General features: G+C 71.4%; 202 protein-coding genes, 3 tRNA genes and 1 pseudogene (2 of these 206 running past the window's edge). 117 read left to right on the forward strand and 89 right to left on the reverse strand.

The annotated features are described in order from the left end of the window. A protein-coding gene (locus tag NFX31_RS02960; protein WP_262956747.1) for a sensor histidine kinase crosses the window boundary here: on the reverse strand, nt 1–933 show its 5' portion. Its footprint begins 741 nt before the window's first position; 933 of the gene's 1,674 nt are visible here — the first part of the coding sequence; the start codon lies at nt 931–933; its stop codon lies off the left edge, out of view. Nucleotides 934–1,043: 110 nt separating this feature from the next. Here NFX31_RS02960 and NFX31_RS02965 point away from each other — a divergent pair, with 110 nt between their 5' ends. Then, on the forward strand, nt 1,044–1,685 hold the full coding sequence (locus NFX31_RS02965) for a response regulator transcription factor (RefSeq protein WP_262956748.1): 642 nt from the start codon (nt 1,044–1,046) through the stop codon (nt 1,683–1,685). A 24-nt stretch (nt 1,686–1,709) separates the two neighbouring features. On the opposite strand, the gene NFX31_RS02970 is transcribed toward NFX31_RS02965, so the two are convergent. Continuing rightward, the gene (locus NFX31_RS02970) at nt 1,710–2,150 is read right to left on the reverse strand and encodes a universal stress protein (protein ID WP_045251597.1); all 441 of its coding nucleotides are present in this window, start codon (nt 2,148–2,150) and stop codon (nt 1,710–1,712) included. 136 nt (nt 2,151–2,286) lie between these two features. On the opposite strand from NFX31_RS02970, the gene NFX31_RS02975 reads away from it, so the two are divergent. The 3 genes from NFX31_RS02975 (at nt 2,287) to NFX31_RS02985 (ending at nt 7,120) form a co-directional block, all read left to right on the forward strand. Beyond that, entirely contained in the window at nt 2,287–4,191 is a 1,905-nt protein-coding gene (locus NFX31_RS02975; protein ID WP_262956749.1) for a heavy metal translocating P-type ATPase, read from the forward strand. 2 nt (nt 4,192–4,193) lie between these two features. Next, nucleotides 4,194–6,626: a phosphoketolase family protein gene (locus NFX31_RS02980; protein ID WP_262956750.1), complete on the forward strand. Its 2,433-nt coding sequence runs from the start codon at nt 4,194–4,196 to the stop codon at nt 6,624–6,626. 83 nt (nt 6,627–6,709) lie between these two features. Continuing rightward, entirely contained in the window at nt 6,710–7,120 is a 411-nt protein-coding gene (locus NFX31_RS02985) for a pyridoxamine 5'-phosphate oxidase family protein (RefSeq protein WP_091478482.1), read from the forward strand. On the opposite strand, the gene NFX31_RS02990 is transcribed toward NFX31_RS02985, so the two are convergent. From NFX31_RS02990 to NFX31_RS03000, 3 genes and pseudogenes are all read right to left on the reverse strand, one after another. Next, nucleotides 7,121–8,023, reverse strand: a complete 903-nt coding sequence (locus NFX31_RS02990) for a universal stress protein (protein ID WP_262956751.1) — start codon at nt 8,021–8,023, stop codon at nt 7,121–7,123. Continuing rightward, nucleotides 8,020–9,485, reverse strand: a pseudogene (locus NFX31_RS02995) (amino acid permease). Before NFX31_RS02995 ends, NFX31_RS02990 begins: the two are co-directional and overlap by 4 nt. A 168-nt stretch (nt 9,486–9,653) precedes the next feature. Then, complete coding sequence (locus NFX31_RS03000) at nt 9,654–11,120, reverse strand: aminotransferase class I/II-fold pyridoxal phosphate-dependent enzyme (protein WP_262956752.1); 1,467 nt, start codon at nt 11,118–11,120, stop codon at nt 9,654–9,656. A 79-nt stretch (nt 11,121–11,199) separates the two neighbouring features. On the opposite strand from NFX31_RS03000, the gene NFX31_RS03005 reads away from it, so the two are divergent. After that, a complete protein-coding gene (locus NFX31_RS03005) occupies nt 11,200–12,093 on the forward strand; it encodes a LysR family transcriptional regulator (protein WP_262956753.1) in 894 nt (297 codons plus the stop codon). A 10-nt stretch (nt 12,094–12,103) separates the two neighbouring features. On the opposite strand, the gene NFX31_RS03010 is transcribed toward NFX31_RS03005, so the two are convergent. After that, on the reverse strand, nt 12,104–12,241 hold the full coding sequence (locus NFX31_RS03010; RefSeq protein WP_262956754.1) for a hypothetical protein: 138 nt from the start codon (nt 12,239–12,241) through the stop codon (nt 12,104–12,106). 181 nt (nt 12,242–12,422) lie between these two features. Between NFX31_RS03010 and NFX31_RS03015 the strand changes: the two genes are divergently transcribed. Beyond that, the gene (locus tag NFX31_RS03015) at nt 12,423–13,316 is read left to right on the forward strand and encodes a helix-turn-helix domain-containing protein (protein WP_262956755.1); all 894 of its coding nucleotides are present in this window, start codon (nt 12,423–12,425) and stop codon (nt 13,314–13,316) included. A gap of 123 nt (nt 13,317–13,439) precedes the next feature. Continuing rightward, entirely contained in the window at nt 13,440–14,345 is a 906-nt protein-coding gene (locus NFX31_RS03020; protein ID WP_262956756.1) for a CPBP family intramembrane glutamic endopeptidase, read from the forward strand. Between the two features lie 6 nt (nt 14,346–14,351). Here NFX31_RS03020 and NFX31_RS03025 read toward each other — a convergent pair whose 3' ends face one another. Beyond that, nucleotides 14,352–15,461: a fatty acid desaturase family protein gene (locus tag NFX31_RS03025; RefSeq protein ID WP_045251604.1), complete on the reverse strand. Its 1,110-nt coding sequence runs from the start codon at nt 15,459–15,461 to the stop codon at nt 14,352–14,354. Between the two features lie 137 nt (nt 15,462–15,598). Further along, nucleotides 15,599–16,642 carry a zinc-dependent alcohol dehydrogenase family protein gene (locus NFX31_RS03030; RefSeq protein ID WP_262956757.1) on the reverse strand — a complete coding sequence of 348 codons (1,044 nt, stop codon included), beginning with the start codon at nt 16,640–16,642 and terminating at the stop codon, nt 15,599–15,601. A gap of 216 nt (nt 16,643–16,858) precedes the next feature. Here NFX31_RS03030 and NFX31_RS03035 point away from each other — a divergent pair, with 216 nt between their 5' ends. Together NFX31_RS03035 and NFX31_RS03040 are read left to right on the forward strand one after the other, a co-directional pair. Further along, entirely contained in the window at nt 16,859–18,127 is a 1,269-nt protein-coding gene (locus tag NFX31_RS03035) for an ammonium transporter (protein ID WP_091478469.1), read from the forward strand. 4 nt (nt 18,128–18,131) lie between these two features. Next, on the forward strand, nt 18,132–18,734 hold the full coding sequence (locus NFX31_RS03040) for a hypothetical protein (protein WP_045251607.1): 603 nt from the start codon (nt 18,132–18,134) through the stop codon (nt 18,732–18,734). 42 nt (nt 18,735–18,776) lie between these two features. Here the strand turns inward: NFX31_RS03040 and NFX31_RS03045 are convergent, their stop codons facing one another. Continuing rightward, complete coding sequence (locus NFX31_RS03045) at nt 18,777–19,724, reverse strand: endonuclease/exonuclease/phosphatase family protein (protein WP_262956758.1); 948 nt, start codon at nt 19,722–19,724, stop codon at nt 18,777–18,779. A gap of 90 nt (nt 19,725–19,814) precedes the next feature. Here NFX31_RS03045 and NFX31_RS03050 point away from each other — a divergent pair, with 90 nt between their 5' ends. Next, complete coding sequence (locus NFX31_RS03050; protein WP_045251608.1) at nt 19,815–20,567, forward strand: AAA family ATPase; 753 nt, start codon at nt 19,815–19,817, stop codon at nt 20,565–20,567. Nucleotides 20,568–20,760: 193 nt separating this feature from the next. On the opposite strand, the gene NFX31_RS03055 is transcribed toward NFX31_RS03050, so the two are convergent. Next, on the reverse strand, nt 20,761–21,672 hold the full coding sequence (locus NFX31_RS03055) for a sigma-70 family RNA polymerase sigma factor (protein ID WP_262956759.1): 912 nt from the start codon (nt 21,670–21,672) through the stop codon (nt 20,761–20,763). Nucleotides 21,673–21,699: 27 nt separating this feature from the next. Further along, nucleotides 21,700–22,158: a carboxymuconolactone decarboxylase family protein gene (locus NFX31_RS03060; RefSeq protein ID WP_091478454.1), complete on the reverse strand. Its 459-nt coding sequence runs from the start codon at nt 22,156–22,158 to the stop codon at nt 21,700–21,702. A 279-nt stretch (nt 22,159–22,437) separates the two neighbouring features. On the opposite strand from NFX31_RS03060, the gene NFX31_RS03065 reads away from it, so the two are divergent. Continuing rightward, entirely contained in the window at nt 22,438–22,947 is a 510-nt protein-coding gene (locus NFX31_RS03065) for a methylated-DNA--[protein]-cysteine S-methyltransferase (RefSeq protein WP_262956760.1), read from the forward strand. A gap of 59 nt (nt 22,948–23,006) precedes the next feature. Next, nucleotides 23,007–24,287: an HNH endonuclease signature motif containing protein gene (locus NFX31_RS03070; protein ID WP_262956761.1), complete on the forward strand. Its 1,281-nt coding sequence runs from the start codon at nt 23,007–23,009 to the stop codon at nt 24,285–24,287. A gap of 133 nt (nt 24,288–24,420) precedes the next feature. Here the strand turns inward: NFX31_RS03070 and NFX31_RS03075 are convergent, their stop codons facing one another. Beyond that, complete coding sequence (locus tag NFX31_RS03075) at nt 24,421–25,965, reverse strand: CitMHS family transporter (RefSeq protein ID WP_262957240.1); 1,545 nt, start codon at nt 25,963–25,965, stop codon at nt 24,421–24,423. Nucleotides 25,966–26,174: 209 nt separating this feature from the next. Between NFX31_RS03075 and NFX31_RS03080 the strand changes: the two genes are divergently transcribed. Beyond that, complete coding sequence (locus tag NFX31_RS03080; RefSeq protein ID WP_262956762.1) at nt 26,175–27,965, forward strand: sensor histidine kinase; 1,791 nt, start codon at nt 26,175–26,177, stop codon at nt 27,963–27,965. Continuing rightward, nucleotides 27,962–28,615 (forward strand): response regulator, encoded by a 654-nt coding sequence (locus NFX31_RS03085; RefSeq protein ID WP_045251613.1) that lies wholly within the window; start codon nt 27,962–27,964, stop codon nt 28,613–28,615. The genes NFX31_RS03080 and NFX31_RS03085 overlap by 4 nt, the downstream gene beginning before the upstream one ends. Before the next feature lie 68 nt (nt 28,616–28,683). Here NFX31_RS03085 and NFX31_RS03090 read toward each other — a convergent pair whose 3' ends face one another. Next, nucleotides 28,684–29,469, reverse strand: a complete 786-nt coding sequence (locus tag NFX31_RS03090) for an SDR family NAD(P)-dependent oxidoreductase (protein WP_262956763.1) — start codon at nt 29,467–29,469, stop codon at nt 28,684–28,686. 70 nt (nt 29,470–29,539) lie between these two features. Between NFX31_RS03090 and NFX31_RS03095 the strand changes: the two genes are divergently transcribed. Then, nucleotides 29,540–30,871, forward strand: a complete 1,332-nt coding sequence (locus NFX31_RS03095; RefSeq protein ID WP_262956764.1) for a M20/M25/M40 family metallo-hydrolase — start codon at nt 29,540–29,542, stop codon at nt 30,869–30,871. A 47-nt stretch (nt 30,872–30,918) separates the two neighbouring features. Continuing rightward, on the forward strand, nt 30,919–32,388 hold the full coding sequence (locus NFX31_RS03100; protein ID WP_262956765.1) for an MFS transporter: 1,470 nt from the start codon (nt 30,919–30,921) through the stop codon (nt 32,386–32,388). 12 nt (nt 32,389–32,400) lie between these two features. On the opposite strand, the gene NFX31_RS03105 is transcribed toward NFX31_RS03100, so the two are convergent. Beyond that, nucleotides 32,401–34,569: an MMPL family transporter gene (locus tag NFX31_RS03105; protein ID WP_091478445.1), complete on the reverse strand. Its 2,169-nt coding sequence runs from the start codon at nt 34,567–34,569 to the stop codon at nt 32,401–32,403. Nucleotides 34,570–34,663: 94 nt separating this feature from the next. Between NFX31_RS03105 and NFX31_RS03110 the strand changes: the two genes are divergently transcribed. Next, entirely contained in the window at nt 34,664–35,311 is a 648-nt protein-coding gene (locus tag NFX31_RS03110; RefSeq protein ID WP_045251618.1) for a MarR family winged helix-turn-helix transcriptional regulator, read from the forward strand. Nucleotides 35,312–35,348: 37 nt separating this feature from the next. Here NFX31_RS03110 and NFX31_RS03115 read toward each other — a convergent pair whose 3' ends face one another. From NFX31_RS03115 to NFX31_RS03125, 3 genes are all read right to left on the reverse strand, one after another. Beyond that, nucleotides 35,349–35,765, reverse strand: coding sequence for a VOC family protein (locus tag NFX31_RS03115; RefSeq protein ID WP_045251619.1), 417 nt, complete (start codon nt 35,763–35,765; stop codon nt 35,349–35,351). A 90-nt stretch (nt 35,766–35,855) separates the two neighbouring features. Further along, nucleotides 35,856–36,269, reverse strand: a complete 414-nt coding sequence (locus NFX31_RS03120) for a VOC family protein (protein WP_045251620.1) — start codon at nt 36,267–36,269, stop codon at nt 35,856–35,858. A 56-nt stretch (nt 36,270–36,325) separates the two neighbouring features. Next, the gene (locus NFX31_RS03125; RefSeq protein ID WP_045251621.1) at nt 36,326–36,742 is read right to left on the reverse strand and encodes a VOC family protein; all 417 of its coding nucleotides are present in this window, start codon (nt 36,740–36,742) and stop codon (nt 36,326–36,328) included. A gap of 53 nt (nt 36,743–36,795) precedes the next feature. Here NFX31_RS03125 and NFX31_RS03130 point away from each other — a divergent pair, with 53 nt between their 5' ends. Beyond that, a complete protein-coding gene (locus NFX31_RS03130) occupies nt 36,796–37,206 on the forward strand; it encodes a RidA family protein (RefSeq protein ID WP_091478439.1) in 411 nt (136 codons plus the stop codon). Between the two features lie 12 nt (nt 37,207–37,218). On the opposite strand, the gene NFX31_RS03135 is transcribed toward NFX31_RS03130, so the two are convergent. Beyond that, a complete protein-coding gene (locus NFX31_RS03135; protein WP_262957241.1) occupies nt 37,219–37,509 on the reverse strand; it encodes a hypothetical protein in 291 nt (96 codons plus the stop codon). 122 nt (nt 37,510–37,631) lie between these two features. After that, the gene (locus tag NFX31_RS03140) at nt 37,632–38,399 is read right to left on the reverse strand and encodes a siderophore-interacting protein (RefSeq protein WP_262956766.1); all 768 of its coding nucleotides are present in this window, start codon (nt 38,397–38,399) and stop codon (nt 37,632–37,634) included. 96 nt (nt 38,400–38,495) lie between these two features. On the opposite strand from NFX31_RS03140, the gene NFX31_RS03145 reads away from it, so the two are divergent. Genes NFX31_RS03145 through NFX31_RS03160 form a run of 4 tightly spaced genes read left to right on the forward strand, consistent with a single transcriptional unit; the run spans nt 38,496 to nt 42,364 of the window. Next, nucleotides 38,496–39,488 (forward strand): siderophore ABC transporter substrate-binding protein, encoded by a 993-nt coding sequence (locus NFX31_RS03145; RefSeq protein ID WP_262956767.1) that lies wholly within the window; start codon nt 38,496–38,498, stop codon nt 39,486–39,488. 20 nt (nt 39,489–39,508) lie between these two features. After that, a complete protein-coding gene (locus NFX31_RS03150) occupies nt 39,509–40,516 on the forward strand; it encodes an ABC transporter permease (protein ID WP_262956768.1) in 1,008 nt (335 codons plus the stop codon). After that, nucleotides 40,509–41,558 (forward strand): iron chelate uptake ABC transporter family permease subunit, encoded by a 1,050-nt coding sequence (locus tag NFX31_RS03155; protein WP_262956769.1) that lies wholly within the window; start codon nt 40,509–40,511, stop codon nt 41,556–41,558. The genes NFX31_RS03150 and NFX31_RS03155 overlap by 8 nt, the downstream gene beginning before the upstream one ends. Continuing rightward, the gene (locus NFX31_RS03160; RefSeq protein WP_091478429.1) at nt 41,555–42,364 is read left to right on the forward strand and encodes an iron ABC transporter ATP-binding protein; all 810 of its coding nucleotides are present in this window, start codon (nt 41,555–41,557) and stop codon (nt 42,362–42,364) included. Before NFX31_RS03155 ends, NFX31_RS03160 begins: the two co-directional genes overlap by 4 nt. Nucleotides 42,365–42,385: 21 nt before the next feature. Here the strand turns inward: NFX31_RS03160 and NFX31_RS03165 are convergent, their stop codons facing one another. Both NFX31_RS03165 and NFX31_RS03170 read right to left on the reverse strand, forming a co-directional pair. Beyond that, nucleotides 42,386–43,333: a DNA-3-methyladenine glycosylase family protein gene (locus NFX31_RS03165; protein ID WP_091478426.1), complete on the reverse strand. Its 948-nt coding sequence runs from the start codon at nt 43,331–43,333 to the stop codon at nt 42,386–42,388. Nucleotides 43,334–43,400: 67 nt separating this feature from the next. Further along, on the reverse strand, nt 43,401–44,123 hold the full coding sequence (locus NFX31_RS03170; RefSeq protein WP_091478424.1) for a winged helix-turn-helix domain-containing protein: 723 nt from the start codon (nt 44,121–44,123) through the stop codon (nt 43,401–43,403). A gap of 329 nt (nt 44,124–44,452) precedes the next feature. Here NFX31_RS03170 and NFX31_RS03175 point away from each other — a divergent pair, with 329 nt between their 5' ends. From NFX31_RS03175 to NFX31_RS03185, 3 genes are all read left to right on the forward strand, one after another. Then, nucleotides 44,453–44,761, forward strand: a complete 309-nt coding sequence (locus tag NFX31_RS03175) for a GNAT family N-acetyltransferase (protein ID WP_258955398.1) — start codon at nt 44,453–44,455, stop codon at nt 44,759–44,761. A gap of 123 nt (nt 44,762–44,884) precedes the next feature. Further along, the gene (locus NFX31_RS03180) at nt 44,885–46,069 is read left to right on the forward strand and encodes an exonuclease SbcCD subunit D (RefSeq protein ID WP_091479013.1); all 1,185 of its coding nucleotides are present in this window, start codon (nt 44,885–44,887) and stop codon (nt 46,067–46,069) included. A gap of 16 nt (nt 46,070–46,085) precedes the next feature. Then, nucleotides 46,086–49,106 (forward strand): AAA family ATPase, encoded by a 3,021-nt coding sequence (locus tag NFX31_RS03185; RefSeq protein ID WP_091478419.1) that lies wholly within the window; start codon nt 46,086–46,088, stop codon nt 49,104–49,106. Between the two features lie 18 nt (nt 49,107–49,124). Here the strand turns inward: NFX31_RS03185 and NFX31_RS03190 are convergent, their stop codons facing one another. The 4 genes from NFX31_RS03190 to NFX31_RS03205 form a co-directional block, all read right to left on the reverse strand. Beyond that, entirely contained in the window at nt 49,125–50,297 is a 1,173-nt protein-coding gene (locus NFX31_RS03190; protein WP_045251631.1) for a thiolase family protein, read from the reverse strand. Between the two features lie 53 nt (nt 50,298–50,350). Continuing rightward, on the reverse strand, nt 50,351–52,171 hold the full coding sequence (gene glmS / locus NFX31_RS03195; protein WP_045251632.1) for a glutamine--fructose-6-phosphate transaminase (isomerizing): 1,821 nt from the start codon (nt 52,169–52,171) through the stop codon (nt 50,351–50,353). A 45-nt stretch (nt 52,172–52,216) separates the two neighbouring features. Further along, nucleotides 52,217–52,477, reverse strand: a complete 261-nt coding sequence (locus NFX31_RS03200) for a hypothetical protein (RefSeq protein ID WP_262956770.1) — start codon at nt 52,475–52,477, stop codon at nt 52,217–52,219. Between the two features lie 172 nt (nt 52,478–52,649). Continuing rightward, a complete protein-coding gene (locus NFX31_RS03205; protein ID WP_091478416.1) occupies nt 52,650–53,873 on the reverse strand; it encodes an acyl-CoA dehydrogenase family protein in 1,224 nt (407 codons plus the stop codon). 34 nt (nt 53,874–53,907) lie between these two features. Between NFX31_RS03205 and NFX31_RS03210 the strand changes: the two genes are divergently transcribed. Further along, nucleotides 53,908–54,486: a TetR/AcrR family transcriptional regulator gene (locus NFX31_RS03210; protein WP_045251634.1), complete on the forward strand. Its 579-nt coding sequence runs from the start codon at nt 53,908–53,910 to the stop codon at nt 54,484–54,486. A 12-nt stretch (nt 54,487–54,498) separates the two neighbouring features. Here NFX31_RS03210 and NFX31_RS03215 read toward each other — a convergent pair whose 3' ends face one another. Then, nucleotides 54,499–55,113 (reverse strand): TetR/AcrR family transcriptional regulator, encoded by a 615-nt coding sequence (locus NFX31_RS03215; RefSeq protein WP_045251635.1) that lies wholly within the window; start codon nt 55,111–55,113, stop codon nt 54,499–54,501. A gap of 168 nt (nt 55,114–55,281) precedes the next feature. On the opposite strand from NFX31_RS03215, the gene NFX31_RS03220 reads away from it, so the two are divergent. From NFX31_RS03220 to NFX31_RS03240, 5 genes are all read left to right on the forward strand, one after another. After that, complete coding sequence (locus NFX31_RS03220; RefSeq protein ID WP_082072429.1) at nt 55,282–56,754, forward strand: APC family permease; 1,473 nt, start codon at nt 55,282–55,284, stop codon at nt 56,752–56,754. Continuing rightward, nucleotides 56,751–57,872, forward strand: a complete 1,122-nt coding sequence (locus tag NFX31_RS03225) for a DmpA family aminopeptidase (protein WP_175491257.1) — start codon at nt 56,751–56,753, stop codon at nt 57,870–57,872. The genes NFX31_RS03220 and NFX31_RS03225 overlap by 4 nt, the downstream gene beginning before the upstream one ends. Nucleotides 57,873–58,002: 130 nt before the next feature. After that, nucleotides 58,003–59,613 carry an alkaline phosphatase family protein gene (locus NFX31_RS03230; protein WP_262956771.1) on the forward strand — a complete coding sequence of 537 codons (1,611 nt, stop codon included), beginning with the start codon at nt 58,003–58,005 and terminating at the stop codon, nt 59,611–59,613. A 95-nt stretch (nt 59,614–59,708) separates the two neighbouring features. Then, nucleotides 59,709–60,242, forward strand: coding sequence for a VOC family protein (locus NFX31_RS03235; protein ID WP_045251638.1), 534 nt, complete (start codon nt 59,709–59,711; stop codon nt 60,240–60,242). After that, complete coding sequence (locus tag NFX31_RS03240) at nt 60,235–61,068, forward strand: MerR family transcriptional regulator (protein WP_262956772.1); 834 nt, start codon at nt 60,235–60,237, stop codon at nt 61,066–61,068. The genes NFX31_RS03235 and NFX31_RS03240 overlap by 8 nt, the downstream gene beginning before the upstream one ends. Nucleotides 61,069–61,071: 3 nt before the next feature. Here NFX31_RS03240 and NFX31_RS03245 read toward each other — a convergent pair whose 3' ends face one another. The 5 genes from NFX31_RS03245 to NFX31_RS03265 all read right to left on the reverse strand — a co-directional run bounded on the left by NFX31_RS03245 (nt 61,072) and on the right by NFX31_RS03265 (nt 66,820). Next, nucleotides 61,072–61,914, reverse strand: a complete 843-nt coding sequence (locus tag NFX31_RS03245; RefSeq protein ID WP_262956773.1) for an HpcH/HpaI aldolase/citrate lyase family protein — start codon at nt 61,912–61,914, stop codon at nt 61,072–61,074. Then, nucleotides 61,914–62,399: a MaoC family dehydratase gene (locus NFX31_RS03250; protein WP_262956774.1), complete on the reverse strand. Its 486-nt coding sequence runs from the start codon at nt 62,397–62,399 to the stop codon at nt 61,914–61,916. The genes NFX31_RS03245 and NFX31_RS03250 overlap by 1 nt, the downstream gene beginning before the upstream one ends. Further along, on the reverse strand, nt 62,396–64,537 hold the full coding sequence (locus tag NFX31_RS03255) for an acetyl/propionyl/methylcrotonyl-CoA carboxylase subunit alpha (protein ID WP_276553879.1): 2,142 nt from the start codon (nt 64,535–64,537) through the stop codon (nt 62,396–62,398). The genes NFX31_RS03250 and NFX31_RS03255 overlap by 4 nt, the downstream gene beginning before the upstream one ends. A gap of 5 nt (nt 64,538–64,542) precedes the next feature. Beyond that, complete coding sequence (locus NFX31_RS03260) at nt 64,543–66,150, reverse strand: carboxyl transferase domain-containing protein (RefSeq protein ID WP_262956775.1); 1,608 nt, start codon at nt 66,148–66,150, stop codon at nt 64,543–64,545. A 112-nt stretch (nt 66,151–66,262) separates the two neighbouring features. After that, entirely contained in the window at nt 66,263–66,820 is a 558-nt protein-coding gene (locus NFX31_RS03265; RefSeq protein WP_045248844.1) for a phosphorylase family protein, read from the reverse strand. Nucleotides 66,821–66,912: 92 nt separating this feature from the next. On the opposite strand from NFX31_RS03265, the gene nadE reads away from it, so the two are divergent. The 3 genes from nadE (at nt 66,913) to NFX31_RS03280 (ending at nt 72,267) form a co-directional block, all read left to right on the forward strand. Continuing rightward, nucleotides 66,913–67,731, forward strand: a complete 819-nt coding sequence (gene nadE, locus NFX31_RS03270; RefSeq protein WP_262956776.1) for an ammonia-dependent NAD(+) synthetase — start codon at nt 66,913–66,915, stop codon at nt 67,729–67,731. 110 nt (nt 67,732–67,841) lie between these two features. After that, on the forward strand, nt 67,842–71,510 hold the full coding sequence (locus tag NFX31_RS03275) for a TM0106 family RecB-like putative nuclease (RefSeq protein ID WP_262957243.1): 3,669 nt from the start codon (nt 67,842–67,844) through the stop codon (nt 71,508–71,510). Then, nucleotides 71,500–72,267: a GNAT family N-acetyltransferase gene (locus NFX31_RS03280; protein ID WP_262956777.1), complete on the forward strand. Its 768-nt coding sequence runs from the start codon at nt 71,500–71,502 to the stop codon at nt 72,265–72,267. Before NFX31_RS03275 ends, NFX31_RS03280 begins: the two co-directional genes overlap by 11 nt. A gap of 21 nt (nt 72,268–72,288) precedes the next feature. Here NFX31_RS03280 and upp read toward each other — a convergent pair whose 3' ends face one another. Continuing rightward, the gene (gene upp, locus NFX31_RS03285; RefSeq protein WP_045248847.1) at nt 72,289–72,921 is read right to left on the reverse strand and encodes a uracil phosphoribosyltransferase; all 633 of its coding nucleotides are present in this window, start codon (nt 72,919–72,921) and stop codon (nt 72,289–72,291) included. 106 nt (nt 72,922–73,027) lie between these two features. Between upp and NFX31_RS03290 the strand changes: the two genes are divergently transcribed. After that, nucleotides 73,028–73,459: a nucleoside deaminase gene (locus NFX31_RS03290; protein WP_045248850.1), complete on the forward strand. Its 432-nt coding sequence runs from the start codon at nt 73,028–73,030 to the stop codon at nt 73,457–73,459. 110 nt (nt 73,460–73,569) lie between these two features. Here NFX31_RS03290 and NFX31_RS03295 read toward each other — a convergent pair whose 3' ends face one another. Further along, on the reverse strand, nt 73,570–74,460 hold the full coding sequence (locus NFX31_RS03295; RefSeq protein ID WP_262956778.1) for an alpha/beta hydrolase: 891 nt from the start codon (nt 74,458–74,460) through the stop codon (nt 73,570–73,572). Nucleotides 74,461–74,470: 10 nt separating this feature from the next. After that, nucleotides 74,471–75,442, reverse strand: a complete 972-nt coding sequence (locus NFX31_RS03300; protein WP_045248777.1) for a cation diffusion facilitator family transporter — start codon at nt 75,440–75,442, stop codon at nt 74,471–74,473. Nucleotides 75,443–75,681: 239 nt separating this feature from the next. Between NFX31_RS03300 and proC the strand changes: the two genes are divergently transcribed. Next, on the forward strand, nt 75,682–76,518 hold the full coding sequence (gene proC, locus NFX31_RS03305; protein ID WP_262956779.1) for a pyrroline-5-carboxylate reductase: 837 nt from the start codon (nt 75,682–75,684) through the stop codon (nt 76,516–76,518). A 129-nt stretch (nt 76,519–76,647) separates the two neighbouring features. Here proC and NFX31_RS03310 read toward each other — a convergent pair whose 3' ends face one another. The 4 genes from NFX31_RS03310 to NFX31_RS03325 form a co-directional block, all read right to left on the reverse strand. Then, nucleotides 76,648–78,240, reverse strand: coding sequence for a hypothetical protein (locus NFX31_RS03310; RefSeq protein ID WP_262956780.1), 1,593 nt, complete (start codon nt 78,238–78,240; stop codon nt 76,648–76,650). Then, a complete protein-coding gene (locus NFX31_RS03315) occupies nt 78,222–79,007 on the reverse strand; it encodes an ABC transporter ATP-binding protein (RefSeq protein ID WP_262956781.1) in 786 nt (261 codons plus the stop codon). Before NFX31_RS03315 ends, NFX31_RS03310 begins: the two co-directional genes overlap by 19 nt. A gap of 93 nt (nt 79,008–79,100) precedes the next feature. Continuing rightward, nucleotides 79,101–79,772 carry a potassium channel family protein gene (locus NFX31_RS03320; protein WP_091478392.1) on the reverse strand — a complete coding sequence of 224 codons (672 nt, stop codon included), beginning with the start codon at nt 79,770–79,772 and terminating at the stop codon, nt 79,101–79,103. Further along, on the reverse strand, nt 79,765–81,195 hold the full coding sequence (locus NFX31_RS03325; protein ID WP_091478390.1) for a TrkH family potassium uptake protein: 1,431 nt from the start codon (nt 81,193–81,195) through the stop codon (nt 79,765–79,767). The genes NFX31_RS03320 and NFX31_RS03325 overlap by 8 nt, the downstream gene beginning before the upstream one ends. A gap of 76 nt (nt 81,196–81,271) precedes the next feature. Here NFX31_RS03325 and NFX31_RS03330 point away from each other — a divergent pair, with 76 nt between their 5' ends. Further along, entirely contained in the window at nt 81,272–81,694 is a 423-nt protein-coding gene (locus NFX31_RS03330) for an ArsR/SmtB family transcription factor (protein WP_045250201.1), read from the forward strand. Between the two features lie 33 nt (nt 81,695–81,727). Here NFX31_RS03330 and NFX31_RS03335 read toward each other — a convergent pair whose 3' ends face one another. Further along, nucleotides 81,728–82,558 carry an ABC transporter permease gene (locus NFX31_RS03335; RefSeq protein ID WP_082072241.1) on the reverse strand — a complete coding sequence of 277 codons (831 nt, stop codon included), beginning with the start codon at nt 82,556–82,558 and terminating at the stop codon, nt 81,728–81,730. Further along, entirely contained in the window at nt 82,555–83,490 is a 936-nt protein-coding gene (locus tag NFX31_RS03340) for an ATP-binding cassette domain-containing protein (RefSeq protein WP_091478389.1), read from the reverse strand. The genes NFX31_RS03335 and NFX31_RS03340 overlap by 4 nt, the downstream gene beginning before the upstream one ends. A gap of 82 nt (nt 83,491–83,572) precedes the next feature. On the opposite strand from NFX31_RS03340, the gene NFX31_RS03345 reads away from it, so the two are divergent. From NFX31_RS03345 to NFX31_RS03395, 11 genes are all read left to right on the forward strand, one after another. After that, on the forward strand, nt 83,573–84,520 hold the full coding sequence (locus tag NFX31_RS03345) for a TetR/AcrR family transcriptional regulator (protein WP_045250180.1): 948 nt from the start codon (nt 83,573–83,575) through the stop codon (nt 84,518–84,520). 109 nt (nt 84,521–84,629) lie between these two features. Then, nucleotides 84,630–84,824, forward strand: coding sequence for a helix-turn-helix domain-containing protein (locus NFX31_RS03350; RefSeq protein WP_045250179.1), 195 nt, complete (start codon nt 84,630–84,632; stop codon nt 84,822–84,824). 150 nt (nt 84,825–84,974) lie between these two features. Continuing rightward, on the forward strand, nt 84,975–85,073 hold the full coding sequence (locus NFX31_RS03355) for a 30S ribosomal protein bS22 (protein ID WP_003792170.1): 99 nt from the start codon (nt 84,975–84,977) through the stop codon (nt 85,071–85,073). A gap of 137 nt (nt 85,074–85,210) precedes the next feature. Beyond that, on the forward strand, nt 85,211–85,513 hold the full coding sequence (locus tag NFX31_RS03360; RefSeq protein ID WP_262956782.1) for a rhodanese-like domain-containing protein: 303 nt from the start codon (nt 85,211–85,213) through the stop codon (nt 85,511–85,513). Next, the gene (locus NFX31_RS03365) at nt 85,510–85,830 is read left to right on the forward strand and encodes a glutaredoxin family protein (protein WP_045250177.1); all 321 of its coding nucleotides are present in this window, start codon (nt 85,510–85,512) and stop codon (nt 85,828–85,830) included. The genes NFX31_RS03360 and NFX31_RS03365 overlap by 4 nt, the downstream gene beginning before the upstream one ends. Next, nucleotides 85,827–86,129 (forward strand): Dabb family protein, encoded by a 303-nt coding sequence (locus tag NFX31_RS03370; RefSeq protein ID WP_045250176.1) that lies wholly within the window; start codon nt 85,827–85,829, stop codon nt 86,127–86,129. Before NFX31_RS03365 ends, NFX31_RS03370 begins: the two co-directional genes overlap by 4 nt. Before the next feature lie 254 nt (nt 86,130–86,383). Then, nucleotides 86,384–87,211, forward strand: a complete 828-nt coding sequence (locus NFX31_RS03375) for a basic amino acid ABC transporter substrate-binding protein (RefSeq protein WP_045250175.1) — start codon at nt 86,384–86,386, stop codon at nt 87,209–87,211. Nucleotides 87,212–87,231: 20 nt separating this feature from the next. Next, on the forward strand, nt 87,232–88,023 hold the full coding sequence (locus NFX31_RS03380) for an amino acid ABC transporter permease (protein ID WP_045250174.1): 792 nt from the start codon (nt 87,232–87,234) through the stop codon (nt 88,021–88,023). Beyond that, a complete protein-coding gene (locus NFX31_RS03385; RefSeq protein ID WP_045250173.1) occupies nt 88,020–88,775 on the forward strand; it encodes an amino acid ABC transporter ATP-binding protein in 756 nt (251 codons plus the stop codon). The genes NFX31_RS03380 and NFX31_RS03385 overlap by 4 nt, the downstream gene beginning before the upstream one ends. Nucleotides 88,776–88,929: 154 nt before the next feature. After that, entirely contained in the window at nt 88,930–90,231 is a 1,302-nt protein-coding gene (locus tag NFX31_RS03390) for an alpha/beta hydrolase (protein ID WP_262956783.1), read from the forward strand. Then, nucleotides 90,228–92,696: a bifunctional lysylphosphatidylglycerol flippase/synthetase MprF gene (locus NFX31_RS03395; RefSeq protein WP_262956784.1), complete on the forward strand. Its 2,469-nt coding sequence runs from the start codon at nt 90,228–90,230 to the stop codon at nt 92,694–92,696. The genes NFX31_RS03390 and NFX31_RS03395 overlap by 4 nt, the downstream gene beginning before the upstream one ends. Before the next feature lie 76 nt (nt 92,697–92,772). Here the strand turns inward: NFX31_RS03395 and NFX31_RS03400 are convergent, their stop codons facing one another. Genes NFX31_RS03400 through NFX31_RS03415 form a run of 4 tightly spaced genes read right to left on the reverse strand, consistent with a single transcriptional unit; the run spans nt 92,773 to nt 96,726 of the window. Further along, nucleotides 92,773–93,876: an ABC transporter ATP-binding protein gene (locus NFX31_RS03400; RefSeq protein ID WP_262956785.1), complete on the reverse strand. Its 1,104-nt coding sequence runs from the start codon at nt 93,874–93,876 to the stop codon at nt 92,773–92,775. After that, nucleotides 93,873–94,670 (reverse strand): ABC transporter permease, encoded by a 798-nt coding sequence (locus NFX31_RS03405; protein ID WP_045250170.1) that lies wholly within the window; start codon nt 94,668–94,670, stop codon nt 93,873–93,875. Before NFX31_RS03405 ends, NFX31_RS03400 begins: the two co-directional genes overlap by 4 nt. Continuing rightward, entirely contained in the window at nt 94,667–95,584 is a 918-nt protein-coding gene (locus NFX31_RS03410; RefSeq protein ID WP_262956786.1) for an ABC transporter permease, read from the reverse strand. Before NFX31_RS03410 ends, NFX31_RS03405 begins: the two co-directional genes overlap by 4 nt. After that, nucleotides 95,581–96,726 (reverse strand): ABC transporter substrate-binding protein, encoded by a 1,146-nt coding sequence (locus NFX31_RS03415; protein ID WP_262956787.1) that lies wholly within the window; start codon nt 96,724–96,726, stop codon nt 95,581–95,583. Before NFX31_RS03415 ends, NFX31_RS03410 begins: the two co-directional genes overlap by 4 nt. A 176-nt stretch (nt 96,727–96,902) precedes the next feature. Between NFX31_RS03415 and NFX31_RS03420 the strand changes: the two genes are divergently transcribed. After that, nucleotides 96,903–97,355: a hypothetical protein gene (locus tag NFX31_RS03420; protein WP_262956788.1), complete on the forward strand. Its 453-nt coding sequence runs from the start codon at nt 96,903–96,905 to the stop codon at nt 97,353–97,355. Between the two features lie 46 nt (nt 97,356–97,401). Here the strand turns inward: NFX31_RS03420 and NFX31_RS03425 are convergent, their stop codons facing one another. Both NFX31_RS03425 and aspS read right to left on the reverse strand, forming a co-directional pair. Further along, entirely contained in the window at nt 97,402–97,920 is a 519-nt protein-coding gene (locus tag NFX31_RS03425; RefSeq protein WP_091478375.1) for a GNAT family N-acetyltransferase, read from the reverse strand. 151 nt (nt 97,921–98,071) lie between these two features. Next, nucleotides 98,072–99,868, reverse strand: coding sequence for an aspartate--tRNA ligase (aspS, locus tag NFX31_RS03430; RefSeq protein WP_262956789.1), 1,797 nt, complete (start codon nt 99,866–99,868; stop codon nt 98,072–98,074). Nucleotides 99,869–100,005: 137 nt separating this feature from the next. Between aspS and NFX31_RS03435 the strand changes: the two genes are divergently transcribed. Together NFX31_RS03435 and NFX31_RS03440 are read left to right on the forward strand one after the other, a co-directional pair. Then, nucleotides 100,006–100,401, forward strand: a complete 396-nt coding sequence (locus NFX31_RS03435) for a DUF5684 domain-containing protein (RefSeq protein WP_045250164.1) — start codon at nt 100,006–100,008, stop codon at nt 100,399–100,401. Between the two features lie 19 nt (nt 100,402–100,420). After that, nucleotides 100,421–101,044 (forward strand): histidine phosphatase family protein, encoded by a 624-nt coding sequence (locus tag NFX31_RS03440; protein WP_045250163.1) that lies wholly within the window; start codon nt 100,421–100,423, stop codon nt 101,042–101,044. Nucleotides 101,045–101,057: 13 nt separating this feature from the next. Here NFX31_RS03440 and NFX31_RS03445 read toward each other — a convergent pair whose 3' ends face one another. From NFX31_RS03445 to NFX31_RS03455, 3 genes are read right to left on the reverse strand one after another with little or no spacing between them, the layout of a single operon-like run. Continuing rightward, the gene (locus tag NFX31_RS03445; protein ID WP_262956790.1) at nt 101,058–102,338 is read right to left on the reverse strand and encodes a kynureninase; all 1,281 of its coding nucleotides are present in this window, start codon (nt 102,336–102,338) and stop codon (nt 101,058–101,060) included. Next, the gene (locus NFX31_RS03450; RefSeq protein WP_262956791.1) at nt 102,338–103,207 is read right to left on the reverse strand and encodes an amidohydrolase family protein; all 870 of its coding nucleotides are present in this window, start codon (nt 103,205–103,207) and stop codon (nt 102,338–102,340) included. Before NFX31_RS03450 ends, NFX31_RS03445 begins: the two co-directional genes overlap by 1 nt. A 4-nt stretch (nt 103,208–103,211) precedes the next feature. After that, nucleotides 103,212–104,003 (reverse strand): tryptophan 2,3-dioxygenase, encoded by a 792-nt coding sequence (locus NFX31_RS03455; protein WP_082072244.1) that lies wholly within the window; start codon nt 104,001–104,003, stop codon nt 103,212–103,214. A 276-nt stretch (nt 104,004–104,279) separates the two neighbouring features. Between NFX31_RS03455 and NFX31_RS03460 the strand changes: the two genes are divergently transcribed. Beyond that, entirely contained in the window at nt 104,280–105,185 is a 906-nt protein-coding gene (locus tag NFX31_RS03460; RefSeq protein ID WP_262956792.1) for an EamA family transporter, read from the forward strand. Nucleotides 105,186–105,325: 140 nt separating this feature from the next. On the opposite strand, the gene NFX31_RS03465 is transcribed toward NFX31_RS03460, so the two are convergent. Beyond that, nucleotides 105,326–106,072 carry a GntR family transcriptional regulator gene (locus tag NFX31_RS03465; RefSeq protein ID WP_262956793.1) on the reverse strand — a complete coding sequence of 249 codons (747 nt, stop codon included), beginning with the start codon at nt 106,070–106,072 and terminating at the stop codon, nt 105,326–105,328. Between the two features lie 173 nt (nt 106,073–106,245). Here NFX31_RS03465 and NFX31_RS03470 point away from each other — a divergent pair, with 173 nt between their 5' ends. The 7 genes from NFX31_RS03470 (at nt 106,246) to NFX31_RS03500 (ending at nt 113,960) form a co-directional block, all read left to right on the forward strand. After that, the gene (locus NFX31_RS03470) at nt 106,246–107,172 is read left to right on the forward strand and encodes a phosphate/phosphite/phosphonate ABC transporter substrate-binding protein (protein ID WP_262956794.1); all 927 of its coding nucleotides are present in this window, start codon (nt 106,246–106,248) and stop codon (nt 107,170–107,172) included. An 82-nt stretch (nt 107,173–107,254) separates the two neighbouring features. Beyond that, nucleotides 107,255–108,097, forward strand: a complete 843-nt coding sequence (gene phnC / locus NFX31_RS03475; protein WP_045250157.1) for a phosphonate ABC transporter ATP-binding protein — start codon at nt 107,255–107,257, stop codon at nt 108,095–108,097. Next, nucleotides 108,094–109,848 carry a phosphonate ABC transporter, permease protein PhnE gene (gene phnE / locus NFX31_RS03480; RefSeq protein ID WP_262956795.1) on the forward strand — a complete coding sequence of 585 codons (1,755 nt, stop codon included), beginning with the start codon at nt 108,094–108,096 and terminating at the stop codon, nt 109,846–109,848. The genes phnC and phnE overlap by 4 nt, the downstream gene beginning before the upstream one ends. Further along, a complete protein-coding gene (locus tag NFX31_RS03485) occupies nt 109,845–111,104 on the forward strand; it encodes a TIGR03364 family FAD-dependent oxidoreductase (protein ID WP_082072240.1) in 1,260 nt (419 codons plus the stop codon). The genes phnE and NFX31_RS03485 overlap by 4 nt, the downstream gene beginning before the upstream one ends. Further along, nucleotides 111,101–111,823, forward strand: coding sequence for a phosphonatase-like hydrolase (locus NFX31_RS03490; RefSeq protein ID WP_045250155.1), 723 nt, complete (start codon nt 111,101–111,103; stop codon nt 111,821–111,823). Before NFX31_RS03485 ends, NFX31_RS03490 begins: the two co-directional genes overlap by 4 nt. A 1-nt stretch (nt 111,824) precedes the next feature. Next, on the forward strand, nt 111,825–112,979 hold the full coding sequence (locus tag NFX31_RS03495; RefSeq protein ID WP_262956796.1) for an alcohol dehydrogenase catalytic domain-containing protein: 1,155 nt from the start codon (nt 111,825–111,827) through the stop codon (nt 112,977–112,979). 48 nt (nt 112,980–113,027) lie between these two features. Then, a complete protein-coding gene (locus NFX31_RS03500; protein ID WP_045250153.1) occupies nt 113,028–113,960 on the forward strand; it encodes an EamA family transporter in 933 nt (310 codons plus the stop codon). A 26-nt stretch (nt 113,961–113,986) separates the two neighbouring features. Here NFX31_RS03500 and NFX31_RS03505 read toward each other — a convergent pair whose 3' ends face one another. Beyond that, the gene (locus tag NFX31_RS03505) at nt 113,987–114,727 is read right to left on the reverse strand and encodes a YidC/Oxa1 family membrane protein insertase (RefSeq protein WP_262956797.1); all 741 of its coding nucleotides are present in this window, start codon (nt 114,725–114,727) and stop codon (nt 113,987–113,989) included. Between the two features lie 60 nt (nt 114,728–114,787). Beyond that, a complete protein-coding gene (locus tag NFX31_RS03510; RefSeq protein ID WP_262956798.1) occupies nt 114,788–115,060 on the reverse strand; it encodes a DUF6412 domain-containing protein in 273 nt (90 codons plus the stop codon). 70 nt (nt 115,061–115,130) lie between these two features. Between NFX31_RS03510 and NFX31_RS03515 the strand changes: the two genes are divergently transcribed. After that, nucleotides 115,131–116,174: an NAD(P)H-dependent flavin oxidoreductase gene (locus tag NFX31_RS03515; protein ID WP_262956799.1), complete on the forward strand. Its 1,044-nt coding sequence runs from the start codon at nt 115,131–115,133 to the stop codon at nt 116,172–116,174. Nucleotides 116,175–116,206: 32 nt separating this feature from the next. Here NFX31_RS03515 and purU read toward each other — a convergent pair whose 3' ends face one another. From purU to NFX31_RS03530, 3 genes are all read right to left on the reverse strand, one after another. Further along, on the reverse strand, nt 116,207–117,058 hold the full coding sequence (gene purU, locus NFX31_RS03520; RefSeq protein ID WP_045250151.1) for a formyltetrahydrofolate deformylase: 852 nt from the start codon (nt 117,056–117,058) through the stop codon (nt 116,207–116,209). A 140-nt stretch (nt 117,059–117,198) separates the two neighbouring features. Continuing rightward, nucleotides 117,199–119,595 (reverse strand): discoidin domain-containing protein, encoded by a 2,397-nt coding sequence (locus NFX31_RS03525; protein ID WP_262956800.1) that lies wholly within the window; start codon nt 119,593–119,595, stop codon nt 117,199–117,201. 186 nt (nt 119,596–119,781) lie between these two features. Beyond that, nucleotides 119,782–120,810 (reverse strand): LacI family DNA-binding transcriptional regulator, encoded by a 1,029-nt coding sequence (locus NFX31_RS03530; RefSeq protein ID WP_045250150.1) that lies wholly within the window; start codon nt 120,808–120,810, stop codon nt 119,782–119,784. Between the two features lie 155 nt (nt 120,811–120,965). Here NFX31_RS03530 and NFX31_RS03535 point away from each other — a divergent pair, with 155 nt between their 5' ends. Then, nucleotides 120,966–121,445, forward strand: a complete 480-nt coding sequence (locus NFX31_RS03535; RefSeq protein ID WP_262956801.1) for a glutaminase — start codon at nt 120,966–120,968, stop codon at nt 121,443–121,445. 12 nt (nt 121,446–121,457) lie between these two features. Here the strand turns inward: NFX31_RS03535 and NFX31_RS03540 are convergent, their stop codons facing one another. After that, a complete protein-coding gene (locus tag NFX31_RS03540; RefSeq protein WP_045250148.1) occupies nt 121,458–122,198 on the reverse strand; it encodes a glutamine amidotransferase-related protein in 741 nt (246 codons plus the stop codon). Between the two features lie 118 nt (nt 122,199–122,316). On the opposite strand from NFX31_RS03540, the gene NFX31_RS03545 reads away from it, so the two are divergent. Next, nucleotides 122,317–124,884: an ATP-dependent Clp protease ATP-binding subunit gene (locus NFX31_RS03545; RefSeq protein ID WP_262956802.1), complete on the forward strand. Its 2,568-nt coding sequence runs from the start codon at nt 122,317–122,319 to the stop codon at nt 124,882–124,884. A 240-nt stretch (nt 124,885–125,124) separates the two neighbouring features. On the opposite strand, the gene NFX31_RS03550 is transcribed toward NFX31_RS03545, so the two are convergent. After that, on the reverse strand, nt 125,125–125,904 hold the full coding sequence (locus NFX31_RS03550; RefSeq protein ID WP_082072235.1) for a LysR family substrate-binding domain-containing protein: 780 nt from the start codon (nt 125,902–125,904) through the stop codon (nt 125,125–125,127). A gap of 154 nt (nt 125,905–126,058) precedes the next feature. On the opposite strand from NFX31_RS03550, the gene NFX31_RS03555 reads away from it, so the two are divergent. Further along, nucleotides 126,059–126,466 (forward strand): transferase, encoded by a 408-nt coding sequence (locus tag NFX31_RS03555; protein ID WP_045250146.1) that lies wholly within the window; start codon nt 126,059–126,061, stop codon nt 126,464–126,466. A 193-nt stretch (nt 126,467–126,659) separates the two neighbouring features. On the opposite strand, the gene NFX31_RS03560 is transcribed toward NFX31_RS03555, so the two are convergent. The 3 genes from NFX31_RS03560 to NFX31_RS03570 are packed head-to-tail and all read right to left on the reverse strand — an operon-like array spanning nt 126,660 to nt 133,045. After that, nucleotides 126,660–127,433 carry a DNA-formamidopyrimidine glycosylase family protein gene (locus tag NFX31_RS03560; RefSeq protein ID WP_262956803.1) on the reverse strand — a complete coding sequence of 258 codons (774 nt, stop codon included), beginning with the start codon at nt 127,431–127,433 and terminating at the stop codon, nt 126,660–126,662. Then, nucleotides 127,426–128,190, reverse strand: coding sequence for an EI24 domain-containing protein (locus tag NFX31_RS03565; RefSeq protein ID WP_262956804.1), 765 nt, complete (start codon nt 128,188–128,190; stop codon nt 127,426–127,428). The genes NFX31_RS03560 and NFX31_RS03565 overlap by 8 nt, the downstream gene beginning before the upstream one ends. Nucleotides 128,191–128,230: 40 nt before the next feature. After that, the gene (locus NFX31_RS03570; protein WP_262956805.1) at nt 128,231–133,045 is read right to left on the reverse strand and encodes an ATP-dependent helicase; all 4,815 of its coding nucleotides are present in this window, start codon (nt 133,043–133,045) and stop codon (nt 128,231–128,233) included. A gap of 119 nt (nt 133,046–133,164) precedes the next feature. Between NFX31_RS03570 and NFX31_RS03575 the strand changes: the two genes are divergently transcribed. Beyond that, the gene (locus tag NFX31_RS03575) at nt 133,165–133,575 is read left to right on the forward strand and encodes a DUF6157 family protein (protein ID WP_045250142.1); all 411 of its coding nucleotides are present in this window, start codon (nt 133,165–133,167) and stop codon (nt 133,573–133,575) included. Nucleotides 133,576–133,587: 12 nt separating this feature from the next. On the opposite strand, the gene NFX31_RS03580 is transcribed toward NFX31_RS03575, so the two are convergent. The 3 genes from NFX31_RS03580 to NFX31_RS03590 form a co-directional block, all read right to left on the reverse strand. Continuing rightward, nucleotides 133,588–133,770 carry a PspC domain-containing protein gene (locus NFX31_RS03580; RefSeq protein ID WP_045250141.1) on the reverse strand — a complete coding sequence of 61 codons (183 nt, stop codon included), beginning with the start codon at nt 133,768–133,770 and terminating at the stop codon, nt 133,588–133,590. A 38-nt stretch (nt 133,771–133,808) separates the two neighbouring features. Then, complete coding sequence (locus tag NFX31_RS03585) at nt 133,809–134,450, reverse strand: NADPH-dependent F420 reductase (RefSeq protein ID WP_262956806.1); 642 nt, start codon at nt 134,448–134,450, stop codon at nt 133,809–133,811. A gap of 121 nt (nt 134,451–134,571) precedes the next feature. Beyond that, entirely contained in the window at nt 134,572–136,329 is a 1,758-nt protein-coding gene (locus NFX31_RS03590) for an ABC-F family ATP-binding cassette domain-containing protein (protein ID WP_262956807.1), read from the reverse strand. A 371-nt stretch (nt 136,330–136,700) separates the two neighbouring features. On the opposite strand from NFX31_RS03590, the gene NFX31_RS03595 reads away from it, so the two are divergent. After that, complete coding sequence (locus tag NFX31_RS03595; RefSeq protein ID WP_045250138.1) at nt 136,701–137,027, forward strand: hypothetical protein; 327 nt, start codon at nt 136,701–136,703, stop codon at nt 137,025–137,027. Here the strand turns inward: NFX31_RS03595 and NFX31_RS03600 are convergent. After that, a complete protein-coding gene (locus tag NFX31_RS03600) occupies nt 136,991–137,668 on the reverse strand; it encodes an alpha/beta hydrolase (protein WP_262956808.1) in 678 nt (225 codons plus the stop codon). The genes NFX31_RS03595 and NFX31_RS03600 overlap by 37 nt on opposite strands. A 59-nt stretch (nt 137,669–137,727) precedes the next feature. Between NFX31_RS03600 and NFX31_RS03605 the strand changes: the two genes are divergently transcribed. Then, on the forward strand, nt 137,728–138,354 hold the full coding sequence (locus NFX31_RS03605) for an NUDIX hydrolase family protein (protein ID WP_045250137.1): 627 nt from the start codon (nt 137,728–137,730) through the stop codon (nt 138,352–138,354). 48 nt (nt 138,355–138,402) lie between these two features. Here NFX31_RS03605 and NFX31_RS03610 read toward each other — a convergent pair whose 3' ends face one another. Further along, a complete protein-coding gene (locus NFX31_RS03610) occupies nt 138,403–139,470 on the reverse strand; it encodes a threonine aldolase family protein (protein WP_091478333.1) in 1,068 nt (355 codons plus the stop codon). A 111-nt stretch (nt 139,471–139,581) separates the two neighbouring features. Between NFX31_RS03610 and NFX31_RS03615 the strand changes: the two genes are divergently transcribed. Then, on the forward strand, nt 139,582–140,271 hold the full coding sequence (locus NFX31_RS03615; RefSeq protein ID WP_248700408.1) for a TMEM175 family protein: 690 nt from the start codon (nt 139,582–139,584) through the stop codon (nt 140,269–140,271). 4 nt (nt 140,272–140,275) lie between these two features. Here NFX31_RS03615 and NFX31_RS03620 read toward each other — a convergent pair whose 3' ends face one another. Together NFX31_RS03620 and NFX31_RS03625 are read right to left on the reverse strand one after the other, a co-directional pair. Continuing rightward, on the reverse strand, nt 140,276–140,980 hold the full coding sequence (locus tag NFX31_RS03620; protein ID WP_045250135.1) for an SDR family NAD(P)-dependent oxidoreductase: 705 nt from the start codon (nt 140,978–140,980) through the stop codon (nt 140,276–140,278). A 156-nt stretch (nt 140,981–141,136) separates the two neighbouring features. Next, nucleotides 141,137–142,567: a DUF6421 family protein gene (locus tag NFX31_RS03625; RefSeq protein ID WP_045250134.1), complete on the reverse strand. Its 1,431-nt coding sequence runs from the start codon at nt 142,565–142,567 to the stop codon at nt 141,137–141,139. Between the two features lie 73 nt (nt 142,568–142,640). Between NFX31_RS03625 and NFX31_RS03630 the strand changes: the two genes are divergently transcribed. The 10 genes from NFX31_RS03630 to NFX31_RS03675 all read left to right on the forward strand — a co-directional run bounded on the left by NFX31_RS03630 (nt 142,641) and on the right by NFX31_RS03675 (nt 152,726). Continuing rightward, nucleotides 142,641–143,096, forward strand: a complete 456-nt coding sequence (locus tag NFX31_RS03630; protein ID WP_045250133.1) for an Lrp/AsnC family transcriptional regulator — start codon at nt 142,641–142,643, stop codon at nt 143,094–143,096. 67 nt (nt 143,097–143,163) lie between these two features. Further along, the gene (locus NFX31_RS03635; protein ID WP_045250132.1) at nt 143,164–144,489 is read left to right on the forward strand and encodes an aminotransferase class I/II-fold pyridoxal phosphate-dependent enzyme; all 1,326 of its coding nucleotides are present in this window, start codon (nt 143,164–143,166) and stop codon (nt 144,487–144,489) included. An 87-nt stretch (nt 144,490–144,576) separates the two neighbouring features. Beyond that, the gene (locus NFX31_RS03640; protein WP_082072232.1) at nt 144,577–145,572 is read left to right on the forward strand and encodes a 1,4-dihydroxy-2-naphthoate polyprenyltransferase; all 996 of its coding nucleotides are present in this window, start codon (nt 144,577–144,579) and stop codon (nt 145,570–145,572) included. Nucleotides 145,573–145,652: 80 nt separating this feature from the next. After that, nucleotides 145,653–146,324 carry a TlpA family protein disulfide reductase gene (locus NFX31_RS03645; protein WP_082072230.1) on the forward strand — a complete coding sequence of 224 codons (672 nt, stop codon included), beginning with the start codon at nt 145,653–145,655 and terminating at the stop codon, nt 146,322–146,324. 24 nt (nt 146,325–146,348) lie between these two features. Then, nucleotides 146,349–147,110: a cytochrome c biogenesis CcdA family protein gene (locus NFX31_RS03650; RefSeq protein ID WP_175491256.1), complete on the forward strand. Its 762-nt coding sequence runs from the start codon at nt 146,349–146,351 to the stop codon at nt 147,108–147,110. A 51-nt stretch (nt 147,111–147,161) separates the two neighbouring features. Beyond that, nucleotides 147,162–148,964 (forward strand): cytochrome c biogenesis protein ResB, encoded by a 1,803-nt coding sequence (gene resB, locus NFX31_RS03655; RefSeq protein WP_045250131.1) that lies wholly within the window; start codon nt 147,162–147,164, stop codon nt 148,962–148,964. Between the two features lie 9 nt (nt 148,965–148,973). Next, nucleotides 148,974–149,966 (forward strand): c-type cytochrome biogenesis protein CcsB, encoded by a 993-nt coding sequence (ccsB, locus tag NFX31_RS03660; protein WP_045250130.1) that lies wholly within the window; start codon nt 148,974–148,976, stop codon nt 149,964–149,966. Between the two features lie 46 nt (nt 149,967–150,012). Continuing rightward, on the forward strand, nt 150,013–151,191 hold the full coding sequence (locus NFX31_RS03665; RefSeq protein WP_262956809.1) for an SLC13 family permease: 1,179 nt from the start codon (nt 150,013–150,015) through the stop codon (nt 151,189–151,191). A gap of 27 nt (nt 151,192–151,218) precedes the next feature. After that, complete coding sequence (locus NFX31_RS03670) at nt 151,219–151,515, forward strand: DUF2277 domain-containing protein (protein ID WP_045250128.1); 297 nt, start codon at nt 151,219–151,221, stop codon at nt 151,513–151,515. 89 nt (nt 151,516–151,604) lie between these two features. Further along, complete coding sequence (locus NFX31_RS03675) at nt 151,605–152,726, forward strand: AI-2E family transporter (protein WP_262956810.1); 1,122 nt, start codon at nt 151,605–151,607, stop codon at nt 152,724–152,726. A 53-nt stretch (nt 152,727–152,779) separates the two neighbouring features. Here the strand turns inward: NFX31_RS03675 and NFX31_RS03680 are convergent, their stop codons facing one another. After that, the gene (locus NFX31_RS03680) at nt 152,780–154,762 is read right to left on the reverse strand and encodes a YhgE/Pip domain-containing protein (protein ID WP_262956811.1); all 1,983 of its coding nucleotides are present in this window, start codon (nt 154,760–154,762) and stop codon (nt 152,780–152,782) included. Then, nucleotides 154,759–157,551, reverse strand: coding sequence for an MMPL family transporter (locus tag NFX31_RS03685; protein ID WP_262956812.1), 2,793 nt, complete (start codon nt 157,549–157,551; stop codon nt 154,759–154,761). The genes NFX31_RS03680 and NFX31_RS03685 overlap by 4 nt, the downstream gene beginning before the upstream one ends. Nucleotides 157,552–157,689: 138 nt before the next feature. Here NFX31_RS03685 and NFX31_RS03690 point away from each other — a divergent pair, with 138 nt between their 5' ends. Next, nucleotides 157,690–158,310 (forward strand): TetR/AcrR family transcriptional regulator, encoded by a 621-nt coding sequence (locus tag NFX31_RS03690; protein WP_045250126.1) that lies wholly within the window; start codon nt 157,690–157,692, stop codon nt 158,308–158,310. A gap of 100 nt (nt 158,311–158,410) precedes the next feature. Here NFX31_RS03690 and NFX31_RS03695 read toward each other — a convergent pair whose 3' ends face one another. Next, a complete protein-coding gene (locus NFX31_RS03695; RefSeq protein WP_262956813.1) occupies nt 158,411–159,394 on the reverse strand; it encodes an o-succinylbenzoate synthase in 984 nt (327 codons plus the stop codon). Nucleotides 159,395–159,614: 220 nt separating this feature from the next. Here NFX31_RS03695 and NFX31_RS03700 point away from each other — a divergent pair, with 220 nt between their 5' ends. From NFX31_RS03700 to NFX31_RS03725, 6 genes are all read left to right on the forward strand, one after another. Continuing rightward, entirely contained in the window at nt 159,615–159,938 is a 324-nt protein-coding gene (locus NFX31_RS03700) for a PadR family transcriptional regulator (protein WP_045250187.1), read from the forward strand. 15 nt (nt 159,939–159,953) lie between these two features. Continuing rightward, on the forward strand, nt 159,954–160,976 hold the full coding sequence (locus NFX31_RS03705) for an HAAS signaling domain-containing protein (RefSeq protein WP_262956814.1): 1,023 nt from the start codon (nt 159,954–159,956) through the stop codon (nt 160,974–160,976). A 9-nt stretch (nt 160,977–160,985) separates the two neighbouring features. Further along, nucleotides 160,986–161,903: a 1,4-dihydroxy-2-naphthoyl-CoA synthase gene (locus tag NFX31_RS03710; RefSeq protein WP_262956815.1), complete on the forward strand. Its 918-nt coding sequence runs from the start codon at nt 160,986–160,988 to the stop codon at nt 161,901–161,903. A gap of 99 nt (nt 161,904–162,002) precedes the next feature. Next, nucleotides 162,003–163,121, forward strand: a complete 1,119-nt coding sequence (locus NFX31_RS03715; RefSeq protein ID WP_262956816.1) for an AMP-binding protein — start codon at nt 162,003–162,005, stop codon at nt 163,119–163,121. 170 nt (nt 163,122–163,291) lie between these two features. Continuing rightward, a complete protein-coding gene (locus NFX31_RS03720; protein ID WP_258955402.1) occupies nt 163,292–164,488 on the forward strand; it encodes a sensor histidine kinase in 1,197 nt (398 codons plus the stop codon). 115 nt (nt 164,489–164,603) lie between these two features. Then, nucleotides 164,604–165,242, forward strand: a complete 639-nt coding sequence (locus tag NFX31_RS03725; RefSeq protein WP_045248861.1) for a response regulator — start codon at nt 164,604–164,606, stop codon at nt 165,240–165,242. 22 nt (nt 165,243–165,264) lie between these two features. Here NFX31_RS03725 and NFX31_RS03730 read toward each other — a convergent pair whose 3' ends face one another. Further along, entirely contained in the window at nt 165,265–166,164 is a 900-nt protein-coding gene (locus tag NFX31_RS03730; protein ID WP_045248860.1) for a LysR family transcriptional regulator, read from the reverse strand. Nucleotides 166,165–166,250: 86 nt separating this feature from the next. On the opposite strand from NFX31_RS03730, the gene NFX31_RS03735 reads away from it, so the two are divergent. From NFX31_RS03735 to NFX31_RS03755, 5 genes are all read left to right on the forward strand, one after another. Then, nucleotides 166,251–166,751, forward strand: coding sequence for a carboxymuconolactone decarboxylase family protein (locus tag NFX31_RS03735; protein ID WP_045248859.1), 501 nt, complete (start codon nt 166,251–166,253; stop codon nt 166,749–166,751). A gap of 112 nt (nt 166,752–166,863) precedes the next feature. Next, entirely contained in the window at nt 166,864–167,211 is a 348-nt protein-coding gene (locus tag NFX31_RS03740; protein WP_091478281.1) for a PadR family transcriptional regulator, read from the forward strand. Nucleotide 167,212: 1 nt separating this feature from the next. Further along, nucleotides 167,213–167,992, forward strand: coding sequence for a hypothetical protein (locus NFX31_RS03745; RefSeq protein WP_262956817.1), 780 nt, complete (start codon nt 167,213–167,215; stop codon nt 167,990–167,992). Nucleotides 167,993–168,095: 103 nt separating this feature from the next. Further along, a complete protein-coding gene (locus NFX31_RS03750; RefSeq protein WP_045248856.1) occupies nt 168,096–168,884 on the forward strand; it encodes an ABC transporter ATP-binding protein in 789 nt (262 codons plus the stop codon). Further along, nucleotides 168,881–170,341, forward strand: coding sequence for an ABC transporter permease (locus NFX31_RS03755; protein WP_045248855.1), 1,461 nt, complete (start codon nt 168,881–168,883; stop codon nt 170,339–170,341). The genes NFX31_RS03750 and NFX31_RS03755 overlap by 4 nt, the downstream gene beginning before the upstream one ends. On the opposite strand, the gene NFX31_RS03760 is transcribed toward NFX31_RS03755, so the two are convergent. The 4 genes from NFX31_RS03760 to NFX31_RS03775 all read right to left on the reverse strand — a co-directional run bounded on the left by NFX31_RS03760 (nt 170,265) and on the right by NFX31_RS03775 (nt 173,004). Next, the gene (locus tag NFX31_RS03760) at nt 170,265–170,873 is read right to left on the reverse strand and encodes a hypothetical protein (RefSeq protein ID WP_262956818.1); all 609 of its coding nucleotides are present in this window, start codon (nt 170,871–170,873) and stop codon (nt 170,265–170,267) included. The two genes, NFX31_RS03755 and NFX31_RS03760, sit on opposite strands and share 77 nt — an antisense overlap. After that, complete coding sequence (locus tag NFX31_RS03765) at nt 170,870–171,358, reverse strand: SprT-like domain-containing protein (RefSeq protein ID WP_091478276.1); 489 nt, start codon at nt 171,356–171,358, stop codon at nt 170,870–170,872. Before NFX31_RS03765 ends, NFX31_RS03760 begins: the two co-directional genes overlap by 4 nt. Nucleotides 171,359–171,456: 98 nt before the next feature. Continuing rightward, nucleotides 171,457–171,984 carry a hypothetical protein gene (locus NFX31_RS03770; protein WP_262956819.1) on the reverse strand — a complete coding sequence of 176 codons (528 nt, stop codon included), beginning with the start codon at nt 171,982–171,984 and terminating at the stop codon, nt 171,457–171,459. Between the two features lie 153 nt (nt 171,985–172,137). Further along, nucleotides 172,138–173,004, reverse strand: a complete 867-nt coding sequence (locus NFX31_RS03775; RefSeq protein WP_045248852.1) for a spermidine synthase — start codon at nt 173,002–173,004, stop codon at nt 172,138–172,140. Nucleotides 173,005–173,130: 126 nt separating this feature from the next. Here NFX31_RS03775 and NFX31_RS03780 point away from each other — a divergent pair, with 126 nt between their 5' ends. The 4 genes from NFX31_RS03780 to NFX31_RS03795 all read left to right on the forward strand — a co-directional run bounded on the left by NFX31_RS03780 (nt 173,131) and on the right by NFX31_RS03795 (nt 183,967). Next, the gene (locus NFX31_RS03780) at nt 173,131–174,645 is read left to right on the forward strand and encodes a glycoside hydrolase family 3 protein (RefSeq protein WP_262956820.1); all 1,515 of its coding nucleotides are present in this window, start codon (nt 173,131–173,133) and stop codon (nt 174,643–174,645) included. Between the two features lie 268 nt (nt 174,646–174,913). Continuing rightward, the gene (gene rpoB, locus NFX31_RS03785) at nt 174,914–178,414 is read left to right on the forward strand and encodes a DNA-directed RNA polymerase subunit beta (protein WP_045248877.1); all 3,501 of its coding nucleotides are present in this window, start codon (nt 174,914–174,916) and stop codon (nt 178,412–178,414) included. A gap of 78 nt (nt 178,415–178,492) precedes the next feature. Next, a complete protein-coding gene (rpoC, locus tag NFX31_RS03790; RefSeq protein ID WP_045248876.1) occupies nt 178,493–182,359 on the forward strand; it encodes a DNA-directed RNA polymerase subunit beta' in 3,867 nt (1,288 codons plus the stop codon). A gap of 210 nt (nt 182,360–182,569) precedes the next feature. Next, entirely contained in the window at nt 182,570–183,967 is a 1,398-nt protein-coding gene (locus tag NFX31_RS03795; RefSeq protein ID WP_091478270.1) for an MFS transporter, read from the forward strand. Nucleotides 183,968–183,980: 13 nt separating this feature from the next. Here the strand turns inward: NFX31_RS03795 and NFX31_RS03800 are convergent, their stop codons facing one another. Next, entirely contained in the window at nt 183,981–184,577 is a 597-nt protein-coding gene (locus tag NFX31_RS03800) for a hypothetical protein (protein WP_262956821.1), read from the reverse strand. Nucleotides 184,578–184,719: 142 nt separating this feature from the next. Between NFX31_RS03800 and NFX31_RS03805 the strand changes: the two genes are divergently transcribed. Then, nucleotides 184,720–185,478 carry a carbohydrate kinase family protein gene (locus NFX31_RS03805; RefSeq protein ID WP_262956822.1) on the forward strand — a complete coding sequence of 253 codons (759 nt, stop codon included), beginning with the start codon at nt 184,720–184,722 and terminating at the stop codon, nt 185,476–185,478. A 9-nt stretch (nt 185,479–185,487) separates the two neighbouring features. Here the strand turns inward: NFX31_RS03805 and NFX31_RS03810 are convergent, their stop codons facing one another. The 4 genes from NFX31_RS03810 to NFX31_RS03825 all read right to left on the reverse strand — a co-directional run bounded on the left by NFX31_RS03810 (nt 185,488) and on the right by NFX31_RS03825 (nt 193,019). Continuing rightward, nucleotides 185,488–186,912: a rhamnulokinase gene (locus tag NFX31_RS03810; RefSeq protein ID WP_262956823.1), complete on the reverse strand. Its 1,425-nt coding sequence runs from the start codon at nt 186,910–186,912 to the stop codon at nt 185,488–185,490. Next, nucleotides 186,909–188,963 (reverse strand): bifunctional aldolase/short-chain dehydrogenase, encoded by a 2,055-nt coding sequence (locus NFX31_RS03815; RefSeq protein WP_262956824.1) that lies wholly within the window; start codon nt 188,961–188,963, stop codon nt 186,909–186,911. The genes NFX31_RS03810 and NFX31_RS03815 overlap by 4 nt, the downstream gene beginning before the upstream one ends. A 115-nt stretch (nt 188,964–189,078) precedes the next feature. Further along, nucleotides 189,079–190,245 carry an L-rhamnose isomerase gene (gene rhaI, locus NFX31_RS03820; protein WP_262957244.1) on the reverse strand — a complete coding sequence of 389 codons (1,167 nt, stop codon included), beginning with the start codon at nt 190,243–190,245 and terminating at the stop codon, nt 189,079–189,081. Then, the gene (locus tag NFX31_RS03825) at nt 190,239–193,019 is read right to left on the reverse strand and encodes an alpha-L-rhamnosidase (protein WP_262956825.1); all 2,781 of its coding nucleotides are present in this window, start codon (nt 193,017–193,019) and stop codon (nt 190,239–190,241) included. The genes rhaI and NFX31_RS03825 overlap by 7 nt, the downstream gene beginning before the upstream one ends. A 224-nt stretch (nt 193,020–193,243) precedes the next feature. Between NFX31_RS03825 and NFX31_RS03830 the strand changes: the two genes are divergently transcribed. The 15 genes from NFX31_RS03830 (at nt 193,244) to NFX31_RS03900 (ending at nt 206,508) form a co-directional block, all read left to right on the forward strand. Then, nucleotides 193,244–194,554, forward strand: a complete 1,311-nt coding sequence (locus NFX31_RS03830; RefSeq protein ID WP_045248904.1) for an MFS transporter — start codon at nt 193,244–193,246, stop codon at nt 194,552–194,554. Nucleotides 194,555–194,588: 34 nt separating this feature from the next. Continuing rightward, nucleotides 194,589–196,832, forward strand: a complete 2,244-nt coding sequence (locus NFX31_RS03835) for a glycoside hydrolase family 78 protein (RefSeq protein WP_262956826.1) — start codon at nt 194,589–194,591, stop codon at nt 196,830–196,832. A 91-nt stretch (nt 196,833–196,923) separates the two neighbouring features. After that, nucleotides 196,924–197,928, forward strand: coding sequence for a LacI family DNA-binding transcriptional regulator (locus NFX31_RS03840; protein ID WP_045248906.1), 1,005 nt, complete (start codon nt 196,924–196,926; stop codon nt 197,926–197,928). Between the two features lie 108 nt (nt 197,929–198,036). Then, a tRNA-Tyr gene (locus NFX31_RS03845) sits at nt 198,037–198,118 on the forward strand. 219 nt (nt 198,119–198,337) lie between these two features. After that, nucleotides 198,338–198,832, forward strand: a complete 495-nt coding sequence (locus NFX31_RS03850; protein ID WP_045248912.1) for an FBP domain-containing protein — start codon at nt 198,338–198,340, stop codon at nt 198,830–198,832. 106 nt (nt 198,833–198,938) lie between these two features. Then, a complete protein-coding gene (locus NFX31_RS03855) occupies nt 198,939–199,730 on the forward strand; it encodes an enoyl-CoA hydratase/isomerase family protein (protein WP_091478253.1) in 792 nt (263 codons plus the stop codon). A gap of 112 nt (nt 199,731–199,842) precedes the next feature. Then, a complete protein-coding gene (locus NFX31_RS03860) occupies nt 199,843–200,844 on the forward strand; it encodes a hypothetical protein (RefSeq protein ID WP_262956827.1) in 1,002 nt (333 codons plus the stop codon). Next, a complete protein-coding gene (locus NFX31_RS03865) occupies nt 200,841–201,635 on the forward strand; it encodes an inositol monophosphatase family protein (protein WP_262956828.1) in 795 nt (264 codons plus the stop codon). The genes NFX31_RS03860 and NFX31_RS03865 overlap by 4 nt, the downstream gene beginning before the upstream one ends. Before the next feature lie 108 nt (nt 201,636–201,743). Continuing rightward, nucleotides 201,744–201,815, forward strand: a tRNA-Thr gene (locus tag NFX31_RS03870). Between the two features lie 24 nt (nt 201,816–201,839). Further along, nucleotides 201,840–201,913, forward strand: a tRNA-Met gene (locus NFX31_RS03875). A 134-nt stretch (nt 201,914–202,047) separates the two neighbouring features. Beyond that, nucleotides 202,048–202,287, forward strand: coding sequence for a PLD nuclease N-terminal domain-containing protein (locus NFX31_RS03880; protein ID WP_262956829.1), 240 nt, complete (start codon nt 202,048–202,050; stop codon nt 202,285–202,287). A 240-nt stretch (nt 202,288–202,527) separates the two neighbouring features. Beyond that, nucleotides 202,528–204,033, forward strand: coding sequence for a tyrosine-protein kinase domain-containing protein (locus NFX31_RS03885; protein WP_262956830.1), 1,506 nt, complete (start codon nt 202,528–202,530; stop codon nt 204,031–204,033). A gap of 110 nt (nt 204,034–204,143) precedes the next feature. Next, complete coding sequence (locus tag NFX31_RS03890; protein ID WP_262956831.1) at nt 204,144–204,530, forward strand: hypothetical protein; 387 nt, start codon at nt 204,144–204,146, stop codon at nt 204,528–204,530. Nucleotides 204,531–204,683: 153 nt separating this feature from the next. Then, nucleotides 204,684–205,475 (forward strand): COG4705 family protein, encoded by a 792-nt coding sequence (locus NFX31_RS03895; protein ID WP_045250713.1) that lies wholly within the window; start codon nt 204,684–204,686, stop codon nt 205,473–205,475. Between the two features lie 391 nt (nt 205,476–205,866). After that, nucleotides 205,867–206,508, forward strand: a complete 642-nt coding sequence (locus NFX31_RS03900; protein WP_262956832.1) for a hypothetical protein — start codon at nt 205,867–205,869, stop codon at nt 206,506–206,508. 29 nt (nt 206,509–206,537) lie between these two features. Here the strand turns inward: NFX31_RS03900 and NFX31_RS03905 are convergent, their stop codons facing one another. Both NFX31_RS03905 and NFX31_RS03910 read right to left on the reverse strand, forming a co-directional pair. Continuing rightward, nucleotides 206,538–208,463, reverse strand: a complete 1,926-nt coding sequence (locus NFX31_RS03905) for a BglG family transcription antiterminator (RefSeq protein WP_338101489.1) — start codon at nt 208,461–208,463, stop codon at nt 206,538–206,540. Between the two features lie 434 nt (nt 208,464–208,897). Beyond that, nucleotides 208,898–210,433: an Ig-like domain-containing protein gene (locus NFX31_RS03910; protein ID WP_262956833.1), complete on the reverse strand. Its 1,536-nt coding sequence runs from the start codon at nt 210,431–210,433 to the stop codon at nt 208,898–208,900. 257 nt (nt 210,434–210,690) lie between these two features. Here NFX31_RS03910 and NFX31_RS03915 point away from each other — a divergent pair, with 257 nt between their 5' ends. Continuing rightward, nucleotides 210,691–210,948, forward strand: a complete 258-nt coding sequence (locus NFX31_RS03915; protein ID WP_156156770.1) for a hypothetical protein — start codon at nt 210,691–210,693, stop codon at nt 210,946–210,948. Further along, nucleotides 210,914–211,987 (forward strand): AraC family transcriptional regulator, encoded by a 1,074-nt coding sequence (locus tag NFX31_RS03920; protein ID WP_091481457.1) that lies wholly within the window; start codon nt 210,914–210,916, stop codon nt 211,985–211,987. The genes NFX31_RS03915 and NFX31_RS03920 overlap by 35 nt, the downstream gene beginning before the upstream one ends. 73 nt (nt 211,988–212,060) lie before the next feature. Here the strand turns inward: NFX31_RS03920 and NFX31_RS03925 are convergent, their stop codons facing one another. From NFX31_RS03925 to NFX31_RS03940, 4 genes are all read right to left on the reverse strand, one after another. Then, the gene (locus NFX31_RS03925) at nt 212,061–212,756 is read right to left on the reverse strand and encodes a helix-turn-helix domain-containing protein (protein ID WP_262956834.1); all 696 of its coding nucleotides are present in this window, start codon (nt 212,754–212,756) and stop codon (nt 212,061–212,063) included. A 318-nt stretch (nt 212,757–213,074) separates the two neighbouring features. Next, nucleotides 213,075–214,097, reverse strand: a complete 1,023-nt coding sequence (locus NFX31_RS03930) for an AraC-like ligand-binding domain-containing protein (protein ID WP_262956835.1) — start codon at nt 214,095–214,097, stop codon at nt 213,075–213,077. A 906-nt stretch (nt 214,098–215,003) separates the two neighbouring features. Next, nucleotides 215,004–215,831: a class I SAM-dependent methyltransferase gene (locus tag NFX31_RS03935; protein WP_262956836.1), complete on the reverse strand. Its 828-nt coding sequence runs from the start codon at nt 215,829–215,831 to the stop codon at nt 215,004–215,006. A 70-nt stretch (nt 215,832–215,901) separates the two neighbouring features. Then, complete coding sequence (locus NFX31_RS03940) at nt 215,902–217,146, reverse strand: PAS domain-containing protein (RefSeq protein WP_262956837.1); 1,245 nt, start codon at nt 217,144–217,146, stop codon at nt 215,902–215,904. Nucleotides 217,147–217,305: 159 nt separating this feature from the next. Between NFX31_RS03940 and NFX31_RS03945 the strand changes: the two genes are divergently transcribed. Genes NFX31_RS03945 through NFX31_RS03955 form a run of 3 tightly spaced genes read left to right on the forward strand, consistent with a single transcriptional unit; the run spans nt 217,306 to nt 220,431 of the window. Continuing rightward, entirely contained in the window at nt 217,306–218,325 is a 1,020-nt protein-coding gene (locus NFX31_RS03945) for a Bug family tripartite tricarboxylate transporter substrate binding protein (RefSeq protein WP_338101490.1), read from the forward strand. Between the two features lies 1 nt (nt 218,326). Beyond that, on the forward strand, nt 218,327–218,884 hold the full coding sequence (locus NFX31_RS03950; RefSeq protein WP_091481445.1) for a tripartite tricarboxylate transporter TctB family protein: 558 nt from the start codon (nt 218,327–218,329) through the stop codon (nt 218,882–218,884). Next, nucleotides 218,884–220,431, forward strand: a complete 1,548-nt coding sequence (locus NFX31_RS03955) for a tripartite tricarboxylate transporter permease (RefSeq protein ID WP_045250722.1) — start codon at nt 218,884–218,886, stop codon at nt 220,429–220,431. Before NFX31_RS03950 ends, NFX31_RS03955 begins: the two co-directional genes overlap by 1 nt. Before the next feature lie 64 nt (nt 220,432–220,495). On the opposite strand, the gene NFX31_RS03960 is transcribed toward NFX31_RS03955, so the two are convergent. Further along, entirely contained in the window at nt 220,496–221,719 is a 1,224-nt protein-coding gene (locus tag NFX31_RS03960; RefSeq protein WP_091481442.1) for a DNA polymerase domain-containing protein, read from the reverse strand. A gap of 121 nt (nt 221,720–221,840) precedes the next feature. Between NFX31_RS03960 and NFX31_RS03965 the strand changes: the two genes are divergently transcribed. Further along, nucleotides 221,841–222,728: an alpha/beta fold hydrolase gene (locus NFX31_RS03965; RefSeq protein ID WP_262956838.1), complete on the forward strand. Its 888-nt coding sequence runs from the start codon at nt 221,841–221,843 to the stop codon at nt 222,726–222,728. A gap of 53 nt (nt 222,729–222,781) precedes the next feature. On the opposite strand, the gene NFX31_RS03970 is transcribed toward NFX31_RS03965, so the two are convergent. Next, the gene (locus tag NFX31_RS03970) at nt 222,782–222,958 is read right to left on the reverse strand and encodes a hypothetical protein (protein WP_181021852.1); all 177 of its coding nucleotides are present in this window, start codon (nt 222,956–222,958) and stop codon (nt 222,782–222,784) included. A 237-nt stretch (nt 222,959–223,195) separates the two neighbouring features. Between NFX31_RS03970 and NFX31_RS03975 the strand changes: the two genes are divergently transcribed. Continuing rightward, entirely contained in the window at nt 223,196–223,837 is a 642-nt protein-coding gene (locus NFX31_RS03975) for an MIP/aquaporin family protein (RefSeq protein ID WP_262956839.1), read from the forward strand. Between the two features lie 103 nt (nt 223,838–223,940). On the opposite strand, the gene NFX31_RS03980 is transcribed toward NFX31_RS03975, so the two are convergent. After that, nucleotides 223,941–224,579, reverse strand: coding sequence for a TetR/AcrR family transcriptional regulator (locus NFX31_RS03980; RefSeq protein ID WP_045250793.1), 639 nt, complete (start codon nt 224,577–224,579; stop codon nt 223,941–223,943). 149 nt (nt 224,580–224,728) lie between these two features. Here NFX31_RS03980 and NFX31_RS03985 point away from each other — a divergent pair, with 149 nt between their 5' ends. After that, nucleotides 224,729–224,766: the 5' end (the start) of a thiolase family protein gene (locus tag NFX31_RS03985; RefSeq protein WP_045250727.1), read on the forward strand. Its footprint extends 1,153 nt past the window's final position; 38 of the gene's 1,191 nt are visible here — the first part of the coding sequence; the start codon lies at nt 224,729–224,731; its stop codon lies off the right edge, out of view.

The following is a 224,766-nucleotide window of genomic DNA, read 5'->3' on the forward strand; positions in this document are numbered from 1 at the left end:
GGCCACGACCAGCGGGACCGCGACCGTATGGCCGAAAGGGCGCAGGACGGCGTCGACGGGTGCGGGAAGCCGCTCGACGATCAGCGCGTTCTCTCTGATCGCCCGCGCCGGGAGCGCACCCTCGGCGGGATAGTGGGTTCCCTCGATCGCCGGGCCCCCCGAGCCCCGGGCGACATCGATGCGCAGGCGGTCGTCCTCCTCCGGCGTGATGATCGCGACGAGCTCGGCCGGCACGACGGTCGCGACGGCGTCGGCGACGATGCCGAGCGCGTCCCCGCTGTCGGGCGACAGCAGGGCTGCGGTGATGCCCGAAAGGGCCGCGCCGAGCCGTTCACGACGGTGCGTCTCGGCATACAGGCGCGCGTTCTCGATCGCCACCCCTGCGGTGACGGCGAGCGCTTCGATGATCTCCTGGTCCTCGTCGGAGAAGCGCTCCTTCTGCGGGTCCGTGAGGTAGAGGTTGCCGAAGGTCCGCCCCCTGACGCGGATCGGAACGCCGAGGAAGGCGTCCATCGGTGGATGGTGCGCGGGGAAGCCGACCGAGCGGGGATCGTCGGCGATCCGCGGGATCCGGATGGTCTGTCCCTGCTCGATCACGGCGCCGAGCAGTCCGTGCCCCGTCGGCGGAGCGCCGATCTCCTGCACGACCTCGTCGGCGATCCCCTCATGGATGAACCGTTCGAGCAGCCCGTCCTCATCGATCACGCCGAGGGCGCCGTACCGTGCGCCGACGAGCTCGATCGCGGCGCGAACGATCCGGCGGAGCATCGCATCGAGGTCCAGGTCCTCGCTCACCGCACGGGTGGCGCCGAGCAGGCTCCGCAGCCGACCCTGAGCCGCGAGCACCTGCTGGGCGCGGTCCATCAGCTCCGCGATGGTCCGCTCCAGCTCGAGGCGGGGGACATCGGGGAACGTGAGAGGCTCTTCGTCCATCGCCGCCGTCCTGCCGTTGACACTACGGAGTCTAGGCATCCGAGGGACCTACGGCCTGTGGATCCGCTGTCGCGGTGCGGCATGATGAGCGCAGAGCAAGGGGAGATCCGATGAGCGGTGTGTTTCTCGTCGACGATCACGAGATCGTCCGTCAGGGGCTCGCGGGAGTGATCCAGGGCCAATCTGACCTGACGGTCGTGGGAGAGGCAGCCAGTGTCCATGACGCGCTCGGGCGGATCGCCGCGACGCAGCCCGACGTCGCGGTGCTCGACGTCCGCCTCCCCGACGGCAACGGGATCGATCTGTGCCGGCAGCTCCGTCAGGACTTCCCGCGCGTGCAGTGCCTCATCCTGACGGCCTACGACGACGACGACGCGATGTTCGCCGCCGTGATGGCAGGCGCCGCCGGGTATCTCCTGAAGAGCGTCCGCGCCGCCGAGCTGCTCGAGGCGATCCGCGGCGTCGCCGCGGGGCGCCGGCTCCTGCACCCGAGCGCGGAGCGTACCGCGATGCAGCGCATGCGCGATGCCCCCGGGGAGGACCCCCGCTTCGGATCCCTGGGGCTGCGGGAACGGCAGATCCTCGCCCTCATCGCCGACGGTCTCACCAACCGGCAGATCGGAGAACGGCTGGGGCTCGCGGAGAAGACGGTCAAGAACTACGTGTCGGGGCTGCTCAGCAAGCTGGGATTGGACCACCGCACGCAGGCGGCCGTCTTCGAGATCGAGCGCGGCCGGCGCCACGAGGGCTAGCTCCGACGAGGTCGACCCCGTTCGTCAGCCCTTCCGCTTCTCGTGGCGCACGATGAGCACCGGGCAGTGCGCGTGCGTCGCGCAGGTCGCGCTCACAGAGCCGAGCAGAAGACCGGCGAAGCCGCCGCGGCCCCGGCTGCCCAGCACGAGCATCTCCGCGTCGCGGCTCTCGTCGATCAGCACGGACGGCGGCGGGCCTGCGATCACCGCAGCGCTCAACGATGCCGGGGGATCCTCGCCGAACACGTCCTTGATCGCCGCGTCCAGAAGCACCGCCGTCTCTTCGTCCGGCGAACGATCGGGCGTCGGGTACAGATCGATCAGAGCGGCGTAGTCCCACGTCATGACGACGCGGAGAGGGCGGTCGAGCGCTTCGGAGAGCGTGGCCGCGTAGCGGAGGGCGTCGAGCGAGGGTTCCGATCCGTCGACGCCGACGAGGATCGGCGCGTTCGCAGTGGTGTTCATGCCCTCACCCTGCGACGCGTTCCGCAGGCGCGCCGGGACGAAAGTCACTTGCCGCCGTCGAGGGGGAGCGCAAGGCTGGGGGGACGCAGAGATGTGCCGTCGGGGAGGAGAACGCGAGAGCATGGTGTGGAAGACGATGAGGCGGCAACCCGCGATCCCCCTCGCCCTCCTCACCCTCGTCGTGGTCCTGGTGCTCGATGCGACCGGCCGTCACGCCGCGGCCCGCTGGCTCGCGACGATCGTCGTCGGCGCTTTCGTGGTCTGGACCCTCGTCGGGATGATCCGCGAGATGATCCGCGGCCGGTTCGGACTCGACGTCCTCGCGATCGTGGCGATGGCCGCCACCCTCCTCGTCGGCGAGTACGTGGCCGCGCTCATCATCGTGCTGATGCTCTCGGGGGGCGAGGCGCTGGAGGACTTCGCCGCCCGCCGCGCCAAGCGCGAGCTCACCGCGCTCCTCGAACGGTCGCCGCAGAGCGCGCACGTCGTCTCGGTCGACGGCGAGGACGGTGCCGAGAGCGTCCGCGATCTGCCGGTCGACGACGTCGCCGTCGGCGATCTCCTCCTCATCCGTCCGTCCGAGATCGTGCCCGTCGACAGTGAGATGGTCACGGACGAGGCGGCGTTCGACGAGTCCTCGCTCACCGGGGAGAGCCTGCCGGTGACGCGCCGCACGGGCGAGATCCTGCTGTCGGGCGCGGTCAACGGAAGTCGCGTCGTCCGGGCGCGCGCCGTGCGGCGCAGCGTCGACAGTCAGTACCAGCAGATCCTGATGCTGGTGCGCGAGGCGCAGGAGTCGCGCGCACCCGTGGTGCGGCTCGCCGACCGGTTCGCGATCCCGTTCACCGTCGTCTCGCTGCTGCTCGGAGGAATCGCGTGGGCGGTGTCCGGGGACGCCGTGCGGTTCGCCGAGGTGCTGGTGCTCGCCACGCCGTGCCCGCTCCTGATCGCCGCGCCCGTCGCATTCCTCGGCGGGCTGTCGCGGTCGGCGAAGGCGGGGATCGTGCTCAAGGGGGGAGCGGTCATCGAGACCCTCTCGCGGGTGCGGTCGGCGGCGTTCGACAAGACCGGCACGCTCACCCGCGGTCGTCCGGCACTGATCGACGTCCGCCCCGAGGCGGGATTCTCGGCCGACGAGGTGCTGCAGCTGGCCGCATCGGCGGAGCAGTACTCCTCCCATGCGCTCGCCGAGGGGATCCGCGCGGCAGCCCGGTCCCGGGGGCTCGCTCTGCTGACCGCGGAGGACGCCGGCGAGGTCGCGACCAACGGCGTCATGGCGCGCATCGGAGGACGGGTGGTTGTCGTCGGAAAGCCCGCATACGTCGCGTCGCTCGTGCCGGCGTTCTCGCGCACCGACCTCGCGCCGGGGGAGGCGGCCGCCTATGTCGCGATCGACGGCCGTCACGCCGGGGCGCTGGTGCTGGCCGATGCGCCTCGCGCCGAGTCTCGAGGCGTGGTCGCATGGCTGGCGCGCCACGGCATCGACCGTGTGGTGATGCTCACCGGCGACGCGCACGCGACGGCTGCGTCGATCGCCGAGACGGTCGGCATCGACGAGGTGCACGCCGAGCTCCTTCCCGACGACAAGGTGCGCCTCGCCCGGGACCTGCGTCCGCGCCCGCTCGTGATGGTCGGCGACGGAGTGAACGACGCCCCCGTGCTCGCCGCCTCGGACGTCGGGATCGCGATGGGAGCCAAGGGTGCGACCGCGGCGGGGGAGGCCGCCGACGCCGTGATCCTCGTGGACTCCCTCGCCAAGGTGGTTCACGCGGTCGAGATCGGCAGGCACACGGTGCGCGTGGCGCTGACGGCGATCTGGATCGGGATCGCGCTCAGCATCACGCTCATGGTCGTCGCCATGAGCGGCGTGATCCCTGCCGTCGCGGGGGCGCTGATCCAGGAGCTGGTCGATCTCGCCACGATCCTCTACGCCCTGCGCGCCCTTCGCGGCCCGCTGACGCCGGAGAGCGCGCTGACGGAGTCCGCGACCGAACCGGGACCAAAGGCCCGTGCCGACCACGATGAGAGGACCAGGCTGTGAGCATGAGCGAGACCCCGCAGAACCATCCCGCTTCCGCCTCCGAACGCGTCGTCCCCGATGCGGACCTGCGGAGCATCGACGCCTGGTGGCGGGCGGCGAACTACCTCAGCGTCGGACAGATCTACCTGCTGGACGACCCGTTGCTGCGCCGGCCTCTCGTGCCCGAGGACGTCAAGCCGCGACTGCTCGGGCACTGGGGCACCACGCCGGGGCTGAACTTCCTCTATGCGCATCTCAACCGGGTCATCCGGGATCGCGCGCTCAGCTCGATCTTCGTCACAGGGCCGGGTCACGGCGGGCCGGGCATGGTCGCCAACACCTATCTGGACGGCACGTACTCGGAGGTGTATCCGCGTATCACGCGCGACGCTGACGGTGTGCGTGCGCTGTTCCGTCAGTTCTCCTTCCCGGGAGGGATCCCGAGCCACGTCGCGCCCGAGACGCCGGGGTCGATCCACGAGGGCGGCGAGCTCGGCTACTCGCTCAGCCACGCGTTCGGCGCCGCCTTCGACAACCCGGAGCTGGTCGTGACCTGCGTCGTGGGCGACGGCGAGGCGGAGACGGGACCGGCGGCGACGGGCTGGCACTCGAACAAGTTCCTCGACCCGGTGCAGGACGGCACGGTGCTGCCGATCCTGCACCTGAACGGCTACAAGATCGCGAACCCGACGGTGCTGGCACGCATCCCGGAGCGCCGTCTGGTCGAGCTGTTCCGCGGTTACGGCTACACCCCCTACGTGTTCACGGCGGGGTTCGACGGTGAGGATCCGATCAGCATCCATCGCCGGTTCTCGGCGCTGCTCGAGTCCGTCTTCGACGAGATCGCGCGGATCCGGGCGGACGCGCGGGTGGGCCGCTACCACTCGGACGACCCGGTGACGGCGACCCCGGAGTGGCCGATGATCATTCTGCGCACGCCCAAGGGATGGACCGGCCCGCACGAGGTCGACGGCGTGCTCGTGGAGGGGACGTACCGCGCCCACCAGGTGCCGCTCGCCAGCGCGCGGGACACACCGGAGCATCTCCGGATCCTCGAAGAGTGGATGCGGCGGTATCGCCCCGAGGAGCTGTTCGACGACGCCGGGGCGCCCTCCGCGTCGATCGATCGACTCGCCCCCCAGGGCGAGCTCCGCATGAGCGCGAACCCCGTGGCCAACGGGGGGCTGCTGCGCACTCCACTGTCGCTTCCGGACTTCCGCGACTTCGCCGTGGACGTGCCGTCACCCGGCGCCACGACGGCGGAGGCGACGCGAGTGCTCGGCACCTGGCTCGCCGAGGTCATCCGACGCAACCCCTCCACGTTCCGGATCTTCGGTCCTGACGAGACCGCCTCCAACCGCCTCGCGCCTCCGGTCTACGAGGCGACTCAGAAGCAGTGGGCCGCGGCGATCCTCCCCACCGACGACCACCTCGCCCGCGTCGGCCGGGTGATGGAGATGCTCAGCGAGCATCAGTGCCAGGGGTGGCTCGAGGGGTACTTGCTGACCGGTCGCCACGGCCTGTTCACCTGCTACGAGGCCTTCATCCACATCGTGGACTCGATGTTCAACCAGCATGCGAAATGGCTCAAGGTGACCAGGCGGATCCCCTGGCGGCGGCCGATCTCGAGCCTCAACTACCTGCTGACGAGCCACGTGTGGCGGCAGGACCACAACGGCTTCAGCCACCAGGATCCGGGCTTCATCGACCACGTCGTGAACAAGAGCGCGGAAGTCGTGCGCGTGTACCTGCCGTTCGATGCGAACACGCTGCTGTCCACGTACGACCACTGCCTCCGCTCGGTCGACTACGTCAACGTCGTCGTCGCGGGCAAGCAGCCCGCCGCGAACTGGCTCACCATGGACGAGGCCGTCGACCACTGCACGCGGGGCCTCGGGATCCTGGAGTGGGCCGGGACGGAGGTGACCGGGCAGGATCCGGACGTGGTCCTCGCCGCAGCCGGTGACATCCCCACCCTGGAGGTGCTCGCGGCCGCCCAGATCCTGCGCGAGACGCTTCCCGACCTGCGGGTGCGGGTGGTCAACGTCGTCGATCTGATGAGGCTGCAGTCCGAGAGCGAGCATCCGCACGGACTGCCGGACCGGGAGTTCGACGCGATCTTCACGGTGGATCGCCCGGTCGTCTTCGCGTATCACGGCTATCCCTGGCTCATCCACCGGCTCGCCTACAAGCGCCACGGGCACGACAACCTCCATGTGCGCGGGTACAAGGAGAACGGCACGACCACCACGCCGTTCGACATGGTCATGCTCAACGACCTGGACCGGTACCAGCTCGCGATCGACGCGATCGACCGCGTGCCGGGCCTCGCCCAGCGCTGCGCCGGGCTGCGTCAGGAGCTCCAGGACGCGCGGCTGCGTGCTCGCGCGTACACCCGGGAGCACGGCGAGGACATCCCCGAGGTGGCCGACTGGAGCTGGAGCGGCGCCCGCTGAGCGGACGGCCCGCCCCGGGGATCCGCGGTGACCACGGGACCTTCGGCCCATCGTCGGCGGCGAGGGCGGATCATCATCGGGGCATGGACATCGAAGAAGGACGGGAGCCGACACGGGCTCTCACCGAGAGCGAGTGCTGGGAGCGGATCCTCGCCGCGCCGTACGGCCGCATCGCCGCGGCCGCGGCGGACGAGATCGACATCTTCCCGATCAACCACGCGGTGCTCGACGGCGCGATCGTCTTCCGCACTGCGGCGGGAACCAAGCTGCTGGAGCTGACCATCCGGCAGCGCGTCGCGTTCGAGGTCGACGGCGCCGACGCCGCCGAGGCCTTCAGCGTCGTGGTCAAGGGCGAGGCGGAGGAGTTCGATCGTGACGCCGAGACCCTGGCTGCCGAAGACACCGGGGTCACGCCCTGGGCGCCCGAGCCGAAGGACCGGTGGGTGCGGATCACACCCACCGGCGTCTCCGGTCGGACGTTCCGTCGTCGCTGATCAGCCCCACGCCGCGGCGCGCGGCACGACGAGCGCCGGAACCGGGGAGTTGCGCACGATCTTCACGCCGTGCGAGCCGAGGAACACGCGGGCGAGCGGGTTCAGGCTGCTCGAGCCGACGACGAGGAGCTCGCCCTCGCCCCAGCCGATGTCGTCGATCGCGGCGGCCCAGGAGCCGCCGACGCCGATCACGGCGTCATCGACGCGCGGGCGGGGATCCAGCTCCTCGACCTCGTCGATGATCGCCGACGCGTGGCGCCGGATCTGCTCCACCCACTCGATCAGCACGGGGTCTTCGGCGCGGCCGCCCGCACCCGAGAGGATGCCGGTCTCGGCCTCGGGTCGCACCGCGAACGAGGCGATCCGCAGCGCGCCGCCGGCGCGGGCGGCGACCGTCGCTGCACCCAGGACCAGATCCTCCGCGGCCTCGGTCCCGCCGTAGCCGGCGGTGAGTCGCACGATCCGCGAGTCCAGGCCCGCGCGGTAGCCGACGGGCGCGATCGCGACGGGCACCGGCGACGCGTGCAGCAGGGCTTCGGACACGGCCCCGAGGGCGATGCGTCCCGTCTCGCCCTGGGCCGACGAGCCGAGCACGAGGGCATCGGGTGCCTCCTGCTCCGCGAGCTCGAGCAGTCCGCGCCGGGCCGACGAGGCCTCGTGCACGAGATAGCGCGCCTTCACCTGGCCGCCGAAGACGCTCGCGGCGTGGTCCAGCACCAGATCGGCGGCGGCATGGTGGTGCTCGCGCCATTCGTGGTCGACGCTGGCGCGCGACGGAGGCCAGGCCGACGCCACGACCGCGGCGACCACGAGATCGGTCTGCAGCGAGTTCGCGAGCTGAGCGGCGAGCGCGAGCACCGATTCGGAGCGGCGGCCGGTGTCGACGCCGACGAGGACGCTCATCGCTCGACCCCGTCGTGCGTGCCGGGCTGGCGCACCACGGCCGTGAACGGCACATCGGGGTCGCCGAGCTCGTTGCCCGGCTCCAGGATCGAGCGTCGTCGACCGTAGAAGAAGTAGAACACCAGGAACACGGCGACCCAGATCGCGAACACCGCGATCGTGATCGGGCGCAGCTGCGTGATGATCCAGATGCAGCCGAGGATCGAGAGGATCGGCGTGATCGGGTACAGCGGCACCTTGAAGCCGCGCTCCAGCTCGGGCTCGCGCACGCGGAGGATGATGAGGCCGACCGACACGACGAGGAAGGCGGCGAGGGTGCCGATGCTCGTCATCTCGGCGAGGAAGTTGATCGGGATCACGCCGGCGAGCACCGCGACCACGGTCGACACGATGATGGTGTTCTGGATCGGGGTGCGGGTGCGCTCGTTGACCTTCGCGAACACCTTCGGCACCATCCCGTCGCGCGCCATGGCGAACAGGATCCGGGTCTGCCCGTAGATCGTCACGAGGGTCACGCTGAAGATTGAGATCACGGCGCCGGCCGCGAGCACGGTGCCGGGCCAGGAACTGCCGATGACGTGGGTGAGGATCTCGGAGAGCCCGGCCTCCTGGTTCTCGAACTTCTTCGGATCCTGCGCCCCGATGCCCACCACGGCGACGCCGATGTAGAGCGTGATGACGACGAGGAGCGCCCCGATGATCGCCAGCGGCAGGTTGCGCCGGGGGTTCTTCGCCTCCTCGCCCGCGGTGGAGACCGCGTCGAGGCCGACGAAGGAGAAGAAGATCACGCCCGCGCCGGCCGCGATGCCGCCGATCCCGTACGGCGCGAAGTCGGCGAAGTGGTCGGAGTTCCACCCCGTGACGCCCACGGCGATGAAGAACAGCAGCACGGCGATCTTGATGCACACCATGATCGCGTTCGTCAGCACCGACTCCCTGGTGCCGCGGATCAGCAGGACCGCGCAGAGCGCGACCAGGATCACGGCGGGGAGGTTCACGACGCCGCCCTCCTCGGGGGCGTTGCTGAGCGCGGCGGGCAGGTGCCAGCCGAAGAGGTTCCCGATGAGCTCGTTCACATACTGCGACCAGCCCACGGCGACCGCCGCGGCGGAGACCGCGTACTCGAGCAGCAGGCACGCGCCGACGACCATCGCCGTGCCCTCGCCGAGGGTCGCGAACGCGTAGGAGTACGTGGATCCGGAGACGGGGACGGCCCCGGCCAGCTCCGCGTAGCAGAGCGCGGTGAGGCCGGCGACGATGCCGGCGATGACGAACGACCACACCACGGCGGGCCCCGCGAGCGGCACCGCCTGCGACATGATGAAGAAGATCCCCGTGCCGATCGTGGCGCTGATGCCGATCGCCATGAGGGGGAAGAGGCCGATCGTGCGTCTCAGCGGGAGTCCCCCGATTCTCGCGGGATCGGCTTTCGTCGCAGGAGCTGCTGGGCGATCGACGTCATGGTGCTGCGTCCTTTCAGGGCGGCGGCATCGTCGCGCGTCGCCCGCTCGTTCGGACCGGGACCGGTCCTGGCTGGTGTCGATCGGGGGTGCACCCACGGTAGTCCCACGGATCGCCCTCGCTCCACTCGAAGACGGCGGATCGTGGACGAGCGCCCGATCGACGAGGTCTAGCCGTGGTCGCCGACGACCACGCGCACCCCGTCCACGAGGGCGTCGACGGCACCGCGCACGTACCCGCCGGGCGTCGCCGCGATCCCGCGGAGGAACGCGATCGTCTCCGCCGTCAGCACTTCGCCGGGCAGCACGTTCGGGATCCCCGGCGGGTACGCCGCGAGGGAGTCGGCGGAGACGCGTCCGACAGCCTCGGCCGCCGGGACGACCTCGGTGTGCGCGAACGCCGCATCGCGGGGCCGCATCACCCCCGGCCCGGGCGACGGCAGCGACACGGACGCGGCGTCGTCGCGCGCGGCGAGGGCGCCCACGGGCTGCAGCGCCTCGAGCGCCGCCACGAAGCGGACCGGATCCGGTGTCGTTCCGGGGCCCACAAAGGCGACGATGCAGGATCCGGTCGAGATCTCGGTCATGATCCCGGCGGTGCGCAGCAGTTCCTCGCGCACCGTGTGCCCGTGCAGGCCCGCGGCGCCGACGTCGATCGACACCCGGAGGGGATCGTGGCCGACGATGTCGGGGAAGGCGTCGAAGCCGTCGCTCACGATCGGGAAGCGGTCGGTCGCCCGCACCGCGTCGCGCAGCGCCGCGGCCGCGGCGATCGATGCGCCGATGCGGTCGTGGCCGTCCTCGAGCGCCGCCCGCGCGAGGTCGAGCGAGGCGAGCAGCAGGGAGCTCGCGCTCGTGGACTGCGTGAACATGAAGGCGCGGTCGATGAGCGGCTCCAGCTCGTCCGCGTACGGGCTGTCGGCGAGGTGCAGCATGGCGGACTGGGTGAGGCTGCCGCCCATCTTGTGCGTCGACGAGACGACGAGGTCGGCCCCGAGTGCGATCGGGTTGGCGGGGAGCTCCGGGTGGAATCCGAAGTGCGCGGCCCAGGCGGCGTCGACGACCAGCGGCACGCCGGCCTCATGGCAGACGGCCGCGATGCCCTGCACATCGGCGACCGCGCCGAAGTAGCTCGGGCTGATGATGTAGGCCGCCTTCGCGTCCACGCCCTCGAGCGCTTCGCGCATGGCCTCGGGCGTGACCCCGTGGTTGATGCCGTGGTGGGCGTCGATCGTGGGCTGCACGAAGCGGGGGTCCAGTCCGCCGAGGATGATGCCGTCGAAGAAGCTCGAGTGCGCGCTGCGCTGCGCGACCACGATCTCGTCGGGGGTGCGGAACGCGGACAGGGCGAGGGCGGTCATGCGGTTCGCCTCGGACGCGCCGTTGGTGAGGAACCAGGTGCGGCGTGCGCCCCACGCCCGCGCCGCGGCCTCGCGCGCCTCCTCGAGCGGGTTCTCCCGGCCCTTGTCGATGCCGTCGAGCAGGGGCTCCACGTCGTAGCGCAGCACGTCCTCGCCGAAGAAGTCCGCGAGCAGGGGAGCGGCGGCGGGATCCGCGCTGTGCCCGGGCACGTTGAGGCGCTGCAGGTCGCGGGCGGCGAATCGGCGGAGGGCGTCGGCGTAGGGCGTGGTCGTCACGGATCGATTCTGGCGACGCGGGCTACGATGAGGAATAGAGACATATCTTCATTGATCGATACCCACTATGGAGCACGGCATGCTCGACCTGAGGCAGCTCAGAGCCCTGCGCAGCGTGGCGGAGGAGGGATCCGTCCTGCGCGCGGCGACGGCGCTGCACTGGAGCCAGCCGACGGTGACGCACCACCTCCGCGGTCTCGAACGCGAGCTGGGCGCTCCGGTCGTGACGAGTGGATCCGGCGGCACCCGGCTCACCCCGGTCGGCGAGGCGATGCTGCCGCACGCCGTGGCGATGCTCGACCGGGCCGAGCGCGCCGTCGACGAGGTGCGCGAGCTCGTCGCCGCGGGCCGGCGGCGCATCGCGATCGGCGTGTTCCCCTCCGCCGGAGCGCGCCTGCTGCCCCAGGTGGTGCGTGCGCTGCAGCAGGCGGGCTTCGAGCCCGTGGTCTCCGAGGCCGAGCTGGATCCGCTCATGGCGGCCGTCGCGGGGCTCCGCCTCGACGCCGCCATCGTGTACGACGCGCCGGGGCGGCCGACGATCCTGCCGCCCGGCTTCCGGATGATCCCGGTGCGCCAGGAGCACCTCGCGGTGATCGTGCCCCCCGCGCATCCCCTCGCCGGGCGCACGGGCGTGCCGCTCGCCGACCTCCGCGGCGAGGCATGGATCGCCGGCGCCACGGACGAGGATCCCGTCGACGCCGCACTCGCCCGGGCCGCGGAGCAGGCGGGGTTCGCTCCGCGGATCGCCATGCGCAGCGACGACTACGCGGTCGTGGCGGCGTACGTCGCCGCCGGGTTCGGGGTCGCGCTCGTGCCGGAGCTCGCGCTGCCTGCGCACCTGGACGCGGTTGCGACCGTGGAGATCGCCGACGCCGTGTTCGAGCGGCGCATCTTCCTCGTGACGGCGCCGACGGTGGACGCGTCCGCGCGCGCGGCACTGGAGCGGGCGCTGCGGGCCTCGGCGGACGCGTAAGCCGCGACCGTCATGGATCCGTCTCCTCGTCCGTCGCGGGCAGGTCCGCCGTCACCCACAGGATCACGGCCAGGTCCCAGGCCGCGCCTGTGACGATCGGCCGCCGCGGCGGGGTCGCATCGTCGTCCTCGGACGGGGCGTCGGGCATCTTTCATTCCCCTCGTGCCGCCCCCGGGCATGGGCAGCACGGCGATGCTAGGAGGTGCGCCTTCACAGCCGGACGGGCCCGGTGTGAAATCCCCCGGTCGCCGACGTTGGGGCGCTCGCGGCCCTCCGAGCGGCCGCCGTGTTGTACAACTGGGATCGGCGGGCTTCCCGGGGAGGTGGCTGTGGCGGACGAGTCGACGTCGGATCCCGAGACGTTTGCGGGCGCGCTGCGTCGCGCACTCGATCACAGGGGCCTGACGCTCACCGCCGTGCACGCGCTTCTCGCCGACCACGGCAACCCGATCTCGATCGCGACGCTCAGCTACTGGCGATCCGGTCAGCGCCGACCCGAGGCCGCCGCATCGCTCAGCGCCGTCGACGATCTGGAGCAGATCCTGGGCCTGGATCCGGGATCCCTGTCCTCGTTGGTCAACCCCACCGCGCGGCTGGGGGTGCAGCCGGAGCCGCTCGTGCCCTTCGAAGAGCGGGCGCGTCGGGAGACGGAGGAGACCTTCGCGGCGCTGGCCGCCGCCGCACAGGCGGACATCCGCGAGATCTCGACCCACATGACCGCCTACACGCATCGGGACGGGAGCGTGGACCGGACCGAGTTCGTCTCCGTGGTCCAGGTGGTGCGCGGCGTGGTCACGGAGCTGCCGCTCATCGACGTCGCGCCGGAGGAGACGGATGCGATGAGCAGGATCCTCGATGTGGTCGGAGGGCGTCTCGTGCGTGAGTACCAGCATCCGGGCCGCCTGGTCTCCGGCATCGTGATCGAGCTCGACGAGCCCGCGACCGCGGGATCCACGTTCACTCTGCAGTTCACCGAGGAGCTTCCGCGGGACTACCCCGCCCGGAGGAGCGCGTGGCATGCGACGGCGCGTCCGACCAAGGAGACCCTGATCCGCGTCGTCTTCCCCGAGGGGGCGGATCCCGATTGGTGCGAGGAGTACGTGGAGTCGGACACCGGCGACGAGGTGTGGGCGCAGCGGGCGGTCGTCCACGGTCGCATCGCGCACGCGATGCGGCACGGCTTCGGCCCCGGCGTCCTCGGGATCCGCTGGGGAGGATCATGAGCGTCCTGCCGGTGGACGCGTTCGCGGATGGATCTGGTGGCGGGGCGCGCCGGGTGGGACCATGAGACATGGCGAACGGCTGACCTGTCCTCGGGCCCCGTCGCTGGCGGAAAGGTCATCCTCATGGCTGTCGTCGGCAACATCGATCGTTCCTCCCCGGCGGTGCCGCAGGGCGTGATCGCCCGGCACCCGCTCACGGCGTACTTCGTGATCGCGTACCTCGTCTCCTGGGTCATCGAGGTGCCCGTCGCCCTGTCTGCGCAGGGCGCTCTGCCCGCACTCCCCAAGCCGGCCGTCGCGATCGCCGTGGTGGCGGCGACCTTCGGTCCGACCGTGGGCGCGTTCGTCGTGACCGCGGTGACGGACGGCAGGGCGGGTGTGGTGCGCCTGCTGCGCCGCTACGTCCAGTGGCGCGTCGGGATCCTCTGGTACCTGTTCCTGCTGATCGGCGTCCCGCTCATCGTGATCCTGGGCACGATCGTCGTGCCCGGAGCGCTGCAGACCTACCGGCCGATCCTCCCGGCCCTGCTGGCCGCGTACCCGCTCGCGTTCCTGATGACGTTCCTGCTCGGCGGGCCGCTGGGGGAGGAGCCGGGCTGGCGCGGGTTCGCCCTGCCGCGGCTCCAGGACCGCTTCGGACCGCTGCGGGGCAGCGTCCTCCTCGGCGGCCTGTGGGCCTGCTGGCATCTGCCGCTGTTCTGGAGCGGCGTGTGGACGCCGCCCACGATCGCCAACGTGGTCATGTTCGTGGTCATGATCACGGCTCTCACGATCATGATGACCTGGGTGTTCAACCACGCCGGCGGCAGCCTGCTGATCACGATGCTGATGCACGCCTCGTTCAACACGTTCGCGAACCGGGTGGCCTCGCCGCTGTTCCCCGCGCCGATCTTCGACGAGTACGGCCTGCTGCCGGTGCTCATCGGCTTCACGGCCACGGCGCTCGTGCTGATTGTCGCGACGCGCGGGCGCCTGGGGCTCCCGGTCGGCGAGCCCTCGCCGGGACTCGCCCGCGCGGAAGGATCCTGAGGGCGGTCAGGCCCGCCGGTACTGCGCCGTGATCGGGCAGTCGAACGGATCGCGCGCGGCCAGCCCGACGCGGTTCAGGTAGTCGATCACGATCGCGTAGGAGCGCCAGAGCGAGGTCTCGGTGTACGGGACGCCGTGCGTGTCGCAGAACTCGCGGACGATCTCCCGAGCCCGGCCGAGGTGCATCCGGGACATGCTCGGGAACAGGTGATGCTCCACCTGATGGTTCAGGCCGCCCATCAGCGCGGTCGCCCACCAGCCGCCGCGGATGTTGCGGGAGGTGCGCACCTGCTTCGTGAAGAAGTCCAGCCGGGCATCCGGCGCGATCACGGCCATGCCCTTGTGGTTGGGGGCGAACGAAGCGCCCATGTACACGCCGAACACCGCCAGCATCACCCCGACGAAAGCCGCCGCCTTGCCGAGCGGCAGCAGCAGGAAGATCGGGGTCAGCACGAGCGCGAAGCGCGCGGCGATCATGCCGATCTCGGCCCAGCGGCCCTTCACGGGCTGGCGTCCGACGAGGTGCCTGATCCCGAGGTAGTGCAGGTTCAGCCCCTCGAGGGTGAGGAGCGGAAAGAACAGCCAGCCCTGGCGGCGCGTGATCCACCGGCGCAGGCCCCGAGCCTGCGCGGCGTCCTCGTCCAGGAACGAGATCGTGTCGACCTCGATGTCGGGATCCTTGCCGACCCTGTTCGGGTTGGCGTGGTGCCTGCTGTGCTTGGAGTCCCACCAGGAGTAGCTCATCCCGACGACCGCGGCGAGGACGCGCGCGAGCCGGTCGTTCGCCGGCCCGCTCGCCAGGATCTGCCGGTGCGCCGCCTCGTGGGCGAGGAATGCGACCTGCGTGAACAGGATCCCGAGAGCCATGGCCATCAGCAGCTGGAACCAGCTGTCGCCGAGCAGCACCGATCCGGTCACGACCGCTCCGAAGCCCACCGCGACCGCCGCCCCGATCAGTGCGTAGAACCGCGGCGTGCGGCGCATCAGCCCGGTCTCCCGTACCACGCGCGAGACCTCGATGTAGGCGCGGGCGATCGGCGGGAAGTCCTCCTGCCGCGCGTACGTCTGGCGCACCGGTCCGAGCTGGGAGGGGGGACTGACGGAAGTGGAGGTCATGCGAGGCGCCTAACGGGTCTCCGGCCGGAGCCGGGCGGAAGCCAAGGGCGGGCGCCGTTCGCTGAGGCTCACGCTACGCGCACACGTATGCACCGGACGGCATGTGCGCGCGCGGCGGTGGCGTCCGAGGCGACCTCTCAGCCGGCCCGCTGCGGATCGATGATGGTCATGCCGGCCACGGTCGCACGGTCGAAGCCGGGCAGGAGCGCGGCGGCCTCCTCGAGTCCGATCGTGCGCTCGATGAGCCGCTGCGGGGTGAGGAGCCCGTCGGCGATCATCGACATCATCGCGGGGTAGTCGGCGGCGGCCATCCCGTGGCTGCCGAGCAGGTCGAGCTCCCAGCCGATCACGCGGTCCATCGGCACGCGGGGATGCCCGTCGATCGGCGGCAGCAGCCCGATCTGCACGTGCCGGCCGCGGCGCCGGAGGCCCAGGATCGCGTCGGCGAGGGTCTGCTCGCTGCCGACGGCGTCGACCGAGACGTGGCTGCCGCCGTGGGTCAATGCGCGGACGGCGGCGGGGATGTCCCGCCCGTCGGCGAGGAGGGTGTGCTCGGCGCCGACCTCGCGGGCCACCGCGAGGGCCTCCGGATTGCGGTCCACGGCGATCACCCTGGCCCCGTGCGCCTGTGCGATCATCACGGCGCTGAGGCCCACGCCGCCCGCGCCGACGACGGCGACCCACTCGCCCTCGCGTACCCGGGCGCGCCCGGCGACGGCCCGGAAGGCGGTGGCGAAGCGGCAGCCCAGGCTCGCCGCCGTCGCGAAGTCCACCTCGTCCGGGATCGCGACGAGATTCACATCCGCGGCGTGCAGGGCGACGACCTCGGCGAACGAGCCCCAGTGCGTGAATCCGGGCTGCTGCTGGTCGGGGCAGACCTGGGCGTTGCCGGATCGGCACCACTCGCAGCGTCCGCAGCCGCACACGAACGGCACGGTCACGCGATCGCCCACGCGCCACCGGGTCACCTCGGGGCCGACGGCGGCGACGGTCCCCGCCAGCTCGTGCCCCGGCACGTGCGGGAACGCGATGTCGTCGTGCCCGGCCCAGGCGTGCCAGTCGCTCCGGCACAGACCCGTGGCCGCGACCCTGACCAGGACGCCGTCGGCGGGCAGCTCCGGCTCCGCCACCGCTCGCACTTCGGGAACGGAACGGACCGCATCGAACACCACCGCGCGCATGACCACATCCTCTCAGGTCGCCGTGCCGCGGCGGCGGGGCGGGCGCGGGAGACGCACGGGAGGCGCCGGATCCGGATCCTGTAACGAGGTGTTCACGCGGCACGCCGATGCCGAAACGCCCCGGAAACACAGTGCGCGTCGAGGCGAAACGCGCCGGTGGGAGCCTTTCAGCACCCGACGCTGCAGGAGCGTTCTCACTGAGAGAGGAGCGGACCCATGGATCAGGGGAACACCGCCTTCGTTTTGATCTGTGCAGCCCTCGTGCTGCTCATGACGCCAGGTCTGGCGTTCTTCTACGGCGGCCTCGTCAAGGCCAAGAGCGTGATCAGCATGATGATGATGAGCTTCGGCGCGATCGGGCTCATCGGCGTGCTGTGGGTCGTCTTCGGCTACGCGATCGCCTTCCCGAGCGGCAAGGGCCTGATCGCCCCGTGGACCATCGACTGGTCCGCGATCGGCCTGAACAGCCTGCTCGAGGTGCCGAAGGGCGCCGCGTACCCGCCGCTCGCGTTCGTCGCGTTCCAGGCGACGTTCGCGATCATCACCGTCGCGCTCGTCTCCGGCGCGATCGCCGACCGCGCCCGGTTCGGATCCTGGATGGTCTTCGCCGGCATCTGGGCGACCGTCGTGTACTTCCCGGTCGCCAGCTGGGTGTTCAACTTCGGACTCAACAAGGACGGCAGCTACGCCTACGGCGGCTGGGTCACCAAGGGTCTGCAGGACATGCTCGGCGTGGGCGCGATCGACTTCGCGGGAGGAACAGCCGTGCACATCAACGCCGGAGCGGCAGGGCTCGCCCTCGCCCTGGTGCTCGGTCGTCGCATCGGCTTCCAGAAGGGCGCCGACGTGCCGCACAACCCGCCGTTCGTGCTGCTGGGCGCGGGCCTGCTGTGGTTCGGCTGGTTCGGCTTCAACGCCGGCTCCGAGCTCGGCGCCGACGGCACCGCCGCCATCGCGTTCGTGAACACGCTGGCCGCCCCCGCGGCCGCCCTGCTCAGCTGGCTCGTGATGGAGAAGATCCGCAACGGCAAGCCCACGTCGGTCGGCGCCGCGTCCGGCGCGGTCGCCGGTCTGGTCGCGATCACCCCGGCCTGCGCCGCCCTCACCCCGATCTGGGCGGTCGTCCTCGGCCTCCTCGCCGGCGCGGTCTGCCAGCTCGCGATCGACCTGAAGTTCAAGCTCGGCTTCGACGACTCGCTCGACGTGGTCGGCATCCACCTCATCGGCGGCATCATCGGAACGCTGTACCTCGGCTTCTTCGCCAACGGCACGGGCCTCATCTACAGCGGCAGCTTCGCGCAGCTCGCGGCCCAGGCGCTCGCCGCAGGAGCGGTGCTGGTCTACTCCTTCGCGCTCGCGCTCGTGATCGGCTTCGTGGTCCAGAAGACCATGGGCTTCCGGGTCAAGGACGAGGACGAGATCGCCGGCCTCGACACCGTGGTCCACGGCGAAGAGGGCTATGTCCTCATCGGAGCGCGGGTCTGATCCGATGACGACGGCAACCTTCGTTCCGGGGCCGGCCCCGACCAGGCTCACACGCCTGCGGGACCTGCCCCGGCGAGGGCTCGTCGCCGGCGGCGGACACGTCCGCGAGATCTGCGGTCAGTGGGGGGCGGGCGGGGAGCTGCACTGGATGCTCCAGCTCGTCGAGCTGCGCGGCCCGGAGGGGGTGCTGCACCTCCCGCCGGACGCGGCGCACGTGCTCGCCGGCATCGGCGGGCCCCAGGTGGGCGTCGGGCCGGGGGCCGCGGTGGGTCTGCGCAAGGAGCGCGTGCTGCACTACGCGGGGGCCTTCCTCGAACTGCGCCGCCCGCAGCTGCGCGCGGCCGAGCTGAGCCGGGTGCTGGTGCTCTCCTCGGTGCCGGCCAGGGCGACGCCCTCCCTCGTCTTCTCCGACCTGCACGGCACGACCCCTCTGCCGGCCGACGTGCGTGCGGTCGTGGTGCGTTCGGGGAGAGTGAGCGCGGGCGGTAGCACGGCGACAGCAATGGAGGCGCTGGTGCTGCCGGACGCGACTCGGAGCGACGGCGCGGTCGCTTCAGGACCCGGGGCCGTCGCTGACGACGCCCGGGTCCTCATGGTCGTCGGCTGACGGCCGGGGGCGGATCCGAGACCCGACGGATCCGCCCGGCTCTCAGCCCTGCAGCGCGGCGACGATCGCGAGATGGTCGCTGCGGCCGGCGGCGGTGGTCTTGGCGGCGGCCGAGGCGAATCCGCGCTGGAAGACGTGGTCGATCCGCACCGCCGGGAACGACGCGGGCCAGGTGAACGACGGCGCGAGACCGCCGAACCGCACCTCGCCGAGCTCCCGGGAGACGGCGGCGAGAGCCGGATCCGTCGACACCGCGTTGAAGTCGCCCAGCGCGATCGTCCGAGGGGTGCGATCCTTCCGGATCCGCTCGCCCAGGGCGGACAGCATGGCGTCGCGTGCACCCTGCGCGCCCGGCCGCAGCGACGCGGCGTGCACGGCGTAGACGCTCACCGCGCCGCCGGGTGCGTCCACCTCGACGCGCAGCGCGCGCTTCCAGCCGAGGCCCAGGTCGAGCGCCTCCTCGTCCACGATCGGGTACCGGCTCCACACGCCGACCGTGCCCACCCGGTAGGAGTGCGGGTAGGCGTCGGCGAGCTCGTCGGCGATCGCGGAGCCCGAGTCGCCGTCGAGCTCGGTGAAGGCCAGGATCGCGGCGCCGTCGGCGGCGAGGACACGCGCGGACTCCGCGCCCGTGCCGGATCCGGCCTCGACGTTCTGCGTGGCGACGAGCAGACGGCCGTCCGCCGGGGCCGGGTCGCCCTGCCAGGGCACGGGCAGGAAGCCCCACAGCGCCACCGTCCAGGCGACCAGGGGCACCGCCGCGGTCCACGCCGTGCGCGGCCTCACCACCAGCGCGCCGATCACGAGCGGGACGAGGACGAAGCCCAGCCAGGGCAGCGTCACGGCGATCGCGGTGCCGAGCGGTCCTGGCGCCGCCCCCAGCAGCACCATCGCCGTCAGCAGCACGCTCGTCAGAAGCAGCGCGACGACCGCACCGCGGCGCGGCGTCGCGCGCCTCGTCCCGGTCGGTTCGCTCGTCGCCTGGGTCATGCGTCCATCCTTCCGGCTCCGTTCTGGGCAACGCCTGACGGTCGCGTGTCGGCGACGACCCGCAGAATGGATCCGAGTCCGAGGAGTGAGATGGATCCGTTCTGGGAGCCGCGCAGCCGGCGCCGCCGGCAGCAGCCGGTCGTCGCGGTGCGTCCGGCGGACGACGCTCCGGCGCCCGGCGGAGAGTGGCCGGCGAGCATCCCGGCGGTGGCCCAGGTGCTGCGCGAGGGGATCGACCTGGATCCCGGCATCACGTTCCTCGTGGGCGAGAACGGCAGCGGCAAGTCGACCATCGTCGAAGGGATCGCCGTGGCCTACGGGCTGTCCCCGGAGGGCGGCTCGCGTCAGGCCCGGCACAGCACGCGCGCGACCGAGTCTCCGCTGTCGGAGTGGCTGCGCATCCAGCGCGGCGTCGGGGCGAACCGGTGGGGCTTCTTCCTGCGGGCCGAGACGATGCACTCGTTCTACACCTATCTGGAGGACAACCCGTCGAAGGGACCGGAGCCGCGGTATCACGAGATGAGCCACGGCGAATCGTTCCTCGCGCTGCTCGAGACCCGCTTCGACGACCCGGGCTTCTACTGTCTCGACGAGCCCGAGGCGGCGCTGTCGTTCTCGTCGACCCTGAGCCTCATCGCGGTGCTGCGGAGGATCGCGGACGAGGGCGGCCAAGTGCTCTGCGCCACGCATTCGCCGGTGCTCGCCGCCCTTCCCGGCGCGACGATCCTCGAGGTCGGGGATTGGGGGCTGCGCCCGGTCGAGTGGCAGGATCTGGAGCTCGTCCAGCACTGGCGCGCGTTCCTCGACGCGCCCGCGCGGTACACCCGGCACCTGCTGGACTGAGGCCTGCCGGCTCGCGTGGCGCCGGTGGGTGCCGTCGTCCGCCGGGGGTGACGCCAGCCCCGGCGACGATCTGCACATGATGCGACGATCCGCACCCGCTCCGGCCGGATCCGTGTGCAGATCGTCACAGGGCGTGCAGATCGTCGCGGTCCGTCAGCGGCGTGCCGCGTGCCGCGTGCCGCGGGCGGCGTGCTCAGAGCACGTGCGCGAGCTTGTCGGGATTGCACACCTGGCGGAGCCCGTGGATCAGGCCGTCGTCGCCGAACTCCAGCGTGAGCACGTCGGTGCGCCCCGAGTGGGTCAATGCGACCGCGGGCTCGCCGTTGACGTCGAGCAGCGCCACGCCGAACGGCAGACCCGGGTCGGCGGTGGCCTTGCCCAGCACGCCGAGGAGGAACCGGCGCACGTGATCGGCGCCGAAGATCGGGTTGCGTGCGGCGCGCACCCGACCGCCGCCGTCGCTCCAGAGGATGGCGTCGTCGGCGAGGAGCGCGAGCACGCCGGAGACGTCGCCGTGCTCGACCGCGGCGAGCAGCGCGCCGAGGGCGGCCGGATCCGCCGCTCGCGCACCGGGCTCGTCGGCGAGGCGCAGCCGCCGCTCGCCGCGCGAGAGGAGCTGCCTCACGGCGGCCGGCGTCTTCTCGAGGATCCGCCCGATCTCCACCGCCGTCATCCCGAACGCCCGGTGCAGCACGACGGCCGCCCGCGCCTCGGGCGTCAGCTGCTCCGCCATGTGCAGCAGCGCGAGCGAGAGCAGCTCGCGGTCGGCCACCGCATCCTCGGGCAGGCGCTCGGTGGCGACGGGCTCCGGCAGCCAGGGGCCGATGTAGTCCTCGCGCACCGCGGCGAGCGCGCGCACGCGGTCGATCGAACGGCGCACGCACACGGTCGTGAGCCACGCCGGCCACGACCGCACGCGGGCTTTCGACGGAGCGTCGGAGGATCCGCCGGCGTCCTCGGCGCGCTCCTGCTGCAGCGCCTCGATCGCGACCTCCGAGACCACGTCCTCCGCGTGGCCGTAGTCGCCGAGCATGCGGTAGGCGATGCCGATCAGCCGCCCCCGCTCGGCCTGCCACGCGCGGGTCGCAGGCGAGACGAGGGTCATGGCTTCACGGTAGCGTCCCGGCACGGCTCAGACGATCGGATGCTTGTCGTCGATCGGCGGCGTCATCTCGGTGGCGATGGCCACGCGGTTCCACACGTTGATCGTGCAGATCGCGAGCACGAGGGCCCCGAGCTCCCCGTCGTCGAAGTGCTGCGCGGCGGCGTTCCAGATCTCGTCGGTCACGGTCTCCGGACCGAGCCGGGTGACGGCGTCGGTCAGTGCGAGGGCGGCGAGCTCGCGCTCCTCGAAGAGCGCCTTGGCATGCTGCCAGGCCCCGACGGCATGCAGGGTGCGCTGCGGGATGCCGCGCTTCGCGCCCTCGGTCGCGTGCATGTCGACGCAGAAGCCGCATCCGTTCAGGATCGAGGCGCGCAGCTTGATCAGCTCGTACAGCCTCGGCTCCACGCTCTTGCGGGAGTACGCCTCGAGTCCGAGCACCGCGGCGTAGCCCAGCTTGTTGGTGCGGCCCATGTCGATCCGGGTCATCGTGATTCCTCTCCTGGCCGTCTCCGCCGACGGATCTCGTCGGCGCTCGTGCGGCTCTCATCGGGATGTCGGATCCCGGCGCGGAAGTGTGACACGTGCGCGATCGCCGGATCCGAGTCACGATTCCCGGCGAGGGACGTCACGATCTGCACGCGGTCCGACGATCCGCACGCGCGTCGACGTGGATCCGTGTGCCGATCGTCGCGGCGTGTGCGGATCGTCGCACTCGGGAGGCGGATCCGCTGCGTCGATGTCCGACGCCCTGCGTACGATCTGCGTGTGACCTTCTCCGGTTCGATCTCCACGCCCGTTGGCGTGCTCGAGGTGCACAGCGACGGCATCGCGATCCGCCGGGTCACGTGGCCGCGCCCGGGGCGGGCGCTCGCGGGGCGCGGCGCGTCCGATGCGGCGCGGGATCCGCTGCTCGCCGAGGCGCTGGCGCAGCTCGGCGCCTACTTCGCGGGGGAGCGCGCCGCCTTCGACCTGCCGTTCGACCTGGGGGCGCAGTCGGAGACCACGAGTGCGGTGCTGCACGCGCTGTACGACACGGTCCTGCAGGGAGAGACCGTCACCTACGGAGAGCTCGCCGAACGCAGCGGCACGGCGGTGCCGGCCCGGGCGATCGGCTCGATCATGGGCGCCAACCCGATCCCGATCATCGTCCCGTGCCACCGTGTCGTCGCCAGTGACGGCCTCGGCGGCTACTCCGGGGGCACGCCCGGCGAGGGGCTGCGCACGAAGCGCTGGCTGCTCGAGCACGAGGGTGCTCTGCCGCCGGCGCTGTTCTGAAGCGGATCAGCCTGTGGACAACTTCCTCCGAGTTCGAAGATAAGTTCTAAACTGGAGGCATGGATCACTCACTCGACCGCTACCTCCGCCGCAGCGCGGAGATCGTCGCCGAGTGCGTGGAGCTGGAGCGGGAGATCGCGCGGCTGCAGGCGCAGAAGGCCGCGCTCGCGCACGAGCGTGTGAGCCTGCTCCTCGACGAGGTCCGCCCGGGATCCGCCGGGTTCGACCAGGCCGAGCGGTCGATGATCTGCGAGCTGGCTGCGGCTCTCCGCCTGTCGCGCTATGCGGCCGCGAAGCTGCTGGCGACCGGCCATGCGCTGCAGGAGCGATTCCCCGCCACCCGCTCCGCCTTCGCGGCCGGAGAAGTGTCTTCGGGGCATGTCGAGGCCGTCGTCGAAGCGGCGGCCCACATCCCGCACGACGATCACGCGGCGCTCGCCGCCTATGAAGCGCAGGTCGTGCCGTTCGCGGCTGCCGAGTCGCGTGCGCGGACGAAGGCTCTCGCCGAAACCGTGGCCGCCGCGGTCGCCCCGGTCGCGTTGATCGAGGTGCACCGCCGCGCCCATGCCGACCGCACGGTGTCGGTGAGCGACGAGGGTGCGGGGCAGGCCACGTTGCGCGCGACCGGTCCTGCCGCCCTCATCCATGCCGCGCACGACCTGCTCACCCAGGAAGGCCGAACGGTCCTCGACCGGGCGAAGCACGCGGCCGCATCGGGACACCCCGCGGACGAGCGGCGGCTGGATCAGGTGCGGTTCGACCGGTTCCTGTTGCGGGTGCTCACCGGCCGCGTCGCCGGCGACGCCGACGTCCTCGATGCGATCCGGCCGGTGGTTCAGGTGACGGTCGCCACCGGCACCCTCGGCGGGCGCGACGAGTGGATGGCCGAGCTCGACGGGCGCGGGCCGATGGATCCGGAGCTCGCGCGCCGGCTCGCGGTCGCCGCGCCGTCATGGCAGAGGATGCTCCTCGACGATGCGGGCATGGTGACGCGCACCGGCACTTACCAGCCCACCGAGGCCATGCGTCGCTTCCTGCGGGCACGTGACCGCACCTGCCGGTTCCCCGGGTGCCGACAACCCGCCCGCCGATGCCAGATCGACCACACCCATGACTTCGCCCGAGGAGGGGCCACCGACCTCGGCAACCTCGCCTGCCTCTGCGAGACCCACCACGCCCTGAAGCACCCCGACGTGGATCCGCGCTGGCGCTGGACCGCCGAGCAGAGACCGGGCGGCGTGATCGTCTGGACCACGCCCGCCGGTGTCCCGTACACCGATGTCCCGCCGCCCCGGGTGATGTTCGGGAATGCCGACGACGACGGGGCCGATGCGGCCTGAAACGGCGCACATCGGCCCTGAGGCCGCCGGCTGCAGCCGGCGGCTGTCAGCTGTCAGCTGTCAGCGGTCAGCCGTCAGCCGTCAGCGGTCAGCGGTCAGCCGGCTGTCGTCACCGGCGACCGGCGGCCGGTCGTCACGGGGCGACGAAGAACGGGATCGCGCCCGTCAGCATCCCGACGCCCAGCATCACCAGCGACACCACGAGCGCCCGCCACAGCACCTTGCGGTGGTGGTCGCCGAGGTTCACGCTCGCAAGCGAGACCAGCAGCAGGATCGCGGGCACGAGCGGGCTCTGCAGGTGCACGGGCTGACCGGTGATCGACGCGCGCGCCATCTCGACCGGGTCGATGCCGAAGTGCGCGGCGCTCTGCGACAGCACCGGCAGGATCCCGTAGTAGAACGCGTCGTTCGACATGAAGAACGTGAACGGGATCGACAGGACCCCGGTGATGGGGGCGAGGAACGGTCCCATCGCCGGCGGCAGCACGTTCGTGATCCAGGACGCCATCGCGTCGACCATGCCGGTTCCCGTGAGCACGCCGACGAGCACGCCCGCGGCGATCACCATCGACACCACGCCCACGATGCTCGGCGCGTGCGCGACGATCTCGGCCGCCTGGTCCTTGAGCTTGCCGAAGTTCACCAGCAGCGCCACGGCGGCGCCCACCATGAACACATAGGGCAGCGGAAGCACGTCGACGATGAGCAGCACCATCACGGCGACCGTGAGGACGAGGTTGAACCAGATCAGGCGTGGACGCAGCGTGGCGCGGTCCGGGTCGAGCATCGTGTCGGCCATCGCGGTGTCCGTCGGGTCGACGCCGCTCGCCGCGACGGGACCGTGGCCGCCCGCGACCGTGACGATGTTGCCGGTGCGGAGCGAGGCGCGCGCGCCCGGCTTGGCATCCGCACCGCGGAAGATCGCGGGAACGGCGGCGAGCAGCCCGCCCTCGGCGGTGCCGGTCAGGCGGCTCTCGTCGAGCACCCCGAGGCGGCGGCGCTCCTGCAGGCCGAGCATCCAGGCGAAGCCGAGCGCCACGACCAGGCCCACGCCGAGGGCGGGGAGCATCGGCACGAACACATCGGTCGGCTGCAGGCCCAGCGCGGTCGCGGCGCGCACCGTGGGGCCACCCCAGGGCACGATGTTGAGCGTGCCGTTCATGAGTCCGGCGACGCACGTCAGCACCACCGGGCTCATGCCCAGGCGCAGGTAGATCGGCAGCATGGCCGACGTCGTGATGATGAACGTCGTGGATCCGTCGCCGTCCAGCGAGACGGCGCCCGCGAGCAGAGCCGTGCCGAGGACGACCTTGGCCGGGTCGTCGCCCAGGACGCGCGTGATCATCCGGATCAGCGGGTCGAACAGGCCGACGTCGATCATGATGCCGAAGAACATGATCGCGAACATCAGCAGCGCCGCGGTCGGGGCCATCTTGCCGATCGCGTCGAGGATCATGTCTCCGAGGCCGAGCCCCGCGCCGGCGAAGAGGCCGAACACCGTGGGCACCAGGATGAGCGCGACCATGGGGGTGAGGCGCTTGGTCATGATCAGCGTCATGAAAACCAGCACCATCGCGAAGCCGAGCGCCACGAGCACCCACTCCGGGGGCGCGAAGGCGATGTCGTACGAGGGCTTCTCGTCGGCTGCGGCGAGCAGGCCGCCGAGAGCCGTGGGCATGCTGAGAACCGTGGGCATGAAGTGACTCCTTCGTCATCCGCCTGTCGTCTTCGACGGACCTCGCCGAGAGTAGGGAACGCGCGCCCGTCGGATCCGCTAAGTCGCATTCCGACGCGTTGTGCGCGTAGCGTGACTTCTGCGCATATTGCTCAGGACGTTGTGTCCAGGCATTTCGCTCACGCTCATGGCAGATCCCTCGAGGAGGACGGATGCCCCGCACACGCCGGATGCGGTTCGCGACGCGGACGCTCCTGCTGCAGCTCGCGACGGTCGTCCTCGTCGTGGCGCTCTGCACCGGCGTGTACCTCGTGCTGGCCACGCAGCAGTTGCGGGCCGAGGCCGAATCCTCCGCCCTGGGGATCGCGCGGACCCTGGCCGAGGATCCGGAGCTCCGTGCCGCGGTCGCCGAGGAGTCCGCGGATCCCGGACCGCCGCGGGCCGAGCTGCTGCGCGACGGCGACCTGCAGCGCACGGCGACCGCCACGGCGAACCGCACCGGCGCGCTGTTCGTGGTCGTCACCGACGACCACGGCATCCGCCTCGCGCATCCGGATCCCGGCCGCCTCGGCCAGGAGGTGAGCACGCCGTTCCAGGAGGTGCTGGCCGGTCACGAGGTCGTCGAGTGGGAGACCGGCACACTGGGCGAGTCGGTGCGGGCGAAGGTGCCGGTGCGCGACGCCGCCGGAACGCCCGTGGGCGAGGTCAGCGTCGGCTTCGCCCGGGCGGGTGTCTTCGACGACCTGCCGCCGCTGCTCGCCGTCATCGGCCTTGCCGCGGCAGGCTCCCTGCTGGTGGCGGGCATCGGCGCGCTGCTGCTGCGCCGGCGCTGGGAGCGGCTCACCCTGGGGGTGCAGCCGGAGGAGCTGGTCGCCCTCGTGCAGAACCAGACGGCGGTGCTGGACGGCGTGGACGACGGCGTGCTCGCCGTCGACGCCGAGGGCGTGGTGCGGGTGTGCAACGCCGCCGCCGAGCGCCTGCTCGCCGTGCGCGACGCGGTCGGCCGGCCGCTGGATCGGATCGGGCTGCCGGATCCGGTGCGCGACGTCGTGTCCGCGGGACGCGCGCTGTCGGAGGCCGTGGTCGACGGGCGCGTGCTCTACCTCGACACGCGTCCGGTCGAGAGGGACGGACGTCCGCTCGGCACGGTGGCCGTGATCCGCGATCGCACCGAGCTCGTCGCGCTGTCGGAGCGACTGGAGACCGTGCGCACGATGACGGCCGCCCTGCGGGTGCAGCGCCACGAGTTCGCGAACCGCATCCATGTCGCCGCCGGGCTGCTCGACGCGGAGCGGGTACAGGACGCCAGGGAGTTCCTCGCGGAGCTCGCGGAGCGCGGCTCCGTCGACTTCCCCGTGCCCGGCATCGCCCGGCTGCGGGATCCGTTCCTGCGGTCCTTCCTCGGCGCGAAGGCACTGGAGGCGACGGAGCGGGGCGTGACGCTGCGCATCTCCGAGGAGACCCACCTGCTGGGCGCGGTGAGCGAGGCCGAGGACGTCGCGGCGGTGCTGGGGAACCTGGTCGACAACGCCGTGAGCGCGGCGGTCGACGGCGCACCGCCGCGCTGGGTCGAGGTCGCGGTGCTCGACGACCGCGATGCCCTGGTCGTCACCGTCGCGGACTCCGGTGCGGGACTCGACGGTGCCGAGGACGACGGCGGCGCCACGGATGACGGTGCCGCGGACGACGGTGCCGCGGACGACGGTGCCGCGGACGACGGCGCCGCGGACGACGGCGCCGCGGACGACGGGACGGACAGCGCCGGGCCGGTGCACGGGCACGGGCTGGGGCTGCGCCTGTCGCGCGAGATCGCCCGGCGCGGCGGCGGAGACCTGTGGGTCATCGATCGCGGCGGCGAAGCGCACGGTGCGGTCTTCGCGGCACGGCTCGGCGGCGTGGTCGCGCCTGCGCGCAGCATCGGCCCCGCACCGCTGCCCGGCTCCGCACCGCGACCAGGGGACGAACAGGACGGCGAGCCGTCCGACGAGGACGAGAGCAGATGACGGATCCGATCCGCACACTCGTGCTGGACGACGACTTCCGCGTCGGGCAGCTGCACCGGAGCATCGTCGACGAGCGTCCCGGCTATCTCGCCCTGGAGCCGGTGCGCACCATCGCCGAGGCCCGCGCGGCCGTCCGCGACCTGGCGCCGGAGCTGCTCCTCGCCGACGTCTACCTCCCGGACGGCGACGGGATCGCCCTGGTGCGCGAGGCGGGGATCGACGCGATCCACATCTCCGCCGCCGACGATCCGGCGACGGTGCGGCGGGCGCTGCGCTCGGGCGCGCACGCCTACCTGATCAAGCCGTTCGAGCGGCGTGCCCTCGTCGGCGCGCTCGACCGGTATGCCCGCTACCGCAACCTGCTGGCGGGATCCCGGCCCCTGCAGCAGAAGGATCTGGATCGCGCGCTCGGGATCCTGCACGGGTCGGCGGAACAGGTCTCGACGTCGCGATCGGCGACCGAGCAGCTGGTGCTCGCGGCCCTCGGCGACGACGAGGCATCGGCCGCCGAGATCGGCGAGCGCGTGGGCATCTCGCGGGCGACGGCGCAGCGCCACCTCGCGGCGCTCGCCGAGCGGGACGCGGTCGAGGTGCGGCTCCGTTACGGCGCCACCGGCCGGCCGGAGCACCGGTACACCCGCACGGCCTGACATCCGCGGACCCGGCGCCGAGCCCGCGCCGCCCGCGACCTGGCCGGCGACGCGGGCCGGGGGCCTGCTCAGCCGCGGCCGAAGAGCGCTCCGCCGTTGATCTGCAGGATCTGCCCCGTCGTCCAGCCGCCCTCGGGGCCCGCGAGATACGAGACCGCCCCGGCCACCTCGTCAGGAGTGCCTGCGCGGTTCATGGGCACCTGCGCGAGGCGCGACGCCACGATGTCGGGCGTACGCCGTCCGTCCCAGAAGCCGGTGTCGGGCACGTAGCCCGGTGCCACGGCGTTCACGGTCACGCCCTCCGGAGCGAGGTCGGCCGCGAGGCCCATCATCCAGCCGTGGATCGCGGCCTTGGCGGCGCCGTAGCCGTTCGCGCCGCGCAGCGCCGCGATCGAGCTGATCGAGATGATCCGTCCGCCCGGCCGCGTGATGCGCGGCAGCAGCGCCTCGGTGAGCAGCACGGCCGTGACCACGTTCAGGCGCATGTTCGCCTCGTAGTTCGCGGCGATGCCGGCGAGGCCTTCGCCGCGATCCAGCACGTTGCCGCCCGCGTTGTTGAGCAGCACGTCGACGGATCCGCCGATGGCGGCGGCCGCCGCCTCCACCTGCGCCGGATCCTGCAGGTCGGCGGTGATCGTCTGCACGTGCGCCTCGGGCGTCCCCTCCAGGATCCGCGCGGACGCGGCGTCGAGCACCTCCGGGCGGCGCCCGATCAGCGCCAGATCGAAGCCGTCCCGAGCGAGCCGCCGGGCCGAGGCCAGGCCGATGCCCGTGCCTCCGCCGCTGATCACCGCGAGCGGGCGGGAGGAGGAGAGCGGGCGGGAGGAAGCGGAGGAAGTCGCGGGGGTGCTCATGGCCCCAGCCTAGAAGGCCGAGCGAACAAGGGTGCCGAGCATGAGCCGACCGCCCGTTAGCATGGCGACGATGAACGACGTGCCCCCGATCGCCGAGCGGCTCAGCCGGATGATCCAGCTGCCGACCGTGTCCGCCGAGCTGGGCGAGCGCGGGTCCGCGCCGTTCGAGGAGTTCGTGGCGCTCCTCGCCGAGTGCTATCCGCGCGTCCACGCGACGCTCACGCGGGAGCGGCACACCGAGTTCGGGCTGCTGTTCCACTGGAAGGGGCGCCGGGACGCCGCCGACGGCCCTCTCGTGCTCATGGCGCACTACGACGTGGTCCCCGTGGACGAGTCCGACGACTGGACGCACCCGCCGTTCGCCGGCGTGATCGCGGACGGATCCGTCTACGGGCGCGGTGCGCTCGACGACAAGGGCCCGCTCATCGTGATCCTGGAGGCGGTCGAGAGCCTCCTCGCCGAGGGGTTCACCCCCGCCCGCGACGTGTACCTCTCCTTCGGCGGCAACGAGGAGACCTACGGATCCGCCGCCATCGCCATCGCCGCGGCGCTGAAGGATCGCGGGATCGTGCCGTGGCTCGTCGTCGACGAGGGCGGCGCGGTGGTCGACGCCCCGCTGCCGTTCGTGCCCGGGAGCGCGGCGATGATCGGCGTGGGGGAGAAGGGCGTGATGACCGTGCGTCTCACGGCGCGCGGCGACGGCGGGCACGCCTCCGCCCCGCCCAGCCGCACCGCGGTGCGCCGCATCGCGCGCGCGGTCGAGCGGCTCGGGCCCGGCACGTTCCGTCCGCGCACCCCCCGCGCGATCTCCCGCATGCTCGTGCAGCTTTCCGCTTCCGCCTCGGGCCCCGCTCGGCTGCTGCTGCGCACGCTCGGCGCGGTCCCGCTGCTGTCGGCGCGGGCGTTCGCGGCGCTCGGTGGAGAGCCCGCGGCGCTCGTGCGCACCACGGTCGCGCCCACCATGCAGTCCGGCGGCACTGCGGCGAACGTGCTTCCCTCGCAGGCCACCGCGACCGTGAACCTGCGCATCGCGCTCGGCGAGACGGTGTCCTCGGCGGCTGCGCGGGTGCGGCGCCGCATCGCCGACCCGAAGGTGGCGGTCGAGGTGCTCGAGGGCAGCGACCCGTCGCCCGAGTCGCCCACGGACAACGCGCAGTTCGCGCTGCTCGCCGACGCGCTCGCCGTCTCCCACCCCGGGGTCCCGGCCGTCCCGTACGTGATGATGGCGGCCACCGACTCCCGGCACTTCCACCGCTTCGCGCCGGCCGTCTACCGGTTCGCTCCGCTGGAGATGTCGAACGCTCAGCGTGCGGCCATCCACGGCGTCGACGAGAGCGTCGAGATCGCCGCCCTCGAACGCGGGGAGCGGTTCCACCGGGCGCTCCTGCAGCGGCTACAGTGATCTGACCCGTCTGCGACGTCCCCCGTCGCCGTCCTCAAGGAGCCGCGATGTCGCGCACCGCCACCCTCGGCGCCCTGGTCGCCGTCGTGGGATTCCTCGCATTCGTCGAGTTCACCAGCGGTGTGCTGCAGGGCTACTACACGCCGATGCTGAGCGACATCGCGCGGCATCTCGGGATCCACGACGCCGATGTGAACTGGTTCGAGGGGGCGCAGCTGATGCTGTCCGCCCTCGTGGTGCCGGCGTTCGCGAAGCTGGGCGACATGATCGGGCGCAAGCGCATGCTGCTCGTCTCCACGGTGCTCACCGCGATCGCCGCGTTCGTGCTGCCGTTCACGGCGACGTTCGGGGTCTTCCTCGTGGCGTGGGCGCTGATGGGCTTCTACGTCGTGTGGCTGCCTCTGGAGATCGCCCTCATCTGGTCGCGCGCGCGGCGCATCGAGGGCAGCTCGGCGATCACCGCGAAGGCCGCGGGCATCCTCGTCGCCGCCCTCGAGGGCGGCGCGATCATCGGCGCGCTGGTCGGCGGCGCGCTGGTCGACGTGCTCCCGCTGACGGTCGTGCTGCTCGTGCCCGCCGTGCTCATCGCCGCATGCTTCTTCGTGATCCTGTTCGGTGTGCAGGAGTCGCCGGAGAAGACCGGCGGCGCCTTCGACACGGTCGGCCTCGTGCTCATCTCGTTGTCGCTCATCGGCCTCACGGGCGGGCTCAGCCTGCTCCGTCTGCCCGGGGGAGTGGCGAACCCGCTGTCGTGGATCGTCATCGCCGTGGGCGTGCTGATCGTCGTCCCGTTCGTGCTGTGGGAGCTGAGACAGCAGGATCCGCTCATCGACGTGCGCATGTTCCGCAGTCCCGCGCTCGGGCCGGTCTTCCTCACTGCGGGCCTCTTCGGCGTGAGCGTGCTCGGCGCGCAGGCTCCGTTGTCGACCTTCGCCCGCACGGACCCGTCGGTCTACGGCTACGGCCTCGGGACCACCGGCTTCCAGACCTCGCTCATCATCGGGCTGTACCTCATCGCGATGATCGCCGGAGCCCTGCTGTTCCCGCTGATCGCGCGTCTGGCGACGCCACGCGTCACCCTGATCGGCGCCTCGGTGCTCGTCGGCGCGGGGTTCCTGCTGTTCCTGCCTTTCCACGGCGCCTACCTGCAGGTGGTGACCAACATGATCGTCGTCGGGATCGGATCCGGCGCACTCGTGGCCGCCCTTCCCGCGGCAGCGGCCTCGGCCGCCCCGCACACCCAGACCGGCGTCGCGACGGGGCTGACGAACTCGGTCAAGACGGTCGGCGGCGCCATCGCATCGTGCGTCTTCGGGATCGCCCTCATGCACGCCGTCGCGGGATCCGCCACCACGGGCACGGCCGGATCCTTCTCGGGCTACGTGACCGTGTGGGTCGTCTGCGGCGTGACGGCGCTCGCCGCGGCCGTGCTGCTGCTGTTCGTGCCGAAGCAGGCGTTCACGGACCGCGCCGGGCACCCGGCCGGCGAGGACGTGATCGACGCCGTCGCCGGCTGACCTCGGACCTGGTCAGCGCTCGCCGCGGGACAGCTTCGACGGCCACCACACCGTGCGGCCCACGTCGTGCACGAGCGCGGGGACGAGCAGCGACCGCACCACGAAGGTGTCCAGCAGCACCCCGAAGGCGACGATGAACGCGAGCTGGGCGAGGAACAGGATCGGGATCACCGCGAGGGCCGCGAACGTCGTCGCGAGGACGAGGCCGGCGGAGGTGATCACGCCGCCCGTGATCGCGAGCCCTCGACGCACGCCCTCCCTGGTCCCGTGCCGGCGGGACTCCTCCCGCACCCGCGTCATCAGGAAGATGTTGTAGTCGATCCCGAGCGCCACGAGGAAGACGAAGCCGTACAGGGGCACCGCCGGATCCGCCCCCGGGAAGCGGAAGACGCCGTGGAACACGAGCGCCGAGACCCCCATGGCGGTGCCGAACGACAGCACGGTCGTCGCGATCAGCAACAGGGGTGCGACGATCGCGCGCAGCAGCATCATCAGGATCAGGAGGATCACCAGGAGGATCACCGGGATGATCAGCGCACGGTCGTGCACCGAGGCGTCGTCGGTGTCGACCGCGGTGGCGGTGACGCCACCCACCACAGCCCCGCTGCCGTGCACCGCGGAGCGGATCCGGCGCACCGTGTCCTCGGCGGCCGCCGAGTCCGCGGCGGCGGTGAGCGTGCCCTGCAGCATCACGTCGCCGTCGACCACGGTCGGCTCCGGTGCGGGGCTGCCGGGACGTCCGACGGGCTGCACGCCCTCGGCGGTGACCGGCGCGGTGCCGCTCGGAGAGTCCTTCGCGGTCACGGAGACGCCGTCGATACCCGAGTCGGCCAGCAGGACGTCGGCGACATCCTGCAGCGCGGCCTTCGGGGCGACCACCTGGACGGGGCTGCCGGATCCTCCCGGGAAATGCTCGCCCAGGACCTTCTGACCGTCTCTCGCCTGCGAGGAGCCGAGCACGAGGTCGGACTGCGGCACTCCGGAGGCGTCGAGTTGCAGCACCCCGAGCGTGCCGACGGCGAGCACGAGCGTGGTGGCGATCCAGATCACGCGCGAGCGCCGGCGGATGAGGTCGGCCAGGCGCGCCCAGACCCCGGCGGTCGGCATGCCGCCTTCCGCGGCGACGGCCTCGGGGTCGAAACGCGGCCGTCGCGGCCAGAACGCGGCTCGGCCGAACGCCATGAGCAGCGCGGGCAGAAGGGTGAGTGCGGAGAGCATCGCGAACACGATCCCGATCGCCGCGACCGGGCCGAGCGCGCTGTTGGACTTGAGATCGCTCAGCAGCAGGCAGAGCAGACCCGCGATCACCGTGCCGCCCGAGGCGACGATCGGCTCGAACGAGCCCTTCCATGCGGAGAGCACCGCTTTCGCGCGGTCCTGCTCGACGCGCAGCGACTCCCGGAACCGCGAGACGAAAAGCAGCGCATAGTCGGTCGCCGCGCCGATCACGAGGATGAACAGGATCCCCTGGGTCTGCCCGCTCAGCAGCAGCACGCCCCATTTCGCCAGCCACCACACCAGCAGCAGAGCCGTGCACAGCGCGAACAGGCTCGTCGCCAGCACGACGACGGGCAGCAGCAGAGAGCGGTAGACGAGCACGAGGATCACGAGGACGGCGGCGAGGGCCACGCCGAGCAGGATCCCGTCGATGCCCGCGAAGCCGGCGACGAGGTCGGCGCTGAAGCCGGCAGGCCCGGTCACGTATACCCTCACCCCTGCGGGCGCCGCATCCTCCAGGTGCGCGCGGATCTCCGTGACCACGTCGCCGAGGTCCGCTCCGGAGCGGATCGGGATGAACGCCTGGAGCGCCTTCCCGTCCTCCGAGGCGAGGGCGGGTGAGACGTCGTCGCCCACGCCGGCGAGGTCCGTCGTGGCGGCGACCGCGTCCGAGAGCGTGGAGCGCTGGGAGTCCGTGAGCTTCTCGTCCGACACTGCGACGACGATCGCCGGGATCTCGTCGGATCCGGCGAAGCGGGTCTGCAGCTCCTGCACGCGCGCCGAGTCGGAGGAGGAGGGCAGGTACGCCGTGCGGTCGTTGGAGGAGACCTCGTCGACCTTGCCGAACAGCGGGCCCCCGAACGATGCGGCGGCCAGCCAGCCGAGGATGATCAGGGCAGGCAGCAGGATGCGCAGCGCGCGACGCGGCCCGCGAGGCCGGGCGGGGTTCTGAGGGGCGGTCATCGGGATCCTTCCGTCTCCAGCAGGATAGGCGGATTTAGCTAGCTAGGCAAGTAATAACCCAAGTGTCAAAGATAGCCCGGTGTACCATGGCGTCATGGTGGATGGTCGCGCGGGCGCAGACGAAGCGCCTGCAGCGACCCCTGCCGGACCGCCCGCGTCCGAGGGGGCGGCGGCGGGAGCCGTCTACGACATCGAGGCGAGCGACCCCACGGGGATACTGCTCGACCGCGGCGGCGTCGACGCAGAGTCCCTCCGCCAGATCACCCGGATCATGACGGCCCTCGCGGAGCTGCGCGATGCCGAGCAGCGTGTCGCCGAGGCGTCACGGCGATACATGCGCCTCAACGAGACGGACATGCGGGCCCTGCACTACCTCATCGTCTGCGCGAACACCGATGCGGTCGCGACACCCGGCGGAATCGCGCAGCACCTCGGCATCTCGACGGCCTCGACCACGAAGCTGCTCGACAGGCTGGAGAGCGGCGGCCACGTGGTGCGCTCCGCGCATCCGTCGGATCGGCGGGCGTTGGCGATCTCGATCACGCCCGAGACGAAGGCGGCGGCCATGGAGACGGTCGGCCGCCAGCAGGCGCGTCGTTTCCATGCGGCCGCCCGCCTCAGCGAAGCGGAACGGGAGGTCGTCATCCGGTTCCTGCGCGACATGACCCAGGAGCTCGCGCTCGACGGGGTCGATTGGGCGGACGGGGCACACGAAGAGCGCCGGGCACACGAAGAGCGCTGAGCCCGAGCATCGCCCGTGCTCAGCGCTCGAAATCGGTTCAGGCCTGGCTCTGGCCCGCGGAGAACATCCAGTCGATGCCGAACCGGTCGGTGAGCATGCCGAACTGGTCGCCCCAGGGGGCGGGACCGAACTCCTGCGTGACGGTCGCGCCGTCGGAGAGCTTGTCCCACGCCGCGCGGATCTCGGCCTCGTCGGTGCCGCTCAGCGACACCGAGACGCCCTGCGGCGCCTTGTACTCGTAGTGCGCGGGGGTGTCGGAGGCCATCAGCACGAGGCCGCCCGGGGTGGTCAGCATCGAGTGCATGACGAGCTTCTGCTCGGCCTCGTCCTCGACCATGCCCGGCATGTCGCCGAACGTCATCACCTGCAGGTCGCCGCCGAGGGCCTGCTGATAGAACTCCATCGCGGCGCGGGCGTCGCCGCGGAACGAGATGTACGGATTGAGGATGGTCATCGGTGTCCTCCGTGCTCGGATCGACGACGCCGCACCGGCGCCGCACTCAGTCTGCGGCCGCCCTCCGACATCGGCAAGGCGTGTCGTGAATCAGCTGCCGGCTGCGTCGCGCGGCGGGTTGTGCATGATCTCGAGCCGGATCCCGTTGTCGTCCTCGATGAAGGAGGCGTAGTAGCGCGCGGTGAACCGCGGGTACTCCTTGGGAGCCCTCACCGCCGACCATCCGGCCTCGATCGCGACGGCGTGCACGCGGTCGACCTCGGCGCGCGAGTCGACCGCGAATGCGAGGTGCTGCCATCCGACGAAGCCGTGCTCATGCGGCCCCTCCGCGTTCTCGCGTGCCGGGTAGAGCAGGATCTCGGGCTGGCCGTCCTGGCGCCAGTAGGCGTGATCGGGCGCGTCGTAGGCGCGCGTGTAGCCGAGCGCGCGCAGCACCGGGTCGAACTGCGCCGAAGCGCTCGGGACGTGGTCGACGCTGACGCCGAGGTGATCGAGAGAAGCCATGCCTCCAGCATCCCGGACGCTGCCGACATCGCCCGGCCGACCCGGCGGGGCGCGGCTCAGCCGGTGACGCCGTCCCGCGGAGGGTTGTGCACGAACTCGAGGCGGATGCCGTTCTCGTCCTCGACGAAGGAGGCGTAGTACCGGTCGGAGAACCGGGTGAACACCTTCGGGGCGCGCACCGAGGTCCAGCCGGCGCCGAGCGCGATCGCGTGCAGGCGCTCCACCTCGGCGCGCGAGTCCAGCGCGAACGCCAGATGCTGCCAGCCGATCCGTCCGTGGCGGTGCGGTTCGGCGTCGGGGTCCTGCGCGCGGTACAGGATCAGCTCGGTCTCGTCCTCGCGCGACCAGGCCATCCCGCCTTCCAGCTCGCTGCCGTCGGACACGCAGCCCAGAGCGGTCAGCACCGGGTTCCACTGGGCGAAGGCACGGTCGAGGTCTCTGACGGTGAGGCCGAGGTGATCGAGAAGCGGCATGATCCCAGTCTGCCCGACGGCGCGGAGCCCGCCCGGTGCGACAGACTGGCGGGATGACCGCCGTCACCCTGATCCGAGCCGCAGAGCTGTCCGACGTCGCGCAGTACGCGTATGCGGCGACCGCACCGGCCGATGCACGGCTGATCTTCCTCGCCGGCGCCTGCCCGCTGAACCGCGACGGAACGACCGCCGCGGTCGGCGACTATCCCGCGCAGGCCGCGGCGTGCATCGCGAATCTGCGGGGAGCGCTCGCCGCCGCGGGCGCCGCGATCACCGACGTGATCAGCACGCGCGTGCTCGTCGCCTCGACGGACCGTGCGGATCTCGGCGCGGCCTGGGCGGTCGTCCGCGAGGCGTTCGGAGAGCACGACGTGCCGAGCACGCTGCTCGGCGTGACGGTGCTGGGCTACGAGGACCAGCTCGTGGAGATCGAGGCGATCGCCGCCGTCGTGGATCCGCGCTGATCCGGACGATCGCTATTCGCGATCGAGCCCGAAGGTGCGCTTGACGAGAGCCTGCACGTCGCGGTCGAGTCCGTCCATGCGGACATTGACCGCGTCGAAGCGGGCGTTCATCTCGTTGCGCAGGCCACCGATCTGGCCGTTCATCTCGCTGCGCAGGCCGCCGAGCTGGCCGTTCATCTCGTTGCGCAGGCCGCCGATCTCGGCACGCACGACGCGGACGAACAGCGTGGAGACGACGGTGAGCATGCCGAACATGAGCGCAGTGAAGGTCCCGATCATGGTCCAGATCTGCGCATCGTTCATCGAGCTCACTCCCTCATCGTCGCACTGATCCTCCGAGGCTGCCATCGCGCCGACGGGTCGATCACTCGACGGCGCAGATCGGTGCAGAACTGCGCCGGATCCGCGCCTGTGCGGAGCGTACGTCAGTGCGGCGCGTGGTATTCGGCCTCGCCGCGTCGCCAGTAGCCCTTCACCACGGCCTGCGCGGGATCGACGCCCCAGCGCTCCAGCAGGGCGCGAGCGGGCTTCACGATCGAGGACTCGGCCGCGACGAAGACGAACGGCGCCTCGCCCGGTCGATCGGCGGTGCGCTGCGACTCCAGGAAGGACGCCAGGGCGGACCCCGCGGGGGCGTCGCCGCGGTGGATCCACTCCACGGGAACCGGCGCGTCGAAGGGCGGCTCGTGCTCGGCCGAGCGAACCTCGATCGCGATGCGGGCCGGCACGCCCGCGGGGATCCGCGCGGCGAAGCGGCGGATCGCGGGGATCGCGGTCTCGTCGCCCGCGAGCAGCCACCCGTCGGGTTCGCCCTCCAGCACCAGCGAGCCGCGCGGGCCGCCGACGCCGACGACGGAGCCCAGGGGAGCGCTCGCCGCCCAGGGCGCCGCGACGCCCTCATCCCCGTGCACCGCGAACTCCACGTCGAGCCAGTCCTCGCCCCATGCGAGCGGCGTGTATTCGCGGCTCGGCGCCGCGCGCAGCTCCTCGACCGAGTCGGTCGGCGCATCGACGAAGAACAGCCGCATGTGGTCGTCCGCCCCCAGCGAGTCGAAGCCGGCGAGGTCGGATCCGGAGAGGCGCACACGCACGAAATCGGGGGCGAGCCAATCGCGTGCGGTGAGCGTGAGCACGCGGAAGCGCAGCTCCAGAGGGCGTCGCGTCAGGGCGAAGCCGGATTTCGCGATGTTCATAAGGTAAGGCTAACCTGTGTAAGACCTCGGGCGAAGTTAGGTAACCCTTACCAGCGCCGGGTCGTCCCGCACATCCCGCAGAACAGGAGCATCTCCATGTCCGTGCCTCGGATCCTCACCGCCACTGCGCTCGGCCTCGCCGCCGCCGTCGCCCTCGTCGGCTGCGCCTCCGGCCCCGCCGCCGCGCCCACGGAGAGCGCGACCGCGCGCACCGTGACCGTCGAGGACAACAACGGCGAGCACACGCTCTCCGCGCCTCCGGCCTCGGTCGTCGCCACGGACAACCGCACGTTCCAGACGCTCGCCGACTGGGGCATCCCGGTCAAGGCCGCCGCGGTGTCGCTCATGCCCGAGACCGTCTCGTACGTCCGCGACAAGAGCATCGTCGACCTCGGCACGCATATGGAGCCCGACCTGGAGGCCGTCGTCGCGGTCGCCCCCGACCTCATCGTCAACGGGCAGCGCTTCACCCAGCACCACGACAAGCTCGCCGCGCTCGTCCCGGACGCGACGATCCTCGAGCTCGACCCGCGCGACGGGAAGCCGTTCGACGCGGAGCTGAAGCGCCAGGTGACCGTGCTCGGCGAGGTCTTCGGCGAGCAGAAGGAGGCGAAGAAGCTCACGGACGATTTCGACAAGGCGGTGGACCGCGCCAAGAAGGCCTACGACGGATCCGGCGTCATGGCCGTCACCACCTCGGGCGGCAAGATCGGCTATCTCGCGCCGACCGTCGGTCGCACGCTCGGCCCGCTGTTCGACATCCTCGGTCTCACGCCGGCGCTGGAGGTCCAGGGGGCCGACGACAACCACAAGGGCGATGACATCTCGGTCGAGGCGATCGCCGCATCGAACCCGTCCTGGATCCTGGTGATGGACCGCGACGCGGTGTTCGCGAAGGACGACGCCTCGTACGTGCAGGCCGCGGACATCCTCGAGAAGAATCAGGCGCTCGCCTCGGTCGCCGCGATCCAGCAGAAGCACGTCGTCTACATGCCCACCGACACCTACCTCAACGAGGGCATCCAGACGTACACGACGTTCCTGAACTCCTTCGCCGAAGCTCTGGAGAAGAGCGCGAAGAAGAGCTGACACAACGCAGGAGAAAGCGCATGCTGACTCTTCGCCAGCGCTCGACGACCGACAGGATCCTGCGTCCTGTGGGCCGTCGGGCGCGGCTCTTCGATCCGGCGCTGCTCGTCGGCGTCCTCGTGATCGCGGGGCTCCTCGTGCTGTCGCTGTTCGTCGGCGTCTACGACGTGACCGGATCCGCCGGCGGCGCGGAGATGTTCGCGATCACGAGGATCCCCCGGACGACCGCGCTCGTGCTGGCCGGCGCCTCGATGGCGATGGCGGGCCTCGTGATGCAGATGCTGACGCAGAACCGCTTCGTCGAGCCCACGACGACCGGGACGACGGAGTGGGCGGGCCTCGGGCTGCTGGCCGTCTCGGTGCTCGTGCCCCATCCGAGCATCCCGCTGCGGATGGCCGGCGCGGTGCTCTGCGCGTTCGTCGGCACGCTGGTGTTCTTCGCCTTCCTGCGCCGGGTCTCGCTGCGTTCCTCACTGATCGTCCCGATCGTGGGCATCATGCTGGGCGCGGTGATCGGATCCGTCTCGACCTACCTCGCCCTCGCGACCAACACCCTGCAGACCCTCGGTGTGTGGTTCGCGGGCAGCTTCACCTCCGTGCTGCGCGGGCAGTACGAGCTGCTCTGGATCGTCGCGATCGTCGGCGTGATCGTCTTCGTCGTCGCCGACCGCTTCACGATCGCGGGGCTCGGGGAGGAGATCGCGACGAACGCCGGCCTGAACCACGGCAGGGTCGTGCTGCTCGGCACGGTGCTCATCGCCGCGACCACGGGCGTGGTGACGGTGGTCGTCGGCAATCTGCCCTTCGTGGGACTGATCGTGCCGAACGTGGTGTCGATGGTCCGCGGCGACGACCTGCGCAGCAACCTGCCGTGGGTGTGCCTGCTGGGCGTGGGCCTGGTCACCGTGTGCGATCTGATCGGGCGCACCGTCATCATGCCGTTCGAGGTTCCGGTCTCCCTCGTGCTGGGCCTGGTCGGCGGCGCGGTGTTCCTCGTGCTGATCCTGAGGACGCGGCCCCGTGGCTGAGGCGCTGACCGCGAGCCCTGCCCGGGTCGGATCCGCAGGCGGGCGCACGTCCGGAGCGTTCCCGACCGCCCGTGCGCGACGCCGCTACGCGCTCGTGGTCGCGATGCTCGCGGTCGTCGCCGGGGCGGCGCTGGCCGGCCTGCTCGTGCACGGCAACCCCATGCCGTTCGGCACCGACGGCTTCTGGCGGATCGTGCAGCTGCGCGTCACCGGCGTGGTCGTGATCCTCGTGGTCGCGGTCGCGCAGGCCACCGCGACGGTCGCGTTCCAGACCGCGGCGAACAATCGCATCGTGACCCCGTCGATCATGGGGTTCGAGTCGCTGTACACGGCGATCCAGACCGCGGCCGTGTTCGCGCTCGGAGCCGCGGGCGTCACCGCGCTGCAGGGCGTGCCCCAGTTCGCCCTGCAGATCGTGCTGATGACCGGGTTCGCCGTGGCGCTGTACGGATGGCTGCTGTCGGGGCGGCGCGGCAGCATGCACGTGATGCTCCTGGTGGGCATCGTGATCGGGGGCGGGCTCGGCGCGGTGTCGACGTTCCTGCAGCGGATGCTCACGCCGAGCGAGTTCGACGTGCTCTCCGCGCGCCTGTTCGGGAGCATCGCCAATGCCGAGGCGTCCTACCTGCCGCTCGCGATCCCGCTGTGCCTGACCGGATCCGTGCTGCTCCTGCTCCGCTCGCGCCGGCTGAACGTGCTCGCGCTCGGATCCGACGCCGCGAACGCGCTCGGCGTCGACCACCGGCGCGAGCAGCTGAGGGTGCTGCTGCTCGTGGCCGTGCTCATGGCGACCTCGACCGCGCTCGTGGGGCCCATGACGTTCCTCGGCTTCCTCGTCGCGACGCTCGCGTACCAGCTGGCGGACACGCACGACCACCGCCTCGTGCTCCCGGTCGCGATCCTCGCCGCGATCGCCGTGCTGGGCGGCGCGTACTTCGTGATGAAGCACGTCTTCGCGGCGCAGGGCGCCGTCTCCATCATCATCGAGCTGGTCGGCGGATCCGTCTTCCTGCTCGTCCTGCTCAGGAAGGGACGTCTATGAACAAGGTCCGCACTCGAGCTCCGCACGGCCGGCGGACCGGAGCCGACGCCGGGATCTCGATCGCCGGCGTCCGCAAGCGCTACGGCGACGAGGTGTCGATCGGTCCGGTCGACCTGGAGATCCCCGCCGAAGGCGTGACGGCGCTGATCGGCCCCAACGGCGCCGGCAAGTCGACGCTGCTCACCATGATCGGGCGGCTGCTCGGGATGGACGAGGGATCCATCCGGATCGCCGGACTCGACGTCGCCGCCACCCGCTCGAAGGATCTGGCCACGGTCGTGTCGATCCTGCGCCAGGAGAACCACTTCGTGACCCGGCTCACGGTCCGCCAGCTGGTGGGGTTCGGCCGGTTCCCGCACAGCAGGGGCCGCCTCACGCGCGCCGACGAGGACGCGGTCAGCCGGGCGATCGACTTCCTCGGGCTCGGCGAGCTGGAGCAGCGGTACCTCGACGAGCTCTCCGGCGGTCAGCGGCAGCGCGCGTATGTCGCGATGGTGCTCGCGCAGGACACCGGCACCGTGCTGCTGGACGAGCCGCTCAACAACCTCGACATGAAGCACGCGGTGCGCATGATGCGGCATCTGCAGCGGATCTCGGACGAGCTCGGCAAGAGCGTCGTCGTGGTGCTGCACGACATCAACTTCGCCGCGCGCTACGCCGACCGGATCTGCGCGATGAAGGACGGCGCCGTGGTCGCCTTCGGTCCGGTATCCGAGATCATGCGCGGCGACGTGCTCACCGAGGTGTTCGAGACGCCCGTCACTGTGATCGAGGGCCCGGACGGACCGCTCGCCGTGTGGCATTGAGCGGACCCGCCGGCCCGGGGCTCACCGCGAGCGGTGGTCCTCCGGGGCGAGCCGGGGACCGCGTCGCGGCTCTGCCACGCCGCTCAGGCGGATGAGCCGTACCACCCGCTGCCGATGGCCGGCCCAGGGAGCGAGCAGCTCGAGCATGCCGGCGTCGTCGGTGCGGTGGCCGGTGAGCGCGAAGCCGACCTCATGCGCGAGGTGGTAGTCGCCCACGCTCACGGCGTCCGGATCTCCGAGGGCGCGGATCCGGGTCTCCGCCGCAGTCCACGGGCCGATGCCGGGCAGGCTGGTGAGCGCGGCGTCGCGGGCGTCGCCGTCGGCGGCGGCGAGCACGGCGCGCTCGAGGCTGGGTGCCCGCTCAGCAGCGCGCACGAGCGTGCGGGACTGCGGCGGCTGCACTCCGGCCCGGTGCCAGGCCCAGGACGGGATCCGGCGCCATCCCGCGGCGTCGGGCGCGACGGCCATCGCGCGCGGCGTCGGGCCGGGAGCGGGGTCGCCGAAGCGGGAGACGAGCACACGCCAGGCGCCGTACGCCTGGAACCCGGTGACCTTCTGCTCGAGGACGACCCCCGCCAGCGCGTCGAAGACCGCGTCGGTGCGACTGAGCCGCAGGCCGGGAAGGCGTCGTGCGGCGTCGGCCAGCACGGGATGCGACGACGGGTCGAAGCCGTCCGGGTCGTCGAGCGCCCCGCAGAGTGCGGGAACCCGGGCGAGCGCCTCCTCGGCGCCCGGACCCCAGGCGCTCGCGCGCACCTCGCCGGAGCCGGGCCGGAGCGCGAGCGTCGCGATGCCGGCCGGCGTGCGCAGCGCGAGCCAGAGCACCGGTCCGTCGCGCACGATCGTCGGATCCTTCGGACCGCGGCGCAGGATGCCGACGGTCTCGTGCAGATCGAGCGCCGCACGCGGGCGGTATGCGCTCTCGCGCACCGGCCACGCGCGGGGTGCGGGATCCGCGGCGAGGGTCATGGGAACACCCTAGATCCGCGGGCCGACAGCGGGACTCAGGATCCCGGCCGACCACCCGCCGGGGTGCTCAGAAGCGGTCGGGGGAGGGGGTGCCCACGCCGTAGCGGATCGCGACGTCGGCGTGCCGGTCGAACCGGTAGCCCACGCCGCGCACGGTGCGGACGATGTCCTCGTAGCGGCCGAGCTTGGCGCGCAGCCGGCGCACGTGCACGTCGATCGTGCGCTCGCCCGGAGCCTCCTCGTCGGAGGTCTGCCAGAGCGCGGAGACCAGCTCGGAGCGCTCGATCGTCGAGCCCTCGCGCAGCACGAGGTACTGCAGGAGCTCGAACTCCTTGTAGGTGAACGCCGCCGACTCGCCGTCGATCAGCACGCGCTTGCGGGAGATGTCGACCACGACGCCTCCGCCGTCCTGGGGCTCGCGCTCCTCGGCCTCGGCCTTGGAGCGGGCGATCGCGCCGGGCTCGTGCAGGGCGAGGCGGACGACGTCGAGGTCGCGGCCTCCGGTGCCCTGCGGGGCGAGGGCGACGGTGGCGTGCGTCTCGGCGTCGGGGGCGAGCTCGGCGAGGGTGCGGCGCAGGGCGTCCACCAGCAGCGGCAGGCTCACCCCGTTCGTGGCGGCCTTCAGCTCGTCGATGCCGACGTAGAGGGCGAAGCCGCGGGGCGAGCGGGACGGCGGGGCGTCGACGGCGGGCGCAGCGGGGGTGTCGATCTGGGTGCGCGGCACGGCGTGAAGACGCGGGGCGGCGGGGGAAGCGGTGAGGGGACGCTCGAGGAGTGCGGTGTTCGACATGATGATGGGTCCTTGAAAGGAAGGAGTCAGTCGGAAGACTCGGAGAGTGTTGCGAAGAGACCGGCGAGCCGGTGGAACGAGCACGCGGATGGGTGCTCGAGACTCAGCCCGCGAAGATCACGACGAGCGAGTCAGACAGAGTTCTGTGGCTTCAGCGACACATTCGGCAACACATGCCAACGCAACCGGGCATCATCATCCCGGTCGTCCCGTTCGCCTCCTGGGCGGACAAGGGGCGTGCGTTGGTGGTCATGGGCCCGATTATGACCGACGGTGACCTCGTGTGTCAAAACGGACCCGGTCGAAGAATGCGGGCGTACCGTGAGACGGTGGCGATCTTCACAGACTCGGACCGGTTCGTGCTCACCCGGGAGGACGACGCGTCGCGGTACACGCTGACGCGCGACGGCGTGCTGGTGAGCGTGCTCGACTACCGCGACGACGGGCGCACGATGGCGCTCACGAGGGCTTTCACCATCCCGACTTTCCGCGGATCCGGCTATGCGGCCGTCGTGGTCGAGGGTGCGGTCGACGACATCGCGCGCCGCGGGGACCGGCGCATCGACGCAGTCTGCTGGTACGTCGCGGACTGGTTCGAGGCGCACCCCGAGCGGGCGGATCTGCTGCGCACGCGCTGAGCCCTACCGCGGATCCGGCCTCTGTGACGCTCTGTTACGCCGTGCACGCCGCGGCACAGGGGTCGCGGCCGACCCCGGCACGCCTCGGAGGGAATGTCGGATGCCGTCCGTAGCGTGGAGGGCATGAGGATCCTGCACACCAGCGACTGGCACATCGGCCGGGGCTTCCACGGGCATTCCACCCTGGGGGCGCTCGCCGAGGTGCTCGACGCGCTCGTGGCGCAGGTGCGGGAGAACGACGTCGACGTGGTGGTCGTCGCCGGTGACGTGTTCGACTCCGCGACCCCCGCCGCCGAGGCATACACCCTGCTGACCGACGCGCTCGTCGGCCTGTCCGACGCCGGCGCGCAGGTGATCGTCACGAGCGGGAACCACGACTCCGCCGCACGGCTGGGCTTCCAGGCGCGGCTGCTGCGCGCGGGAATCCACGTCGTGACGGATCCGCGCACGGTCGGCGAGCCGATCACCCTCTCCGATGAGCACGGCCCGGTGCGCTTCTTCGGAGTGCCGTACCTGGAGCCGGCCATCGTCCGCCAGCACGCGGCCTTCCAGCCGCAGGAGCAGGCTGGAGCCGAGGCGCGTCCGCTGCGCACCCAGGCGCAGACCGTCGCCCGCGCCATGGAGCTCGTGCGCGCGGGGCTCGCTGAGCACCCCGGGCGCTCGGTCGTGATCGCGCACTGCTTCGCGGCGGGCGTCGACGCGACGACCGGGCTCGAACGCGAGATCCGGCAGGGCGGCATCGACATGGTCCCGGTGTCGGTCTTCGACGGCATCGACTACGTGGCGCTCGGGCACATCCACGGCCGCCAGGCGCTCACCGAGCGTGTCCGCTACGCCGGGGCGCCGCTGCACTACAGCTTCGGCGAGCAGCACAAGCCGCGGGGATCCTGGCTGGTCGACCTCGACGCCGCCGGCGCGGTCGAGGCGTCGTGGCTCGATCTCCCGGTGCCGCGCCGCCTGGTCACGCTCACCGGATCCTTCGACGAGATCCTGTCCGCCGACCTCGTCGCGGCGCACGCCGACGACTGGGTGTGCGCCGTCTACACCGACGACCTCCCGCAGACCGAGCCGATGCGACGCCTGCGCGAGAAGTACCCGTTCTGCGCGCTCGTGCAGCACGAGCCCGCCGTCACGGCGACCACCGAGGAGCGCTCCTACGGCGAGCGGCTGCGAACCGCGGTCACCGATGAGGAGCGCATCGACGCGTTCCTCGCCCACGTGCGCGCGGGAGCCGGAGCGAGCCCGCGCGAGCGGGAGCTGATCCGCGAGGTGCTGGACGACCGCACCCTCGCGGAGGCGCTGGTCTGAGGAGGGCCCGCACGCCGTGAGACTGCACCGCCTCGAGATCGAGGGCTTCGGCCCGTTCCTCCGCCGCCAGACGATCGACTTCGACGCCTTCGCCGACGACGGCGTGTTCCTGATCGGCGGCCGCACGGGCGCCGGCAAGTCGAGCATCCTCGACGCGGTCTGCTTCGGGCTGTACGGCAACGTCCCGCGCTACGAAGGCGGCGAGAAGCGGCTGCGGAGCGACCACTGCGAGCCCGCGGATCCGACCGAGGTCGTCGTGGAGTTCAGCACGGTCGCGGGGAGGTTCCGGGTGACCCGGTCCCCCGAGTACCAGCGACCGGCCAAGCGCGGCGGAGGGCTGACGAAGCAGGCGTCGTCCGTGGCCCTCGAGGAGCTCGTCGGCGGAGCCTGGATCGGCCGCGCCGCGCGGGAGGTCGACGTCGCGCACGCGCTCGACGAGATCCTGCAGCTGAACCTGCAGCAGTTCCTCCAGGTGATCCTGCTCGCGCAAGGGCGCTTCGCGCGTTTCCTGCTCGCCGACAGCCGCGAGCGGCAGTCGCTCCTGCGCCGGTTGTTCGGCACGGGGCGGTTCGAGGACTATCAGGCGCGCTTCGACGAGCGCCGTCGCGCCTCGGAGCAGGCGCTCGGCGCCGGTCGCGCCGCCGTGCTCGCCCGCATCGAGGACGCGGAGCAGCTCGTCGCCGACCACGAGCTCGGCGGAGCCGACGCCGTCGCCCAGGGCGGAGAGGCGCAGGGCGCATCCGTCGAGGGGCGTCTGGAGGCCCTGCGCCGAGCGGGCGCGCGCGCCGACTACCGCGCCGAGCAGCGCCGCCAGGAGCGTGACATCGCCGAGACCGCGCACCGCGCGGCGACCGCGGCGCTGGTCGTCGCGCGTGAGGAGCGCCAGGCGCAGATCGAGCGGGACCGCGCCCGTTCCGCGCTCGCCGCACTGGACGCCGAGGCGCCGCGCATCGACGCCGACCGGCGCACGCTCGAGCAGGCGCGCACCGCCGAGGCGCTCCGGCACGTGCTGGATGCGGCGGAGCGCGCGGCGGCCAGCGCGGAGGCCGCGGAGGCGCAGGCGGCGGACGCCGCCGTGGCTTGGAAGGCCGCGTCCGCCGAGGACGCGGAGACCCCCGACGGCTCCGGGGCTCCCGACGGCTCCGAGGCGCCGGCGCTGCGGGACTGGGCCGCGGCGCTGACCCGTGCGAGCGGCGCCTGGCAGCAGGCGGCCGATGCCGAGGCACGCCTCGGCGCCCTCCAGGAAGCGGTCATCGCCGCACAGGGCGACGCGGAGGCCGTCGCAGCCGCGCGCGCGGCCCGCGAGGACGAGCGGGCGGCTCTGCCCGCCGCGCTCGAGGCGCTGACGGCCGAACGCGACGACCTGCGCCGGTCGGCGGATCGGCTGACCGAGCGAGACGCCGCGGTCGTGCTCGCCACTGCGCGGCTCACCGCCGCTCGCGAGGCCGCGGCTCTGACCGAGGAGCGCACCGCGGTGGTGCAGACGGTCGCGGATCGCGAGCGCGATGCGGCCGAGGCCTTCGCGCGGGCCGCGGATCTGCGGCGTCGCCGTGAGGCGGGGATGGCGGGCGAACTCGCTGCCGCTCTGGTGCCGGGGGAGGCCTGCAGCGTCTGCGGGTCGACCGAGCACCCGAGCCCCGCCGCGCTCGCGGATCCGGTCTCGGCCGACGACGTCGCGGAGGCGACCGAGGCGCGGGAGCGCGCCGCCGAGCGCGTGCGTGCGGCCACGGCCGCCCTCGCCGCACGGGACGCCGCGCTCGCCGCGGCCACCGCGCGCGCCTACGGGCGCACGGTCGACGAGGCCCAGGCGGAACTGACCGCGGCATCGGAGGAACGCGCCGCATCCGCCGCGGCCGGTGCGTCCGCCGCCGACGTGGAGCAGCGCCTCGCCGCGCTCCGGGCGCAGGACGACGTCCTCGAGGCAGAGATCGGAGGCCTCGCCGCGCGCCAGGCAGAGACGCGCGAACGGCTCGCGCTCGCGCGACAGTCTCTCGCGGCCGCGGAGGAGACCGTGGCGAGTGCCCGCGGCGGCTTCGAGACGGTCGCCGAGCGGCTGGAGCACGCATCGGTGCGGATCGTGGCGGCGCTCGCGCTCGCCACCTCGCTGGAGGAGCGCGACGCCCGCGCGGAGACCTCCGCAGCCGCCCGCGCCGAACGGGACGAGGCCCTCGCCGCCTCGCCGTTCGACGACTCCTCGGCAGCCAGGGCGGCCCTGCGGAGCCCCGCCGACCAGGCGGCGCTCGAGGAGCGGATCGCCATCCACGCCGCCGAGCGCACCAAGGAGCGGGCGATCCTGCTCGAGCTCGAGCTGCGTACCCTGCCCGACGAGCCCATCGACCTCGCACCCCACGAGACGGCGGAGGCAGCCGCCCGCACCGCGTGGACCGGGGCCGTCGACGCCGCCGGTCGCGCCGACGCGATCGCGGCTCAGCTCGGATCCCTCCTCGCCACGGCGACGGCCGCGCACACCCACGGTGCCGCGGCGGCCGAGGAGCACGAGATCCTGCAGCAGCTCGCCGACACGCTCGCGGGGCGCGGAGCCAACGCCTATCGGATGAACCTCGAGACGTTCGTGCTCGCCGCCGAACTGGAGGAGATCGTCGCGAGCGCGAACCTGCGCCTCGCCGACATGTCGTCGGGGCGGTACCGGCTGCAGCACAGCGACGCCCGTGCCGCGCGCGGGGCGGCGAGCGGACTGGGCATCGTCGTGTTCGACGCGTTCACCGGGCAGACGCGTCCGGCGCAGTCGCTGTCGGGCGGGGAGACGTTCCTCGGGTCGCTCGCGCTCGCGCTCGGCCTCGCCGAGGTCGTGACCGCCCGCGCCGGCGGGATCCAGCTCGACACCCTGTTCATCGACGAGGGCTTCGGCTCCCTCGACGGCGAGACGCTCGACGTCGCGATGCGCACGCTCGACGAACTGCGGGCAGGCGGCCGCACGGTCGGCGTGATCAGCCACGTCGAGGCGATGCAGGAGCAGATCCCCGCGCAGATCACCGTGCGCACGACCCCCGACGGCCCGAGCGTGATCGACGCCTGACCCCGCCGACGAGACGGGCTAAACCAGTTCGTACACCGTGGCGTTGGCCATGCCGCCGCCCTCGCACATGGTCTGCAGTCCGTAGCGGATGCCGTTCTGGCGCATGTGGTGCAGCAGAGTGGTGGTGAGCCTCGCGCCGGACGCGCCGAGCGGGTGCCCGAGCGCGATGGCGCCGCCGCGCGGGTTCACGAGCTCCGGATCCGCCCCTGTCTCGCGCAGCCAGGCCAGCACGACCGGCGCGAAGGCCTCGTTCACCTCGAACGCGCCGATGTCGGCGATGCCGAGGCCGGCGCGCTCCAGCACCTTCGCCGTCGCCGGGATGGGCCCGGTCAGCATGAGGATCGGATCCGAGCCCACGACCGCGACGCTGTGCACCCTCGCGATCGGCACGAGTCCGAGCTCGGCAGCCCTGGCGCTCGTCATCATGAGCACGGCCGCTGCCCCGTCGGAGATCTGCGAGGCGCTGCCCGCGGTCACCACGCCGTCGGCGACGAACGGCGTCGGCAGCGTCGCGAGCCGCTCGACCGTGGAGTCGCCGCGGATGCCCTGGTCCGTCACGACCTCGCCGTCGCCGGTCTCGACCGGGACGATCTCGTCGGCGAACAGCCCGGACGCGGTCGCCGCGGCCGCCCGCCGGTGCGAACGCACCGAGAACTCGTCGAGCTCGCCGCGGGTGAGCCCCCACCGTTTCGCGATCAGCTCCGCGCCCACGCCCTGGTTGCCGAGGTCGGGGAAGCGCTCGTGCATGAGCGGCCCGTAGGGGTCGGCGCCCGCGACGCTGGAGAACATCGGCACCCGCGACATCACCTCGACGCCCCCGGCGACGACGATGTCGGCGTAACCCGCGATGATCGCCGCGGCGGCGCTCTGGATGGCCTGCTGCGACGAGCCGCACTGCCGGTCGATCGTCATCCCCGGGACGTGCTCGGGCAGCCCCGCGGCCAGGGCGGCGTTGCGCCCCACGTTGAACGACTGCTCCCCGACCTGGGACACGCAGCCCCACATCACGTCGTCGACGAGCGCCGGATCCAGTCCCGTGTCGTCCAGCACCGCCCGGAGGGGGTGCGTGGACAGATCGACCGGGTGGATGCCGCGGAAGACACCGCGCTCGGGCTTGCCGATGCCGACCGCGGTGCGCCGTGCGGCGACGATGACCGCGTCCCGCCCGGACGACAGAAGAGGGGTGCTCATGCTGCCATTCTCCCTCCGCCCGGCTGTGCCGGCGCGGGCGGAGGGAAGGCGGGTCACTCGACGGTGACCGACTTGGCCAGGTTCCGCGGCTTGTCGACGTCGTGCCCGAGCAGCACGGCGGCGTGATAGGCGAGGAGCTGGGTCGGGATCGTCAGCAGGATCGGATCCAGCTCGGGCTCGTTCTTGGGGACGAGGATCGTGCGGGCAGCCAGATGGCCGAGGTCGACGCCGGCGTGCGTGATGGCGATGAGCGGCCCCTTGCGCGCGAGGATCTGCTCGGCGGCGGCGAGGTTCCGGTCGGTGAGCTCGTCGTCCGGGATCACGGCGACCGTGGGCATGTCGGGGTCGATGAGCGCGAGGGGCCCGTGCTTGAGCTCGCTGGTCTGGTAGGCCTCCGCGTGGATGTAGCTGATCTCCTTGAGCTTCTGCGCGCCCTCCCGAGCGACCGGGAACCCGCGGACCCGCCCCACGTAGAACGCGCTCTGCGCCTTGGCGACGTCGTCGGCGACCGCGGCGATCGCCTCGGAGCCGTCGAGGATCTCGCGGATCTGCTCGGGGATGCGCTGCAGCCCGCGCAGGATGCGCTGTCCGTCGGCGTGGGAGAGATCGTGCAGTCGTCCCAGATGCAGGGCGAGGAGGGCGAACGACAGCGCCATGTTCGTGAGCGCCTTGGTGGAGGCGACGGAGATCTCGGGCCCTGCGTGCAGGTAGATCCCCCCGTCGACGGTGCGCGCGATCGTCGAGCCGACGACGTTGACCACGCCGATCACCCGGCCGCCCTTGCGCTTGATCTCCTCGACCGCGAACGCGGTGTCGGCGGTCTCGCCGCTCTGGCTCACCGCGACGTAGAGCGTGTCCGACTCGATGATCGGCTGGCGGTAGCGGAACTCCGAGGCGGCCTCCGCGTCGGCCGGGATCCGAGCGAGGTCCTCGATGAGCTGCGCGCCGAGCTGCCCGACGTAGTACGCGGAGCCGCAGCCGAGGATCTTGATCCGGCGGAACCCGCGCAGCTCACGGGGGTCGAGGCCGAGGCCGTCCAGGCGGGCGGTGGCGAACCGCTCGTCCAGCCGGCCGCGCAGCACCATCGCGGCGGCGTCGGGCTGCTCGTGGATCTCCTTGAGCATGAAGTGCTGGTAGCCGCTGAGCTCGAGGTCCTCCGCGGCGACGCTGATCTCGACCGGCTCCGAGCTGGTCGGGCTGTTACCGCGGTCGAACGTGCGGAACCCGGTCGCGGTGACCGTCGCCAGCTCGCCGTCGTCCAGGTGCACCACGCGATCGGTGTGCCGCACGAGCGCCGCGACATCGCTGGCCACGAGCATCTCCTTGTCCCCGATGCCGATGATCAGCGGCGACCCGCTCCGGGCCAGCACGATCCGGTCCGGATGCCGCTCGTCCAGCACGGCGAGGGCGTACGTGCCCGTGATCCGCCCGAGCGCGGCGAGCACCGCCTCCTCGAGCGTCGCGGCCTCGGACTGGGCGATGAGGTGCGCGACGACCTCGGTGTCGGTGTCGCTGGAGAACTCGACGCCGGTCTGCGCGAGCTGCGCGCGCAGCGCCGCCGCGTTGTCGATGATGCCGTTGTGCACGACGCTGATCCGGCCGTCCTGGCTGCGCTGCGGGTGCGCGTTCTGCTCGACCGCGGGTCCGTGCGTCGCCCAGCGGGTGTGGCCGATCCCGACCGTGCCGGTCAGCCGCTTCGGCAGTGCGGCCTCGAGCTCGCGCACGCGGCCCACGCGACGGATCGCCGTGGTTCCCTTGGCGCCGAGGACGGCGAGGCCGGCCGAGTCGTAGCCGCGGTACTCGAGGCGGGTGAGGCCTTCGACGAGGACGGGGGCGGCGGCCTGGTGGCCGATGTATCCGACGATTCCGCACATGGGGAGCTCCTCAGGGATCGATGAAGGGGTGGACGGGCGGGCCGCTCAGCCGTAGACGATGCGGCGCAGCTGCCGCTCCGAGAGCTCGGGGGCCGCCACTCGGCGGTCACGGAGCTCGGAGGCGATGCGCGCGAAAGCCTCGGCGTTGCGCGTGCCGTAGAGCTGGAGCTCGGCGTGGCGGCGCCGCACATACGCCTCGACGGACTCGTCGTACCAGGCGAGCACGTCGTCGACGACCCGCGCGGCGACGCTCGCCGGCAGACCGGTCGATGCCGCGATCCGGTGGATCAGGTCATCGTCGGTCATGAGTCGAGTATGCGGATCCAGGATCCCGAATGACAAGAATCTGCCCGATTTCGGGCAGATTCTTGTCGGTTACCGCGTCTCCGGCCCCGCGCTCTCGGATTCGAAGCGCGCAAATGGCCCGATCGGGCCGTCGGATGCGGTCAGGTGCGCGCTTCGAAAAGCGAGGAGGCCGCTAGAGGCCGAGGCCGCGCGCGATGAGCATGAGCTGCACCTCCGTGGTGCCCTCGCCGATCTCGAGGATCTTCGAGTCGCGGTAGTGGCGGGCCACGCGGTACTCGTTCATGAAGCCGTTGCCGCCGAACACCTGGGTCGCGTCGCGGGCGTTGTCCATCGCGGCCTCGCCGGCGGTGAGCTTGGCGATCGCCGCCTCCTGCTTGAACGGCTTGCCCGCCAGCATCAGGGCGGCGGCGTGGTAGTACGCGCGGCGGGCGACCTGCGCGCGCGCCTCCATCCGGGCGATCTTGAACGCGATGGCCTGGTGGCCGCCGATGTGGGTGCCGAAGGCCTGTCGCTCCTTGGCGTAGCGCACCGCCTCGTCCACGCATCCCTGCGCGGCGCCGACCGAGAGGGCGGCGATCGCGATGCGCCCCTCATCCAGGATCCGCAGGAAGTTCGCGTAGCCCCGGCCGCGCTCGCCGAGGAGGTTCTCCGCGGGCACGCGCACGTCGTCGAACGAGAGCCCGTGCGTGTCGGAGGCGTTCCAGCCGACCTTGTCGTACGGCGGCGCGACCGTGAAGCCCGGAGTGCCGGACGGCACGATGATCGTCGAGATCTCCTTGCCGCGCTCGTTCTCGCCGGTGACGGCGGTGACGGTGACGAAGGCCGTGATGTCGGTGCCGGAGTTCGTGATGAACTGCTTCGCGCCGTTGATCACCCACTCGCCGTCGGCGGGGGAGCCTTCCAGGCGTGCGGCGGTGCGCGTGCGACCGGCGTCACTGCCGGCATCGGGCTCGGTGAGTCCGAACGCCCCGAGGGTCGTGCCCGCGGCGAGGGAGGGCAGCCAGCGCTGCCGCTGCTCCTCCGTGCCGAACCGGTAGATCGGCATCGCGCCGAGCGAGACTCCGGCCTCGAGCGTGATGGCGACGCTCTGATCGACCTTGGCGAGCTCCTCGAGGGCGAGGCAGAGCGCGAAGTAGTCGCCACCCATCCCGCCGTACTCCTCGGGGAACGGCAGGCCGAACAGGCCGAGCTCCGCCATGGCGGCGATCACCTCGTACGGGAAGCTGTGCTCGCGATCGTGCTGGGCCGAGACCGGCGCCACCACCTGCTCGGCGAAGTCGCGGACCGTCGCGGACAGTTCGCGGTACTCGTCGGGGAGTTCGGACGGGATCGCCTCGGACACGCAGATCAGCTCCTCAGTGAACGATCGGTAACTGAAATAGATGTTAGCGAGCATTCACTCGACTGTCCAGGATCGCTATCCTTGCGGGATGACCACCGCGAGGGCGCAGGGGAAGGCACGCACGAGGCAGCTGTTCCTCGACGCCGCCGCCCGGCTCTTCGCGGACCGCGGATTCCATGCCGTCTCGATCGGCGAGCTGGGCACCGCCGTCGGGGTCTCCGGGCCCGCGCTGTACCGGCATTTCCCGAGCAAGGAGGCCATGCTCGAGGAGATCCTGCTCGGCACCAGCGAGTTCCTGCTGCACGGGGGGACAGCGATCGTCGTCGCGACGCACGCGTCCGATCGGGAGCTGCTGGACGAGCTCATCGACTTCCACCTGACGTTCGCGCTGGCCCATCGCGACGTGATCCGCGTGCAGGACCGCGAGCTGGGAACGCTGCCCAAGGCGGCGAACCGCCAGGTGCGCAAGCTGCAGCGCCAGTATCTGGACCTGTGGGCCGAGGTCGTCGGGCGGATCCGGCCCGAGATCGAGAAGGCCGATCGCCAGGTCATGATGCATGCGGTGTTCGGGCTGCTGAACTCCACGGCGCACAACACCGTCGCGGGATCGGCGAACGAGCGCGCGATCCTCGCGACCGCGGCGCGCTGCGTGCTCCTGGGAGGGTGAGCGCCGCCGTCCTCAGTGGTGCAGGGACAGCTCGGAGCACCCCGTGACGATGCGCGCGTAGCCGAGCACGAGCTCGCGCGCGCGACGGGGGCTCGCGGAGCGGTTGCCGCTGATGATGTGCAGCTCGTACGCGTCCTCGAGCGAGACGAAGTTCTGCGCGAGATCGATGATGGGACCTGCGAGGCGGAAGTGCCCCTGCGCGACGCCGAGCTGCAGCGCGGCGAAGTAGAGCGCGACCTGCCGGTCGTACAGCGCCTGCAGGAGCGGCCCCATCGTGGCGCTGCCCCGGCGGAACAGGTCGATGTCGTGCATCGCGATGACGAGCGCGTCGTCCTCGCTCTTCGGGATGCCGGCGTCGATCATCGCGGCGAGCTGCTCCCGCGCGTCCGGGATGTCGGCGAGGGCCTGCAGGCGCGTCGTGTAGAACCGCTCGCACGCCCACGTGTAGACGTCGTCGATGAGCTGATCCAGGTCGTTGAAGTGGTAGTGCACGGTGCCCGTCGACACGCCGGCCCGCTCGGCGACGTCCTGGATGCGCAGGTTCGCGATCCCGCGATCGCGGATCGCGTCGAGCGTCGCCAGGATCAGCTGGTCGCGACGCTCCGGCGTCTTCTTCGCACTTGCCATGCGCCCATCCTCTCAGGGTGACGAGTCGCGCCGCGGATCCGATCCGGATCCACTCCGAATGTTACGAGTTTGATTCGCGAGTCAAAAGATTGGACTCAACCGTTGACTTAACAAGGATCGTACTTTTGACTGGGCAATCAAATAGCCAACTCGACGAAAGGCTCGACGATGAGCGACGGATTGCAGGAGGACCTCGGCGAAGCCGCGGGCGCGCTCGGGGCGAAGGCCCCCGGGATCGTCCCCGACACCGGGAAGTACGAGCAGCAGCTCTCCCGCGGACTGACCTTCAAGGAGAACATCCTGATCACGCTCTCGGCGGTGACGCCGGCGTCGAGCGTGTTCATCATCGTTCCGGCGATCATCAACGGCATCGGCGGCGCGTCGGCGCTCGCCTTCCTCATCGGGGCGCTCGTCGGCGTGTTCGTCGCGCTCTGCTACGCCGAACTGTCCAGCGCCTTCCCCATCACGGGCGGCGAGTACGCGTTCGTCGCGCGCACCCTCGGCAAGCCCTGGGGCTTCGGGCTGTTCCTGCTGAACCTGGTCAGCGGCGTGCTGATCATCGGCGTGATCGCCTCGGGCGCCGGACAGTACCTCGGGGTGCTCTCGGAGGCCCTCGGCGGCGGATGGGTCGGGATCGTCGTCATCCTGGTGACCACCGTCATCGCCTGCCTGGGGATCAAGACCAACGCGTGGGTCACGGGCGTCTTCCTCGTGCTCGAGATCGGCGCCCTGGTCGTGCTGACGGTCGTGGGCTTCCTGCACGTCAGCCAGCCGATCTCCACGCTGTGGACCGTCGCGACGAGCGGTCCCGGAGGGGTGCTCGTGAGCGCGTCCGCCGGCCTCGTCGTCTCGTACACCGCGACCGCCCTCTTCGCGTTCAACGGCTACGGCGCCGCGGTCTACTACGCCGAGGAGACCAAGAACGCCCGCTCCACGATCGGGCGCGCGATCCTCTGGTCGCTGCTCATCGCGGTGGTCGCGGAGATCGTGCCCACGATCGCCGTGCTCCTGGGGTCGAAGGATCTCGCGGCCCTCGTGGCGTCCCCCTCGCCGATGACGCAGTTCCTGACCGAACGGGCGGGCCCGGTCGTGAACACCCTCGTCAGCGTGGGAATCGCCGTCGCCGTGATCAACGCGGTGCTCGCGATCATCCTGCAGTTCGGCCGCACCCTGTTCTCCTCCGCCAGGGATCGCTCCTGGCCCGACGCGATCAACCGCCCGCTGGGCCGGATCCATCCGACGCTGCGCACGCCGGTCGTGGCGACGATCATCGTCGGCGTCATCGCCGCGCTCTGCCTGTGGCTGGTCCCGTTCAGCGTGCTGCTCGTCGCCACGAGTGCGGGGATCGTGATCCTCTACGCCCTGGTCGGTCTCGCCGCCTTCGTCGGCCGGCTCAACCACACCACCGACGCCGCCGAGTACCGGATGCCGCTGTGGCCGGTCGCGCCGATCCTGATGACGCTCGCCACCCTGGTGATCCTCGTCATGAGCCTCATCGCCGACTGGGTCCCCGTCGCGGTGGCCGTCGGCATCTTCGGCATCGGCCTGCTGTACTACGCGCTCTACCTGCGCGGGAAGCCGGATCGCTGGACCCTGCCGCTGCCGGCGGACGAAGAGCTCGAGGACGAGGTGCGCGGGTGAGCCGGGCACGGGCCCGCGACCTCGGGCTGGTGCGCGGCGGGATCCCGGGCCCGCACAACGCGATCACCGACGTATCCGGCGTCGAGGTCGGCTACACGACGCTCATCGAGCAGCACGATTCCGCCGTCGTCCGGACGGGCGTCACGGCGATCCTGCCCCGGGGGCGGGCCGGAGCGGCTTCTCCGGTGGCCGCCGGCGTGCACTCCCTCAACGGCAACGGCGAGATGACCGGCTCGGTGTGGATCGCCGAGTCCGGAAGCCTCGGCACCCCGGTGCTCATCACCAACACCCACTCGGTCGGCGCGGCGCACGAGGGCGCGATCCGCTGGATGCTCGAGGCCGTGCCGGGCGCGGCGGACCAGTGGCTCCTCCCCGTGGTCGCGGAGACGTGGGACGGGCGCCTGAACGACATCAACGGACTGCACGTGCGTCCCGAGCACGCCGTCGGCGCGCTCGACGGCGCCCGATCGGGGCCGCTCGACGAGGGCGCGGTCGGCGGCGGCACCGGCATGATCTGCTACGGGTTCAAAGGCGGATCCGGAACGGCTTCGCGCCGGGTGGCGCTGGGCGACGCGGAGTACACGGTCGGCGTCTTCGTGCAGGCGAACTTCGGCGAGATGACCGAGCTCACGGTGCGCGGGGTGCCGGTGGGGCCCGTGCTCAAGGACGAAGCGCCCGCGGAACCGGGCGGCGTCGCATCGCCGGCGACGGGGTCGGCGACACCGCCGCAGGGCGCGGGGAGCGTGATCGTGGTGGTCGCGACCGATGCGCCGCTGCTCCCCGGCCAGTGCACGGCGATGGCGCGGCGGGTCTCGCTCGGGCTCGCGCGCACCGGGACCGCAGGGTCGCACTTCTCGGGCGACATCTTCCTCGCCTTCTCGACGGCGAACGAGGGCGCTCTGGCGAGCCGCTTCCCCGCAGACGGCGACGACGTCGTGCTCGACGCGCTGCGCGCCGTGCCCTGGGGGCGGATGGATCCGCTGTACACGGCGGTGGTCGAGGCGACGGAGGAGGCCGTGCTCAACGTGCTCGTGGCGGGGGAGGACACGGTCGGCCACCGGCACAGCGTGCGGGGCCTGCCCGTCGCGCGGGTGCAGGAGCTGCTGAACGGGGAGTAGCCGGCGACGGAGGCGCGTCAGGAGAACATCCGGAGAACGATCCGGGATCCTCTTGTCCTCGCGCGGCCGGGGATCTACTCTCCCTCTGTCCGGCGCCTCCGCCGGCGCAGACCCAGAGGGAAGGTCCTTCGTGTCCCAGCGCTTCGCCATCCTCGCCGTCGCGGCTCTCGCCGTCGCCGGATCGCTGCTCCCCGCCAGTGCCGCACTCGGTGCGCCGGGCGGATCCCCCGGCGCACCGGGCGGCGGGTCGTCGCACTCCGCGAAGGGCGGACCCACCACGATCCCCGGCGGCTTCAAGCACCTCGTCGTGATCTACGAGGAGAACCATTCGTTCGACAACCTGTACGGGAAGTGGGGCGAGGTCGGCGGCGTCGCCGTCCGCGGCACCCAGAGCGTTCCGCAGGTGGCGCAGGACGGGAGCGCCTACGCGTGCCTGCCGCAGCTGGACGCGAACCTCACGTCGCCGCCGCTGTCCGACACCTGTCAGGACGCGACGCACGGCATCGCGGCGAGCCACTTCGGCAACCAGACGTTCACGATCGACGACTACATCCACCCGACCGACACGACCTGCCCGCCCGCGGTGGCCGGCACCCCGTACAAGCCCAACGGCTGGCTGAACGGCACGGGAGAGCCCGGCGGGTGCACGCGTGACCTCGTGCACCGCTTCTACCAGGAGCAGTACCAGCAGGACGGCGGGAAGATGGACCGGTACGTCACCGGGTCCGACGCCGTCGGCCTGACCCAGGGGCAGTACGACACCACGAAGCTGCCGATCTACCAGTACCTGCACGCGGACGGCGCCCCGAACTACGTCGTCGCCGACAACTTCTTCCAGGCGGCGTTCGGCGGATCCTTCCTGAACCACCAGTGGCTCATCGCGGCGCGCACCCCGCTGGACACCACCCCGTCGGTGGCCAACTCGGTGCTCGACGCGAACGGCATGCCGAACAACTACCCGAAGTACACGGCGACCGGCCCCGTCAAGGACAGCCAGTGGACGCAGGCGTGCCCCGCCGGCGGCAACGACTACGCGGCGGCATGCGGCAACTTCGCCATCAACACGATCCAGCCCGCGTCCGCACCGCACAACAGCGGCACGCAGCTGCCGCTCATCGACGACACCCAGTACCCGAACATCGGCGACCGGCTGAGCACCGCGGGGATCTCCTGGAACTGGTACGCGGGCGGCTGGGACGATGCGGAGGCCGGGCACCCCGGCGTGAACTTCCAGTACCACCACCAGCCGTTCAACTACTTCGCCGCCTACGCTCCCGGACAGCCGGGCCGCGCGCACCTCCAGGACGAGAAGAACTTCATCTCGGCCGCGCAGAACGGGACGCTGCCGACGGTGAGCTTCGTGAAGCCCTACGGCGACGAGAACGAGCACCCCGGATACGCCAGCGAGCCGGACGGATCCGACCACCTCGTCGACCTCATCAAGACGATCACGAGCGGCCCCGACGCCAAGGACACGCTCGTCGTGGTGACCTACGACGAGTTCGGCGGACAGGCCGACCACGTCGCCCCGCCGGTCGTGGACAAGTGGGGCCCCGGCACCCGGATCCCGGCGCTGCTCATCAGCGCCAAGTTCCAGGCGTCGAGCGTCGACCACACCCTGTACGACACGACCTCGATCCTGGCCACGATCGAGCGCTCGTATCACCTGGCGCCGCTCAGCACGCGCGACTCGTCGGTGAACCCGCTGTACACGGGCATCAAGCTGGGTCTGGACGGCTAGCCGGTCGGCCCCGGGCTCCGTCTGAGCGATGGCGTCCGGGGCCCCCGACCGGCCGCGCTTGACCCTGACGTGACGTGAGGGCCCAACGTGGCCTCATGAGCGATTACTACGAAGCCTTCGAGATCAGTCCTGTGCCGGCTCCCGGCCCCGACGCCGTGCCGCCTGAGCCGTATCGCGGCATCTACGGAATGCCGGCCTACGTCACCGTCCCGACGCGGGATCTGGATGCGTCCGTCGCCTTCTGGACGCAGGGACTCGACTTCTTCGAGCTGTTCCGCACTCCCGGACGGCTCGTGCACCTGCGCCGCTGGGCGTTCCAGGACGTGCTGCTCGTGCTCTCCGACCAGGTCCAGGAGGCGGCGCCGGCGATCGGCATCGGCTTCTCCTGCGTTCTGCAGCAGCTCGATCCGATCGCCGCGGCCTGCCGCGCGCTTCGACCGGACGCCGTGCGGGGACCGGCCGACACCTTCTGGAACACCCGGGAGCTTGAGGTGATCACACCGGAGAATGTGCGGGTGGTCTTCACCGCGGCCAAGCCCTACATCCCCGGATCCCACGAGGCGCAGAACCTCGCTGCGATGGGCATCGTCGGTCCCGCGCACGAAGGGCACAATGAGGGAGATGCGTGATTCCCCCGTCCCCGCCGGCCTCGGAGGAGCCGCGGCGTCGGCGGACGGGCTGACCGTCGGCCGCGTCGCGGACTCCCTGGGGCTGACGGTGCGCACCCTGCACCACTGGGACGCGGTCGGACTCGCCTGTCCGTCGCTGCGCACGCCCGGAGGTTACCGCCTGTATACGGCCCCGGACGTGGAGCGGCTGCAGCGGATCGTCGTCTACCGCGAGCTCGGTCTGGGCCTCACCGGGATCCGTGCGCTGCTGGACGACTCGCACGCGGCGGCGCCGGCGGAGCTGCGGCGTCACCGGGAGCGGATCCGCGAGCGCATCGCCCGCCTCGAGCAGCTGGACACCGGGCTGGAGCGGATGATCTCGGCGCACGAGCGCGGGATCCTCCTCACATCCGAGCAGCAGCGGGCGGTGTTCGGGCCCGATTGGGATCCCGCGTGGGTCGAGGGCGCGCGCATGCGCTGGGGCACGACGGCCCAGTGGGCCCAGTACGCGGAGCGCTCGGCCGAACGCGGCACCGAGGAGTGGCAGACGATCGCGGACGCCATGGCGGAGTTCGAGGGGGCGCTCGCGGACGCGCTCGACCACGGGGTAGCGCCCGGTGAGCCCGCGGCGGACCGCCTCGTCGACCGCCACCGCGAGGTGTTCTCCGCATACTTCCCGCTCAGCCGTTCGATGCAGGTGTGCCTGGCCCGGATGTACCGGGCGGATCCGGCCTTCGCCGCCCACTACGACGGGATCCGCCCCGGTCTCGCGGACTGGTTCCGTGCGATCGTCGACGAGAGCGCCCGCGCACACGGCGTCGATCCCGACACCGCCGTCTGGGAGTGACGGTCAGCGCCCGAGGACCGCTCTCGCCTGGCGCAGCACCGGCTCGTCGACCATCCGGCCCTCGAACCGGAACACCCCGGGCTGCCGCTCCGCCTCGGCGAGCACGCGCTCGGCCCAGGCCCGCTCCTCGGGAGTCGCGGCATAGCCCTCGCGGATGACGGCGACCTGGCTCGGGTGGATGCACGCGGTCGCGTCGAAGCCGCTCGCGGCCGCGTCCTCGACCTCGGCGCGGAGTCCGTCGGCGTCGGCGATGTCGAGGTGGACGGAGTCGATCGCGGCCCGGCTGGACGCCTTGGCCGCCAGCAGCACGCGCGAGCGGGCGTGCCGCGCGACGTCGCGGTAGCGTCCGGCATGGGGCCCCGTGGTGAGACGGCTCGACCGGCCGCCCATGCTCGCCACCAGATCCTCGGCGCCCCACATCAGGCCGATCGTCGCGGGGTGCGCGGCGATCTCCTCGGCGCGCGCCACCCCGCGTGCCGTCTCGCACAGGGCGAGCACGCGCAGGCCCGCCGCGTGCAGCGCGTCGAGGTCGGCGGCGGACTCGGCCTTGGCCAGCATCGCCGTCCGGTAGGGCGTGCGGGACAGCGTCGCGAGATCGAGCGCGTGGTCGGCGGTGCCGGCGGGATTGACGCGCACGATGGTGCGCTGCGGATCGAGGGCAGACCCGCCGAGGCGCTCGCGAGCAGCGGGCTTGTCGGCAGGGGCGACCGCGTCCTCGAGATCCAGGATCACCATGTCGGCCGCCGCGAGCGCCTTCGCGTACCGGTCGTCGCGGTCCGCGGGGCAGAAGAGCAGCGCCGGCCCCGGGAACGGGCGGGCCGGCAGCCCGCCGGAGGGCCCCGCCATCAGGCGCCCGCCTCCGCAGGCACGCACCGCACGAGCGTGGACCGGGTGGCGAGGGCGACGACCGTGCCGTCCTGGTTGCGTCCGGTGTGGGCGAGCTGCACGACGCCCTGGCCGGGACGCGACGCCGAGAGACGCTTCGAGACGACGAGCGTCTCCGCGTACAGGGTGTCGCCGATCCGCACGGGTGCGGGGAACGAGACGTCGGAGAAGCCGAGGTTCGCCACGATCGTCCCCATCGTGAGCTGGGCCACCGAGAGCCCGACGAGCGTGGAGAGCGTGAACATGCTGTTCACCAGGCGCTCGCCGAACTCGGTGCCGGCGCTCCAGGCCGCGTCGAGGTGCAGCGCCTGCGTGTTCATGGTCAGAGTGGTGAACAGCACGTTGTCGGCCTCGGTGACCGTGCGGCCGGGCCGGTGCAGATAGATCGCGCCCTCCTCGAACTCCTCGAAGTACAGGCCGCGCTGCTCGATGCGCTTTCCGGTCATCGGCGCTCCTCCTCGATCCTTGAACCGGTCCGAGCCGCCTCGTCCGCCGCGGGGGTGATCGTGGCGAGCGTCTGCCCGCGGGCGACGGTGTCGCCCTGTGCGGCGTGCACGTGCACCGTGCCGGCGACGCCCGCGCGCAGCACGTGCTCCATCTTCATCGCCTCGACGACGAGCACCGGATCCCCCTCGGCCACCTGCTGGCCGTCGGCGGCGTGCACGAGCACGACGGTGCCCGGCATCGGCGAGTCGAGGTGCGGCTCGCCGGCAGCCGCGGCCCCGCCGCCGTGCGCGACCCGGGCGACCGACACCTCGAGCACGGCGCCGCCGTGGGCGATCGCGACGCCGCCGGCACCCGAGGCCAGCGCGGCGACGGTGCGGGAGACGCCGTCGATCGCGATGGTGCGGCGCAGGCCGTCTCCCTCGCGCAGCGACGCGGGCAGCGGATCCGATCCGTCCACGCCGACGGCGAGCGACGCCCCGGATCCCGTCACCCGCACCTCGGCGCGGCGCTCGCCGCAGACCAGCGGGTACCGGCGGGGCGCGGCGGGGCCGAGGCGCCAGCCGTCGTGGCGCGTCCACGGCCCCGTGGCAGCCGGCTCGGGCGAGCACGATGCAGGAGAACCGGCATGCTCCGACCCCGCCGCAGCCGAAGACACCCCCGAACTCCTGGGTCGTGTCGCGGCGGCCGCCGTCGCCGCCGCGTCCAGCAGCAGGGCGGCCTCGGCGAACAGCCGGGGATCCGCCTCGGCGAAGGCGAGGTCGTCGAAGCGTCGCGCGATGAGGTCCGTGTCCAGATCGCCCGCGGCCACCTCCGGCAGCTCCAGAAGCGCGCGCACGAACTCGACGTTCGTGGGGAACCCGAACACGGCCGTGTCGTCGAGCGCGCGCACGAGACGCCGCAGGGCCTCGTCGCGGTCGGATCCGTGCGCGATGACCTTCGCGAGCATCGGGTCGTAGTCGATCGACACGTCCAGGCCGTCGGCGATCGCGGTGTCGACCCGGATCCCCTCGCCCGCGGGATGGAGCACGCGCTGGACCCGCCCGCCGGTCGGCAGGAAGCCCGCGGACGGGTCCTCGGCGTAGACGCGCGCCTCGATGCTGTGCCCGCGCAGCCGCACCTCGTCCTGTCCGAATGCGAGCGGGGCTCCCGCGGCGATGAGCAGCTGCTGCTCGACGAGATCCAGCCCGGTGACCTGCTCGGTCACCGGATGCTCGACCTGCAGCCGCGTGTTCATCTCCATGAAGAAGAACTCGTCGGGCGCGGCCGCCTCGACGATGAACTCGACGGTGCCCGCACCGCGGTACGCCACGCTGCGCGCGGTCTCGCACGCGGCGGCTCCGATCGCGGCGCGCGTGGCCGCGTCCAGCAGAGGGGAGGGGGCCTCCTCGATGACCTTCTGGTGCCGGCGCTGCAGCGAGCACTCGCGCTCGCCGAGGTGCACGACGTTCCCGTGCGCATCGGCCAGGATCTGCACCTCGATGTGGCGCGGCGTCGTGAGGTAGCGCTCCAGGAACAGGGCGTCGTCGCCGAAGCTCGCCGCCGCCTCGCGCCGTGCGGCCGCGATCGCGTCCGCGAGCTCCGCTTCCTCGGCGACGACGTGCATGCCCTTGCCGCCGCCGCCCGCGGACGGCTTGATGAGCAGCGGATACCCGATCCCGGGGGCCGCGGCGGCGAGCTCGGCGTCGGTGAGCCCCGGCCTGGCGATGCCGGGCACGGTGGGCACCCCGCGCTCGGTCACCGCGAGCTTGGCGGTGATCTTGTCGCCCATCGTGCGGATGGCGTCCGCGGTGGGGCCGATGAAGACGATGCCCGCCTGCTCGCAGGCCTCCGCGAAGGCGGCGTTCTCGGCGAGGAACCCGTAGCCCGGGTGGATCGCCTGCGCGCCCGTGGCGCGTGCGGCGTCGAGCACGGCCTCGATGGAGAGGTAGCTCTGCGCGGCCGGGGCGGGCCCGATCCGCACGGCGACGTCGGCGAGCGCGACGTGCCGTGCTCCGGCGTCCGCGTCGCTGTAGACCGCGACGGAGCGGATCCCGAGGCGTCGCAGGGTCGCGATGACGCGACAGGCGATCTCGCCGCGGTTGGCGATGAGGACGGTGTGGAACATCTCGGGGATCTCCGTGCGGGGCGTCTCGGTCATCGTGATCACATCCGGAAGACGCCGAAGCGCCGGCTCGCCGCTGTGCCGGTCTCGTCGAGGGGTGCGCGGAGCACCACGTCGAGCGCGAGCCCGAGCACGTCGCGGGTCTGTCCCGGCTCGATGATCCCGTCGTCCCACAGCCGTGCGGTCGAGTAGTAGGGGCTGCCCTGCTCCTCGTAGGCGGCGCGGATCGGAGCCTGGAACGCGGCCTCCTCCTCAGGGGACCACGTGCCTCCCGCGCCCTCGATCTGGTCCCGCCGCACGGTCGACAGCACGGACGCGGCCTGCGGGCCTCCCATCACCGAGACCCGCGCGCCGGGCCAGAGCCAGAGGAACCGCGGGGAGTACGCCCGGCCGCACATCGAGTACGTGCCGGCGCCGAAGGATCCGCCCACGACGACAGTGAGCTTGGGCACCGTCGCCGTCGCCACGGCGTTCACCATCTTCGCGCCGTGCTTCGCGATCCCGGAGGCCTCGTATTCGCGGCCGACCATGAACCCCGTGATGTTCTGCAGGAACAGCAACGGAGTGCGGCGCTGCTCGCAGAGCTCGATGAAGTGCGCGCCCTTGAGCGCCGACTCCCCGAACAGCACGCCGTTGTTCGCGATGATGCCGACGCGGTGCCCGTGGATGCGCGCGAACGCGGTCACCAGCGTCGTGCCGTACTCGGGCTTGAACTCGCTGAACGCGCCGCCGTCGACGATCGCCCGGATGATCTCCCGTGCGTCGTAGGGAACGGTGAGCTCGACCGGGACGACGTCCTGCAGCTCGACCGCGGGGGGATCCACGACCGCGGCGGGCGGCTCGGGCGTCGGCGCGGCGTCCGGCAGGGTCGCCACGATGTCGCGGACGATCTGCAGCGCGTGCTCGTCGTTCTCGGCGAGGTGGTCGGCGACGCCGGAGATCCTCGTGTGCACCTCGCCGCCGCCGAGCTCCTCGGCCGTGACGACCTCGCCGGTCGCCGCCTTCACGAGCGGTGGCCCGCCGAGGAAGATCGTGCCCTGGCCGCGCACGATCACCGTCTCGTCGCTCATCGCGGGCACGTACGCGCCGCCCGCGGTCGAGGAGCCGAGCACGGCGGCGATCTGCGGGATGCCGTCGCGCGACATCCGCGCCTGGTTGTAGAAGATGCGGCCGAAGTGGTCCCGATCCGGGAACACCTCGTCCTGCATCGGCAGGAACGCGCCGCCGGAATCGACCAGGTAGACGCAGGGGAGGCGGTTCTCCGCCGCGATCTCCTGCGCGCGCAGGTGCTTCTTGACCGTGATCGGGTAGTAGGTGCCGCCCTTGACCGTGGCGTCGTTGGCGACGACCATGACGTGCCGTCCGTGGATCAGCCCGATCCCGGCGATCACGCCTGCGGAGGGGGCGTCGCCGTCGTACAGGCCGTAGCCGGCGAGAGGTGCGATCTCGAGGAACGGGCTCCCGGTGTCGAGCAGGCGGTCGACCCGGTCGCGGGCGAGCAGCTTGCCGCGCTCGGTGTGCCGCAGGCGGGCCTTCTCGGGGCCGCCGAGCGCGGCCTGGGCGCGACGCTCGCGCAGCTCCTCGACCAGCTCGCGGTAGGTCGGCGAAGCGACGCTCGGCGCGGTTGATTCGGACACAGCACCCTCCATCGGGCGACGTTGCAGCAGTCGGTGGACTCGGGATTCAGATTAGCGAGCGTTAACTGAAATGTCCACGACGAGGAGGAGTGCGCGGCGACCGGGGCGGCGGGGCCGCCCGGCGTCAGACTGCGTACTCGGCGCGGATCCGGTCGCGCAGCTGCACGCTGCAGGCCGCCACCGTCTCGTCCCACACCGTCGTCGCGCCGTCCTGCGCGGTGTCGGAGATGGCGCGCAGCACCCGGATCGGCACGCCGAACTGATCGGCGACCCAGACGTAGGCGTAGGTCTCCATGTCCACCAGGACGCCGCCGAGGCCGCGGATGCGCTCGACGACGGAGACGTCGTCGACGAAGCTGTCGCCGGTCGCGATGACCAGCCCGTCGCGGCCCGTCGCGACCCGCGGCGGCAGCGAGACGTGCTGGCCGATCACGCCGTCCAGATCCTGCACGTCGTGCTGGATGGCCGCGGTGATCTCGTAGACGCCGCCGGGAAGGGCGGGATCCACGCCGCCGGCGGTGCCGACCACGACGATCTCCTCGTAGGCGGTCGCGTCCAGCGCGCGGGTGAGACCGTAGGCCGCCTTGAGCTTGCCGGGGCCGGTGACGAGCCGGTCGAAGCCCTCCAGCGTCTCGGGGAAGGCCTGCAGTTCGGAGGCGAGGGCGGCGACGAGGAGTCTCATGGATCCATCCTCCCGCATGTTCACACACCCGTACTTCGACGGGCTCAGCAACCAGTCTGGGGCGATACTGGATCCACGACCGAAGGAGAAGCATGACCCTGCAGCAGGACATCGCCGCCGACCTCGGGGTGCGCCCCCTCATCGACCCCGTCGCCGAGATCGACCGGCGGGTCGGCTTCCTCGTCGACTACCTGCAGCACACCGGGGCGAAGGGCTACGTCCTCGGCATCTCGGGCGGCCAGGACTCGACCCTCGCCGGCCGGCTCGCCCAGCTCGCGGTGGAGAAGGTGCGCGCCGAGGGCGGCCAGGCCGCCTTCATCGCGGTCCGGCTGCCGTACCGGGTGCAGCACGATGCCGACGACGCGACGGCGGCGATGGCGTTCATCGCGCCGGACGAGGGCGTCGAGGTCAACATCGAGCACGGCGTGGACGGCCTCGAGAGCGACCTCGAGGCGGCAGGCCTGGAGGACGTGGCCGACTTCCACCGCGGCAACATCAAAGCGCGCCTGCGCATGGTCACGCAGTACGCGATCGCGGGGCAGCGCGGCATGCTCGTGATCGGCACCGACCACGCGGCGGAGGCCGTGACCGGGTTCTTCACCAAGTTCGGCGACGGCGCGTGCGACCTCACCCCGCTGTCCGGCCTCTCCAAGCGGCAGGGCCGCGCGCTGCTGCTCGAGCTCGGCGCACCCGAGCGCCTCGCGTACAAGGTGCCGACGGCCGACCTGCTGGACGGCACGCCCGGACGCGCCGACGAGGACGAGCTCGGCCTCACGTACGAGCAGATCGACGACTACCTGGAGGGCCGTGAGGTCGCCGCCGACGTGGCGCAGCGCATCGAGGCGCGCTACCTCGCGACCTCGCACAAGCGCCGCCAGCCGGTCACGCCCGACGACACCTGGTGGCGCTGAGCGTCCGCGCCCTCGTCGTCGACGACCCCGGCACTGTCCGCGGCCCCGTCTAGGGTCGAAGGGACGGCCCGATCCGTCGCCCCCGAACGACAGGAGCCCTCGTGCGCGTGATCACCCCTTCCGGATCCGAGACGACCGGATCCGATGAGGGCGCGGCCGGCTCCGCACGCCGGGTGATCTGGAGCGCCACCGACCTCAAGCTCGCCGCCGAGTGCGAGTTCGCCTGGGCGCGTGCGCTGGACGCCAAACTCGGTCGCATCGAGGCGGTCGAGGATCCGGAGGACGCCACGCTCGCCCGCGCTGCGGCGATGGGCGACGCCCACGAGCTGGTCGTGCTCGACGACTACGTCCGCAGCCACGGGCGCTCGCAGGGCGGAGGGCCGGGAGTCGTCGAGCTGCCGAAGGTGTCGTCGACCGACGCCGAGGCGCTCGCCGCAGCGGTCGCGGAGACCGGGCGCGCGCTGCGCTCCGAGGCGACCGTCGTGTACCAGGCGGCCTTCTCGACGCCCGAGTTCGTCGGGTTCGCGGACTTCCTGCTGCGGGATCCGGACGGCCGGTGGCGGGTGCAGGACTCCAAGCTCGCCCGCACGGCGCGCGTGACGGCTCTCATGCAGCTGGCGGCATACGTCGATCAGCTCGATCGGCTCGGGATCCCCCGCGCGGATGAGGTCGACCTGATCCTGGGCGACCGGAGCGTGTCCACCCATGCCGTGCGCGACCTGCTGCCGCTGTTCCACGTGCGCAGAGCGCGGCTGCGCGCCCTCATCGCGGACCGGCGCGTCGAGGAGGGCGCTGCCGGCGCGCCGCTCCCCTGGGGCGATGACCGCGGAGACCTGCAGGTGGTCGCCTGCGGGCGCTGCGCCACGTGCGAGGCCGAGGTGATCGCCCACCGGGATCTGCTGCTCGTCGCGCGCATGCGGCCCGTGCAGAGGGCGCGGCTCCGCGCGAACGGCATCACGACGATCGACGATCTCGCCGCGGCCGCGGAAGCCCCCGAGGGCATGAGCGCGGAGACGTTCGAGGCGCTGCGCGCGCAGGCCCGGCTGCAGCTCGCCGCCATGTCCGCCGATGCCGCCGCGATGGAGGCGGGGGAGGCCGACGCCCATCCGGTGCCGCCCTTCGAGGTCGTCTCCGCCGCGGCGATCGGGATGATGCCGCGACCCAGCCGCGGCGACCTGTTCTTCGACTTCGAGGGCGATCCGCTCTACACCGAGCCGGGGGAGGGACAGCCCTGGGGGCTGGACTACCTGTTCGGCTGGGTCGACGATGCGGAGCAGTACTCGGCGCTGTGGGCGCACGACTTCGCCGCGGAGAAGCAGGCGCTCCTCGACTTCCTCGACTTCGTGGCCGCGCGCCGGGCGGCGCATCCCGACATGCACATCTATCACTACGCGCCGTACGAGACCTCGCATCTGCAGAACATGGCGGAGCGGTACGGGGTGGGCGAGGCCGCCGTCGACCGGCTGCTGCGCGAGGGCGTGTTCGTCGACCTCTACCCGCTGGTGCTGCGCACGGTGCGGATCGGATCCCGCTCCTACTCGATCAAGAAGCTCGAGCCGCTGTACATGGGCGCCGAGGTGCGCACCAGCGACGTGCAGAAGGGCGACGACTCGATCGTCCAGTACGTGCAGGCGCGGGGGCTCGCCGCCTCCGGCCGCACCGAGGAGGCCGACCGGATCCTCGCCGACCTCGCCGACTACAACCGGTACGACTGCGTGTCCACGCGGAGGCTGCGCAACTGGCTCGTGGGTCTCGCCCGCGAGGCCGGGGTGCTTCCGGCGCCCCCGGACGAGCCGGAGACCCGCGCCTACGAGCCGGCGCCGCTCTCGCTCGCGCTGCAGGCTGAGGGACAGCGGGTGCACGAGGCGGCCCGGGACGCGGGGGAGACCGGCGCGGCACTCGAGCGGGCAGGTCAGACGCACCGGGTTGCGGCCGCCGCGATCGACTACTTCCCGCGCGAGGCGAAGAGCTTCTGGATCTCGCACTTCCAGCGCCTGCGCGAGCCGGTGACCCTGTGGGAGTCCACGCGCGACGTGCTGCGGATCGATCCGGATCGCTCGACGGTCGTGCAGGACTGGGGTCAGGAGGAGGGCGCGCGCGCCGTGACCCGCCTCGTCGACCTGCACGGCGAGCTCGCTCCGGGCAGCACGCTCGGCGTCGGTGGCAGCCCGTTCGCGCTGTACGCCTCCCCGCCGCCGTTCTTCGGGGAGTTCCCGTCGCGTGTGATCCACGTGCCGCACGAGGTGGAGATCGTCGACGTGCGCGACGACGGATACCGGATCCGCGAGCGCTCGATCGGCGGGCAGACGTGGGACGAGCTGCCGCTGGCGCTCACTCCCGCCGCTCCGCCCCGCGTGAACTCCCTGCAGAGCGCGATCGAGGAGTGGGCGGGTGCGGTTCTCGACGCCGCGCCGGAATTCCCGGAGGACGCGGCGACCGATGTGCTGCGCCGAGCCGTGCCCCGCACGGTCTCCGGTGCGGCGATCCCGGTGGCCGACGGGGACGCGGCCGACGCGATCGTGCGCGGCGTGCTCGACCTCGACCGCAGTTATGTCGCCGTGCAGGGCCCTCCCGGCACGGGCAAGACCTACACCGCGTCGCACGTGATCGCCCGCCTGGTGAACGAGCACGGCTACCGCATCGGAGTGGTGGCGCAGTCCCACTCGATCGTGGAGAACCTGCTGGAGCGGGTGGTCGAGGCAGGGGTGCCGGCGTCGCAGGTCGCAAAGGCGCCGAAGGATCCGGAGGCGGAACCCGTGTTCACCGCGATCCGCAAGGACGGCATGGCCGGATACCTCGCCGAGCAGGCCGCCGCCGGCGTCGGCTGCGTCGTCGGCGGGACGGCGTGGGACTTCTCGAACACGCGGCGCGTGCAGCGCGGAGAGCTGGATCTGCTCGTGATCGACGAGGCAGGGCAGTTCTCGCTCGCGTCGACGATCGCCGTGGCCGGCGCCGCGCAGCGCCTGCTGCTGCTCGGAGATCCGCAGCAGCTTCCCCAGGTGAGCCAGGGCACGCATCCGGAACCCGTCGACACCTCGGCGCTGGGCTGGGTCATGCACGAGAAGGCCGTGATCGATCCCGCGCACGGATCCTTCCTCGCGCGTTCCTGGCGCATGCATCCGGCCGTCGCCGCCCCCGTCTCGGAGCTCGCCTACGCCGGCGCCCTCGCCTCGGCGCCGGGCGCCGAGCGCCGCACCATCGACGGAGTGGAACCGGGCCTGCACGTGCGTCGGATCCGGCATCGGGGCAACGCCACCCAGTCGCCCGAGGAGGCGGCCGAGGTGGTGCGCATCGTCCGCGACCTGGTCGGACGCGCCTACTCCGACGGCATGGAGGGCGCGGCGCCCCGGCCGCTCCAGCAGGCCGACATCATCGTGGTCGCGCCCTACAACGCCCAGAAGCAGCTGATCCTCGACGAGCTCGCGGCCGCGGGTCTCGGCGACGTCGCCGTCGGCACGGTCGACAACTTCCAGGGGCGCGAGGCCGTCGTGTCCATCACGTCCCTCGCCGCGTCGAGCGGTCGCGACGCTCCCCGCGGCCCGGAGTTCCTGCTGCTGCAGAACCGGCTCAACGTGGCGATCTCCCGCGCCAAGGTCGCCGCGTACCTCGTGCACTCGCCGGCGCTTCTCGACGACCTGCCGTGGACGCCGGAGGGGGTCGCGCGGCTCAGCGCGTTCGCCCACCTGGTGGGTGCCGACCGCGATGCCGACGCACCGGGTGGCCGACGCTCTGCTGAGGCGGATGAGCTCGTCACGGCCGGCGTCGCCGATGCACACTGAGGCCGAGATCGCCCGGGCGTCCGCGGCGTGGATCTGGTTCCCGCGTGACAGCGAGCACGAGCGGTCCGCCCTGCAGCTGGTCCGCTACCCGGCCCGTTTCGGGGGTGGAGTGCGCGGTTCGCAGATCGCGTCGGAGCTCGACGCGGCAGCGGTGCTCGACCATGCGATCGCGCGCACTCGCGCATGGGGTGAGGAACGCCTCGTCGTATGGACGAATGCGGCCGACAACCCCGACCTCGAGGACGAGCTGCGACGACGCGGCGCCGTGCACGACGACACACTGACGGTCTTCGCGCGTCCGGTCCCCGGCGACCCGATCGCGGTGCCGGAGGGCCGGGCGGCGCAGGTCGTGCAGACTCTGCAGGATGTGCGGGACGTCGATGTCGTCAACGTCGCGGTCTGGGATCAGGCCCCTCTCGATGAAGGCGGGCTGCGCGCAGAGTTCGCGGAGGTCGCGGCCGATGCCGCGGCGGGAACCGGCGCGCGGGTGCTGGCCCGCATCGACGGGAGCCCGGCCAGTACCGGTGGCTGCACCATCGTCGACGGTTTCGTCCGGCTGTGGGGTGCGGCGACGATGCCCCGGTTCCGCGGCCGCGGCGCCTACCGCGCGGTGCTCGCCGAGCGGCTGCGCGTCGGTGCCGAGCGCGGAGCGCGCACGGCGCTCGTCAAGGGACGCGTCGAGACGTCGGCGCCGATCCTCGAGCGCTGCGGCTTCACCGCGTACGGCGAGGATCGCAGCTACGTGCTCGCCGTGTGAGCGAGCGGATCGGGCAGAAGGTCAGACCGTGCCGTACAGGCGGTCGCCGGCGTCGCCCAGGCCGGGAACGATGTAGCCCTTCTCGTTCAGGCGCTCGTCGAGCGCACCGAGGACGAGGGTGACGTTGCGGTCGCCGACGAGGCTCTCGATCGCGGCGACGCCCTCCGGGGTGCCGAGCAGGCAGATCGCGGTCACGTCGTCGGCGCCGCGGTCGAAGAGGAACTGGATCGCGGCGGCGAGGGAGCCACCGGTCGCGAGCATCGGGTCGATCGCGAAGCACTGCCGGCCGCTCAGGTCGTCGGGCAGCCGCTCGGCGTAGGTCGTCGGCTCGAAGGTCTCCTCGTCGCGGACCATGCCGAGGAAGCCCACCTCGGCCGTCGGCAGCAGCTTCACCAGGCCTTCGAGCATGCCGAGTCCGGCGCGCAGGATGGGCACGACGATCGGGCGCGGCTCCGAGATCTTCACGCCCATCGTCGTGGTGACGGGCGTGGTGATCTCGATCGGCGTGACCCGCACGTTCCGCGTCGCCTCGTAGGCGAGCAGCGTCACGAGCTCCTCGGTGAGCTGGCGGAACACCGGCGACGGGGTGCGCTCGTCGCGCAGCACCGACAGCTTGTGGGTGATGAGGGGGTGGTCGGCCACGTGAACGCGCATAGAGACAGAGTATCCGGTGACGGACGTGCGGCTAGGCTCGTCCCGCGGGACGACGGCGGGAGTGACGGTGGGCGAGACGGCGGAACCGGTGACGGACGCGGCGGCGATGGACCGCGCGCTCCGGCTCGCCGCCGATGCCGCAGCCGCCGCCGAGATCCCGGTCGGCGCGGTCGTGCTGGATCCGGAGGGGCGGTTCCTCTCCGAAGGGCGCAACAACCGCGAGGAGACCGCGGATCCCACCGGGCACGCGGAGATCGTCGCGCTGCGGGCGGCTGCCGCGGCGCGCGGATCCTGGAACCTCAGCGGCTGCACGCTCGTGGTCACGATGGAGCCGTGCGTGATGTGCGCGGGGGCGATCCTGCAGTCGCGCGTCGGTCGCGTGGTGTTCGGCGCCTGGGACGACAAGGCGGGGGCGGCCGGGTCGCTCTACGACGTGCTGCGCGACCGCAGGCTCCCGTACCGGGCGGAGGTCGTGGGCGGAGTCCGCGAGGCTGAGGCGGTCTCCCTCCTGCGGACGTTCTTCACCCCCCGCCGCTGACCCCCCCGGCCCGGCGCTGTTCCTCTTTCCGTCTATTTGCGTCAGATCGTGGCGTACAGGGCCCTAAGCCCACGGTTTGACGCAAATAGACGGAAGCGGGACGGGGGCGGTCAGAGCTTCGGGCGGCGGGCGGCGAGCCTGCCCAGGCGCTCCACGGCGAACAGATACGCCTGCGCGCGCCGGTCGAAGTAGCCGCGGTGACGCACGCCGCGGTCGTCGACCTCGGTGCGCGAGGCGTGCCCGTCGGTCGCCTCGCCCTGCTTCCCGCCGGATCCGGGGATCGGCCCGCCGTCGGACGAGTACACGATCGCACCCTCGATGTCGCGGGGATCGACCGGGTGCGCCCCCAGGCGGCCCAGCGGGGCGGTGGCGTCGGTGGACGCCTCCGTGGCGTAGAACGAGAACTCCCGCGCCGAGATGCCCGCCGCCACGGCGTCCGCGGCCATGCGCGTCATCCCTGCCGAAGCGATCGAGAACGCCATGGAGACGGGGCCCGCGCCGTCCAGGAGCACGAGCTCGCCGAACAGCGTGGACGAGTACGAGTAGGCGAGCACCGCGATGCGCGCGCTCGGATGACGGTGGCGCATGCGCACGAGGTCCCCCGCCAGACGCGCGGCGCCCACCGTGGCGTGCTTGGTCGCGAGCGCGGAGAGATGCGTCCCGGAGTCGTAGCCGAACCACGCGACGGTCGCGATCCGCGCGGATCCGCCCCGGAGCAGACTCGCGCGGATGGTGTCGGCGCACAGGTCCTGCGCGATCTCGGCCCACGCGGGGAAGGCGGCGAGATCCGTGTCGATGCCGTGCAGCACGACGACGATGAGGTCGGCCCCGTCGAAGTCGCCGAAGGCGACGGCCGCGCGCGGCTCCTCGCCCTCGAAGAACAGCGAGATCAGCTGGGCCTGCGGATCCGCGTGCAGCACGTCCTGCACGTGCTGCAGCTTCTGCCGCGCGTCCGCCGAGACCGAGGGATCGGCCAGCGCCTTCGCGAGCGGGTCGACCATGACCGTCCGGTCAGTCGGCGGAGCGCAGCACGAACGCGTCGGTCGAGGGGGAGGGATCCAGCGAGGGCCGGTAGATGTCGGGCTCGAGGTAGATCACGCGCGCCGCGGGGACAGCCTCGCGGATCCGCGCCTCGATGGCGTCGATGTCGTCGGCCGCGGCCCGCACGGTCTTATCCGAGGTCAGCGCGATCTTGGCGGCGACGAGCAGCTCGTCGGGGCCGAGGTAGAGGGTCTTGATGTGGATGAGCTTCTCGACCTCGTCGCCCGCGTGGATCGCGTCGACGATGCGGTCGTAGTCCGCCTCGTTGGCGCCTTCGCCGACCAGCAGGCTCTTGGTCTCGATGCCCAGGACGATCGCGATGAGCACGAGCAGGAGGCCGATCATCAGCGTGCCGAGGGCGTCGAAGACCGGGTTGTGGGTGATGAGGGTGAGGCCGACGCCGAGCAGGGCGAAGAGCAGGCCGGCGAGTGCGCCGGTGTCCTCGAGCAGCACGACCGGCAGCTCCGGGGCCTTCGCCCGCCGGATGAACGAGATCCACGACTGCCCCTGCGGGCGCACGTGGTTGCTCTCCTTGATCGCGGTGCGCAGCGAGAACGACTCCAGCACGATCGACACGATCAGCACGGCGAGCGGCAGCCACCACCAGGTCTTGTCGAGCTCGTGCGGCTCGATCAGCTTCTGCACGCCCTCGTAGATCGCGAACACGCCGCCGACGGAGAACAGGATGATCGACACCACGAACGCGGACACGTAGCGCTCCCGGCCGTAGCCGAACGGGTGCTCGCGATCCGCGCGCCGCTGCGCCTTGCGGCCGCCGAGCATGAGCAGCAGCTGGTTGCCGGAGTCGGCGACCGAGTGGATGGCCTCGGCGAGCATCGAGGCGGATCCGGAGAGCAGCCACGCGATGAGCTTTGCGAGCGCGATGCCCATGTTCGCGAGGAACGCCGCCAGGATCGCCTTGCCGCCACCGGATGCACTCATGCCACGAGTCTAGGCCGACGCGGTGCATCCCACCCGGCGACCGACGCCGTCATGCCGGCGGTCGGACACGGGGCGGTGGGCGCTCGGACGGGACACGGTCGGCGCTCGGGCGGGACGCGGCCGGCGGCCGGGCACAACGCAGGAGGATCGGGGCCTTCCGGCCGGATCCGACGCCGACGGGCGGTCCTCCTGCGTTGTGCTCCGGGGCGGGCTGGGATTCGGCCTCGTAGGATGGCGGCATGCTCGAAGCGCTCCCCTCTGTCGCATTCCTCGGTGCCGGGTCGATGGGCGGCGCGATCCTGCGCGGCGTCGTCGCGAGCGGGATCCCCGTCGACGGAGGCATCACCGCCACGAACCGCACCACGGCCCGCGCCGCCGAGCTCGAGGGTCTCCCCGGGGTGCGCTCGATCGCCCTCGCGCAGCAGCCGGACGGCAACGCGGTCGCGGCTGCCGCGCGCATCGTCGTGGTCGGCGTCAAGCCCGCGATGGTCCCGGATCTGCTCGACGAGATCTCCCCGTACCTGCGCGAGGACGCCATCGTGGTGAGCATCGCGGCCGGCGTCACGCTGGCGACGTTCGCGGCGCATCTGCCGGCGTCGACGAGCGTGCTGCGCTCGATGCCCAACACCCCGGCCACGGTGGGCCGTGCGGTCACCGGCCTCGCTGCGGCCGCGGGCGTCACGGCGGAGGAGCGCGCACTCGTGCGCCGCCTGTTCGAGACCGTCGGCACCGTGATCGAGGTCGCGGAGGAGCAGATCGACCCGCTCTCGACGATCTCCGGATCCGGTCCCGCGTATGTCTTCCTGCTGATCGAGGAGTTCACCAAGGCCGCGATCGGCAAGGGCTTCGCCGAGGCGGAGGCGCGACTCATGGCGGAGCAGACCTTCATCGGCGCCACGGCCCTGCTCGAGGCGTCGGGGGATGACCCGGCCGAGCTGCGCCGACGCGTCACGAGCCCCAAGGGCACGACCGAGCGCGCCGTCGCCGTGCTCCAGGATGCGGACCTCGCGTCCCTGTTCGCCCGCGCCACCGACGCGGCGCTCGCCCGGGCCCGCGAACTCGCCGCCGGGGCCTGAGCACGGGCGCCGGACCACCCCCGCCAGGCCGCCCCGCCGGGCCGCCGCGCCAGACCACCCCCGCCGGGGCTCCGCGCCAGACCGCCCGTGCCAGAGCGCCGCGGCCTGAGCGCCGTACCGCTCCGGGCGTCAGGCTTCGCTGGCGACCTCGGCGAGCACCTCGGGCCAGCGGCGGTCCAGGATCCGTCCGCCCAGCACCGTGCCGGCCCAGATCGCGAGGCCGCCGAACAGCACGGCGCTCGCGAGGCTGAGCCAGCCCAGCCACGGGGTCCAGATCGCGGCGATCGCGAGACCGAAGGCCGTGCCGCCGATGAGCAGGCTGAGCGGCGCGATGATGATCATCGCGAACATCGACTGCACGCCGCCGGACGATCCGCGCCCGAGCGGGTTCGCCTCCGGCGCAGGGGCGCGGCCGGGCAGGAACGTGCCCACCCAGATCCCGACGCCGGCGGACGCGGCGCCCATGCCGAGAGCCGCGCCGAGGCTCGCGGGGATCAGGTCGGCCCGTCCCGCCAGCAAGCTCGCCGCGACGCACAGCACGATCGTGACGGGCACGGCGATGATCCCGAACCCGAGCACACGCCCGGCGCGATCGGCCCGCCCCGGCACGCCCGTGTGGATGTGCAGCGCGATCGCGTCGTTGTCGTAGGCGATGCCCATCTGCACGATCGTGCCGATGATCAGCGCGTTGATCGCGGGGATGAGGATCGTCGCGGGACCGAGCGTGAACGAGTCGCTGCCCCGTCCGTTCATGAGCGTCATCCCGATCAGGAGAGCGGGCAGCAGCAGCATCATCGCCGTGTTGATGACCTGGCGCGGGTCGCGCCGCGCGTAGCGCAGGGTGCGCGCCGCGATCGCGCCGACCGCGGACGCCGGCAGGATCCGGTCGAGGAGTCCGCCGGAGCGCACCCGCCCGCCGCCGCGGCTCTGGATCGGCGCCACCAGGCGCGCGGCGAGCAGTCCGCGCGCGGCGAACCACAGGCCTGCCACGGTGGCGAGCGCGACGAGGAGGCGCAGTCCCGCGCCGGCCATGTCGTCGGTGGCGAGGGACGCGGACACTCCGAACACCGCGCCCAGGGGCGTCCATCCGGCGGCGTCGGCGATCACCGGAAGGAGCGCGGCGGGATCGGCGAGCTGCCCGAAGGCGCGGATCACGACGTTGATCAACAGTCCGGAGCACGCCACGACGAGCACGCCGACCGTGATCACCAGGTCTCGCATCCGTCGCCCGGCGAGCCAGCCCGCCAGCAGCCCGCTGACCACGCGCGCGCCGAGCACGCAGGTGGCCAGCGCCAGGGGGACGAGCACCGCGGCGGAGGCCAGCGCGAGCGGGCTGACCGACCAGCCGACGAGCATGAGCAGCAGGGCGGCCGTCGTGCCGATGCCTCCGATCGTGGTGGCGCCGGCGACGACGAGTCCCGGCAGCAGGGAGCGGGCGGTGACCGGCAGCAGTGCGAAGCGCTCGGGAGCGAGCGAGTCGTCCACGCTCACGACGATCGACCCGATCCACCAGACGAGCACGATGGCCGCGCCCACCACCACGAGGGTGCGCACGGCGGCGTCGGGGGCGGCGACGCGCAGGGCGACCAGCCCTCCGGCGAGGGTCGTGAGGAGGCCGAGGGCGATCAGTCCCGAGACGACGAGGGAGACGATCATCCACGGGTTGCGCGTCAGCTGGTGCCCCAGCTGCTTCCAGCGCAGGCCTACGAGGAGCGCAACCATGCGAGCGTCTCCGATCCGAGCTCATGGGCGCCGACCAGGCTGAGGAAGCGCTGCTGCAGGGTCTCGCCGGCGCGCACCTCGTCCAGGGTGCCGTTGGCGAGCAGGCGCCCGTCCGCGACGATCGCCACGCGGTCGCACAGCGACTCCACCAGCTCCATCACGTGGCTGGACATCACGACGGTCCCGCCGCCGGCGACGTAGGCCCGCAGGATCTGCCGGATGGTCTCGCCGGAGACGGGATCCACCGCCTCGAGCGGCTCGTCCAGGATGAGGAGCCGGGGTGCGTGGATGAGGGCGCAGGCGAGCCCGATCTTCTTGCGCATGCCGGCGGAGTAGTCCACGACCAGGGTGTTGCCGGCGTCGGCCAGACCGAGCGCCTCCAGCAGCTCCGCCGAGCGCGCCGCGACGTCGGCCTCGGTCATCCCGCGCAGCAGGCCCGTGTAGCGCAGCAGTTCCGCACCGCTCAGCCGATCGAGCATGCGCACGCCATCGGGGAGCACGCCCATGCGCCCCTTGGCCGCCGCGGGGTCGTGCCACACGTCGGCGCCGAGCACCTGTGCCGAGCCGGCGTCCGGCCGCAGCAGCCCTGTGGTCATCGCGAGCGTCGTGGTCTTGCCGGCGCCGTTCGGGCCGAGCAGTCCCAGCATGGATCCGGCGGGCACGTCGAGCCAGAGGTCATCGACGGCGACCTTCTGGCCGAACTGCTTGCGAAGGCCCTGCAGGGACAGCACCGGCGGGGCGGCGAGGGGCGCGGGGGAGTCGGTCATCTCTCCATCCGACCATGCCGCAGGCGGCGACGTCATCCGTCGTGCGACGGATATCGGATCGTCGGGGCGGGTGCCCGGGATCGCGGGGCCCGCTCAGCGGTCGAGTGCGGCGAAGCGCTCGATGTCGCTGTTCGTGCCCGACACGATGATGAGGTCGTGGTTGGTGACGACCGTGCTGGCCTCGGCGTAGCGGAACGGCTTGCCCGGGGTCTTGACCCCCACGACCGTGACGTTGTACTTGCTGCGCACGCCGGACTGGCTCAGGGGCACGCCGCGGATGAACTTCGGCGGATACATCTTGGCCAGTGCGAAGTCGTCGTCGAAGCGGATGAAGTCGAGCATGCGGCCGCTGACGAGGTGCGCGACGCGCTCCCCGGCCTCGCGCTCGGGGTAGACGACGTGGTTGGCGCCGACGCGGGCGAGGATCTTGCCGTGCGACTGCGACACCGCCTTCGCCCAGATCTGCGGCACCTTGAGGTCGACGAGGTTCGCCGTGATCAGCACCGACGCCTCGATCGAGGAGCCGACGGCGACCACCGCGACCTGGAAGTCCTGGGCGCCGATCTGACGCAGCGCGTCGATGTTGCGGGTGTCGGCCTGCACGGCGTGGGTGACGCGCTCCGACCACTTCTGCACGAGCTCGAGGTTGGTGTCGATCGCGAGCACCTCGCGGTCCAGGCGATCCAGCTCGCCGGCGCAGGCCGCACCGAAGCGACCGAGCCCGATCACCAGCACCGGAGCGTCGTTGCGCAGCACTTCAACCAACGATGGGCCTTTCGACGGGCAGCGAGTACAGCTGCGTGCGATTGGTCGCGGCCACCGCGGCGGCCAGGGTCACTGTACCAACGCGGCCCATGAAGATCGTGGCGGCGAGGATGTAGGTCGCCGGATCCGGGAGGTTCCCGGTGACGCCGGTGGACAGGCCGACGGTGCCGAACGCCGACACCACGTCGAAGAGCACCTCGTCCACGGGGAACTTCGTGATCTGGCTGATCGCGATGGTCGACACCGCCACGATCGTCGAGCCCCACGCGACGACGCTGAGGGCCACGCGCTGCACATCGGAGGGGATCCGGCGGCCGAACGCCTGCACCGACGGGCGCCCCTTGGCCTCGCTGACCACGGCCAGCGCCAGCACCGCGAGGGTGGTGACCTTGATGCCGCCGGCGGTCGAGGCGGAGCCGCCGCCGACGAACATGAGCATGGAGGCGGCGAGCATCGAGGATCCGTTGAGGTCGCCCATGTCGACCACGTTGAATCCGCCCGACCGCGTCATCGCCGAGAGGAAGAACGCCTGGAACGTCGTGTCCGCCGCGTCCATGGATCCGAAGGTCTTCGGATTGTCGAACTCGAGGAGCAGGAACACGCCGGCCCCCACCACGAACAGCACGATCGTCGTGATCATCGTGAGCTTGGTGTGCAGCGACCAGCGCCGCACGTGCCAGCGCTGCCGGGCGAGCGTGTAGATCACGGGGAAGCCGAGGCTGCCGAGGAACACCCCGAGCATGAGCACGGTGAGCACGTAGTAGTTCTGGGCGAACGGGGCGAGGCCGCCGGGGTTGGGGGTGAACCCGGTGTTCGTGAACGCCATCGCCGCATAGAACGGCGCCTCCCAGAGCGCGGTGAGCGGATCCACCCCCGCGGTCAGCAGCGCGGGGTACAGCAGCACCATCAGGCCCGCCTCGATCGCGAACGCGGAGATCGCGACCGTGCGCAGCAGCGCGCCGACCTCGCCGAGGCGCACGGTCTGGCTCTCGTTCACGGGGCCGCCGTGCGCGCGCATCGGGTTGGTGTCGCCGGCGGCGATGAGCTTCGCCCGCAGGCCGAGCCGCTTCGAGATCGCGAGACCCATCACGCTCGCGAGGGTGAGCACGCCGAGGCCGCCGATGTTGACGCCGATGAAGATCACCGCGCGGCCGAAGCCCGACCAGTGGGTGGCCATGTCGACCGTGGACAGGCCGGTGACGCAGATCGTGGAGACCGCGGTGAACAGGGCGTCGGCGAGCGGCGTGACGGTGCGGTCCGTGGTCGCGATCGGCAGTGAGAGCAGCGCCGTGGTGATGAGGATGAGCGCGGAGAACACCACGATCGCGAATCGCGAGGGCGAGGAGGTGGTGAGCGTCTTCGTCACCCGGACCGTGCGGCGGGCGACATCGGAGAAGGATCGAGCGGGAGTGCTGCGCGCCATGGTCCAGCCCCTCCGATCCTCCGCCCGCCAAGCCTTCGTCATGGTACTCCGCCCCCGGCGCGGCTACTGTGAAGGCATGACCGACATCTTCGACGTGATCGCCGACGGCACGAGACGGGACATCCTCCAACTCCTGCGCCGACGCTCCGAGGAAGGGGATGCCGGCACCAGCGTCACGCAGATCGTGAGCGAGCTCGGGATCAGTCAGCCGACGGTGTCCAAGCACCTCAAGGTGCTGCGCGACGCCGAGCTGGTCACGGTGCGCGAGGACGGGCAGCGGCGCTTCTACAGCATCGAGGCGGCGCCCCTGGAAGAGGTGGACGACTGGCTCGTCCCCTTCCTCGCCGACGCCTACGGGGACTCCGCCCCCGACCTCGCGGCCCTGGGGGTCGTGCCGCCGCTGCCCGACGGTGCCGCGCACGCGGCCGAGGTCGTCGGCCGCGCCGCGGCGAGTGCCAAGCACGTGGTGCAGACGGCGCTCAAGCGACTCGGGGCCTGAGCGCCGCCCGCACCTCCCGTCGGGGACGCGCGGTCAGTGGCGGGCGCGCCCGAACAGCCAGCGCCCCCACAGCACGGACACCGCGAGGATCAGCGCGCACCAGCCGAGCGCCCAGTACGGCTGCGCGTCGAGCGGACGGTCCATGAGGAGTCCGCGGATCGTCTCGATGATCGGCGTGATCGGCTGGTTCTCCGCGATCCACTGCAGCCAGGCCGGCATGGTGTCCACGGGCACGAAGGCGCTGGACAGGTAGGGCACGAACATGAGGATGAAGCCGTATCCGGCCGCCGCCTCCGGGCTGCCGGCGGCGAGGCCGATCGCCGCGTAGAGATAGGTGATCACGAGGATGTAGACGGCGATCACCCCGAACGCGGCCACCCACTGCAGGGGCCCGGCGCTCGGTCGGAAGCCGACCAGCAGCGCGACGCCGAACACGACGGCGGTCGAGACGAGGTTGCGCACCAGGCTCGCGATCACGTGCCCGGTGAGCACGGATCCCGGTCGCAGCGGCATCGTGCGGATCCGGTCGATGATGCCGGTGGACATGTCGCGCGACACGTAGGTCGCCGTGGAGGCCGCACCGAAGCCGGCGCACAGCAGGATGATGCCCGGTACGACGTAGTCGACGTAGGAGCCGTCCTTCTCGATCGCGCCGCCGAACACGAAGGTGAACAGAAGCATCAGCGTGACCGGCAGCATGATCGACATCGACAGGGTCTCGCCGTCGCGCAGCGAGAGCGTGAGGCTGCGGCGGACGAACACGCGCTCGGCGGCGATCCCGCGCAGGCGGGGGCGGATCCCGGAAGCCGCTGCGGCGACGCGAGCCGGCGGGCGCGGGGCGGAGGGGGCGGACAGGACGGTCATGCGAACTCCCGGAGGGTCGTGCGGTCGGTCTCGCCGGCCGCGGTGCGGGCACCGGCGTCGCCGGCGGTGAGGGTGAGGAACACGTCGTCGAGCGTGGGCCGGCGCAGTTGCACGGTGCCGCCCTCGCGCGCGACGGCGGGATGCGCGGCGTCGAAGTCGTCCAGCGCGCGGCGGATCCCGTCGATCGAGCCGTCGGTGGCGATCTCGGCGAGCGGGGATCCGTCCGGGGCTTCGACCACGAGCACGTCGCTGCCGAACTGCGCCTTGAGCGCGGCGGCGGTGCCGGTGCGCACGATCGTCCCCTCGTGCAGGACGGCGATGCGGTCGGCGAGCTGGTCGGCCTCCTCGAGGTACTGGGTGGTGAGGAAGACCGTGGTGCCCGCATCGGCGAGGCCGCGGATCACCTCCCACAGATCACGACGGCTGCGCGGGTCCACGCCCGTGGTGGGCTCGTCGAGGAACAGCACCTGCGGGGTGACGACGAAGCTGAGCGCGAGGTCGAGGCGACGCCGCATGCCGCCGGAGTAGGTCTTCACCCTGCGCCCCGCGGCGTCGACGAGCGCGAACCGGGCGAGCAGCTCGTCCGCGCGGCTCCGGGCGGCGTGGGGGGAGAGGCCGGACAGCCGGCCCAGCATCACGAGGTTCTCCACGCCGGTGAGCGCGTCGTCGACCGCGGCGGACTGCCCGGTGAGCGAGATCCGCTGCCGCACGCCCTGGGGGTCGCGCCGCACATCGCACCCGGCGACGACGGCGGTGCCGCCGTCCGCGCGGGCGAGCGTGGTGAGGATCGAGATGGTCGTGGTCTTGCCGGCGCCGTTCGAGCCGAGCAGTGCGACGATCTCGCCCTGCTCGGCGACGAGATCGACGCCGCGCAGCACGGGGGTGCCGCGGTACTGCTTGGTGAGGCCTGCGACTTCGATGGTCGTCGTCATCGCCCTTCCTTTCTGTGTACGGATGAAACTGTTTATGACCGTAACACACTGTTTACAAGATAAACAGTCCTATCCTGGAGCCATGACCGATGAGCCGGATCCCGTGGACCTCCCCGACCTGCCGCGCGGCATCGCCCTCTCCTGGGGCATGGCCGCCAGTCCGCAGCGCGGGCCGAAGCGCGAGATGAGCGTCGAGCGCATCGTCGAGGCGGCCGTCGACCTCGCCGACCGCGAGGGGCTCGGAGCCGTGTCGATGGCGGCCGTCGCGAAGGCGCTGGGCTTCACGCCGATGTCGCTCTACCGCTACGTCTCCGCGAAGGACGACCTCCTGCTGCTCATGCAGGAGGAGGCGTCGGGTGCGCCGGCACTGCCCGATGCCGGCACCGAGGGCGGGGACTGGCGCGGCGAGGCGGAGCGGCTGTACCGGGCCCAGCTCGAGATCTACCTCGCGCATCCGTGGCTGCTGAGCCTGCCGATCAACGGCACGCCGGCGACCCCGAGCACGGTCGCCTGGATGGATGCGTACCTGGGGGCGTTCGCGGACACTCCGCTCGACCTCGACGACCGGACGGCCGCGATGCTCGCGATCATGGGGCAGGCGCGCTGGTACGGCACGGTCGCGGCCGGCTACGCCGAGGCGGCGCGGGCGGGCGGTCTGAGCGTCGCCGAGGTGGGTTCCCGCGAAGCCGCGCTGTTCCTGACCCTCGTCGACGCCGACGCGTATCCGCACACCCGCGCGGCGCTCGAGGCGGGCGTGATGACCAGCGATCGCGACTCGATGGCGTTCGGCATCGTGCGCCTCCTCGACGGCATCGCGGCCTACATCGATCGCGTCGCGGCGACGGGTCCCGATGCCCGCGCCGTCGAGCGCGCCCCCCTGCCGGACGACCCCGCGCTCGCCGCGGACAAGAGGGTGCGGGCGGCGGCGAAGACTGTGCGCGAGGCGGAGAAGGCACTGCGCGCGGCGCAGAAGAACCTCCGGCAGGTGCGCCGGGACGCCGCCGAGCGGATCGCGCGCTCGGCGGGCTGAGACCCGCGAGATCACAGGGATCACATGGGTTTACATGCGTCACCATCAGCCCCTACAGTTGTCGCAACCCGTCGCACAGGGCGTGCAGCGGGATGAGGGGGTAGTGGGGATGCCCGAGCAGCTTCCGGATGTGCGCTTCCTGACGGTCGCCGAGGTGGCCGCCATCATGCGCGTGTCCAAGATGACCGTGTACCGGCTGGTGCACGCGGGCGACCTTCCCGCGATCCGCTTCGGGCGCAGCTACCGGGTGCCGGAGTCCGCGGTCACCGCCGCGCTGCAGAAGCCCATCGCCGACGCGGGCTGACCCTTCGATTCCGGATGCGCGCCACCGCCCGGACGACATCGTCGGGTGACGGCGGCGGCGTGCGCTAGACTGTTCCGAGGCATTTTTCCATGCCCCGATCCCGGGCGTCGTCCGTGTGCGACGCCCAGCCCCTGACGTAGTGAGGTTTCCGTGGGTTCTGTCATCAAGAAGCGCCGCAAGCGCATGGCGAAGAAGAAGCACCGCAAGCTGCTTCGCAAGACTCGCCACCAGCGCCGCAACAAGAAGTGAGCGGCTGCGCCTAGCGCAAGTCACTGAGCGCCCCCGATCGACTCGATCGCCGGGGCGCTTCGTGCATCCACGGACCGCGCCTCCTGGCCCCGCGTCCACCGCGCCCCACGCCCGCGCAGTCTGGAAGAATCGGATCCATGAAGACGATCACCGTCGCGCAGCTGGCCGAGCGCACCGATACGCCCCTCATCGACGTGCGCGAGCGCGGCGAGTTCGCCTCGGGCCACGTGCCCGGCGCCGTCAATCTGCCCATGTCGGAGATCGGCGATCTGCTGCACGAGCTGCCCGACGGCGCCTTCGACGTGATCTGCCAGCTCGGCGGTCGGTCGGCGCGCGTCGTCGAGGCGCTCGAGGCACGCGGATACGACGTCACCAACGTCGAGGGCGGCACGGCGGAGTGGATCGCCGAGGGCCGCGAGATCGAGGTCCCCGCGTCGTGATCGCGCTGACCCTGATCGGCAAGCCCGACTGCCACCTCTGCGAGGTCGCGTCGGACGTGGTCGATGCGGTCGTGGCCGATCTGCCCGACGCGCTCGCCGAGGACATGGAGATCACCGAGCTGTCGATCCTCGACGACCCGGCCCTGTACGAGAAGTACTGGGAGAAGATCCCGGTGCTGCTGATCGACGGCGAGCAGCACGCGCACTGGCGGATCTCGCCGGAGCGACTGCGCGAGGCGCTCGCCGCGAAGGCGGATGCGACGGCGGGGCAGGAACCCGCACAGGCCGCGGATGCGGCAGGAGGAGGGGAGCGATGACGCTGCGACATGTGGTGACCTGGAAGATGGCGGCCGAGGATCCGGCGGAGCGGGCCGCCCACGCGGCGGGGATCGTCGCCAGGCTCGAAGGGCTCGTGGGCGTGGTGCCCTCGATCCGGGCGCTGTCGACCGGCGTAAACGCGCTCGAGATCGACGGCAACTGGGACGTCACGCTGGTCGCCGACTTCGACGACGCGGCGGGCCTGGACGCCTACCAGGTGCACCCGGCGCATCAGGAGGTCGTCGGCTACGTGCGCTCGGTCGCAGGCGGCCGCTCGGCCGTGGACTTCGAGGTCTGAACCTGCTCGGACCTTCGTCCGGTAGGCCCTGAGACGACGCTTCCGGCGAGGGTGTCTCAGGCATTGTCTCGTATTCGAGACTTTCTGGCGCCTCCGGCACCGACGCGCGCCGCGTGATTCCGCGGCAGGGCGGGCTGTCGATACCGAACCGAGACGTCCTCGGGCCCGCGCCGTTACACGGTGGTAACTGCACCGTGTCAAGATTGTCGGCAACCCGCACCAGGACGCCCGCGTCCTCGACACAGGAGTCGCACATGGAACGTCGCTCGAAGATCGCCTACGGACTCGCCCTCGCGGCGGCCGCCACCCTCGCCCTCGCCGGCTGCTCCGGAGGAGGCGCCACGCCCACCGAGAGCGGATCCGCCGCTGCCGGCGGCACCGACTACGGCCTGATCACGGCGGGCACGCTCACCGTGTGCTCGGACATCCCGTACAAGCCGTTCGAGTACGAGGAGTCGGCCGGCTCCGGCAAGTACACCGGCTTCGACGTCGACCTGCTCACCGCGATCGGCGACAAGCTGGGCGTGAAGACGCAGTTCCAGGTGACCAACTTCGACACGCTGCAGTCGGGCGCCGCCCTGCTCGCCGGTCAGTGCGACATGGGCGCCTCGGCGATGACCATCACCGACGAGCGCAAGAAGAACATCGACTTCTCCGACGGCTACTACGACTCGCTGCAGTCGCTGCTCGTCAAGACCGACTCCGGCATCAAGGACATCAACGGCCTCTCCGGAAAGAACGTCGGCGTGCAGCAGGGCACGACCGGTGAGAACTACGCGAAGGAGCACGCCAAGGGCGCCAACCTCGTGCAGTTCTCCGACGACGGCGTGCTGTGGCCGGCCCTCCAGGGCGGTCAGATCGACGCGATCCTGCAGGACCTGCCGGTGAACCTGCAGCACGAGAAGGACGACGCGTCCTACAAGGTCGTCGAGACCTACAAGACGGACGAGCAGTACGGCTTCGCGTTCGCCAAGGGGCAGAAGGAGTCCCTGCGCAAGGCGGTCAACGAGCAGCTCAAGGCGCTCAAGGACAACGGCGAGTACAAGAAGATCTACGACAAGTACTTCAGCACCTCGAAGTGACCGGGGTCTGACTCACGCCGATGGCTCTGAAGAAGCGGACCCGCACGCGGGTCTATCACTACACCGTCTATGCGGTGATCGTCGCGCTCGTCGTGTGGGCACTGCTCGCCACCGACTGGCCGACGGTCGCCAAGCAGTTCGCGAATCCTGAGGTCGCGCTGAAGATGCTCCCGGGCATCATCACCGTCGGCCTCAAGAACACGCTGCTGTTCACGATCGAGTCCTTCGCCGGGGGCCTCGTCCTGGCGATCGTCCTGGCGCTGATGAAGCTCAGCAGCATCCCGCCGTTCCGCTGGGCGGCGACCGTGTGGATCGAGTTCTTCCGCGGCATCCCCGCGCTGATGACGATCTTCGGCTTCGCGCTCATGCTGCCGATCGCCCTGCACGTCAAGATCCCGGGCGGCCCGGTGGGAGCTGCGACGCTCGGACTCATCGTGGTGAGCTCGGCTTACATGGCCGAGACGATCCGCGCGGGGATCCAGGCCGTGCCGAAGGGGCAGACGGAGGCATCGCGGTCGCTCGGCATGTCGCCGACGCGGACCATGGTGTTCATCGTGCTGCCGCAAGGCTTCCGCATCATCATCCCGCCGCTGACGAACGAGTTCGTGCTGCTGCTGAAGGACACCTCGCTGTTCTTCATCGCGGGGGCGACCCCGCTCACCTATGAGCTGACGACCTATGCGCGCAACGGCCTGTCCACCTATGCGAACGCCACGCCGATGGTCATGGCGGCGCTGCTGTACCTGATCGTCACGATCCCGCTGACGCGGCTGACGGCATGGCTCGAGCGACGGATGGCGAGGGAACGATGACCACCGACCTGATCAACCTGAGCGCGCCCGCGATCGACATCCAAGGGCTCGTCAAGCACTACGGCGACAACGAGGTGCTCAAGGGCATCGACCTGACGGTCAACGCCGGCGAGGTCGTCTGCGTGATCGGCCCCTCCGGATCCGGCAAGTCGACGCTGCTGCGCTCGGTGAACATGCTCGAGGAGCCGACCGGCGGCAAGATCGTGATCGAGGGGATCGACATCACCGATCCCGACATCGACATCGATCGAGTGCGCGCGCGCATCGGCATGGTGTTCCAGAGCTTCAACCTGTTCCCGCACATGAGCGTGCTCGGCAATCTCACGATCGCCCAGCGCCAGGTGAAGAAGCGCGGAAAGGCCGAGGCGGAGAAGGTCGCCAAGGAGATGCTGGAGCGGGTGGGCATGGGCCACAAGGCCGACGCCTACCCGAGCCACCTCTCCGGCGGTCAGCAGCAGCGCGTGGCCATCGCCCGCTCGCTGTGCATGAATCCCGACATGATGCTCTTCGACGAGCCCACCTCGGCGCTCGACCCCGAGCTCGTGGGCGAGGTGCTCCAGGTGATGCGCACCCTCGCCGACGAGGGCATGACGATGATGGTCGTCACGCACGAGATGGGCTTCGCGCGGGAGGTCGGCTCGCGCCTGATCTTCATGGACGGCGGGCACATCCTCGAGGAGGGCGACCCCCGCGAGGTCCTGGCGAACCCGCAGCACCAGCGCACGAAGGACTTCCTGGCCCGCGTGCTGTGACCCGGTGAGACGCTCCGAGGGCTTTACCCGTCCCCGGAGCGTCTCATAGGTTTCTCCAAGCCCGATCAGGGCGGGGGCACCGGTTCCCCCGAGGCGGCACGGATTACGATGGGTCGTCGCCCCGTCCGGAGGCGGGAAACGGAGCACGCCCTTCATGCCGCGCTGGTTGCTGGAGCTGAACCTGGTCGACGGACCCGTGCCCTGGGTCGTCTGGGGGATCGCAGCCGCGGGTGTGATCGCGCTGTTGATCCGCCCGCTCCGGCGCCGCTGGGCGGTGCGCGCGCTGATCGCTCTCGTGATCGGCGGCGTCCTCGGCTGGGCGATCGTCGCCGTGTCGGACGCGACGAACGCGTTCGAGCTTCCGCTGCCCTCCGCGGTCAAGTGGTGGACGATCGGCGGCTTCGCGGCGATCGGGCTGGCGATCGTGAGCCTGTGGGACTCCCGCTGGTGGCGCAAGGTCGTCGCGATCCTGACGATCATCGGCGCGGTGCTGTCGATGGGCATCGGCATCAACCAGGCCTTCGGGCTCGACCGCACCCTGGGCGACATCCTCGGCGTCAACACCCTGGGCGCACTCGACCATTTCGCGCCGCCCCTGAAGCCCGGTGAGGATCCGCCCGCGTCGCTCGCAGCGGTCTGGAAGGCTCCCGCCGACATGCCCGCCCGGGGCCGGTACGGTGCACTGAGCGGCGACAATGCGCCCCGCTCGACCGATGGCTTCAGGCCCCGCAACGCGACGATCTACCTGCCGCCGGCCGCGCTCGTGAAGGATCCGCCCGCCCTGCCCGTCGTCGTGTTCATGATGGGGCTGCCCGGCTACCCCAACCCGCACCCGATGGTCGACGTCATGAACGAGTTCGCCGCGAAGCACGACGGCCTCGCGCCGATCGTCATCATCGCCGACCAGCTCGGCGCGCAGAACCAGAACCCGGGCTGCATCGACTCCGCGGCCTACGGCGGCGTCGAGACGTACTTCAACACCGACATCCCGAACTGGATCCGCGGGCACCTGCGCGTCCTGCAGGATCCGAAGTACTGGACGATCTCGGGGTACTCGAACGGCGGCGCGTGCGCCTTCATCTACGGCGCCAGGCATCCGGACATCTGGGGGAACATCGCCACCGCGTCCGGAGAGCCGTGGGCGGGCTTCGGGGATCCGAAGTCGGTGGAGAAGGTCTTCCGGGGCGACAAGGCGGCGTTCGACGCGAACAAGCCGCAGGCGATCCTCGCCGAGCACCCCGGCGCCTATGACGGGCACTACGCGATCTTCGCCGCCGGCGCGCTCGACAAGAAGTACGGACCGGCGAACCGGGCGTCGGCCGACCTCGCCGAGGCGGCCGGGTTCACCACCACCTTCTATCTGGTCCCGAACGCCACGCACACGGGGCCGGGGCTGCGGGGCGGGCTCGAGAAGGCGTTCGACGTGCTGTACCCGCGGCTGGGGCTGGCCCGATGAGCGAGACGCTGCGGACGACCGCCGACGCCGTGGGCCGCCGGGTCGCGCGCTACGTGCGACAGCACCCCTTCGCGGTCTCGCTGAGCGCTCTCCTCGTGATCACGGGCCTCTCCTTTGGCACCCTCTGGGGACGGCGGCCGATCGGACTCGGCGTCAGCCCGCTGGTGCTGGGCCGGGAACGGCAGTGGTGGACGCCGCTGACCTCCCTGCTCGTGCCCAACTCCTGGGGCGGCCTCCTGCTGGCGCTGCTGCTCGCCCTGACCCTGCTCGCCTATGCCGAGCGCCTGATGGGCACCCTGCGGGTCGTCGTGTCGTTCCTCGTGACCGGCGTGCTCGGCGTGCTGCTCGGCGTCGGGATCCAGTCGCTCGCGTGGTCGTGGGGTCAGGTCTGGGCGCGCATCGACGCCCGCGGCGTCGTCTTCGACCCGTCGATCGGCATCCTCGGCGCGATCCTCGCCGGAAGCGGCTACGCCCCGGCGCTCTACCGTCGCCGCATCCGCCTGCTCGGCCTCTCCCTGCTGGTGACGTTCACGCTCTACGGCGGCGACGCCGACAGCGTCTACCGCCTTCTCGCCGCGCTCGCCGGACTGCTGCTCGGGGTGGTGCTCACGAGCGGCACGCCCCGCCCCGCCGCCTACCGCAGCTCCTATCGGGAGACGCGCACGCTGATCGCGGCGATGGTGGCCGTCACGGGCCTCGGCCCCCTGATCGTGCTGCTCACCGGCGTCGGCATCGGACCGCTCGCCCCCGTGGTCGCGGGACTCCGCGGCGTGGACATCTCGGGGATCGCCGACGCGTGCGCGCGCAACAACGCCTCGGCGCACTGCGTCGCAGGCGTGACCACGGCCTTCGCCGCGGGGACCGGGGTCGTGCTGATGAGCCTCGTGCCGCTGCTGCTCAGCCTGATCGCCGCCTGGGGGCTGCGCTCGGGCCGCAGGGCGGCGTGGTTCCTCGCGATCGGCGTCAACGCGGTGATGGCGCTGCTCACCGGTATCAGCGTGGCGGTGCACTCGCTCAAGGAGACGACCGACGTCGTCGAGATCGATCGGCAGTTCCCCGGGTTCTCGGTGCTCGCGATCCTGATCCCGGTGGGGATGTGCATCCTGCTGGCGCTCACCCACCGACGGTTCGCCGTGCGCGCCTCTCGGCGCGCGGCACGGCGGTTCGCCCTCACGATCGGGATCGCGTTCCTGGTGCTCACCACGACCAACATGATCCTGGTGACCGCCGTCTCGCGGTCGCCGTCGTTCTGGTCGTCGCTGGGCACCACGCTGCGCCGGTTCCTGCCGACCATCATCGGCCGGCCCGGGTCGCACACCCCGCTCACCGGGTTCGCGCTCGTGCTGCACCGCGACGTCGGTGCGGTGTTCTGGATCGTCTTCGCCGTCGCCATGATCGGGCTGCTGCTGGGCCGATCCCGGAAGACCGTGGAGGACGCGGAGCGCTTCCGCACCCAGCTGCGGGAGACCGACGGCGGCACGCTCGGATTCCTCGGCACCTGGGAGGGCACGGAGCACTGGTTCACCCGCGACGGCCGCGGCGCCGTGGCGTACCGGGTGGTCAACGACATCGCGATCGCCGTGGCGGATCCGGTCTGCACGCCCGGCGACGCCGCGCAGACGGTGCGCGGGTTCCTCGACTTCTGCGACGCGAACGCGTGGACGCCGGTGTTCTACAGCACGCACGAGGAGTTCCGGCCGGTCTTCCGGGCCCTGGGCTGGCGCGACATCTCGGTGGCCGAGGAGACGGTCGTGCCGCTGGACCGCTTCGAGCTCACCGGCAAGGTGTGGACCAAGGTGCGCCAGCCGTACAACCGGGGCCAGCGCGACGGCCTCACGACGCTCTGGACGACGTGGGAGAAGCTGCCGGCGGGCCTGGTCGCCCAGCTCGACGCGCTGAGCGAGCAGTGGATCGCCGAGAAGGCGCTGCCGGAGATGCGCTTCACCCTGGGCGGTGTCGAGGAGCTGAAGGATCCGGATGTCGAGATCCTGCTCGCGATCGGCCCGCAGGGGGAGCTCCAGGCGGTGACCAGCTGGATGCCGGTCTGGCGTGAGGGGGAGCTGATCGGTCGCACGCTCGACTTCATGCGCCGGGCGGACGGCGCGATGCCGGGGGTCATGGAGTTCGCGATCGCGTCGGCGGCGCTGCACATGAAGGAGCAGGGGCTCGCCGTGATGAGCCTGTCCGGCGCGCCGCTCGCCCAGACGGTGGACGGGAGCGCGGACGCCGAGGGCGACACGATCACCCGCCTGCTGGGCTGGCTCAGCCGCGTGCTCGAGCCGGCCTACGGCTTCGCCTCGCTGCTGCGGTACAAGGGCAAGTTCAACCCGGAGTATCGCCCGATGTACCTGTTCTACGCCGACAACTCGCAGCTGCCCGCGATCGGGCTCGCGATCGGCCGGGCGTATCTGCCCGACGCGTCGCCGGCCGAGTACGTGGCGCTGGCGCGCTCGCTCGCCGGCTGAGCCGGACGCGCCGGCGAACGGCGGAGGCCGGCACGACGAAGGCGCCGCCCCCTCGGGGACGGCGCCTTCGTCGTACTCAGCGGGAGGCGGCGGGCGCGCTCCGGCGCACCGCCACGGGCTCGGCGTCGACCGCGAGCCCCACGACGTCGCCGTAGGCGGGACGGATCCGCGCCGCGTGCTGCACGCGGACCAGCGCGCCGTCCGCCGTGCGCACGAGCGTGCGCCGCATGCTGCCGAGGAACATGCTCTCCTCGACGGATCCCGTCACCGCCGCGCCCGCGGCCTCGACCAGGCGCACGTTCTCGGGCCGCAGCAGCACGTCGACCTCGCCGCTCGCGGGCGTCTGCAGGGGGAGCTCCGTGCCCCACACGCGCACGCTCGACCCGTCGGCGAGCCCGCGGACCACGCTGGACAGGCCGACGAAGGCGGCGACGTGCGCGGTCGCGGGGCGCAGGTAGAGCTCCTCGGGGGTGCCGATCTGGTCGATCCTGCCCGCGTCCATGACGGCGATGCGGTCGGAGACGCTGAGCGCCTCCTCCTGGTCGTGCGTGACGAAGACCGTCGTGATCCCGAGGCGCAGCTGGATCCGGCGGATCTCGTCGCGCAGCTGCACGCGCACCTTCGCGTCGAGCGCCGACAGCGGCTCGTCCAGCAGCAGCACGCGCGGCTCGGTGACGAGGGCGCGGGCGAGCGCGACGCGCTGCTGCTGGCCGCCGGAGAGCTGGTGCGGATACTTGTCGGCGTGCGCGTCGAGGCCCACCAGGGCCAGCGCGTCGAGAGCCCGCTTGCGGGCCTCGGCCGTGGCGACACGGCGCCGGCGCAGGCCGAACGCGGTGTTGTCGAGCACGCGCAGGTGCGGGAACAATGAGTACGACTGGAACACCATGCCGAGGTCACGCTTGTTCGTCGGGACGCCGGAGACGTCCTTCCCGCCGAGCAGCACCGCCCCGCCGTCCGCGCTCTCGAGCCCGGCGAGCACGCGCAGCAGCGTCGTCTTGCCGCAGCCCGAGGGGCCGAGCAGGGAGACGAACTCGCCGGGCGCGATGTCGAGGTCGATGCCGTGCAGCACCTGGGTGCGGCCGTAGCTCTTCACGATGCCGTCGAACTGCACGCGGGTGCCGTCGGCGCGATCGGCGAGCAAGGAGTTGTCCGCAGTGCGGGGGAGCGCGGTGTCGCTCATGAGTCGGCCTTTCCGGAGCGGCCGCCGGCGGCGCGTCCGATGATGAGGAGCAGGAGGAAGCTGAACGCGAGTGCCATCAGCGCGAACATCGCCGGGGCCCAGCCGTCCTGCTTCTGCACGACCACGAGCGCCGTCTGCAGGACCTCGCGGTTCAGGAGGGAGGCGATGGTGAACTCGCCGAGCACGACCGCGATCGACAGCAGCGATGCGGCCAGCAGCCCCTGACGCAGGTTCGGCGCCAGCACGCGCAGCACGACCGTGAACCAGCCGGCGCCCAGCGAGCGCGCCGCCTCGGCGAGGGTCGTCATGTCGACCGCGTCGATGGAGGCCTGGATCGAGCGGTAGGCGAACGGCAGCACGGTGATGCCGTAGGCGAACGCGAGGGTCCAGGCGCCGGTGCCGAGCGAGCGCCCGATCTGCAGGTAGATCGGGGTGAGGCCGACGACCAGCACGATCGCCGGGATCGTGATCGGCAGCAGCACGGCGAACTCGAACACCGGGCGCAGGCGTGGGAAGCGCAGGTTCACCAGGATCATCGTCGGTGCGAGCAGCAGCAGGACGATCAGCACGGTCACGACCGCGAGGATCAGCGAGTTGCCGAGCCCGGTCCAGATCGGCTGGTAGACGGAGGCCTGCGCGGGGTCGCCGAGCGCGGCCCAGTGCTTCAGGGTGAAGGACCCGTCCTGCGCGCGGAACGTGTAGAGCAGGGTCGCGACCAGCGGGATCAGGAAGAACAGGCCGACCACGATCCCGATGATCCAGCGGGTGAGAGCAGAGGCGCCGAGACGGTTCATGACTGCCACCTCGACGCGCGGCGCTGGACCAGCGAGTACAGCCACATCACGACCGCCACGACCGCGATCATGCCGAGCGCGAGGGCACCGGCGAGGTTCTCCCGGCCCAGCACGGTCTCACTCGTGAGCGCGGCGCGGATCTGCAGGGGCACGATCTGCGCCCCCTGGCTCGCGAGCGCCGCGGCCGTCGCGTAGGACGAGAACGCGTTCGCGAACAGGAGCAGGAAGCTCGCCAGGAACGCGGGGGCGAGCACGGGGATCCCGATCCGCAGCCAGAAGCTGGTCCGCGTGCCGCCGAGCGTCAGGTTCGCCTCGGCCCACTGGGGCTTCAGCGCCGACAGTGCGGGCATGAAGGTGATGACCATGAGCGGGATCTGGAAGTAGAGGTAGGGCAGGACGAGCCCCGGCAGCTCGTAGATCCACGGGCCGTCGGCGTAGAGCAGGATCCCGGCGTCCTTGAGCAGCTGGGTGATCACGCCCTGCAGGCCGATCGAGGCGATGAACATGAAGGCGAGCATCACGCCGCCGGTCTGCGCGAGCACGCCCGACGCCGCATCCACCACGGTGCGCACCGCGCCCGTGGGGCTCAGGCCGAGCAGCGCGTAGCAGACGAGGGCGCCGACGACGGCGCCGATCGCGGCGGTGAGCAGCGACAGGCCCGCCGAGTTCGCGAACGTGAGCAGGACGGTGGGATCCCCGAGCGCGGAGAGGTTGCTCCAGGTGAACGATCCGTCCCGGGTGAAGAACCCGGTGCCCACCGCGAGCAGCGTCGGCAGGGCGAGGAACAGCAGCAGGTACGCGGCGAACGGCACGAGACCGAGGGCCGCGAGCGCGGACGACCCGCGCCGAGCCGAAGCACGAGGCTTCGACCCGGCGCGGGGTGCGGCGGATGCCGCGAGGGTGGAGGAGGTCACTGGACCGCCGCGGCCCACTTCTCGCCGAGCAGCTTGCCGGCAGCCGTGCTCTGCGCCTCGGTGGGCACCACGGTGTCCTTCGGAGCGGCCGGCAGCGCCGCCGCGAGCGTCTTGTCGATCTTGCCGGCCTTGGTCATCGCGTCCATGCGGGCCGGTCGCGCGCCGCCCTTGAGCCACAGGTTCTGGCCCTCGTCGCTGTAGAGGAACTCCTGCCACAGGCGCGCTGCGGCCGGGTGCGGGGCGGTCTTGTTGATCGCCTGGTTGTAGTAGCCCGCGTAGCCCGTGCCGGGCAGGACGACCGTCTTCCAGTTCTTGTTGTCCTTGACGTGCGCGGCGTTCAGGTAGTCCCAGTCGAAGACGACGGGGGTCTCGCCGCTGGCGACCGTCGCGGTCGTGACGTCGACCTTGAGCAGGTTGCCCGCCTTCTGCAGCTCCGAGAAGAAGTCGATGCCCTTCTGGTAGTCGTCGAGCTTGCCGCCGGACTGCACGGTGGCCAGGCCCACGGCCGCGAACGCCGCGCCCGCCTGGGTCGGGTCGCCGTTGAGGGCGACGGCGCCCTTGTACTCGGACTTCTTCAGGTCGTCGAGCTTCTTGGGCTCCGGGAACTTCGAGGAGTCGTAGCCGATCGACATGTACCCGCCGTAGTCGCCCGTGAACAGGCCGGACTTGTCCTTGAGGTTCTCGGGGATGTCGTCCCACTTCTCCACCTTGTACGCCGCGAACTTGTCGGTGTTCTGCAGCGTCACGGTGAGACCGAGGTCGAAGACGTCGGGAGCGGTGTCGAGGCCGTCGTTGGTCTTGGCAGCCTGGATCTCCTCGGCGCTGGAGGCGTCGGGGGAGGCCTCGTTGATCGAGATCTTCGGGTACTTCTTCTTGAACGCGTCGATGATCTCGCCGTAGTTGGCCCAGTCGTGCGGGAGCGCGATCACGTTGAGCTTGCCCTCGGCCTCGGCGGCCTTCTGCAGGTCGGCCAGCGACCCGAAGTCCTTGAGGGACGTCGCGGCCGACGCCTTCGCGCCGGTGCCGGCGCTGCCGGTGGGGTCGGCGGACGCGGATCCGGAGCAGGCGGAGAGCAGGAGCGCGGCACTGGCGGCCAGCGCGATGCCGGCGCCGATGCGCGCGCGACGGTTGCTGATGAGCATGATTTCCTCTCGGTGTCCGGCGCGGGCGCCGGGGTCGGGTCGAGAGGAATGTACGGCGGGCGGGTTACCGGCGTTGCGGAGGCGGGTGAACGTGCGATGAACGGCAAGGATCCGATCCGCTCCGTGGAGGCCTGCTCGACTACCGTCCCCGTCTCGCGACTGGTTGGATCGAAGGCATGGACCTTCCCGACGCGATCGAGCTCGACGCCGCCACCCTCATCCGCATCGACGCGCCCGAGGGCATCGCGTGCTGGGTGGCGGGGATCGAAGGCGGTGACGGCGGCGGGACCGTGAGCATCGTGGCCGAGCCCGCCGAGGCACCGACCGCGGAGGCGCTCGAGACGGCTCAGGGCATCGCATCCGAATTCGCGACGCTCGTCGACGCGGCCACGGCGTTCCTCGCCGAGGAGCTGGCCGGGCCGGCGCTGTCCGCCCGCGATCAGGCGCTCCTGGCGGGGGAGCAGCCGCCCTTCGGCGCGCCCGAGGCGGTGGTGTGGCAGGACGGCACCTGGATGCTGCGCTTCGCGGAGAGCGCTCTGGAGATCGGGGAGGAGTACGGGATCGGCGTCATGTTCGCGGGCCGCACACCCGTCGCCGTCGAGGACCTGTCGGATCCCGACGAGGCGTGACGCCCCGGCCCGGAGCGAGGCGCGCCGCGCCGCGACGAGGAGTCGGTCAGCGCCCGGCAGGCGCCTGGTATTTGAAGCCGCGGTGGGAGCCGGCGAAGCCGAGGCGCTCGTAGAACCGGTGCGCATCGATGCGCTTCGCGTCGGACGTGAGCTGCACGAGCGGGCTGCCGAGCTCCGCGGTGGCGACATCCATGACCCAGCGCATCAGCGCGGATCCGACGCCGCTCGAGCGCAGCTCCGAGCTCACGCGCACGGCCTCGACGAGCAGGCGGGTGGATCCCTGGCGGGACATCCCGGGGATGCGGGTCAGCTGGAACGTGGCGACGACGGCGCCGTCGTGCTCGGCCACGAGCAGGTCGTTGGAGTCGTCGGCGAGCACCGATTGCAGTCCCGCGGCGTAGGCGGGCAGGTCGTCGTCCGATGCGGTGTCGCCGCGCGCGGCGCTGATCGCGTCATCGGCGAGCAGCGCCACGATTGCGGCGGTGTCCTCCCCGTGCGCGCGGCGCAGCGTCACCGCGCCGATCCGGGTGTCGAGCGGGACCGGGAGCGTCAGTGCGGCGAGCATGATCCGATCCTTTCACGCGAGGAAGACCCGCCCCTCCGGACAGTGAGCGAGCGGCGGCGCGGCCGGAGCGAGACGAGACGCGGTATCGCTGAGGGACCGCGTCTCGTCTCGGGCGGCTTCGCCGTCCTCGCTCGACGACCCCGGGGGTCGGTCAGGCCTCGACGGGCTCGAGGGCGTCGTCCTCCGCGACCGCGTCGACGCCGGCCTCCTTGCGCTGCTCCGCGGTGATCGGGGCGGGCGCTGCGGTGAGCGGGTCGAAGCCGTTGCCGGTCTTCGGGAACGCGATGACCTCGCGGATCGAGTCCGTCTTGGACAGGTGCTGCAGCACGCGGTCCATGCCGAGCGCGATGCCGCCGTGCGGCGGGGCGCCGAACTTGAACGCGTCCAGCAGGAAGCCGAACTGCTCCTGCGCGACCTCGTCGGAGAGGCCCATGACCTCGAAGACGCGCTTCTGGATGTCCTCGCGGTGGATGCGGATCGAGCCGCCGCCGAGCTCGGAGCCGTTGCAGACGATGTCGTACGCGTAGGCGAGAGCGGATCCGGGGTCGGTGTCGAACGTCGCCTCGAACTCGGGCTTCGGACCCGTGAACGCGTGGTGCACGGCCGTCCAGGCGCCGGCGCCCACGGCGACGTCGCCCGACGCCACCGCATCGGCGGCCGGCTCGAACATCGGCGCGTCGACGACCCAGGTGAACGCGAAGACGTCGGGGTCGAGCAGGCCCAGGCGGCGTCCGATCTCGACGCGGGCGGCGCCGAGCAGAGCGCGCGACTCCTTCGCGGAGCCGGCCGCGAAGAAGGCGCAGTCGCCCGGCTTCGCGCCCACGAGCTCGGCGAGGCCCGCCTGCTCGGTCTCGGAGAGGTTCTTGGCGACGGGGCCGCCGAGCGTGCCGTCCTCGTTGAAGAGGACGTAGGCGAGGCCGCGGGCGCCGCGCTGCTTGGCCCAGTCCTGCCAGGCGTCCAGCACCTTGCGGGGCTGCGCGGCGCCGCCGGGCATCACGACCGCGCCGACGTAGTCGGCCTGGAACACGCGGAAGGTCGTCTCGGAGAAGTACGAGGTCGCCTCGACCAGCTCGAGACCGAAGCGCAGGTCGGGCTTGTCGGAGCCGTACTTCGCCATCGCCTCGGCGTAGGTGATCCGCGGCAGCGGGGTCTGCACCTCGACGCCGATCGTCGCCCACATCGCCCGGACGACGGCCTCCATCATCTCGATGACGTCCTCCTGGTCGACGAAGGCCATCTCGATGTCCAGCTGGGTGAACTCGGGCTGACGGTCGGCGCGGAAGTCCTCGTCGCGGTAGCAGCGCGCGATCTGGAAGTACTTCTCGACGCCGCCCACCATGAGCAGCTGCTTGAACAGCTGCGGGCTCTGCGGCAGGGCGTACCAGCTGCCGGGGTGCAGGCGCGCGGGCACGACGAAGTCGCGCGCGCCCTCCGGCGTGGAGCGGGTGAGGGTCGGCGTCTCCACCTCGGTGAAGCCGCGCTCGTGCAGCACGTCGCGCGCCGCCTTGTAGACCTTCGAGCGCAGCTGCAGCGGGGCGATGGCGGCCGGGCGGCGCAGGTCGAGGTAGCGGTGCTTGAACCGCACGTCCTCGCCCACGGCGTCGGTCTCGGCGAGGCCCGAGGACACCTGGAACGGCAGGGGGGCCGACTCGTTCAGCACGACCACGTCCTGCGCCACGATCTCGATCTCGCCGGACGGCAGGTTGGGGTTCTCGTTCCCGGCCGGGCGGCGGGAGACCTCGCCGGTCACCCGGAGCACGAATTCGCTGCGCAGCGGGTGCGCGATCTCCTCGTCACGGATGACCACCTGGGCGATCCCGGAGGCGTCCCGCAGATCGATGAAGGCGACTCCTCCGTGATCACGACGGCGATCGACCCACCCCGCAAGGGTGACGGTCTGACCGATGTGCTCGGCTCGCAGTGAGCCTGCCGTGTGGGTGCGAAGCACGGAATACGCCTCCAACTAGGGAAAAGGGATCCCCGTCATTCTACGGGGACGGGCCGGATGCCTCGTGGGGAGCGGATGCGCATCACTAGACTCGCGGCAGCACCACCCATCGTCCGACCCCCTGGAAGGCGCTACACATGCACATCCTCCCCACCGACGACCCGACCGACGCCGCGGGCAACATCTACGCCTCGCTGTTCTCCGGCACCACGAGCGTCTTCGCGCTGATCTTCTACGTGATCGTCGTGATCGCGCTCTGGAAGGTCTTCACCAAGGCCGGCTACGCCGGCTGGCTCGCACTGATCCCGATCGTCAACCTGATCTTCCTGATCAAGATCGCCGGCCTGAGCGGCTGGTTCGTGCTGCTGTACCTGATCCCGATCGTGAACATCGTGATGTCGATCATCGTGGCGATCAAGCTGGGCAAGAACTTCGGCAAGGGCGGCGTCTTCTCGTTCTTCCTGCTCTGGCTGTTCTCGTTCATCGGGTACTTCATCATCGGGTTCGGCTCGGCCCAGTACCGCCGCGCCTGAGCGGACGCCTTCTGAGCTGATGCCCGCGGATCGCCTGCACCTCGTCCGGCACGGAGAGGTCTTCAACCCTGCGCACGTGCTGTACGGGCGGCTGCCCGGGTACCACCTCAGCGACGAGGGTCGGCGGATGGCACAGGCCGCCGCCGACCACGTCGCCTCCCTCCAGCGGCCGGTGTCGACGCTGCGCTGCTCCCCGCTGGAGCGCACCCAGGAGTCGGCCGCGCCGTTCGCGGACCTCTTCGGGATCGCCCCGGTGCTCGACGAGCGCATCATCGAGCCCTGGAACGTGTTCGAGGGCACGCAGATGCGCCGGGCGCTGATGAACCCGTGGAACTGGCGGCACCTGCGCCGCCCCGCGCTGCCGAGCTGGGGCGAGCCCTACGCGTCGATCGCCGCGCGCATGCGCGACGCGATGGACGAGGCCTGGCACGACGCCGACGGCGGAGACGTGGTGTTCGTCTCGCATCAGGCGCCGATCTGGATCACCCACCTGTCCGTCGCGGGGCTGCCGCTGCGGCACGATCCGCGTACCCGACGCTGCGCGCTGAGCAGCGTCACGTCATTCGAGCGCCTCGGCGACGTGTGGCGCGAGGTCGCCTACGCCGAGCCCGCGCCGGTCGGCATCGACCTCGGCGCGGTCTAGACGCGCGTGCCGCTCAGCGGCCCCCGAGGGCGAGCGCGTCCCGCACGGCGACCACGCCGCGCAGCGTCTCCTCGTGCGAGGTGCTGAGCGGGGACAGGCCGAGGCGGATCCCGTCCGGGAACCGGAAGTCGGGGATGACGCCCTCGCCCCAGAGGCGCTGGGTCACCGCCTGGAAGTCGGGGTGGCCGATCGTGATGTGACCGCCGCGCAGCGCGCTGTCGCGCGGGCTCAGCAGCCGCACGCCGAGCGGGGCGAGCAGCTCGTCCGCGGCGCGCACAGCGAAGTCGGTGAGGGAGACCGACTTGGCACGCACCGCCGCCATGCCCGCCTCGGCGATCAGGTCGAGCATCGCCTGCATCGCGAGCATGCTCGTCACCGGCGGGGTGCCGCTCAGCAGCTGCCGGATGCCGGGCGTCGGCGCGTACTGCGGCCCCATCGCGAAGATGTCGGCGGCGCTCCACCAGCCCTGGATCGGCTGGCGGATCTGCGCCTGCAGATCCCGGCGCACGTAGGCGAACGCGGGGGATCCCGGCCCGCCGTTCAGATACTTGTAGGTGCAGCCGACGGCGAGGTCCGCGCCCCAGGCGTCGAGCTGCATGGGCACGGACCCGGCCGAATGGCACAGGTCCCAGAGCACCAGCGCGCCGGCGTCGTGCACCTGCGCCGTGATGGCGGCCATGTCGGCCAGCGCCCCGGAGCGGTAGTCGACGTGGCTGAGCACCACCAGCGCGGTGCGCGCGGACAGCACCGGCGCCAGGTCGTCGACCGTCACGCCGCGCACGGGATCCGGCTGCACCCAGACGAGATCCATGCCCAGCTCCGCGGCGATCCCGGCGGCGATGAAGCGGTCGGTGGGGAAGTTGCCCTCCTCGATCACGATCTCGGTGCGCGCGCCGTCCGGGCCCGCCGGCACGCCGGCCGCGGCCGCTCCGGCGCGGATGAGCTTGTACAGCAGCACGCTCGTCGAGTCGGCCACGATCGTCTGCCCCGGGGCGCCGCCGAGCGTCACCTCGGCGATGCGGTCGCCCAGACGCTCGGGGAGGTCCATCCACTGCTCGTCCCAGGAGCGGATGAGGCGGGTGCCCCAGTCCTCCCGCACGAAGGCGGCGAGCCGCTCGGGCACCACGGCGAGCGGACGGCCCAGCGAGTTGCCGTCGAGGTAGGCCTGCACGCCCGGCGCCTCCAGGAACGCGTCGAGGTGCGCGTGCAGCGGGTCGGCGGCGTCGAGGGCGCGCGCCTCGGAGAGCAGCGCTGCGGCGGTGTCCGTGGGGGAGGGGACGGCGTGGTCGCTCATCAGGTGCCTTCCGGGTCGGCGGATTCGAGGTGGACGGGTTCGATGTCGAAGGGATCGGCGTCGCGCGCGGGCATGAGGAAGCGCCGGCCGGTCGTGGCGGCCACGGGGACGAGGGCGCGGATCAGCGCCGCGCCGCGGATCCCGGCCTCGCGCAGCGCGTCGAGCTCGAGCGGGTTCAGATCGACCGGGGTGTCGCCGTTGCCCATGTCGGTGCCGTACCGGACGGTGCCGCCGTGGGCGTGGAAGCGGCGCACGTTGTCGAGCGCGATCTCGCGCGCGTCTCCGTCGTGGATGCCGAGGGTCGAGATCCAGGCGATCCGGCCGGCCTGACGGGCCACCTCGTCGTCGCTCAGCCGCTCCGTGAAAGGGGCGTGCGCGAGCGCCCGCACGCCGAGCCGTGGCATGCGCTGCGCTTCGCCCGGCCCCTCCGCGTGCGCGACGACCGGCAGCCCGAGCTCGTCGGCGGCGCGGACGATCCCGGCGAGGAGCTCGTCCCTGAACACCGGTCCCGCGGTGCTGTTGCTGGCGACCTTGATGACCGAGGCGCCCGCCGCCTTCATCTCCGCGACGGCGGCGGCGGCATCGGCGACGGTCGCCACCTCGCGCACGGATCCGCGCGGCGCCCACGCCCGGTCGGAGGGGTATCCGCCCGGCGGGGTCAGGAACGCGCCCGCATACGAGATCGAGATGCCGCCGGGGTCGTGGCCGAAGCGTGCGGAGACCGCGCCGGCGATGCGGGCGATCTCGACGGGGTCCGAGCCGAGGTCGAGGCCGCGGCCGAGGCGCGTCTCCTCGAGGTGCGTGGTGTCCACGAGCTGCAGATGCACATGATGATCGGTGAATCCGCCGATGTACAGGGCCTCCGCCATGCGGTCACCGCCCGATCTCGGTGCGCACGGCGTACAGCTCGGGGAAGAACGTGAGATCCAGCGCGCGCTGCAGGAAGTCGACGCCGCTGGATCCGCCGGTGCCGATCTTGCGGCCGATGGTGCGCGTCACGGTGCGCAGGTGCCGGAAGCGCCAGAACTGGAAGTTGTCCTCGACGTCCACGAGCTCCTCGCACGCCTCGTAGAGGTCCCAGTGCTCGTGCGGGTTCTCGTAGACCTGGGTGAGCACCGGCACCAGAGAGTCGTGCATCCGGTACGGCTCGCGCACATCGCGCTCCAGGATCTCGGCCGGGATCGGCAGCCCGCGCCGCGCGGCGAAGCGGAGGAACTCGTCGTACAGCGTGGGGCGCTCCCACTCGGCGGTGAGCATCGCGAGGTTCCCGGGGTGGTCGCGGAAGACGCCCAGCATCCGCTCGTTCTTGTTGCCGAGCGCGAACTCCACGGCGCGGTACTGCACCGACTGGAACCCGGACGAGTTTCCGAGGTCGCCGCGGAACTCCGCGTACTCGGTGGGCGTGAGGGTCGCGAGCACCGACCACTGCTGGGTGAGCACCTCCTGGATGTGCTTCACCCGGGCCATGTGCTTGAGCGCGGAGCGCAGGTCGTCCTCGGCGAGGCGGTCGCGCGCGGTGCCGAGCTCATGCAGCACGAGCTTGAGCCACAGCTCCGTCGTCTGGTGCTGGATGATGAACAGCATCTCGTCGTGATGCTGCGGCACGCTCACCGGATGCTGCGCGCTGAGCAGGCGATCCAGGTCGAGGTAGGAGCCGTAGGTCATCCGATCCTTGAGATCGGTGACGATGCCCTCCTCGAGCGCGCGTTCGTTGTCCGCCACCGGCGACCTCCTCGTCGTGAACGACTCCAGTATTCCATCGGTGACTGTGGAGGATCCTGAGCCGGGTTAGGGTGAGGGGGACAGCGCCTAGGGTTCCGGGGTCCGCCCGCCTGGTCCGAGCGGCGCCACGTCGGCCCTCCGTGGGGCGGGCGTCATCTGAACGGACAAAAGCCTGGAGGAACCACGTCCGTCGCGCCCGCGGCGGATGGAGGGTTCCCCATGTCGCTTCTCGCCTTCGTCCTCGTCTTCTCCGCCGCCGTCGCGCACGCCGGCTGGAACGTGCTCGCGCACGGCGTCAGCCGCGCCGGCTATCCGTTCCTGTGGTGGGGCGCCGTCTCCAGCACGATCGTCTGGATCGGCGCCGTGCCCGTCACGGGCGGCGTCGGGACGACCGATCTGGGCGCCTTCCTGCTCGGCGTGCTCGTGTCGAGCGTGCTGCACGTCGCCTACATGGTCGTGCTCCAGCACGGCTACCGGGTCGGCAACCTCTCGACCGTGTACGCGACCGCGCGCGGCACCGGGCCGTTCCTGTCGGTGATCATCGCGATGCTGCTGTTCGGCGAGCGGCCCACCCCTCTCGCCCTGGTGGGCGTGGGCGTCGTGATCGCGGGAATCGTCGCGATCGGGTTCGTCGACCGTGCCGGATCCGCGACGGCGAGGGCCTCGGAGATCGAGGGAAGGGGCGCCGGGGCGGTACGGCCCAGGATCGACCCGGGACTCCTGTTCGGGCTGCTCACCGGCGTCGCGATCGCGGGCTACACGGTGTGGGATGCGTTCGTCGTGCGCTCGCTGTCGCTGAACCCGCTCGCGTTCATGGTGGGGACGACGCTCGTGCAGATCCCGTTCTACTCGTTCGCGGTGCGCGGGCGCTGGAGGGCGGTGGCGGCGCTCGGCCGGATCCAGTGGCGGCGGATCCTCGCCTTCGGCATCCTCTCGCCGCTGTCGTACATCCTGGTGCTGCACGCCGTGCAGCTCGCCCCGGTCGCGCTCGTCGCACCGCTGCGCGAGGTGAGCGTGGTGCTGGTCAGCCTGTTCGGCGCCTTCGTGCTGCACGAGGGGAAGCCCGCGTGGCGGGTGGGCGCGTCGGCGGTGGTCGTCGCCGGGATCGCCCTGCTCGCGGTGTGAGAGCCGGCTCCTCCGGACGCACTCCGCCCCCCGGGGAGGAACGCCCGGAGAGCCACCGGTCGTGCGACACATCGTACACTCAATCAAGCCGGTCGGCTTAGTTGGCGGACGTGCGGCCCGACACCCGCCCCGCGCGGGCTTCAGCCGCCGACCGCGCGCAGGTACTGGCCGTCGGGGGAGATCCCGGATCCGGAGACCGTGAAGCGCACGATGCTGGAGAGGTAGCGGTCCTCGCTGGCCTCGAAGATCCGGCCCCCGGCATCGCGGGAGGTACGGCTGAGGCGCAGGATCGGGGTGCCCGGGGGCACCTGCAGCAGCGCGGCGTCCTGCTCGTCGGCCGCGACCGCGTCGATCTCGTGCTGCAGACCGACGATCGGATGCCCCTGCGAGGCCAGGAACTCGGTGATCGAGATCGCGTCCGTGTCGACCGACAGCAGCAGGCGGCCGACCTCCTCCGTGTAGAACAGCCGCTCGAGCATGGTCGGGCGGTCGTCGAGGAAGCGCAGCCGGGTGACGCTCACGATCGTGTCGTCCGGATCCACGCCGAGCGCCTGCGCCTTCTCGACGCCCGCACGGCGCAGGCTCAGCTCCTGCGTGCGCGCCCCCGGGCGCGCGCCCAGCTCGCGCGCCCACCGCGTGAAGGGCACGGACACGTCCACGGCCTGCGTGGCCTTGCGCTCCACGACGCGGGCCGGGCGTCCGCGCGCCGTCTCGATGAGACCCTCCGCACGCAGCGCCGCGAGCGCGTTGCGGATCGGGCCGCGCGAGGTGCTCCAGCGTTCGGCGAGCTCGGCCTCGGTGGGCACGGCGTCGCCCGGGCGCAGCCGGCCGGAGGCGATCCTGGCGCGCAGGTCGTCGGCGATCTGGGTGTAGACAACCTCGGGCACATAGGCATACTACTTCGTCGCACGGTCTGGAGGCTGCCCTGTTCCTGCCGTGTTCATTCAGGAGAATCGCCGGTGAACAGTCGGGGAACAGTGCCGAGTTAGGTATACATCTCGTCGCCGAGCTTGAGAGAGTCTTCGAGGATTCCCTCCGCACCAGAACCCGAAAGGTCCTCATGAAGCTTCGCGCTCTCACCGTCGCGGCCGGCGCCGCCGTGCTCGCCCTCGGTCTCGCTGCGTGTTCCGGCACCGCCGGCGCCGCCACCGGCACCGACACGCCCGCCGCCGCGAACGGCGGCTACGCCGTCGACGCGAACACCCTCGTCTTCGGCGTCGTGCCCGACTCGGTCGACACGCAGACGAACTACCAGCCGCTCATGGACTACATCGCCAAGCAGACCGGCAAGAAGGTCGAGTACCACGAGTCGACCGACTACGCCGCGCTCATCGAGGCCGCCGTCGCAGGCAAGGTCGACGTCGCGTCGTTCTCCGGCTTCACCTACATCACCGCCACCAACGCCGGCGCCAAGCTGACCCCGATCTCGTCGATCGTGACCAAGCAGGGGCAGGAGCCGGGCTACTACTCCGAGGCGATCGTGCCGAAGGGCTCCTCGATCAGCTCGATCAAGGACTTCAAGGGCAAGAAGGTCTGCTTCGTGGACCCTTCCTCGACCTCGGGCTACCTCTTCCCGAGCTACAACCTGCTCAAGGACGGCATCGACCCCAAGACGGGCGTCACCCCCGACTTCGCGGGCAAGCACGACGTGAGCGTGCAGAAGGTCGGCGAGGGCACCGAGTGCGAGGCGGGCTTCGCCGAGGACTCCGAGGTCGCCAAGAGCGACAAGGTCACCGTCGTCGACAAGACGATGGTTCCCGGCGCGCCGCTGGTCTACAACTCGGCGCTGCCGAAGGAGACCGCCGACAAGGTGGTCTCCGCCCTCAAGGAGATCACGATCGACGACATCGTGAAGGCGGGCATCAAGGGCGCCGACAGCGACGCGTTCAAGGCGACCTTCTACGCCACCAAGCCGGTCGACGACAAGTACTACGACATCATCCGCGACATCTGCGAGAAGACGAAGGCCGAGCAGTGCAAGAAGTGATCTGAGGATCACCTCCGCAGGGTCGTCGGCACCGTCCGGCGGCCCTGCGGCCACCCCGTCTCACACCCAGGAGCACACCACCATGAGCACCCCCGCCTCGTCAGAGCCGGTCATCCGTCTCGCCGGCGTGACCAAGCAGTTCGGCGCCACCACCGCCCTGAAGGGCGCCGACCTCGAGGTCGCACGCGGCGAGATCGTCGTGCTGCTCGGCCTCTCCGGATCCGGCAAGTCGACGCTGCTGCGGCATCTCGACGGCCTGGAGACGCCGACCTCGGGTGCCGTCGAGGTGCTCGGCGCCTCGGTGCCGTCCCTGAAGGGCAGAGCCCTGCGCGCGCTGCGCAGCCGGGTGGGCTTCATCTTCCAGCAGTTCGAGCTCGTGCCCTCGCTGACCGTGCTGGAGAACGTGCTGACAGGATCCCTGTCCTCCGTGCGCGGTCCGCGTCTCGGGCTCTGGGGCTACGGGAGGGACGCGAAGCTGCGCGCCCTCGGACACCTCGAGCGGGTGGGCCTGCTCGAGCGCGCCTACCAGCGCAGCGACACGCTCTCGGGAGGGCAGCAGCAGCGCGTCGCGATCGCCCGTGCGCTCATGCAGCGTCCCGAGATCCTGCTCGCCGACGAGCCGGTCGCCTCGCTCGACCCGGAGTCCAGCGACCAGGTGATGGCGCTCATCCGCGAGATCGCCGCCGACCAGGGCCTCACGGTCGTGTGCAGCCTGCACCAGGTCGACCTCGCGATCAGCTGGGCCGACCGGATCGTGGGCCTGCGGCACGGCGAGGTCGTGCTGAACACCCCGACGACCGGCCTCAGCAAGGCGGAGGTCATGGAGATCTACGGCCGGGTCGCCACGACCACGGCCGACCTGACCGCCGTCGCGAACGAGCTCATCGAGCAGGGCGTCGCGACCCCCGCCGAGGCGCGCGCATGACGTCGGTCGCCGCCCCGCGCCGCCACGGGTACACCGGCGGTCTGCTGTCGCGCGCCCCGCGCCCGCGCGTCTCCCCGGAGCGCATCGCCGCGTCGCTCACGCTCATCGCCCTCGTCGGGCTCGGCATCGTCTCGCTCGCGCAGAGCGGCTTCTCGCTCGCGGGCGTGTTCCAGAGCTGGGGCAACGCGCAGCGGTTCATGACCCGCGTCGGGGCGCTGAGCTTCCCGGCTCCTCTCGACCTGCTCTGGCTGATCGCGCTCACCGTCGGGCTCGTGCTGGTCGGCACGCTGGTCGCCGCGGCGCTCTCGGTGCCGATCGCCTACCTCGCGGCCGCGAACACCACGCCCGGCCCGGTCTGGCGCGGCATCGCCCGCTTCCTCGGCGTGCTCACCCGCTCGATCCCCGACGTCGTGCTGGCGATGGCGTTCGTGCTGGTCTTCTCGCTGGGCACGCTGCCCGGCATCCTCGCGATCGGGATCCACTCGATCGGCATGATCTCGAAGATGTTCGCGGACGCGATCGAGCAGATCGACGAGGGTCCGCGCCTCGCGATCCGCGCCGCCGGCGGCACCAAGCTGCAGCAGTTCACAGCGGGCGTGCTGCCCCAGGTGCTGCCGAGCTGGGTCGCCACCGTGCTGCACCGCAACGACATCAACCTGCGCGGCAGTGTCGTGCTCGGCTACGTGGGCGTCGCCGGCCTGGGCCTGGAGATGTCGTACGCCTTCAAGGCGCTGAACTACGGACGAGGACTGGGGATCGCCCTCGTGATCTTCGTGCTCTGCGTCGTGATGGAGATCGTCTCCAGCGCCGTGCGCGGCGCGATGCTGGGCGAGACGGCGCAGACGCGCTCGTGGATCGACCGGATCCTGCATCCGCGGCTGCGCGGCACCGCCGCGGCGCCCTCGTCGACCGCGGCCGAGACGACCGGTCGCCCCGCTGCGCCCGGCTGGGCGGCATCGCCCGCGACCGCCCTGCGCCGACCGTGGACGCCGGAGCGCCGTCGCAACACGATCGCCGGATGGGTCGCCGCGGCGATCGTCGTCGGGAGCGTGCTCGTGTGCCAGATCCAGTGGGGCGACCTCCTCACGGTGTGGGCGAAGATCCCGGAGACCGCGGCGAAGTTCTGGCCGCCGAGCTTCGGCGCCTACGACGCGGCGGTCATGCTCGGCGCGATGCGCGACACGGTGGCCATCGCGCTCGCCGCCACGGTGCTCACCCTGCTGCCGTCGCTGCTGCTCGGATCCTTCGCAGCGCGCAACGTCGCGCCGAACGGCACCGTGCGCGGCATCGCCCGGTTCCTCCTCGTCGGGATCCGCGGCATCCCCGAGCTCATCCTCGCGATCGTGCTCATCGTCGTCACGGGCCTCGGCCCGACCGCCGGCATCGTCGCGCTCGCCGTGGGCGGCATCGGACTGCTCGGCAAGCTCATCGCCGACTCGTTCGAGGAGGTCGACCGCGGACCGGAGCGCGCGCTGCGCGCGGTCGGCGCGACGCGCCTGCAGACCTACGCCGCGGCCACCGTGCCGCAGGGCACGCGCGCCCTCATCGGGCACAGCTTCTACATGCTCGACACCAACATCCGCGCCGCGACGATCCTCGGCATCGTGGGCGGCGGCGGGGTCGGCTACTACCTGCTGAACGCGGGCCAGGGCTCCCGGTATCCGGTCGTCACCGCGATCGTGCTGATGATCCTCGCCACGGTGCTCGTGGTGGAGGCACTGGCGATGTGGATGCGGAGGGTCTTCCGATGAGCGCCTTCGGTTCCGGGGAGAGCCCCGTGCGCGACCGTTTCGACGTCGCGGTCGTCGGATCCGGCATCGTCGGCCTCGGCGCCGCGTACGCAGCCGTGCGGCGCGGCCTGCGCGTCGTGGTCGTGGACCGCACCGACCGCCCGGTGGGCGCCTCGATCCGCAACTTCGGGCACCTCTGCATCGGCGCCCAGGAAGGGCCGGCGCGCACCTACGGCGAGGCGTCGCGGGCGATCTGGCTGGACCTGGCCGCCGACGCCGGCTTCTGGGCGCGAGAGAGCGGCACGCTGGTGGTCGCCCGCGCCGACGACGAGCTCGCCCTGCTCGACGAGGCGGCGCAGGCCCAGGCCGGTGAGGGGATCCGGCTGCTCACCGCCGCCGAGATCGTCGCGCTCGCCCCTGTGCGGCCGGACGTCGCGCGGGGCGGCGCGCAGGTGCTCGGGGATCTGCAGGTGAACCCGCGTGAGGCCGCCGGCGCGATCGTGCGCCACCTCGCGCGCCTCGGCGTGGAGTTCCGCTTCCGCACCGCCGTGACCGCCGTGGGGACCGGCATCGTGCGGACCACCCGGGGCGACATCGCCGCCGCCGACGTGGTCGTCGCCGTCAACCACGACCTGGACCAGCTGCTGCCCGATCTCGCCGAGCGCGCAGGCGTCATCCGCTGCGCTCTGGACATGATGCGCGTCTCGGCCGACCTGCCGCGGCCGCTCCCCGCCCCTCTGCTCACGGGCTGGTCCCTCGTGCGCTATCGCCGGTTCGCGGAGCTCCGATCGGCGACGCCGCTGCGTGAGCGCCTGCACGCGGAGCGCCCGGAGCTCGCCGCGCTCGACCTGAACCAGATGTACACCCAGCTCCCCGACGGCACGCTGCTGCTCGGCGACTCGCATCACAAGGCCGTCCAGCCGGGGCCGTTCCAGCCGGAGGCCGCCTTCGACGCCTTCCTCGCCGAGGCGGAGGCCCTGTTCGACGTGCGGTCGGTCCGGGTGCTCGAACGCTGGCAGGGCGTGTACGCCGCGGCCGGCTCGGAGTTCCTCGTCGAGGAGGTCGCGCCGCGCGTGCTCGCGCTCGCCGCGACCACGGGCATCGGCATGACCACCGGGCTCGGCCTCGCCGAGCTCGAGACGTCTCGCGTCTTCGACTGGGACGCGGCGGGATCCGCGTCGGCAGCCGGATCCGCAGACGCACACACGCCCGCCATCGTCGGCGGCATCGGAACGTCCGCCACCGTCGGCGGCATCGCACAGGAGGAGAACGCATGAGCCCGCACACCCCCATCGAACTGGTCGTGCTCGACATGGCGGGGACCACCGTGCTCGACGACGGCATCGTGGAGCAGGCGTTCCAGCGCGCTGCCGAGCGCACCGGCGTCGCCGCACGGATCGGCTGGGGCGACGCCCTGCAGTACGTGCGCGACACGATGGGGCAGTCCAAGATCGACGTGTTCACCCATCTCGCGGGCGGAGACGTCGCCGCCGCGGAGCGGGCCACCGCCCAGTTCGAGACCGCCTACGCCGAGATCGTCGCGGAGCAGGGCGCGACGGAGATCCCGGGCGCCGCAGACGCCATCCGCGCGCTGCGGGGCGCCGGGCTGAAGGTGTGGTTGACCACCGGCTTCGCCCCCGTCACGCGCGACGCGCTGCTCGACGCGCTGGACTGGCGCGATCTCGTGGACGGCGTGCTGTCCCCGATCGACGCCGGTCGGGGCCGCCCCGCGCCCGACCTGGTGCTGACCGCCCTGCTGCGCGCGGGCGCCTCGTCGGTGCAGGCGGTGGCCGTCGCCGGCGACACCGTCAGTGACGTCGAGTCCGGCCGGAGGGCCGGAGCCGGCTTCGTGGCCGGAGTGCTCAGCGGTGCGCATGACGCCGCGGCGCTCGAGGCGGCGGAGCCCGACGCGGTGCTGCCCGATGTGACCGCCCTCGCTGCGGCGCTCTCCGAGCGCGGGCTGCTCCCGGCCCTCGCGCCGATCGCGGCGGGCTGACGTGCGCGCGGCGCTGGCCCGCCCCGCCGAAGGAGTGCACCGGCACGACGTGCCGCTGCGACCGGCCGCCGTCGCCATGGCCTGGCTCGGCGTCGGGATGCCGCACGAGGCGCTCGCCGTGCCCGGCGTGGCCCTCGGCCCGCACGATGTGCTGATCGCGGTCGAGATGTCGACGATCTGCGGATCCGACATCCACACCGTGCAGGGGCGCCGCCACGCGCCCGCGCCGCTCGTGCTCGGGCACGAGAGCGTCGGCCGGATCATCGCGATCGGCGACGAGGGGGCGCGATCCGTCGAGGGTGCGGAACTGCACATCGGCGACCGCGTGGTGTGGTCGGTCACCGTGTCGTGCGGGCACTGCGACCGCTGCGTGGCGGGGCTCACGCAGAAGTGCCGGACGCTCGCGAAGTACGGGCACGCGCGCATCGAGCCGCGCTGGGAGCTCACCGGCGGCTTCGCCGGGCACGTGCACCTGCGGGAGGGCACGGCGATCGTCCGCGTCCCCGAGGCTCTGCCCGCGGCCGCGCTCGCGCCGGTCTCGTGCGCGACCGCGACCGCCTGGGCCGGCATCGCCCGGGGCGCCGCCCTGCGCGGACGGAGCCGTCCGGATCCGTCTCCCACGGCCTCTGAGGCCGCCGTGCTCGCGTGCGAGCGCGTGCTCGTGCTCGGCGCCGGACTGGTCGGGCTCACCGCCGCGGTGATCGCCGCCGAGCTGGGCGCACAGGTGCGGATCGCGGATCCGGATCCGGCCCGGCGCGCGTTCGCCGAGCGGTTCGGACTCACCGCGCTGGAGCCGGAGGACGTCGCCGAGGAGGGGTTCGACCTCGTCGTCGAGGCCTCGGGTCACGCGGTCGGCGCCGCACTCGACGCCGTCGACGTGGGCGGGGCGGTGGTGCTGCTGGGGAGCGTGTTCCCCGCGGATCCGGTGCCGCTGGACGCCGAGCGCATCGTGCGCGGACTCGTCTCGGTCGCCGGGGTGCACAACTACACGGGGTCCGAGCTGCAGGCCGCCGCGGCGTTCATGGGCGGACGCGGCCGGGCCTATCCGTTCGCCGACGCGGTGGGCGCCGTGCATCCGCTGGCGGCGGTGGACGCCGCGCTCGTGGAGGCGGCGGCGCCGGGCGCCCCGCTGCGGGTCGGCCTCACCCCGCGCTGAGGACGTCGCACGGCGCGCCGGACCCGGCTCCCGTGCCAGGCTTGAGGGGTGAATTCTCAGGAACCGCGGCAGCAGCCCGCGCTCGGCGTGCTGCTGGTCGTCGGATCCTGCCTCTCGCTGCCGTTCGGCGCGGCGGTCGCGACGACGATCTTCCCGGCCCTCGGCTCGTGGGGCGTCACCGCGCTGCGCGTGCTCATCGCCGCGATCGTCGTGCTGGTGATCGCCCGCCCCCGGCTCAACCGCTGGAATCGCGCGCAGTGGACGGCCGCGGTGCTGTTCGGCATCTCGCTGGCCGCCATGAACGGCAGCTTCTACGCCGCGATCGACCGGATCCCGATCGGCCCGGCCGTCGCGATCGAGTTCCTCGGACCGCTCGTGCTGGCCGCGGTGCTCACGCGTCGCCTGGCCGATGCGGTCTGGGTCGGCGTCGCCCTGGTCGGCATGGCCCTGCTCGGGGTCGACGGGCTGCTCGGGGCGGCGGCCCTCGACCCGCTGGGGGTGCTGTTCGCCCTCATCGCGGCGGCGTTCTGGGTGATGTACATCCGGATGAGCACTCGCGTCGGCGCGCTCACCACCGGCACGGAGGGGCTCGCCGTGGCGCTCGCGGTCGCCGCGGTGCTGCTGCTGCCGTTCGGGGTGCCCGCCGCGATCACGGCGGTGGCGGATCCGCATCTGCTCGGGCTCGCCGCGCTCACGGCGCTGCTCTCCTCGGTCATCCCGTACATCCTCGAGCTCGCCGCTCTGCGTCGGCTGCCGCAGCGGATCTTCGGGATCCTGCTCAGCCTGGAGCCGGTCTTCGCGACGCTCGCGGGTCTGCTCGTGCTGGGGCAGCAGGCGTCGCCGCTGCGCCTCGCCGCGGTGGCCCTGGTCGTGATCGCCAGCATCGGGGTCACCGCGGGCGCCCGCCGTCGCCGCGGCTCGGGCCCTGACGAGGAGCCGCCCTCTCCGCTCACCGGATCCATCCCCGTCGTCCCCGACTGAGTCTCGGCCCGCGAGGCGGATCGGTCTCACGCTGCGGCGTCGAGCGGATGCCGGCGCCGCAGCAGCAGCCTCTGGCCGAGCGTCCACGCTCCGCTCACGGTGAGGTAGAGCGCCGCCGCGAGCGGTACGAAAAGGGCGACCACCGCGGTCAGATGGTGCAGCGCGCCGGTGAGCAGCCGCATGCCGGGCGAGACCGGCGAGCCGTCCTGCACGGGTTGCAGCAGACGCCGCGACAGCTCCGCGACCACGACGAGCGTCGCCAGCAGCGCGCCGTAGACGAGGAAGGCGGTGGCGGGCCCTCCGCCGGTGACGAGCAGCTGCGCGAGGCTCGTCCCGAGGGGTGCGCCGAACAGGTCGTGCTCCAGCATCGGGTTGGCTCTTCCGGCGATCTCGGAGCGGACGAAGATCGCGTAGAGCAGGCCGAGCACGGGCGCCTGCGCGAGCGTCGGCAGCATGCCCGCGAACGGCGAGACATGTTCCGCACGGTAGAGGTCGAGCGTCTCGCGCTGCAGCCGCTCGGGATCCTTTCCGTGCCGGCGGCGCAGCTCGCGCAGCCGGGGCGTCAGCCGCGCCCTCGCCTGCTCGGATCGCGCCTGCGAGACACCGGCCGGTATCAGCACAGCGCGCACGAGAAGCGTCACGAGCACGACCGCGAGAGCGCCCGCCGTCGTGCCGACCGCGGGGGAGAGCAGATCCGTCAGGCCGGCCAGGGCCACGGATGCCGCGTTCAAGAGCGCGGCGAGGGGAGGGAAGGTGAAGGGGTCCACAAGTAGTCCGTTCGTCGTCGGGAAGGGGTCGTCGAAGACCGCGCAGCCCGAGGGGAGGGACTACGCGGCGACGGCCGCTCCCGGCGCCCGGGGACGCGGGTGACCGGCGGCATCCGGATGACTCTGCGACGGCAGGGCGGAACGACTGATCGCACGAAGCGGATCCGGGACGCTGCGGCCACGAGGCCTGGCCGGCGCCAGGGCCAGTGCGACGGTGAGGGCGACAACGGCGACGAGGGCGATCGCGAGCCCGAGCGCACCGGCGTCCGGCGGGGACACCATGCCGAGGGCGGCGAGGAGCAGACTCAGTACGACGCCGATCCGGTGCTTCATCCGCCCTCCTCTCCTTCGGGAGGTTACCACCGGCCTTCTGCGAGGCGGGTCGCGGCGTAGCCTCGGAGGCATGAGCGCCCTCACCGATATCTTCGGCATCCGCACCCCTGTGATCCTCGGTCCGTTCGGCGGGCTGAGCTCGATCCCCCTCACGGCGGCGGTGAGCGACGCCGGCGGTCTCGGGTCGTACGGGTTGTACGGCTACGACGGCGACCGCATCCGCACCACGATCGCCGGGATCCGTGCGGCGACCGACGCGCCCTTCGCGGTGAACATCTGGCTGCCCACGGGCGACGAAGTCGTTCCCGGGCCCGAGCACGACGGGTACGCGGCGGCGCTCGCCCCGTTCTTCGCCGAGGTCGGCCTCGAGCCGCCTGCCCGCCCGGAGCGCTACCTGCCCCCGGTCGAGGAGCAGATCGACGCGATCCTCGAGGCGGCTCCCGCGGTGCTCAGCGTGGTGTTCGGGGTGCCGTCGACCGCGCTCGTGGCCGACGCGCAGCGCCGCGGCATCCGTGTCGTCGGCACGGCCACGACCGTGGCGGAGGCTCGCGCGCTCGCGGACGGCGGCGTCGACGCGATCGTCGCGACGGGGCTCGAGGCGGGCGGGCACCGCGTGTCGTTCCTCGGGAGCTCCGAGCAGTCGCTGATCGGACTGTTCGCCCTGCTGCCTCAGGTCGTCGACGCGGTCGATGTGCCGGTGATCGCGGCAGGCGGGATCGCCGACCGCCGCGGAGCGGCCGCGGCGTTCGCGCTCGGCGCGCAGGGCGTGCAGGTCGGCACTGCGTTCCTCGCGACGGCCGAGTCGGCCGCGAACGCCGGGCACCGCGCCGCGATCGGCGCGACACCGCCGGAGCAGACGGTGCTCACCCGGGCGATGAGCGGCCGGCTCGCCCGCGGCGCGCGCAACCGGGCCATCACCGAGATCGAGGCCGCGGGGACGATCGCGCCCTTCCCGGCGCAGAACTGGATCACCGGACGCTTCCGCACCGCGGCCGGCGAGCAGGAGAAGACCGACCTGCAGTCGCTGTGGATGGGACAGGCGGCGCCGCTCGCGCGTGCTGCGACCGCGGCCGAGGCGTTCGCCGAGCTCGCCGCGGGGATCCCCGCGGTCTGACGCCGGTCAGGAGCGAGGGGGAATGCTCCGGGTCAGAGGATGACGGTCGAGCGGCCGTGCACGATGACGCGGTCGTCGGCGTGCCACTGCACCGCGCGCGCGAGCACGAGCCGCTCCACGTCGGCGCCGCGCGCCTGCAGCTCGGCGGCCGAGTCGGCGTGGGTCACGCGGGTGACGTCCTGCTCGATGATCGGGCCCTCGTCGAGGTCGGCCGTGGCGTAGTGCGCGGTGGCTCCGATGAGCTTCACACCGCGTTCCTTGGCCCTGGCGTACGGGTTGGCGCCGATGAACGCCGGCAGGAACGAGTGGTGGATGTTGATCACCGGGGCGCCGAGGCTCTCGATGAAGTCGTCCGTGAGGATCTGCATGTAGCGCGCGAGCACGACCAGATCCACGTTGCCCTGCAGCAGCTCGAGCTGGCGGCGCTCCATCTCCGCCTTGTCCCCGGAGGGGATGTGCACGAACGGCACGCCGAACGACCGCACCGACTCGGCGAGATCCGGATGGTTGGAGACGACCATCGTGACGTCGATGTCGAGCTGTCCGCGCTGGGTGCGCCAGAGCAGCTCCATGAGGCAGTGGTCGTACTTCGACACGAAGATCGCGACCCGCTTGCGCTTGGACGCGTCGTGCAGCGACCACTCCATGCCGAAGCGCTCCGCGACCGCGGCGAGGTCGGCCTCGAGCGCCGGGCGGGCGGCGGCGAGCCCCTCGCGGTGGATCACCGTGCGCTGGAAGAAGCGGCCGCCCTCCGCGTCGGTGGAGTGCTGGTCGAGGGAGATGATGTTCACCTCGTGCGCGGCGAGCACTCCTGCGACGGCGGCCACGATGCCGGGCTGGTCGGCGCACGTGATCAGCAGTCGTGCGGTGTCGGGCTGCGCCATGGCGTCGTCTCCTTGCAAGCGGGGTGTGCGTCGATTCTGCCGTGCCCGCGCAGCGGAGGCGAATCGCGGCGGATCGACCGGCAGGCGACGCAGGAGGGGACCCGGGCCCGCGGCCCGGATCCCCTCCTGTCGTGGACGGCTCAGTGGCCGCCGGTGAACTCCGCGATGCTCAGCGTCTGGTCGCCGGGCCGGGTGAACAGCCCCGCCTGCGCGGTGCTCGACGCGCCGCGCGACGCCGGCTTGTCCCAGGTGCGCCCCGGTGTGGTCGCCGCCGTCGAGGCGTCGATGCCCAGGACGAGGCCCGAGTACCGGTTCACGAGGCGGACGGATCCGGTCGCCTTGCCGGTCTCGGGATCGGTGTTCGGCACGAGGAACCACTGCTGCCCGACGCCGGCCGAGTCCTTCGCGGTGAGCGTGAGCCCGGCGCCCCAGGCGCGGCCCGCGGTCGACGACGCGTCGACGCCGAGCAGGGCTCCGGCCTGGGTCGAGACCGTGTACGCGCCGTCGCCGGTGGCCGTGAAGGTCCAGGCGCCGTTCTTGCGGTTCACGGATCCGGCCGTGGTCAGCTTCTTCCCGTTGCCCGAGGCGGCGAGCTTGCGGCCGTCGGCGTTGGCGATCGTGTACGCCTTCGTCGTGTCGATCGGGCTCGCCGCCGCGACCGAGGGGCCGGCGTCGATCGTGACGTTGGCGAGCTGCGCGTAGGCGTCGCCCATGCAGCCGAACGAGCAGTAGGAGCGGAACGACTTGCCCACGATCGCCGAGCTCGTCTTGTTGGCCGGGTCGACGAACCAGCGGTACCAGGACGCCGTCGTGTAGGCGGATCCGGTGTCGCCGAGCCGGAACCACTTCTGCGTCGCGAGGTTCTTCGTGGCGTAGAACTCCTGCGGCGCCGTGCCCGACTGGTCGGGGTTCTGCGGCTGGCCGATGTAGAGGCCGAGGTAGGCGTCGTAGGTGACGTCCATCACGAACAGCGGCGAGGTCGCGGGCATCTGCCCCTTCTTGATCTGCTGCTGAGCCGTGCCGGGCGTGTTCGGGTCGTACTCCTTGTCGACCGGGGTGTAGCCGGTCTCGCTGTCGTCGGCGACGGGGACCATGTTGCTCTCCTTGCCGGAGATGCCGGGCTCGGTCCAGGTGCCGTCGTACCACTTCTGCCAGGTGCCGGTCGCCATCTTCCCGGAGATCGGGGCGCGGGCGACGTGCTCGTAGAACGCGACCCAGCCGCCGGTCTTGTTCACGATGCGGGAGCCGTAGAACGCGTAGAAGTAGCCGGACGCGTAGTCGACGTAGAGGCGGGGATCGCCGTCGCCGTAGGAGTAGGTCTGCTGCGGGAACGCCGTGGTGTCGCCGCGGGTGGTGCTGTACGGCGAGGTGATCGCGTGGCCCGGGATCTTCCAGGTCCGGCCCTTGTCGGTCGAGACGGCGTAGTCGATCGCGTCGTAGTGCAGGCCGTCGCCGAAGGGCTTGGGCGTGAACTCGTTGTGCACGAGCCCGTACCAGTCGCCCGAGTCGGGGTCGACCCACATCTGGGTGATGTCGCAGTAGTTCGGCTGCGTGTAGCTGGATCCGGCGGGCGCCTTGGTCGACTCCACGCCGGTCGGGCTGGCGTTGCAGAAGTCGGTGGTGTCGGGGTTCGTGCCGGCGGCGTTGAGCGCGTCGTCCGGTGTGGCGGTGTCGAAGTTCGTCCCGGTGTACCAGTTCCACTGCCGGATGTCGCCGTTGCTGCCGTCGGGCTCGTTGTAGTAGTTGGCGTGCGACTCGCCGAAGTGGAAGGTGCCGTCGGCGTCGATGAACGGGCTCGCCGGGGTGTCGTCGGGATACTGCCACGTGGTGTCGTCGACCGAGTCGGTCGTGACCGTCGCCGCCGCCGGCTTGGGCGTCGGCGTCGGCGTCGGGGTCGGCGTCGGCGTGACGATCGGGTCGGTCGTGTACGCGACGATCTCGGAGGCCGAGGCGTTGTTCGATCCGTTCACCGCGTCCAGGATCCGGAACTCGACGTAGCGTGCGGAGACCGGCTGTGCGAACGTCACGTACTGGATCTGCGTGCTGCTGGTGGGCTGCGCGAACGTCGCCGTGCCGGCGAGGGCCCATCCGCTGCTCTTGCCGTCCTTCGCGACCGCGGCGTCGTTCGTGGTGAGCACCTGCACGTTCTTGGCCGGGCCGTTGCCCTGCACCTTCACGGAGTAGCCGAGCCCGGTGAGCGCGTGCTCCGCGCCGATGTCGAACGTCAGGTAGTGCGGCATCGGATCCGGGGATCCGCCGTTGTAGTTCGACGCCCACTGGGTCGAGTAGTCGCCGTCGAAGGCGCCCTTGGCGGTGCCGTCGAGCGAGGGCGGTGCCGGATAGGGGGCGGACTCCGAGTCGACGTCGAGCAGGGTGTAGCCCGTGTCGGGGATCGCGGCACCGGCGGGAGGAGCGGCGTCGGCGTAGGCGGGTGCGCCCGCGCCGAAGGTCAGGGCGGTGGCCGCGACGGCGAGCACGGCGCCGCCGGCGAGCACGCCGCGCGAGCGGCGCGGGGAGGAGGGGTTCTGTGGGGACATCGGTCTTCCTTGCTGCATCGTCGAGGCGGGGAGAACAGGGGACACGCTACGCGCAAGTTATCGCTAACATCAAGCTTTTCCCGATGATTCGGCGCCTTGCAATCCGGGTCGGATACCGCAAACATCGCCGCGCTCCGGCCTGCGCCGCCCTCGCGGTCCTCGCGGAACCGGCGGGCCTCGCGAGGGTCAGCGCCGCAGGGCAGCCGTGGAGGCGCGGACGATCAGCCGCGGGGCGATCGACTCGGCCGGGGGCACGGCATCCGGATGCGCGATGGCGTGCAGCAGGTGCTCGACCGCCACGCGTCCGACGTCGCCGAAGGGCTGGGCGACCGTGGTGAGGGCGGGGGAGCAGAACTCCGCGAGCGGGATGTCGTCGACGCCGACGATCGACACGTCGTCCGGGATCGCACGGCCGTGCTCGGCGAAGGCGCGGGCGAGGCCGAACGCCATCTCGTCGCTCGCGACGAAGACCGCGGTGACCTCCGGGATCCGCGCCAGGAGCTGCCCCGCGCGGTGCCCCGACTCCGGCGACCAATCGCCGGTGATCTCGGGCGGGGCCTCGCGGCCCGCATCGGCGAGCGCGTCCCGCCAGCCCTGGGCGCGGCTCGACGCGTCGAGCCACTGCGGCGGGCCCGCGACGTGCCAGACCGTCTCATGGCCGAGCTCCAGCAGGTGGCGGGTCGCGATCAGGCCGACCTCGCGCTGGTCGACCGCGACCACCTGGGTCGACGCGGTGCGCGACCCGTCGATCGTGATCGTCGGCACCGCGCGGGTGAGCTCGTCGATGGCCCGCGACGTGGAGATCAGCGGCACCGCGAGAACGATCCCCTCGACGCCCTGATCGGCGAGCCGCGACATCGCAGCTTCGATCTCGGCGGCGTCGAGAGACGGCGTGGTCACCGAGTTCACGATGTAGCCGGCGTCGGCGGCGGTCGTCTCGATGCCGACGGCCACGGCCGAACGGGAGTAGAACCCGGTGCGCAGGGAGATCACGCCGATCGCCCTGCTGCGCCCGGAGGAGAGGGCCCGTGCGGCGTTGTTGCGTCGATAGCCGAGCTGCTCCACGGCGGCGAGCACGCGGGCGCGCGTCTCGGGCTGCACGCTCGGGTTGCCGCTCAGCGTGCGGGAGACCGTCTGGGCCGACACCCCGGCGAGGCGCGCGACGTCGGCCATCGCGGGGACGCGGCGGGGGTCGGGCGGGGCGGCGGTCGTCATCGGATCCGTTCGTGGACGAGGGACGGGAGCAGCCTCCCGCCCACGTGCATGATATCGATCACACGGTCGCGGGTCGTCACCGTGCACCCGGGCGCGGCGCGAGGGACCGTGCCGGTCCGCACCGCGCTGCCCGGGGCGAGGCTTAGCCTGAAGGCGTGACCGCCGAATCGACCGCCTCGCTCGGATCCCTTCTGGAACGGGCCAGGTCCGCCCTCTCCGACGTGCCCCGGGAGGCGCTCGGGCGTGAGAAGACCTCGCGCTGGCGGGCGCCGCGCATCGTGCGCGTCGGATCCGCGTGGCATGTGGGCGTGCTGCTGATCGCCGACGACGCCGTCTTCGCGACCGCGGAGGTGCTGCGTGCGGCTGCGCCCGTGCGCCGCGGCTACGCGGCCGAGTCGGCGCGCGCGAGGGCGGAGCGGCGCGCCGAGGCCTCCCGCGGCGGGTTCCGCGACGGCGAGACCGTGCACGTGGGCTGGGCACCGATCGACCTGGATGCGGTCGCGGCCGGCGGCGCCTCCGGCCCGCTCGTCCTGACGGACGGCGTTCCCTCGGTGCGCTGGTCGGTCGGCGGCGGGCTCATGCCGCTCGCCGCCTACCTCGACGAGCGGATCGCCCTGCTGCACGGCGAGCGCTGAGGCGACCGGCGCTCAGCGATCGCGATGGCGCGCCAGGGCGCGGGCGCCGAACCGGTGCAGGATCCGGGACGGCTCGGTGACGACCGACTCCAGGATGGCCTCCTGCACGGTGTGGAACGCGTCGGGGTCGAAGTACCCGGTGGTGCGGTAGAAGACCATCCGGTCGGCGAAGTCGCGCGGCGACGGCTCCGGGTGGAACTGCGTCGCATACAGGTCGGCCCCGACGCGATAGGCCTGCACCGGACAGGCGTCGTTGCCGGCGAGCAGCACGGCGCCCGGGGGCGGCTGGGTCGAACCCTCCTTGTGCGCGGTGAACGCATGGAAGCGGGGTCCGGCCGCGGCGAACAGCGGATCCTCCGTGCCCTCGGGCGTGGTGCGGATCTCGGCGGCGGCGGCCTCCTCGGGGTTGTCGCTGCCGACGACGCCGCCCAGCAGGCGCGTCACGACGCCGATCCCGAAGCAGGTGAAGAACGCCGTGGTGGCTCCGTCGATCGCCCGCGCGGCGATCCGCTCGAGATCCGCCTCGACCCGTCGCTGGGTCTCCGACTTGCGGACGTCGGTGACGTTGAAAGGGGAGCCCCCGATCACGAAGCCGGCATAGCGGTCGAAGGCGTCCTCCGGCAGGGGCGTGGTGGTGAGGTCGACGCGGTCCAGCGCCTCGGGGCCGACACCGAGGGCGACACGGAAGGACGCGCGCTCCGCCGTGGCCGCATCCAGCTCAGGGCGCACGCCGACGTACAGGAGCGAGGCCATCCCTGGATTCTAGGCGAGCAGCGAGATCCGCCGAAGTCCGGATGCAACGGACGGGAATACGGAGGGAGGACTCGCGTTGAACTTGACAGCACTACGCTCAAGTTTGAGAGGAAGCGAAATGCCCAACGACTTCACCGACGCGGGTTCGGGCTCGTTCGACGAGTTCCTCGCCCGCTACCTGGCCGGTGAGCAGGCCCGGCAGACCCGGTCCATCGACCTCAGCCGGTTCCTGACCGTGCGCGCCCAGCGGATGCTGCAGCGCGCCGGCCGCTTCGCGCTCGAGCGCGGCCAGACCGAGCTCGACGCCCTGCACGTCCTCCGCACCGTCGTCGAGGACGACGCCGTCGACCAGGCCATCCGCAACATCGGCGTGACGCCGAAGGCGATCGTCGATGCCGTCGAGGCGCGGCTGCCCGCGCCCGCCGACGCGTCCGACGTCGAGGCGGCGACGATCACCCCCGGAGCCAGCCGTGCGCTGTTCCACGCCTACCAGGTGGCACGATCCTCCGGGGCGACCTACATCGAGCCGGAGCACATCTTCTTCGCCCTGGTGCTCGGGCAGGACGCGCCCGCGGGGCAGATCCTCGCTCGCGCCGGCGTCACCGCCGAGGCGCTGACGCAGAGCCTGCGCGAACCCGTGACCGCGGGGGCTGCTCCCGAGGCCGACGCGACCCAGCCCGCCTCCGAGACGCCGATGCTCGACCGCTTCGGCCTGGACCTCACCGCCCGGGCCCGGGCCGGTGAGCTGGATCCGGTGATCGGGCGTGCCGACGAGATCGAGCAGACCATCGAGATCCTCAGCCGTCGCACCAAGAACAACCCGGTGCTGATCGGAGAGGCCGGCGTCGGCAAGACCGCGATCGTCGAGGGCCTCGCCCGCGCGATCGTCGACGGCGCCGTGCCCGCTCCGCTGAAGGACCGCCGCGTCGTGGCGCTCGATCTGCCCGCCATGCTGTCGGGCACCCGCTACCGCGGCGACTTCGAGGAGCGCCTCACCCAGACGATGGACGAGATCGCCGCGCACAAGGGCGAGATCGTCGTGTTCATCGACGAGGTGCACACGGTCGTCGGCGCCGGAGGATCCGGCGAGGGCGGCGGCATGGACGCCGGCAACATCCTCAAGCCGCGCCTCGCGCGGGGCGACCTGCACCTGGTCGGCGCGACGACCCTCGCCGAGTACCGGCGGATCGAGAAGGATCCGGCGCTCGAGCGCCGCTTCCAGCCGGTCAAGGTCGCCGAGCCGTCGATCGAGGACGCCGTGCGGATCCTGGAGGGGCTGAAGCCCGCGTACGAGCAGCACCACGCGGTGACCTACACCGACGACGCCGTGCGCGCCGCCGTGGAGCTGAGCGCCCGCTACCTGCCCGACCGCGTGCTGCCGGACAAGGCGATCGACCTGATCGACCAGGCCGGCGCGCGCCTGCGGCTGCGCCTCGGCGTCGTGACCGACGTCGCCGCGCTCTTCGCCGAGCTCGCCGACCTGGAGGCGCGCAAGAACGCCGCGGTCGGCGCCGAGCACTACGAGGAGGCGTCCCGCATCCGCGACGAGATCGCCGCCGTGCAGGCGCGGATCGACGACGCGGGCGCCCCCTCGCCCGTGTCGCAGACCGGCGACGCGATCGTGGACGAGGCGGAGATCGCCGCGGTGATCGCCCGCGCGACGGGGATCCCGGTGAGCCGGGTCTCCGAGAGCGAGCGCGAGCGGCTGGCCGATCTCGAGGCCGAGCTGCACGCCCGGGTGATCGGGCAGGACGACGCGGTCACGGCCGTGGCCCGTGCCGTGCGGCGCAGCCGCACGGGCATGGGCGACGCGCGCCGGCCGGTCGGATCCTTCCTGTTCCTCGGGCCCACCGGCGTCGGCAAGACCGAGCTGGCCAAGGCCCTCGCCGATCGCCTTCTCGACGACGAGTCCGCCGTCATCCGCTTCGACATGAGCGAGTTCGGGGAACGGCACACGGTGTCGCGACTCGTCGGTGCTCCTCCGGGATACGTCGGCTACGACGAGGCCGGGCAGCTCACCGAGCGCGTGCGGCGCAACCCGTACTCGATCGTGCTGTTCGACGAGATCGAGAAGGCGCACCCCGACGTGTTCAACCTGCTGCTGCAGGTGCTCGACGACGGACGCCTCACCGACGGCCAGGGACGCACCGTGGACTTCCGCAACACGGTGATCGTGATGACCTCGAACATCGGATCCGAGTTCCTCGCCTCGCGGTCGGGGGCGCTCGGCTTCGTCGCCTCGCAGGACGCGTCGGCGAACGGGTTCGCCTCGCAGGAGGATCTGCGTGCGCGAGTGATGGGCAAGCTGCACGAGGCCATGCGCCCCGAGCTCCTGAACCGCATCGACGAGATCGTGCTGTTCCAGAAGCTCGGGCGCGAGGAGCTGGGCCGCATCGTCCGCCTGCTGCTGCAGGCGACGGAGCGACGGCTCGACGGCCGCGAGGTCGCGCTGGACGTGACCGACGCCGCCGTGGCGTGGCTGGGCGAGCACGGCTACGAGCCGGAGTACGGGGCGCGACCGCTGCGCCGCCTGATCCAGCGCGAGGTCGACGACCGCATCGCCGACCTGTTCGTCTCCGGCGAGCTCCGCGACGGCGGCCGGGTGCGTGTCGACGCCGTCGACGGCGCCCTGCGCGTCACGGCTCCGTCAGAGGTGGCGCAGGCCGAGCCCGCCCGGGCGGCCTGACCCGCGCGCCGAGGCCCGGGCCGCTGCCGGGGCCTCGCCGGGTGCCGGCCGTTGTGCAGGGAACGCTCGCGTTGTGCAGGGAGGGAGCGGTCGGTGCCGGGGGACCGGCGCGGAAGACCGCGGAACGACGGTTCGCCGATGGCGCACCACGGCCGCCGGCCCTGCATAACGCGCGGCCTCCCTGCACAACGGCGCGGGGGCCGCGCGGAGGACGGTGAGAGGAGCGAGGTGAGCGCGGGATCAGCGCGAGGAGTTCGCGGTGCGGCCGCGGACGACGCCGACGAAGGCCTCGATGTCGGGGGTCGTCGCCCCTTTCGGCCAGGCCAGCAGCACGGGAGAGACGGGCGCGTCGCGCAGGATCCGGTATTCGACGTCCTTGCGGTGGTGCAGGCGCGCCAGCGACATGGGGGCGACGAGGATCCCGACGCCGGCGGCGACCGTCTCCACCGCGTTCTCGATGGTGTCGAGGGGCGGGATCGCGGACGGCGTCGTCGGCAGGGCCAGCACGCCCAGCACGTCCTCCGCGGTCGTCAGCAGCGTCTCGCCCTCGAGATCGGCAGGAACCAGCTCGTCGGCGGCGAGCAGGTGCGAGTCGGCCGAGGCGATCACCACGGGAAGCTCCTCGTAGAGAGGGATCGCATGCATGCCGTCGTCGTCGAACGGGGCGCGCACGAGGGCGAGATCGATCCCGCCCTCGGTCAGCGCGGCGCGCTGTCGGGCGAACGGGATCGGCACGAGTTCGAGCGTGACATTCGGCATCCGGGTGTTCCAGGTGTCGATCCAGCGCCCGGGCGTCGCGCCGGGCACCGCGCCGAGGCGCAGGGTGCGGGGCTCCTCGGGCACGACGGGAGGGGCGTCGAAGACGACCTTCTCGGCCTTCTTCGCGGGCCGTTGCGACGCGCTCTTGGGTGCGCCCTTGCCGGTCTTCGCGGCGTTCCGGCCGCCGGCGGTGCTGCGGGCGCCGCCCTTGGCGGAGCGCACCGCGGGTTTGCGTCCGCCGGAACCGCCTCGCCTGCTCATGCGTTCAGCGTACCGGCGCGGCCGTGGCAGCGGCGGTCCGACCATCGCGCGGCGGTCCGGACCCGACACGCGCGAAATGCGTGCGCGGGAATAGATCCGACGCGCGCGAGGTTGCAGATGTATCCGGGGAAAGTCCCGGGCACGGGAGGTTTTCGTGGGTAAGAACTACGTCGACATCGAGGACGGCCGTGGAGGCACGCTGCGCTACCGCAAGCACGCCAACGGCCGTGGTCTGATCGCGCACGGTGCCAAGGTGCACCCGCAGGCGGTCGTGGAGGCCGGCGCCTATGTCGAACCGGGTGCGAAGGTCGGGGCCGGCGCGCATGTCGCGCGCGGCGCCTGGATCGAGCCCGAGGCGATCGTGGGCGTCAACGCCCGGATCGAGGCCCATGCCCACATCGGGCAGGGCGCCGTGATCGGGGATGGCGCCACGATCGGCGTGCGCACCGAGATCGGCACCGGCGCGCACATCGCCCGCGGTGCGAAGATCGGCGATGACGAGACCGTCGCCGCCGGCATGAATCTGGACACCGACCGCAAGGGCCTCTGGCTCGCGGCCTGAACGCCGCGGCCCGCGGGCCGCACCGAAGACGCGCATCTCCTCCGGGGAGGTGCGCGTCTTCTCGTTCCCGGCGGAGAGGGTCCTCTCGTTCCCGGCGGAGGGGGCGGTTCGCTGGTCGCGGACTGCGGCTTTGTGCCGCGGAAACCCGCCAATCGCGACCAGCGAGCAGGGAGGAGGGGGCGTGGCCCGGGCGTCAGCGCTGGCAGCGCGGGCACCAGAAGGTGCGGCGTTCCTCGGTAGGGTCGGCGCCCAGCTCGCCCGTCCGGATGAGCGTGCCGCAGCGGCGGCAGGGGCGCCGCCCTCGCCCGTAGACCCAGGTGGTCCGGCCGCGGAGGGCGACGCCGGTGAACGTGCGGTCGATCCGGTCGCGGTTGGCGCGGATGGTGCGCGCTCCGAGATCGAGGAGCGCCGCCGCATCCACCTCGGTCGCCGGGCGCGTGGGCAGCACGCCGCGCAGGAACAGCAGCTCCGCCGCGTACTCGTTGCCGAAACCGGCGACGTTGCGCTGATCGAGCAGCGCGACGTGGATCGGTCGCGGATCCGACCCGACCCGTCGCGCGGCCTCCGCCGGATCCCAGTCGTCGCTCAGCGGATCCGGTCCCAGGTGCGAGACGAGCGAGGCCTCCTCCGTGGTCGGCACGAGGGCGAGCATCGACACTTCGAAGCCGACCGCCTCGACATCGGCGGTGCCGACGATCGCGCGGGCCGTGTGCGCGGGCGCCCGCCAGCGCTCCCCGGGCCGGTACAGGTGCCAGGCGCCGTCCATGCGCAGATGCGAACGCAGCGTGTGCGCACCGATGCGCATGAGGATGTGCTTGCCGCGGGGAACCACGCCGTGCACGACGGATCCGGTCAGGTCGGCGTTCGCGAGCTCGGGCACGCGCAGGTCGAAACGGGTGATCGTGCCGCCGCGCAGCGCGCGGTCCAGGCGGTGCGCCACCCGGTAGACGGTGTCGCCCTCAGGCATGGCGCGCCGCCTCCGTCGCGACGTCCGCCGCGCGGTCCGAGAGTGCGCGGGCGAGCATCGTGGATCCGGCGACGGCGGCGGGCATCGTGACGACGGCGCCCAGCGGCACCAGGAAGCACAGCTGTGCGGCCACGCCGAAGCCGAGCACCCGCGCGCGTCCGGACGCGAGCAGCCGTGCGCGGTCGTCGCCGCTCAGGCCGCGGGCGTCGAAGGCCCGGCCCGTGAGCTCCCGCGCCAGCAGGCGCCCGGAGAGCAGCACGCCCACGACGGTGGCGAGCACGCCGCCGACGACCGGGACGAGACCCAGCACCAGGGTGAGCAGCGCGACCAGGGCGCCGAGCACGATGAGGCGCAGGCCCTCGCCGACGGTGGACCAGAAGCCCGTCTCCCCCGTGGGCTCGGGGCCGCCCAGCTCGCGCTCCACCTCGCGCCAGATGCGCTGGTAGAACGGGTCGCCGATCGTGAGCGTGAGCGCCGTGAAGACCAGGCCGGACAGCACCGCGCCCGCCACGAACAGCACGATGCCGAGCGCGACGCGCAGGGCGTCACGCCAGCCGGAGATCCAGCCGTCGGCGAACGGCGTCATCCACGCGGTGATCCCGCCCAGCGACAATCCGAGCGGGATCAGGAGGGCGGCGAGCACGAGAAAGGCGATCACGGCCGGGATCAGCCCGAGCGCGAGCAGACGCGGGCGGGTGCGCCACAGACCGAACCCGCGCAGCAGCGTGCCGACGCCGGCGGCGAACTCGCGGATCATGTCCCCAGCGTATGCGCGGCGTTCCTGCGCACGGGCGCCGTCACAGCGCCTTGCGCAGGGTGTAGCCGCGCGGGGTCGCGACGAAGCCGGCCTCCTGCAGCAGCCGGCCGAGCACCGGGCCGCGCCCGGATCCGTCCGCGCCGCGGTCGTACATGCCCTCGCCGTTCACCTTCTCGACCGTGAGGGTCTCCAGCCGCCGGGCGCGAGCGGTCGCGGCGAGGTCGGCCGTCGCCGCGCGCAGCTCCTCCTCGTCGTCGGAGAACGCGAGCACGGTCTTGCCGCCCCTCTCCAGATACAGCACGAGGGCGCCGTCGACGAGCACCACGAGCGCGCCCGCCTTGCGGCCGGGGCGGTGCGAGACCTCGTCCAGCCGGGGCCAGCCGAGCGCGGCGCCGTAGGGGCTCGCGGGGTCGGTCGCGGCGAGCGTGCGCGCGGTGCGCGGCGGCGGATCGGCGAGGCCGGCGAAGGTGCGCAGCCTGTCGATCGTGGCGGAGGCCGCGAACTGCGCGGCGCCGAGCTTCTCGATCACGTAGCCGCGGCGGCAGTGCCCGGCCTCCTCGAAGCCGGCGAGGACGCGATAGGCCTGCGCGAAGCCGCCCGGCATGCCCTCGGCCTGCACCGATCCGCGGGTGACGACGCCGTAGCGGTCGAGCAGCAGTCCCGCCGAGACCGTCGCGCGCCGGGCGGGATCCGTCTCCGCCTCCGGGAGCAGCGACCACCGTCCGCCCACCGACAGCGGCCGCGGCGTCGAGGCGGGGCGCGCAAGCGACATCCCGCGGAACGTCCGCGTGCGCGGGGCCCGGCGGGTGACCTTGTGCGCCTGGCTGCCACCGCTCAACAGCGCCCGGATCGGTGCGAACGTGTCGTTCGTCACGTGCCCCGACCAGGCGAGATTCCACAGCGCCTCGACCACGGAGGCCTCGTTCTCGGCGCCGGTGGCCTCACGCAGCTGCGCCGCGAAGTAGGCGCCTCCCGAGGCGAGGGCGGCGAGCAGCTGCGCCTCGAGGGACCCCTCCTCGGGGGCCTCCTCGGCGAAGGGCACGGTCAACGGCGCGAGGTCGGCGGGGTGCAGCGACACCCAGCCGTCGCGGCCCGGAAGCGCTCCATGGCCGGCCCAGACGATCTCGCCGGAGCTCGTCAGCTCGTCGAGGAGCGCGGGGGTGTAGTCGCGCACGCGCTGCGGGAGCACCAGCGATTCCCAGGCGCTCGCCGGAATGGGCACGCCGGCGAGCTGCTCGATCACCGCGGCGACGCCGTCCACGCCCTCGAGCGGGCGGGTGTGATGCTGCCATTCCGGCAGGAAACGCGCGAAGGCGGTGGGCGAGACCGGCTCGACGCTGCCCCGGATCGCCGCGAGGGAGCGCATCCGCAGTCGGCGCAGCACCTCGCTGTCGCACCACTCGGTCTCGTCGGGCCCGGCCGAGGTGGCCGACGCGCGGCGTCCGCTCGTGGCATCGGGCTCCGCGTCTTCCGCCTCCCACGAGGGGTCTGGGCTGGGCAGGAAGAACCCGCTCGTCACGCGCCCGTCGGCCTCGAGCCGCTGCAGCGTCTGCCGCACAACGGCCGGTCCGATCCCGAACCGGGCGGCGACCGCGGATCCGAGGAACGGGCCATGCGTGCGCGCGTGGCGGGCGACCAGATCGCCGAGAGGATCCGCCACCGGCTCCAGGAACGCCACCGGGATCCCCACGGGCAGCGGCACGCCCAGCGCGTCGCGCAGGCGCCCGGCGTCCTCGATCGCGGCGGTGCGGCGCACCCCGCCGATCGTGACCTCGATCGCGCGGCGCGCGTCGATCAGCGCCGAGAGGTGCCCGGCGGCCACGCCCTCCGTGGACCGGCCGGACTCCGACGCCGGATCAGCTTCCAGCCGTGCCGCGACCTCGCTCGCGTCGAGCGGGCCGAGCAGGCGCAGCAGATCGGCCACGCCCTCGACGCCGCGTGCGCGACGGGCCGGATCCGTGCGCTGCGCCTCGCGCTCGAACTGCGCGATGACCTCCGGATCCAGCAGTTCCCGCAGCTCGACCGTGCCGAGCAGCTCGCCGAGCAGGGCGGGGTCGACCGACAGCGCCGCAGCCCGGCGCTCGGCGAGCGGGGAGTCGCCCTCGTACATGAACGCGCCGACGTATCCGAACAGCAGATCGCGGGCGAACGGCGACGGCTGCGCGGTCTGCACCTCGACGAGCCGGATCCGCCGGTCGGCGATGCCGGTGGCGAGGCGTCGCAGGGACGGCAGGTCGTACACGTCCTGCAGCACCTCGCGCAGGGTCTCCAGGATGATCGGGAACGTCGGGTGCTTGCGCGCGACTTCGAGCAGCTGGGCAGAACGCTGCCGCTGCTGCCAGAGGGGTGTGCGCCGGTTCGGGTTCATCCGCGGCATGAGCAGCGCCCGCGCCGCGCACTCGCGGAATCGGGAGGCGAACAGGGCGGACCCGCCGACCTCGTCGGTGACGATCCGCTCGAGCTCCTCGGGATCGAACACGAAGAGCTCAGCCCCGGGCGGCTCGGCGTCGGCATCCGGCACGCGCACGATGATGCCGTCGTCGCTCGCGACCGCCGACCCCTCCACGCCCAGGCGCTCGCGGATGCGGGCGTTGACGGCCAGCGCCCAGGGCGCGTGCACGGTCTGCCCGTAGGGGGAGTGCAGGATCACCCGCCAGTCGCCGATCTCGTCGCGGCTGCGCTCCACCGTGAGCGCGCGATCGGTCGGCAGCGTGCCGGTCGACTCCTTCTGCTCGTTCAGATGCGCGAGGAGGTTCGCCTGCGCGAGATCGTCGAGCCCCGCCGCCGCGAGACGCTCGCGGGCCTTCTCCGGGGTCGCGCCGTGCACCTCCCGGTTGAAGACGCCCAGCGCCTCGCCGAGCTCGAAGGGCCGGCCCAGCCCGTCGCCGTGCCAGAACGGCACCTTGCCGGGCTGTCCGAACGCGGGGATCACGTTGACGCGGTCGTGCGTGATCTCGGCGATCCGCCAGCTCGTGGTGCCGAGCGTGAAGACGTCGCCGACCCGCGACTCGTACACCATCTCCTCGTCGAGCTCGCCGACGCGCGCCCCCGTGGTCTCGCCCGCGACGAACACGCCGAACAGGCCGCGGTCGGGGATCGTCCCGCCGCTCGTCACCGCGATGCGCTGCGCTCCCGGACGACCGGTCAGGGTGCCCGCGTCACGATCCCACACCAGGCGGGGGCGCAGCTCCGCGAACTCGTCGGAGGGGAAGCGTCCGGCCAGCAGGTCGAGGGTCGCCTCGTACGCCGAGCGGGGGAGCGCGGCGAACGGCGCGCTGCGGCGCACGGTGTCGAACCACTGCTCGACGTCGAGCGGATCCAGCGCGCAGGCGGCGACGGTCTGCTGGGCGAGGATGTCGAGCGGATTGCGCGGCACGGAGATCGCCTCGATCTGCCCGGCGAGCATGCGCTCGGTCACGATCGCGGTGTGCAGCACGTCGCCGCGGTGCTTCGGGAACAGCGAGGCCCGGCTGATCTCGCCGACCTGGTGGCCGGCGCGCCCCACGCGCTGCAGGCCCGAGGCGGCCGACGGCGGCGCCTCCACCTGGATCACCAGGTCGACCGCGCCCATGTCGATGCCGAGCTCGAGGCTGCTCGTCGCGACGACGCAGCGCAGCACCCCGGACTTCAGCTCCTCCTCGACGAGCGCGCGCTGCTCCTTCGAGACCGAGCCGTGGTGCGCTTTGGCGAGCACTGGATCCGCGCCGGCCGTCGAACCGGCCTGCGCCATCATGGCCGCGGGGACCATGGCGGCGGGCAGGTCGAGCCCGAGGCGCTCGCTGTAGATCTCGTTGAGCCGCCCGGTGAGCCGCTCCGCCAGACGCCGGGAGTTCGCGAACACGATCGTCGAGCGGTTCTGCAGGATCCGGTCGACGATCGCCTCCTCCACGTGCGGCCAGACGGATCCGGTCATCTCGGTGTTCTCGCCGAACGCGTCCGCTCCGCCGACCGCCTGGTCGATCCGCTCGGCCCCGGACGGCCGGGGCGTCTCGTCGGTTCCGGGCGGCGGTGGAGGGTTGAGCATGTCCTCGACCGGCACGACGACCTGGAGGTCGAACGTCTTCGACGCGGGCGGCGCCACGATCTCGACCGGCTGCGCGCCGCCGAGGAAGCGGGCCACCTCGTCGATCGGACGCACGGTCGCGCTGAGCCCGATGCGCTGCACCGGGGACTCGGCACCGGCGGCGCGGCGCAGCTGGTCGAGCCGTTCCAGGCTGACCGCGAGATGGGCGCCGCGCTTGGTGGCCGCGACGGCGTGCACCTCGTCGATGATGACGGTGTGCACGTCGCGCAGGGTGTCGCCCGCGCGGCTGGTGAGCATGAGGTACAGCGATTCGGGTGTGGTGATGAGGATGTCCGGCGGATCGACGACGAGCCTGCGCCGGTCGGACGAGGTCGTGTCTCCCGAGCGCACGCCCACCGTCACCGCCGGTGCCGGGACGCCGAGGCGCCGGGCGGACTGGCCGATGCCGATGAGCGGAGACCGCAGGTTGCGCTCGACGTCCACGCCCAGGGCCTTGAGCGGCGAGATGTAGAGGATCCGGGTGCGGCCGGGCCGCTCCGCGTCGTTCTTCCTGCGGCCCTTCGCCCCGGCGGCGGACGGCGCCGCGGACGCGGATCCCGCCTCCGCCACGCGCTCGCGGAACACGCGATCGATGGCCCAGAGGAAGGCGGACAGCGTCTTGCCGGATCCGGTCGGCGCGACGACGAGGGCGTTGCGCCCTCCGGAGATGGCCTCCCAGGCGCCCGCCTGCGCCGGCGTGGGCGCCGTGAACGCCCCCCGGAACCAGTCCTGCGTCGCGGGCGTGAACCGGTCGAGCACCTCGTGCCCGGTGCCGGTCGCCGTGTCGCTCATCCGTCCATCTTCCCCGGTGCCGCCGACATTCTGGGCGGATCCGCCCAGGGCGCAACCCCGCCGCAGGACTGTCGCGGAACTTCACGCCCGGCGTCGGTGCGCGGTGCGAGCATGAGGGCATGGCCGAGCACACCACGAACTACCGGAGCACGTTCATCGAGGTGGCGGAGGACTGCCCGACGGATCACGCGGAGGAGCCGCCGTCGGGCGACGCCCCCACGATCGCGGCGCTGCACTACCGGCTGATCGCGGAGCACCCGTTCGTGCACACCTCGGACGACGTGATCTTCTCCACCTGGGCGCTGCGGCGGGGGATCGATCCGTCCGACGCCGAGGCCCGCGCCGCCTTCTTCGCGAAGGGGCAGGCCTGTCTGCGCTCCTCGCCGCTCGGCAAGCGCTACGGCTGGGGCGTGGTCAGCGACGCGGAGGGACGCGTCGCGCTCGTGCCCCGGGAATCGGAGGAGTACGCGCTGCTCGCCGCGGACCCCGCCCTCGGCCACACCAGGGCGATGCGGGCGCGGCGCGCCTGAGCGCCGATCGGCTCAGCGCTCGCTGGGGATGAGGATCCAGAGCACGAGGTAGACCCACAGCGGCAGCCCGGCGAAGATCATCGCGACGATCGCGATGATCCGGACCAGCGCGACGGGCATGCCGAAACGGCGGGCGAGACCGGCGCAGACGCCGGCGATGAAACGGCCCTTGCGGGGGCGGACGAGGTCGCTCATGGCCCCATCCTGCCCCCGCCGCCTGGGCGGCTCCTGGATCAGGGCAGGCGGTTCGCCGCAGCGAGGTTGGCCCGCAGCTCCTCGGCGTTCTGCCGGGTGACGTAGGCGGGACGGTCTCGCTCGAGGCGCCACGACTCGCTCAGCGGCCCCGCGCTCACCGTGTCGAACCCGAGGCGGTCGTAGAGGTCGGTCACGAACGCGACCGCCTCGTCGTCGTCGCTCGCCGTGCCGAGAGCGCGTCGATCCGGGGTGCCCACCGGTGAACCGGTCGTCAGGATCTCACCGGCGCGGATCTGGTTGAACGCCTTCACGACCGTGGAGTCGGGCAGGTGCTCCTGCAGGAGCTGCGACGTGGTGGTCTCGCCGCGGTCGAGCGCATCGATGTGACCGTCCCGCTCGAAGTAGTAGTTGTTCGTGTCGAGCACGATCTTCCCGGCGAGCGGGGCCGCCGGAATGTCCTTCAGGGCCTTGAGCGGCACCGTGACGACGGCGACGTCCGCGGCCTCGGCCGCCCCGGTCGCGGTGGATGCGGTCACCCGCGGTCCGAGTCGCGCCACGAGCTCGGCGAGCGTCTCCGGGCCGCGGGAGTTCGCGATCACGACGTCGTAGCCGAGTCCCGCGAACGCCTCCGCGAGGGCGCTGCCGATGTGTCCTGCTCCGATGATTCCGATGGTTGTCATGACGTGCGCAACAGCAGCCTCCCGCGGCGGCATTCCCGACGCGCCGTAACCGCGCGACACAGCGCACCCGCCCGATCCGGCGCGCGGATCGGGCGGGTGCGGGGCGAGGCGGAGCCAGGGATCAGGCGCCGAGGTCGACCTCGGTGAGCATCCCGTCGGCGTCGAGCTCGAGCGTGAGGTCGAGATCCAGCCGTCGCAGGAACGCGTCGTCGTGGCTCACGATCAGCACGGCGCCCCGGTAGGCGCGCAGCGCCTGCACGACCTGGTCGACGGTGTCGAGGTCGAGGTTGTTGGTCGGCTCGTCGAGCACCACGAGGTGCGGGGCGGGGTCGGCCAGCAGCAGGGTCGCGAGGGCGACGCGGAAGCGCTCCCCGCCCGAGAGCGAGCCCACCTCCCGGTCCATGGCGGCGCCGCGGATGAGGAACCGGGCCAGCCTGTTGCGCAGCTCCTTGTCGGGGATCTCCGGCGCCCGCGCGGCGACGTTCTCCACGACCGTCGCGTGCTCGTCGAGCCCGTCGATCCGCTGCGGCAGGTACCCGATGCGATCGGTGTGCGCGACACAACGCAGGAGATCCTGCGCCATGACGGGGGATCCGGCCTCGGCGGGGGCCGATTCTCCTGCGCTGTGTTCGGCTCCGGCGGGATATCCGGGCCCGGCGTCGGCTCGGCCGGCGGGGTACCCGGGCCCGGCGTCGGCTCCGGCGGCGTGTTCCGGCCCGGGCTCGTCGTGGGGTCCGGTGACCAGCCGGCGCAGCAGCGTCGTCTTGCCGACGCCGTTGCGGCCGATCAGCGCGACCCGCTCCGGGCCCTGAATCGTCCAGGAGCGCTCGGCATCGCCGATCGTCGCGATGCGCCGCGCACGGGAGACCCCGGGATCCGGCAGTTCGATCTTCATCGTCGCCTCGTCGCGGATGCGCCGTCCCGCCTCGTCGAGGGCGCTGCGCGCGGCGCCCTCCTTCTCGGCGACCTCCGTGCGCAGCCGCCCCGCCGACACCTGAGCGGCCATCTTCCGGCCGTTCGCGATGATCTTCGGGACGCGCTTCTCCTCAGCGGCCTTCTTGGCCATCTGCGACCGGGTCGCGAGCTTCAGCTCCGCCTCGATGCGCTGCCGCTTCTCCTTCTTGAACGCCTGCTTGGCATCTTTCTCGGCCTGGCGCGCCGCATCCTGCTCGGCGTCCAGCCAGGCGCGCCAGGCCGAGTACGGGCCGCCGAACACGCTGAGCTCGTGGCCGTACAGCTCGGCCGTGTCGTCCATGAGCTCGAGCAGGGCGACGTCGTGGCTGACCACGACGAGCGTGCCGCGCCACGACTGCACCATCTCGCCCAGGCGTGCGCGCGCCTCGCGGTCGAGGTTGTTCGTCGGCTCGTCCAGCAGCGTGATGGGCGCACGACGGGCGCGGATCCCGGCGATCGCGACGAGCACCGCCTCGCCGCCGGACAGCTCGCCGACCGTGCGGTCGAGGAACGTCGGATCCAGGCCGGCCTCGGCGAGGGCCGCGGCGGCGCGGGCCTCCACGTCCCAGTCGTCGCCGACCTCGTCGAACCGGTCGGGGTCGACGTCGCCGGCCGCGATGGCGCGCACGGCGTCGAGCGCACGGGCGACGCCCAGCAGCTCGGCGACGCGGGCGTGGGTGTCGAGGGTGAGGCGCTGCGGCAGGTACGCCACGTCGCCGGTCGCGGTGATGCGACCGGACGTCGGCGCGAGGTCACCGGCGATCAGGCGCAGCAGCGTCGACTTGCCGGATCCGTTGCGTCCGACGAGACCTGTGCGGCCCGTGCCGAAGGCTCCGGAGACCGCGTCGAGGGCGGTGGAGCCGTCGGGCCAGCGGAAGGTGAGACGGTCCAGGACGACCGCGGAGGAAAGGGTGGGTGATGACATGGGGCGACTCCCGGAAGGTGTTCGGGTGCGCTGATGCCGGATCCGGCGCGGAGCCCGTGGCGGGCGGATCCGTCGCGAAGAGGACGGATCGAGGACCGGAGAGCCTGTGCCGAAGAGAGCGAGGCAGGAAGGAGTGTCGGATCAGCGCGTGGATGGAACGCGGAGGCGACGACTCAGATCAAGGGACTTCCTTACACGGCGGACAGGACCCGGACGACGATACCGGGCCCGCCGCCGTCGTGCAACCCGGGCGTGTCGCGGCGCCGGAACAGTCGGGGTGGGCGGCGCCTCGGCGTCGGGTGAGCGCCGGTCCCGGGAAGATCCGCCGTGCGGGGGAGGGGGAGAGTCGCCCGCGGATCTAGCCTGGAGGCATGGTGGAGCAACGACCGGGATCCGGCGAGGCGATGCGGCGGGTGGGCCTCGGTGCGGGGCTCGCGATCGGGATGGGCGTCGGGGTGGCGCTCGGCGCCGGGCTGCACAACATGGGAACCGGCATCGCGCTCGGCCTCGTGATCGGCGCGGCGGTCATGGTGCTCTTCACGTGGGCGGGCGCGCGGATGCAGCGCGATGAGCAGCGGCGCCGTGCCGAGGCCGGGACGGGAGCCGAGGCCGAGACGGGAGCCGAGGCCGGCACCGAGGCCGAGCCGGGCGGCGACCCGGATCAGCCCTCCGCGGGCTCCCGCGACGACGACGCCTGAACCTCGGCGAGCCAGCCTTCGAGGAAGCGGCGCACGTCGGCGAGCTCGTCCTCCGACACGCTGTGCGTCAGCCCCGGGTAGACCCGGCCCGTGAGCTCGGAGTGATCCGGCAGCCACTGCGCGGTGTGGTCGACGAGCGCGGGCGGGATCACGTCGTCGCGCGTGCCGCGGCCCCAGAACACGGGGGTGCGGCGCTCGCGCAGCGCGGCGTCGCCGGGGAGCTCGCCCGGGGCCGCGTAGCCGCTGAGGTTCACGACCGCGGCGATGCGGTCCGGATCCTGTCGCGCGACCTGCAGTGCGACCGAGGCGCCCTGCGAGAAGCCGAGGAGCGCGATCGACGGCGCGCCGCCGGCCTCCTCGTCGAGCCAGCGCAGCACGGCGTCGGCGGCGGCCGTCACCGACGCGGGATCCCGCCGTTCCAGCTCGTCGATCGGGTACCAGGAGCGCCCGGGCATCGGCCAGGGCGCGTCGTGCGGCGCGGGCAGCGACGCCACCGCCACGCCCTCGGGCAGGAAGGGGACCAGCGAGAACAGGTCCCGCTCGTCGGATCCGTAGCCGTGCAGCAGCACGAGCAGAGGCAGCGGTTCGCCGTGCCGGGCCCGGCGCACGGCGGCGCGATCGATCTCCACGGGTTCGGCCATGTCACCATCCTGCCGCAGATGTCAGGGTGAGGCGGGGGAGACGCTGATAGAAAGGGATCATGGCGGTACGCACACCCGACCCCGATCCGGCCGACGACGACGGCCTCCCCGACGCGCTCGCGGGAGGGCTCCCGTCGGGGCTCGACGGTCTGGGTGCCGCAGGCGGGGCGAACCCCGGCTGGCTCACCGACTTCGAGCTCGCGCAGGCGCGGCGCCGGCTGCCGATGCTGTACGTCGAGGCGGTGCCGGTGCGCACCGACGGATCCGGTGTCGTCACCGACATCGGGATCCTGCTGCGCGCCACGCCGCTCGGCGAGATCACGCGCACGATCGTCTCCGGCCGCGTGCGCTACGGCGAGACCGTGCGCGATGCGTTGTTCCGGCACCTGGAGAACGACCTCGGGCCGATGGCGTTCCCGATGCTGCCCCCGTCGCCCGCGCCCTTCACGGTGGCCGAGTACTTCCCCCTCCCGGGGGTCAGCGCCTATCACGACGATCGGCAGCACGCCGTCTCGCTGGCGTTCGTGGTGCCCGTCACGGGCACCTGCGAGCCGCGTCAGGACGCGCTCGAGGTGACCTGGTTCAGCCCGGAGGAGGCGGCCAGCGATGCGCTCGCCGCCGAGATGGAGGGCGGGCGCGGCACGCTGATCCGGCAGGCGCTCGCGCACCTCGGACTGCTGCGCTAGCCGCGCCGCGCCCCCACCGTCCGCCGGCTCATCCCGGCGGATCGTTCCTCAGCGGGTGGTCTCGTCGGCGACGAGGGAGACCAGGGCGTCGATGTCGGCCTCGGTCGTGTCGAATCCGCACATCCAGCGCACTTCGTTGCGGGCGGCGTCCCAGTCGTAGAACCGGAAGGTCTCGCGCAGGCGGTCGGCGACGCCGTCGGGGAGCGTCGCGAAGACGCCGTTCGACTGGGTCGGCTGGGTGAATCCGACGCCCTGGATGGTGCCGTCCGCGATCCCCGCCTCGAGCGAGGAACGAAGTCGCTGCGCCATCGCGTTCGCGTGACGGGCGTTGCGCAGGTACAGGTCGCCCTCGAGCAGCGCGATCAGCTGCGCCGACACGAACCGCATCTTCGAGGCGAGCTGCATGTTGAACTTGCGCGAGTAGACGAGGCCGTCGGCCGCGCCGGGCGTGAGCACGACGATCGCCTCGCCGAGCATCGCGCCGTTCTTGGTGCCGCCGAAGCTCAGCACGTCCACGCCCGCGTCGCGGGTGAAGGCCCGCAGCGGCAGGTCGAGGGCGGCGGCCGCGTTGGACAGGCGAGCCCCGTCGAGGTGCAGCTTCATGCCGCGCTCGTGCGCGTGGTCGGCGAGCGCCCGGATCTCGTCGGCGGTGTAGAGGGTGCCGACCTCGGTGGACTGGGTGATCGAGACGACCAGCGGCTGGGCGCGGTGCTCGTCGCCCCAGCCCCAGGCCTCGCGGTCGACGAGCTCGGGGGTGAGCTTGCCGTCGTCGGTCGGCACGGAGAGGATCTTGAACCCGCCGATGCGCTCGGGCGCGCCGCCCTCGTCGACGTTGATGTGCGCCGTCGTCGCCGCGATCACGGCGCCCCAGCGCGGCAGCATCGCCTGCAGGCCGGTGACGTTCGCGCCGGTGCCGTTGAAGACGGGGAACGCCTCGACGCCCTCGCCGAAGTGGTGCTGGAACACCTCCTGCAGCCGCTCGGTGTACCGGTCCTCGCCGTACGCGATCTGGTGGCCGCCGTTGGCCGCCGTGATCGCTGCGAGCACCTCGGGGTGGATGCCGGAGTAGTTGTCGGATGCGAAGCCCCGGACCGCGGGGTCGTGCTCGATGTTCACCGATCGATTCTACGGGGAGACGATGCGGTCCCGTCGGCCGTCACGGCCGCGCCGCCCGGTGCCGGGGCGCGGCGCCTTGACCCGGTCCTGCCGGTACGGGAGCATTCGGGAGTGACTCAGCCCGCCACGGATGACGAGACGCCGATCGACGACGCCACACGTCCGCCCCTGTCCGCCGAGCGGCTGAAGGCGTTCGTGGATGCGGTGGTCGCGATCGCGATGACCCTGCTGATCCTGCCGCTGCTGGAGAACGTGGCGGAGTTCGCCCGCGAGCACAAGGGCGCGCTCGACTACGTCCAGCAGGAGGGCGATCAGCTGTTCAGCTTCGGGCTGAGCTTCCTGATCATCGCGGTCTTCTGGATGAACCATCACCGCGTCTTCGATCGCGTCGAGAAGGTGACGAATGCGCTCGTCTGGCTGCAGGTGGGCTGGATGTTCACGATCGTGTGGCTGCCCGTGGCCACGGCCATGCTCGGATCGATGGGCAACGACGCGACGCAGAAGGCGCTCTACATCGGCGCTCTGCTGCTCTCCTCGCTGCTCATGCTCGTGACCCGGCTCTATCTGCGCCGTCATCCCGATCTGCATCGGATCCCGCCGGCGTCGCTGCGCCGCGGCATCATCGCGGAGGTCGTGATGAGCGCGCTGTTCGCGGTCGCCCTCGTGGTCGCCGTGCTGCTGCCGGACATCGGCTATGCGGCGATGTTCCTGCTGCTGCTCTCGGGGCCCGCGCAGGCGCTCATCGCTCGCGTGTGGCGGACGCGCGAGCACCGGGACGCGGGGCGCGCGAGAACCCGCTGACGGCTCAGGCCACGTCGACGATGCGGTCGTTGAGGGCGGCCGCATCCTCGTCCCACAGCGCGACGACGCGCGCTGCGAGGGCGTCGACCACGTCGTCCAGGCTGCGCACCCGGAGCACCACGGCGGCCGCGCGCAGCGGCTCTCCGGCGTCCCGTGCGGCCTTGGCGAAGCCCTGCGCCACGGCCCGGGTCCAGGTCTCGCTCGCCGCCTTCACGGCCGCGTAGTTCGCGCCGCCCGCGAGCGGCCGGGCGACAGCCGTGGAGGAGACGATCGCGAAGCGGCCGGCGTCGGACGCGCGCAGGTCGGCGTCGAAGGCACGGCTCGTCACCCGCACCGCGGTGAACGACTGCTCCAGCGCGCGGTAGTCCTCCTCGGTCTGCCCGGCGAGACCGCCGCCGCCGCGCCAGCCGCCCACGAGCGGCACCAGCCCGTCCACGTGCTCGCCGTCGGCGGCGAGGCGGTCGGCGAGCGCGGCGACCTCGGCCTCGTTCGTGAGGGAGCACCGCTCGACGCGGATCGAGCCGGTGCCGGAGCCGGTGCCGGCTCGATCCGCGGCCGGGTGCGCGGCGGCCGCGAGCGCGTCGATCTTCTCCTGGTCGCGGCCGACGGCGATCACGCGCGCTCCGGCGGCGAGGAGGGCCCGTGCGAGGGTCAGGCCGGACGGGCTGGTCGCCCCGGCGAGGAGGACGGTGCGTCCTGCGGCGGTCATGCGGTGCTCCTTCAGGTCGTTCGGCGCCGGTGCCGAGGGGAGGGGCGGCCGGGGCAGGAGAGACGGATGGCGGGAGGATTCCGGATCGATTGTCCATCCATCCGGGATCCTCCCGCCATCACGTGCCGGATCCTGCGCGGCTGTGCCGGATCCTGCTCAGTCGTCGGTGCCGCGGATGCCCACGGTCGACTCGATGACCGGCTTCATCTTCTTGTCGAGCGTCTCGAAGAACATCGACAGCGGGAACTCGTCGTCCAGCACCGCGTCGGTGTAGCCCTTCGGCGCTCCGGCGAGGATCTCGTCGGACAGCCCGCGAGCCCACTGCGAGGCGGGGTGCGGCGTGAGGGTGCCGCGGACGAGCTCGTACGCCGCGAGCCAGTGCGCCGTCTTCGGGCGGTCGATCGAGTGCCAGTACAGGTCGTCGATCGCGTCGCCCAGCGCCACGACGGCGTCCGGCACGTTCTCCCAGTCGAAGGCGAGCGCCGTGTCGGTCCAGTGCAGCACGCCGCGCTGGTGCAGCCAGGCGAACAGCAGCTGGCCGCCGACGGCGTCGTAGTTGCGCGTGCGGGTGCCGGTGATCGCGAAGCGGAAGATGCGGTCGAAGATCACTGCGTACTGCACGAGGTGCGCGTAGTCGTGCATCTCCTGCTCGCTGGCGGTGAGCTGCTCGCCGGCGGCGATGCGGGCGTCGAACGCGCGCTCGATCTTGACCGACTCGCGGAACGCGGTCATGTCGCAGCGCATCTCCTCGAGCGAGTAGAGGAAGAACGGCATCCGCTGCTTGATCATGAACGGGTCGAACGGCAGGTCGCCGCGCATGTGCGTGCGGTCGTGGATGATGTCCCACATCACGAACGTCTTCTCGGTCATCTGCTGGTCGTCGAGCATGGCGGCCGCGCGCTCGGGCAGCTCGAGGTTCGTGATCTCGCTCGCGGCCCGCACGACCCGGCGGTAGCGGGCGGCCTCGCGGTCCTGGAAGATCGCGCCCCAGGTGAACGAGGGGATCTCGCGCATGGCGACGGTCTCGGGGAACAGCACGGCCGAGTTGGTGTCGTAGCCGGGCGTGAAGTCGACCAGGCGCAGCGAGACGAACAGCTTGTTGCCGTAGTCGCCGGCCTCGAGGTCGGCGATGAACTCGGGCCAGATGGTCTCGACGATGAGCGCCTCGACGAGGCGGTCGCTCGAGCCGTTCTGCGTGTACATCGGGAAGACGACGAGGTGACGGATCCCGTCGACGCGGTGCTCCTGCGGCTGGAACGCGACGAGAGAGTCGAGGAAGTCGGGCACGCCGAAGCCCTCGTCGGCCCAGCGCTGGAAGTCCTTGACCGAGGCCTCGAGATACGCGGTGTCGTGCGGGAAGGCGGGGGCGAGGGCCGTGATGCCGGCGATGATGGCGGCGACGTGGGCGCGGGCGGCCTCGTGGTCGTCCGCGTTCGGCACGGAGCCGTCCTTGATCTGCAGCGGGCGCATGGCGATGGCGGCGTCCTTGAGGATCCGCCAGGCCTCGGAGGTCTCGGCGATCGCCGCGTCCTCGACGACCTCGGGTTCGCCGATGAGAGCGTTGCTGGGGGTGGTGGTGAGGGACATCGGGACCTCCGATCGAGGGACGTGCAGGAAAAATTCCTGCAAAAGTGGATCAACTCAGGATATTATTCCAGACATGGACGATCCTGTCGACCTCGCGATCCTCGCCGCCCTGTCTCAGGACGGGCGTGCCACGCTCGCGCACCTCTCCGAGGCCGCCGGCCTTTCGGTGTCCGCCGTGCAGTCCCGCCTGAAGCGGCTCGAATCGAGGGGCGCGATCACCGGGTATCGTCCGGTGATCGATGCGGAGTCGGTGGGCAAGCCGCTCTCCGCGTTCATCGAGATCACGCCGCTCGACCCCGCCCAGCCGGACAATGCACCCGAGCTGCTCGAGCACCTCGACGCGATCGAGGCCTGCCATTCGATCGCCGGCGACGCCGCGTACATGCTCTTCGTGCGCGTCGCCTCGCCGCGCGCGCTGGAGCAGCTGGTGCGCGACATCCGCCTCGCCGCGAACGTGAGCACCCGCACGACGGTCGTGCTGCAGACCTTCTACGAGCACCGGCCGATCGTGCCGGCCGCCTCGTCCTGACCGCCGATCCCGGGGAGCGGAGCGCCGCGACGCGGCGGCGGAGCGCCGTGCCCGGCGTGCCCATAGGCTGAGAGCCGTGGCAGACGCGAGGATCCAGGGCAGCACGGCGCACGAGATCGCCGACTCCATCCGCGCCCTGATCGGATCCGGGGCGCTGCGGCCCGGCGCCGGCCTGCCGACCGTGCGGGCGCTGGCCGACCTGCTCGGGGTGAACCGCAACACGGTCGCCGCCGCCTACCGCGCTCTCGCCCGTGCGGGAGCCGTGGAGAGCCGCGGCCGCGGGGGCACGGTCGTCACCGAGCCGCTGCGCACCGAGGAGGAGGGGTTCGCTGCCGAGACCGTGCTGCGCGACCTCGGCAGCGGCAACCCCGATCCCGACCTGCTGCCGCTCCCGGTGCTGGCCGAGGTCGATCTGCGCACGCCCGCGCTGTACGGCGACGCCCTCATCGACGAGGGGCTGCGCACCTGGGCCGCGTCCTGGCTCGCCGAGGCGCAGCCGCGTCCGTTCGAGCTGTCCGTGACCTCGGGCGCCGTCGACGCACTGGAGCGCCTGCTGGTCGCCTCCCTCGCGCACGGCGACGTCGTCGGTCTCGAGGATCCGTGCTTCCTCTCCAGCATCAACGTGGTCCGCCTCGGCGGATACCGCCCGGTCGGGATCCCGCTCGACGACGAGGGGATGACCGTCGCGGGCCTCCGCGCCGCGATCGACGCGGGCGCCCGCACGGTCGTCTGCACGCCGCGTGCGCACAACCCGACGGGGATCAGCATGAGCGCCGCGCGCGCCGCCGGACTGCGTGCCGTCTTCGCCGAGGCGCCGCACGTGCTCATCGTCGAGGACGACCACTACTCGCTGCTCTCGCGGCGGCCGTACCACTCGGTCATCCCGGACGGCCACCCGCGGTGGGCGCTGGTGCGGTCGATGTCGAAGTTCCTCGGCCCGGATCTGCGGCTGGCGCTCCTCGCCTCGGACGCCGACACCGCCGCGCAGCTGCGCACCCGGCTCTCGCCCGGGAAGACCTGGGTGAGCCGGATCCTGCAGCGCGTCGCCGTCGGCATGCTCGACCATCCCGACACCCCTGCCGCGCTCGAGCGCGCCGGGGCGCACTACGCGGAACGCGGCGACGCCCTGCGCGCCCTGCTGCGCGAGCGCGGCATCACGGTGCGCGGCGACGACGGCCTCAACGTGTGGGTCGAGTGCGGGGCGGACGGGCGCGCCGTCTCCGAGGCGATGATGCGCCGCGGCTGGCTGGTGCGCACGGGCGGAGGGTTCCTCCTCGAGCCGGACGAGGCCTCGCCGCAGATCCGGCTGACCGCGCACACCCTCGACGACGCCGAGCTGCGCGCCCTCGCCGACGACCTGCGCGCCGCGATCGCCGACGCGCGTCGCCGCTGACCCCGGCGCATCGCGGCGCCGCTGACCCCGGCGCATCGCGGCGCCGCTCCGGCGGCCGGGCACACGCGGCGCCGCTAGGATTCCGGGGTGGCGAACCGCAAGTCCCAGAACCGCACCAAGAAGACCGCGTCCGCGTCTGCACGTCCGGTGACGCGCTCCCGCTCCGGCAATCCCGCCAAGCGCCCCGTCGAGGCGCAGGCGCCGGTCACCGCGGGCGACTGGATCGGCGCGGCGCGTCCGCGCACGCTTCCCCTCGCGATCGCTCCCGTGCTGGTCGGCACGGGAGCGGCCCGGCTGGGCGATCCGCAGTTCCACTGGGTCATCGCGCTGGCGTGCCTCGCCGTCGCCGTGTGCCTGCAGATCGGCGTCAACTTCACGAACGACTACAGCGACGGCGTGCGCGGAACCGACGCGCACCGGGTCGGCCCCGCGCGCCTCACCGCCTCCGGGCGGGTGAGCGCGAAGAGCGTGCTGTACACGGGTCTCGCCTTCTTCGCGCTCGCCGCGATCGCGGGCGTGGGGATCGTGATCCGCACGCAGCAGTGGTGGATGATCGCCGTCGGCGCGGTGTGCATCGTGGCGGCCTGGTTCTACACCGGCGGCAAGCGCCCGTACGGCTACAACGCGCTCGGCGAGGTGTTCGTGTTCGTGTTCTTCGGGCTGGTCGCCACGCTCGGCACCACCTGGGTGCAGTCGCTGAAGCTGCCGCAGGAGGCCTGGATCGGGGCCGTCGCCGTCGGTCTCTTCGCCTGCGCGGTGCTGCTCGCCAACAACCTCCGCGACATCGACCAGGACCGCGTGGTCGGCAAGCGCACGCTGACCGTGGTGATCGGCCGGCGCGCGACGCAGATCCTCTACACGCTGTTCGTGATCCTGCCGTTCCTGGGGCTCGTGCTGCTGGCGCTGTTCTATCCGGTCGCCTGGATCGGACTGCTCGCGCTGCTCGCGATCCTGCCCGCGGTCGTGATCGTGTGGGCGTACGGCAAGCCCGGCGAGCTCGTGATCGCGCTCGCCCTCACCTCGCTCGGCACGCTGCTCTACGCCGGGGCGCTGTTCTGGGCGTTCATCGCGAACGCGGTCTGACGCGGCGCCCACGCCCCGCAGGGGACCCCGCCCAGCCCGCGCCCACCGGGTGCATAGAGTCTTTTCGTAGGATTCAGAGCATGCCTCTGAGTTCGTCGCGCCCGTCCGCGCCCCTCGGGACTGCGTCCGATCGTCCGCGCGCACGCCGCCGGCGGCCGCGCACCGCGACGGCGGGCGCCCTGGTGCTCGGCGCCGTGCTCGCCGCAGGCCTCGCGGGCTGCGCCGCCGATCCGGTGGCCGACCAGTACCGCAACGGCGACAACAAGGGCTACATCGGCTCCGACGGCATGCGCGTCGAGGAGATCAAGCCGGGCGACCGCACCAAGCCGGTCGCCTTCTCGGGCACGCTGGAGAGCGGCAAGAAGTTCAGCAGCGCCGAGATCGCCGGCGACGTCGCGGTCGTGAACTTCTGGTACGCCGCGTGCGGACCGTGCCGGGTCGAGGCGAAGGACCTCCAGGCGGTGTGGCAGAAGTTCGACGGCAAGGGCGTCTCGTTCGTCGGCGTGAACACCTACGACCAGGCCGGCACCGCGGTCGCGTTCAACGACAAGTACGGGGTGACCTACCCCAGCATCATCGACGTGAACACGGGCGACGCGAAGTACGCCTTCGCCGAGGTCACCTCGATCCAGGCGACCCCCACGACGCTGGTCCTGGACAAGCAGGGCCGGGTGGCCGCCCGCGTGATCGGGCCGATCGGATCCGCCTCCATCCTGGAGACGCTCGTGCAGGACGCCCTGGATGAGAAGTGACGCGCGAGAAGTGAATCCGATCTCGTGAACATCGACGCCATCGTCGGCACCGGCGCGCTCTGGGCGGCCGTGCCCGTCGCCATGCTCGCCGGGCTCCTGTCGTTCCTCTCGCCCTGCGTGCTGCCGCTCGTGCCGGGCTACCTCGGCTTCGTCGGCGGCGCGGTGAGCGGCGCGCGACAGCGCCAGGACGGCACGGCCGACGCCCCGACCCGTCGTCAGATGGTGCTCGGCGTGCTGCTGTTCATCCTGGGCTTCACGCTCGTCTTCATCCTCATGGCGGTGGTCGGGGGAGCGGCGGGCGTGTTCCTGCTGCGCTGGGGCGACGTGATCACCCGCGTGCTCGGCGCGGTCATCATCGTGATGGGCCTCGTGTTCGTCGGCGTGTTCGGCGTCGCGCAGCGCACGATCCGGATGAACGTCTCCGGTCGTGCCGGCCTCATCGGTGCCCCCCTGCTCGGCATCGCCCTGGGAATCGGGTGGAGCCCCTGCCTCAGCCCCACGCTGTCGGCGATCGTCGCGCTGTCGGTCAACGTCGGCGACGTGAGCCGGGCGGTCTGGCTGGGCGTCGCCTACTCGCTCGGACTCGGGATCCCGTTCCTGCTCGTCGCGCTCGGCTTCGGCTGGGCGACCAGGTCGGTCTCGTTCCTGCGCCGCCACGTGCGCGTGGTCAACATCGTCGGCGGCGCGCTGCTCATCGTGCTGGGCCTGCTCATGGTGACCGGGGTCTGGAAGACGATCATGTCGAGCATCGGGGCGGTGGTCGGCAGTGTCGAGCTCCCGCTCTGACCGTGGGCCGGGCACACGGCTGCTGAGCCTTACGAAGCACAGGGATCGAACGTGACGAACCAAGACACGAAGAAGAAGGCGTCCGCACGAGGGGACTCGACGGATCCGCTGCGCCCCGGCGACCACATCGACGCGGTGGCGGAGCCCGTCGACGGGGGCGTGGAGTCGCCACGGCTCGGCGTCGTCGGCTGGCTGCGCTGGGGCTGGCGGCAGCTCACCAGCATGCGCACGGCCCTCGTGCTGCTGCTCATCCTCGCGATCGCCGCGATCCCCGGCTCGATCTTCCCGCAGCGGATGGCGGATCCGAACGGCGTCACGCAGTACAAGGTCGACCACCCGGATCTGTTCCCGATCATGGATTCGCTGCAGCTGTTCGACGTCTACCTGTCGGCGTGGTTCTCGGCGATCTACCTGCTGCTGTTCCTTTCGCTCGTGGGCTGCGTGATCCCGCGCATCAAGCATCACTTCAAGGCACTGCGTTCGCGCCCTCCCCGCACGCCGGTGCGGCTGTCCCGTCTCGACGACCATCGCGAGGCCGTACGCACCGTCTCCGGCACGGATGCGCAGGCCGCCGCGGCCGAGGCCGTCGCGATCGCCGAGAAGCAGCTGCGCGCGCTGCGCTACCGCGTCGAGCGCTACGACGACAAGCGCGGGTTCTCCGTGTCGGCCGAGCGCGGCTACGCGCGGGAGACCGGCAACCTGCTGTTCCACCTGGCCCTCGTCGGCGTGCTCGTCTCGGTCGGCGTGGGCGGCAGCTTCGCCTACACGGGGCAGCGCGTGGTCGTGCAGGGCACGAGCTTCGTGAACACGCTCCTGGACTACTCGTCGATGAACCGCGGCCGCTTCGTCTCCGACGACGCCCTCGCCCCGTACCGGATGACGCTGGACTCGTTCGACGTCACGTACCAGCCCTTCGAGAAGGGCAGCCCGTCCTCGGGACTGGCCGGCGACTTCTCCGCGAACGTCTCCGTGACGGAGCCGGGGCAGAAGCCGCGCGACGCCTCGGTGCAGGTGAACCACCCGCTCGGCATCGCCGGAGACCGCGTCTACCTGCTCGGCAACGGCTACGCGCCCACGATCACCGTCAAGAACGCGAAGGGCGACGTGGTCTACCACGACTCCGTCCCGTTCCTCCCGCAGAACAACAGCACGATGATGTCGATCGGCATCGTCAAGGTCGCCGACGGCCTGCCGGAGCAGCTCGGCCTGCAGGGCTTCTTCTACCCGACGGCGGGACAGCTCGCCTCCGGCGCGCTCACCTCGGTGTATCCGGCGCTGGTGAACCCCACGCTCACGCTCAACGTCTATGCGGGCGACCTCGGCATCGACGACGGCACGCCGCGGTCGGTGTACGTGCTCGACACCGCGAAGATGACGCAGCTCACGGGCGGCAAGACCGGCGTGAAGTCGATCGAGCTGGCCCCGGGGGAGACCACCGCCCTGCCGAACGGGATGGGCACCATCACGTTCGAGAACGAGGCGCCGAAGGACGCGAAGGACTACGCCCAGTCGGTGAAGCGCTACGTCTCGCTGCAGATCCATCACGACCCCTCCGAGCAGTGGGTGCTCGCTTTCGCGGCGCTCGCCGTGCTCGGCCTCGTGCTCGCCCTCTTCGTGCCGCGGAGGCGGATGTGGGTCAAGGCCGTGGTCGTCGACGGCGCCGTGCACCTGGAGTACGCCGGGCTGGCCCGCGGCGAGGACCCGACCCTGGCCGCGGCCGTGGAGGACCTCCGCGACGGTCACGCCCGCCTGCTCGACGCCGCGGGAACCACCGCGGCGGTCGCGGAGACCCGCGGCACCTCCGAACCCGATGGCCCCTCCGAGGCCGATGACAGCGGAATTCCGCGGAAGTAGGCTGACAGCATGAACTTCGACTCGATGTCGATCCTGACGATCTGGACGGCTGTCGCGATCTACGCGGCCGCGTTCATCGCCTACGCGCTCGATCTCGCCCGGCGCTCCCAGGCCGCCGCGGACGCCAAGGTCGCCGTGCCGGAGCGCGAGCTCGTCGGCGCGGCGGTGGGCGGCTCCTCGGCGTCGTCGTCGGGTGGGGCCGGCACCGCCTCGGGCGCCGAGGCCGCGGCCCCGCCGCGGTACGTGATGGCCCGCATCGGCACGGCGCTCACCACGCTCGGCTTCCTGTTCCACCTGGCGGGCGTCGTGCTGCGCGGCATCGCCGCGGGCCGGGTGCCGTGGTCGAACATGTACGAGTTCTCCATGACCGGCACGCTGCTGATCATCGCCGTCTACATCGCGGTGAACATCTGGTACGACCTGAAGTACCTGGGCACGTTCATCGTGGGTCTCGTCGTGGTGCTGCTGGGCGGTGCCGCCACCGGGTTCTACACGCAGGTCGTGCCGCTGGCGGATCCGCTCAAGAGCGTCTGGCTCGTGATCCACGTGTTCGTCGCATCGCTCGGCACGGCCTTCTTCGCCCTCGCCTTCGCGCTGAGCGTCTTCCAGCTCATGCAGGCCCGCCGCGAGTCCCGGATCCTGGCCGAGGCGTCCAAGCCCGGGCCCCGGTTCCTCGCGACGCTGCCGACGGCCGACCGGCTGGAGAGCCTCGCCTACCGGTTCGCGACCGTCGGCTTCATCCTGTGGACGTTCACGCTGATCGCCGGATCCATCTGGGCCAACGACGCCTGGGGCCGGTACTGGGGCTTCGACACCAAGGAGACCTGGACGTTCATCATCTGGGTGCTCTACGCGGGCTACATCCACGCGCGCGCGACGCGCGGCTGGCGCGGATCCCGCTCGGCCTGGCTCTCGATCGTCGGCTTCGCGGCGGTGCTGTTCAACTTCACCATCGTGAACCTGTTCTTCAAGGGCCTGCACGTCTACTCGGGTCTGAGCTGAACCGGCGGCGCACCGCGCCGTGCGGCCGGGCCGCGGGGCGCGCACGATGAAGGCGGGACGCCGCAGGCTGCGCCCGGGGGCGCTGCTCGTGATCCTGCTCGTGATCGTCGCTGCCGTGGTGGTGGCGACCGGGATCCTGCCCGCCGCGGACGCGGGGGCGCTCGCCGGGCGGACCGCCCCGGTGCTCGGGTTCGTGGTCGCGATCACGATCGTCGCCGAGCTCGCGCGGGACGCGGCGGTGTTCGACGTGGTCGCGCAGCACCTGGCCCGTTGGGGTCGAGGACGTGTGCTCGCGCTGTGGGGCGCGGTCATCCTGCTCGCGGTGGTCAGCACGGTGTTCCTCTCGCTGGACACGACCGCGGTCATCGTGACGCCGGTGGTGGTGCTGCTCGCCCAGGGCGTGGGCGTCTCGCCCCTGCCCTTCGCCCTCGCGACCGTGTGGCTCGCCAACACGGCGTCTCTCCTGCTGCCGGTGTCGAACCTGACCAACCTGCTCGCCGCGTCGAGGATCGGGGCGGATCCGGCGGCCTTCCTCGCCCTGAGCTGGGCGCCGGCGCTCGCCGGGGTGCTCGTGCCGGTCGCGATCCTCACGATCGCGCACCGCAGGACGCTCCGGGGCCGCTACACGGCTCCGCCGCAGGCCCGCCCGACGGATCGCGTGCTGTTCGTGGTCTCGGCGGTGGTGCTCGTCGCACTGCTGCCGCTGCTCGCCCTCGTGCAGGAGGTGTGGATCCCCGCCGCGGCGGCCGCGCTGATCCTCGTGGTGGTCTTCGCGTTCCGGCGGCGCCGGGCCCTGCGCCTCGCGCTCGTGCCGTGGCAGGCCCTCGGCCTCGCGGCCGGGCTGTTCGTGATCGTGGAGGCTGCGCACGCGCGCGGGCTCGCCGCGCTGCTCACCCCGCTCGCCGCGGACGGCCACGGCGTGGGGGAGCTGCTGCGCGTCGCGGGCATCGGCGCGCTCGCGGCCAACGGCATCGACAACCTTCCGGCCTACCTCGTGCTGGAGCCGCTCGCGGCGCACGACCCGGTCGCCCTGATGGCGCTGCTGATCGGCGTGAACCTCGGCCCGCTCGTGACGCCGTGGGCCTCGCTCGCGATCCTGCTCTGGCACCACCGGATCACCGCCCTGGGCGTGACCGTGCCCTGGGGGCGTTTCGCACTGTGGGGGCTCGTCGCGGCGGCGTCCACCGTGCTCGTCGCCGTGCTCGCCCTCGCGGCCGTTTCCTGATCCGCGGATCCGGGTTATCGTCGCGGCATGTGCCGGAACATTCGCTGCCTCCACAACTTCGAGCCGCCGACCACCGATGACGAGGTGCGCGAGGCCGCCCTCCAGTTCGTCCGCAAGGTGAGCGGCTCCACGCATCCGTCGCGGGCGAACACACCGGCGTTCGAGCAGGCGATCGACGAGATTGCGCAGGCCACCCGCCGCATGCTCGATCAGTTGGTCACGAACGCCCCGCCGAAGAATCGCGAGGCCGAGGCGGTCAAGGGACGCCAGCGGCACGAGAAGCGCATGGAGCGCGAGGTCAGGATCCGTACGGCGAGCGTCTAGCGGCCCGCGTCGTCGGCGGCCCTCGTGATCCGCGTCGTGCGTGCCATACGCTCGACGAAGAGCACGACGACACGGCACGAGGGGGCAGCATGCGCAGACGTCAGGTCACGATCATCACGGGAGAGCCCGGTCCGTCGGCCGGCGGGGTGCGGATCGAGCCGTTCACGTTCGGTCTCGTCGGGGCGCTCGGGGTCCTGGTCGCGCTCCTCATCGGCACGATCGTCGGGCAGCTGTCGACGGTGCTCGTGTACATCGGCATCGCGCTGTTCCTCGCACTCGGGCTCGACCCGATCGTGCGGCTGATCGAGAGGAAGCTCCCGCGCGCCGCGGCCGTCGCGATCGTGGTCGTCGTGGTGGTGCTGGCCTTCGCCGGGATCCTGCTGGCGATCGTGCCCATCGTCGTGCAGCAGATCGCGCACCTCGTCGAGACGGGCCCGAAGATGATCGACGATCTGCTGCGCAGCGACTGGTACCGCCAGCTCGCCGCGCAGTACGGCGACTCGTTCAGCCAGGCGGTGGACGGGATCGCGAAGTTCTTCAAGGATCCGGCCAACATCACCAAGATCGGCGGCGGTGTTCTCGCCGTCGGCGCGGGCATCGCGGGCGGGTTCACGGGCTTCACGATCGTGCTGATCCTGACGCTGTACTTCATGGCCTCCCTGCGGACGATGAAGCGCACCGCCGCCCGCTTCGTGCCGGCGTACCGGCGTCCTCGCTTCACCGAGCTCGTCGAGGACGTGTCGGGTGCGGTCGGCCGCTACGTGATCGGCCAGGCGAGCCTGGCGCTCATCAACGGCGTCCTGAGCCTGATCTTCCTCACCATCATCGGGGCGCCGCTGCCGGCGCTGCTCGCGCTGATCGCATTCATCGGCTCGCTCATCCCGCTCGTGGGGACGCTGACCGGATCCGTCATCAACTCGCTCATCTGCCTGTTCGTCTCGCCGCTGACCGCGCTGATCGCCTTCGCGTACTACCTCGTCTACATGCAGATCGAGGCCTACGTCATCAGCCCGCGCATCATGAGCAGGGCCGTGGCCGTGCCCGGTGCGCTCGTCGTGATCGCCGCGGTCGGCGGCGGCGCGCTCGGCGGCATCCTCGGGGCGCTCGTCGCGATCCCGGTCGCGGCGTCCGCGATCATCATCATCCAGAAGGTGCTGTTCCCGGCGCAGGACGCGAAGCTCGTGCCGCCGGACCAGGCCCGCACGGCCTGACCGACGAGACGGCGGGCGCGGCAGCGAGGGGCGTGCCGCGCCCGCCGTCCGGATCAGACGGCCGGGGCCAGGAGCGCCCTGGTCGAGGTGGTGCGCCGCGCGGTCACCGCGAGGGTCGTGGCGACGAGCGCGAGGACCGTCCACACCACAAGCGCGGCGACGGCGGATCCGGTGCCCTGGTCGCCCAGCAGCGCGGTCGCCGCAGGGGAGGTGGGCAATGCGCCCGCGATCGTGGCGAGCCATCCGGGCAGCGTCGAGATGATGCCCGCGCCGAGAGCGGCGACGCCGATGACCGCGGCGATCCAGCGGCCGATCCCGCCGAGCACGGCGACGAGCGCCTGGTTCACCGCGGCGAACGCCACGCCGGCCAGCACCGCCACGCCCGCGAATGCCCACCAGCGCGCCGGGTCGTACTTAGCCACGATCTCCACCACGAGCGCGACGAGCAGTCCCTGACCCGCGCCGAGCGCCGCGGCGGGGGCGAAGGCGCGCAGGGCGAGCAGCGCCGATGGGCGGCGCGACGTGAGCGCACGCGCCGTGAACGCCCGCATCACGAGGAACGACACGAGTCCGCCGAACCACAGCACGACGGCCGCGAGCAGCGGGATCGCCGTGGGGCCGAACATCCCGCCGGAGGTGTCGGCCTTGACCGGATCCGCGACGACCTCGGCGAGGGATGACGCCTGGCTGTCGGTGCGCTTCGGGAGCGAGTCCGCCGCCTGGTGGAGTCCCGTGGCGAGGCCCGCGGTGCCGGTCGCGAGCGATCCGACGCCGGTGCTGAGCTGGGCGGCGCCGTCGGCGAGCTGCGTCGCGCCGGACTGCAGGCCGGTCGCGCCGGTGGCCAGGTTCCCTGCACCGGTCGCGCTCTGCGTGGTGCCGTCGGCGAGCCGACCGAGACCGTCGGAGAGCTGGTTCACGCCGTCGGCGGCGGCACGGAACTGACCCGCGATCGTGGCGGTGGCTGCGGTGTTGAACTGTGCGACACCGCCAGCTGTCTGTGAAGCGGCCGCTGCAGCTTTCGCCGCTCCAGGTACGAGGTTGTTGGTGGCCCCGTTCGCCATGGCCGCGAGCCTTCCGCAGAATTCAGGTTGCAGTGCGGTGTTGCAATCCTTGCTCAGATCGGTGAGGTCAGTCGCGAAAGCGCTCACGCCGCTGCTCACTGCATCCGTCGCCTGTTTCGTGCCGTTGACGCCGGCGAAGACCTCCGCCGGCACGAGCCCCTGCGCCTGCAGCGTGTCCGCACCCTGCGCGAGCTGTGCGCCCGCCTGGTTCGCGCCGGTCTGCGCCGACGTGATCCCGTTCGCGATCGTGCCGAGGCCGTTCGACAGCTGGGAGGCGCCGTCGGCGAGCTGCCCGGCGCCGTCGGCCAGCTTGGTCGCGCCGTCGGGAAGGGCGGCCGCTCCGGTCGCGGCCGACTTCGCGCCGTTCGCGAGCTTGTCGGCGCCGTCCGCCGCCTCGCCGATCTTGTCGCCGAGGGTGCTGAAGCCGACCAGCACGTTCTGCAGGGTGCTCTTGGAGATCTCCGTGCCCATGGTCGACGCCGCGGTCGCGGCGATCTGGTTGGCGATCAGGCCGTCCGCGGCGCGCGCCTGCGGCGCCGTCGTCACCGAGATCGTGGCCTTCTCCGCCGGCCTCGAAGGATCCTGCACGGCGCTCCCGCCCGACACCGCGGCGGCGGAGAAGCCCTTCGGGATCCGGACGACGGCCTGGTAGGTGCCGTCCTTGAGTCCCGCCGTCGCGTCCTTCTCGTTCGAGACGACCCAGGTCAGGTTCTCGTCCTTCTTCCCCGTGCCGTCCACGAGCCCGGCGGAGAGCTGACGCCCGAGCGGGGCGAGCTGGCCGTTCACGGTCACCGGCTCGTCGTCGTTCACGATCGCGGCGGTCATCGTGTCGAGCCGCTGGGTGGGGTCCTGCAGCGCGGCGACGAGCACGCCGCCCAGGATCGCGGGCAGCAGGAGCACGCCGATCAGGGTGAGGGCCGTGATCGGCTTGTGCGAACGTGCGCGCTCGATCAGCGCGGACAGGCGGTTCGTCATGCGGACACCTCGTCGAGGTCGGTGGTGGTCTGTGCGGGCAGATCGGACGACGGCTGCGGGGCGTCGAGATCGCGGATCCGCGGATCGGCCCAGCCGGCGTCGGCGAGCAGGCGGGCGGCGGCGGGCGCGTCCGCCGCGGTGGCGAGCACCGCGAGCGGGCCGCGCTCCGCGGCGTCGCGCAGCATCGCGGAGGCCTGCTCGGACTGGGCGAGCGTCAGGCGGTCGGCACCGTCGATCACGACTAGCGAGGTGCGCCCGCGCAGGGCGTCCCGCAGCTCGTGCAGCGGATCCGCGGACTCGTCGCGCTCCGCGTCGACGAGCACGCACCCGACGTGTGCGCGCACCCAGGCGGCCCGCCCGGGCAGCAGATGACCGGCCACGCGCAGCCGGCCCTCGGAGGGCACGCGGGCGGCGACCGCCAGCGCCACGGCGCGGCGCACGGTGCCGTCGCCTCCGGTCAGCACGAGCGCGGAGCCCGCGGGCACCCGCAGATCCAGCCCCTGCACGATGCCGGCGACGGCGAGGCCGTCGGCCGCGATCACGGAGTCGTCGCCCGGCCAGGACGCCAGGTGCCGCTCGCGCTCGACCGCCTCGCCCTCGATGTCGACGCTCGGCAGGATCCGCTCGAGCCAGGCGGGGATGCGCCAGGCGCGTTCGCCGAGGATCGCCATCAGAGCGGGGATCAGGGTCATCCGCACGAGGAAGGCGTCGATCGCGATGCCCGCCGCGAGTCCCAGCGCGATCGGCTTGAGCGACGAGTCGCCCTCGGGCACGAACGCCACGAAGACGGCGAACATGATGAGCCCGGCGGCGGTGACGACCTTCGCGGATCCGGTGAAGCCGCTGCGCACCGCGCGCAGGGCGGCCGCGCGGCGCTCGGCGCGGTCATCGCTGCGGGAGCCGGCGTCGTGCACGTAGTCCTCGCGCATGCGGGAGACGAGGAAGACCTGATAGTCCATCGCGAGCCCGAACAGCACGCCCATGAGGATGATCGGCATGAAGCTGATGATCGGTCCGACCCGTGCCACGTGCAGCGCATCCGCGAACCAGCCCCACTCGAACACGGCCGACACCACGCCGAATGCGGCGACGATCGAGAGCAGGTAGCCGAGCGCTGCCGTGACCGGCACCCAGATCGAGCGGAACACGATCGTGAGCAGCACGAGCGACAGGCCGATCACGAAGATCCCGAACGGCAGCAGCGCGGCGCCCAGCTGATCGGAGATGTCGATCGCGACGGCGGTGAAGCCGGTCACCTTCACGTCGATCCCGAACTCCTTGAGCCATTCGTCGTGATGGGAGCGCAGCTCTCGCACGAGGTCGGCGGTCGCCGGGGCGTCCGGGGCGGTGGTCGGGATCACCTGGACGATGCCGGTGTCGGCCGTCTGGTTCGGGGTCGCCAGGGCGATCTCCGCCACCCCCGGCAGCTTCCCGACGGCGTCGCCCAGATCCTTCATCAGACCCACCGGATCCTTCGAGGTGACGATGGTGCCGGTGAGGATGAGCGGGCCGTTGAAGCCGGGGCCGAAGTGCTCCGCGGTCAGGTCGTAGTTCTCCCGCGCCTCGGACCCCTGCGGCTGCACACCGGAGTTCGGCAGGGCGAGCGCCAGGTTCGCGGCCGGCACGGCGACGACGCCGAGACCCAGCACGATCGCGATCGCCACGAGCACGGGATGCTTCGTGACGCCGGTCACCCAGCGCTCCGAGAAGGGGCGGCGCGGACGCGCCTCCTTCTCTCCCTTGCGGGGACGACGCGGCCGCACCGGGCGCCCCGCGACACGTCCCTTCAGGAAGCCCAGGATCGCCGGCGTCAGGGTCACCGCGATGAGCACGGCGATGAGCACGGCGACGGCCGCCGCGATCCCCATCGTGGTGAGGAAGGGGATGCCCGCGAAGCCCAGCCCGACGAGGGCGATCAGCACCGTGATGCCGGCGAAGACCACGGCAGAGCCCGCGGTGCCGGTCGCCCGCGAGGCGGACTCCTCGGGATCCACCCCCGCGCGCACCTGATCCTGATGTCGGGCGGTGATGAACAGCGCGTAGTCGATGCCCACGGCGAGCCCGAGCATGAGGGCGAGCAGCGGCGTGGTCGAGGAGACGGGGGCGAAGGCGGTGGCGGCGAAGATCGCGGCCATCGAGACGCCGACCCCGAGGATCGCGGTGAGCAGCGGCATTCCTGCCACGACGAATGAGCGGAAGGCGACGATCAGCACGAGCAGCGCCACGACGAGGCCGATGCCCTCGGTGATCGAGATCGCGGGGATCGACATCGAGAACAGGTCGCCGCCGATGACCGCCCTGGATCCGCTCGGCAGCTCCTTCTCGAGGTCGCTCACGGCGGTGCGCAGCGTGTCCTTGGTGGCTGCCGAGACGTCGGACGCCTGGCCGTCGAACTGCATCCGCACGATCGCGGCGGAGCGGTCGTCGCTCACCATGCCGGTGACGTGCTCGTCGTAGGGGCTGGTCGCCGCGAGCACGCCGTGCACGTCGCCCAGGTCCTTGACGGTCCGCTCGATCGGCGCCTTGTAGTCGGCGTCGGTGACCCGGTCTCCCGGGGCCGCGACGACGATGAACTGCGCGCTCGTGCCGCTCACCTGGGGGAAGGTGCGCTCGAGCTGCTCGAGGCCCGCCTGCGACTCGGTGCCAGGGATCTTGAACGTGTTGTCGGTGCCCTTGCCGAGGGCGAGGGCGGCGCCGCCTGCGATGCCCAGCACGAGCAGCCAGGCCACGAGCACGCGCCAGGGGTGGCGGAACGACCAGCGTCCGAGCGACGAGAGCAGTGTGGACACGGGTTCCTCCGAGGGATGCACGGGCGGGTTCGATACACTTGTGTATTCGATACGTGAATGTATCGTAGAACGAAGGCCGCGGGATAATCTGTGCGCGGGATGTGAATCGCGCAGAGGCGCGCGACGACGGAGGTGCGGATGACCGGCAGTGCGACCAGGAGCCGGGAGAACACGCGGGCACGGCTGCTCGAGGCCGCGGCGCTGGTGTTCGCCGAGGCGGGACTGGACGGCGCGACCGTCGAGGCCGTGTGCGAGCGCGCGGGCTTCACGCGCGGCGCCTTCTACTCGAACTTCGAGTCGAAGGACGAGCTGTTCCTCGAGCTCGCCGGCACGGTCTCGGCCGAGCGGTTGACGGCCGTGCGGCAGCGGGTGACCGAGCTGAACGAGTCGGGTGCGCTCGCCCAGGACTGCGACGCGACCACGCTCGTGCAGCAGGTCATGGACACGGGAAGCGACGACCGCCTCGGCGTCATGCTGCTCAGCGAGATCCGGCTCCGGGCGCTCCGCGACCACGCCTGGGGCAAGGCCTATCTCAAGCAGGAGCAGGAGATGGTCGCCGGCATCGCCCGGATCATCGAGGACATCGTCGCGAGCGGCACGATGTCGCTGCGGGTCGAGCCGGAGATCGCCGCGCGCATGCTCCTCATCGTGTGGGAGGGCATGACCGTGCGCGGCGCGATGGCCGGCCAGGACGACGCGCAGCTGCGACGCACCGGCAGCACCGAGCTCGGCCGCCTGGTGACGCTGCTGCTCGGCTGACAGCGCACCCCTTTCCTCCTTCCCGTCTATTTGCGCCAAACCGTGGGATTCGGGCCCTGAACCCCACGGTTTGGCGCAAATAGACGGAAGGGGGCGGGGGTCAGCGCTGTGCGAGGGTGGTGCGGCAGCGGGTCAGGCGTGCGATCCACCAGTCGCGGCGATCGGCGGAAGCCTGGAGGCGGGTCAGGGCGGCCGGATCCGGGATGACACGGGCAGGCGACACCCACCCGGCGTGCGGGCGGGCGTCGGCGACGTCGTCGGCGAACAGGGACGCGGTGCCCAGGCCGCAGTCGAACTCGAGCGTGGGGAGCGCCGCGGCCAGCGCCGCCCCGAGCGACAGCCCCACCGCGGTGTCGAGAGCGCTGGAGACGACGGCGGGGAGCCCCGCGTCCGCGACGATGTCGAGCGCGCGGCGGATGCCGCCGAGCGGCTGTGCCTTGACGACGAGCAGGTCGGCCGCACCCGCGCGGGCGACCTCGAGCGGATCCGTCGCCTTCCGCACGCTCTCGTCCGCCGCGACGAGGATGTCCAGATAGCGGATCCGCTCGCGCAGTTCGGCGAGCTCGGCCACGGAGGCGCACGGCTGCTCGGCGTACTCCAGGTCGAAGGGCGCCAGGGCATGGATCGCCCGTTCGGCCTCGTCGACGTTCCAGCCGGCGTTCGCGTCGATCCGGATCCGCCCCTCCGGCCCCATCTCCGCCCGCACGGCGCGCACCCGGGCGATGTCGTCGGCGAGCGTTTGCCCCGCCTCCGCGACCTTGACCTTCGCCGTGCGGCACCCGTCGAAGCGCGCGAGCACGGCCGGCACCCGTTCGGCGGGCACCGCCGGCACCGTGGCGTTCACCGGGATGCGGTCGCGCAGCCCTGCCGGGCGCGGATGCCAGGCGTCGGCGATCGCGGCCTCGAGCCAGGTCGCGGCCTCGTCGTCGCCGTATTCCGGGAAGGGCGAGAACTCGGCCCACCCCTCCGGTCCCTCGAACAGGAGCGCCTCGCGCACGTCCACTCCGCGGAACCGGGTGTGCATCGGCAACGCGACAACCCGCGCGGTCTCGAGGAGCTCGGCGAGGGCGGGGAGGTCGGTCATGCCCCCATCATGCACCCGCAGATCCGCCGACCGGATCCGCCCTGCCCGCAGGTGCGCGCGACGATCTGCACCCCGGGTGACGATCCGCACAGGGATCCGCGCTCGTCGTGTGCGGATCGTCGCACCGTGTGCGGATCGTGGCCGCCGCCGGCGCAGTCGCGGGGTCCGGGGCGAGACGTGCGATTGACAATAGTGTGTGACGCACAATATGGTGTCGAACATGAGCGATGAGGAGTTCGACGGGCATCTGCAGGAGCTGCGGCGCGGAACGATCGTGCTGGCCAGCCTGCGTCTGCTGCGCGAGCCCGGATACGGCTACGGCCTGCTCGAGCAGCTCGGCTCGGCCGGTTTCCCCACCGACGCGAACACCCTCTACCCCCTGCTCCGCCGGCTCGAGAAGCAGGGATACCTGACGAGCGAGTGGAACACCGACGAGGCCCGGCCGCGCAAGTTCTACCGCACCTCCGACGCCGGGCTCCGCCTGGCCGACACCCTCATCCGCGAGCTGGAGGCCATCGCCGCCGCCGCGAAGACGCTTCCCTGACCAGGAGATCCGATCATGACCGAATCCGCCTACGCCGACCGCTACGTCGCCGCCGTCGCCCGCGCCGTGCCCGCCTCCTCGCGCGCCGAGATCCTCGCCGAGCTCGAGGCCTCGATCGCCGAGCAGGTCGAGCCCCGCATCGCCGAGGGAGAGGACCGGGACGGCGCGGAGCGCGAGGTCGTCGCCGCGCTCGGAGAGCCCATCGCGTACGCGTCCTCCCTGCTCGACCGGCCCATGTGGGTGGTCGGGCCCCGCTACTACGCGGCCTGGCTGCGCCTGCTCCGCCTGCTGCTCTGGATCGTGCCGCTGTGCGGGGTCGGCGGCGTGGTGCTCGGTCAGCTCATCGCACGGGCATCCGTGGGCGCGGTCTTCGGCAGCGCCGTCGCGGTGCTGATCCAGACGGTCGTGCACGTGGTGTTCTGGACGACCCTGGTCTTCTTCGTGCTCGAACGCACCGGTTCCACGGGCGACACGATCCTGGACTGGACCCCCGAGCAGCTGCCGCCCACGGCCGAGGCCCGCTCCGGGCGCACGGACCTCATCGCCTCGCTCGTCTTCCTGGCCGTCATGGCCGGCGCGATCGTGTGGGATCGCCTTCTCGGGTTCTTCCCGACGGGCGGATCCCCGATCCCGGTGCTCGCCCCGGAGCCGTGGCCCTGGATCGTGGTGTGGGGGTTCCTCGTCCTCGAAGCCGCGTTCGCTGTCGCCCTCTTCGTGCGACGGCGATGGACGACGGGACTCGCCGTGATCAACACGGTGCTGGCCCTCGCGTTCGCCGCCGCGACGCTCACGCTGCTGGTCCGCGGTGAGCTCGTCAACCCGTCGCTGATCGCCTTCATCACGGAGGCGGGCGGCGAGGGCTTCGCGCGAGGGGAGCGCGCATCGGCGGCGCAGGGCGGGGTGTTCGGGATCCTCGGCGTCGTCGTCGGCTTCAGTCTCGTGCTGTTCGCCGCGTGGGACATCGTCGACGGCTGGCTCAAGCTGCGTCGCGTACGCCGCACAGCGACGCCGCATCCGCGTCCCGGTCGCGCGGAATAGGCTGATCCTGTGACCGACACGCACGTCTCCGACCTGTTCGATCCCGCCGAGTGGACGCTCGCGCCCGGTGCCGGGGAGTACACCGACATCACCGCGCACGTCTCGAACGACGGCCGGATCGCAAGGATCGCGTTCGACCGGCCGGAGGTGCGCAACGCCTTCCGGCCGCACACCGTCGACGAGCTGTACCGGGCTCTGGACGCGGCGCGGCAGGATCCCCGCATCGGCGTGGTGCTGCTCACCGGCAACGGCCCGAGCCCGAAGGACGGCGGCTGGGCATTCTGCTCGGGCGGTGATCAGCGGATCCGCGGCCGCGACGGCTACAAGTACTCCGACGACGAGAGCGCGGTGCCTGCCGACGCGCAGGCCAGGGCGGGACGCCTGCACATCCTCGAGGTGCAGCGGCTCATCCGCTTCATGCCGAAGGTCGTCATCGCCGTGGTGCCCGGATGGGCGGCCGGCGGCGGTCACTCGCTCCACGTCGTCTGCGACCTGACGATCGCGAGCGCCGAGCACGGTCGGTTCAAGCAGACCGATGCGGATGTCGGATCCTTCGACGCCGGATACGGATCCGCGTACATGGCGCGCCAGACCGGGCAGAAGTTCGCCCGCGAGGTGTTCTTCCTCGCGGAGGAGTACTCGGCCGAGCGCGCGATGCGGGCGGGCGCGGTGAACCGCGTCGTGCCGCACGCCGACCTCGAGCGCGAGGCGGTCGCGATCGCGCGCACGATCCTCACCAAGTCGCCCACGGCGATCCGCATGCTCAAGTTCGCCTTCAACGCCGTCGACGACGGGCTGGTCGGCCAGCAGGTGTTCGCGGGCGAGGCGACGCGCCTGGCGTACGGCACGGACGAGGCCGTCGAAGGCCGCGACTCCTTCCTCGAGAAGCGGGAGCCCGACTGGTCTCCCTACCCCTGGCACTTCTGACGCCATGCCCCAGGGGTTGAAAGCGCGCATTTGGCTGGATCCGCGCCCCGGGTGGAGCCATTCGCGCGCTCTGAACGCGAGTCTCGCAGGCGGCCGGGCGTGAGGCTGCGGGGGACCGACGGGGCGGATCCGATCGCGGTGCAGGCGGCGCTTCCTGCCGCGCTCGACGGCACGGCGCCGCTCGCGCTCGGCTTCGAGCCGGGGCCCGACGACGTCGTGCCCGAGGGCACCGCGGCGGTCATCGCGACCTCCGGATCCACGGGCGTGCCGAAGCGGGTCGTGCTCTCCGCCGCCGCGCTGCGGGCGAGCGCCGCGGCCACGGCGGAGCGGATCGGATCCGGGCGCTGGACCCTCGCGCTCTCGGCGGGCTACGTCGCGGGGCTGCAGGTGCTCGTGCGCGCGCACCTCGCCGGCACCGAGCCGGCGCTGCTGGAGGGGCGGTTCGCACCGGGGGCGTTCGTCGCGGCGACCCGCGGCCTCGGCGCGGGACCCCGATACACCTCGCTCGTGCCGGCGCAGCTGGCGACGCTGGTCGACGCGGCCGATGAGCGGGAGGTGCGCGCCGCGCTGGCCTCGTACGACGCGGTGCTCATCGGAGGGCAGGCGCTCCCGCCCGTCCTGCGGGAGCGGGCCGCGGAGGTGGGTGCGCGGATCGTGCGCACCTACGGCTCCAGCGAGACCGCGGGCGGGTGCGTGTACGACGGCGCGCCGCTCGACGGTGTGCGGGCGGAGGCCGTCGACGGTGAGATCCGTCTGACCGGGCCGATGCTCGCCGACGGCTACCTGGGCGATCCCGGCCTGACCGCGCGCGCCTTCGCCGTCGACGCGGACGGGGTGCGCTGGTACCGCACGGGCGACTCCGGCACGGTCGCGGACGGCCGCGTCGCGGTGACCGGCCGCCTCGACAACGTCATCGTGTCGGGCGGGATCAACGTCTCCCTGGACCGGGTCGAACGCGCCGTGCGGTCGGTCCCGGGGCTGGAGGGCGCGGTGGTGGTCGCGGTGGACGACGAGCGCTGGGGCCAGGGCTCCGCGATCGTCGCCGCCGGCCCGGAGACAGAGGGGGAGGCGCTCCTCGCCGCTGCGCGCGACAGGGTCGCGGCCGAAGTGGGCACAGTGGCGCGCCCCTCACGCATCCTGATGCTCGCCGAGGTCCCGCTGCTCACCTCGGGCAAGCCCGACCGCCGCGCGATCGCCGCCCTGGCGAACGCCCGCTGAGCCGCCCCGGGCCCCCGCCCCGCCCCCCGGGCCGCCCTCATCCCGTTCGCTGGTCGCGTTCTGCGGGTATCCGCGAAGGATGACCGCCATCTTCGACCAGTGAGCGGCGCGCCCGGGGATACATCTCCGGGCGGATGACCGGGGCGGACCCCGTCGCGTACCGTGAGGGGGTGTTCCGCTCCGTCCCGCGCTTCTGGCTCGTCTTCGACATCGTGGGCAGCGCCGTCGGCCTGCTCCTCACGCTGCCGCTGACGTTCACCTTCGAGGCCGGCACCATGAGCCGGTGGATCCCCGACGGCACCGCGTCGTACCTGCTCGTGCTGCTGGTCGCGGTGATCCTGTGGGGCGCGGCTGCGATCAGCCGGCTCTCCCCGGTGCTCGCCCTCGGCGTGGCGTGGTTCGGCGCCGTGGTGCAGATGGCGTGCGGCTTCTCGCCGGGCGCCTACGACCTGGCGATCCTCGCGGTGGTCTTCGCGACGTCGGCGTGGGGGTCGGTGAGACTGCTCTGGATCGGCGGCGCCTCTGCGCTGGGCGGTGGCCTCCTCGCCGGCATCTACATGTCCCTGATCAACGAGCAGGCCCTGATCCAGGATGCCGAGACGGGGCTGCGCGTCGCGCTGGTCGCGGTGCTGCTCGGCACCGTGTCGGTGCTCACCCTGGTGATGGCCTGGGGCGGCGGACTGCTCTGGCGGGTCGTGCTGCGCGGGCGGAGGACCCGCGAGGCGCAGGTGCGGGCGGAGGCGGTGGCGGTCGCGGAGCAAGAGCGCGTGCGGATCGCGCGCGACATGCACGACGTCGTCGCGCATTCGCTCGCGGTCGTGATCGCGCAGTCCGACGGGGCCCGATACGCGGCGGCCGCGGATCCGGCCCAGGCGACGGCCGCCCTCGTCACGATCGGCCAGACCGCGCGCGCTGCGCTGTCCGATGTGCGGCTGCTGCTGGCGCAGCTGCGCCACAGCGAGGGCGAGGGGCCGCAGCCGACCCTCGCCGACCTGGAGACGCTCTACGCGCAGGTGCGCGCCGCCGGCGTCGAGCCGCGGGTGACCGTCGATCCCACGCCGCCGGGGGAGCCCCCCGCTTCGATCCAGTTGGCCGTGTACCGGATCCTGCAGGAGGCACTGACCAACGCGATCCGGCACGGGACGGGCGACGTGGACGTGCGGCTGAGCTGGTACGCCGATGCGGTGCACCTCGTGGTGCGCAACGGGGTGCCGGCGACGCCGCGCCAGACGTCGGCCGAGCGCGGGCACGGCCTGATCGGGATGCGCGAGCGCGCGCAGCTCGTGGGCGGCACGCTGGTGGCCGAGCACGAGGGATCCGACTTCGTGGTGAGCGCAGCCCTGCCTGTCGGACCGGCTCCCGCGTGACCGCGGCGCCCGCCGTCTGCGCGGAGGCCGCGACGGGGACGGACGAGACCGGCGCCGGAAGGATGACAGACTCTTCTGAGAGGTGCGGGGGATCCGCGCGGGACGAGGAGGCGGGATGATCCGGGTCGTGCTGGTCGACGACCAGGCGCTGTTCCGCGCCGGCATCCGCATGCTCGTCGCCTCCCAGCCCGACCTCGAGGTCGTCGGCGAGGCGGGTGACGGCCAGGAGGCTCTCCAGGTCGTGCGGGCCACGCGCCCCGACGTCGTGATGATGGACATCCGGATGCCCGTCATGGATGGCCTGACCGCGACCGCCCTCATCCTGGAGGAGCCGGATCCGCCCCGCATCGTCATGCTCACGACGTTCGACCTCGACGAGGCCGCCGCACGGGCGATCCGTCAGGGGGCCAGCGGCTTCCTGCTGAAGGACGCGGATCCGGAGTTCCTGCTCGCGGCGATCCGCACCGTGCACTCCGGCTCCAGCGTGATCGCGGCCTCGGCGACCCGGGAGCTCTTCGCGCACTTCGCCGCTCCCGAGCAGGTGCCGGTGCCGCCGAGCTACCTCGACCTCACCGAGCGCGAGAAGGAGATCTTCGCGCTCGCGGCGCGCGGCCTGTCCAATGCCGAGATCGCGGCCCGCGAGTTCCTCTCCGAGGCGACCGTGAAGACGCATATCAGCCGCATCCTCACCAAGCTCGCCCTGCGCGATCGCGTGCAGCTGGTGGTGTTCGCTTTCGAGCACGGCCTCAACTGAGCCCGGCGGGACGGGCCCCGGCTCAGGATCCGTCCCGACGCGCTCCCGCGAGTGCGCTCCGATCGCGCAACAGGGCGAGGAGGGCGCGCGCGGCCCGCGTCGGGCCCGGCCGCCACACGGCGCCGAGGCGGGAGCGCACCGAGGGGGCGTCGATCGGGACGGCGCGGATGTCGTCCCAGCGCCGGCAGGTCGCGGCGCTCACGACCCCGACGCCGAGCCCGCGCACGGCGAGCTTCTGCACGACCGCCGGAGTGGACACCTCCCAGCGCGGCGCCGTCGCCCCGTGCAGCCCGGCGAGGAGGGCGTTCAGGGCCGCCCGATCGCCGGTGCCCTCGGGAAGGGCGATGAGATCCATCCCGGCCAGCTCTGCCGGGCGGATCCTGCGTCGCGCCGCCCAGGGGTGATCGGGGGAGATCACCGCGACGAGCGGATCGTCGAAGATCGCGAAGGCCTCGAGGCCGTCCGGCGGCTGCTCCGCCCAGGCCACGAGGGCGACGTCGAGCTCGCCGCGGCGCACCGCCTGGGCCAGGCGGCTCGAGGTGTCCTCGCGCAGCCGCAGGTCGAGTCCGGGATGGGCGGCGCCGATCTCCGCGAGCGCGTCGTAGAAGGCGGGCCAGGTGAGGCCGAAGACCGTGCCGACGCGCAGGGAGCCGAGCAGGAGCCCGCGCAGATCCGCAGCGGTCGCACTGATCTCGCCGATCGCCTCGAGCGCGGCGCGGAGGACGGGGAGCAGGCGCTGGCCGTCGTCGGTGAGAGTCACCCGGCGTCCGCTGCGGTCGAACAGGGCGACGCCGAGCTCGCGCTCCAGCTTCTGCACCTGCGTGCTCACGCCGGACTGGCTCACGTGCACGACCTCGGCCGCCGCGGTGAAGGACCCGGTCTCCACGACGGCGAGGACGTATCTCAGCTGATGCAGTTCCATCTCTCCGACAGATGATAGCCATCGGATCCAGCTGTTGGACGGATGGTGCGCCCCGGCGGGATCCTGAACGGGACGAAAGGAACGCCATGAACACGATCGAGAACACCGCCGTGCACGAGGACCTCGTCCCGGTGCCGGTGCGTCTGGACATCGACACGGTGGCCCCGCGCTTCTCGCGCGCGCTCGCCGGGCTCGACGCCGCGATGGTCCGCGAGCTCGACGCGGCCGGCATCGACGCCGGACTGCGGGAGCTGGTGCGCCTGCGCGCCTCGCAGATCAACGGCTGCAGCTACTGCGTGGACCTGCACTCGGGCGACGCGGCGAAGGCGGGGGAGGCGGCGCGCCGGATCGCGGCGGTCGCCGTGTGGCAGGAGTCGCCCTTCTTCACCGCCCGCGAGCGGGCGGCGTTCCAGCTGACAGAGAGCATCACGCGCCTGTCGGAGACCCACGTGCCCGATGCGGACTGGGCGGCTGCGGCGACGCGGTTCTCGCCGGAGGAGCTGGGTGCCCTCGTCTCGCTGATCGTCGTGATCAATGCTTGGAACGCTGTGGGCGTCTCGACGCACGCCTGGACCGGGTCGATGTGATCCGGTGCCGCGCTCGCGCCGCTCCGGATCGGCACGAGCGCGGCCGTCGTTGAGGGTGAACTCTCAGGAACCCAGACTGTCGATGCATCGACAGTCTGGGTAAAGTCGACGCATGGCTGACGACCGACTCCGAGGAAACCTCGAGATGCTGATCCTGGCGACGCTCGCGCGCGGATCCGCCCACGGCTACGCGCTCGCCGAAGCCCTGCGCGCGACCAGCGGCGGCGAGTTCGACGTGCCGGAGGGCTCGCTCTATCCCGCGCTGCATCGGCTGGAGCGCAGCGGCGCCGTCGCGAGCGAGTGGGTGCACGACGGTCGCCGGCGGCGCGTCTACGCGATCACCGCCGACGGTGCGACGCAGCTCGCCCGCGAGACACGCGCGTGGCGGCGCTTCGCGGACGGCGTGGCCTCGACGCTCGCCGCGGGTGCGATCCGACCCGCGGTCGGGCAGGGGGTGTGAGATGAGCGACGCGATCGACCGCTATGTCGCCGGCCTCGCCGACCGCCTGGGCGCGGGCCGTGACACATGGCGCCTTCTGGCCGAGACCGACGCGCACCTGCGCGACGCGCAGGCGGCGCTGCAGGCGCAGGGGATGGCCGCCGACGCCGCGGCCGATTCGGCCGTCGCACGGTTCGGCGACCCGGCCGTGGTCGCGAAGGCGCCGTCGCCGCGCCGCCGCGCTCTCGGCCTCTTCAGCGGGGCATGGCTCGTCGTGGCGCTCGGGCTGGTCGTGATCGGCGTCAGCGGGCTGGTCTCGTGGGCGCTCGAAGCGCTCCTCGGCCCCGCGTTCCTCGCCGGGGACGTGAACGGGGTGACGTACACCGCTGCGCGGTGTGCGGACTTCCTCGGGTTCTTCCCGGACGCCGGCAGCTGCGCCGCGGCCGCGGCGATGCACCACTCCGAGGAGATCGTGTCCGAGCGTCTCGCGACCGGGGTGCTCGGCCTGCTCCTGCTGCTGGTCTGGCTTCTGGTGCGCAGCATCCGCGGCGCCGTGCCGATCGCCCGCGAGGACCGCCGCCTGCTGCTCATCGCGAGCGCGGTCGCCTATCTCGGCGTGGGCATGGCGGGCTTCGGATCGGGTGTGCTCTCGGTGCTCCTCGACCTCGCGCGCGGTCTGGCGGTCGCGGGCGTGGGCGTGCGGCTCAGCGACGGCGCGATCGCCCTGGTCGCGGGCGTCGTCGCCGTCATCCTCGTCGTGCGCTTCGCCCGACGCGGCGTTGCGGCGCGCCCCGCCGCCTGATCCTCGTCGAGGGATCCGGACCACCGGGATCATCCTGCAGATGTACGCGGATGATCCCGGAGGCCGACGCGCCGGTCGGAGGCGGATCCGTAGCGTCGAAGCCATGGAGATCACGACGAGCGACCTGGGACTCGCAGCCCGCGTCCAGCACCTCACCAAGACCTACGGATCCGGAGAGGGCGCGGTGCGTGCTCTCGACGACGTCAGCGTCGGGATCCGTCGCGGTCAGTTCACGGCGATCATGGGGGCATCCGGGTCGGGCAAGTCGACCCTGATGCACATCATGGCGGGCCTGGACACCCCGACGCGCGGCCGCGCGTGGATCGGCGACACCGAGATCACCGGCCTCGGCGACCTCGACCTCACGATCCTGCGCCGCCGCCGGGTCGGCTTCATCTTCCAGGCGTTCAACCTGGTGCCGACCCTCGACGCGCTCGGCAACATCCTGCTGCCGTTCGAGCTCGACGGGCGTCGCCCTTCGGCGATCGAGCGGGCGAGGATCGACTCGCTCGTCGAGATCCTCGGCATCGGCCCGCGGCTGCGTCATCGTCCGCACCAGCTCTCCGGCGGGCAGCAGCAGCGCGTGGCGATCGCCCGCGCCCTCGCCACCGCGCCCGATCTCGTGTTCGCCGACGAGCCCACCGGAAACCTGGACTCCGCGTCCGGCCGTGAGGTGCTGCAGCTGCTCTCGACCGCGAGCCGCGAGCAGGGGCAGTCGATCGCGATGGTCACGCACGACGCGATCGCCGCCAGCTACGCCGATCGCGTGCTGTTCCTCGGCGACGGCCGCATCGTCGCCGACCATCCGCGCCGCAGCGCCGACGAGATCGCAGCCCTCATGCTGTCGGGCGGCACGCCCGCCGCGGCGGCCCCGGTGGGGGTGACGGCATGACCGCGGTCGCGCCGACGCTCCTGGAGACGCCGCTGACCCCGTCGCGGCTCGCGTTCCTCCGCGAGCGCGGAATGGGCTCGAGCGTGTTCGTCGCCGCGCTCACCGCCGCATTCGGCGTGATCCTCGTCGACACCACCGCCTTCCTGGGCGCGCTTCTGCAGAGCGATCCGACGATCGGCGACAGCAAGACCCTCGCGTACGTCGTGCAGATCCTCTCGGTGCTGCTCACCGCCGTCGCGATGTACGTCGCCGCGATCGTCACCGCGAACACGTTCTCCACGATCGTCGCGGGTCGCACGCGCAGGATCGCGCTCCTGCGGCTCATCGGCGCCTCGGCGAAGGCCCAGCGCACGGAGGTGGCCGGACAGGGGCTCGCCGTCGGCGTCCTCGGGTCCGCCCTGGGGCTCGTCGCGGGCGTGCTGCTGAGCTGGGCCGGGATCGCTATCGGATCCGCCGCGTTCGCGCACGCACCGCTCGGCTTCTCGCCGCTGCAGCCCGCTGTGCTGATCCCGGCCGTCGGGGTCGCGCTCACCACGTGGCTCGCTGCGTGGGCCGGATCCCGACGGGTCCTGACCGTCACGCCGCTGCAGGCGCTCGCCGGGTCGGCCGAGCGCAGCGCCGCCGAGATCGGCAGCATCTCCTCGCGGCACCTCGGCGCGATCACGATGTTCGTGCTGGGCGGAGCGCTGCTCGCCGGCGGCGTCGTCTACGGGCTGACCTCGCCGCTCGGCGTGGTGGTGGCGTTCTTCGGCGGGGTCTTCTCGTTCACGGGCCTCGCGATCGGCGCCGCGCTGATCATGCCGCCGGTGCTGCGGATGGTCGGGGGCCTGTTCGGGCGCAGCGCCACCGCCCGGCTCGCGGCCGAGAACGCGCTGCGGCACCCGGAGCGGTCGAGCCGCATGGCGATCGGCGTGGTCATGGGCGTCACCCTGGTGACGATGTTCGCGGTGGCGATGGAGTCGGCCAAGGCGCTCGTGGTGCGCACGAGCGCGGAGCAGCTGCCGCCCGAGTACTTCGCCCCCTTCGACGTGTTCGGCACCGTGATGATGGTGCTCGTCGCCGTCTCCGCCGTGATCGCGGCGGTCGGGCTGGTCAACCTGCTCACGATCGGGGTCGTGCAGCGCCGGCGCGAGCTGGGCCTGCTGCGCGCCATCGGCCTGACCAACCGGCAGGTGCGCCGGATGGTGCTCCTCGAGGCGGCGCACGTGACGATCGCCGCCACAGCGACGGGCCTCGTGCTGGGTGTCGCCTACGGGTGGATCGCGGCACAGTCGCTGCTGGGATCCGTGCCGTCGATGCCCGACTTCCAGCCCGCGGGGCTCATCGCCCCGGTCGTCCCCTGGGTGCCCGTGGTCGCGATCGTCGTGGCCACGGCGGTGCTCACTCTCGTGGCGTCGGTCGCCCCGACGCGCCTGGCGACCCGGGTCGCCCCGGTCGAGGCGCTCGCCGCCGACTGACCGGCGCACGACCTGCGGACGCGGGGCCGTCGTCCTCGGCGGCGGCCCTGTCCCAGCCGCGGGCGAGACGGCGGATCCGCAGGCCGCGCCACTGCCACGCCACCCACAGCACGGGCAGGAGCAGCGCGGATCCGGGTCCGCCGAACACGAGGCGGTCCCTCCAGAGCGCCCGCCCGTCCGGCAGCGGCGAGACGGCCATGCGGTGGTCCCAGATGTCGAGCGAGGCGAGCGGCCCGGTCAACGGGATGCCGCTGTCGCGGAGGATCCGCACCGTCTCGCCGTGGTGCTCGCGCGTCTCGTCGTAGGCGCCGATGAGCTGCGTGCCGACCGTGATCCGCCCGAACAGGCGCAACCGCACGGCGGAGTGCAGCAGCGAGCCCTCGTCCGCGTGCGTGAGCGGCTCGACCACGAGCACCGGGGCGTAGAGCGAGGTCAGCACGGCGGGCGAGTGCAGCGCCGCCCACGCCGCGTCGGCGCTCGCGTGGATGCGGAATCGCAGCTGCACCTGGTGCCGTCGCGGTCGCGGCGTCATCGGGGCATCACCGCCGCGCGGCGGTCGGCCGCGGTGATCTCGCGCCGCGTCCACACCAGCAGGAAGCGCTCGTCGTAGCGGCGCGAGCAGCGCGCGCACGACGACGCGCGCGTCGGGCGGCGATGACGGTAGGTCACGTGGCCGGTAGGGCAGCGGCCCACCCAGGGGGCGAGCTCGACGGCGGTCTCGCCGCGGTGCGTGGTGCCGCCGACGTAGCCGAGCGAGCGGGCGACGCGCTTCCATGCCGTGCCGTGCGCGGCGTCGTGGCCGGCCAGCGCGTGGGCCACCTCGTGCAGCAGCACCTGGTGGATCTCGTCGTCGTCGAAGCGCGCGGCGAGATAGCGCGAGACCGTGATCCGCTTGTCGCGGTAGTTGCAGGCTCCCGCCCGGCGCTTGGCGTTGTCGAAGCCGAACGACCACGTCGGATCCAGATGCAGCCGGATCAGCGCCTCGCCCCAGACCCGGACACGTTCCAACTCGGCCATGCACTCACGTTAGGGGATGCCCCGGACATCCGGGCGCACTACGCGGCACGACGGTCCGCAGGGAGCCGCGCCGTTCTGCAGCGAGCGCCGGCGAAGGGTCAGCCGTTGACGGCGACCGGGTCGCGGTGGCGCTCCACGGTCTCGATGGCGAGCAGCGCCGCCTCGAGCTCGCTGTCGGCGGCCCCCGCCTCCCGGCGCAGGAACAGCGTGCGCTTGAAGCTCTCCCTGGCCTGCTCGTAATCGCCGGCCTCGAAGGCGTTGCGGCCCCGGTGCTGGTGCGCGAACGCGGCGATCGGGATCCAGCCCTGGCCCTCGGCCTCTGCCACGCAGGTGGCGAGCTCGTGATCGGCGGCGGCGTGCGCGCGCCGGTACTGCAGCACGGTCGCGTGCAGCACGCGCGCGCGGATCAGATCCTTGCGGGTGCCGGCCATGCGCGCCTGGCGCACCGCCTCGTCGGCCAGCACGAGCGCGTCGTCGAGGCGGCCGAGCACCTTCAGCAGCCACACGCGCTCGAGCATCGACGGGAGGCTGCGCTGGTCGCCGATCTCCTCGAGACGGGCCCCGCACTCGGAGGGATCCACGAGCTCACGCAGAGAGTCCGGGTCGTATCCCTTGATGTAGCCCACGCGCCGCCCTCCTGTACCGCTCGCCGTGTCCTCCAGTCTGCCTGCGGATCCCGAGCATCCGCGAAGGTCCCCAGGCGTGCCGTGGATCCGACCGCGGGAGGGGGGCTCCGACCCGACCGGTGAGTGCGATGAGACGGCGGAGGGGCGCGCGCGTCAGCGCAGGAACAGGCCGGCGTCGGGCCGGGGGGAGGCGACCGCGGTCGCATCGGTGACGATCGCCGCGTCCTTCGCGAACGCCGTCACCTCGGCGCCGTGCGCGAGCTTGGCCGGATGCGGGCCCGCGGCGAGGATGCGCGGCAGTGCGTCGGACGGCAGCGGCGCGGCCGATGCGGCGAGCACCAGGTTGCCGAACCGGCGGCCCTTCAGGATCTGCGCGTCGGCGAGGATCGCGACCTCGGGCAGCACCGTCCGGATCGTGGCCACCTGGCGTCGGGCGAAGGCGAGCCCGGGGCCGTCCGCGACGTTCACGAGCAGCACGCCGGTCGGCGCGAGCAGGGCGGCCAGCTCCGCGTAGAACTCGACGCTCGTGAGATGGGCCGGCGTCTGCGCGCCGGAGTACACGTCGGCGACGACCAGGTCGACCGCGCCGGCGAGCGCCGGAGGCAGCCGCCGCACGCCCTCGCGGGCGTCGCCGATGCGGATCCGGATCGCGGCGCCGCGCGGCAGCGGCAGGTGCTCGCGCACCAGGTCGACGAGCGGGGCCTCCAGCTCGATGACCTGCTGGCGGGATCCGGGGCGGGTGGCGGCGATGTAGCGGGGGATGGTCAGCGCCCCCGCGCCCAGATGCACCGCGGTGATCGGCGCGCCGGGGGTGGCGAGCTGGTCGATCAGCGCGCCCATCCGCACGATGTACTCGAAGTGCAGATGCGTCGGGTCGGCGGGGTCCACGTGCGACTGGGGCGTCTCGTCGATGAGCAGCTCGAACCCGCCGCCGAACTCCGCCGGCACCACGCGTGCGATCCCGCCGGATCCCAGTCGCGCCGCCGGGTGCTCGGTGTCCTTCGTGCGCGCTCTGCCCATGGGACGAGCGTAGGACGCCTGCGCCGGGCTTGGCGCACAGGAGGGCACGGAACGCTTGCACCGGGGTTTGTTAGTAGTGGATGCTTAATGCGGCGCGCCGCGCCGACGGATCGACGAGGAGACCTCATGACCCCCGCCCCCCGCGCCCTCCCGGCCGACGAGCTCGCCCGCCTCGCCAACGGCGTGCTGTGGCCCGGATTCCTCGGCACCGAGCTGCCGGAGTGGCTCGCCGCGGAGCTACGGGACGGGCTCGCCGGCGTCGTGTACTTCGCGCAGAACCTCTCGCCGCGCCTCGACGCGCTGAGCGCCGCGATCCACGAGGCCAACCCGCGGGCGCTCATCGGCGTCGACGAGGAGGGCGGCAGCGTCACCCGCCTCGAGGCGCGCACCGGATCCACGGTCCCCGGCGCCGCGCAGCTCGGCGCGCTCGACGATCCCGCCGCCACCAGGGCGACCGGAGCCGAGCTCGCCCGCCGGGTCCGCGCGGCGGGCGCCGACGTGCTCATCGGGCCTGTCGCCGACGTCAACACCGATCCGCGCAACCCCGTCATCGGGGTGCGGTCCTTCGGCGCGCAGACCGACCTGGTGTCCCGGCACGCCGCTGCCGAGGTCGAGGGCCTGCAGGGGACCGGCGTCGCGGCGTGCGTCAAGCACTTCCCCGGCCACGGCGACACCGCGCTCGACTCGCACCACGACCTGCCGCGGATCACGGGCGACCCGGAGGAGTTCGACCGCGTGCACGTCGCGCCGTTCCGTGCCGCGATCGCCGCCGGCGCGCGGTCGGTCATGACGGCGCACATCGTCGTGCCCGCGTGGGGCGAGGCGCCCGCCACGCTCAACCCGCAGGTGCTGGGGATGCTCCGCGCCGAGGGGTTCGACGGCGTGATCGTCACCGACGCCCTCGACATGGCCGCGATCCGCGAGTCGGTGGGCATCGGCGGGGGAGCGGTCCGCGCGCTCGCCGCGGGGGCCGATCTGCTCTGCATCGGCAACCCCACGAACCCCGGCGCCGCGGCGGCGGCCGACCAGGATCGGCGCGACTTCCGCGCGGCGAAGGACGCGATCGTGCAGGCCCTGGCCGACGGCGCGCTGAGCGTCGAGCGCGTCGCGGAGGCCGCGGCGCGGGTCGCGCGGCTGGCCGACGAGCTCGCGGCGGAGCGGGCGCGCACGCCCGTGGCCGCGCCGGTCGACCTGAGCGACGTCGTGCGCCGCTCGCTCACCGTGCGGGGAGCGCTCGGATCCCCTGCGGCGGAGCTCGTGGCGCTGGACGCGCGCCGCCGCGCCACCCTCGCCGTCGACAGCGCCGCGCCTTACGTCGTCGACGCGCTGACCGGCGGCGGCTGGTCGCTCCGGGTCGACGCCGAGCGGGCGGGCGACGCGGAGATCGCGGATGCGGTCGCCGGAGCCCGCGCCGCGGCCGCGGAGCGCGACGCGCGCGTCGTCGTGCTCGTCGACCGCATCGACACCGACGAGGCGCAGCGCCGGCTCGTGGACGCGGTCGCGGCAGCGGATCCGGATGCGGTCGTGGTCAACGTCGGCCTCCCCGGACCCGATCTCGCACTCCCGGTCGTCGACGTGCGGGCGAGCAGCCGGATCGGTGCCGAGCTCGCCCGGGAGGCGCTCGTCGGCGCCGTTCGATGACTCCGGGACGCCGCTCTGAGGAGGCGCGCGCCCGGGTTATACCCCTGTCGGCGCAGAAGGTCAAGAATCGCGCTTGCCATGTCGCGATTTCCGATCTATAGTTGATCTTTGCGCCTCGCTCCTCCCTGCCCTCATATGGTGGTCGGCAGACTCCGTACGTTCCTCGCTCCTCGACAGAGCGCCTTCAGCGTGCGGCCGTGTGACGCGGCGCACTCCACCTGACGACGAGGAATCGAGACGCCCTTCGGGGCTCACGGAGGTTATTCCCTTGGCTGCTGCTCGCAACGCATCCACTCCCACCACCACCAAGAACGGACGCGGCCACTCCCGCCTCTCGTTCGCCAAGATCTCCGACACGCTGACGGTCCCCGACCTGCTGGCCCTGCAGACCGAGTCCTTCGACTGGCTCGTGGGCAACGAGTCCTGGAAGCAGCGCGTCGCGGAGGCCAAGAAGGCCGGCCGCAAGGACGTGCCCGAGGCCAGCGGCCTCGAGGAGATCTTCGAGGAGATCTCCCCGATCGAGGATCTGAGCGAGACCATGCAGCTCTCGTTCACGAACCCGTACCTGGAGCCCGAGAAGTACTCCATCGAGGAGTGCAAGGAGCGCGGCAAGACGTACGCGGCCCCGCTCTACGTCGAGGCCGAGTTCATGAACCACCAGACCGGTGAGATCAAGACCCAGACGGTCTTCATGGGCGACTTCCCGCTCCAGACCGCCAAGGGCACCTTCATCATCAACGGCACCGAGCGCGTCGTCGTGTCGCAGCTCGTCCGCTCCCCGGGCGTCTACTTCGACAAGACCCCCGACAAGACGAGCGACAAGGACATCGTGTCCGCTCGCGTCATCCCCTCGCGCGGCGCCTGGCTCGAGTTCGAGATCGACAAGCGCGACCAGGTCGGCGTGCGCATTGACCGCAAGCGCAAGCAGTCCGTCACGGTCTTCCTGAAGGCCCTCGGCCTGACCAGCGAGGAGATCCTCGCCGAGTTCGCCGGCTTCACCTCGATCGAGGAGACGCTCGCGAAGGACACGATCCTCACCAAGGAGGACGCGCTCCGCGACATCTACCGCAAGCTCCGTCCGGGCGAGCAGGTCGCCGCCGAGGCCGCCCGCGCGCTGCTGGACAACTTCTACTTCAACCCGAAGCGCTACGACCTCGCCAAGGTGGGCCGCTACAAGATCAACCAGAAGCTGGGCCTCGACCTGCCCCTGGACGAGTCCGTCCTCACGGTCAAGGACGTCGTCGAGACCATCAAGTACCTGGTGCGCCTGCACGCCGGCGTGGAGACCTTCGAGGGCATCCGCGGTGGCAAGAAGGCCGAGATCCGTCTCGCGACCGACGACATCGACAACTTCGGCAACCGCCGCATCCGCGCCGTCGGCGAGCTCATCCAGAACCAGGTCCGCACGGGTCTGAGCCGCATGGAGCGCGTCGTCCGCGAGCGCATGACCACGCAGGACATCGAGGCGATCACGCCGCAGACCCTGATCAACGTGCGCCCCGTCGTCGCCGCGATCAAGGAGTTCTTCGGCACCTCGCAGCTGTCGCAGTTCATGGATCAGAACAACCCGCTCGCGGGTCTGACCCACAAGCGCCGCCTCTCGGCCCTCGGCCCCGGTGGTCTGAGCCGCGACCGCGCCGGCGTCGAGGTGCGCGACGTGCACCCCTCGCACTACGGCCGCATGTGCCCGATCGAGACCCCGGAAGGCCCGAACATCGGTCTGATCGGCTCGCTCGCCACGTTCGCGCGGATCAACTCCTTCGGCTTCATCGAGACGCCGTACCGCAAGGTCGAGGGTGGCAAGGTCACCGAGCACATCGACTACCTGACCGCCGCCGAGGAGGTCGACTTCAACATCGCGCAGGCGAACGCACCGCTCGACAAGGACGGCCGCTTCACCGAGGCGCACGTCCTGGCGCGTCCGAAGGGCGGATCCGGCGAGGTCGACATGTTCCTCCCCGAGGAGATCGGCTACATCGACGTCTCCCCGCGCCAGATGGTGTCGGTCGCGACCTCGCTCGTGCCGTTCCTCGAGCACGACGACGCGCAGCGCGCGCTCATGGGCGCCAACATGCAGCGTCAGGCCGTGCCGCTGCTCCGTTCCGAGTCGCCGTTCGTCGGCACCGGTATGGAGGGCTACGCCGCCATCGACGCCGGTGACGTGATCACCGCCGACAAGGCCGGTGTGGTGTCCGAGGTCTCCGCAGACCGCGTCGTGGTCATGCTCGACGAGGGCGGCACGCAGGAGTACTACCTGCGCAAGTTCGACCGCTCGAACCACGGCACGTCCTACAACCAGAAGGTCGTCGTCTCGGCCGGCGAGCGCGTCGAGGTCGGCGAGGTCATCGCCGACGGCCCCGCCACCGAGAACGGCGAGCTCGCGCTCGGCAAGAACCTCCTCGTCGCCTTCATGACGTGGGAGGGTCACAACTTCGAGGACGCGATCATCCTCAGCCAGGACCTGGTGAAGGACGACACCCTCTCCTCGATCCACATCGAGGAGTACGAGGTCGACTCGCGCGACACGAAGCTCGGCAAGGAGGAGATCACCCGTGACCTCCCCAACGTCAGCCCCGAGCTCCTGAAGGACCTGGACGAGCGCGGCATCATCCGCATCGGCGCCGAGGTCCGCCCCGGCGACATCCTCGTCGGCAAGGTCACGCCGAAGGGTGAGACCGAGCTGAGCGCCGAGGAGCGTCTGCTCCGCGCGATCTTCAACGAGAAGAGCCGCGAGGTCCGCGACACGTCCCTGAAGGTGCCGCACGGCGAGCAGGGCACGGTCATCGCGGTCAAGGAGTTCAACGCCGAGGACGGCGACGACGAGCTCGGCTCGGGCGTCAACCGCCGCGTCGTGGTCTTCATCGCCCAGAAGCGCAAGATCACCGAGGGCGACAAGCTCGCCGGCCGTCACGGCAACAAGGGCGTCATCGCGAAGATCCTGCCCGTCGAGGACATGCCGTTCCTCGCCGACGGGACCCCGGTCGACGTCATCCTGAACCCGCTCGGCATCCCCGGCCGCATGAACTTCGGCCAGGTGCTGGAGACCCACCTCGGATGGGTCGCCAAGCAGGGCTGGAAGATCGAGGGCAACCCGGAGTGGGCGGCGAACCTCCCCGCGGAGGCGTTCGACGTCGCCCCGGGCACCAAGGTCGCGACCCCGGTGTTCGACGGTGCTCACCAGGAGGAGATCGAGGGTCTGCTCGACTCGACCCTGCCGACCCGTGACGGCGTGCGCCTGATCGACTCCTCCGGCAAGACCACCCTGTTCGACGGCCGCTCCGGCGAGCCGTTCCCGGGGCAGATCTCCGTGGGCTACATGTACATCCTGAAGCTCCACCACCTGGTCGACGACAAGATCCACGCGCGTTCGACGGGCCCCTACTCGATGATCACCCAGCAGCCGCTCGGCGGTAAGGCCCAGTTCGGCGGCCAGCGCTTCGGTGAGATGGAGGTGTGGGCGCTCGAGGCCTACGGCGCCGCATACGCACTGCAGGAGCTCCTCACGATCAAGTCCGACGACATCCTCGGCCGCGTCAAGGTGTACGAGGCCATCGTCAAGGGCGAGAACATCCAGGAGCCGGGCATCCCGGAGTCGTTCAAGGTGCTCATGAAGGAGATGCAGTCGCTCTGCCTGAACGTCGAGGTCCTCTCGGCCGACGGCACGGCGGTCAACCTCCGCGACACCGACGACGAGGCCTTCCGCGCCGCCGAGGAGCTGGGGATCAACATCTCCAGCCGCTTCGAGTCCGCATCCATCGACGAGATCTGAGCCTTCGGGGGCCCGGATCCACTCCGGGCTCCCCGAACTCCCCACTTTTCTTAAGAGAATTTCGACACAGGAGAACTAGTGCTCGACGCAACAACCTTCGATGAGCTTCGCATCGGCCTCGCCACCGCAGACGACATCCGCAAGTGGTCGTACGGTGAGGTCAAGAAGCCCGAGACCATCAACTACCGCACGCTGAAGCCGGAGAAGGACGGCCTGTTCGGCGAGCAGATCTTCGGCCCCTCCCGCGACTGGGAGTGCGCCTGCGGCAAGTACAAGCGCGTGCGCTTCAAGGGCATCGTGTGCGAGCGCTGCGGCGTGGAGGTCACCAAGAGCTCCGTCCGCCGTGAGCGCATGGGCCACATCGAGCTTGCCGCGCCCGTCACCCACATCTGGTACTTCAAGGGCGTGCCCTCGCGCCTCGGGTACCTGCTGGACATGGCGCCGAAGGACCTCGAGAAGGTCATCTACTTCGCCGCGTACATGGTCATCTCGGTCGACGAGGACGCGCGTCACCGCGACCTGGCGACCCAGGAGAACAACATCCGCCTCGAGCTGAAGACGCTCGGCGACCGCCGCGACGCCAAGATCGCGGAGCGCCTGGCCAAGCTGGAGGAGGAGCTCGCGGCCCTCGAGGCCGAGGGCGCCAAGGCCGACGCCAAGAAGAAGGTCAAGGACGCCGCCGAGAAGGAGATGTCCCTGATCCGCAAGGGCGCCGACGAGGCGATCGTCAAGCTCGAGCGCGTGTGGGAGGACTTCCGCACCCTCGAGGTCGGGGCCCTGCGTCCCGAGGACGACGTGTTCCACGAGCTGCAGGACCGCTTCGGCCAGTACTTCGAGGCGCACATGGGCGCCGAGGCGATCCAGCGTCGCCTCGCGGCGTTCGACCTGGCCGCCGAGTCGGAGAAGCTGCACCTGCAGATCTCCGAGGGCAAGGGCCAGCGCAAGATCCGCGCGATCAAGCGCCTCAAGGTCGTGAACTCGTTCCTGGAGACCGGCATGAGCCCGGCCGCCATGGTGCTCGACGTCGTGCCGGTGATCCCGCCGGAGCTGCGGCCGATGGTGCAGCTGGACGGTGGTCGCTTCGCGACCAGCGACCTGAACGACCTGTACCGCCGTGTGATCAACCGCAACAACCGTCTTCGTCGTCTGATCGACCTCGGCGCCCCCGAGATCATCGTCAACAACGAGAAGCGCATGCTGCAGGAGGCCGTCGACGCGCTGTTCGACAACGGCCGCCGCGGTCGTCCCGTCACGGGCACCGGCAACCGCGCCCTGAAGTCCCTCAGCGACATGCTGAAGGGCAAGCAGGGGCGCTTCCGCCAGAACCTGCTCGGCAAGCGCGTGGACTACTCGGGCCGTTCGGTCATCATCGTCGGCCCGCAGCTCAAGCTGCACCAGTGCGGTCTGCCCAAGACGATGGCGATCGAGCTGTTCAAGCCGTTCGTGATCAAGCGCCTGATCGACCTGGGCCACTCGCAGAACATCAAGGCGGCCAAGCGCGCCGTCGAGCGCATGCGTCCCGAGGTCTGGGACGTGCTCGAGGAGATCATCCGCGAGCGCCCCGTGCTGCTGAACCGCGCCCCCACCCTGCACCGCCTGGGCATCCAGGCCTTCGAGCCGCAGCTCGTCGAGGGCAAGGCCATCCAGCTGCACCCGCTCGTCTGCGCGGCGTTCAACGCCGACTTCGACGGTGACCAGATGGCCGTGCACCTGCCGCTCTCGGTCGAGGCTCAGGCCGAGGCCCGCGTGCTGATGCTCGCGTCGAACAACATCCTCAAGCCGTCCGACGGCCGCCCGGTCACCCTGCCCTCGCAGGACATGATCATCGGCCTGCACCACCTGACCACGGTCAAGGAAGGTGCGCTCGGAGAGGGTCGTGCGTTCGGCTCGGTGGGCGAGGCGATCCTGGCGAAGGACGAGGGCACCCTCGACCTGCAGGCCAAGGTCCGCATCCGCATCCCGGGGCTGACGTTCCTCGAGGGCGAGGCCCCCGAGGGCTACGACAACCACGGGCTCGTGGACACGTCGCTCGGCCAGGCGATCTTCAACGACACCCTGCCGAAGGGCTACCCGTTCGTGCGCGAGGTCGCCGACAAGGGCAAGCTGTCGCAGATCGTCAACAAGCTCGCCGAGGAGTACCCCAAGGTCGAGACCGCCGCGTCGCTGGACCGCATCAAGGACGCCGGCTTCTACTGGGCCACGCGCTCGGGTGTGACCGTCGCGCTCAGCGACGTCATCACCCCGCCGAACAAGGCGGAGATCGTCGCGGGCTACGAGAAGCAGGCCGAGAAGATCCAGGCGCAGTACGACAAGGGTCTGACCACCGACGCCGAGCGTCGTCAGGAGCTCGTCGAGCTCTGGACGAAGGCGACCAACGAGGTCCAGGCCGAGATGCAGGCGAACTTCCCCGAGGACAACACCATCAATCGCATGGTGTCGTCGGGTGCTCGTGGTAACTGGCTGCAGATCCGTAACATCGCCGGTATGCGCGGTCTGGTGAACAACACCAAGGGTGAGTTCATCCCGCGTCCGATCATCTCCTCGTACCGCGAGGGCCTGTCGGTGGCGGAGTACTTCATCGCCACGCACGGTACCCGTAAGGGTCTCGCCGACACCGCTCTGCGTACGGCCGACTCGGGCTACCTGACCCGTCGTCTGGTCGACGTCTCGCAGGACGTCATCATCCGTGAGGACGACTGCGGCACGTCGAAGGGCCTCGAGCTCCCGATCGCCGCGCCGAACAGCGCCGGCGAGCTGGTGCGCGACGCGAACGTGGAGAACTCCGTGTTCGCCCGTACGCTCGCGTCCGACGTCGTGAACGCAGCCGGCGAGGTTCTCGCCACGGCCGGTGAGGACGTCGGCGACGTGCTCATCGACAAGCTCGTCGCGGCGGGCGTGGAGTCGATCAAGGTCCGCTCCGTGCTGACCTGCGACTCGGCGGTCGGCGTCTGCGCGCAGTGCTACGGTCGCTCGCTGGCCACCGGCAAGACGGTGGACATCGGCGAGGCCGTCGGCATCATCGCGGCCCAGTCGATCGGTGAGCCCGGCACACAGCTGACGATGCGTACCTTCCACCTCGCGTCGGCCGGTGACATCACGCAGGGTCTGCCCCGTGTGCAGGAGCTCTTCGAGGCCCGTACCCCGAAGGGTGCCACCCCGATCGCCGAGGCCGACGGCCGCATCACGATCGAGGAGACCGACAAGTCCAAGAAGGTCATCCTCACGCCCGACAACGGCGACGAGGAAGTGGTCTACCCGGTGCTGAAGCGTGCGACACTCCTCGTCGAGGACGGCCAGCACGTCTCGGTCGGTGACCCGCTGCAGGTCGGAACGCTCGACCCCAAGGAGGTCATGCGCGTCATGGGCGCCCGCGAGGTGCAGCGCTACCTCGTCAGCGGCGTGCAGGACGTGTACCGCTCCCAGGGTGTGCCGATCCACGACAAGCACATCGAGGTCATCGTGCGCCAGATGCTGCGCAAGGTCACCGTCGTCGACCACGGCGACACGACCCTGCTCCCCGGCGAGATGCTCGACGCCCGTCGCTACCAGGACGTCAACCGTGAGGCCGTCGCGGCGGGCAAGCGCCCGGCGTCCGGCCGTCCGGAGCTGATGGGTATCACCAAGGCGTCGCTGGCGACCGAGTCCTGGCTGTCGGCCGCGTCCTTCCAGGAGACGACCCGCGTGCTCACGCAGGCCGCCATGGAGGGCAAGAGCGACCCGCTGGTCGGCCTCAAGGAGAACGTCATCATCGGTAAGCTCATCCCGGCCGGAACCGGTCTGCGCCGCTACCGCGACATCACCGTGGAGGCGACCGAGGAGGCCAAGAGCGAGCGCTACCCGAACCGGATCTTCGCATCCGACGGGGCGTACGCCGACGGCGACTTCGGCTACGTCGACTTCGACGCGTTCTCGACCGACGACATCACCCCCGGCACCTACAACTGAGCGAGGCGAGAGCCGCGCTGAGTGACGGACTGATCGTCTGACGGAAGGGCCCCGGATCTTCGGATCCGGGGCCCTTCCCGTTGCGTCGAAGGCGATGCGCGCGGGGCGTCGGAGACATCGGAGACGTCGGAATGGGTATGCGCTTTCCCAGTTTCGGTATACGCTTTCCGGTACGTGCTCTCGAGGCAGAGCGCACGGGAGGAGGATGCGATGACGCACGCAGCAGAGCAGCGGGACGACACCTCGGTCGCGTGGCGGCGGCCCGGCGCGCCGGAGAACATCGTCAGCCGCATGGAGCGATTGCCGTTGAGCCGCTGGCAGGTGCGCACCCGCCTTCTGATCGGCACCGGGACCTTCTTCGACGCGTTCGACGCGCTGGCGATCGCACAGGTGCTCCCGGTCCTCGCGCCGCTGTGGGGATTGAACGGCGTGCAGATCTCGATGCTCATCGCGATCGGCTACCTCGGGCAGCTGATCGGTGCCCTGGCCATCGGATACGTCGCCGAGAGGCTGGGGCGGACGAGAGCGATGGCGCTGGCGATCGTCATCTTCTCCGTGTTCTCGATCGCCTGCGCGTTCGCGCCCGGTTACGGGGTTCTGCTCGTCGCCCGTTTCCTGCAGGGCATCGGGCTGGGCGGACAGGTGCCGATCGGCGCCGTCTACATCAACGAGATCACCAAGGCACAGGGACGCGGTCGGTTCGTGCTGCTCTTCGAGCTCGTGTTCTCTTTCGGGGTGGTGCTGTGCGCGGTCGTCGGGCGACTCGTCGTTCCCACGCTCGGCTGGCACGTGCTGTTCCTCATCGGCGCGCTGCCGATCCTGGCGGTGCCGTTGATCCTGCGCGGGATCCCGGAGTCGCCGCGCTGGCTGGCCGCGCTCCCGGACCCGGCGAAGGCGGATCGGCAGATGTCGCGGATCGAGGACGGCGTGCGGAGGGCGAGCGGCACAGAGCTGCCCGCACCACAGCCGACCTCGGTCGCCGTCGCCGCGGGGCGAGGGCGCTTCGCGGAGCTCCTCAGCCCCGCGTACCGTCGGCGCACGCTCACGGTCTGGGTGATCTGGTTCGCGACGTACATCGTCTACTACGGCATCGGCACCTGGCTCCCCTCGCTCTATCAGGGCACGTTCAGGCTTCCGCTGGATCAGGCTCTGAACTACGCCCTCATCGGCAACATCGGCGCATTCCTGGGGGCCGCGCTCTGCGCGCTTACGATCGATCGCCTGGGGCGCAAGCGACTCTTCGTCTTCTCTCTCGCGGGCACCGCCGTGATGATGGCGATCCTGGCGGTGCTGGGCGCGAGCGCGGCCTGGCAGGTGCTCGTCTTCGGATCGCTCGCCTATTTCTTCGCGGGCGCCGCCAGCATCGGCCTGTATCTGTACACACCGGAGATCTACCCGACGCGGATCCGTGCCGTCGGCGTCGGCACCGCGACGGGCTGGCTGCGCATCGCGTCGATGATCGGCCCGATCGTGGTCGGCTTCTTCGCGAGCAAGAGCTTCGGCATCGCGTGCGGCGTGTTCGCCGTCGTCGCGGCGGTGAGCGTGCTCGTGGTGCTGCGCTGGGCGGTCGAGACCAAGGAGCGTGTGCTGGAGGAGATCTCCGGCTGACCCCGCGTCGGCCTCAGGATCCGAAGATGCTCGCGATGATGCTCGACGTGAAACCGGTGGGGGCGAGGTTCGAGTAGCGGGTGTCGATCAGCACGTCGTCGCGCCAGAACAGCGTGCGCCCGTCGGTGACGGGGTACTGGGCGTCAGGCCATTCCTTCTCGCAGCGTGTGCCCTTGTCGGGTGTGTAGCAGGAGAAGCCCTGTGTCTTCACGAGCCCGTTCAGCAGGTCGAGAGCCTCGCCGCGGGCCTTCCGTGAGATCGTCGTGGAGATGTTCGTGGTGTCCGACTTCGGGTCGGCCCAGATGCAGATGAGGCTGCCGTCTCCCTGCACGCCGCTCGGCCCGTACGCGGGCGAGTTCAGCGGGAGGTCGCCGAGCTGTGCCTGGACGGGCGCGGAGAGGAGCGCCTTGCAGTCGGTGGGAAGCGCCACCGGCGCCGGCGTCGGCGTGGGGCTCGGTGACGGTGACGTGCTGCTCCCGGGCCTGGTCGCGCTCGCGCCGGCGGTCGCGGGGGTCGACGAAGCAGGATCCGTCGCCGCCGGCGTGCACGCGGCGAGTATCGCGACCAGGCTGAGGAGGGCCGGCACGACCGCGACGCTGCGACTCTTCATGGCGCAAGGATAGGGCTCGTCGGTTCGGGGGAGCGGCAGCGCCGTGCACCGGTTCGGCGCGCCGCGCCCGAGCACCGGTGCCCGAGGGGGCGTGCCGCTCTCCGGAGTAGCCTGGGGGAAGCATGGGGGAAGAGGGGGCGGCATGGCCGAGCAACGGGTGGTGATCCTGGGTGACACGCGGATCGACGAGATCCGCGATCCCGGCGGGATGCGCGAGAGCGTGGGCGGCGACGCCGTCGAGCTGGCGGACGCCCTGCGGGGCCACGGCCTCGCGCTGACGATCGTCGCCCCCGTGGGCGAGGACTCCGACGGAGAGCGGATCCGCACGGTGCTGCAGGATCGCGGCATCCGGCTCGTCGTGGTCCCCGCGCCCGAGGGCACGCCGCGTCGTTCGCTCGTACGCGACCGCAGCGGCGCCGAGGTCGAGCTGCGCCGAGGCGGCGGCGCGTTCTCCGACACCCGCCGCTCGCTCGCGGCGCAGGCCGAGGCCGACGTGATCGTCGACCTCCGCCAGGGCATCGAGAGCACGGTGGCCGAGGAGCGCGACGCGGTGCTGCGCGCCCTGGGCCTGGCCGATGCTCCCGAGGAGCCGGTCCGCGAAGGAGGCGCATCGGCGGCTCCCGGCACGTCGCGCCCGCTTGACGTGTCGACGGACGCCACGACCCCCGCGCCGGACGCTGCGACCGCCGCGACGAGATCGGACGACGCGTCCGTCGCCGGAGCCGCGGTCTCCGCGGCGCCGTCCGCCGCAGCGACGACCGCCGTGCTCCTGCCGGCGCCGATCGTGGCGGGCACCGTCCGTCACGCGCCGGTGCGCCTGATTCCCGAGCCGCTCGTCGCGCACGCACCGGCACAGGACTGGCACGGCCTCGAGGCGCGTCTCGCCCGCATCGCCACCTGACGCCCGAGCTCAGGGACGCGGCACGTAGCGCACCGGGGCGTGCGTGCGGAGCACGACGTCGCGCAGCTCCTCCAGGGACGCATCGCGGCCGAACACGCCTGCCGCCCGGGCCTGCACGAGCACGTTCCCGAGGGCGGTCGCCTCCACCGGGCCGGCGAGCACGGGGAGGCCCGTGCGGTCGGCGGTCTCCTGGCAGAGCAGGCCATTGAGCGCGCCTCCGCCGATGAGGTCGATCGCGTCGAGGGAACGGCCGGAGAGCGCGGCCGCCGCGCGGACGGCGTCGGCGAACGCCTGTGCGATCGAGGCGACGATCATACGCGCGAACCCGGCCCGGTCGCCGGGTGGTTCCTCGCCCGTCGCGCGGACGAGCGCCGCGATGCGGGCGGGCATATCGCCGGGGGCGCTGAGGGAGGGGTCCTCCGTGTCGAACAGCACGGTCGGCGCCGCGGCGGCGGCCGCCTGCAGGAGCGCCGGGAGGTCGATCGAGGCGCCATCCTCCGCCTCCCAGGTGCGCACGGTCTCGCTCAGCAGCCAGAGGCCGGTGACGTTGTGCAGGAACCGGATCCGTCCGTCGACGCCGAGTTCATGGGTGAAGCCGGCGGCGCGCGCCTCCTCGGTGAGCACCGGAGCCGCGAGCTCGACGCCGACCAGTCCCCAGGTGCCGCACGAGATGTACGCGGAGTCGGGAGAGGCGAGCGGCGCGGCGACGACCGCCGAGGCGGTGTCGTGCGATCCGACGGCGATGACGGGGAGATCCGCGCCGATCCGGGCGGCGAGCTCGGGACGCAGCCGCCCGATCCGCTCGCCTGGCTCGACCAGCGCGGGCAGCAGCGCAGGGCGGATCCCGATCCTCTCGGCCAGCGCGACGTCCCATTCGCGGTCGTGCACGCGGAGAAGCCCGGTCGTCGAGGCATTGGTGCGCTCGGCGACGCGCGCTCCGGTGAGGCGATGCGCGAGCAGGTCGGGCACGAGCAGCAGGGTGTCGGCGTCGGCGGCCCGCTCGTCGGCGGCGAGCTGATACAGCGAGGTGAAAGCCAGGAACTGCAGGCCGTTGCGGGCGTACAGGTCGCCGAACGGGATCCGCGCATGCACGGCCTCCACGCCGCGGGCCGTGCGCGCGTCCCGGTAGTGGAACGGCTCGGCGAGGAGCGCATCGTCGCGGAGGAGGCCGTAGTCGACGGCCCACGTGTCGATGCCGATGCTCTCGATCGCGGGTTCCCGGCGCACGGCCTCGGCGAGAGCGTCGATGACGTGCTCCGCGAGGGCCTCGAAGTCCCAGTGCAGCCCGTCCTCGCGCTCGACGGGTCCGTTCGGGAACCGGGCGACCTGCTCCAGGTCGAGCCGATCGCCGCCGACACGGCCGATCATGACGCGGCCGCTGGTCGCGCCGAGATCGACGGCGGCGAACGCCCGGACGGGCGGCGGTGGGGTCATCGGAGGAAGGCGGCGGCGACGCCGGAGTCGACGGGGATGTGCAGGCCGGTGGTGCGGGTGAGGTCGGGGCCGGTGAGCACGGACACGGCGTCGGCGACGTTCTCGGGCACGACTTCGCGTTTGAGGATCGTGCGGTTCGCGTAGTACTGGCCGAGGTCTTCTTCCTTGACGCCGTAGGTCGCGGCGCGGTTCGCGCCCCAGCCGGACGCGAAGATCCCGGATCCGCGGACGACGCCGTCGGGGTTGATGCCGTTGACGCGGATGCCGTGCTCGCCGAGCTCGACGGCGAGCAGGCGCACCTGGTGGGCCTGGTCGGCTTTGGTGGCGGAGTAGGCGATGTTGTTCGGTCCGGCGAAGACGCTGTTCTTGGACGAGATGTAGACGATGTCGCCGCCGAGGCGCTGGTCGATGAGGATCCGCGCCGCAGCCTTCGAGACGAGGAAGGATCCCTTGGCCATCACGTCGTGCTGCAGATCCCAGTCCGCCTCGGTCGTCTCCAGCAGGGGCTTGGACAGGGACAGGCCGGCGTTGTTGACGACGAGGTCGACGCCCCCGAACGCGAGCACCGCCTCGTCCAGCGCGGCCTGGACCGCGGCCGCGTCGGCGACGTTGACGGCGACGCCGATCGCGACGTCGGCGTCGCCGAGCTCGGCGGCCGCGGCGCGGGCCTTGTCGAGGTCGAGGTCGGCGATCACGACGCAGGCGCCCTCGGCGGCGAGGCGGGTCGCGATGGCCTTGCCGATGCCGGACGCGGCGCCGGTGACGAACGCGATCCGTCCCTGGTGGGAGCGCGGCTTCGGCATCCGCTGCAGCTTGGCCTCTTCGAGCGCCCAGTACTCGATGCGGAACTTCTCCGCGTCCGAGATCGGGGAGTACGTGGAGACGGCTTCGGCGCCGCGCATCACGTTGATCGCGTTGACGTAGAACTCTCCGGCGACGCGGGCGGTCTGCTTGTCCTTGCCGTAGGAGAACATGCCGATCCCGGGGATGAGGACGATGAGCGGATCCGCGCCCCGGATCGCGGGACTCCCGGTCCCTGAGCCTGTCGAAGGGACCGCGTGCGCGTCGTAGTAGGCCTGGTAGTCGGCGCGGTACTCCTGGTGCAGCTCGGTGAGGCGGGCGCGCTGCTCCTCGACCGTCGCCGTGGCGGGCAGGTCCAGGATCAGGGGCTTCACCTTGGTGCGCAGGAAGTGGTCGGGGCAGCTGGTGCCCAGGGCGGCGAGGGCGGGAGCCTTCTCCGCGGCGAGGAAGTCGAGCACCACGGGGGCGTCGGTGTAGTGCCCGACCATGGGGTGATCGGTCGAGACGAGCCCGCGGATGGTGGGCGCGAGCGCCGCGGCACGCGCGTGCCGGTCCGTCTCGGGGAGCGCCTCGAACCCGGCGCGGATGCCCCCGAACGGGGCGGGCGCGCCGTGCTCGGCGATGTATGCGGCCGCGGTCTCGATGATCCAGAGCGAGTTCGCCTCCGCCTCCTCGGACGTGTCGCCCCACGCGGTGATCCCGTGCCCGCCGAGGATGCAGCCGACCGAGTCCGGATTGTCGGCCTTGATCCGGGCGATGTCCAGGCCCAGCTGGAAACCGGGACGCCGCCACGGCACCCACGCCACCTTCCCTCCGAAGATCCGCGCGGTGAGCGCCTCCCCGTCCGCGGCGGTCGCGATCGCGATCCCGGAATCGGGGTGCAGGTGGTCGACATGCGCGGCGTCGACGAGCCCGTGCATCGCCGTGTCGATCGACGGTGCCGCGCCGCCTTTGCCGTGCAGGCAGTAGTCGAACGCGGCGACCATCTCGTCCTCCCGGTCCACACCCGGATACACGCCCTGCAGCGCCCGCAGCCGGTCCAGTCGCAGCACCGCCAGCCCCTGCTCCGTGAGGGTGCCCAGATCGCCGCCCGAGCCCTTCACCCACAACAGCTCCACGGGCTCACCGGTCACGGGATCCGTGTCCGTCCCCTTCGCGGACGTGTTCCCGCCCGCATAGTTCGTGTTCTTCGGGTCGGCGCCCAGACGGTTGCTCCGCGCGATCAGGGCGGCGGCGGTCGGGTTGGTCATGGTTCTCTCCAGGGGGATCCGTGTTATTCATTCCGTCTATTTGCGTCAAACGGTGGGTTTCGGGCCGTGAAACCCACCGTTTGACGCAAATAGACGTGGGCGAGGAGGGAGGCGCTCAGGCGCCCCAGCCGGCCTGGGTGCCGCCGACGCGCTCGGCGGCGATGCGCTCCAGGTAGCCGGAGCCCAGGAACGCCGCCATCGGGTCGGCGGGCAGGCCGCGCTGCTCGCGCCAGGCGGCGAGGGCGGGGCGCACATCGGTGTAGAACGCGTCCATGAGCACCGCGTTGGCGGCGAGCACGTCGTTGGCGCGCTGGGCGGCGGCGAGGGCGTCGCGGTCGATGAGCAGGGCGCGGGCGGTCATCTCCTGCACGTTCAGCACCGAGCGGATCTGGCCCGGGATCTTCGCCTCGATGTTGTGGCACTGGTCGAGCATGAACGCCACGTCGGGATTGCCGAACCCGCCGCCGCGGATCACCTCCGCGAGGATGCGGAACAGCTGGAACGGATCCGCAGCGCCGACGATCAGGTCGTCGTCGGCGTAGAAGCGCGAGTTGAAGTCGAAGGATCCGAGCTTGCCGAGGCGCAGCAGCTGCATCACGATGAACTCGATGTTCGTGCCGGGGGCGTGGTGACCGGTGTCCAGGCACACCATCGCCCGCTCGCCGAGCGCCGCCACCTGCGCGTAGCTCGTGCCCCAGTCGGGCACGTCGGTGTGATAGAACGACGGCTCGAAGAACTTGTACTCGAGCACGAGGCGCTGCTCGTCGCCGAGGCGCGCGTAGATCTGCTGCAGCGAGTCCTGCAGCCGGTCCTGACGGGCGCGCATGTCGTTCTGACCGGGGTAGTTGGACCCCTCCGCGAGCCAGATCTTGAGATCCCGCGACCCGGTCCGGTGCATCACATCGATGCAGGCGAAGTGGTGGTCGATGGCCTTCTGCCGGATCCGGTCGTCCTCGTGCGTGAGGGCCCCGAACTTGTAGTCCTCGTCCTGGAACGTGTTCGAGTTCACCGTCCCGAGCGCGACGCCCAGGTCCTCCGCGTGGCGGCGCAGGTCGTCGAAGGAATCGACGAGATCCCACGGGATGTGCAGCGCCACGGTGGGGGCGAGCGCCGTGTGGGCGTGCACCTGCGCCGCATCGGCGATCTTCTCGTACGGGTCGCGGGGCGTGCCGGGCGTGCCGAACACCCGGAAGCGGGTGCCGGAGTTGCCGAACGCCCAGCTCGGCAGCTCGATCGCCTGCGTCTCGAGCGCGGACAGGATCTCGGGGGACAGGGTCATGATGCGCTGCCTTCTTCGGTGCGGGCGGCGCGCAGCGTGTGCGTGCCAGGGGTGAGTTCGGTGGGCCCGTCCAGCGTCCAGCCCGGGGCCAGTGCGACCTCGGCGATGACGCCGAGCGGGATCTCGACGGTCAGACGCGCCTCGGCGCCGGTACGGGTCCAGTCCACGGCGATCCGGCCGGCGGGAGCGTCCACGTGCGCCTGGCAGTGGTCGAGCACGCCGTCGAGGTCGGGCGCGATGCGGGTGCGCCGGTAGCCGGGCTCGAGGAGCTCGATGCCCGCGAGGCGCCGCATCATCCAGTCGACCACGCAGCCGAAGGCGTAGTGGTTCATCGACATCCGCTCGACCGTGCCGTCCTCGTGCACGGCGTTCCACGCCTCCCAGATGGTGGTGGCGCCGTGGTCGACCTCGTACAGCCATGAGGGCGCCGTGTCCTGCACGAGCAGCGCCCGCGCGAGGTCGGCATGACCCTCATCCCACAGCACGTCCAGCAGGAACGGGACGGAGACGAACCCGGTGTCCAGATGCACCCCCGCCTCCTGCACGAGCTCGACCAGGCGGGCCACCGCGCGCGGGCGGATCTCGTCGGGCACGGCGTCGAACGCGAGGGCGAGCACGGCGATGCCCTGCATGTCGGGGCCGATCCGCCCGTCGTCGCCCACGTACTCCGCGGCGAAGGCGGCACGCACCGCCGCCGCGTGCTCACGCGCCTGCGCAGCGGTCACGGCATCTCCGAGCGCCTCGGCGGAGGCGGCGTAGAGGTCCAGGGAGCGGATCTGGAACAGGGGGCCGGTGAGCTCCGCGGTCAATTGCGGTGCGAGCATGATCGCCGAGAACTCGTCGAGCCCTGCGGCCTCGGGCCGGGATCCGTCGAGCGTGGACGGCGCCAGCCAATCGCCGAAGTTCATCCGGCCGTTCCAGAGCAGGCGCTGCCGGGCGAGCCGCTCGGGGGAGAGCGAGGCAGGATCGAGCCCTGCCGGGAGCGAGGCCGCGGCGCCGGCGGTCTGGTGCTCGACCCAGGTGCGCATCGCCTCGAGGTTGTCGCGCAGGAACCGCGGATCGCCGTAGTGGCGGTACAGCTCCCACGGGGCGATCGTGATCGCGTCGCTCCATCCCGCCGCGTCGCTGATGTCGCCGAGGCCCGCGTTCGGGCGGTCCGGATCGTCCATGGCCGGCGGCATCGGCACGATGATGGGCACGATGCCGCCGTGCGCGTCCTGGTCGACGCGCACGTTGCGCAGCCAGCGGTCGAGGAACGCGGCGACGCCCATCAGGGTCGCCGCGGTCGGCGCGAAGATCTGCAGGTCGCCGGTCCAGCCGGCCCGTTCGCGTTGCGGGCAGTCGGTCGGCACCGCGAGGAAGTTGGAGCGCTGCGACCAGATCGTGTTCTCCACCAGGCGGTCCAGCCGCGCGTGGGACGAGGAGAACGAGGCGGTCTGCGCGAGGTCGTTGGCGATGACGACCGCGGTGAAGTCCTCGGGCTCGGGCGTTCCGGGGTAGCCGATCAGCTTGACGTAGCGGAACCCGTGGAACGTGAACAGCGGCTCCCACTCCTCGCCCTCGGGGCGGCCGGCGAGCACGTACTCGTCGGCCTGGTCCTTGTTCACGCCGAGGATGTTGTCGAGGAAGTTGCCCTCCGCGTCGATGACCTCGGCGTGCTCCAACCGCACGACCGTTCCGCGCTCGCCGCGGACGCGCATCCGCACGCGCCCCGCCATGACCTGACCGAAGTCGATCACGGTCTCGCCGGCCGGCGTCGTCAGGATGCGCTGCGCCGGCAGTTCGCGGACGCGCCGGATCGGCTCTCCGACGAACGGCACGAGGGGCACGGAGACGGGGAGGAGCGCGCACGGCGTCCACCCCTCGGACGCCTCGGCGTCGGCGGACGGCTCATCCCAGCCCGGCATCTCGGCACGCGCGTCGTGGCGCTCGCCGATGAAGATGTCCGACCAGTCGATGGGCCCGCGGGAGCTGCGCACGGAGGCATCCGGGCGGATCACGTGTCGGCTGCCGTCCGGGAGGTCCACCTCCAGGCGCCAGGTGGCGCGGAGGATGTCGCCATACTGTGCGCTGCGCCCGAGGATCGAGATCCGGCCGGCGTACCAGCCGTCGCCGAGGATCACGCCGAGCACATTGGCGCCTTCGCGCAGCAGCGAGGTGACGTCGTGCGTCATGACCGAGATCTCGTGCTGGTAGCTCTCGTAGCCGGGGGCGAGCAGTCCGTCCCCGGCGGGGCGGCCGTTCAGCGAGGGCTGATGCACGCCCTGGCTGCTGATGCGCAGTCGCGCCGACACCGGTGTCGCGGGGAGGTTGAAGGCCTGCCGGAGGTGCCGCGGCGGGTGCAGGCGCTCACCGGGCGGCGCGGCGTCGGCGGCAGGCGCGAAGACCTCGGGGCCGATCTCGAGGGGCCCCTCGGCGAGCACGCGCTCCTGCACCGGCTCCGCCCAGGGCGCGTCCCAGTCGGCGAGCCCGATGCCGAAGCCGGCCGACGCCTCGACCTCCGCGCCGTCCGCATCGCGCACGGCGAGGTGCCAGCGGTAGTCCGAGCCGGGGGCTCCCTCGAAGTCGACGGCTTCGAGCGCGGTCGCGTCCGAGTCGATCCATCCGGAGTCGTGCGCCACGGCGCCGTCAGCGGCGGTGATGCGGATCCGGTGCGCGCGGGGCGCGGATGCCGTTCCCTCTGCGCGCACCCGCCAGGTGAGCCGCGGCGTGACGCGGCGCAGGGCGAGAGGATTCTCCAGGTGATCCGCGCGGAGGTCGGAGAGGACGAGGGGCATCGACGGGGCTCCTTTGCTCTGAATCGATTCAAAAACTGAGGTCGACGATACGTCCTGCGAAGTCCGTCGTCAAGCTGACCGGATTCTGGCGGAGCCGTCAGTCGGAAACAGTTTCGTGCAACGGGGGTTGTGAATCGATTCAAGGCTTGCTAGCGTGCAGACACCCCGGATCCGCAGCGCCCCTCGGCCGCCGCGCACCGCCTCGTCCCGTTCAAAGGAGAACCATGACCGTCGAGTCCCCCGCCGTCCGCCAGCCGAACCCGTGGTGGGTCGGCGTCGTGTGCGGCATGGCGTCGTACATCGATGCCGCCACGATCGTCGCGACCGGCATCGCCCTCGTCATCTATCAGCACACGATCGGCATCACGCCGGACCAGATCGGCATCCTGTCCGGTATGCTCACGCTCTCGATCGCCATCGGCGCGATCTTCGGCGGCCGGCTGGGCGACGCGTTCGGTCGTCGTCGGGTCTTCCTCGTGACGATGCTCGTCGTCATCGTCGGGATCGCCCTGCTCGTCTTCGGCTCGTCGTTCCCCGCACTGCTCGTCGGCGTCGTCTTCGCGGGACTCGGCACGGGAGCGGATCTGCCGGTGTCGCTCTCGACGATCTCCGAGGCGGCCTCCGAGAAGAACCGCGGCGCGATCATCGGCCTGTCCAACATCCTGTGGGTCGTCGGCATCCTCGGCACCATCGTGATCGCGACCTTCGCCGGCGGACTGGGCCGCATCGGCGGGCAGCTCTTGTTCGGTCAGGTCGGCATCATCGCGGCGCTCGTCTTCCTCGCCCGCCTCACGATCCCCGAGTCGCCGTTCTGGCTGGCCGCCCGTGACGAGCGCCGTCGCGGCGTGGTCACGGTCCGCGCCGACCGCGCATCGGTGCGCGACCTCCTGCGCAAGCCCTACCTCGCGCCGTTCCTCGCCCTGCTGGTCTTCTACGCGCTGACCAACGTGGGCGCGAACACCGGCGGTCAGTTCGGCACCTACCTCGCGGTGAACGTCGCGGGCATCCCCGTCGAGACGAACTCGGCGATCGGCCTGCTCTCGTTCCCGATCGGCCTGCTCGCGGGGCTGTGGTTCATGCGCATCGTCGACGGCAAGCACCGCATGACCTACTTCGTGTTCGGAGCGATCGTGCTGCTGCTCGGCTACCTGACGCCGGCGGTGCTGGGCTTCAGCCTGCCCACGATCATCGCGATGAACCTGTTCATGGGCGTCGGCGGTGCGTTCGCGTTCGAGGGGATCATGAAGGTGTGGACTCAGGAGTCGTTCCCCACGCTGCTGCGCACGACCGCGCAGGGCGCGGTCATCGCCGTGGCCCGCGTCGTGGCGGCTCTGCTCGCGTTCGTCACGCCCGCCCTCATCGCGGTCAGCCCGCAGGGGCTGTACGCGGTGCTCAGCGGCGTCGTCGCGGTGGGGCTGATCGTGGCCTGGTTCGCCTTCCGCAAGGCGGGGGAGAGCCAGTTCGTCACGGAGTCGCTGCGCACGGTCGCCGTCGAGCCCGAGCCCGAGGCGGACGCGGCCCCGGTCGAGTCCTGATCCCCCTGCACGCCCACGATCCGGAAGGACCGAGATGGAAAACCCGCTGACCCACGCCGACTTCCTCACCGCGGAGGCCCCGCGCGAGGCCGCGATCCGCTTCCGGCGCACCATCGTGCCCGAGCAGCCGCGCGAGGAGGTGGTCTCCGCCAGGCTCGTCGCGACCGCGCTGGGGGTGTACGAGGCCCGTCTGGACGGCGCTCCCGTCTCGGACTCGGTGCTCGATCCGGGCTGGAACGCGTACGAGTGGCGGCTGCCGTTCCAGACGTGGGACGTCACGGATGCGGTGCGCGGCGGATCCGGGGAGCTCTCCCTCGACGTGCTGGTGGGCAACGGCTGGTACCGCGGCGACCTGGGCTTCGAGGGGGCGAACGCCAACTACGGGGAGCAGATCGCCCTCGCCCTCGCTCTGGAGCTCGTGTTCGAGGACGGCGCGGTGCAGACCGTCCTGACCGATCCGTCCTGGCGTGCAGAGACCACCGAGGTGCTGCGCAACTCGCTGTACAACGGCGAGACGATCGACGCCCGCCTGCGCGGAGAGCCGGGGGAGGAGCTCGCCGTCTCGACGGTCGACGTCGATCGCAGCCGGCTCATCGCGCAGGCGGGGCCTCCCGTGCGCCGCCAGGAGACGCTTCGGCCGGTGCGGATCTGGACGTCGCCCGCCGGGCGCACGCTCGTCGACTTCGGCCAGAACCTCGTCGGCTGGATCCGCGCGAGCCTGCAGGGGCCGCGCGGGACCGAGATCGTGCTGCGGCACGCCGAAGTGCTCGAGGACGGCGAGCTGGGCACGCGGCCGCTGCGCGCTGCTAAGGCGACCGATGTGTTCGTGCTCTCCGGCGGCGAGGACGTGTTCGAGCCGACGCTCACCTTCCACGGCTTCCGCTATGCCGAGGTCACAGGCTGGCCCGGAGAGCTGCGCCCGGAGGATCTGGAGGCCGTCGTCGTGCACTCCGAGATGCGCCGCCTCGGCTCCTTCGAATGCTCGGACCCGCTGGTCACCCAGCTCGTGCGCAACTCGGTGTGGGGACAGAAGGGCAATTTCCTCAGCGTCCCCACCGACTGCCCGCAGCGGGATGAGCGGCTGGGCTGGACGGGCGACATCGCGGCCTACGCGGCCTCGGCCTCGTTCCAGTTCGACACGTCCGACTTCCTGCACGACTGGCTCGAGGATCTGCACGCGGAGACCCGTCACTCCTCGGCGGGGATCGTTCCGATCGTCGTGCCGGACGTTCTCAAGTACGCGCACTTCGGTGACGACTTCGCCTTCCCCGCCCTCGGTGCGACGGCCATCTGGGGCGATGCCGCGGTGTGGGTGCCCGAGGCGCTGTGGTGGGCCTACGGCGATCGCGATCGGCTGGCGGCGCACTACCCGGCGATGGTGCTGCATCTCGAGTCGGTGGAGCGTGCGCTCTCGCCGAGCGGGCTGTGGGACGAGGGCTTCCAGTTCGGCGACTGGCTGGATCCGGATGCGCCCCCGGAGAACCCGGCCGCGGCGAAGGCGGATCCGCATGTCGTCGCGACCGCGTGCCTGTACCGGTCGGCCTCGTTCGCGGCGGAGGCGGCGGAGATCCTCGGGAAGGCCGCCGATGCGGAGCGCTGGCGGGCTCTGGCGGAGCGCACGCGCACCGCGTTCCAGGAGCACTACGTGGAAGCCGGCCGGGTGCGCTCGGACTGCGTCACGGTCTACGCCCTGGCGATCTGCTTCGGGCTCCTCGACGACGTCGATCGCGAGAAGGCGGCCGACCGGCTGGCCGAGCTCGTGCGCGCCGGCGACTACCGGGTCACGACCGGTTTCGCGGGCACCCCGTTCGTCACCTGGGCGCTCTCCGACACCGGTCACGTGGAGGATGCGTACCGCCTGCTGCGGGAGAAGGAGAACCCGTCCTGGCTCTACCCGGTGACGATGGGCGCGACCACGGTGTGGGAGCGCTGGGACTCGATGCTTCCCGACGGATCCATCAATCCCGGGGAGATGACGAGCTTCAACCACTACGCGCTCGGCGCGGTCGTCGACTGGATCCACCAGGTCGTCGGAGGCGTCCGGCCCGCCGAGCCCGGTTACGCCAAGGTGCGCATCGAGCCGGTCCCCGGGCCGGGCATCACCTGGGCGCGCACCCGCTACGAATCCGCGGCGGGCGAGATCGCCGCCCACTGGAGCACCGAGGACGAGGGGTTCGTGCTCGACGTGCGGATCCCCGACGGGGTCCCCGCGGAGATCGTGCTCCCGGGAGGGGCGGCGCATGAGGTCGTCGGAGGCGAGCACCGCTTCGTCGCGTGACGCGCGGCCGCGCCCCGATCTGCGGGCGCGGCCCGCCCCGGCTCCGGCCGAGGGATGCCCTAGGCTCGCTGTGCGAGAGAAGGGGGCGGCGATGGTCGTGAGCGTCCGGGAAGTGGCCGAGGACGCCGGTGTGTCCGTCGGCACCGTCTCGAACGTCTTGAACCGTCCGGAGCGCGTCTCCGCCGAGACCGTGTCCCGGGTGCAGGCGTCGATCGCCCGCCTCGGCTACGTGCGCAACGACGCGGCGCGGCAGCTCCGCGCGGGGCGCAGCCGCACGATCGGGCTGGTGGTGCTCGACATCCGCAACCCGTTCTTCGCCGAGGTGGTGCGCGGCGCCGAGCAGCGCGCCGACGAACACGGCCTGTCGGTCCTCGTCGCGAACAGCGATGAGGACGCCCGTCGCGAGGGCCTGCTGCTCGACCTCTTCGAGGAGCAGCGGGTCGCGGGCGTGCTCATCACGCCCGTCGCCGACGCCCTGCCGCGACTGCAGCAGATGCGCGAGCGCGGCACGCTCAGCGTGCTCGTGGACCGCGAGACGAGCGATCCCGGCTTCTCCTCGGTCGCCGTCGACGATGTGGAGGGCGGCAGGATCGCCGCCGCGCACCTGCTCGAGGCCGGCCGTCGCCGCCCGGCCTTCGTCGGCGGGCCCGTGTCCCTCCGCCAGGTCTCGGATCGCCTCAGCGGCGCGCAGGCGGTCGCCGCGGAGGCGGGGGTGGGACTCGAGTTCATGGCAACCGGCGCGCTCAGCGTGGAGGAGGGGCGCCGGGCCGGTCGCCTGCTCATGGAGCGGCCGGTCGCGCAGAGGCCGGATGCGATCTTCGCCGCGAACGATCTGCTGGCGCTGGGGATCCTGCAGAGCCTGGTGATGGCCGGCGACGTGCGGGTCCCGCAGGACATCGCCCTCATCGGCTACGACGACATCGACTTCGCCGAGGCGGCGGTGATCCCGCTGAGCTCGATCCGTCAGCCGGCGGGCCTCATCGGGTCCACCGCCGTCGACCTGCTGCTGGGTGCCGCCGACGTCGGATCCGCTGCCGCGGAGCGCGTGCTCTACCGTCCGGAGCTGGTCGCGCGCGCCTCCACGCTCGGCGTCTGAGCGACGCGCCGACGCGCCTTGTCGGGCTCGATTTCCGGTGACCGTATCCGCCGGGTATGCTTGATCTTCGCGCCCCCGGTCGGCTGAAGAAGCGGGGCGGGCGTGCATGGCGAGTTGCCCGAGCGGCCAAAGGGAGCTGACTGTAAATCAGCCGCGGAATGCTTCGGGGGTTCGAATCCCTCACTCGCCACCCCAGACGGAAGGCCCTCGCACTGCGGGGGCCTTCCGCCGTTCGGTGGGTCGTTCAGGCGGTTCGTCGTGTAAGCCGGCCAGACGGTCAACGTCTTCGGTGATGATGCGGATCGATGCGAACCCCACAGCGGTTTCCGCTCCTCAGGCCGCGCGGCGCGACGAGTTCATCCTCCGCCCGGCCACCGGCATCGTCGACGGCGTTCCTAGACTGGAGGCCATGCATGCCCTCACCGAAGACCAGCTCCGGGCGTCCTTCCGCAACGCCGAGCCCGATGAGGTCGCCGAGATCGCGATGCCGCACGACCTGCTCCTCGCTGAGTGGGACTATCTCGACTTCTTCGCCTGGCGGGATCCGATCGCCGCGCGCAGCGGCTACATCGTGATCGAGCAGGACGGGGAGGCGGTGGGGATCGTGCTCCGCGCGGCGGATCCGTCCCGCGTGCGCTCGGGCATGTGCAACCTCTGCCACACGATGCAGCCCGGCAACCAGGTCGCCCTGTTCGCGGCCCGCCGCGGCGGGCCCGAGGGGCGGAAGGGGTCGGTCGTCGGCACCTACATCTGCGCCGACCTGTCCTGCCACGAGAGCGTCCGGCTGGCGCCGCCGCTCGCGCCCAACGAGATCCGCGCGGAGCGGCTCGCCGATCGGCGCCTCGACGGCACCCACCGCCGGGTGCACGCCTTCGTCGCCTCGGTCCTCGGCGACTCCGCCTGAACCTCAGGCTCACGAAGTCTGGGACTCGGTGCCATGATCCGCCGAGCGCGGGTAGGCTGAACGGGCGGTCGACGGCCGCGCGATCGCCGCTGATCTAAGGAGCCCCATGTCCGAGCCGCTGCTCTACCGTGTCGAGGACGGCCTCGCCAGGATCACCCTGAACCGCCCGCAGCGGCTCAACGCCTTCAACGCCGAGCTGGCGCATGCCTGGGCCGAGACCACCGCGGCCGCGGTGGCGGACAGCGCGGTGGGCGCGATCCTGATCGAGGGCGAGGGGCGCGCGTTCTGCGCCGGCGGCGACGTCATCGACATGGCGACGGGCATGGGCGGCCCCGACGAGATCGAGCGCCTCGCCCAGGTGATCCACTCCGGCATCTCCTCCCTGGTCTCGTCCTCGGTGCCTGTCGTGGCCGCCGCGCACGGCACGACGGCGGGCGGAGGGCTGGGTATCCTGCTCGCGAGCGACTACGCGGTGGTCGGATCCGACTCGCGCTTCGGCAGTCTCTACGCCAACGTCGGCTTGACGCCCGACCTGTCGGTCAGCGCGCAGCTGGCCGCCGCCGTCGGACAGCGGCGCGCCCTGCAGCTGCTGCTCACCGACCGCATGCTCACCGCCGAAGAGGGCGTGGAGTGGGGCATCGCGGCCGAGGCGGTGGGGGAGGGCGACGCGCCTGCGATCGCCGCGGCGGTGCGCGCCCGCGCCGAGGAGATCGCTCGCTTCTGGCTCTCCGGGGCGTTCGGTGCGTACGGACAGGCGAAGCGTCTCGTCCGCTCGCGGCCCGAGCGCTCCTTCGCCGGGCAGCTCGATGAAGAGGCGCGCAGCATCGCCGCGGCCTTCAGCGGTGCCGAGGCGCAAGGATTGATCGCAGCGTTCGCCCAGCGGTCGGCCGCGCGCTGACGCATCGCTCCGCACAACCGCGCGCGCACGCCGCTTCTCCACCGTCGACGCTTCATCCTGAGCCCGCCGCATCCGGCATGCGAGGATGAAGGCACGACAGACGGGGGATCCCATGGCGAACACGACGACGCCGGCGAAGTCCGGACCGAACACCTCCTTGCTCATCCGCGGGGCCATCTGGATCGCGATCGGCGCACTCATCGCGGCTGCGCTGGTGTGCGTGGTCTGGGTGCTGATCGGAGACCAGCAGGGTCTCATCGGCCGCGCCTTCCTCACGATCCTGCTGCTCGCGGGCTTCGCCGCGATCGCGATCCTCGAGGCGAGCCTCGCGCCCCACCGCGAGGACTGGCTGGCCCTGCTCAGCATGATCTCGTGGATCGTCGCGCTGCTGGTCGGCGCGGTCAAGATCTGGCTCCCCGACCACACGCTCTTCTTCGGCGGGATCGAGCGGTTCTTCCACCTCGTGCTCGTCGTCGCCATCCTGCAGCTCGCGCTGCTGCACGTCCGGCTGTTCCAGAAGGCCGCAGCCCGTCATGAGACCACGTTCACGCGCGCGATCGTGTGGGTGACGTACGCGTTCCTTGCGTCCCTGGTCGCGATGCTGGTGTTCTACCTGACCTTCCCGCACACGTTCCACTACGACGAGCTGTACTGGAGGATCGTGGTGGCCCTCACGATCCTCACCGCGGTCGGGACGATGCTGATCCCGCTGCTCAACGCCCTGTTCGCCCCGAAGCGTCCGGCGCAGGTCGCGGCCGCCCCGCACCCGGCCGCGTACCCGGCTCCTCAGCCTCAGCTGCAGGCGTGGCCGACCTTCGCCGACGGCCGCACGCCCCTGCCGATCCTCCCGGACGGCACGCCCGACTGGAACGCCTATTACACGGGTATCCCCTCTCCCGGCGCCACGATCCCCGGTCAGGCGGCCCCGGCGACGGTTGCCGCGCCGGCCGAGCTCGCGGCGCCGGCGCCCCAGCCGTTCTCCGGTGGGCATGGACTCGAAGGGGCGGGTTCCTCGGGCGGTGCAGCGCCGTCGAGTCCGGAGCGCGGCGGCGAGGCCCCGGGCTTCCCGCAGGCTCCGCCGGCCCCGCCGATCGCACCTCCGTCCGCGTCGTGAGTGCCGCGGAACTCCGCGAGCTCGCCGCGGACATCGCCAGAGAGGCAGGGGATCTGGCTCGCCGGCGGCGCGACGAGGGGGTCTCGATCGCGGCGAGCAAGTCGACCCTCGCCGACATCGTCACCGAGGCCGACCGCGAAGTCGAGGTCCTGATCCGTGCGCGGCTCGACGCCGAACGGCCGGGCGACGGCTTCCTCGGAGAGGAGTCCGGTGGCGGCGAGGGCACCACCGGCATCACCTGGGTCGTGGATCCCATCGACGGCACCGTCAACTACGCCTCGGGCATCCCGCTGTACGCCGTGAGCATCGCCGCGGTCGAAGGCGGTGCGGATCCCGACGGCTGGAACGCGGTCGCCGGCGTCGTGCACTCACCGGTCGTCGGCGAGACGTTCTCCGCCGCGCGCGGAGAAGGCGCGCACGTGAACGGGGTGCGACTGCGCGTCGCCGAACCGGGCCCCGCGGGCGCGCTGCTGGCGACCGGCTTCGGATACGACCCGTCCACCCACGCCGGCGACCTCGCAACCGTGGGTCGGGTGATGCCGATCGCCCGCGATCTGCGGCGTGGGGGGAGCGCAGCGACCGATCTCGCGTACGTGGCCGCCGGGCGTCTCGACGGCTACTTCGAGCGAGGGCTCTCGCCGTGGGACTTCGCGGCGGGCGCGCTGCTCGTGCAGGAGGCCGGCGGGGTGTTCCTGCGTCCCGAGGGGCGTGAGGTGGCCCGTCGGCTGAACCTCGCGGGCGGTGCGGGTGTGGTCGAGGAACTGCGGCGGAGGATCCTCGACGCCGGTTGAGCGCGGCCCTCTGGAGGGTGGACACGCCCGTGTGACGCAAGCGTCGCCTCGATTCGGTGGCGCGCCGAATCTTTGGTATTCTCGACTGGTTGCCCGCGAGGGCAGCACGCCCCGATAGCTCAGTGGCAGAGCACTTCCATGGTAAGGAAGGGGTCGTCAGTTCAATCCTGACTCGGGGCTCGCAGTATCCATCGGATGCCGTGCGGCAGGGTAGCTCAGTTGGTGAGAGCGCACGACTCATAATCGTGAGGTCGCGGGTTCAAGCCCCGCTCCTGCTACCGATCGAAACCCCCGGATCTCCGGGGGTTTTCTCGTTCCCGGAGACGTCCGAATCGCCGCCCGCGCGCATCGAGCTCCTGTTCGTCTCGCCGGTCCGCTCCTGCCTGACGCGTCGATGTCGTAGCGTGAGCGCATGAGTCCGCACAATCCGCTTCTGCCGGACGCCTACGACGTGGCGTGGACCGTGTTCACCGTGCTGCTCATCGCGTTGACCGTTACCGCCCTGACCTCCCTGATCCGACGAGCGCACCGGCTCTCGTCGATGAGGGCGATGGTGTGGGCCGTCGTGATCATCGCCGCGCCCGGACTCGGGGCGGCGGCCTGGTTCGGTGTCGGCCGGCGCTCGCCTACGGAACGGTCCGAAGAGGGATAGCTCTCCGCACGAAACCGGAGCAGCCTCGCGCACGCCTTCTCCCTTCCTCGGGCGGCACCGGAGCGCAGAGATCGAGTTCCGTCTGTTTCGCGACACCTCATGATCCGAGTTCGCGACATGTCTCCTCTGAAGGGGCGCGACAGAAGAACCCGGAGCGCTGCAAGTTTCAGAATCGACGGAGGGTACTTTTCCTCATCGATGCGGGTTCGCCTCGTCTGGTGAATAACGAGGGGCGGACTGATGGATCTGCGTGAATATCTCCGGGTGTTCCGAGCGCACTGGCTCGGGATGGTCCTCATCGCTTTCCTCGGCGTCGCCGTCGCGTTCGGGTGGAGTCTGCTGCAGCCGAAGGCGTATACGGCCGACGCCTCCGCGATCGTGCAGGCGGCCTCCTCATCGACCGGCCCGTCGTCGGATCTGAGCTCGGCCATGCTCGGGAACACTCTGACCGCGGGTCGTGTCAAGACCTATGTCACGCTCGGTCAGTCCCGCGCTGTCGCTCAGGGAGTCATCGACGACCTCCACCTCAGCGCCAGTCCCGAGCAGCTCGTCACCAAGGTCGCCGTCACCAATGTCGTCGACACCGTCAATCTGCAGGTGACCGTCACGGCGAGCACGCCGGAGATGGCGCGCAGCATCGCGGAGGCGTGGGTGAAGTCCATGGCTTCCGAAGTGAATCGCCTCGAAACGGGCGACCCCGACAGACAGGGGGCGGTGTTTTTGAGTCCGATTGATTCGGCGCGTTTGCCGGATGCGCCGTCGTCGCCGAATACGCGGTTGGCGTTGGCGTTGGGGGCGTTGGTGGGTTTGGCGGTCGCGGTGGGGTATGGCCTGTTGCGGTACACGTTGGATCGTCGGATTCGTTCGGTGGAGCAGGTGGAGCGGGAGACGGGTAAGCCTGTGGTGGGCACGATCCCGGAGGAGAAGTCGTTCACGGCGGATAACCGGTTGTTGCCGTTTGATGGGGGCTCGAGTCGGGGTAGTGAGGGTGCGCATCTGTTCGGTATCGGTGAGGCGATGCGGGAGTTGCGGACGAATCTGCAGTACATGGATGTGGATAATCCGCCGCGGATCATTGTGGTGACGAGTCCGTTGCCGGGTGATGGGAAGTCGACGATTTCGTCGAATCTGGCGGTGACGTTGGCGTCGAGTGGGCAGCCGGTGGTGTTGATCGATGGGGATCTGCGGCGTCCGATGGTGGATACGGTGTTCGGTTTGCCGAAGGGTGCGGGGATCTCGGATGTGCTTGCGGGGCGGGCGACGATCGCGGAGGTGGCGCAGCGGTTCGGTAATGGGCAGTTGTTGGTGGTGACGGCGGGGAAGGTGCCGCCGAATCCGAGTGAGGTGTTGGGGTCGGCGCGGATGCGGGAGTTGTTGAAGTCGATCGCGCGGGAGGCGATCGTAATCATCGATGCGCCGCCGTTGATTCCGGTGACGGACGCGGCCGTGCTCGCCCACAGCGCCGACGGCGCGATCATTGTCGGCACGGTGGGGAAGACGACGTTCGAGGTGTTGGGGAAGGCGATCGGGAATCTGGAGCGTGCGGGGGCGCGTGCTTTGGGTTTGGTGTTGAACAAGGTTCCGCGTCGGGGTAGTGGTGCTGCGTATTACGGGTATCAGTACCACGGGGATTATTACCGCAGTGATGAGCAGGAGCTGCCGTCCGGCACCGTACACGGCGACCTCCTTGCACCGACGAGACCGAGAGCGCCGCGCCGAGCGTCGAGGACGCGAGTCGGATCCTGATGCCACGGTTTCGCCGGTGGGCTTCGGACCCGGATCTCACCGCCTCGCGCGGGTACTCGAGATGCCCGGATGACCGCATGCGGATTCTGACTGTCCTTGGGATCGTGGCCATGGCACTGCTCACGACCTCGTGTTCTGGCACCGATTCTGAGATGGACGGCGCTCGCGCGTCGGTTCCGAGCGCCTCGCCCACCCCGAGCCCCACGGAGACCCTCGCATCGTCCACCGATCCGAAGTCCCGCGTCGAAACCGGGTCTCTCACGACGTGCGACGCCCAGGGGGTCGCGCAGTATCCCGAAGGCTTCGTCGCGCAACGCTCATCCGCGGCGCCCGACGGCGTCTGGGAGGGGGATCTCTACCGCCTCTCCTACCTGGCCACCGTGACGCTCCCGCCCGTCGCTCCCGACCTTCCTCCCGAGCAGCGGTTGGTGAAGATCGGCTGCGCCGTGGCGGAACGCGGCGGGGGCGTCGTCGTCATCAGCTGGTCTGCGACCTGACCGGGTGTCGTCCTCCGCAATGGACCGCCACGGACGCCGCGCGCTCGAGCGCCAAGCGCCTGCGGCTGTCAGCGCACGCCTAAACGCCGCCGATAGCGTCCTTGCGGATCCGCAGTCGGCGGGACGAGACGGGCCGCAGACCGGGGAGCGACCATGACCGGACATGACGACGCGCGAACGGCATCTCGCGTCCCCGATCCCACGGCCGGCTTCTGGCTGGCGAAGGCCGCGTCGACCGCGTTCGGTGAAGCGGCGTCGGACTTCTCGATTCATGTGATGCCGCCGGTGCTCGCTGTGCTTCTCGGCTTCGTGCTCTTCAGCGGAGCCCTCACCTGGCAGCTCACCCGCCGCCGTCATGTTCCGGGGGTGTATTGGCTCACCGTGGCGATGGTCGGGGTGTTCGGCACCATGGCCGCCGACGTGGTGCACGTCGTGATCGGGCTTCCGTATGCGGTGACGACGGTCGTCTACGCGCTCGCCCTGGGCGTCGTGTTCCTGCTGTGGTCGCGGATCGAGGGCTCCGTGTCGGTGCACGAAGTCCGCACGACGCGTCGAGAGCTGTTCTACTGGGCGGCCGTCGTGGCCACGTTCGCTCTCGGCACGGCCGCGGGCGACCTCGCGGCGGTGGGCCTCGGGCTGGGCTACGTGCCGTCGATCGTCCTGTTCGCCGTGCTCATCCTCGTTCCCGCTCTGGGGTTCCGGTTCCTGCGTTGGAACGGGACTCTCTCCTTCTGGGCGGCGTACGTGCTCACCCGGCCGCTCGGCGCCTCGATCGCCGACGCGCTCGGCAAGCCGACGACCGAGGGCGGCGTCGGGGTCGGTTCCGGTTGGGTCGCCCTGGGATGCGCGATCCTGATGGTCATCGTCGTCGCGACGATGCGTCGCTCTCGCAACGGCTCCGACCTCGAAACCGGCGCCCGCACAGTCCAGTCCCGGCCTGTCTGAGCTCGCATCGCACGCCGCCATCGTGGGTGTGATGCGGCCGGCGGAACTGTGGGACACCGGCCGCATCGGGCATCGGGGATACGGTGCCCAACGATCGTCAGCCACGTCCGATCCGAGATCGTCTGGGTAGCGGCTGATCCGTCGAATGAGGAGACCCGCGAACGCAGGGATTATTACGCGAGTCTCTGGACGCGATCTGCTGTCGACCGCGGTGCATCGACGAGCGGCCGCGAACTTCCGTATCCGCGGAAACAAACCGCTTGTCGAGCCGCCCCGCGGGGACGCCACACTGGGGGAGCCTTGGCCGCCCTGTGCGGGTCGGCTGACCCGAGAGAGAACATCCATGTCGATCCACCCGCTTGCTCCGATCAGTGACGGCGCGGGGCACGACGTGGCCCGGCCGATGAGAGCGTCGCGCACCCTGTCCTGGAAGAGATCCGAACGAGGCGACGGTCGGCTCGTCATCGAGACGTTGAAATGGACCAAGGGCGGCTCCGGCCGACGGGTGATCCATGAGGGGGACTTCTACGATCCGACCATCGATGGTCCTGTGCTGACGGCCGAGCGTCTGGCCGGCCGGGTGGTCGACACGCGGCGCTATGCCGAGGGAGAGCTGCTGACTCCCCGGAGACGTCTTCCCCGTGCGTCGGCCGAGGACGTGGATCGGCTTCTGTTCGACTACGGCTTTCGTGCAGGGGTCAACGGCGACGAACTGGTGCAGACCGTCGGGAGGATCTTCCGGCACTGGACGCTGACCGATGAGCAGCACAGGCAGCTGCTTCGTCGAGTGCTGCTGGCGGACGACCTGCTGATCCTCGGATCAGCGATCGATCCGCTGGGGCGCGATGTGATGCGTATCGGACGCGGTCCGTCTCCGCATGCGCCGACGGCCGCCCTGCTGGTTTCCCATCGTGTGCATCGCGTGGTCGGGCAGGAGCGGGTCGTCATCGACGAGGGGGGCATGACGCTGACCGCGTTCCGTCTCTGGGGCTTCCTCCACGAGGTCGGCGTGATCCCGGCTCGTCAGCGCTGACCGTGTTCCGACCGGGGAGCGCTGCCGGCTCACCGGTCGATGGCGGCGACGAGCTCATCGAAGAACACGGCGAACGTCCTGCCGCGGCGGACGATGCGCTGCACACTCTCGCCCTCGCTGAAGACCTCCGCGAGTTGTTCGAGCACGGTCTGAAAAGCCGCCCGATCGTTCCCGCTGAAGGCCGCGAATGCCACGACCTGTACCCGCCCGGAGCCCCATCGCACGGAACCGTCGGCGACGCCGATCGCTATCGCCGTCCGGCGTGCCGTCATCTGCAGGGCGTGAGGCACCGCCAACGCCGCCGTGAAGGCCGTCGACGAGATCTGCTCTCGGGCGATCGTGTTGTCGATGTAGGTCTGATCGACGACTCCCTCGTGGAGAAGGAGCGAACCCAGCTTCCGGATGATGACCTCCTCGCCGTCGTCGGGCAACGGATAGAGGAAGGCAGCCTCCGACAGATACCGGGAGAGCTCGGCGCGAAGACGACCGAGCCGTCTCGACCTCCGCACGCGCGCCGCGGCTCGTTGCGTCGTCTCGACGTCGGCCTCTGTCAGGAACGGGTGGATCCGCACGACGCGATCGGGTGGCAGCGGTGACGGAATGGTGCTCAGCACCAGGTCGGTCGTGAGGCTGTCCCAATCGGGATCGACTCGCGTGAGCACCTGGATCACATCGATGGCCACGCCCAACGAGCGGCCCACCCGCGACCGCAGGATCTCGTGGAGCTCGTAGTACCCCGGGCACACGATGGTGACGGTGACGACGTCGGCTGTGCGTCGCGCCTGCTCCAGGTGCCCGCCGATGTGCATCGCGAGATACGCGATCTCATCCTCATCCGACGGCAGACCCAGACGCCGATGAAGGTCGTCCGCGAAGGCGACGGCGATCTCGAAGAGCAGCGGGTATGCGCTCTTGAGGGTGCGAGTGAGCGGGTTTCGGGCCGTGGTCTGCTCGTTGACGCGCCGCCGCAGGTTCTGCACGTGCAAGGCCAGCCGCAGCAAGAACTGCTCGTCGTCCAACTCGACGGCGTACGCGCGTGCGACGTGAGCCGCCGCCGCACGCACGGCTCCGTGAACGTCCGCATCGATCAGTCCTGCCGCCTCGACTTTCGTCCTGCCGGGGGTCACCAGCCGAGAGAGCACGAGCCGTGCAAGATGGTCGAGATCTCCTTCCCCCAGTTCGAGTCCGAACGCGGTCTCGACGAGCTCCTGCAGGACGTGGGCGATCGCTGAGACCTCGGGATCCTTGGGCGCGCTCGGGGCATCGATCGGGTGGCCGGCCATGACGCGTTCGGCTGAGATCGCGATGTGGAGGAGCACATCGGAGATCGCGAGCTCGTTGACGTAGTAGCCGAGCGCGTCGAGGCTGCGGACGAGATCGACCTTGAAGGGGTCCATAGCCTGCGCTGACGGCCCGCGGCCGCCTCGCGTCCCGCGATAGGCGGCCGCGGGCTCGGCCGACGCGTCGAGCTCATCGTGTGCGAGGCGACTCAGCAGTCGCCGGCGCGCGATCTCGCTTCCCGACAGCCGAACGCGATCCCCGATCCGCCTCAGACTCAACGGCGTCCCCGCGAGCATCGCTCGGGCCCTGCCCAGGTCGGTCTCCAGGGTCGACTCGCTGATGAACAGCTCCGACGCCATCTCGAACACGTCGAAGCCCTCATCGACATCGACGAGCCGGCGCACAAGGACGTCACGACGTGCTCGAGGAGAGCTTCCGTACCCTCGGTCTCGCAGGCCTCGAGCCCCCTCAGCGGCACGATATCCGCCCGGACCCGATTCGATGACAAGGTCGGGACCCCGCGAGTTCAGCTCAGCCACGTAGTTGCGCACGGTGCGCGTCGTCACGCCGACGTGGTCCGCCAACCGCCGGGAACTGATCCAGCCGTTGTCTTCGATCAGGAGACCGAGCAACCGCTCCTTGCGCCCTGAAGACATCGTCCCCCAAATCGTCATGGTCCGAGAGAACCCCTCGCCCGCCGAAGCCCACCCATCCTGACAGCGGGCACGTGGCCGTGGACGGTCACAGGGACATTCGAGTTCTTCCGCGTGGGGGGAACGCGACAGATTGGTCGCGCGGCTGAATCAATCCGAGGATTGTTCCCGGGCGGGCCGACTTCGGCCCGGACCGCAGTTCCGGCGGCGGGCACCCTGCTTTGCCTTCCTTCCCAGGGTGAGGGTGCTGAGTCGCCGGATTCGACGCGCCGGATTGGGGACCATCCGGCGGCGTTCTCGGCTGCGGTTCCTCTTCGCTGAGGCCCTTGCGCGGCCGACCTCGGGGGACGTCGGCCGCGCACATCCGACTCACGGCATCTCGCCACGGCCCAGGCGCGCGGAAGAGGACGACGGACCATCGCCCGTCGTCCTCTTCTTCGTTGTGTGCGCGTCGGCTAGTTCGAGGCGGAGCGACGTCGACCCAGGAGGATCGCGCCACCGCCGATCAGCACGAGGAGAAGCGCGGCCGGGACGACGGCGGCGAGGACGGCGCCGTCGACTCCCGTGCTCGCCAGACCCGACTTGTCGGTCGGAGGCGCCGTTGCCGGCGTCGACGGCACGGGGGTCGAGGTGGGCTTCGGGGTCGTCGAGGGCGCCGGGGTCGGCGTCACGGTGGGCGTCGGCTTCACCGTTGGGGTGGGCGTCGGCGTGGGCTTCGGCGGGACGACCACGGCGTCGGCGACGTTGGTCAGCACGAGCGAGATGCGCTCGCCGCCCTTTCCGTCGAGGCTGTAGCACCCCTTCGCATCCGGGCCGGTGATGCCGTCACCCGTGATCACGTACTTCCGCCACGTGACTCCGGACACGTGGGCGGCCGTCTCGCAGAGCGAGATGGTGGTGCCCACGGGGAAGTAGCCCGAGTTCACCGGAGTGCCGTCCGAGGGAACGTGGACGGTCTCTGTCGCGCTCCCCGCGTTCGCGACGAGGTCGAACGAATCCGGCATCGTGGCCCGGGAGTTGTTGGTGAGGTGCTTCGACACAGAGAAGGACGTGTACCCGCTCGCCTCGGCACCTCCTCCGCCGTACGCGCGCGGTGTGGCGGTCGCGGGCAGGGGCTTGCCGTTCACGGTCGCGGTGTTCGCGAACAGATCCGTGGCGAACGAAACCGCGCCGGTCGCCTCGGTCTTGTAGCTCAGCCGGTACTCGTATCCGTAGACGAGGTTGTCGAGCGTGAAGCTGTAGCTGGTCCGAGAGCTGTCGACGACGGGGGCGCTGAACGTCTCGCCCAGATATCCCGCGCTGCCGGCCTGGTAGCTTCCGTCCAGCGGCAGCGTCACGGACGACCCGGGCACGCCCTGTGTCGGATCGGCGGGATCCCGCTGCCAGCGGGTGAGGACGAACGAGTCCGGGACGAGCACGTGGGGCTGGTTCGGGGAGCTCGAATCGAGGGTGTCGGAGACGTCGAACTTCCGCACAGCCTCGTTCGCGGCGGGGCCGGATCCCGGCCACATGTAGACGTTCCACGTCATCAGAGCCTTGCCGTCGACGATCTCGCCGTAGCCGCTCTTGCTCGTGCCGAACGGGGGCGTCCAGGGGCCCTGGGTCGCCGGAATCGGCACCGGGAGGGCGATCGGAGACCCGCCGACGTCCCACTTCGGGGTCTCCCCGGCAGTCGACGCCTTCAACGACGCGACGAACCAGATGTCGCCGTGGGGGCTGCCGTACGGCCCCCCGGGCTGGAACGTGCACAGGATGCTGTCCTGGTTGTACACGCAACGGGCGAGGTTCACCCCGTCCTCGACAAGGAAGAACGGAGCGGAGGAGACGAGCTGCACGGAGGTGGGAAGCGGAACGCTGAAGGTGTCGCCCGCGGACACTTGGCCGGTCACGCTCCAGTCTGCCTGGAACCGCAGCTGCTGACCGGTCTTGATCACCGTGTTCGGATCGACTTCGACGCCGTTCAGCAGCACCTTCGCGTTGGTGATGGTCACCGGCTGTTCCACCGCCTGAGCAGCGGAGGCCGTCGCTACTCCGGCAGCACCGGTAAACAGCAGCGCGGCTATCATCGTCGACGCGATCTTGCGTCTGCGCATTTTTCCCCCATGGTTGTGATGTGGTGTGATGTCGCGGCGGCCACTCCCGCGGCGATGGTGCGCGCAGAGGACTCTGCTTCTCAGAAGCAGGTCGGCCATGATTCAGGCCGCGATTCGAGTTCAAGCGTCGTGCTTGGTGTGCCGTGTATCGCGGCATGCTCCTCGTCGCGGCCTGGAGTGCTGTGCATCTGACACGATTTGCACGGAAGGGCGCATCTTCTGTCGTCTTACGGCATCGCTGCGAAGCGCCGCACGCTTTTTCGCGCATTTTGCTGACCGAGCTCGACGTGAATTTCGGATCCGGCGTCGAAAGGCGTGTCATTCCGTTTCCGGTCGCCATTCTGACTCATAGCCGAACCATCCTGGCGCATCTTGTCGATGTTGCGTCGGGCGGCGATTCTCTGCGGCGATGATCTTGATAATCGGGGGGTAGTCGTCGACCCCTGGGGGCGCTCGACGGTGCGGGGGTGGTCTCGACCCCTGCGCCTGCGGGGCAGCGCTCCGCGACGGCCGACACGGGGGGAGTTCGTAGTGGTACTAGAGGGAGCCATCCGGCGATCGAAGCTCGACGAGTCGTCGTTCTCGGGATACGAGCGTGCGGTCTTCGACCCGAGGACGATGAAACGGGGACGGCTGGACACCCTGCTCGCGGGGGCCAATGTGCATCTGCGTGACGGCGAGATCAGCTCGGTGTTCGCGCGGATCCTCCGACTGGACGAATACGTCGTCGCTCGCGTGCGCGCGAGGACGGGTCACATCGTCTGGAGGCCGAGCGCGCGCTCGGGCAAGCACCGATTCGCGGTGGTGTTCGTCGCTCGAGGGAGGATGGCGATCGGAGCCGACGGCTCGCGCCACGTCGCGTCGGGCGAGGCGATCCTGATGCCCTTTCCGGAGCAGACGGCGATCACCCTGGGGACGTCGTCGCCGGTCGAGGCGATCGCGTTCGCGTTCGAGACGGACGCTGTCCAGCCCTTCGACCTGACGCCTGAGACCGTGGGGGCGTTGCATCCGTCATCGAGCGTGTTCCAGGCTTCCTACTCTCTTCTGCGGGCGCTGATCGATTCGAGCTCCCCGGAGCAGGGCGAGAGCACGGCGGCCATGCGCAGCCTCCTGAAAGGCTCCGCGCGCGCGCTCGTCCGGGCGGCTCGGGTGCCGTCGAGGTCCCTCTGGGAGGATGCGATCGAGATCATCACCGATCAGCACACCGACAGTGGGCTCGACGCACGACGAATCGCGGATCAGCTCAACGTGTCGACGAGCACCTTGTATCGAGCGTTCGCCGATCGCCCGCGCGGCGTCGCCGAAGAGCTTCGGCACCAGCGTGCGCTCACCGCTGCGCGAAGCCTCGCCGAGGAGGAGGACATTCCGGTGTCCAGACTCAGCCGGCAGTCGGGCTTCGGCTCCGCGAGCACCCTGCGCCGTGCCCTCAAGGCGTTGAACGACCCCGCGTAGGCGTAACGCCGGGAGCCCCCGTTCCGAGGACTGTGGCAGGCGGCGGCCGGTCGTCTGCGCGCGGTCGTCGTGGCTAGCGGGAGCTCGTGCCTTCTGCGCGCATTCTCCCAGGGGTGGCGAGCCCCGCGGCGGCGAACGCGCGCCTCATCCCGCTGCTGTTGCGGAAGCCGGAGTGCAAGGCGATGTCGAGGACACCCATTCCGGCGTAGTCCTCATCGCGGATCAGCTCGCACGCCAGGTCGACCCGGAGCATGCGCAACTCGGCAGCCGGGCTGCTGCCGGCGGCGGCGAAGACCCGTTGCAACTGTCGCAGCGAGAGATGGAGCGCCTTCGATACGGCTTGAACGGTGAAGCTCGGGTCGCTCCGGTTCATGAGCATCAAGGTTCGCGCCCGCGCGATCATCGCGGTGTCGTTGGGGCCGGGCAACGGGGCCGGCGCCGTTTCCACGAGCATGCCGAAGACCATCTCCACAAGAAGTCGCTCGACCAGATAGTCGGAATACAGGGTGGGATCGGATTGCTCCGTGAGCAGAGAGGCGAGAAACGACCACGCGGCACGAATCAGAGGAGAGTTCGTCTCCATGCGGGTCGCGGGACGCATCACCGGCTCGATCTCGCGGACAGAGGACCAGGGGAGCCAGACCGCCATCACGCTGGTCGCCGCCGTCGCGGACAGTTGGATCGGGTGGCGAGGGTGAAGGAAGACGGCGCGTGCCTCGCCGCCGCGGTCTCGTCCGAGGAGACGGATCGGCCGCTGGGAGAAGAGCATTCCGGCGACGGCGTCGGAGTCGTCGTGTGCCGACTGCGCCGGCCAAGAGAGCCTCGAGCCCGCGTCGAAAAGGTGATGAGTCGTCAGGACGCGTCTGAAGGGAGCCGTCGCGATAGGGCGAGTCCACTCGGCGCCCAGACGACCCAGAACGGTCGCGGCATTCCCCCTGCCGATCATGCTCCGCCCTCCCAGAGTCGCGATTGTTCACCGACGCCCCGGTCGACTAGGAAAAAGCTAGTTCGCGTGTCGCGCCTCGACGCCAGCGAGGAGGGAACGCGCGACATGTCGGCACAGGATGCAAACACTTCGTCCGGCATCTCAGCGCGGGTCTCGATCAGGATGATCCGCCGGGCCCGGAAGGTCCGGGTCGGCGGGCACGGCGAGCCCGGCCCGCGCCGGGTTGAGCGAGGCGATCGCCCGAGCGAGAGCGCGTCGACTGCCGAAGCCCGAGGACTCGAGTGCGGCGTCGAGCAGTCGTCCGGACTGTCCGCTGAGAGTGTGCGGATCCACACCCAGCTGGCGCGCCACCTCTTTGAGCCGGCGCTGCAGGATCTCCGTGCGAGGAGTCGAGTGGTGGCTCTCGAACGCGCGATACAGCTGCGATCGGGACAGGTACAGCATCTTCGCGAGGGTCGCGGCATTGAAGCCGGGGGAGCTGAAGTGCTGATCGATGATCATCCTCGCATCGCGGACGAGTCGGTCGTGCGCACCAGGCTTCGTCTCCTTGTCGCCCCCGAGCTCGTCGAGCATCGTGGCTGCCAGGAGATCGACCACGGCGCGACGCCGGTAGGCGTTGCCGGGAAGCGCGACGTCGAGGCGCTCGTTGAACATCGCGTTCAACGTGGAGATCAGCGCCTGCGGCGTCGCACGTTCCAGGACGACGATGTCGCCGAGGCGCAGGCGTTCGGCGAGCACGGCGATCTCCCGTGAAGGGAGGCCGATTTCGTACACGGCGACATGCGCGCGGTGTCCGATGGTGACGCCCAGCGAGGTGTCGAGCACCGCGAGCTGGCCGTGGTGCAGCACCTTCGAACCCAAAGGCGTCTCGATCGTCATGGCGCCTTCGACCGATCCCACGACCAGCACCCGACCTTCCGACGGGCGGGATGTGCGCACGCCGCAGCTAGACCAGATCCGTGAGAACTGGACGTTGGCGAAGACGATGTGGTCGGCGAACAGGTGAGAGTCGCTGTGGCCGTGAGAGAAGGTCCAGCCCAGTCGGCGGAAGTCCGTGCGGACGTCGTCGCCGTGCGATGCGATTCCGTAGTACGCGTAACTGCGTTCAGGACGCGGGGGAGGGACAGGCACGGTCGACGCGGCGGTTCTTTCGATCGAGGTCATGGTTCGTCGTGGAGCGGCGTCGCCGCGAGCGAGCATGCGTGCCGTCACCGGTCAGCGGCTTCCGTGCCGGTGCGGGTGAGGTGCTCGTGGCGGGGAGCCGGACCGCTTCTACCGCAGGCTGTCTTCGAAGAGCGGGAGCGGGTCCAGAGCGCAACGGGTCGACTCCGGGCAGCACCGGGCAGAAGAGTTCATGAATGGTCCTCGCGTGTATGGAACAAGTCGGCACGCGCATCGGGGGACACAGCGCTCGTACCAGGTGGGGAGGTGTGCCCAGGTTCGCAGTGCCCTCGACGGCGCGGAAGGCCGCTCGCGTTCCTTGCGACAAATGACTAAGTTTCCTGCGACAGAATGTCCGATCCGCGCCGGAAGACCGTGGCGACGTCCTGCGGCCAGGGCGCTCTGTCGCTGCAAGCTGCGTGAATGTCCCTCGTTTGTGCGCGGGGTGGCGCCGTCGGCACTCCCTCGCCGAGGATCTAGCTGTCGCGATTCGCAGTCAGCGGCACAGGAACCCGGCGTTGCGAGGTTCCCAGGAGGTGCCTCACCGGCTCGCGTGCCAGCGGAATGCGTGAGGCACCTTCACCTCGTCCATGGCGCTTCAGTCGTTCGTGCTCACCTGTGCAGAATGTAAAGCGCCGCAATTCCGAGAATCACCGCGCCGAATGCGATCATCGCCCACACCGGGGCACCCGCGACCTCTCTCAGAAGCCAGGGTGTCGAATACTCCTGGCTCGAGCGAGACGTGCGATCCGATTTCGCGGTTCCGGTATGCCAGAATTTTTTCCCCATCTGGATAACCTACGTTCGACCCCGTGGCCGCGATTACCCACGAAAGAACGACGCGACATCCTGACGGCTCCGCGATGCAGAACGACTGCCCTTCGGAGCGACGCTCGGCATCGGCCTCTGTCAGCGGTGCGCCGTGACCACGAAGGCCCGGAGCGGCGTGCGGATCGGGCCGGTGCCGAAGCGCTGCGCGAGGAGCTCCGCAGCCATCGCCTCGATCCGGGCGCGGACCCGGTCGCCGTACGGCTCGAGCTCTGCGCGCAGCGGGCTGCCGTGCGGGAGCGCGGCGGCCGCGGCGGCCGCCGACTGCGCCGCTCCGATCAGGTCGACCGCCTCGACGGCGTCGACCACGAGGCCGCCCGCCTCGGCATCGCGGCGGATCTCCTCGGAATCGTGATACCCGTGCGCGACGCGAGTGATCACGTTCGGCGGCGCATCGGGAAGCACCTGCCGGTACGCCTCGTCGACGGCCCGCGCGACCGCGTTGGTCTCGACCGCGTCCCAGGTGGAGAACAGCGCCGCGCCGCCCGGGCGCAGCACCCGGTGGACCTGCCGATGCGCGGCCGGCCGATCCGGGAAGAACATCACGCCGAACTGGCACACGACGAGATCGAAGGAGTCGTCGTCGAAGGGGAGGTCCTGCGCGTCGGCCGGCTGCCAGACCACGTCCGGCGCTCCGCTCGGGCGGGCCGCACCCCGCGCCTCGGCGACGGCGAGCATGCCGGGGTTGAGGTCTGTCGCGACGAGCGTGGTCGCCGGAGGCAGGGCGGCCGCCAGGCCGCGCGTCACGGCACCGGTCCCCGCGGCGAGCTCGAGCACGGCGATCGGGCGCAGGGCGACCGCGCGCGCGACGAGGTCGTCCGCGTAGGGCTGGAACATCAAGGGCACCATGAGCTTCTCGTAGGCGTCAGGCACTCCGCCCCGGAAGAGCGTCGCGGCGTCATCGGACATATGCGCCCCTTCCTCCAGGCACCGTTCTACGCCGTCGGCCCGACGCTGTCCAGGGCGCAGGAGCGGATGCTCAGCCCGGCGAGGGCGCGTCGATCAGGCGGTAGCGGCTGCCTGGCCTGCCCTTGGTGCTGTAGTCCAGGCTGCGCGAGGCGCGGCCGACGCTGGCCAGGTACTCGAGATAGCGCCGTGCGCTGACCCGGGACATCGACAGCGTTTCCGCGACCTCCGTAGCGGAGGCGTCGTCGCGGGCGGCGAGCGCCCGCACCACGCGGTCCAGCGTCTCGGTGCTGAGGCCCTTCGGAACGCCCGCACGCTGCCGGAACGCGATGATGGCGTCGGCGGCGTCGACCCGGCGCACCACGTCGTGCAGCTCGGTGTGATCGCGCAGGAGCAGCGTCGCCTCGGCGCGGGCCCCGTCCACGGTCGACCCTGTGCTGCGGGCGACCACGACGCGAGGACCGAGGATCACCGGCCGCCCCGAGGGCTCGCCCTCGTCCAGGATCTTCACGAGCTCCGGGGGCAGGGCCTCCGCGGCCGCGGCTCCAGTGAGGGTGTCGGCATCGCGGCCGACCAGGTCGGCTCCGGCGTCGTTCACGAGCGTGATCACGCCGTCCTCGTCGACGACGATGACGCCCTCGCTGAGACGGTGCATCGTGGTCTCGTGGCTCTTCACGAGCGCCGTGATCTGCTCGGGCTCGAGGCGATGGATGCGGGCGCGGATGACCGAGGTCACCCACGCCGCGCCGAGCAGGCCGATGAGGGCGGCCGCGAGCATGGCGCCGATGAGCCAGGCGAGATTGCCGATGAAGTCGGCGCGCAGCTCCGACTCCAGGATCCCGACGGACACGGTGCCGATCACCGATCCCGCGTCGCTCCGGACCGGCACCTTCACCCGCCAGCTCGTGCCGAGCGTGCCCGTCTGCGTGCCGACGTAGACCTCGCCGGAGAGCGGGATCGACGGATCGGTGGAGACCTTCTTGCCGATCAGTGCCGGGTTCGGGTGGGAGTACCGGATGCCGTGGGCGTCGGCCACCACCACGTAAGCGAGGTCGGAGGCCTCTCGGATCACCTCGGCGACCGGCTGGATCGTCGAGGACGGATCCGCATCGCGGAAGGCCTCGCGGATCGTCGGCAGCGACGCGATCGACTGTGCGACGGCCTGCATCCGATCCCGGTACGAGTCGCGGATCGCCCGCTCCTGGAACGCGCCCGCAGCAAGGCCCGCGGCGATCGTCACGACGCACAGGATCAGCGCCTGCAGGGCGAGTAGCTGTGCGCGCAGCGTCATGCGCGCCGGCATCGTCTTCGAGGCCATTCGTCCATTGTGCACGCGCGCGCGAGGACCGGAGCCCGCCTGACGATGCCGATCACGACCAATAGTTGCGTAACTCGGACCAATGCTTCCGGAACTCTCGCGGGCCCTCGGCCGATCCCTACCGTGGCAGGGCACCAAGAGCACTCGAGGAGGAGTGAAGTGAGAACTGCGATGAAGCGTTCGATGGGGGCCCTGGCCCTCGCCGCGGCCGGCCTGCTGGCCCTGTCCGCCTGTTCCGGCGGAGCGTCGGCGGGTGGAGCCGGCAAGGAGTCCGCCAAGAAGACGACGGCCGTGTCGATCGTCGTCCCGGCCGACCCCGGAGGCGGCTGGGATCAGACCGGCCGTGCGATCTCGAAGACCCTGCTGGACGAGAAGATCGTCACCTCGGCATCGGTCACCAACGTGGGCGGCGCCGGCGGCACGGTGGGCCTCGCACAGCTCGCCAACGAGAAGAACCCCGACACGCTGATGGTCACCGGTCTGGTGATGGTCGGCGCGGTCGAGACGAACAAGGCGAAGGTGCGGATCGAGGACACCACTCCGATCGCTCGGCTCACCGACGAGCCGCTCGTCGTGGTCGTCCCCGCCGCGTCCCCGTACAAGACGCTCGAGGACCTGGTGAAGGACATCGTCGCCAAGGGCCAGGGCGTCACCGTGACCGGTGGATCGGCCGGAGGCGCCGACCACATCCTCGCGGGGCTGCTGCTCGAGGCGGCCGGGCTCAAGGGCGCCGATATCGCGCAGAAGCTGAACTACGTGCCCAACTCGGGCGGCGGAGAGGCGACGTCGCTCATCATCGGGAACCAGGTGTCGGCGGGCATCTCCGGGGTGGGTGAGTTCGTGCAGCACATCGAGTCCGGCGACATGCGCGCGCTCGCCGTCTCGTCCGAGAAGACGGTGGCGCAGCTCCCCGACACCCCCACCATCACCGACGAGGGCTACGACGTCGTGCTCACGAACTGGCGCGGTGTCGTCGCCCCGGGCGGCATCGACGAGGCCCGCAAGGCCGAGCTGGAGCGGGTCGTCACCGCGCTCCACGACACGGGCGCGTGGAGCGGCGTGCTGAAGGAGCGCGGCTGGAACGACGCTTTCCTCGTCGGGGCGGAGTTCGACGAGTTCCTCGCCGGCAACATCAAGGACGTCTCGGCGACGCTGAAGAACATCGGCCTGGTCGGCTGAGATGACCACAGGGACTCCGGGGACGGATCCCTCGCTCGTGCGGGTCGGCGAGATCCGGCCCGCACGACCGTCCGTCCCGGTGGGCGAGCTCGTGTTCGCCCTCATCATGCTCGGGCTCGGGATCTTCGCCCTCGTCGGCGTCTTCGGGATCCGCGTGCCCGCCGGGGCCACGGTCGGGCCGACCGTGTTCCCGATCCTCGTGTCCGCGATCCTGCTGGTGGCCTCGGTCGCCGTGCTGGTCGGCGTGCTCCGCGGACAGCGGGCGCAGGCGGAGGAGGGGGAGGACATCGATGAGAGCCTGCCGACCGACTGGCTCACGCTCGCGAAGATCACCGCGCTCGTCGTTGCGCACCTCGCTCTGCTCGAGTACATCGGCTGGGCGCCGGCCGCCGCACTGCTGTTCGGCGGCGTCGCCTGGTCGCTCGGAGCGAAGCGCTGGTGGCTGGCGTTCGTGATCGGGGCCGCGGTGGCGCTGGTCGTGCAGATCGTGTTCGGCGGCCTGCTGGGGCTCTCGCTTCCGTGGGGTCCGCTGCTCGGCTGGCTGGGAGGGATGTTCTGATGGACAGCTGGAACCTGCTCATGGAGGGTTTCGCGACGGCGCTGCAGCCGCAGTACCTCGTGTTCGCCTTCCTCGGCGTGCTGCTGGGCACCGCCGTCGGCGTGCTGCCGGGCATCGGCCCCGCGATGACGGTGGCGCTGCTCCTGCCGTTGACCTACACGCTGGAACCCGCCGCGGCGCTCATCACGTTCGCCGGGATCTACTACGGCGGGATGTACGGCGGATCCACCACGAGCATCCTGTTGAACACGCCCGGAGAATCCGCCTCGATCGTGACGGCGATCGAGGGCAACAAGATGGCCAAGCTCGGCCGGGGAGCGGCGGCGCTCGCGACCGCCGCGATCGGATCCTTCGTCGCCGGCTCGATCGCCACGCTCGGCCTCACGCTGCTGGCCCCTGTGCTCGCGCGGTTCGCCGTGAACCTCGGTCCCGCCGACTACGTCGCCCTCATCGTGATCGCGTTCGTGACCGTGGGTGCGCTGCTGGGCTCGTCGGTGCCGCGCGGCATGGTGTCGCTCGGGGTCGGCCTGTTCCTCGGCCTGATCGGCACCGAGGTGCTGTCCGGCCAGCAGCGGTACACGCTGGGCCTGCTGCCGCTCGCCGACGGGATCGACGTCGTGCTCGTGGCCGTCGGCCTCTTCGCGGTGGGGGAGACGCTCTACGTCGCAGCCCGGCTGCGACACGGTCCGATCGCCCTCATCCCGGTGGCGCGGGGCTGGCGCAGCTGGATGAGCCGCGAGGACTGGAAGCGCTCATGGAAGCCCTGGCTGCGCGGCACGGCGATCGGGTTCCCGATCGGCACGATCCCGGCGGGCGGCGCCGACGTGGCGACGTTCCTCTCCTATGCGGCGGAACGGAAGCTGTCCCGGCACAAGGGCGAGTTCGGCCGTGGTGCGATCGAGGGCGTGGCGGGCCCGGAGGCGGCGAACAACGCTGCGGCCGCGGGCGTGCTCGTGCCGCTGCTCACGCTCGGGCTGCCCACCACCGCGACGGCCGCCATCATCATCACGGCGTTCCAGTCGTACGGGATCCAGCCGGGCCCGCAGCTGTTCAGCAGCCAGCCGGGACTGGTCTGGGCCCTGGTGGCGAGCCTGTACATCGGCAACGTGATCCTGCTGGTCCTGAACCTCCCGCTCGTGGGGATGTGGGTCAAGCTCCTGCAGATCCCGCGACCCTACCTGTACGCGGGGATCCTCCTGTTCGCCTGCTTCGGCGCCTACGCGGTCAACTTCTCGGTCGTCGACATCCTGATCCTGCTGATCATCGGCGTGCTCGGGTTCTTCATGCGCCGGTACGGCTACCCGGTCGCGCCGCTGGTCGTGGGCATGATCCTGGGGCCGATGGGCGAGGCGCAGCTGCGTCGAGCGCTGCAGCTGAGCCAGGGGGATCTGACGACGCTGGTGATGCATCCGTTCGCCGCGTCGGCATACGGTGTGCTGGCGCTGCTCATCGCCGGAGGGCTCTGGCTCAAGCGTCGACAGCGCCGCTACGAGCTCGCGCTCACCGAGTCGATCGCGGTGCCGGTGTCGGCGGATCGGGAGATCTGAGCCGTCACCCGTGCCGGCGGGTCGGACCGCTGGGGGTCGGGGCCGCATCCGCGGCGCCCGGCCCTCAGCCGGGCCAGACCTTCCCCGCCCAGGGGTCGTAGTCGGCGAGCAGCGGCTCCTGCGGCGGACGCTCCTCTTCGGGGATGTGCTGCAGATTGATGCGCACCCGGTACCAGAGCGAGCTGGATCCGCGCATGCCGTCGATCAGGACATCGGCGGGGTGCAGCAGCCCGCTCGGCGAGGGGTGGGTCTCGCGCCACCGCTCCAGCGCGGCGAGCGCCTCGGGCTTGGTCTTCGTGCGGGCGATCTCGATGAGGGGCATGCTCGACACCCGCCGCCCGGAGCCGTCGGCGCCGCGCGGGGGCTTCTCCGCCGGGCCGAGCTCGTCGGCCAGCGCGAGCAGCGAGGACAGCGATCCGGCCGCCTCGTCGATGCCGCGGTGGGGGTCCCCGATGTCCGCGAACCGCGCCCGCACGCTCGGCACCGTGAACTCCTCGGGTCGACGCAGGCGCACCTCGTCCCAGGCGAGCGGTGTCGACACCCGCGCGTCGGGCAGCGGACGCACCGAGTAGGCGGAGGCGACCGTGCGGTCCTTCGCGTTCTGGTTGAAGTCGACGAACACGCTCTCGCCGCGTTCCTCCTTCCACCAGCGCGCGGTCGCGAGCCCCGGTGCACGACGCTCGACCTCTCGGGCGAGCGTCTCGGCCGCGTGGCGCACCGCGGCGAAGTCCCACTCCGGCCGGATGCGGACGAGGATGTGCATGCCCCGGGATCCGCTCGTCTTCGGCCAGCCGACGAGGCCGCAGTCGTCGAGCACCTCGCGCACGACGAAGGCGGTGTCGACGATCTGGGACCAGTCGACACCGGGCATCGGATCCAGGTCGACGCGCAGCTCGTCCGGATGATCGAGGTCGCCGGCGCGGACGGCGTGCGGATTGAGGTCCAGGCAGCCCAGGTTCACGATCCAGGCGAGTCCCGCCGCGTCGGAGAGCACCGCCTCCTCGGCAGAGCCGCCCGAGGCGTAGCGCAGCACCGCCGTGCCGATGAAGTCGGGATGCGCGGGGACGCGCTTCTGGAAGAACGGCTCGGCGTCGATGCCCTTCACGAACCGCTTCAGCACCATCGGGCGTCCGCCGGCGCCGCGCAGGGCCCCCTCCGCGACTCCGATGTAGTACTCGACGATGTCGAGCTTCGTCAGCCCCGCGTGCGGGAAGACGACCTTGTCGGGATGCGACACGCGCACCTCGGCTCCGTCGACCTCGATGAACGTCTCGGCTCGCCCTGCCATGACTCCACGTTAGATCGCGTGACCCGCTGCGGCGAGAGCAGTGCCCGATGCGGTCTTGCGGAGCAGCCCCGCCGACCCGTAATCTACAACCAATCAGTTGTATTTATCTGGAGGAGAAACCATGTCGGAGAGCAGCGCAGTACGGACCGTCGTCACCCGCACCGTCGGTGAGGGTGACGACGCGATCACCTACGACGTCCACGGCGATCTGGCCACGGCCACCGCGGAGCGCCCCGCGCTGTTCCTCTTCGGGGCGCCGATGGACGCCACGGGGTTCGAGATCCTCGCCGCGCACTTCGCCGACCGGCCGGTGGTTACCTACGATCCGCGCGGCGCCGGTCGCAACCCCGTCGACAGCTCCGACATCGCCGTTCCGCAGCACGCCGACGACCTGCACCGCGTCATCTCGGCCCTCGGCGTCGGAGCGGTGGATGCGTTCGGCAGCAGCGGCGGCGGCGTGAACCTGCTCGCGCTGATCGCCGCGCATCCGGAGGACGTCCGGATCGCGGTCGTCCACGAGCCGCCGGTCGCCGAGTTCCTGCCCGACCGCGACGCCGTGCTCGCCGTCACGGCCGACATGAAGCGCACGTTCGCGGACGAGGGAGACGGCCCGGCCCTGGCGAAGTTCATCCAGTTCGTCATGCTCGACGGCGTCGTGCCGGACGGCTACCTGGACGGCCCGGCACCGGATCCGGCCCTGTTCGGACTGCCGACCGCGGATGACGGCAGCAGGACGGATCCGCTCTTCCGCAACATGCCGGCGACGATCGCGTATCAGCCCGACGTGCCCGCCCTCCAGGCGCACGGCGATCGGCTGGTGATCGCGGCGGGCGCGGAGTCGGGGGAGACCATGCCTGCCCGGGCGGCACGCGCCGTGGCCGCGGTCATCGGCATCGAGGCGACCGAGTTCCCGAGCAACCACGGCGGGTTCACGGATCAGCCGGGCTTCCCCAGCGACCCGGCCGGCTTCGCCGAGCGTCTCCGGAGCGTTCTGGACGAGCGCGCCTGATCGCGCAGTGGTCGGGGTGCGGTCCTTCGGGATCGCGCCCCGACCGTCGTGGTTCACGAGGCCTGCGGGAGGATCCGCAGCGCGACGAGCAGGCGGGTGAGGGCGCCGTCGCGGCGAGCGGGGATGTGGAAGTCCGGGTCGACGTCGATGAGCGGGTAGATCGCGGCGCGGTGCGGCACGACGCCGGCAGACTCCGGGCGGCGATCCACGGTGTCGGGGGTCTCGGGCATCATCGCCTCTTCTCTCGCGTGCACATTCCGAATAGTGGAATTGCTCTATCGAATAATGAAATCGTAGGATGATGTGACTCCGGGGTCAAGAGGTTTCCGGCCGGATGTGCCCGAATGTTGCGTCGTTCCCAGCTGATTGACAGGAACCCGGTATTCTGGCTCGGCAATCCAGGGTGCGCCGGCCGGCGTGCGGGAACCTCCGCCCTCACCCTCGACCTGACAGAAAAGGCATTCGAAATGACTGGTATTGCTGGAAAGGCGCTCACCGAGGCGATCTCCACGTTCCTGTTCGTGTTCAGCATCATCGGCGCCGTCAACAGCGGCAGCCCGCTGACCCCGCTGGCGATCGGTCTCGCGCTGGGCGTGCTCGTCTATGCCGCCGGCCATATCTCCGGTGCGCACCTGAACCCGGCCGTCTCCTTCGGCGTCCTCCTCCGCGGTGGCATCAGCGTCGTCGACTTCGTGGCGTACATCGTCGCCCAGTTCATCGGTGGCGCGCTGGCGGCCCTTGTGAGCTTCGTGGTGTGGCCGCACGCGGAGAAGGCGACGAAGATCTCGGTCGGCCCCGCGTTCCTGGTCGAGGCGCTGTTCACGCTCGTGCTCGTCTGGGTGGTGCTGAACGTCGCGACGTCCAAGGACAACGACAACAACTCCTTCTACGGCCTCGCGATCGGCGGCACGGTGTTCGTCGGCGCGACCGCGGTCGGAGGCATCTCCGGCGGCGGCTTCAACCCGGCCGTCGCCCTGGGCCTGTCGATCAGCGGCCAGTTCGACTGGGCGAACCTGTGGCTCTACATCGTGGCCCCGCTGGTCGGCGCCGCGGTCGCCGCGCTGCTGTTCCGCGTGCTGAGCAGCAACGACGCCAAGGCTTCCGCCTGATCCATACCCTCCCGGAACGCCCCGTACTCGATCGAGTGCGGGGCGTTCCGCTGTTCCCGCGGGTTTTCTCCTCCGTGGCGGATCGGCCGGGATCCGGGATCGCTCAGCGCGCGCGCAGCCCGTCGAAGATCACGCGCGTCACGTCGCCGACGAGCTCTTCCGGCGTCAGTGAGGTGTGCGCCGGGCGGTACCACTCGATGAGGGAGTTGATCATCCCGAACATGAGCCGCGTCGCCACCGACGGGCGGATGTCGCTGCGCAGCTCTCCCTCGCGCTGGGCCTGCGCCACGAGCTTCGCGACGCGCTGATCGAAGATACGCCGCCGCTCCAGGGCGGCCCTCTCGATCTCGCTGTTGCCGTGCACCCGCAGCAGCAGCGTGACCTGGGGGAGCCTGCTCGTGAGCACGCGCACGGCTCCCTGGATCACCGAGACCAGCCGAGCGGCCGTGGGCTGCTCGCCGGACAGCGCGTCCTCGAGCACGGCCTCCAGTCCCCCGAGGGCGTCGTCGAGGGCGATCTGGAGGATCTGCTCCTTCGAGGAGAAGTGATGGTAGAGCGCCGCCTTGCTGAGGCCGAGCTCCGCGGCGAGCGAGGAGACGCTCGTCGCGTCGTAGCCCTGCTCGTTGAACAGGCGCACGGCGATCTCCAGCACCTGCGCGCGGTCGTAGCCGGGGCGGCCGCGGCGCGAGCGCGGAGCGGCCTCGTCGGCCGCTGCGGCGATGCTCGCGGGTGGGGTGCTCATCGGGATCATTCTCTCCCATCGGCCCCGGCGCGCGGACTTGCCCGGGTGGGATCCGTCTGTCATCCTTTTTACTGAACGATCGGTCGGGAAACAAGCGCTCTTCGCTCCCGGCCGGGATCGCCCCGTCGACGAAGACCCGGAGGACCAGCATGTCGGACGCCTACCTGATCGACGGAGCGCGCACGCC

Origin of the sequence: Microbacterium azadirachtae, from assembly GCF_025583665.1 — a bacterium.
Lineage (GTDB): Bacteria > Actinomycetota > Actinomycetes > Actinomycetales > Microbacteriaceae > Microbacterium > Microbacterium azadirachtae.

Excerpts from the sequence above, each read along its gene's own strand:
- NFX31_RS03415 (WP_262956787.1), bottom strand. The coding sequence starts at position 96,726 with ATGCTCATCAGCAACCGTCGCGCGCGCATCGGCGCCGGCATCGCGCTG.
- NFX31_RS03330 (WP_045250201.1), top strand. The coding sequence starts at position 81,272 with ATGACCGACATCTTCGACGTGATCGCCGACGGCACGAGACGGGACATC.
- NFX31_RS03975 (WP_262956839.1), top strand. The coding sequence starts at position 223,196 with ATGACTGGTATTGCTGGAAAGGCGCTCACCGAGGCGATCTCCACGTTC.
- NFX31_RS03695 (WP_262956813.1), bottom strand. The coding sequence starts at position 159,394 with ATGACCGACCTCCCCGCCCTCGCCGAGCTCCTCGAGACCGCGCGGGTT.
- NFX31_RS03210 (WP_045251634.1), top strand. The coding sequence starts at position 53,908 with ATGACCACCGCGAGGGCGCAGGGGAAGGCACGCACGAGGCAGCTGTTC.
- NFX31_RS03180 (WP_091479013.1), top strand. The coding sequence starts at position 44,885 with ATGAGGATCCTGCACACCAGCGACTGGCACATCGGCCGGGGCTTCCAC.
- NFX31_RS03515 (WP_262956799.1), top strand. The coding sequence starts at position 115,131 with ATGAGCGCCCTCACCGATATCTTCGGCATCCGCACCCCTGTGATCCTC.
- phnE (WP_262956795.1), top strand. The coding sequence starts at position 108,094 with ATGACGTCGGTCGCCGCCCCGCGCCGCCACGGGTACACCGGCGGTCTG.
- NFX31_RS03780 (WP_262956820.1), top strand. The coding sequence starts at position 173,131 with ATGACCCCCGCCCCCCGCGCCCTCCCGGCCGACGAGCTCGCCCGCCTC.
- phnC (WP_045250157.1), top strand. The coding sequence starts at position 107,255 with ATGAGCACCCCCGCCTCGTCAGAGCCGGTCATCCGTCTCGCCGGCGTG.
- NFX31_RS03380 (WP_045250174.1), top strand. The coding sequence starts at position 87,232 with ATGGCTCTGAAGAAGCGGACCCGCACGCGGGTCTATCACTACACCGTC.
- NFX31_RS03620 (WP_045250135.1), bottom strand. The coding sequence starts at position 140,980 with ATGACCGCCGCAGGACGCACCGTCCTCCTCGCCGGGGCGACCAGCCCG.
- NFX31_RS03675 (WP_262956810.1), top strand. The coding sequence starts at position 151,605 with ATGCGCAGACGTCAGGTCACGATCATCACGGGAGAGCCCGGTCCGTCG.
- NFX31_RS03530 (WP_045250150.1), bottom strand. The coding sequence starts at position 120,810 with ATGACGACCGCCGCCCCGCCCGACCCCCGCCGCGTCCCCGCGATGGCC.
- NFX31_RS03085 (WP_045251613.1), top strand. The coding sequence starts at position 27,962 with ATGACGGATCCGATCCGCACACTCGTGCTGGACGACGACTTCCGCGTC.
- NFX31_RS03220 (WP_082072429.1), top strand. The coding sequence starts at position 55,282 with ATGAGCGACGGATTGCAGGAGGACCTCGGCGAAGCCGCGGGCGCGCTC.
- NFX31_RS03390 (WP_262956783.1), top strand. The coding sequence starts at position 88,930 with ATGCCGCGCTGGTTGCTGGAGCTGAACCTGGTCGACGGACCCGTGCCC.
- NFX31_RS03140 (WP_262956766.1), bottom strand. The coding sequence starts at position 38,399 with ATGAACATCGCGAAATCCGGCTTCGCCCTGACGCGACGCCCTCTGGAG.
- NFX31_RS03850 (WP_045248912.1), top strand. The coding sequence starts at position 198,338 with ATGCATGCCCTCACCGAAGACCAGCTCCGGGCGTCCTTCCGCAACGCC.
- NFX31_RS03385 (WP_045250173.1), top strand. The coding sequence starts at position 88,020 with ATGACCACCGACCTGATCAACCTGAGCGCGCCCGCGATCGACATCCAA.
- NFX31_RS02985 (WP_091478482.1), top strand. The coding sequence starts at position 6,710 with ATGGACATCGAAGAAGGACGGGAGCCGACACGGGCTCTCACCGAGAGC.
- NFX31_RS03055 (WP_262956759.1), bottom strand. The coding sequence starts at position 21,672 with ATGACCCTCGTCTCGCCTGCGACCCGCGCGTGGCAGGCCGAGCGGGGG.
- NFX31_RS03915 (WP_156156770.1), top strand. The coding sequence starts at position 210,691 with ATGCTCCTCGTCGCGGCCTGGAGTGCTGTGCATCTGACACGATTTGCA.
- NFX31_RS03060 (WP_091478454.1), bottom strand. The coding sequence starts at position 22,158 with ATGACCCGGATCGACATGGGCCGCACCAACAAGCTGGGCTACGCCGCG.
- NFX31_RS03980 (WP_045250793.1), bottom strand. The coding sequence starts at position 224,579 with ATGAGCACCCCACCCGCGAGCATCGCCGCAGCGGCCGACGAGGCCGCT.
- NFX31_RS03565 (WP_262956804.1), bottom strand. The coding sequence starts at position 128,190 with ATGATCCGCGAGTTCGCCGCCGGCGTCGGCACGCTGCTGCGCGGGTTC.
- NFX31_RS03335 (WP_082072241.1), bottom strand. The coding sequence starts at position 82,558 with ATGACCGTCCTGTCCGCCCCCTCCGCCCCGCGCCCGCCGGCTCGCGTC.
- NFX31_RS03760 (WP_262956818.1), bottom strand. The coding sequence starts at position 170,873 with ATGACGCCGCGACCGCGACGGCACCAGGTGCAGCTGCGATTCCGCATC.
- NFX31_RS03950 (WP_091481445.1), top strand. The coding sequence starts at position 218,327 with ATGACCACAGGGACTCCGGGGACGGATCCCTCGCTCGTGCGGGTCGGC.
- NFX31_RS03940 (WP_262956837.1), bottom strand. The coding sequence starts at position 217,146 with ATGGCCTCGAAGACGATGCCGGCGCGCATGACGCTGCGCGCACAGCTA.
- NFX31_RS03245 (WP_262956773.1), bottom strand. The coding sequence starts at position 61,914 with ATGGCGGGGCCCTCCGGCGGGCTGCCGGCCCGCCCGTTCCCGGGGCCG.
- NFX31_RS03080 (WP_262956762.1), top strand. The coding sequence starts at position 26,175 with ATGCCCCGCACACGCCGGATGCGGTTCGCGACGCGGACGCTCCTGCTG.
- NFX31_RS03800 (WP_262956821.1), bottom strand. The coding sequence starts at position 184,577 with ATGAAGAGTCGCAGCGTCGCGGTCGTGCCGGCCCTCCTCAGCCTGGTC.
- NFX31_RS03070 (WP_262956761.1), top strand. The coding sequence starts at position 23,007 with ATGGATCACTCACTCGACCGCTACCTCCGCCGCAGCGCGGAGATCGTC.
- NFX31_RS03205 (WP_091478416.1), bottom strand. The coding sequence starts at position 53,873 with ATGCTCGCTAACATCTATTTCAGTTACCGATCGTTCACTGAGGAGCTG.
- NFX31_RS03765 (WP_091478276.1), bottom strand. The coding sequence starts at position 171,358 with ATGGCCGAGTTGGAACGTGTCCGGGTCTGGGGCGAGGCGCTGATCCGG.
- NFX31_RS03600 (WP_262956808.1), bottom strand. The coding sequence starts at position 137,668 with ATGGCCGAACCCGTGGAGATCGATCGCGCCGCCGTGCGCCGGGCCCGG.
- NFX31_RS03630 (WP_045250133.1), top strand. The coding sequence starts at position 142,641 with ATGGACGATCCTGTCGACCTCGCGATCCTCGCCGCCCTGTCTCAGGAC.
- NFX31_RS03010 (WP_262956754.1), bottom strand. The coding sequence starts at position 12,241 with ATGCCCGACGCCCCGTCCGAGGACGACGATGCGACCCCGCCGCGGCGG.
- NFX31_RS03575 (WP_045250142.1), top strand. The coding sequence starts at position 133,165 with ATGGCCGAGCACACCACGAACTACCGGAGCACGTTCATCGAGGTGGCG.
- NFX31_RS03485 (WP_082072240.1), top strand. The coding sequence starts at position 109,845 with ATGAGCGCCTTCGGTTCCGGGGAGAGCCCCGTGCGCGACCGTTTCGAC.
- NFX31_RS03090 (WP_262956763.1), bottom strand. The coding sequence starts at position 29,469 with ATGAGCACCCCCGCGACTTCCTCCGCTTCCTCCCGCCCGCTCTCCTCC.
- NFX31_RS03755 (WP_045248855.1), top strand. The coding sequence starts at position 168,881 with ATGACCGCGGTCGCGCCGACGCTCCTGGAGACGCCGCTGACCCCGTCG.
- NFX31_RS03165 (WP_091478426.1), bottom strand. The coding sequence starts at position 43,333 with ATGACCCTCGCCGCGGATCCCGCACCCCGCGCGTGGCCGGTGCGCGAG.
- NFX31_RS03120 (WP_045251620.1), bottom strand. The coding sequence starts at position 36,269 with ATGGCTTCTCTCGATCACCTCGGCGTCAGCGTCGACCACGTCCCGAGC.
- NFX31_RS03840 (WP_045248906.1), top strand. The coding sequence starts at position 196,924 with ATGGTCGTGAGCGTCCGGGAAGTGGCCGAGGACGCCGGTGTGTCCGTC.
- NFX31_RS03370 (WP_045250176.1), top strand. The coding sequence starts at position 85,827 with ATGACGCTGCGACATGTGGTGACCTGGAAGATGGCGGCCGAGGATCCG.
- NFX31_RS03570 (WP_262956805.1), bottom strand. The coding sequence starts at position 133,045 with ATGAGCGACACGGCGACCGGCACCGGGCACGAGGTGCTCGACCGGTTC.
- NFX31_RS03395 (WP_262956784.1), top strand. The coding sequence starts at position 90,228 with ATGAGCGAGACGCTGCGGACGACCGCCGACGCCGTGGGCCGCCGGGTC.
- NFX31_RS03445 (WP_262956790.1), bottom strand. The coding sequence starts at position 102,338 with ATGAGCGACCACGCCGTCCCCTCCCCCACGGACACCGCCGCAGCGCTG.
- NFX31_RS03345 (WP_045250180.1), top strand. The coding sequence starts at position 83,573 with ATGACCGATGAGCCGGATCCCGTGGACCTCCCCGACCTGCCGCGCGGC.
- NFX31_RS03595 (WP_045250138.1), top strand. The coding sequence starts at position 136,701 with ATGGTGGAGCAACGACCGGGATCCGGCGAGGCGATGCGGCGGGTGGGC.
- NFX31_RS03190 (WP_045251631.1), bottom strand. The coding sequence starts at position 50,297 with ATGAGCACCCCTCTTCTGTCGTCCGGGCGGGACGCGGTCATCGTCGCC.
- NFX31_RS02990 (WP_262956751.1), bottom strand. The coding sequence starts at position 8,023 with ATGAGCGTCCTCGTCGGCGTCGACACCGGCCGCCGCTCCGAATCGGTG.
- NFX31_RS02980 (WP_262956750.1), top strand. The coding sequence starts at position 4,194 with ATGAGCGAGACCCCGCAGAACCATCCCGCTTCCGCCTCCGAACGCGTC.
- NFX31_RS03645 (WP_082072230.1), top strand. The coding sequence starts at position 145,653 with ATGCCTCTGAGTTCGTCGCGCCCGTCCGCGCCCCTCGGGACTGCGTCC.
- NFX31_RS03290 (WP_045248850.1), top strand. The coding sequence starts at position 73,028 with ATGGACCGCGCGCTCCGGCTCGCCGCCGATGCCGCAGCCGCCGCCGAG.
- NFX31_RS03960 (WP_091481442.1), bottom strand. The coding sequence starts at position 221,719 with ATGGCAGGGCGAGCCGAGACGTTCATCGAGGTCGACGGAGCCGAGGTG.
- NFX31_RS03970 (WP_181021852.1), bottom strand. The coding sequence starts at position 222,958 with ATGCCCGAGACCCCCGACACCGTGGATCGCCGCCCGGAGTCTGCCGGC.
- NFX31_RS03450 (WP_262956791.1), bottom strand. The coding sequence starts at position 103,207 with ATGGCGGAGGCCCTGTACATCGGCGGATTCACCGATCATCATGTGCAT.
- proC (WP_262956779.1), top strand. The coding sequence starts at position 75,682 with ATGCTCGAAGCGCTCCCCTCTGTCGCATTCCTCGGTGCCGGGTCGATG.
- NFX31_RS03725 (WP_045248861.1), top strand. The coding sequence starts at position 164,604 with ATGATCCGGGTCGTGCTGGTCGACGACCAGGCGCTGTTCCGCGCCGGC.
- NFX31_RS02965 (WP_262956748.1), top strand. The coding sequence starts at position 1,044 with ATGAGCGGTGTGTTTCTCGTCGACGATCACGAGATCGTCCGTCAGGGG.
- NFX31_RS03700 (WP_045250187.1), top strand. The coding sequence starts at position 159,615 with ATGAGCGATGAGGAGTTCGACGGGCATCTGCAGGAGCTGCGGCGCGGA.
- NFX31_RS03830 (WP_045248904.1), top strand. The coding sequence starts at position 193,244 with ATGACCGTCGAGTCCCCCGCCGTCCGCCAGCCGAACCCGTGGTGGGTC.
- NFX31_RS03815 (WP_262956824.1), bottom strand. The coding sequence starts at position 188,963 with ATGACCAACCCGACCGCCGCCGCCCTGATCGCGCGGAGCAACCGTCTG.
- NFX31_RS03150 (WP_262956768.1), top strand. The coding sequence starts at position 39,509 with ATGCTGACTCTTCGCCAGCGCTCGACGACCGACAGGATCCTGCGTCCT.
- NFX31_RS03540 (WP_045250148.1), bottom strand. The coding sequence starts at position 122,198 with ATGGCCTCGCTCCTGTACGTCGGCGTGCGCCCTGAGCTGGATGCGGCC.
- glmS (WP_045251632.1), bottom strand. The coding sequence starts at position 52,171 with ATGTGCGGAATCGTCGGATACATCGGCCACCAGGCCGCCGCCCCCGTC.
- NFX31_RS03100 (WP_262956765.1), top strand. The coding sequence starts at position 30,919 with ATGTCGCGCACCGCCACCCTCGGCGCCCTGGTCGCCGTCGTGGGATTC.
- NFX31_RS03585 (WP_262956806.1), bottom strand. The coding sequence starts at position 134,450 with ATGACAACCATCGGAATCATCGGAGCAGGACACATCGGCAGCGCCCTC.
- NFX31_RS03135 (WP_262957241.1), bottom strand. The coding sequence starts at position 37,509 with ATGAACGATGCGCAGATCTGGACCATGATCGGGACCTTCACTGCGCTC.
- NFX31_RS03040 (WP_045251607.1), top strand. The coding sequence starts at position 18,132 with ATGACGACGGCAACCTTCGTTCCGGGGCCGGCCCCGACCAGGCTCACA.
- NFX31_RS03525 (WP_262956800.1), bottom strand. The coding sequence starts at position 119,595 with ATGTCCCCACAGAACCCCTCCTCCCCGCGCCGCTCGCGCGGCGTGCTC.
- NFX31_RS03965 (WP_262956838.1), top strand. The coding sequence starts at position 221,841 with ATGTCGGAGAGCAGCGCAGTACGGACCGTCGTCACCCGCACCGTCGGT.
- NFX31_RS03880 (WP_262956829.1), top strand. The coding sequence starts at position 202,048 with ATGAGTCCGCACAATCCGCTTCTGCCGGACGCCTACGACGTGGCGTGG.
- NFX31_RS03550 (WP_082072235.1), bottom strand. The coding sequence starts at position 125,904 with ATGAGCAGGCGAGGCGGTTCCGGCGGACGCAAACCCGCGGTGCGCTCC.
- NFX31_RS03735 (WP_045248859.1), top strand. The coding sequence starts at position 166,251 with ATGAACACGATCGAGAACACCGCCGTGCACGAGGACCTCGTCCCGGTG.
- NFX31_RS03260 (WP_262956775.1), bottom strand. The coding sequence starts at position 66,150 with ATGGAGGGTGCTGTGTCCGAATCAACCGCGCCGAGCGTCGCTTCGCCG.
- NFX31_RS03930 (WP_262956835.1), bottom strand. The coding sequence starts at position 214,097 with ATGACCTCGATCGAAAGAACCGCCGCGTCGACCGTGCCTGTCCCTCCC.
- NFX31_RS03750 (WP_045248856.1), top strand. The coding sequence starts at position 168,096 with ATGGAGATCACGACGAGCGACCTGGGACTCGCAGCCCGCGTCCAGCAC.
- NFX31_RS03360 (WP_262956782.1), top strand. The coding sequence starts at position 85,211 with ATGAAGACGATCACCGTCGCGCAGCTGGCCGAGCGCACCGATACGCCC.
- NFX31_RS03310 (WP_262956780.1), bottom strand. The coding sequence starts at position 78,240 with ATGGTTGCGCTCCTCGTAGGCCTGCGCTGGAAGCAGCTGGGGCACCAG.
- NFX31_RS03005 (WP_262956753.1), top strand. The coding sequence starts at position 11,200 with ATGCTCGACCTGAGGCAGCTCAGAGCCCTGCGCAGCGTGGCGGAGGAG.
- NFX31_RS03470 (WP_262956794.1), top strand. The coding sequence starts at position 106,246 with ATGAAGCTTCGCGCTCTCACCGTCGCGGCCGGCGCCGCCGTGCTCGCC.
- NFX31_RS03560 (WP_262956803.1), bottom strand. The coding sequence starts at position 127,433 with ATGCCTGAGGGCGACACCGTCTACCGGGTGGCGCACCGCCTGGACCGC.
- NFX31_RS03160 (WP_091478429.1), top strand. The coding sequence starts at position 41,555 with ATGAACAAGGTCCGCACTCGAGCTCCGCACGGCCGGCGGACCGGAGCC.
- NFX31_RS03130 (WP_091478439.1), top strand. The coding sequence starts at position 36,796 with ATGACCGCCGTCACCCTGATCCGAGCCGCAGAGCTGTCCGACGTCGCG.
- NFX31_RS03235 (WP_045251638.1), top strand. The coding sequence starts at position 59,709 with ATGAGCGATTACTACGAAGCCTTCGAGATCAGTCCTGTGCCGGCTCCC.
- ccsB (WP_045250130.1), top strand. The coding sequence starts at position 148,974 with ATGAACTTCGACTCGATGTCGATCCTGACGATCTGGACGGCTGTCGCG.
- NFX31_RS03035 (WP_091478469.1), top strand. The coding sequence starts at position 16,859 with ATGGATCAGGGGAACACCGCCTTCGTTTTGATCTGTGCAGCCCTCGTG.
- NFX31_RS03435 (WP_045250164.1), top strand. The coding sequence starts at position 100,006 with ATGCACATCCTCCCCACCGACGACCCGACCGACGCCGCGGGCAACATC.
- NFX31_RS03795 (WP_091478270.1), top strand. The coding sequence starts at position 182,570 with ATGACGCACGCAGCAGAGCAGCGGGACGACACCTCGGTCGCGTGGCGG.
- NFX31_RS03425 (WP_091478375.1), bottom strand. The coding sequence starts at position 97,920 with ATGCTCGCCGCACTGACGCTCCCGGTCCCGCTCGACACCCGGATCGGC.
- NFX31_RS03625 (WP_045250134.1), bottom strand. The coding sequence starts at position 142,567 with ATGTCCCTCACCACCACCCCCAGCAACGCTCTCATCGGCGAACCCGAG.
- NFX31_RS03170 (WP_091478424.1), bottom strand. The coding sequence starts at position 44,123 with ATGTCGAACACCGCACTCCTCGAGCGTCCCCTCACCGCTTCCCCCGCC.
- NFX31_RS03105 (WP_091478445.1), bottom strand. The coding sequence starts at position 34,569 with ATGACCGCCCCTCAGAACCCCGCCCGGCCTCGCGGGCCGCGTCGCGCG.
- NFX31_RS03400 (WP_262956785.1), bottom strand. The coding sequence starts at position 93,876 with ATGAGCGACACCGCGCTCCCCCGCACTGCGGACAACTCCTTGCTCGCC.
- NFX31_RS03580 (WP_045250141.1), bottom strand. The coding sequence starts at position 133,770 with ATGAGCGACCTCGTCCGCCCCCGCAAGGGCCGTTTCATCGCCGGCGTC.
- NFX31_RS03020 (WP_262956756.1), top strand. The coding sequence starts at position 13,440 with ATGGCTGTCGTCGGCAACATCGATCGTTCCTCCCCGGCGGTGCCGCAG.
- NFX31_RS03075 (WP_262957240.1), bottom strand. The coding sequence starts at position 25,965 with ATGCCCACGGCTCTCGGCGGCCTGCTCGCCGCAGCCGACGAGAAGCCC.
- NFX31_RS03110 (WP_045251618.1), top strand. The coding sequence starts at position 34,664 with ATGGTGGATGGTCGCGCGGGCGCAGACGAAGCGCCTGCAGCGACCCCT.
- NFX31_RS03705 (WP_262956814.1), top strand. The coding sequence starts at position 159,954 with ATGACCGAATCCGCCTACGCCGACCGCTACGTCGCCGCCGTCGCCCGC.
- NFX31_RS03350 (WP_045250179.1), top strand. The coding sequence starts at position 84,630 with ATGCCCGAGCAGCTTCCGGATGTGCGCTTCCTGACGGTCGCCGAGGTG.
- NFX31_RS03215 (WP_045251635.1), bottom strand. The coding sequence starts at position 55,113 with ATGGCAAGTGCGAAGAAGACGCCGGAGCGTCGCGACCAGCTGATCCTG.
- NFX31_RS03250 (WP_262956774.1), bottom strand. The coding sequence starts at position 62,399 with ATGACCGGAAAGCGCATCGAGCAGCGCGGCCTGTACTTCGAGGAGTTC.
- NFX31_RS03690 (WP_045250126.1), top strand. The coding sequence starts at position 157,690 with ATGACCGGCAGTGCGACCAGGAGCCGGGAGAACACGCGGGCACGGCTG.
- NFX31_RS03045 (WP_262956758.1), bottom strand. The coding sequence starts at position 19,724 with ATGACCCAGGCGACGAGCGAACCGACCGGGACGAGGCGCGCGACGCCG.
- NFX31_RS02975 (WP_262956749.1), top strand. The coding sequence starts at position 2,287 with ATGAGGCGGCAACCCGCGATCCCCCTCGCCCTCCTCACCCTCGTCGTG.
- NFX31_RS03860 (WP_262956827.1), top strand. The coding sequence starts at position 199,843 with ATGGCGAACACGACGACGCCGGCGAAGTCCGGACCGAACACCTCCTTG.
- NFX31_RS03730 (WP_045248860.1), bottom strand. The coding sequence starts at position 166,164 with ATGGAACTGCATCAGCTGAGATACGTCCTCGCCGTCGTGGAGACCGGG.
- NFX31_RS03885 (WP_262956830.1), top strand. The coding sequence starts at position 202,528 with ATGGATCTGCGTGAATATCTCCGGGTGTTCCGAGCGCACTGGCTCGGG.
- NFX31_RS03890 (WP_262956831.1), top strand. The coding sequence starts at position 204,144 with ATGGCACTGCTCACGACCTCGTGTTCTGGCACCGATTCTGAGATGGAC.
- NFX31_RS03810 (WP_262956823.1), bottom strand. The coding sequence starts at position 186,912 with ATGACCCCACCGCCGCCCGTCCGGGCGTTCGCCGCCGTCGATCTCGGC.
- NFX31_RS03265 (WP_045248844.1), bottom strand. The coding sequence starts at position 66,820 with ATGAGACTCCTCGTCGCCGCCCTCGCCTCCGAACTGCAGGCCTTCCCC.
- NFX31_RS03605 (WP_045250137.1), top strand. The coding sequence starts at position 137,728 with ATGGCGGTACGCACACCCGACCCCGATCCGGCCGACGACGACGGCCTC.
- NFX31_RS03050 (WP_045251608.1), top strand. The coding sequence starts at position 19,815 with ATGGATCCGTTCTGGGAGCCGCGCAGCCGGCGCCGCCGGCAGCAGCCG.
- NFX31_RS03460 (WP_262956792.1), top strand. The coding sequence starts at position 104,280 with ATGTCGCTTCTCGCCTTCGTCCTCGTCTTCTCCGCCGCCGTCGCGCAC.
- NFX31_RS03920 (WP_091481457.1), top strand. The coding sequence starts at position 210,914 with ATGTTGCGTCGGGCGGCGATTCTCTGCGGCGATGATCTTGATAATCGG.
- purU (WP_045250151.1), bottom strand. The coding sequence starts at position 117,058 with ATGGCGCAGCCCGACACCGCACGACTGCTGATCACGTGCGCCGACCAG.
- NFX31_RS03510 (WP_262956798.1), bottom strand. The coding sequence starts at position 115,060 with ATGAAGCACCGGATCGGCGTCGTACTGAGTCTGCTCCTCGCCGCCCTC.
- NFX31_RS03440 (WP_045250163.1), top strand. The coding sequence starts at position 100,421 with ATGCCCGCGGATCGCCTGCACCTCGTCCGGCACGGAGAGGTCTTCAAC.
- NFX31_RS03935 (WP_262956836.1), bottom strand. The coding sequence starts at position 215,831 with ATGTCCGATGACGCCGCGACGCTCTTCCGGGGCGGAGTGCCTGACGCC.
- NFX31_RS03825 (WP_262956825.1), bottom strand. The coding sequence starts at position 193,019 with ATGCCCCTCGTCCTCTCCGACCTCCGCGCGGATCACCTGGAGAATCCT.
- NFX31_RS03775 (WP_045248852.1), bottom strand. The coding sequence starts at position 173,004 with ATGGGCAGAGCGCGCACGAAGGACACCGAGCACCCGGCGGCGCGACTG.
- NFX31_RS03145 (WP_262956767.1), top strand. The coding sequence starts at position 38,496 with ATGTCCGTGCCTCGGATCCTCACCGCCACTGCGCTCGGCCTCGCCGCC.
- NFX31_RS03855 (WP_091478253.1), top strand. The coding sequence starts at position 198,939 with ATGTCCGAGCCGCTGCTCTACCGTGTCGAGGACGGCCTCGCCAGGATC.
- NFX31_RS03025 (WP_045251604.1), bottom strand. The coding sequence starts at position 15,461 with ATGACCTCCACTTCCGTCAGTCCCCCCTCCCAGCTCGGACCGGTGCGC.
- NFX31_RS03030 (WP_262956757.1), bottom strand. The coding sequence starts at position 16,642 with ATGCGCGCGGTGGTGTTCGATGCGGTCCGTTCCGTTCCCGAAGTGCGA.
- NFX31_RS03315 (WP_262956781.1), bottom strand. The coding sequence starts at position 79,007 with ATGACCGACTCCCCCGCGCCCCTCGCCGCCCCGCCGGTGCTGTCCCTG.
- upp (WP_045248847.1), bottom strand. The coding sequence starts at position 72,921 with ATGCGCGTTCACGTGGCCGACCACCCCCTCATCACCCACAAGCTGTCG.
- NFX31_RS03805 (WP_262956822.1), top strand. The coding sequence starts at position 184,720 with ATGGCCGAGCAACGGGTGGTGATCCTGGGTGACACGCGGATCGACGAG.
- NFX31_RS03295 (WP_262956778.1), bottom strand. The coding sequence starts at position 74,460 with ATGGTCGACCCGCTCGCGAAGGCGCTGGCCGATCCCTCGGTCTCGGCG.
- NFX31_RS03835 (WP_262956826.1), top strand. The coding sequence starts at position 194,589 with ATGGAAAACCCGCTGACCCACGCCGACTTCCTCACCGCGGAGGCCCCG.
- NFX31_RS03115 (WP_045251619.1), bottom strand. The coding sequence starts at position 35,765 with ATGACCATCCTCAATCCGTACATCTCGTTCCGCGGCGACGCCCGCGCC.
- NFX31_RS03125 (WP_045251621.1), bottom strand. The coding sequence starts at position 36,742 with ATGCCGCTTCTCGATCACCTCGGCCTCACCGTCAGAGACCTCGACCGT.
- nadE (WP_262956776.1), top strand. The coding sequence starts at position 66,913 with ATGACCCTGCAGCAGGACATCGCCGCCGACCTCGGGGTGCGCCCCCTC.
- NFX31_RS03590 (WP_262956807.1), bottom strand. The coding sequence starts at position 136,329 with ATGTCATCACCCACCCTTTCCTCCGCGGTCGTCCTGGACCGTCTCACC.
- NFX31_RS03455 (WP_082072244.1), bottom strand. The coding sequence starts at position 104,003 with ATGACCTACGGCTCCTACCTCGACCTGGATCGCCTGCTCAGCGCGCAG.
- NFX31_RS03255 (WP_276553879.1), bottom strand. The coding sequence starts at position 64,537 with ATGACCGAGACGCCCCGCACGGAGATCCCCGAGATGTTCCACACCGTC.
- NFX31_RS03200 (WP_262956770.1), bottom strand. The coding sequence starts at position 52,477 with ATGACCGACGATGACCTGATCCACCGGATCGCGGCATCGACCGGTCTG.
- NFX31_RS03280 (WP_262956777.1), top strand. The coding sequence starts at position 71,500 with ATGCACACTGAGGCCGAGATCGCCCGGGCGTCCGCGGCGTGGATCTGG.
- NFX31_RS02970 (WP_045251597.1), bottom strand. The coding sequence starts at position 2,150 with ATGAACACCACTGCGAACGCGCCGATCCTCGTCGGCGTCGACGGATCG.
- NFX31_RS03680 (WP_262956811.1), bottom strand. The coding sequence starts at position 154,762 with ATGACGAACCGCCTGTCCGCGCTGATCGAGCGCGCACGTTCGCACAAG.
- NFX31_RS03340 (WP_091478389.1), bottom strand. The coding sequence starts at position 83,490 with ATGACGACGACCATCGAAGTCGCAGGCCTCACCAAGCAGTACCGCGGC.
- NFX31_RS03375 (WP_045250175.1), top strand. The coding sequence starts at position 86,384 with ATGGAACGTCGCTCGAAGATCGCCTACGGACTCGCCCTCGCGGCGGCC.
- NFX31_RS03670 (WP_045250128.1), top strand. The coding sequence starts at position 151,219 with ATGTGCCGGAACATTCGCTGCCTCCACAACTTCGAGCCGCCGACCACC.
- NFX31_RS03665 (WP_262956809.1), top strand. The coding sequence starts at position 150,013 with ATGAAGGCGGGACGCCGCAGGCTGCGCCCGGGGGCGCTGCTCGTGATC.
- NFX31_RS03740 (WP_091478281.1), top strand. The coding sequence starts at position 166,864 with ATGGCTGACGACCGACTCCGAGGAAACCTCGAGATGCTGATCCTGGCG.
- NFX31_RS03095 (WP_262956764.1), top strand. The coding sequence starts at position 29,540 with ATGAACGACGTGCCCCCGATCGCCGAGCGGCTCAGCCGGATGATCCAG.
- NFX31_RS03545 (WP_262956802.1), top strand. The coding sequence starts at position 122,317 with ATGCCCAACGACTTCACCGACGCGGGTTCGGGCTCGTTCGACGAGTTC.
- NFX31_RS03420 (WP_262956788.1), top strand. The coding sequence starts at position 96,903 with ATGGACCTTCCCGACGCGATCGAGCTCGACGCCGCCACCCTCATCCGC.
- NFX31_RS03325 (WP_091478390.1), bottom strand. The coding sequence starts at position 81,195 with ATGGCGCGCAGCACTCCCGCTCGATCCTTCTCCGATGTCGCCCGCCGC.
- NFX31_RS03905 (WP_338101489.1), bottom strand. The coding sequence starts at position 208,463 with ATGACGATTTGGGGGACGATGTCTTCAGGGCGCAAGGAGCGGTTGCTC.
- NFX31_RS03405 (WP_045250170.1), bottom strand. The coding sequence starts at position 94,670 with ATGAACCGTCTCGGCGCCTCTGCTCTCACCCGCTGGATCATCGGGATC.
- NFX31_RS03895 (WP_045250713.1), top strand. The coding sequence starts at position 204,684 with ATGACCGGACATGACGACGCGCGAACGGCATCTCGCGTCCCCGATCCC.
- NFX31_RS03300 (WP_045248777.1), bottom strand. The coding sequence starts at position 75,442 with ATGAGTGCATCCGGTGGCGGCAAGGCGATCCTGGCGGCGTTCCTCGCG.
- NFX31_RS03490 (WP_045250155.1), top strand. The coding sequence starts at position 111,101 with ATGAGCCCGCACACCCCCATCGAACTGGTCGTGCTCGACATGGCGGGG.
- NFX31_RS03955 (WP_045250722.1), top strand. The coding sequence starts at position 218,884 with ATGGACAGCTGGAACCTGCTCATGGAGGGTTTCGCGACGGCGCTGCAG.
- NFX31_RS03240 (WP_262956772.1), top strand. The coding sequence starts at position 60,235 with ATGCGTGATTCCCCCGTCCCCGCCGGCCTCGGAGGAGCCGCGGCGTCG.
- NFX31_RS03745 (WP_262956817.1), top strand. The coding sequence starts at position 167,213 with ATGAGCGACGCGATCGACCGCTATGTCGCCGGCCTCGCCGACCGCCTG.
- NFX31_RS03925 (WP_262956834.1), bottom strand. The coding sequence starts at position 212,756 with ATGCTCTTCTCCCAGCGGCCGATCCGTCTCCTCGGACGAGACCGCGGC.